At 60.7% G+C, this 229552-nt stretch carries 203 protein-coding genes, 3 tRNA genes, 1 other RNA gene and 3 pseudogenes (2 of these 210 only partly in view); 98 read left to right on the forward strand and 112 right to left on the reverse strand.

Annotated elements, in window-relative coordinates; translation table 11 throughout:
* From TK06_RS10980 to TK06_RS11025, 10 genes are all read left to right on the forward strand, one after another.
* Window positions 1–62, forward strand: the end of a protein-coding gene (locus TK06_RS10980; RefSeq protein ID WP_063322094.1) for an isochorismatase family cysteine hydrolase. It extends 583 nt beyond the left edge of the window; 62 of the gene's 645 nt are visible here — the last part of the coding sequence; its start codon lies beyond the left edge, outside the window; the stop codon is at window positions 60–62.
* The gene (locus tag TK06_RS10985) at window positions 59–1414 is read left to right on the forward strand and encodes a glutamine synthetase family protein (protein WP_063322095.1); all 1356 of its coding nucleotides are present in this window, start codon (window positions 59–61) and stop codon (window positions 1412–1414) included. Before TK06_RS10980 ends, TK06_RS10985 begins: the two co-directional genes overlap by 4 nt.
* Entirely contained in the window at window positions 1398–2150 is a 753-nt protein-coding gene (locus tag TK06_RS10990) for an N-formylglutamate amidohydrolase (RefSeq protein WP_063322096.1), read from the forward strand. Before TK06_RS10985 ends, TK06_RS10990 begins: the two co-directional genes overlap by 17 nt.
* A 76-nt stretch (window positions 2151–2226) precedes the next feature.
* Entirely contained in the window at window positions 2227–3576 is a 1350-nt protein-coding gene (locus TK06_RS10995; protein WP_063322097.1) for an APC family permease, read from the forward strand.
* 110 nt (window positions 3577–3686) lie between these two features.
* Window positions 3687–4703 carry an arginine N-succinyltransferase gene (locus tag TK06_RS11000; protein ID WP_063322098.1) on the forward strand — a complete coding sequence of 339 codons (1017 nt, stop codon included), beginning with the start codon at window positions 3687–3689 and terminating at the stop codon, window positions 4701–4703.
* A gap of 61 nt (window positions 4704–4764) precedes the next feature.
* Window positions 4765–5799: an arginine N-succinyltransferase gene (gene astA, locus TK06_RS11005; RefSeq protein WP_063322099.1), complete on the forward strand. Its 1035-nt coding sequence runs from the start codon at window positions 4765–4767 to the stop codon at window positions 5797–5799.
* 139 nt (window positions 5800–5938) lie between these two features.
* Entirely contained in the window at window positions 5939–6712 is a 774-nt protein-coding gene (locus TK06_RS11010) for a hypothetical protein (RefSeq protein WP_063325136.1), read from the forward strand.
* A complete protein-coding gene (locus TK06_RS11015) occupies window positions 6709–7371 on the forward strand; it encodes a hypothetical protein (protein WP_063322100.1) in 663 nt (220 codons plus the stop codon). Before TK06_RS11010 ends, TK06_RS11015 begins: the two co-directional genes overlap by 4 nt.
* 14 nt (window positions 7372–7385) lie before the next feature.
* Window positions 7386–7577 carry a hypothetical protein gene (locus tag TK06_RS11020; RefSeq protein ID WP_063322101.1) on the forward strand — a complete coding sequence of 64 codons (192 nt, stop codon included), beginning with the start codon at window positions 7386–7388 and terminating at the stop codon, window positions 7575–7577.
* Between the two features lie 177 nt (window positions 7578–7754).
* Window positions 7755–8624 (forward strand): isocitrate lyase/PEP mutase family protein, encoded by an 870-nt coding sequence (locus TK06_RS11025; protein ID WP_063322102.1) that lies wholly within the window; start codon window positions 7755–7757, stop codon window positions 8622–8624.
* Window positions 8625–8780: 156 nt separating this feature from the next.
* On the opposite strand, the gene TK06_RS11030 is transcribed toward TK06_RS11025, so the two are convergent.
* Window positions 8781–10010, reverse strand: a complete 1230-nt coding sequence (locus TK06_RS11030; RefSeq protein ID WP_063322103.1) for an acyl-CoA dehydrogenase — start codon at window positions 10008–10010, stop codon at window positions 8781–8783.
* 177 nt (window positions 10011–10187) lie between these two features.
* Between TK06_RS11030 and TK06_RS11035 the strand changes: the two genes are divergently transcribed.
* The 3 genes from TK06_RS11035 to TK06_RS11045 all read left to right on the forward strand — a co-directional run bounded on the left by TK06_RS11035 (window position 10188) and on the right by TK06_RS11045 (window position 12708).
* The gene (locus TK06_RS11035) at window positions 10188–11117 is read left to right on the forward strand and encodes a LysR family transcriptional regulator (protein WP_063322104.1); all 930 of its coding nucleotides are present in this window, start codon (window positions 10188–10190) and stop codon (window positions 11115–11117) included.
* Between the two features lie 197 nt (window positions 11118–11314).
* Window positions 11315–11716: a MerR family transcriptional regulator gene (locus TK06_RS11040; protein ID WP_063322105.1), complete on the forward strand. Its 402-nt coding sequence runs from the start codon at window positions 11315–11317 to the stop codon at window positions 11714–11716.
* 92 nt (window positions 11717–11808) lie between these two features.
* Entirely contained in the window at window positions 11809–12708 is a 900-nt protein-coding gene (locus TK06_RS11045) for a hydroxymethylglutaryl-CoA lyase (protein ID WP_063322106.1), read from the forward strand.
* Between the two features lie 653 nt (window positions 12709–13361).
* Here TK06_RS11045 and TK06_RS11050 read toward each other — a convergent pair.
* Complete coding sequence (locus TK06_RS11050; protein WP_063322107.1) at window positions 13362–15059, reverse strand: AMP-binding protein; 1698 nt, start codon at window positions 15057–15059, stop codon at window positions 13362–13364.
* A gap of 198 nt (window positions 15060–15257) precedes the next feature.
* On the opposite strand from TK06_RS11050, the gene TK06_RS11055 reads away from it, so the two are divergent.
* The 4 genes from TK06_RS11055 to TK06_RS11070 are packed head-to-tail and all read left to right on the forward strand — an operon-like array spanning window position 15258 to window position 20818.
* Window positions 15258–16421: an isovaleryl-CoA dehydrogenase gene (locus tag TK06_RS11055; protein WP_063322108.1), complete on the forward strand. Its 1164-nt coding sequence runs from the start codon at window positions 15258–15260 to the stop codon at window positions 16419–16421.
* An 11-nt stretch (window positions 16422–16432) separates the two neighbouring features.
* Window positions 16433–18040 carry a carboxyl transferase domain-containing protein gene (locus TK06_RS11060; protein ID WP_063322109.1) on the forward strand — a complete coding sequence of 536 codons (1608 nt, stop codon included), beginning with the start codon at window positions 16433–16435 and terminating at the stop codon, window positions 18038–18040.
* A gap of 13 nt (window positions 18041–18053) precedes the next feature.
* Window positions 18054–18872 (forward strand): gamma-carboxygeranoyl-CoA hydratase, encoded by an 819-nt coding sequence (locus TK06_RS11065; RefSeq protein ID WP_063322110.1) that lies wholly within the window; start codon window positions 18054–18056, stop codon window positions 18870–18872.
* Window positions 18869–20818: an acetyl/propionyl/methylcrotonyl-CoA carboxylase subunit alpha gene (locus tag TK06_RS11070; RefSeq protein WP_063322111.1), complete on the forward strand. Its 1950-nt coding sequence runs from the start codon at window positions 18869–18871 to the stop codon at window positions 20816–20818. The genes TK06_RS11065 and TK06_RS11070 overlap by 4 nt, the downstream gene beginning before the upstream one ends.
* A gap of 29 nt (window positions 20819–20847) precedes the next feature.
* Here the strand turns inward: TK06_RS11070 and TK06_RS11075 are convergent, their stop codons facing one another.
* Window positions 20848–21495 carry a LexA family protein gene (locus TK06_RS11075; protein WP_046064773.1) on the reverse strand — a complete coding sequence of 216 codons (648 nt, stop codon included), beginning with the start codon at window positions 21493–21495 and terminating at the stop codon, window positions 20848–20850.
* Window positions 21496–21626: 131 nt separating this feature from the next.
* On the opposite strand from TK06_RS11075, the gene TK06_RS11080 reads away from it, so the two are divergent.
* Both TK06_RS11080 and TK06_RS11085 read left to right on the forward strand, forming a co-directional pair.
* Complete coding sequence (locus TK06_RS11080; protein WP_063322112.1) at window positions 21627–21968, forward strand: DUF6124 family protein; 342 nt, start codon at window positions 21627–21629, stop codon at window positions 21966–21968.
* Between the two features lie 493 nt (window positions 21969–22461).
* Window positions 22462–23613: a M14 family metallopeptidase gene (locus tag TK06_RS11085; protein ID WP_063322113.1), complete on the forward strand. Its 1152-nt coding sequence runs from the start codon at window positions 22462–22464 to the stop codon at window positions 23611–23613.
* Between the two features lie 57 nt (window positions 23614–23670).
* Here TK06_RS11085 and TK06_RS11090 read toward each other — a convergent pair whose 3' ends face one another.
* Complete coding sequence (locus TK06_RS11090; RefSeq protein ID WP_063322114.1) at window positions 23671–24207, reverse strand: cytochrome b; 537 nt, start codon at window positions 24205–24207, stop codon at window positions 23671–23673.
* Window positions 24204–25286 (reverse strand): catalase family peroxidase, encoded by a 1083-nt coding sequence (locus tag TK06_RS11095; protein WP_063322115.1) that lies wholly within the window; start codon window positions 25284–25286, stop codon window positions 24204–24206. The genes TK06_RS11090 and TK06_RS11095 overlap by 4 nt, the downstream gene beginning before the upstream one ends.
* Window positions 25287–25454: 168 nt before the next feature.
* On the opposite strand from TK06_RS11095, the gene TK06_RS11100 reads away from it, so the two are divergent.
* Both TK06_RS11100 and TK06_RS11105 read left to right on the forward strand, forming a co-directional pair.
* Window positions 25455–25961: a sigma-70 family RNA polymerase sigma factor gene (locus TK06_RS11100; protein ID WP_063322116.1), complete on the forward strand. Its 507-nt coding sequence runs from the start codon at window positions 25455–25457 to the stop codon at window positions 25959–25961.
* Window positions 25958–26710, forward strand: coding sequence for an anti-sigma factor family protein (locus TK06_RS11105; protein ID WP_063322117.1), 753 nt, complete (start codon window positions 25958–25960; stop codon window positions 26708–26710). The genes TK06_RS11100 and TK06_RS11105 overlap by 4 nt, the downstream gene beginning before the upstream one ends.
* 24 nt (window positions 26711–26734) lie before the next feature.
* Here the strand turns inward: TK06_RS11105 and TK06_RS11110 are convergent.
* Window positions 26735–26926 (reverse strand): annotated as a pseudogene (locus TK06_RS11110) (IclR family transcriptional regulator); the annotation flags it as partial.
* A 441-nt stretch (window positions 26927–27367) separates the two neighbouring features.
* Here TK06_RS11110 and TK06_RS11115 point away from each other — a divergent pair.
* Both TK06_RS11115 and TK06_RS11120 read left to right on the forward strand, forming a co-directional pair.
* Window positions 27368–28636 (forward strand): IS110 family transposase, encoded by a 1269-nt coding sequence (locus TK06_RS11115; protein WP_063320322.1) that lies wholly within the window; start codon window positions 27368–27370, stop codon window positions 28634–28636.
* A 158-nt stretch (window positions 28637–28794) separates the two neighbouring features.
* Complete coding sequence (locus TK06_RS11120) at window positions 28795–30108, forward strand: leucine-rich repeat-containing protein kinase family protein (protein WP_063322119.1); 1314 nt, start codon at window positions 28795–28797, stop codon at window positions 30106–30108.
* Window positions 30109–30317: 209 nt separating this feature from the next.
* On the opposite strand, the gene TK06_RS11125 is transcribed toward TK06_RS11120, so the two are convergent.
* Window positions 30318–31022, reverse strand: coding sequence for a YebC/PmpR family DNA-binding transcriptional regulator (locus TK06_RS11125; protein WP_003199952.1), 705 nt, complete (start codon window positions 31020–31022; stop codon window positions 30318–30320).
* 219 nt (window positions 31023–31241) lie between these two features.
* Between TK06_RS11125 and TK06_RS11130 the strand changes: the two genes are divergently transcribed.
* Window positions 31242–32648 carry a type VI secretion system Vgr family protein gene (locus TK06_RS11130; RefSeq protein WP_063322120.1) on the forward strand — a complete coding sequence of 469 codons (1407 nt, stop codon included), beginning with the start codon at window positions 31242–31244 and terminating at the stop codon, window positions 32646–32648.
* A 126-nt stretch (window positions 32649–32774) separates the two neighbouring features.
* Entirely contained in the window at window positions 32775–33323 is a 549-nt protein-coding gene (locus tag TK06_RS11135; RefSeq protein WP_063322121.1) for a cytochrome b, read from the forward strand.
* Window positions 33324–33329: 6 nt separating this feature from the next.
* Here the strand turns inward: TK06_RS11135 and TK06_RS11140 are convergent, their stop codons facing one another.
* The gene (locus tag TK06_RS11140) at window positions 33330–34238 is read right to left on the reverse strand and encodes a 1-aminocyclopropane-1-carboxylate deaminase/D-cysteine desulfhydrase (RefSeq protein ID WP_063322122.1); all 909 of its coding nucleotides are present in this window, start codon (window positions 34236–34238) and stop codon (window positions 33330–33332) included.
* A 133-nt stretch (window positions 34239–34371) separates the two neighbouring features.
* The gene (locus tag TK06_RS11145; protein WP_063322123.1) at window positions 34372–36411 is read right to left on the reverse strand and encodes an FAD-dependent oxidoreductase; all 2040 of its coding nucleotides are present in this window, start codon (window positions 36409–36411) and stop codon (window positions 34372–34374) included.
* 240 nt (window positions 36412–36651) lie between these two features.
* On the opposite strand from TK06_RS11145, the gene TK06_RS11150 reads away from it, so the two are divergent.
* The 3 genes from TK06_RS11150 (at window position 36652) to TK06_RS11160 (ending at window position 40212) form a co-directional block, all read left to right on the forward strand.
* The gene (locus TK06_RS11150) at window positions 36652–37869 is read left to right on the forward strand and encodes a DUF3422 domain-containing protein (RefSeq protein ID WP_063322124.1); all 1218 of its coding nucleotides are present in this window, start codon (window positions 36652–36654) and stop codon (window positions 37867–37869) included.
* Between the two features lie 172 nt (window positions 37870–38041).
* On the forward strand, window positions 38042–39172 hold the full coding sequence (locus TK06_RS11155) for a carbon-nitrogen hydrolase family protein (protein WP_063322125.1): 1131 nt from the start codon (window positions 38042–38044) through the stop codon (window positions 39170–39172).
* Between the two features lie 2 nt (window positions 39173–39174).
* Window positions 39175–40212, forward strand: a complete 1038-nt coding sequence (locus TK06_RS11160; RefSeq protein ID WP_063322126.1) for an AraC family transcriptional regulator — start codon at window positions 39175–39177, stop codon at window positions 40210–40212.
* Between the two features lie 303 nt (window positions 40213–40515).
* On the opposite strand, the gene TK06_RS11165 is transcribed toward TK06_RS11160, so the two are convergent.
* The 11 genes from TK06_RS11165 to TK06_RS11220 form a co-directional block, all read right to left on the reverse strand.
* Window positions 40516–41397 (reverse strand): DUF2242 domain-containing protein, encoded by an 882-nt coding sequence (locus tag TK06_RS11165; protein ID WP_063322127.1) that lies wholly within the window; start codon window positions 41395–41397, stop codon window positions 40516–40518.
* A 369-nt stretch (window positions 41398–41766) separates the two neighbouring features.
* Complete coding sequence (locus tag TK06_RS11170; protein WP_063322128.1) at window positions 41767–43638, reverse strand: SurA N-terminal domain-containing protein; 1872 nt, start codon at window positions 43636–43638, stop codon at window positions 41767–41769.
* A 224-nt stretch (window positions 43639–43862) separates the two neighbouring features.
* Window positions 43863–44135: an HU family DNA-binding protein gene (locus TK06_RS11180; protein WP_002552737.1), complete on the reverse strand. Its 273-nt coding sequence runs from the start codon at window positions 44133–44135 to the stop codon at window positions 43863–43865.
* A gap of 148 nt (window positions 44136–44283) precedes the next feature.
* Window positions 44284–46680, reverse strand: coding sequence for an endopeptidase La (gene lon, locus TK06_RS11185; RefSeq protein ID WP_057448844.1), 2397 nt, complete (start codon window positions 46678–46680; stop codon window positions 44284–44286).
* A gap of 161 nt (window positions 46681–46841) precedes the next feature.
* Entirely contained in the window at window positions 46842–48125 is a 1284-nt protein-coding gene (gene clpX / locus TK06_RS11190) for an ATP-dependent Clp protease ATP-binding subunit ClpX (protein ID WP_063322129.1), read from the reverse strand.
* Between the two features lie 107 nt (window positions 48126–48232).
* Window positions 48233–48874: an ATP-dependent Clp endopeptidase proteolytic subunit ClpP gene (gene clpP / locus TK06_RS11195; RefSeq protein ID WP_003183177.1), complete on the reverse strand. Its 642-nt coding sequence runs from the start codon at window positions 48872–48874 to the stop codon at window positions 48233–48235.
* A gap of 93 nt (window positions 48875–48967) precedes the next feature.
* Window positions 48968–50278 (reverse strand): trigger factor, encoded by a 1311-nt coding sequence (tig, locus tag TK06_RS11200; RefSeq protein WP_063322130.1) that lies wholly within the window; start codon window positions 50276–50278, stop codon window positions 48968–48970.
* Between the two features lie 129 nt (window positions 50279–50407).
* A complete protein-coding gene (gene ltrA, locus TK06_RS11205; RefSeq protein ID WP_031694129.1) occupies window positions 50408–52111 on the reverse strand; it encodes a group II intron reverse transcriptase/maturase in 1704 nt (567 codons plus the stop codon).
* A 1445-nt stretch (window positions 52112–53556) separates the two neighbouring features.
* Window positions 53557–53641: transfer RNA gene (locus TK06_RS11210), tRNA-Leu, on the reverse strand.
* Between the two features lie 58 nt (window positions 53642–53699).
* A tRNA-His gene (locus tag TK06_RS11215) sits at window positions 53700–53775 on the reverse strand.
* A gap of 41 nt (window positions 53776–53816) precedes the next feature.
* Window positions 53817–53893: transfer RNA gene (locus tag TK06_RS11220), tRNA-Arg, on the reverse strand.
* A 281-nt stretch (window positions 53894–54174) separates the two neighbouring features.
* Between TK06_RS11220 and folD the strand changes: the two genes are divergently transcribed.
* The gene (folD, locus tag TK06_RS11225) at window positions 54175–55029 is read left to right on the forward strand and encodes a bifunctional methylenetetrahydrofolate dehydrogenase/methenyltetrahydrofolate cyclohydrolase FolD (RefSeq protein ID WP_003199858.1); all 855 of its coding nucleotides are present in this window, start codon (window positions 54175–54177) and stop codon (window positions 55027–55029) included.
* Window positions 55030–55343: 314 nt separating this feature from the next.
* Entirely contained in the window at window positions 55344–56282 is a 939-nt protein-coding gene (gene pbpG, locus TK06_RS11230) for a D-alanyl-D-alanine endopeptidase (RefSeq protein ID WP_063322131.1), read from the forward strand.
* Window positions 56283–56294: 12 nt separating this feature from the next.
* Here the strand turns inward: pbpG and TK06_RS11235 are convergent, their stop codons facing one another.
* Window positions 56295–56489 carry a DUF6021 family protein gene (locus TK06_RS11235; protein WP_060738326.1) on the reverse strand — a complete coding sequence of 65 codons (195 nt, stop codon included), beginning with the start codon at window positions 56487–56489 and terminating at the stop codon, window positions 56295–56297.
* 100 nt (window positions 56490–56589) lie between these two features.
* Window positions 56590–57267, reverse strand: a complete 678-nt coding sequence (locus TK06_RS11240) for a hypothetical protein (RefSeq protein WP_063322132.1) — start codon at window positions 57265–57267, stop codon at window positions 56590–56592.
* 224 nt (window positions 57268–57491) lie between these two features.
* Here TK06_RS11240 and TK06_RS32740 point away from each other — a divergent pair, with 224 nt between their 5' ends.
* Window positions 57492–57656, forward strand: coding sequence for a hypothetical protein (locus TK06_RS32740; RefSeq protein ID WP_170867309.1), 165 nt, complete (start codon window positions 57492–57494; stop codon window positions 57654–57656).
* A gap of 71 nt (window positions 57657–57727) precedes the next feature.
* Here the strand turns inward: TK06_RS32740 and TK06_RS11245 are convergent, their stop codons facing one another.
* Both TK06_RS11245 and TK06_RS11250 read right to left on the reverse strand, forming a co-directional pair.
* Complete coding sequence (locus TK06_RS11245) at window positions 57728–58477, reverse strand: TerC family protein (protein ID WP_063322133.1); 750 nt, start codon at window positions 58475–58477, stop codon at window positions 57728–57730.
* 26 nt (window positions 58478–58503) lie between these two features.
* Complete coding sequence (locus TK06_RS11250; protein ID WP_063322134.1) at window positions 58504–58755, reverse strand: hypothetical protein; 252 nt, start codon at window positions 58753–58755, stop codon at window positions 58504–58506.
* Between the two features lie 139 nt (window positions 58756–58894).
* Here TK06_RS11250 and nhaR point away from each other — a divergent pair, with 139 nt between their 5' ends.
* Window positions 58895–59791: a transcriptional activator NhaR gene (gene nhaR / locus TK06_RS11255; protein WP_063322135.1), complete on the forward strand. Its 897-nt coding sequence runs from the start codon at window positions 58895–58897 to the stop codon at window positions 59789–59791.
* Here the strand turns inward: nhaR and TK06_RS11260 are convergent.
* Window positions 59788–60939, reverse strand: a complete 1152-nt coding sequence (locus tag TK06_RS11260; protein ID WP_063322136.1) for an MFS transporter — start codon at window positions 60937–60939, stop codon at window positions 59788–59790. The two genes, nhaR and TK06_RS11260, sit on opposite strands and share 4 nt — an antisense overlap.
* Before the next feature lie 282 nt (window positions 60940–61221).
* Here TK06_RS11260 and sstT point away from each other — a divergent pair, with 282 nt between their 5' ends.
* Window positions 61222–62454 carry a serine/threonine transporter SstT gene (gene sstT, locus TK06_RS11265; RefSeq protein WP_063322137.1) on the forward strand — a complete coding sequence of 411 codons (1233 nt, stop codon included), beginning with the start codon at window positions 61222–61224 and terminating at the stop codon, window positions 62452–62454.
* Window positions 62455–62671: 217 nt separating this feature from the next.
* On the opposite strand, the gene TK06_RS11270 is transcribed toward sstT, so the two are convergent.
* Entirely contained in the window at window positions 62672–63181 is a 510-nt protein-coding gene (locus TK06_RS11270) for a DUF1993 domain-containing protein (protein WP_063322138.1), read from the reverse strand.
* Window positions 63182–63311: 130 nt separating this feature from the next.
* Between TK06_RS11270 and TK06_RS11275 the strand changes: the two genes are divergently transcribed.
* A complete protein-coding gene (locus tag TK06_RS11275) occupies window positions 63312–63959 on the forward strand; it encodes a YceH family protein (protein ID WP_063322139.1) in 648 nt (215 codons plus the stop codon).
* A 6-nt stretch (window positions 63960–63965) separates the two neighbouring features.
* Here TK06_RS11275 and TK06_RS11280 read toward each other — a convergent pair whose 3' ends face one another.
* Entirely contained in the window at window positions 63966–64787 is an 822-nt protein-coding gene (locus TK06_RS11280; RefSeq protein ID WP_063322140.1) for a shikimate 5-dehydrogenase, read from the reverse strand.
* A gap of 260 nt (window positions 64788–65047) precedes the next feature.
* Between TK06_RS11280 and TK06_RS11285 the strand changes: the two genes are divergently transcribed.
* Window positions 65048–65398 carry a hypothetical protein gene (locus TK06_RS11285; protein WP_063322141.1) on the forward strand — a complete coding sequence of 117 codons (351 nt, stop codon included), beginning with the start codon at window positions 65048–65050 and terminating at the stop codon, window positions 65396–65398.
* A gap of 170 nt (window positions 65399–65568) precedes the next feature.
* Here the strand turns inward: TK06_RS11285 and TK06_RS11290 are convergent, their stop codons facing one another.
* The 6 genes from TK06_RS11290 to TK06_RS11315 form a co-directional block, all read right to left on the reverse strand.
* Window positions 65569–67089, reverse strand: coding sequence for a nucleobase:cation symporter-2 family protein (locus TK06_RS11290; RefSeq protein WP_063322142.1), 1521 nt, complete (start codon window positions 67087–67089; stop codon window positions 65569–65571).
* Window positions 67090–67213: 124 nt separating this feature from the next.
* A complete protein-coding gene (locus TK06_RS11295; protein ID WP_063322143.1) occupies window positions 67214–68038 on the reverse strand; it encodes an arylamine N-acetyltransferase family protein in 825 nt (274 codons plus the stop codon).
* 117 nt (window positions 68039–68155) lie between these two features.
* Window positions 68156–68950, reverse strand: a complete 795-nt coding sequence (gene xth, locus TK06_RS11300; protein ID WP_063322144.1) for an exodeoxyribonuclease III — start codon at window positions 68948–68950, stop codon at window positions 68156–68158.
* Window positions 68951–69019: 69 nt separating this feature from the next.
* Window positions 69020–71596 (reverse strand): bifunctional diguanylate cyclase/phosphodiesterase, encoded by a 2577-nt coding sequence (locus TK06_RS11305; RefSeq protein WP_063322145.1) that lies wholly within the window; start codon window positions 71594–71596, stop codon window positions 69020–69022.
* 205 nt (window positions 71597–71801) lie between these two features.
* On the reverse strand, window positions 71802–73373 hold the full coding sequence (locus TK06_RS11310; RefSeq protein WP_063322146.1) for a sensor domain-containing diguanylate cyclase: 1572 nt from the start codon (window positions 73371–73373) through the stop codon (window positions 71802–71804).
* Window positions 73374–73577: 204 nt separating this feature from the next.
* Entirely contained in the window at window positions 73578–74237 is a 660-nt protein-coding gene (locus tag TK06_RS11315) for a ribonuclease T2 family protein (protein ID WP_063322147.1), read from the reverse strand.
* 178 nt (window positions 74238–74415) lie between these two features.
* Between TK06_RS11315 and chrA the strand changes: the two genes are divergently transcribed.
* Window positions 74416–75774 carry a chromate efflux transporter gene (gene chrA / locus TK06_RS11320; RefSeq protein ID WP_063322148.1) on the forward strand — a complete coding sequence of 453 codons (1359 nt, stop codon included), beginning with the start codon at window positions 74416–74418 and terminating at the stop codon, window positions 75772–75774.
* Here the strand turns inward: chrA and arsN2 are convergent.
* Window positions 75771–76202 (reverse strand): arsenic resistance N-acetyltransferase ArsN2, encoded by a 432-nt coding sequence (gene arsN2, locus TK06_RS11325; RefSeq protein ID WP_063322149.1) that lies wholly within the window; start codon window positions 76200–76202, stop codon window positions 75771–75773. The two genes, chrA and arsN2, sit on opposite strands and share 4 nt — an antisense overlap.
* 131 nt (window positions 76203–76333) lie before the next feature.
* Here arsN2 and TK06_RS11330 point away from each other — a divergent pair, with 131 nt between their 5' ends.
* From TK06_RS11330 to TK06_RS11340, 3 genes are all read left to right on the forward strand, one after another.
* Window positions 76334–76648: a type II toxin-antitoxin system RelE/ParE family toxin gene (locus TK06_RS11330; RefSeq protein WP_063322150.1), complete on the forward strand. Its 315-nt coding sequence runs from the start codon at window positions 76334–76336 to the stop codon at window positions 76646–76648.
* A gap of 2 nt (window positions 76649–76650) precedes the next feature.
* Complete coding sequence (locus TK06_RS11335) at window positions 76651–76938, forward strand: helix-turn-helix domain-containing protein (protein ID WP_058545613.1); 288 nt, start codon at window positions 76651–76653, stop codon at window positions 76936–76938.
* 132 nt (window positions 76939–77070) lie between these two features.
* Window positions 77071–77559: a hypothetical protein gene (locus tag TK06_RS11340; protein ID WP_063322151.1), complete on the forward strand. Its 489-nt coding sequence runs from the start codon at window positions 77071–77073 to the stop codon at window positions 77557–77559.
* A gap of 77 nt (window positions 77560–77636) precedes the next feature.
* Here the strand turns inward: TK06_RS11340 and TK06_RS11345 are convergent, their stop codons facing one another.
* The gene (locus tag TK06_RS11345) at window positions 77637–78854 is read right to left on the reverse strand and encodes an MFS transporter (RefSeq protein WP_063322152.1); all 1218 of its coding nucleotides are present in this window, start codon (window positions 78852–78854) and stop codon (window positions 77637–77639) included.
* A 361-nt stretch (window positions 78855–79215) separates the two neighbouring features.
* Between TK06_RS11345 and TK06_RS11350 the strand changes: the two genes are divergently transcribed.
* Window positions 79216–80133, forward strand: a complete 918-nt coding sequence (locus TK06_RS11350) for an AraC family transcriptional regulator (protein WP_063322153.1) — start codon at window positions 79216–79218, stop codon at window positions 80131–80133.
* Window positions 80134–80276: 143 nt separating this feature from the next.
* Here the strand turns inward: TK06_RS11350 and TK06_RS11355 are convergent, their stop codons facing one another.
* Both TK06_RS11355 and TK06_RS11360 read right to left on the reverse strand, forming a co-directional pair.
* Complete coding sequence (locus tag TK06_RS11355; RefSeq protein WP_063322154.1) at window positions 80277–81791, reverse strand: amino acid racemase; 1515 nt, start codon at window positions 81789–81791, stop codon at window positions 80277–80279.
* Window positions 81792–81801: 10 nt separating this feature from the next.
* Window positions 81802–83097 (reverse strand): dicarboxylate/amino acid:cation symporter, encoded by a 1296-nt coding sequence (locus tag TK06_RS11360; protein ID WP_063322155.1) that lies wholly within the window; start codon window positions 83095–83097, stop codon window positions 81802–81804.
* Between the two features lie 184 nt (window positions 83098–83281).
* Between TK06_RS11360 and TK06_RS11365 the strand changes: the two genes are divergently transcribed.
* Window positions 83282–84229: a LysR substrate-binding domain-containing protein gene (locus TK06_RS11365; protein ID WP_063322156.1), complete on the forward strand. Its 948-nt coding sequence runs from the start codon at window positions 83282–83284 to the stop codon at window positions 84227–84229.
* A 10-nt stretch (window positions 84230–84239) separates the two neighbouring features.
* On the opposite strand, the gene TK06_RS11370 is transcribed toward TK06_RS11365, so the two are convergent.
* Both TK06_RS11370 and TK06_RS11375 read right to left on the reverse strand, forming a co-directional pair.
* Window positions 84240–85124, reverse strand: coding sequence for a nickel/cobalt efflux protein RcnA (locus TK06_RS11370; protein ID WP_063322157.1), 885 nt, complete (start codon window positions 85122–85124; stop codon window positions 84240–84242).
* 7 nt (window positions 85125–85131) lie between these two features.
* A complete protein-coding gene (locus tag TK06_RS11375; protein ID WP_053183374.1) occupies window positions 85132–85419 on the reverse strand; it encodes a metal-sensing transcriptional repressor in 288 nt (95 codons plus the stop codon).
* 262 nt (window positions 85420–85681) lie between these two features.
* Between TK06_RS11375 and TK06_RS30825 the strand changes: the two genes are divergently transcribed.
* The 3 genes from TK06_RS30825 to TK06_RS11385 all read left to right on the forward strand — a co-directional run bounded on the left by TK06_RS30825 (window position 85682) and on the right by TK06_RS11385 (window position 87266).
* Complete coding sequence (locus TK06_RS30825; RefSeq protein ID WP_086936638.1) at window positions 85682–85852, forward strand: YhfG family protein; 171 nt, start codon at window positions 85682–85684, stop codon at window positions 85850–85852.
* A complete protein-coding gene (locus TK06_RS11380) occupies window positions 85852–86451 on the forward strand; it encodes a putative adenosine monophosphate-protein transferase Fic (RefSeq protein ID WP_063322158.1) in 600 nt (199 codons plus the stop codon). The genes TK06_RS30825 and TK06_RS11380 overlap by 1 nt, the downstream gene beginning before the upstream one ends.
* Window positions 86452–86594: 143 nt before the next feature.
* Window positions 86595–87266 carry a metallophosphoesterase gene (locus tag TK06_RS11385; RefSeq protein ID WP_238992622.1) on the forward strand — a complete coding sequence of 224 codons (672 nt, stop codon included), beginning with the start codon at window positions 86595–86597 and terminating at the stop codon, window positions 87264–87266.
* 285 nt (window positions 87267–87551) lie between these two features.
* Here the strand turns inward: TK06_RS11385 and TK06_RS32585 are convergent, their stop codons facing one another.
* Window positions 87552–87932: a hypothetical protein gene (locus TK06_RS32585; RefSeq protein WP_161951738.1), complete on the reverse strand. Its 381-nt coding sequence runs from the start codon at window positions 87930–87932 to the stop codon at window positions 87552–87554.
* Between the two features lie 16 nt (window positions 87933–87948).
* Here TK06_RS32585 and TK06_RS11395 point away from each other — a divergent pair, with 16 nt between their 5' ends.
* The 3 genes and pseudogenes from TK06_RS11395 (at window position 87949) to TK06_RS11400 (ending at window position 90290) form a co-directional block, all read left to right on the forward strand.
* On the forward strand, window positions 87949–88599 hold the full coding sequence (locus tag TK06_RS11395) for a hypothetical protein (RefSeq protein ID WP_063322160.1): 651 nt from the start codon (window positions 87949–87951) through the stop codon (window positions 88597–88599).
* A gap of 315 nt (window positions 88600–88914) precedes the next feature.
* A pseudogene (locus tag TK06_RS33460) lies at window positions 88915–89064 on the forward strand (IS4 family transposase); the annotation flags it as partial.
* A 137-nt stretch (window positions 89065–89201) separates the two neighbouring features.
* Window positions 89202–90290 carry a hypothetical protein gene (locus TK06_RS11400; protein WP_063322161.1) on the forward strand — a complete coding sequence of 363 codons (1089 nt, stop codon included), beginning with the start codon at window positions 89202–89204 and terminating at the stop codon, window positions 90288–90290.
* Window positions 90291–90556: 266 nt separating this feature from the next.
* On the opposite strand, the pseudogene TK06_RS11405 reads toward TK06_RS11400, so the two are convergent.
* Window positions 90557–90952 (reverse strand): annotated as a pseudogene (locus TK06_RS11405) (site-specific integrase); the annotation flags it as partial.
* Window positions 90953–91055: 103 nt separating this feature from the next.
* Between TK06_RS11405 and dusA the strand changes: the two are divergent.
* Together dusA and tal are read left to right on the forward strand one after the other, a co-directional pair.
* Window positions 91056–92066 carry a tRNA dihydrouridine(20/20a) synthase DusA gene (gene dusA, locus TK06_RS11410; RefSeq protein ID WP_086936640.1) on the forward strand — a complete coding sequence of 337 codons (1011 nt, stop codon included), beginning with the start codon at window positions 91056–91058 and terminating at the stop codon, window positions 92064–92066.
* 178 nt (window positions 92067–92244) lie between these two features.
* Window positions 92245–93171 carry a transaldolase gene (gene tal / locus TK06_RS11415; protein WP_063322162.1) on the forward strand — a complete coding sequence of 309 codons (927 nt, stop codon included), beginning with the start codon at window positions 92245–92247 and terminating at the stop codon, window positions 93169–93171.
* 195 nt (window positions 93172–93366) lie between these two features.
* Here the strand turns inward: tal and rssC are convergent, their stop codons facing one another.
* The 3 genes from rssC to TK06_RS11430 all read right to left on the reverse strand — a co-directional run bounded on the left by rssC (window position 93367) and on the right by TK06_RS11430 (window position 96016).
* Window positions 93367–93849 (reverse strand): anti-sigma factor antagonist RssC, encoded by a 483-nt coding sequence (rssC, locus tag TK06_RS11420; RefSeq protein WP_028237685.1) that lies wholly within the window; start codon window positions 93847–93849, stop codon window positions 93367–93369.
* Window positions 93849–95030 (reverse strand): two-component system response regulator RssB, encoded by a 1182-nt coding sequence (gene rssB, locus TK06_RS11425; protein ID WP_053120765.1) that lies wholly within the window; start codon window positions 95028–95030, stop codon window positions 93849–93851. Before rssB ends, rssC begins: the two co-directional genes overlap by 1 nt.
* 344 nt (window positions 95031–95374) lie before the next feature.
* Window positions 95375–96016 carry an MlaA family lipoprotein gene (locus TK06_RS11430; protein WP_428993586.1) on the reverse strand — a complete coding sequence of 214 codons (642 nt, stop codon included), beginning with the start codon at window positions 96014–96016 and terminating at the stop codon, window positions 95375–95377.
* Between the two features lie 251 nt (window positions 96017–96267).
* Here TK06_RS11430 and TK06_RS11435 point away from each other — a divergent pair, with 251 nt between their 5' ends.
* On the forward strand, window positions 96268–96888 hold the full coding sequence (locus tag TK06_RS11435; protein ID WP_063322164.1) for a hypothetical protein: 621 nt from the start codon (window positions 96268–96270) through the stop codon (window positions 96886–96888).
* Between the two features lie 109 nt (window positions 96889–96997).
* Window positions 96998–97261: a DUF4404 family protein gene (locus TK06_RS11440; protein ID WP_063322165.1), complete on the forward strand. Its 264-nt coding sequence runs from the start codon at window positions 96998–97000 to the stop codon at window positions 97259–97261.
* 90 nt (window positions 97262–97351) lie between these two features.
* On the opposite strand, the gene queF is transcribed toward TK06_RS11440, so the two are convergent.
* The gene (queF, locus tag TK06_RS11445; protein WP_063322166.1) at window positions 97352–98182 is read right to left on the reverse strand and encodes an NADPH-dependent 7-cyano-7-deazaguanine reductase QueF; all 831 of its coding nucleotides are present in this window, start codon (window positions 98180–98182) and stop codon (window positions 97352–97354) included.
* A gap of 61 nt (window positions 98183–98243) precedes the next feature.
* Window positions 98244–98789, reverse strand: coding sequence for a cupredoxin domain-containing protein (locus TK06_RS11450; RefSeq protein WP_063322167.1), 546 nt, complete (start codon window positions 98787–98789; stop codon window positions 98244–98246).
* 157 nt (window positions 98790–98946) lie between these two features.
* Here TK06_RS11450 and TK06_RS11455 point away from each other — a divergent pair, with 157 nt between their 5' ends.
* Both TK06_RS11455 and TK06_RS11460 read left to right on the forward strand, forming a co-directional pair.
* Window positions 98947–99627: a heavy metal response regulator transcription factor gene (locus TK06_RS11455; protein WP_063322168.1), complete on the forward strand. Its 681-nt coding sequence runs from the start codon at window positions 98947–98949 to the stop codon at window positions 99625–99627.
* Complete coding sequence (locus TK06_RS11460; RefSeq protein ID WP_063322169.1) at window positions 99624–100982, forward strand: heavy metal sensor histidine kinase; 1359 nt, start codon at window positions 99624–99626, stop codon at window positions 100980–100982. The genes TK06_RS11455 and TK06_RS11460 overlap by 4 nt, the downstream gene beginning before the upstream one ends.
* Before the next feature lie 698 nt (window positions 100983–101680).
* On the opposite strand, the gene TK06_RS11465 is transcribed toward TK06_RS11460, so the two are convergent.
* The 3 genes from TK06_RS11465 to TK06_RS11475 form a co-directional block, all read right to left on the reverse strand.
* On the reverse strand, window positions 101681–102925 hold the full coding sequence (locus tag TK06_RS11465; protein ID WP_063322170.1) for a lipoprotein-releasing ABC transporter permease subunit: 1245 nt from the start codon (window positions 102923–102925) through the stop codon (window positions 101681–101683).
* Between the two features lie 63 nt (window positions 102926–102988).
* A complete protein-coding gene (gene lolD / locus TK06_RS11470; RefSeq protein ID WP_162843734.1) occupies window positions 102989–103672 on the reverse strand; it encodes a lipoprotein-releasing ABC transporter ATP-binding protein LolD in 684 nt (227 codons plus the stop codon).
* 7 nt (window positions 103673–103679) lie between these two features.
* A complete protein-coding gene (locus tag TK06_RS11475) occupies window positions 103680–104930 on the reverse strand; it encodes a lipoprotein-releasing ABC transporter permease subunit (RefSeq protein ID WP_063322171.1) in 1251 nt (416 codons plus the stop codon).
* A 94-nt stretch (window positions 104931–105024) separates the two neighbouring features.
* On the opposite strand from TK06_RS11475, the gene TK06_RS11480 reads away from it, so the two are divergent.
* Together TK06_RS11480 and TK06_RS11485 are read left to right on the forward strand one after the other, a co-directional pair.
* Window positions 105025–105621: a PilZ domain-containing protein gene (locus TK06_RS11480; protein ID WP_063322172.1), complete on the forward strand. Its 597-nt coding sequence runs from the start codon at window positions 105025–105027 to the stop codon at window positions 105619–105621.
* A complete protein-coding gene (locus tag TK06_RS11485; RefSeq protein ID WP_063322173.1) occupies window positions 105618–106340 on the forward strand; it encodes a glycerophosphodiester phosphodiesterase in 723 nt (240 codons plus the stop codon). The genes TK06_RS11480 and TK06_RS11485 overlap by 4 nt, the downstream gene beginning before the upstream one ends.
* Window positions 106341–106382: 42 nt before the next feature.
* Here the strand turns inward: TK06_RS11485 and sthA are convergent, their stop codons facing one another.
* Window positions 106383–107777, reverse strand: a complete 1395-nt coding sequence (gene sthA / locus TK06_RS11490; RefSeq protein ID WP_063322174.1) for a Si-specific NAD(P)(+) transhydrogenase — start codon at window positions 107775–107777, stop codon at window positions 106383–106385.
* A gap of 346 nt (window positions 107778–108123) precedes the next feature.
* Window positions 108124–109113 carry an FAD:protein FMN transferase gene (locus TK06_RS11495; RefSeq protein ID WP_063322175.1) on the reverse strand — a complete coding sequence of 330 codons (990 nt, stop codon included), beginning with the start codon at window positions 109111–109113 and terminating at the stop codon, window positions 108124–108126.
* 130 nt (window positions 109114–109243) lie between these two features.
* Here TK06_RS11495 and TK06_RS11500 point away from each other — a divergent pair, with 130 nt between their 5' ends.
* Window positions 109244–110542 (forward strand): MFS transporter, encoded by a 1299-nt coding sequence (locus TK06_RS11500; protein WP_063322176.1) that lies wholly within the window; start codon window positions 109244–109246, stop codon window positions 110540–110542.
* A gap of 99 nt (window positions 110543–110641) precedes the next feature.
* Here the strand turns inward: TK06_RS11500 and TK06_RS11505 are convergent, their stop codons facing one another.
* The gene (locus tag TK06_RS11505; protein WP_063322177.1) at window positions 110642–112105 is read right to left on the reverse strand and encodes a glyceraldehyde-3-phosphate dehydrogenase; all 1464 of its coding nucleotides are present in this window, start codon (window positions 112103–112105) and stop codon (window positions 110642–110644) included.
* Window positions 112106–112273: 168 nt separating this feature from the next.
* Between TK06_RS11505 and mfd the strand changes: the two genes are divergently transcribed.
* From mfd to TK06_RS11520, 3 genes are read left to right on the forward strand one after another with little or no spacing between them, the layout of a single operon-like run.
* Window positions 112274–115723, forward strand: a complete 3450-nt coding sequence (gene mfd / locus TK06_RS11510) for a transcription-repair coupling factor (RefSeq protein ID WP_063322178.1) — start codon at window positions 112274–112276, stop codon at window positions 115721–115723.
* Window positions 115724–115733: 10 nt separating this feature from the next.
* On the forward strand, window positions 115734–116300 hold the full coding sequence (locus TK06_RS11515) for a CsiV family protein (RefSeq protein ID WP_063322179.1): 567 nt from the start codon (window positions 115734–115736) through the stop codon (window positions 116298–116300).
* 11 nt (window positions 116301–116311) lie between these two features.
* Window positions 116312–119005 carry a DEAD/DEAH box helicase gene (locus TK06_RS11520; protein WP_063322180.1) on the forward strand — a complete coding sequence of 898 codons (2694 nt, stop codon included), beginning with the start codon at window positions 116312–116314 and terminating at the stop codon, window positions 119003–119005.
* Window positions 119006–119120: 115 nt separating this feature from the next.
* Here the strand turns inward: TK06_RS11520 and nagZ are convergent, their stop codons facing one another.
* Entirely contained in the window at window positions 119121–120119 is a 999-nt protein-coding gene (gene nagZ / locus TK06_RS11525; protein ID WP_175489842.1) for a beta-N-acetylhexosaminidase, read from the reverse strand.
* A gap of 183 nt (window positions 120120–120302) precedes the next feature.
* Window positions 120303–121010 carry a TetR/AcrR family transcriptional regulator gene (locus tag TK06_RS11530; RefSeq protein WP_063322182.1) on the reverse strand — a complete coding sequence of 236 codons (708 nt, stop codon included), beginning with the start codon at window positions 121008–121010 and terminating at the stop codon, window positions 120303–120305.
* A gap of 241 nt (window positions 121011–121251) precedes the next feature.
* Here TK06_RS11530 and lexA point away from each other — a divergent pair, with 241 nt between their 5' ends.
* Window positions 121252–121860 (forward strand): transcriptional repressor LexA, encoded by a 609-nt coding sequence (gene lexA / locus TK06_RS11535; protein ID WP_003199651.1) that lies wholly within the window; start codon window positions 121252–121254, stop codon window positions 121858–121860.
* A gap of 10 nt (window positions 121861–121870) precedes the next feature.
* Window positions 121871–122344: an SOS-induced cell division inhibitor SulA gene (gene sulA / locus TK06_RS11540; protein ID WP_063322183.1), complete on the forward strand. Its 474-nt coding sequence runs from the start codon at window positions 121871–121873 to the stop codon at window positions 122342–122344.
* A gap of 71 nt (window positions 122345–122415) precedes the next feature.
* On the opposite strand, the gene TK06_RS11545 is transcribed toward sulA, so the two are convergent.
* The 7 genes from TK06_RS11545 to TK06_RS11575 form a co-directional block, all read right to left on the reverse strand.
* Entirely contained in the window at window positions 122416–122649 is a 234-nt protein-coding gene (locus TK06_RS11545) for a hypothetical protein (protein WP_003183419.1), read from the reverse strand.
* 106 nt (window positions 122650–122755) lie between these two features.
* A complete protein-coding gene (locus tag TK06_RS11550; RefSeq protein WP_063322184.1) occupies window positions 122756–123280 on the reverse strand; it encodes a DUF6586 family protein in 525 nt (174 codons plus the stop codon).
* Between the two features lie 234 nt (window positions 123281–123514).
* Window positions 123515–126127: a type I DNA topoisomerase gene (topA, locus tag TK06_RS11555; RefSeq protein ID WP_063322185.1), complete on the reverse strand. Its 2613-nt coding sequence runs from the start codon at window positions 126125–126127 to the stop codon at window positions 123515–123517.
* A 115-nt stretch (window positions 126128–126242) separates the two neighbouring features.
* The gene (locus tag TK06_RS11560) at window positions 126243–126479 is read right to left on the reverse strand and encodes a DUF1653 domain-containing protein (RefSeq protein ID WP_003199644.1); all 237 of its coding nucleotides are present in this window, start codon (window positions 126477–126479) and stop codon (window positions 126243–126245) included.
* Between the two features lie 108 nt (window positions 126480–126587).
* The gene (gene fadA / locus TK06_RS11565; RefSeq protein ID WP_024618393.1) at window positions 126588–127763 is read right to left on the reverse strand and encodes an acetyl-CoA C-acyltransferase FadA; all 1176 of its coding nucleotides are present in this window, start codon (window positions 127761–127763) and stop codon (window positions 126588–126590) included.
* 30 nt (window positions 127764–127793) lie between these two features.
* Window positions 127794–129941, reverse strand: a complete 2148-nt coding sequence (gene fadB / locus TK06_RS11570) for a fatty acid oxidation complex subunit alpha FadB (RefSeq protein ID WP_063322186.1) — start codon at window positions 129939–129941, stop codon at window positions 127794–127796.
* A gap of 487 nt (window positions 129942–130428) precedes the next feature.
* A complete protein-coding gene (locus TK06_RS11575; RefSeq protein ID WP_063322187.1) occupies window positions 130429–130866 on the reverse strand; it encodes a hypothetical protein in 438 nt (145 codons plus the stop codon).
* Between the two features lie 102 nt (window positions 130867–130968).
* On the opposite strand from TK06_RS11575, the gene TK06_RS11580 reads away from it, so the two are divergent.
* Window positions 130969–131409 carry a universal stress protein gene (locus tag TK06_RS11580; RefSeq protein WP_063322188.1) on the forward strand — a complete coding sequence of 147 codons (441 nt, stop codon included), beginning with the start codon at window positions 130969–130971 and terminating at the stop codon, window positions 131407–131409.
* A gap of 133 nt (window positions 131410–131542) precedes the next feature.
* Here TK06_RS11580 and TK06_RS11585 read toward each other — a convergent pair whose 3' ends face one another.
* Window positions 131543–133453, reverse strand: a complete 1911-nt coding sequence (locus tag TK06_RS11585) for an ATP-binding cassette domain-containing protein (RefSeq protein ID WP_063322189.1) — start codon at window positions 133451–133453, stop codon at window positions 131543–131545.
* A 213-nt stretch (window positions 133454–133666) separates the two neighbouring features.
* Between TK06_RS11585 and TK06_RS11590 the strand changes: the two genes are divergently transcribed.
* On the forward strand, window positions 133667–135595 hold the full coding sequence (locus TK06_RS11590) for a transglycosylase SLT domain-containing protein (protein WP_063322190.1): 1929 nt from the start codon (window positions 133667–133669) through the stop codon (window positions 135593–135595).
* A 118-nt stretch (window positions 135596–135713) separates the two neighbouring features.
* Here the strand turns inward: TK06_RS11590 and TK06_RS11595 are convergent, their stop codons facing one another.
* Window positions 135714–137495 carry an ABC transporter transmembrane domain-containing protein gene (locus TK06_RS11595; RefSeq protein WP_161951739.1) on the reverse strand — a complete coding sequence of 594 codons (1782 nt, stop codon included), beginning with the start codon at window positions 137493–137495 and terminating at the stop codon, window positions 135714–135716.
* Between the two features lie 249 nt (window positions 137496–137744).
* On the opposite strand from TK06_RS11595, the gene TK06_RS11600 reads away from it, so the two are divergent.
* Window positions 137745–137924, forward strand: a complete 180-nt coding sequence (locus TK06_RS11600) for a PA1571 family protein (RefSeq protein ID WP_003199629.1) — start codon at window positions 137745–137747, stop codon at window positions 137922–137924.
* Window positions 137925–138105: 181 nt separating this feature from the next.
* Here TK06_RS11600 and pdxB read toward each other — a convergent pair whose 3' ends face one another.
* Complete coding sequence (gene pdxB / locus TK06_RS11605; protein ID WP_063322192.1) at window positions 138106–139248, reverse strand: 4-phosphoerythronate dehydrogenase PdxB; 1143 nt, start codon at window positions 139246–139248, stop codon at window positions 138106–138108.
* A 317-nt stretch (window positions 139249–139565) separates the two neighbouring features.
* Here pdxB and TK06_RS11610 point away from each other — a divergent pair, with 317 nt between their 5' ends.
* Entirely contained in the window at window positions 139566–140969 is a 1404-nt protein-coding gene (locus TK06_RS11610) for an MATE family efflux transporter (protein WP_063322193.1), read from the forward strand.
* Here TK06_RS11610 and tusA read toward each other — a convergent pair.
* Together tusA and rlmM are read right to left on the reverse strand one after the other, a co-directional pair.
* On the reverse strand, window positions 140966–141217 hold the full coding sequence (gene tusA, locus TK06_RS11615; protein ID WP_063322194.1) for a sulfurtransferase TusA: 252 nt from the start codon (window positions 141215–141217) through the stop codon (window positions 140966–140968). The genes TK06_RS11610 and tusA overlap by 4 nt on opposite strands.
* Before the next feature lie 187 nt (window positions 141218–141404).
* On the reverse strand, window positions 141405–142478 hold the full coding sequence (gene rlmM, locus TK06_RS11620; RefSeq protein WP_063322195.1) for a 23S rRNA (cytidine(2498)-2'-O)-methyltransferase RlmM: 1074 nt from the start codon (window positions 142476–142478) through the stop codon (window positions 141405–141407).
* Window positions 142479–142650: 172 nt separating this feature from the next.
* On the opposite strand from rlmM, the gene acnA reads away from it, so the two are divergent.
* From acnA to TK06_RS11635, 3 genes are all read left to right on the forward strand, one after another.
* Window positions 142651–145392, forward strand: coding sequence for an aconitate hydratase AcnA (gene acnA, locus TK06_RS11625; protein ID WP_063322196.1), 2742 nt, complete (start codon window positions 142651–142653; stop codon window positions 145390–145392).
* A gap of 361 nt (window positions 145393–145753) precedes the next feature.
* Window positions 145754–146542, forward strand: coding sequence for a CPBP family intramembrane glutamic endopeptidase (locus TK06_RS11630; RefSeq protein WP_063322197.1), 789 nt, complete (start codon window positions 145754–145756; stop codon window positions 146540–146542).
* An 86-nt stretch (window positions 146543–146628) separates the two neighbouring features.
* Entirely contained in the window at window positions 146629–148194 is a 1566-nt protein-coding gene (locus TK06_RS11635; RefSeq protein WP_063322198.1) for a methyl-accepting chemotaxis protein, read from the forward strand.
* A 91-nt stretch (window positions 148195–148285) separates the two neighbouring features.
* On the opposite strand, the gene TK06_RS11640 is transcribed toward TK06_RS11635, so the two are convergent.
* Window positions 148286–148978: an alpha/beta family hydrolase gene (locus TK06_RS11640; protein WP_063322199.1), complete on the reverse strand. Its 693-nt coding sequence runs from the start codon at window positions 148976–148978 to the stop codon at window positions 148286–148288.
* Window positions 148979–149074: 96 nt separating this feature from the next.
* On the opposite strand from TK06_RS11640, the gene ccoN (TK06_RS11645) reads away from it, so the two are divergent.
* From ccoN (TK06_RS11645) to TK06_RS11730, 18 genes are all read left to right on the forward strand, one after another.
* Window positions 149075–150499 (forward strand): cytochrome-c oxidase, cbb3-type subunit I, encoded by a 1425-nt coding sequence (gene ccoN / locus TK06_RS11645; protein ID WP_060738426.1) that lies wholly within the window; start codon window positions 149075–149077, stop codon window positions 150497–150499.
* A 10-nt stretch (window positions 150500–150509) separates the two neighbouring features.
* The gene (ccoO, locus tag TK06_RS11650) at window positions 150510–151118 is read left to right on the forward strand and encodes a cytochrome-c oxidase, cbb3-type subunit II (protein WP_063322200.1); all 609 of its coding nucleotides are present in this window, start codon (window positions 150510–150512) and stop codon (window positions 151116–151118) included.
* 3 nt (window positions 151119–151121) lie between these two features.
* Entirely contained in the window at window positions 151122–151325 is a 204-nt protein-coding gene (locus TK06_RS11655) for a cbb3-type cytochrome oxidase subunit 3 (protein WP_063322201.1), read from the forward strand.
* Window positions 151322–152278 carry a cytochrome-c oxidase, cbb3-type subunit III gene (ccoP, locus tag TK06_RS11660; protein ID WP_063322202.1) on the forward strand — a complete coding sequence of 319 codons (957 nt, stop codon included), beginning with the start codon at window positions 151322–151324 and terminating at the stop codon, window positions 152276–152278. Before TK06_RS11655 ends, ccoP (TK06_RS11660) begins: the two co-directional genes overlap by 4 nt.
* A gap of 509 nt (window positions 152279–152787) precedes the next feature.
* On the forward strand, window positions 152788–154230 hold the full coding sequence (ccoN, locus tag TK06_RS11665) for a cytochrome-c oxidase, cbb3-type subunit I (RefSeq protein ID WP_063322203.1): 1443 nt from the start codon (window positions 152788–152790) through the stop codon (window positions 154228–154230).
* On the forward strand, window positions 154230–154838 hold the full coding sequence (ccoO, locus tag TK06_RS11670) for a cytochrome-c oxidase, cbb3-type subunit II (protein WP_018925301.1): 609 nt from the start codon (window positions 154230–154232) through the stop codon (window positions 154836–154838). Before ccoN (TK06_RS11665) ends, ccoO (TK06_RS11670) begins: the two co-directional genes overlap by 1 nt.
* A gap of 6 nt (window positions 154839–154844) precedes the next feature.
* Window positions 154845–155030 (forward strand): CcoQ/FixQ family Cbb3-type cytochrome c oxidase assembly chaperone, encoded by a 186-nt coding sequence (locus TK06_RS11675; RefSeq protein ID WP_003183474.1) that lies wholly within the window; start codon window positions 154845–154847, stop codon window positions 155028–155030.
* Window positions 155027–156010, forward strand: coding sequence for a cytochrome-c oxidase, cbb3-type subunit III (gene ccoP / locus TK06_RS11680; protein WP_063322204.1), 984 nt, complete (start codon window positions 155027–155029; stop codon window positions 156008–156010). Before TK06_RS11675 ends, ccoP (TK06_RS11680) begins: the two co-directional genes overlap by 4 nt.
* 147 nt (window positions 156011–156157) lie before the next feature.
* Entirely contained in the window at window positions 156158–156412 is a 255-nt protein-coding gene (locus tag TK06_RS11685; RefSeq protein WP_063322205.1) for a type II toxin-antitoxin system Phd/YefM family antitoxin, read from the forward strand.
* Entirely contained in the window at window positions 156412–156873 is a 462-nt protein-coding gene (locus TK06_RS11690; protein WP_063322206.1) for a type II toxin-antitoxin system VapC family toxin, read from the forward strand. Before TK06_RS11685 ends, TK06_RS11690 begins: the two co-directional genes overlap by 1 nt.
* A gap of 269 nt (window positions 156874–157142) precedes the next feature.
* Window positions 157143–158558, forward strand: coding sequence for a cytochrome c oxidase accessory protein CcoG (gene ccoG, locus TK06_RS11695; RefSeq protein WP_063322207.1), 1416 nt, complete (start codon window positions 157143–157145; stop codon window positions 158556–158558).
* Between the two features lie 11 nt (window positions 158559–158569).
* Entirely contained in the window at window positions 158570–159109 is a 540-nt protein-coding gene (locus TK06_RS11700) for a FixH family protein (protein ID WP_063322208.1), read from the forward strand.
* Window positions 159110–159288: 179 nt separating this feature from the next.
* On the forward strand, window positions 159289–161739 hold the full coding sequence (locus tag TK06_RS11705; protein WP_063322209.1) for a heavy metal translocating P-type ATPase: 2451 nt from the start codon (window positions 159289–159291) through the stop codon (window positions 161737–161739).
* 24 nt (window positions 161740–161763) lie between these two features.
* Window positions 161764–161982 carry a cbb3-type cytochrome oxidase assembly protein CcoS gene (gene ccoS / locus TK06_RS11710; RefSeq protein WP_063322210.1) on the forward strand — a complete coding sequence of 73 codons (219 nt, stop codon included), beginning with the start codon at window positions 161764–161766 and terminating at the stop codon, window positions 161980–161982.
* Window positions 161975–162658, forward strand: a complete 684-nt coding sequence (locus TK06_RS11715) for a sulfite exporter TauE/SafE family protein (RefSeq protein ID WP_063322211.1) — start codon at window positions 161975–161977, stop codon at window positions 162656–162658. Before ccoS ends, TK06_RS11715 begins: the two co-directional genes overlap by 8 nt.
* A gap of 120 nt (window positions 162659–162778) precedes the next feature.
* Window positions 162779–164161: an oxygen-independent coproporphyrinogen III oxidase gene (gene hemN / locus TK06_RS11720; protein WP_063322212.1), complete on the forward strand. Its 1383-nt coding sequence runs from the start codon at window positions 162779–162781 to the stop codon at window positions 164159–164161.
* 94 nt (window positions 164162–164255) lie between these two features.
* Window positions 164256–164990 carry a fumarate/nitrate reduction transcriptional regulator Fnr gene (gene fnr / locus TK06_RS11725; RefSeq protein ID WP_063322213.1) on the forward strand — a complete coding sequence of 245 codons (735 nt, stop codon included), beginning with the start codon at window positions 164256–164258 and terminating at the stop codon, window positions 164988–164990.
* Between the two features lie 76 nt (window positions 164991–165066).
* Complete coding sequence (locus tag TK06_RS11730) at window positions 165067–165615, forward strand: adenine phosphoribosyltransferase (RefSeq protein WP_063322214.1); 549 nt, start codon at window positions 165067–165069, stop codon at window positions 165613–165615.
* Between the two features lie 123 nt (window positions 165616–165738).
* On the opposite strand, the gene recR is transcribed toward TK06_RS11730, so the two are convergent.
* The 4 genes from recR to dnaX form a co-directional block, all read right to left on the reverse strand.
* Window positions 165739–166341 (reverse strand): recombination mediator RecR, encoded by a 603-nt coding sequence (gene recR / locus TK06_RS11735; RefSeq protein ID WP_003199585.1) that lies wholly within the window; start codon window positions 166339–166341, stop codon window positions 165739–165741.
* Window positions 166342–166407: 66 nt separating this feature from the next.
* Complete coding sequence (locus tag TK06_RS11740; RefSeq protein WP_063322215.1) at window positions 166408–167442, reverse strand: NADP-dependent oxidoreductase; 1035 nt, start codon at window positions 167440–167442, stop codon at window positions 166408–166410.
* A 275-nt stretch (window positions 167443–167717) separates the two neighbouring features.
* The gene (locus TK06_RS11745; RefSeq protein ID WP_003183512.1) at window positions 167718–168056 is read right to left on the reverse strand and encodes a YbaB/EbfC family nucleoid-associated protein; all 339 of its coding nucleotides are present in this window, start codon (window positions 168054–168056) and stop codon (window positions 167718–167720) included.
* 64 nt (window positions 168057–168120) lie between these two features.
* Entirely contained in the window at window positions 168121–170214 is a 2094-nt protein-coding gene (gene dnaX, locus TK06_RS11750; RefSeq protein WP_063322216.1) for a DNA polymerase III subunit gamma/tau, read from the reverse strand.
* 142 nt (window positions 170215–170356) lie between these two features.
* Here dnaX and TK06_RS11755 point away from each other — a divergent pair, with 142 nt between their 5' ends.
* Window positions 170357–171127, forward strand: coding sequence for a substrate-binding periplasmic protein (locus TK06_RS11755; RefSeq protein WP_063322217.1), 771 nt, complete (start codon window positions 170357–170359; stop codon window positions 171125–171127).
* Here TK06_RS11755 and TK06_RS11760 read toward each other — a convergent pair.
* Complete coding sequence (locus tag TK06_RS11760; protein ID WP_063322218.1) at window positions 171073–172821, reverse strand: putative bifunctional diguanylate cyclase/phosphodiesterase; 1749 nt, start codon at window positions 172819–172821, stop codon at window positions 171073–171075. The two genes, TK06_RS11755 and TK06_RS11760, sit on opposite strands and share 55 nt — an antisense overlap.
* A gap of 338 nt (window positions 172822–173159) precedes the next feature.
* Between TK06_RS11760 and TK06_RS11765 the strand changes: the two genes are divergently transcribed.
* Both TK06_RS11765 and TK06_RS11770 read left to right on the forward strand, forming a co-directional pair.
* Entirely contained in the window at window positions 173160–173474 is a 315-nt protein-coding gene (locus tag TK06_RS11765) for a helix-turn-helix domain-containing protein (RefSeq protein ID WP_063322219.1), read from the forward strand.
* Between the two features lie 211 nt (window positions 173475–173685).
* Window positions 173686–174192: a DUF4823 domain-containing protein gene (locus TK06_RS11770; protein WP_063322220.1), complete on the forward strand. Its 507-nt coding sequence runs from the start codon at window positions 173686–173688 to the stop codon at window positions 174190–174192.
* 192 nt (window positions 174193–174384) lie between these two features.
* Here TK06_RS11770 and ffs read toward each other — a convergent pair.
* From ffs to TK06_RS11800, 7 genes are all read right to left on the reverse strand, one after another.
* An RNA gene (gene ffs, locus TK06_RS11775) (signal recognition particle sRNA small type) lies at window positions 174385–174481 on the reverse strand.
* Between the two features lie 457 nt (window positions 174482–174938).
* Window positions 174939–175289, reverse strand: coding sequence for a hypothetical protein (locus TK06_RS32435; protein ID WP_153044837.1), 351 nt, complete (start codon window positions 175287–175289; stop codon window positions 174939–174941).
* 166 nt (window positions 175290–175455) lie between these two features.
* Window positions 175456–176616 (reverse strand): zinc-binding metallopeptidase family protein, encoded by a 1161-nt coding sequence (locus tag TK06_RS11780; RefSeq protein WP_063322221.1) that lies wholly within the window; start codon window positions 176614–176616, stop codon window positions 175456–175458.
* Window positions 176617–176849: 233 nt separating this feature from the next.
* The gene (gene ligA / locus TK06_RS11785) at window positions 176850–179207 is read right to left on the reverse strand and encodes an NAD-dependent DNA ligase LigA (RefSeq protein ID WP_063322222.1); all 2358 of its coding nucleotides are present in this window, start codon (window positions 179205–179207) and stop codon (window positions 176850–176852) included.
* Between the two features lie 135 nt (window positions 179208–179342).
* Window positions 179343–180188: a cell division protein ZipA gene (zipA, locus tag TK06_RS11790; RefSeq protein WP_063322223.1), complete on the reverse strand. Its 846-nt coding sequence runs from the start codon at window positions 180186–180188 to the stop codon at window positions 179343–179345.
* Window positions 180189–180446: 258 nt separating this feature from the next.
* Complete coding sequence (gene smc, locus TK06_RS11795; RefSeq protein ID WP_063322224.1) at window positions 180447–183935, reverse strand: chromosome segregation protein SMC; 3489 nt, start codon at window positions 183933–183935, stop codon at window positions 180447–180449.
* Window positions 183936–183937: 2 nt separating this feature from the next.
* Window positions 183938–184597, reverse strand: a complete 660-nt coding sequence (locus tag TK06_RS11800) for a GntR family transcriptional regulator (protein WP_063322225.1) — start codon at window positions 184595–184597, stop codon at window positions 183938–183940.
* Window positions 184598–184861: 264 nt separating this feature from the next.
* Here TK06_RS11800 and xdhA point away from each other — a divergent pair, with 264 nt between their 5' ends.
* The 4 genes from xdhA (at window position 184862) to guaD (ending at window position 191029) form a co-directional block, all read left to right on the forward strand.
* Window positions 184862–186316, forward strand: a complete 1455-nt coding sequence (gene xdhA, locus TK06_RS11805; protein ID WP_063322226.1) for a xanthine dehydrogenase small subunit — start codon at window positions 184862–184864, stop codon at window positions 186314–186316.
* On the forward strand, window positions 186309–188708 hold the full coding sequence (xdhB, locus tag TK06_RS11810; protein ID WP_063322227.1) for a xanthine dehydrogenase molybdopterin binding subunit: 2400 nt from the start codon (window positions 186309–186311) through the stop codon (window positions 188706–188708). Before xdhA ends, xdhB begins: the two co-directional genes overlap by 8 nt.
* Before the next feature lie 154 nt (window positions 188709–188862).
* Window positions 188863–189705 (forward strand): xanthine dehydrogenase accessory protein XdhC, encoded by an 843-nt coding sequence (gene xdhC / locus TK06_RS11815; RefSeq protein WP_063322228.1) that lies wholly within the window; start codon window positions 188863–188865, stop codon window positions 189703–189705.
* 19 nt (window positions 189706–189724) lie between these two features.
* The gene (guaD, locus tag TK06_RS11820) at window positions 189725–191029 is read left to right on the forward strand and encodes a guanine deaminase (protein WP_063322229.1); all 1305 of its coding nucleotides are present in this window, start codon (window positions 189725–189727) and stop codon (window positions 191027–191029) included.
* A gap of 143 nt (window positions 191030–191172) precedes the next feature.
* On the opposite strand, the gene TK06_RS11825 is transcribed toward guaD, so the two are convergent.
* On the reverse strand, window positions 191173–191937 hold the full coding sequence (locus TK06_RS11825; protein WP_003183531.1) for a GntR family transcriptional regulator: 765 nt from the start codon (window positions 191935–191937) through the stop codon (window positions 191173–191175).
* A 375-nt stretch (window positions 191938–192312) separates the two neighbouring features.
* On the opposite strand from TK06_RS11825, the gene TK06_RS11830 reads away from it, so the two are divergent.
* Window positions 192313–193503 carry a benzoate/H(+) symporter BenE family transporter gene (locus TK06_RS11830; RefSeq protein ID WP_063322230.1) on the forward strand — a complete coding sequence of 397 codons (1191 nt, stop codon included), beginning with the start codon at window positions 192313–192315 and terminating at the stop codon, window positions 193501–193503.
* Between the two features lie 103 nt (window positions 193504–193606).
* Here TK06_RS11830 and TK06_RS11835 read toward each other — a convergent pair whose 3' ends face one another.
* Entirely contained in the window at window positions 193607–193948 is a 342-nt protein-coding gene (locus TK06_RS11835) for a YggL family protein (protein WP_063322231.1), read from the reverse strand.
* Window positions 193938–194138 carry a hypothetical protein gene (locus tag TK06_RS32440; protein ID WP_153044839.1) on the reverse strand — a complete coding sequence of 67 codons (201 nt, stop codon included), beginning with the start codon at window positions 194136–194138 and terminating at the stop codon, window positions 193938–193940. Before TK06_RS32440 ends, TK06_RS11835 begins: the two co-directional genes overlap by 11 nt.
* A gap of 41 nt (window positions 194139–194179) precedes the next feature.
* Here TK06_RS32440 and dacB point away from each other — a divergent pair, with 41 nt between their 5' ends.
* On the forward strand, window positions 194180–195646 hold the full coding sequence (gene dacB / locus TK06_RS11840; RefSeq protein ID WP_063322232.1) for a D-alanyl-D-alanine carboxypeptidase/D-alanyl-D-alanine endopeptidase: 1467 nt from the start codon (window positions 194180–194182) through the stop codon (window positions 195644–195646).
* Between the two features lie 96 nt (window positions 195647–195742).
* On the opposite strand, the gene TK06_RS11845 is transcribed toward dacB, so the two are convergent.
* Both TK06_RS11845 and rlmKL read right to left on the reverse strand, forming a co-directional pair.
* Complete coding sequence (locus TK06_RS11845) at window positions 195743–198127, reverse strand: sensor domain-containing diguanylate cyclase (RefSeq protein WP_063322233.1); 2385 nt, start codon at window positions 198125–198127, stop codon at window positions 195743–195745.
* Between the two features lie 142 nt (window positions 198128–198269).
* Window positions 198270–200540 (reverse strand): bifunctional 23S rRNA (guanine(2069)-N(7))-methyltransferase RlmK/23S rRNA (guanine(2445)-N(2))-methyltransferase RlmL, encoded by a 2271-nt coding sequence (gene rlmKL / locus TK06_RS11850; RefSeq protein WP_063322234.1) that lies wholly within the window; start codon window positions 200538–200540, stop codon window positions 198270–198272.
* Window positions 200541–201071: 531 nt separating this feature from the next.
* On the opposite strand from rlmKL, the gene rmf reads away from it, so the two are divergent.
* Window positions 201072–201287, forward strand: coding sequence for a ribosome modulation factor (gene rmf, locus TK06_RS30830; RefSeq protein ID WP_003223300.1), 216 nt, complete (start codon window positions 201072–201074; stop codon window positions 201285–201287).
* Window positions 201288–201597: 310 nt separating this feature from the next.
* Here rmf and TK06_RS11855 read toward each other — a convergent pair whose 3' ends face one another.
* From TK06_RS11855 to TK06_RS11990, 28 genes are all read right to left on the reverse strand, one after another.
* The gene (locus TK06_RS11855) at window positions 201598–202617 is read right to left on the reverse strand and encodes a quinone-dependent dihydroorotate dehydrogenase (protein WP_063322235.1); all 1020 of its coding nucleotides are present in this window, start codon (window positions 202615–202617) and stop codon (window positions 201598–201600) included.
* Window positions 202618–202715: 98 nt separating this feature from the next.
* A complete protein-coding gene (locus TK06_RS11860; RefSeq protein WP_238992623.1) occupies window positions 202716–204080 on the reverse strand; it encodes a hypothetical protein in 1365 nt (454 codons plus the stop codon).
* A gap of 41 nt (window positions 204081–204121) precedes the next feature.
* Window positions 204122–204550, reverse strand: coding sequence for a hypothetical protein (locus TK06_RS11865; RefSeq protein ID WP_063322236.1), 429 nt, complete (start codon window positions 204548–204550; stop codon window positions 204122–204124).
* On the reverse strand, window positions 204540–205250 hold the full coding sequence (locus TK06_RS11870; protein WP_063322237.1) for a hypothetical protein: 711 nt from the start codon (window positions 205248–205250) through the stop codon (window positions 204540–204542). Before TK06_RS11870 ends, TK06_RS11865 begins: the two co-directional genes overlap by 11 nt.
* Window positions 205222–205770, reverse strand: coding sequence for a secretion system protein (locus TK06_RS11875; protein ID WP_238992624.1), 549 nt, complete (start codon window positions 205768–205770; stop codon window positions 205222–205224). Before TK06_RS11875 ends, TK06_RS11870 begins: the two co-directional genes overlap by 29 nt.
* A gap of 4 nt (window positions 205771–205774) precedes the next feature.
* The gene (locus TK06_RS11880) at window positions 205775–206494 is read right to left on the reverse strand and encodes an EscJ/YscJ/HrcJ family type III secretion inner membrane ring protein (protein WP_063322238.1); all 720 of its coding nucleotides are present in this window, start codon (window positions 206492–206494) and stop codon (window positions 205775–205777) included.
* Window positions 206491–206799, reverse strand: coding sequence for a type III secretion system inner rod subunit SctI (sctI, locus tag TK06_RS11885; RefSeq protein WP_063322239.1), 309 nt, complete (start codon window positions 206797–206799; stop codon window positions 206491–206493). Before sctI ends, TK06_RS11880 begins: the two co-directional genes overlap by 4 nt.
* A 59-nt stretch (window positions 206800–206858) precedes the next feature.
* Entirely contained in the window at window positions 206859–207122 is a 264-nt protein-coding gene (gene sctF, locus TK06_RS11890; protein ID WP_063322240.1) for a type III secretion system needle filament subunit SctF, read from the reverse strand.
* Window positions 207123–207125: 3 nt separating this feature from the next.
* A complete protein-coding gene (locus TK06_RS11895) occupies window positions 207126–208304 on the reverse strand; it encodes a PrgH/EprH family type III secretion apparatus protein (RefSeq protein ID WP_063322241.1) in 1179 nt (392 codons plus the stop codon).
* 119 nt (window positions 208305–208423) lie between these two features.
* Window positions 208424–208897 carry a transglycosylase SLT domain-containing protein gene (locus TK06_RS11900; RefSeq protein WP_063322242.1) on the reverse strand — a complete coding sequence of 158 codons (474 nt, stop codon included), beginning with the start codon at window positions 208895–208897 and terminating at the stop codon, window positions 208424–208426.
* Complete coding sequence (locus TK06_RS11905) at window positions 208894–210075, reverse strand: winged helix-turn-helix domain-containing protein (protein WP_086936641.1); 1182 nt, start codon at window positions 210073–210075, stop codon at window positions 208894–208896. Before TK06_RS11905 ends, TK06_RS11900 begins: the two co-directional genes overlap by 4 nt.
* Window positions 210076–210388: 313 nt before the next feature.
* The gene (locus TK06_RS11910; RefSeq protein ID WP_238992625.1) at window positions 210389–210634 is read right to left on the reverse strand and encodes an acyl carrier protein; all 246 of its coding nucleotides are present in this window, start codon (window positions 210632–210634) and stop codon (window positions 210389–210391) included.
* Window positions 210635–210668: 34 nt separating this feature from the next.
* Window positions 210669–211769 carry an IpaD/SipD/SspD family type III secretion system needle tip protein gene (locus tag TK06_RS11915; protein WP_063322245.1) on the reverse strand — a complete coding sequence of 367 codons (1101 nt, stop codon included), beginning with the start codon at window positions 211767–211769 and terminating at the stop codon, window positions 210669–210671.
* A gap of 10 nt (window positions 211770–211779) precedes the next feature.
* Window positions 211780–212889 (reverse strand): cell invasion protein, encoded by a 1110-nt coding sequence (locus tag TK06_RS30835; RefSeq protein ID WP_238992626.1) that lies wholly within the window; start codon window positions 212887–212889, stop codon window positions 211780–211782.
* Between the two features lie 255 nt (window positions 212890–213144).
* A complete protein-coding gene (sctE, locus tag TK06_RS11925; RefSeq protein WP_063322246.1) occupies window positions 213145–214926 on the reverse strand; it encodes a type III secretion system translocon subunit SctE in 1782 nt (593 codons plus the stop codon).
* Window positions 214927–214928: 2 nt separating this feature from the next.
* On the reverse strand, window positions 214929–215411 hold the full coding sequence (gene sicA / locus TK06_RS11930) for a type III secretion system translocator chaperone SicA (RefSeq protein ID WP_063322247.1): 483 nt from the start codon (window positions 215409–215411) through the stop codon (window positions 214929–214931).
* 475 nt (window positions 215412–215886) lie between these two features.
* On the reverse strand, window positions 215887–216921 hold the full coding sequence (locus TK06_RS11935; RefSeq protein ID WP_063322248.1) for an EscU/YscU/HrcU family type III secretion system export apparatus switch protein: 1035 nt from the start codon (window positions 216919–216921) through the stop codon (window positions 215887–215889).
* Complete coding sequence (gene sctT / locus TK06_RS11940; RefSeq protein WP_063322249.1) at window positions 216896–217699, reverse strand: type III secretion system export apparatus subunit SctT; 804 nt, start codon at window positions 217697–217699, stop codon at window positions 216896–216898. The genes TK06_RS11935 and sctT overlap by 26 nt, the downstream gene beginning before the upstream one ends.
* 4 nt (window positions 217700–217703) lie before the next feature.
* Window positions 217704–217958, reverse strand: coding sequence for an EscS/YscS/HrcS family type III secretion system export apparatus protein (locus TK06_RS11945; RefSeq protein ID WP_020795892.1), 255 nt, complete (start codon window positions 217956–217958; stop codon window positions 217704–217706).
* An 8-nt stretch (window positions 217959–217966) separates the two neighbouring features.
* Window positions 217967–218626: an EscR/YscR/HrcR family type III secretion system export apparatus protein gene (locus TK06_RS11950; RefSeq protein ID WP_063322250.1), complete on the reverse strand. Its 660-nt coding sequence runs from the start codon at window positions 218624–218626 to the stop codon at window positions 217967–217969.
* Window positions 218619–218999, reverse strand: coding sequence for a FliM/FliN family flagellar motor switch protein (locus TK06_RS33270; RefSeq protein WP_343226762.1), 381 nt, complete (start codon window positions 218997–218999; stop codon window positions 218619–218621). The genes TK06_RS11950 and TK06_RS33270 overlap by 8 nt, the downstream gene beginning before the upstream one ends.
* 541 nt (window positions 219000–219540) lie before the next feature.
* Window positions 219541–220416 carry a hypothetical protein gene (locus tag TK06_RS11960; protein WP_063322251.1) on the reverse strand — a complete coding sequence of 292 codons (876 nt, stop codon included), beginning with the start codon at window positions 220414–220416 and terminating at the stop codon, window positions 219541–219543.
* Window positions 220413–220868, reverse strand: a complete 456-nt coding sequence (locus tag TK06_RS11965) for a type III secretion protein (RefSeq protein WP_063322252.1) — start codon at window positions 220866–220868, stop codon at window positions 220413–220415. Before TK06_RS11965 ends, TK06_RS11960 begins: the two co-directional genes overlap by 4 nt.
* On the reverse strand, window positions 220852–222150 hold the full coding sequence (gene sctN, locus TK06_RS11970) for a type III secretion system ATPase SctN (RefSeq protein WP_063322253.1): 1299 nt from the start codon (window positions 222148–222150) through the stop codon (window positions 220852–220854). The genes TK06_RS11965 and sctN overlap by 17 nt, the downstream gene beginning before the upstream one ends.
* Window positions 222151–222161: 11 nt before the next feature.
* A complete protein-coding gene (locus tag TK06_RS11975; protein ID WP_275261138.1) occupies window positions 222162–224213 on the reverse strand; it encodes an EscV/YscV/HrcV family type III secretion system export apparatus protein in 2052 nt (683 codons plus the stop codon).
* A 2-nt stretch (window positions 224214–224215) separates the two neighbouring features.
* The gene (gene sctW / locus TK06_RS11980; protein ID WP_063322255.1) at window positions 224216–225319 is read right to left on the reverse strand and encodes a type III secretion system gatekeeper subunit SctW; all 1104 of its coding nucleotides are present in this window, start codon (window positions 225317–225319) and stop codon (window positions 224216–224218) included.
* The gene (gene sctC, locus TK06_RS11985; protein WP_063322256.1) at window positions 225316–226971 is read right to left on the reverse strand and encodes a type III secretion system outer membrane ring subunit SctC; all 1656 of its coding nucleotides are present in this window, start codon (window positions 226969–226971) and stop codon (window positions 225316–225318) included. Before sctC ends, sctW begins: the two co-directional genes overlap by 4 nt.
* Window positions 226972–226975: 4 nt before the next feature.
* On the reverse strand, window positions 226976–227713 hold the full coding sequence (locus TK06_RS11990) for a helix-turn-helix domain-containing protein (RefSeq protein WP_063322257.1): 738 nt from the start codon (window positions 227711–227713) through the stop codon (window positions 226976–226978).
* A gap of 243 nt (window positions 227714–227956) precedes the next feature.
* Here TK06_RS11990 and TK06_RS11995 point away from each other — a divergent pair, with 243 nt between their 5' ends.
* Window positions 227957–229168, forward strand: a complete 1212-nt coding sequence (locus TK06_RS11995) for a CmpA/NrtA family ABC transporter substrate-binding protein (protein ID WP_063322258.1) — start codon at window positions 227957–227959, stop codon at window positions 229166–229168.
* A 14-nt stretch (window positions 229169–229182) separates the two neighbouring features.
* On the forward strand, window positions 229183–229552 hold the 5' portion of the coding sequence (locus tag TK06_RS12000; protein WP_025212689.1) for an ANTAR domain-containing response regulator. Its footprint extends 206 nt past the window's final position; the window shows 370 of its 576 coding nt (coding positions 1–370); its start codon is at window positions 229183–229185; the stop codon falls past the right edge of the window.

Raw genomic sequence — 229552 nt, forward strand, 5'->3', positions numbered from 1 at the left:
GCTATTGCTGGATCACCGATACCGACACCGTGCTCGCGCGCTTGCAGGAGATGCAGCCATGAGCCGCCTCGATGATCCTGCCGCCGTCCTCGCCCCGTTGCCCGTGACGACCCTGGTGACCACCGACCTGATCGGCGTGACCCGTGGGCGCTCGTTTCCCAGTGATGAGTTGCCCCACTACGTCACCGCTGGTTGTGGCTGGGTGCCGGCCAACAGCGCACTGACGCCCCAGGACATCATCGCTTCGGCCAACCCTTGGGGCGCTTATGGCGACCTGCGGCTGGTGCCGGACCTGTCTAGCCGGGTGACCGTCAACAACGGTCCCGACGCCCAGGCGCCCGTCCTCGACTTTATCCATTGCGATGTGCGCGAGACCGACGGCCGGCCCTGGAGCGCCTGCCCGCGCACGCTGTTGCAGGACGAAGTGGAGCGTTATCGCGTCGAACTGGGCTTGCAGGTTTTCGCCGCGTTCGAGCATGAATTCAACCTGGTTGCCACGCCTGCGCAGCCTGATTGCCTGGCCTTCAGCCTCCAAGCCCAGCGCCAGCAGGCCGAATTCGCTGGCTGGTTGCTTAGCGCCCTGCGGGCCGGCGGTGTCGAGCCGGAAATGTTCCTGCCGGAATACGGCCAGCATCAATACGAAATCACCTGCCGCCCGACACTGGGCGTAGCCGCCGCCGACCGGGCCGTGAACGTACGGGAAATCACCCGCGAGATCGCCCGGCAAATGGGCCTGGACGTGAGCTTCGCCCCCAAGGTTTCGGAACATGCCGTGTGCAACGGCGTGCATTTGCACCTGAGCCTGCAAGACCTGAGCGCGGACCCGGTGCTGCATGACGCCGCCAGCAGCAACGGTTTGTCCAGCCTCGGCCAGCATTGGGCCGCGGGTGTGCTGCACTATCTGCCGGCACTGTGTGCGCTGACCGCGCCGACGCCGGTGTCCTACGAGCGCCTGCAACCTCATCACTGGAGCGCATCCTATGCGTGCCTGGGACAGCGCAACCGCGAAGCGGCGCTGCGCATCTGCCCGACCGCGAGCCTGAGCGGCAAACCGCTGGCGAACCAGTACAACCTGGAGTTCCGCGCCATGGACGCCACCGCCTCGCCGCACCTGGCGATGGCGGCGCTGTTGATTGCCGGGCGACTGGGCATCCAGCAACGGCTGGCATTGAACGCCGTCACCGATCAAATACCCGATGAGCTGGATGAAGCACAACGTCGTGCCCGTGGCATTATCGCCCTGCCGACAACCCTGGCCCAGGCACTGGACTGCCTGCGCCACAGCGGGGCGCTGCTCGAGACCCTGCCCGGCCCGCTGGTCGAAACCTACTTCGCCTTGAAGGCCCAGGAGCTGGCCTTGACCGAGGCGCTGTCACCTGCCGAGCGTTGTGAGCACTATGCACGAATCTATTGAGTGTGCTGAAACGGGCCTCTACACCAGGCCGCCCTACCGACTGGTCCGGGAAGATGCCGAGCACCCGTTGGTGCTGGTGTGCGAGCACGCCAGCCGCTTCATTCCCGCGGCGCTGAACGACCTGGGGCTGGATGAAACGGCCTCCCAGGAACACATCGCCTGGGACATCGGTGCCCTGGCCCTGGCCGAACGCCTGTCCGAAACCCTCGGCGCGACCTTGCTGACGGCCAATTATTCACGGCTGTTGATCGACCTCAACCGTCCGCTGCACGTACCGGACAGTATTCCGCCCCAGAGCGAGATCTATCAGGTGCCGGGCAACCAGGCGCTGGACGAGCCTACGCGCGAATATCGCCGCCAGTGCCTGTTCCAACCTTTCCATGACCGGCTACGCGCGTTGATCGACCAGCGCCTGGCCGCCAACCGGTCGGTGCGCGTGGTGGGCATCCACAGCTTCACCCCGGTGTTCTATGGTCAACCGCGCGCGCTGGAAGCTGGCGTGCTGTTCGGCGAAGCCAAGGATTATGCCCAACGCATCGTCGACGGGCTGAGCCGGCATTCGCTACGCGCAGCGGGCAACCAGCCCTACAAGATCAATCCCTTGACCGACATGACCGTCCCGGTGCATGGCGATGCCCGCGGCCTGGATTCGGTGTTGATCGAAGTGCGCAACGACCTGCTGCGCAGCCCCGAGGCGGTACGGACCTGGAGCGCTTACCTGGCCCCATTGCTGTAGGAAAGCAGCGGCAAGGTTTGAGCGGCAAGCGACAAGCAAGGACACACCCACCCACAGCTGAGAAGGAGAACGGCTCATGAGCATTGAGGCATTTGGCTACAAACAGGAATTGAAACGCGGCCTGTCGCTGACAGACCTGGTGGTATACGGGATGATTTTCATGATCCCCATCGCCCCGTTCGGCGTGTATGGCTATGTCAACGCCGAGGCACCGGGGATGGTGCCGCTGGCGTACATCATCGGCATGGTGGCGATGTTGTTCACCGCGTTGAGCTACGGCAGCATGGCCCGGGCTTTTCCAGTGGCCGGTTCCGTCTACTCCTACGCACAACGGGGCCTTAACCCACACGTCGGCTTCATCGCCGGCTGGCTGATGCTGCTGGACTACCTGCTGATCCCGCCCCTGCTCTATGTCTACGCCTCCATGGCGCTGAACCATTTGTACCCGGACATCCCCAAGGTCGGTTTCATCCTGGCGTTCCTGGTGAGCGCGACCTTCGTCAACCTGCGGGGCATCACCTTCACCGCGCGGATGAACATCATTTTCCTGCTGGCGCAGCTGGTGGTGCTGGGGATTTTCCTGTTCTACGCCTGGAACGCCCTGCACGGCGGGGCCGGTAACGGCCAACTGACCCTGGCGCCGCTGTACAGCCCGGAACACTTCAACTTCGCCCTGCTGATGCAAGCCGTGTCCATCGCGGTATTGTCGTTCCTGGGCTTCGACGCCATTTCCACCCTGGCGGAAGAGATCAAGGGCGACCCGGGCCGCAGCGTCGGCAAGGCAGCCCTGGTGACCTTGCTGGTGATGGGGGCGATCTTCGTGGTGCAGACCTGGATCGCCACGGACCTGGCCGCCGGCATGGGTTTCAAATCCGCCGACACCGCATTCTATGAAATCGCCGAATTGGCAGCCGGCAGTTGGCTGGCCACCTTGACCGCGGTTGCCACGGCCCTGGCCTGGGGCGTGGCCGTGGCGATCACTTCCCAGGCGGCGGTGTCGCGCCTGTTGTTCGGCATGGCCCGGGACGGCCAGTTACCCAAGGTGCTGGCCAAAGTCCATCCAACCCACAACACCCCATACCTGAGCATTTACCTGGTGGCAGTGCTGTCGCTGTTGATCTGCTACCTGTTCATCGACGCCGTGGACACCCTCACCTCCCTGGTCAATTTCGGCGCCCTGAGCGGCTTCATGTTGCTGCACATCACGGTCATCAACCACTACTGGCGCCGCCAGCAGTCCGGCCAACTGATTCGCCACTTGATTTGCCCACTGGTCGGCTTCGTGATCGTCGCGGCCATCATGTACAACATGGGCGTGGCTGCGCAGAAGCTCGGCCTGATCTGGATCGCCGCGGGCGTGATTTATCTGTGCGTGCTCAACAAATTCGGCAACCCTACCGCCGTGCCCGATCCGGCCGGTCAGTGAGGGCCGGTGGTCGAAGGACTCGGCCAACCGTGGTTACAACGCGTGGACATCGACAGTGATCGTCAAGCCCGGTGCTGGTTACCGGGCTCTCTGGAACAGGAGTGCAATCCATGCTGGCCTTACGTCCAGTTCAATTAACCGATCTGCCGCAACTGCAACAACTGGCCCGTGACAGCCTGGTGGGTGTCACGTCGCTGCCGGACGATACCGCGCGCCTAGAGGAAAAGATCCTCGACTCGTGCGCCTCGTTCGAGGCCGATGTGCAGGGCCCTGGCGCGGAGAATTATTTTTTTGTCCTGGAGGACCTGGAATCCAGGCGCCTGGTCGGTTGTTCGGAAATTCTCTCCAGCACCGGTTACAACGAACCGTTCTACAGTCTGCGCAACCGGCCGTTTTCCAGCGAGTCCCGCGAGCTGAACATCCAGCATGGCGTGCCCGCGCTGTCACTGTGCCAGGACCTCAACGGGCAGACGCTGCTGCGTGGCTTCCACATCGACGCCGAGCGGGTGCGCACGCCGGAATCGGAGCTGCTGTCCCGGGCCCGGCTGATGTTCATCGCCGCCCATCCCCAGCGCTTCGCCGAATCGGTCATCACCGAAATCGTCGGTTTCAGCAGCGAGGACGGTCAGTCGCCATTCTGGGACGCCATCGGCCAGCACTTCTTCGACCTGCCCTACGTCGAAGCCGAACGGCTGTGTGGCTTGCAGAGCCGGACCTTTCTCGCCGAGCTGATGCCGCAATACCCGATCTACGTCCCCATGCTGCCGCCAGCGGCCCAGGCCTGCATCGGTCGAGTGCATCCCGACGGCCAGGAAGCCTTCGACATCCTGGCGCGCGAGGGTTTCGAGACCAACAACTACGTCGATATCTTCGACGGTGGGCCGACCTTGCATGCCCGTATCGCCAACGTCCGTACCATCACGCAAAGTCGGAGCGCCACAGCCCGGCAAAGCCTGCAGATCGATGCCAGAGGCCGTTACCTGGTGAGTAACGACCGTCTTGGAAACTACCGGGCCATCGTCGCCGAGCTGGACGTCAACGACGAGGGCCCCGTGGCCCTGTCGCCCGACATGCTGGCCGCCCTGGGCGTCATGGATGGCGAGCGGATCCGGGTGGTCGCCCTATGAACCTCACTCGATCCCGTGGCACGCATCAGCGCTTGGACCGACGTAATGAAGGAGCTGCAGCATGATTGTCCGTCCGGTCGCCATTACCGATCTGCCCGCATTGCTGGACCTGGCCCGTTGCGCAGGCCCCGGTTTCACCAGTCTGCCGGCCAACGAAGAGCGCCTGGCCCATCGTATTCGCTGGGCCCAACGGACCTTTGCCGGACAAGTCGAACGTGCCGACGCCGATTACCTGTTCGTGCTCGAAGACGATGATCGGCAGGTGGTGGGCATCAGCGCCCTGACCGGCGCGGTCGGGCTGCGCGAGCCCTGGTACAACTATCGGGTCGGGCTGACGGTCAGCTCGGCGCCGGAGCTGGGGATCCAGCGGCAGATCCCGACCCTGTTCCTCAACAACGAGATGTCCGGGCAATCGGAGATCTGCTCGTTGTTCCTTCACCCCGAGCAACGTCGCGGTCACAACGGACGCCTGCTGTCCCTGGCGCGCCTGCTGTTCGTGGCCGAGTTCTCCCAGCTGTTCGGCGAAAAAATGATCGCCGAACTGCGAGGCCATGCCGACGAACGAGGCAGTTCGCCGTTCTGGGACAGCCTGGGACGGCATTTTTTCAAGAAGGATTTCAGTTACGCCGATCAGTTGTCCGGCATGGGCAACAAGTCGTTCATCGCCGAACTGATGCCACGTCAGCCGCTGTACACCTGCCTGCTCACCGAACAGGCCCAGGCGGTGATCGGCAAGGCTCACCCGAACACCGAGCCGGCCCTGAAGATCCTCAGTGCCGAAGGTTTCAGCCACAAGGGTTACATCGACATCTTTGACGGCGGCCCGGTGATCGAGGCGCCGGTGTCGAAGATCCGCACCGTCCGCGACAGCCAGATGCTGACCCTGGTCATCGGCACCCCGGACCCACAGGCACCGGTCTGGCTGATTCACAATCGGCGCCTGGAAAACTGCCGCGTCACCAGCGCTCGCGCACACCTGCATGGCCACAAGCTGCTTGTCGATCGCCTCACCGCCAAACGCCTGCAAGTGCAACCGGGTGATACGGTGCGGGCCGTGGCATTGCCCAGGCTGGGGCAACAGGCGGTGGCGGCGTAGCCTCGTTACCGCCCAACCTTGGATATTCAATACATAAGAATGTCGTTAATCAGCAATACTTCTCCACAATTGCATAATTGCCACCCACCTGCTCGAGACCCATACTTTCGCGCACCGCCCCACTGTAACGACAATGTTCATGATCAAGAATCTGATTGCCACACGATTACCGCTCGAACATATAGCGGAGAAAATCAAGACATTAGACATGAACACGCAAATCAAACAATTGATCGCCGACCTGGATGTTCAACACAAAGTTTCTACGGCACAGTCTCGACGCGCGACCATCATGAACATGACCAACCCGCACACTGGCACCATCACGCTGCATTGTACGAGCGTTGGTAACATCAGCATCAAGGCACTTGCATCTAACACTGCGTCTTCGCAACTGTACTCGGTGCCCGGCCAAAGTATTCTATTCGCACTCGATCAGCCTTTCGAAATCCAGCAATACACCCTCAACACACATCAACTTGAAAAAACCGACACCTCGATCGTCGACCCGTGCAATCCGTTGATCATTGATGGCAATCGAACCTTATTCGACTATTCTCAAAGGGGCGAAAAACAGCCGGCATTGATTGGCAGGATCAACTTCCCCGACCGCAGTGCGGACATCAGCGTATTTGACCCTGTCTCATTGCGCAAAACAGCCTGGCTGCCTCACGACAACAGTGCCGCCCGGTACCTGGTGAGCCTCGAATTACTCGAAACGATCGAGGACCCGGGAGTGGTCAGGGTTGCCGGAGAGCTGATCTACCATTATCACCCTGCCGTGGCCTGGAAAGCCTTCCAGATGCTTTATCGGGCTGACCCGCAAAACGCGTTGAGTTACGTCCCGCTGCTGAAAAAACGCAAGGACGCACGCCTAGACAATTTGCTCCGTCCACTGGAGCTGGCGGCATGAACCTGAAAACGTTTGTCGAGCGCCTGAACACTTATGACATGCAGCGAGACAAAACCGGGATCATTGCAGACTTGCGCCAACTGGCCAAAAACCGTTGTCTATTGAGCGATCATCTTTATAGCACCCTCCGGCGAGACGGTTTTAGTACACGCAACAGCCTCTATAACGCCTATGGCTTTTTACTGCACAAGAATGATTCATTCACCCTTCGCCTGGGATTCTGGTCGCCGGTAGAGACTCATGATGAAGGCGAAACATTCATTTATAACCTGAACCACAGTCACGACTTTGAACTTTATGCGGTCGGCTACAGCGGAGATGGCTACACCACCTTTGTACGCGAACTACTGGATGATCTACCGTTGCAAAAAGGTAAAAGACCCCGACTGGGCAAGGAGCGCAGGCTTAAACTTGCGCCAGGAGAAGTCTTATACATGCCAGCCTTGCGGGAAATCCATAAACAACTAGCCCCGAACTCAATGTCTGCCTCACTCAGCCTGCTTGTCCATCCCGAACGCTTGGACAAGATCGACGAAGCATGGTGCTTCGACAAAGATTACATACCCCTTTACCCCGGCGTAGCTGCGCAAGAGATCACACTGTTTACAGAGACACTATCACTGCTCCATGCCGGTAGTCATTCGCTGTTCAGCAACTGAAGAAAGGAGGAACCTTGAATAACCTAATGAAAGACTGGGATGAAACCCCATTACTGCGGGCCGGTACCAATGTGGTCGATACCGCAATGCAACTGACGAACGAAATCCACTGCACACTCCCCGGCTTCCCGACGCGCTTCAACGTCGGAAACATCCATGAGATCAAGCAATTCTGGAGCCTACCGAGCGAAGACTTAATAGTTTGAAATGGGCTTTTTTTGCCTGGCTGCCGACCTTTCCGGGCCTGCAGCCTTTTTTCGATGCCATAACGGCATCACCCATACACATTCGTCATCATCTTTGCGCTTGCCACGTGATAGCCTTTGGATCTTTCGGCGTTGACACTTTTGCTCAAGCCTTTCCATTCCATTGGTGGAACTCACATGTCCAGGCTTTCCCATCAAGATTTGCGTCGTAACTTCCGCCAATTGCTGGCTTCCAACACCTGCTACCACACCGCCTCGGTGTTCGACCCGATGTCGGCGCGCATTGCTGCTGATCTGGGTTTCGAAGTAGGCATCCTCGGAGGTTCGGTGGCGTCGTTGCAAGTATTGGGCGCGCCGGACTTCGCCCTGATCACCCTCAGCGAATTTGCCGAACAGGCCACCCGCATCGGCCGCGTGGCCCAACTGCCGGTGATTGCCGACGCCGACCATGGCTATGGCAATGCCCTGAACGTGATGCGCACGATCGTCGAACTGGAACGGGCCGGCATCGCCGCGCTGACCATCGAGGACACCTTGCTGCCGGCCCAGTTCGGGCGTAAATCCACCGACCTGATCGGCGTAGCCGAAGGCGTCGGCAAGATTCGTGCGGCGCTGGAAGCGCGAGTCGATCCGGAAATGGCGATCATCGCCCGGACCAACGCGGGGATTTTGCCGGTCCAGGAAATCATCAGCCGCACCCAGCAATATGAGCGTGCCGGTGCCGACGGGATTTGCATGGTGGGGGTGCAAGACTTCGAGCACCTGGAAAAAATCAGCGAAAACCTGACGGTGCCGCTGATGCTTGTCACTTATGGCAACCCGTTGCTACGCGACGACAAGCGCCTGGCCGAATTGGGCGTACGCGTGACCATCGACGGCCACGGCGCCTATTTCGCCGCGATCAAGGCCACCTACGACAGCCTGCGGGAACAGCGGCAGATCTTCACCCAGGCGTCGGACCTGAGCGCCACCGAACTGACCCACACCTACACCCAGCCCGAGGACTACATCCGTTGGGCCGAGGAATACATGAGCGTCAAGGAGTAAGAAGACTCACTGTCCGGGAAGCCGCCATCGCGAGCAAGCTCGCGATAGCGGTGGGTCAGCTTGCATGAGTGTTGGATGTGCCAACGCCATCGCGAGCAGGCTCCCACAGGGGGATTTGTGGTGAGCGCAATGGCGTTGCCAAGGTAAAACAGGTCTTCAGCGCCCGTTGCGCAACATTTCCCTGGGCACGTACTTGCCAATCTCGAACTTGCCGATGGCGGCGCGGTGGACTTCATCCGGACCGTCGGCCAGGCGCAGGGTGCGTTGCATGGCGTACATGTAGGCCAGCGGGAAGTCGTTGGAAACCCCGGCCCCGCCGTGGATCTGGATCGCCCGGTCGATGACCTTCAGGGCCACGTTCGGCGCGACGACCTTGATCTGGGCGATTTCGCTCTTCGCCACTTTATTACCGACCGTGTCCATCATGTACGCCGCCTTCAACGTCAGCAGGCGCGCCATGTCGATTTCCATCCGTGAGTCGGCAATCTTGTCGATGTTACCGCCCAGGCGTGCCAACGGTTGGCCGAAGGCCGTGCGGCTGACGGCACGCTTGCACATCAATTCCAGTGCGCGCTCGGCCATGCCGATGGAACGCATGCAGTGATGAATCCGGCCCGGGCCAAGACGCCCCTGGGCAATTTCAAAGCCGCGTCCCTCACCCAACAGGACATTTTCGTATGGCACGCGCACGTTCTCGAACAGCACTTCGGCATGCCCGTGAGGCGCATCATCGTAGCCGAACACCGGCAGCGGCCGGACGATCTTGACCCCGGGGGTGTCCACCGGCACCAGGATCATCGAGTGCTGGGCATGGCGCGGTGCATCAGGGTTGCTCAGGCCCATGAAGATCAGGATCTTGCAGCGCGGGTCGCAGGCCCCTGAGGTCCACCACTTCTTGCCATTGATGACCCACTGGTCGCCGTCGCGCTCGGCACGAGCGGCCATGTTGGTGGCGTCCGAGGAGGCAACGTCCGGCTCGGTCATGGCAAACGCCGAGCGGATCTCGCCGCGCAGCAGTGGCTCGAGCCAGCGTTGCTTTTGTTCTTCATTGGCGTAGCGCACCAGCACTTCCATGTTGCCGGTGTCCGGCGCCGAGCAATTGAACGGTTCAGGACCCAGCAGCGAACGGCCCATGATCTCTGCCAACGGCGCGTATTCCAGGTTGGTCAGGCCGGCACCCAGCTCGGACTCAGGCAGAAACAGATTCCACAAACCCTCGGCCTTGGCCTTGGCCTTGAGCTCTTCCATGATGGCCGTGGGCTGCCAGCGGTCGCCTTCGGCCACTTGCTGCTCGAACACGGCTTCAGCCGGGTAAACGTAGGCATCCATGAACGCCGTGACGCGTTCACGCAGTGCCTGAACCTTGGGGGAATAAGCAAAATCCATGAGCAGCACCTTCTTGGCAGAGGTTGTTTTAGGTCATGAAATCGATGCTAGTTCAGCTACGAAAATTTACCTAACCTATTCTCGGCGTGTATTAACATTCATCACCGATATATGTTTCACTGATTCGCATCGCCATCCGGCACCTCACAACACGTCCAAGAATAAGAGTGCAGCGCCATGAATCTGAGCAAGGTCGATCTCAACCTTTTCATTGTCTTCGATGCGATCTACACCGAAGCCAACCTGACCCGCGCCGGGCAGATCGTCGGCATCACGCAGCCGGCCGTGTCCAATGCCCTGGCGCGCCTGCGGGAGACCTTCAACGACCCGCTCTTCGTGCGCACCGCCCAAGGCATGGTGCCCACGCCCATGGCCCAGAACATCATCGGCCCGGTGCGCAACGCCCTGTCGCTGCTGCGGGTGTCGGTGCAGGAAAGCCGGATCTTCAACCCGTTGCAGGCCGTCAAGACCTACCGCATCAGCATGACCGACCTCACCGAAGGCGTGATCCTGCCGCCGCTGTTCCAGCGCCTGCGTCGCCTGGCACCTACCGTGGCGATCGAGAGCTTCCTCTCCAAGCGCCGTGAAACCACCAAGGAGCTGGCCGCCGGCCGCCTCGACTTCGCCGTGGACGCACCGCTCAACACCGACCCGCAGGTACGCCACGTCAAGTTGATGGAAGATCGCTACGTGTGCGCCATGCGCAAGGGCCATCCGCTGGCGGGCAAGGAAAAGATCAGCCTCGACGATTACCTGGCCCAGACCCACGTGCATATTTCCAGCCGCCGCAACGGGCTGGGTTATGTCGACCTGGCCCTCGGCAAGATGGGTATCCAGCGCAAGATCGCCCTGCGCTCCCAGCATTACCTGATGGCCTCCCAGGTCCTGCAACAAACGGACATGGTCATGACCGTCCCCGAGCGCTTTGCCCGTCGTCACGATCTGCACGCCTTCCTGTTACCAGTCAACGACGTGCCACCGGTGGAAACCCACCTCTACTGGCACGAAAGCACCGACCAGGACCCGGCCAACCGCTGGATGCGCGAGCAGATGATCGAGCTGTGCCAGCAGGTGACGGCCCATGAGAAGAAGCTCGACAAGGTTTAGGCGATCAACATTGTGGGAGCGAGCTTGCTCACGATGGCGTCGGATCAGTCGACATTGATATTGGCCGGTCTACCGCTATCGCGAGCAAGCTCGCTCCCACAGGTTCATGCCTGCCATGCAGTGCCGGCCCCCATGCTTGACGCGAACGTAAAGCTGCCTTTAGCTTAGCGCCAGCCCCTTTCGTTTCGAGCGCGTCCATGAGCAGCCAGACCTACAGCATCTCCGACCTCGCCCGCGAGCTGGATATCACCACCCGGGCCATCCGTTTCTATGAAGAACAAGGCCTGTTGAGCCCGGAGCGACGCGGCCAGGAGCGCATTTACTCGCCGCGGGACAAGGTCAGCCTGAAGCTGATCCTGCGCGGCAAGCGCATCGGCTTTTCCCTGGCCGAGTGCCGCGAACTGATCGAACTCTACGACCCCACCAGCGGCAATCAGAAACAGCTGCACAGCATGCTGGCGAAAATCGCCGAACGCCGGGAACAGCTCGAACAGCAATTGCTGGACATCGAACAGATGAAGCTGGAACTCGACACCGCCGAAGAACGCTGCATCCAGGCGCTGGAGCAGACACTCAAGGGCGAGGAAATCGTCCAGTAACACTTTCCCCCTGTGGGAGCGAGCAAGCTCGCTCCCACAATGGGTTCATCATTGCGCTCGACATATTGGCAACTCACTACAGGTCAATCCCCATGTCCCTCCCCTCCTTTGTACGACTGATCGAAGTCGGCCCCCGTGACGGGCTGCAGAATGAAGCACAGCCCATCAGCGTCGCCGACAAGGTGCGTCTGGTGGATGCCTTGAGCGCCGCCGGCCTGGGCTACATCGAAGTCGGCAGTTTCGTCTCGCCCAAGTGGGTGCCGCAAATGGCGGGCTCCGCCGAGGTGTTCGCGCAGATCCAGCGCAAGCCCGGTGTAACCTATGGCGCCCTGGCGCCGAACCTGCGGGGTTTTGAAGATGCGCTGGCGGCGGGCGTGAAAGAAGTGGCGGTGTTCGCCGCCGCGTCCGAAGCATTCTCCCAGCGCAATATCAACTGCTCCATCAAGGACAGCCTGGAGCGTTTCGAGCCGATCATGGAGGCCGCCAGACAACACGGCGTCAGTGTGCGCGGTTATGTGTCCTGCGTGTTGGGTTGCCCGTATGAAGGTGCGGTCAAGCCTGAGCAGGTGGCTTGGGTCGCTCGGGAGCTGTATGCCATGGGCTGCTACGAAGTCTCCCTGGGTGACACCATCGGCACGGGCACCGCCGGTGCCACCCGCAGGATGTTCGAGGTGGTGGGCGCCGAGGTGCCTCGAGACAAGCTCGCCGGACACTTCCACGATACCTACGGCCAAGCCATGGCCAACGTGTACGCCAGCCTGCTGGAAGGCATCGCGGTGTTCGACAGCTCCATCGCCGGCCTGGGCGGCTGCCCTTATGCCAAGGGCGCCAGCGGTAACGTTGCCACCGAGGACGTGCTGTACCTGCTCAATGGCTTGGGTATCGAAACCGGTGTCGACCTGGACGCCCTGATCGCCGCGGGTCGGCAGATCTGCGACGTGCTCGGCCGCCCTAGCGGCTCGCGTGTCGCCAAGGCCCGCAGCGCACAGTGAGGTGTTACCGCTGGCTTTGTAACGGCGGCGAAACGAGTAACACGGAAACAATTTGTCAGGTTTGACGCGCCAGGTTTTTCAGCTAAAAAATTCAAGCCATTGATTTATATAGAGTTTTAAAAGTTGGCACGCCACCTGCTATATCTCTCGCATAACAAGAATAAAAAAACGCAGCAAACCCAATAAAAACAAGACGAAACGACTCTGGCATAACAAAAACAACACGGCAGAGACGCAGCTAACAGATTTTTTTGGAGAGGATGTGCTTTTTAGGGTGCTTTCAGGAGCAACCCGCAACCGGGCAGAGAACAATAAAACTACCTTCAGGTAGCTCCCGAATCGGTTGGATCGCAAGGCGAAAAAGCAGATCAGCGCTCAAAAAAATACGTTTGCTCTTGATCCCGGATGGGGATCGCCAAAAACAGCGGTAAAGGGCAACGGCTGCCAAAAACAACAACAGGCCGCCCCTCAATAATAAAAAAGAGCACGCGACGACAAAATTAAAGGGGAGCTTCGGCTCCCCTTTGTGCTTTCCCGGATTTCACATTTCCCCCGTGGATGCGAGCATGCTCGCGATGACGGCGGCACAGCCAACCTATCTGTCGACTATCCCACCGCCATCGCGAGCAGGCTCGCTCCCGCAAGTGTTGCGGCTAGCTTTGCTTATCGCGCAGCTCTTCGATGCTGATTTCGCGCATGCGGAATTTCTGGATCTTACCGGTGACCGTCATGGGAAATTCTTCGACGAATTTGAAATGACGCGGCGTCTTGAAGTGGGCGATGCGCTCCTTGCACCAGGCTTGCAGTTCCTGTTCGCAGGCACTGTGGCCGGGATGAAACTTGATCCACGCAACGATTTCCTCGCCATAACGCGAACACGGAATGCCGATCACTTGCACGTCCGCCACCGCCGGGTGAGTGAAGAAAAACTCCTCCAGCTCACGCGGGTAAATATTCTCCCCGCCGCGGATGATCATGTCCTTGTTGCGCCCGACAATGCGCACGTAGCCCTGCTCGTCCATGGTCGCCAAGTCGCCGGTGTGCATCCAGCCATCCGGGTCGATGGCATCGGCGGTGCCCTTGGGGTTGTTCCAATAGCCGAGCATCACGCTGTAGCCACGGGTACATAATTCGCCGACAGCACCACGCGGGACGAGATTGCCGGCCGCATCGATAATTTTACTTTCCAGTTGCGGCTGGGTACGGCCAACGGTGGTTACGCGCAGTTCCAGTTCGTCGGTAGGACCGGTCTGCAATGACACCGGGCTGGTTTCCGTCATGCCGTAGGCAATCTGCACTTCGGCCATGTGCATTTCATTGATGACCCGTCGCATCACTTCGATGGGGCATGTGGCCCCGGCCATGATGCCCGTGCGCAGGCTGGACAGGTCGAAGTCGCCCCGCTGCGGCTGGTCCAGCAGGGCGATGAACATGGTGGGCACACCATACAACGCAGTGGCCTTTTCTTCGGCCACGGCCTTGAGCGTCAGCAGCGGGTCGAAGGCATCGTTGGGGTAGATCATGGTGCTGCCATGGGTCATGCAGCCCAGGTTACCCATGACCATGCCAAAGCAATGGTAGAGCGGCACCGGGATCACCAACCGATCGTCAGCCGTCAGGCCCAGGCTTTCGCCGACCATGTAACCGTTATTCAGAATATTGTGATGACTGAGGGTAGCGCCCTTGGGGAAGCCGGTGGTGCCGGAGGTGTACTGGATATTCACCGGCTGATCGAAGTGCAGGCTGGATTGGCGCTCGGCCAGTTGTCCAGGCGTCACCGCCGCGCCCAGGGCGGCCAGTTGCGACCAAGGCAGGAAGCCTGACGGTGGCTGGGAATCGAGGCTGATCACGCCGCGCAACTCCGGCAGGCGCTCGCTCTGCATCTGGCCGATCGGTTGCTCTGCCAGTTCCGGTGCCAGCGTTTGCAGCATGGCGTGATAGTCCGAGGTCTTGAACGCCCCGGCACACACCAGCCATTGGCATCCGGATTGTTTGAGCACGTATTCGAGCTCAGAGACGCGATAGGCCGGATTGATGTTGACCAGAATCACGCCGAGCTTCGCACTGGCGAACTGGCTGATGCACCACTGGGCGCAATTGGGTGCCCACACGCCAAGGCGATCACCGGTTTTCAAGCCTAGCGCCAATAAGGCTCGGGCGTGCAGATCGACAGCCTCGGCCAGTTGTCGCCAGGTATAGCGCAGCGATTGATGGCGAACCACCAACGCCTCGCCCTCCGGATAGCGGGCCATCGTCTGGTCGAAAACCTCGCCGATGGTTTGAGCCAACAAGGCCTTGGCCGCGGAACCACGGGTGTAGCTGAGCTGCGAATGCAAACCGGGTTGATCCATGACGCCCCCTCTTGTCTTTATTAGTGGGTGTAGCGGTAACCTGATGCAACAACATGCCTTTGCGGGCACTTACTCTGGCTCAAGTTGACGTTAACGTAAAGGGCGATTGACAGCCTCTCGTCGCAGGCTTACGTTAACGTAAAGGTGAGAGCCATTCCCCCCGCTCTCCGCACCCGATAAAAAAGCCAAAGGTGTCCCATGAGCTACCCATCCCTGAACTTTGCCCTCGGCGAAACCATCGACATGTTGCGCGACCAGGTGCAGGCCTTCGTCAACGCTGAACTGGCGCCGCGAGCAGCGCAAATCGATATCGACAACCTGTTTCCCGCCGACATGTGGCGCAAGTTCGGCGACATGGGCCTGCTGGGTATCACCGTACCGGAAGAATACGGCGGCGCTGGCCTGGGCTACCTGGCCCACGTGGTGGCGATGGAAGAAATCAGCCGTGGTTCGGCCTCGGTCGCCCTCTCCTACGGTGCCCACTCCAACCTCTGCGTGAACCAGATCAACCGCAACGGCAATCACGAACAGAAAACCAAATACCTGCCCAAGCTGATCAGCGGCGAACACATCGGTGCCCTGGCAATGAGCGAGCCGAACGCCGGCTCCGACGTGGTCTCGATGAAACTGCGGGCCGACAAGCGTGGCGACAAGTACGTGCTCAATGGCAGCAAGACCTGGATCACCAACGGCCCCGATGCCAACACCTACGTGATCTACGCCAAGACCGACCTGGAAAAAGGTCCCCATGGCATCACCGCCTTCATCGTCGAGCGCGACTGGAAAGGCTTCAGCCGCAGCAATAAATTCGACAAGCTCGGCATGCGTGGCTCCAACACCTGCGAGTTGTTCTTCGATGACGTCGAAGTGCCGGAAGACAACATCCTCGGCGCGCTCAATGGCGGTGTGAAAGTGCTGATGAGCGGCCTCGACTACGAGCGCGTCGTGCTCTCTGGCGGCCCGACCGGGATCATGCAGGCCTGCATGGACCTGATCGTGCCCTACATCCATGACCGCAAGCAGTTCGGCCAGAGCATTGGCGAATTCCAGCTGATCCAGGGCAAGGTCGCCGACATGTACACCCAGCTCAACGCCAGCCGCGCCTATCTGTATGCCGTGGCGCAGGCCTGCGAGCGCGGCGAAACCACCCGAAAGGACGCCGCCGGGGTGATCCTCTACAGCGCCGAACGCGCCACGCAAATGGCCCTCGACGCCATCCAGATCCTCGGCGGCAATGGCTACATCAACGAATTCCCGGCCGGCCGTCTGCTGCGTGACGCCAAGCTGTATGAAATCGGTGCTGGCACCAGTGAGATTCGTCGGATGCTGATCGGCCGCGAACTGTTCAACGAAACCCGCTAACGGAGCTGACCATGGCCACGCTGCACACTCAGCTCAACCCGCGCTCGCCGGAGTTCATCGCCAACCGCGATGCGATGCTCGGACACGTCGAGGCCTTGCGCACCTTGCTCGCGCAAATTCGCCAAGGCGGCGGTCCCAAGGCCCAGGAAAGGCACACGTCGCGGGGCAAGCTACTGCCCCGTGAACGCATCAACCGACTGCTGGACCCGGGCTCGCCGTTTTTGGAAATCAGCCCATTGGCAGCCCACGAAGTCTATGGCGAAGACGTGCCGGCAGCCGGTGTGATTGCCGGCATCGGCCGCGTGGAAGGCGTCGAATGCATGATTGTCGCCAACGATGCGACAGTCAAAGGTGGTTCCTACTACCCGCTGACGGTGAAAAAACACCTGCGTGCCCAGACCATCGCCCAGCAGAATCGCCTACCCTGCATTTACCTGGTGGACTCCGGCGGCGCCAATCTGCCGCGCCAGGACGAGGTGTTCCCGGACCGCGAGCACTTTGGCCGGATCTTCTTCAACCAGGCCAACATGAGTGCCCAGGGCATCCCGCAGATCGCCGTGGTCATGGGTTCCTGCACCGCCGGTGGCGCCTATGTGCCGGCCATGGCGGACGAGGCGATCATGGTCCGCCAGCAGGCGACGATTTTCCTCGCCGGCCCACCGTTGGTGAAAGCGGCCACCGGTGAGGTGGTCAGCGCCGAAGACCTGGGCGGCGCCGATGTGCACTGCAAGATCTCCGGCGTGGCCGACCATTATGCCGACAGCGATGAACATGCCCTGGCCCTGGCACGCCGCAGCGTGGCCAACCTCAATTGGCGCAAACAGGGCGAGTTGCAGCATCGTCTGCCGATTGCCCCGCTTTACTCCGGCGAGGAGCTGTACGGCGTGGTTTCGGCCGACGCCAAGCAGCCGTTCGATGTGCGGGAAGTGATCGCGCGCCTAGTGGACGGCTCGGTGTTTGACGAATTCAAGGCGCTGTTCGGAACGACGCTGGTGTGCGGCTTCGCCCACTTGCATGGCTACCCGATCGCGATCCTGGCCAACAACGGCATTCTGTTTGCCGAAGCCGCGCAAAAAGGCGCGCACTTCATCGAGCTGGCCTGTCAGCGCGGCATACCGTTGCTGTTCCTACAGAACATCACCGGGTTCATGGTCGGCCAGAAGTACGAGGCCGGCGGTATCGCCAAGCACGGCGCGAAACTGGTGACCGCCGTGGCGTGCGCCAAGGTGCCGAAATTCACCGTGATCATTGGCGGCAGTTTCGGCGCGGGTAACTACGGCATGTGCGGTCGCGCCTACGACCCACGTTTTCTGTGGATGTGGCCGAACGCGCGGATAGGCGTGATGGGCGCCGAACAGGCGGCCGGCGTGCTGGTGCAGGTCAAGCGTGAACAAGCCGAACGCAGTGGCCACCCTTTCAGCGCCGAGCAGGAAGCCGAGATCAAGCAACCGATCCTCGATCAGTACGAAGAACAGGGTCACCCCTATTATTCCAGTGCCAGGCTGTGGGACGACGGCGTCATCGACCCGGCCCAGACCCGCGACGTGCTGGGCCTGGCCTTGTCCGCGTCACTGAACGCGCCTATCGAACCGAGCCGCTTCGGCGTGTTCCGGATGTAAACGGGGAATGCCCATGGATAACTTCAACACCCTCGAACTGCACAGCGACCCACGGGGCGTTGCCACCCTGTGGCTCAGCCGCGAGTCGAAAAACAACGCGTTCAACGCCGAAATGATCCGCGAACTGATCCTGGCCCTGGACCACGTCAGCAGCGATCCAAACTTGCGCTTCCTGCTGATCCGCGGCCGCGGCAAGCATTTCAGCGCCGGCGCCGACCTGGCCTGGATGCAACAATCGGCCGAGCTCGACTACCACACCAACCTTGATGACGCCCGGGAACTGGCGGAGCTGATGTACAACCTCGCCAAGCTGAAAATTCCTACCCTGGCCGTCGTCCAGGGCGCCGCGTTCGGTGGCGCACTGGGGCTTATCAGCGCTTGTGACATGGCCATTGGCGCCGATGAAGCACAGTTCTGCCTGTCGGAAGTGCGCATTGGCCTGGCGCCAGCGGTGATCAGCCCGTTCGTGGTGCAAGCCATCGGCGAACGTGCCGCGCGTCGTTATGCCCTGACGGCGGAACGCTTCGACGGGCAACGTGCGAAAGAAATCGGTTTGCTGTCGGAAAGTTACCCGGCCGAGGTCCTGGACCAGCAGGTCGAACAGTGGATCGACAACCTGTTGCTCAACAGCCCGGCGGCCATGCGCGCCAGCAAGGAACTGCTGCGTGAAGTCGGCAACGGCGCCCTTACCCCGGCGCTGCGGCGCTACACCGAAAATGCCATCGCCCGCATCCGCGTCAGCCCGGAGGGTCAGGAAGGCCTGCGGGCTTTCCTGCAAAAGCGTGCGCCGAACTGGCAAGCCGAATCGAATAACAAGGAGCCGCGTCGATGAGCGCCCCTGCCCTCACCACGTTGCTGGTGGCCAACCGCGGCGAAATCGCCTGCCGCGTGATGCGCACCGCCAAAGCCATGGGCCTGACTACCGTTGCCGTCCACAGCGCCACCGACCGCGACGCCCGCCACAGCCGTGAAGCCGATATCCGCGTCGACCTGGGCGGCAGCAAGGCCGCCGACAGCTACCTGCAAATCGACAAGCTGATCGCCGCAGCGAAAGCCAGCGGCGCCCAGGCCATCCACCCCGGCTATGGCTTTCTGTCCGAGAACGCCGGGTTCGCTCGGGCGATTGAAAACGCCGGGCTGATCTTCCTCGGCCCACCGGCCTCGGCCATCGATGCCATGGGCAGCAAATCGGCGGCCAAGGCTTTGATGGAAACCGCCGGCGTGCCCCTGGTGCCCGGTTATCACGGCGAAGCCCAGGACCTGGAGACCTTTCGCGACGCCGCCGAGCGCATCGGCTACCCGGTATTGCTCAAGGCCACGGCCGGCGGTGGCGGCAAGGGCATGAAAGTCGTCGAGGATGTCAGCCAACTGGCCGAAGCCCTGGCCTCGGCCCAGCGTGAAGCGCAGTCCTCGTTCGGCGACTCACGGATGCTGGTGGAAAAATACCTGCTCAAGCCACGCCACGTGGAAATCCAGGTATTTGCCGACCAACACGGCAACTGCCTGTACCTCAACGAACGCGATTGCTCGATCCAGCGCCGCCACCAGAAAGTGGTGGAAGAAGCCCCCGCCCCCGGCCTGACCGCGCAATTGCGCCAGGCCATGGGTGAAGCCGCCGTGCGCGCAGCCCAGGCGATTGGTTACGTCGGGGCTGGCACGGTGGAGTTCCTGCTGGATGCGCGGGGCGAGTTTTTCTTCATGGAAATGAATACCCGCTTGCAGGTCGAGCATCCGGTCACCGAAGCGATCACCGGACTGGACCTGGTGGCCTGGCAGATCCGCGTTGCCCAAGGCGAACCCTTGCCGATCACTCAAGCGCAAGTGCCGCTGCTCGGTCACGCCATCGAAGTGCGACTGTATGCCGAAGACCCGGTCAACGATTTCCTGCCGGCCACCGGCCGCCTGGCGTTGTATCGCGAATCGGCCAAGGGGCCGGGTCGGCGGGTCGACAGCGGGGTTGAAGAAGGTGATGAAATCTCACCGTTCTACGACCCGATGCTCGGCAAGCTGATTGCCTGGGGTGAGAATCGCGAACAGGCGCGCTTGCGGCTGTTGAGTATGCTCGACGAATTTGCCATTGGCGGGCTGAAAACCAACATCGGGTTCCTGCGCCGAATAGTGGCCCACCCTGCTTTCGCGGCGGCAGAACTGGACACCGGCTTTATCCCGCGTTACCAGGCGCAATTGCTGCCAGAGCCAGGTGAATTGGATGACGCTTTCTGGTTAGCAGCCGCCCAAGGCTTCGCCTTGAGCCTGGCACCGCACATACGCGGCGATGACGCCGGCTCACCGTGGGCCAGCACCACCGGGATGCGCCTGGGGTTGTCGAGGGAAACCACCTTGCACCTGAGCTGTGAAGGCCAGGATCGTGCGCTGACGCTGGACGTCACAGCCCATTGCGCGGAACTCAAGGGTGAGCGACTGACGATCGAGCACCACGGTGTGCGCCGCAGCCATCGGGCCATTCGCCAGGGCGACAGCCTGTATCTGCACTGGGCGGGTGACCTGCATCGGATCGATCTGTACGACCCGTTGGCCGCGGCAGAGGCCAGCCACAGCCATCAGGGCGGCCTGGCCGCGCCCATGAACGGCAGTATCGTCCGGGTATTGGTGAGTGTCGGTCAGCCGGTGGATGCCGGAGCTCAACTGGTGGTCCTGGAGGCCATGAAAATGGAGCACAGCATTCGTGCGCCCAAGGCCGGGGTGATCAAGGCGCTGTATTGCCAGGAAGGTGAAATGGTCAGCGAAGGCAGCGCCCTGGTGGCGTTCGAAGAATAGGCATCGGCCCGCTCCCAGGGCCGATCCAGTCAGAACCTGATGGTGGCCTGCACCACCACACCGATGAGGCGACATTGCTCGGTGTACAGGTTTTTCGGGTAAGTCGGATTGAGCGGAACCAGGTAACGCTGCCCGCTCTCTTCGATCAATTTGCGAAAGGTCGCGTCACTGCTGCCGGGCAAGCAGGCAACCACCAGTTTGCCTGGCACCGCCTCGATGGCCGGATCCACCAGGATCGACATGCCCTCGGGAATGCTCAAGCCGCTGGGTGCGGTCATCGCGTCGCCCACCACCACCAGCCAGAACGCGGCCCCCAGGGCGTGGTAGTCCGTCAGCTCGTAGCGCGCCTGGCTGTAGGCACCAGGATCGCCTTCGCGAACCTCGCCAACCTCGTGCCATTCACTGACCGGGTAGCGGAAGTACGGATTGTACTTCTGCGCCAGGGCCATGCCTTCGTCCGTGGAAGTGTCCGGCTCGCGAATCACCATCGCCACTTCCAGAAACTCCAGCCCCAGCTCCCGCAGGACCCGGTTCATGTCTTCGACACTGGGTTGCCGGCGCCTGGTCAGCCAATGGCCGACGCCGCCCTGGGACATTCCCAACCGTTCTGCAAGCACCACTTGCGTGATGCGCAGCTCCTTCATCTTGGCCTTGACCAACTCTATCCATTTATCCATGTGCGGCACGATACGTGGATGACTCCGGCCATTCAAAACACAAATTGTAGTATTTAAATTATCGTCACAATTACGATAAGTACTATTCTGGATTCAGGAGTTCAGCCCCACACACGGAGATTTTCATCACCATGGATACACCCAACAAAAACCAACCCGGCAGCCCTTTCGACAGCACGTTCCCTTCCTTGCAGGATTGCCCGGCGGCCAAGCGCGCCCTCGATTACTACTTGAAACCAGGTGTTTCGCAGGCACAGGCAGAACATCGCTTCTTCGACGTCAATCACAGCGTCAGCGCAGAAGAAGCCCTTGTTCACGCATGCGACCTGCTGCGCTGTGCAGCGGCGACCGCCCACGAGTCCGCCAACCAGTTGAACGGTTCGAACCGTGACCTGGCGTTTTCGGTGGTGCACATGATTGACCTGGTCAAGGTGATGCTTGACCGATCCCTGGATGGCTACCCGACTCGCTAGGGGTAACACTCGGGAATGTCGCCGCGAACGCGGACGACGAGAAAAATTTTCCATCGACGCGATAAAATCATTTGACTTGCAAATGATAATGATTATTATTGCATCAGCTGATCGCGAGATCAGTCGATAGACCAGAAGACCTTAGGTCGGACTTCTGGAATATCTCCTCATCAGGCTAATCACGGTTTTTGACCCGGCTTTTTGCCGGGTCTTTTTTTGCCGATTTTTCGGCTTATGGCTTCAGGCTAATGAAGTCTTTTTGGGTGCTGCCAATTCGATGGCGGCGATGATAGCAAATGAATACCCGTTTGCAAGAGCAGCCCCGCCACGCAGGCGGAAACTATCGACAACCAGCGCTTGAGAATCAATTGCAGACTCTCTAAGCTGGCTCGGCGTCCAGGGAGGACGCCCCCTCGTTTACGTGACGTAAAGCGTCTCGGTTCCCCCCGTCTTGCGTGTACAGTAATGGCCATGAAAATCCTCTCCAGGAATCGTGACCGTGGCTAAATCTTCCTTTGATATCAGCGCCAATTTCGACAGCGGCAACATCGAGGTCGTCGACATCAGCAACCCGTTGCAGTCGTTGCTCAAGATCAGGCCCGACACCCGCAGCGCCCATTTCCAATGGTTCCACTTCAAGGCCAGCGGCCTGCACGTCGGCCAGGAATATTCCTTTCGGCTGCTCAACGCCAGTCAATCGTCTTACAACAAGGCCTGGACGGGCTACCAGGCCGTTGCCTCCTACGATCACGTCAATTGGTTCCGCATTCCGACCCAATTTGAAGGCGACGCCCTGCGCTTTTATCTGGAGACCGAACAGACCAACGTCTGGTTCGCCTACTTCGAACCCTACAGTCGCGGCCGACATGATTGGCTGATCGAGCAAGCACAGCACAAGGCTGGCACCGAACTCTTGGCCGTCGGTAAAAGCGTGGAAGGCCGGGACATTCAGCTGCTGCGCAAAGGCAGCGGTGCCGAAGGCCGGCGCAAAGTCTGGATCATCGCCCAGCAACATCCCGGCGAGCACATGGCCGAGTGGTTCATGGAGGGCGTGATCGAACGCCTTCAGCAGCATGACGATGCGCAACTGAACCAGTTGCTCGCCAAGGCCGATCTGTACCTGGTGCCGAACATGAACCCGGACGGCGCATTCCATGGGCATCTGCGGACCAACGCCATGGGCCAGGACCTCAACCGCGCCTGGCAGAACGCCAGTCCGGAAATCAGCCCCGAGGTCTTTTTCGTCCAGCAACAAATGGAAAAGTACGGCGTCGATCTGTTCCTCGATGCTCACGGCGATGAGGAAATTCCCCACGTCTTCACCGCCGGTTGCGAAGGCAACCCGGGCTACACGCCACGCATTGCCGAACTTGAAGAGCGCTTTCGCAGCCATCTCAAGCATCAGACCAAAGACTTCCAGACCACTCACGGCTACACCCGCGACGAACCGGGCCAGGCCAACATGACCCTGGCCTGTAACGCGGTCGGCCAGAAATATGACTGCCTGTCCCTGACCCTGGAGATGCCGTTCAAGGACCACAACGATCACCCGAACCCGATCACCGGCTGGTCTGGCAAACGCTCGATGCAGCTGGGCAAGGATGTGTTGAGCACCATCGAGGCCATGGTCGACGAATTGCGCTGATCCGAAGACCTGATCAATCCCCTGTGGCCAGGGAGCTTGCTCCCTGGCCACAATCCATCAACCCTTGCCGCGCAACATACTGTCCAACACCTCATCCCGGCGCACCCAAGCGTGAAACAACGCCGCCGCCAGATGCACCAGCACCGTCACGAACAACAGGTAAGCCAGGTACCCGTGGGCCTTGCGCAGCAGTGCGAACGTCTGCGCGTGGGCTGGCAGAATCGAAGGCAGTTGCAACGAGTCGCCGAGCATCACCGGGTCCCCCGCCGCCGAAATCATGCCCCAGCCCAACAACGGCAAGACCAGCATCAGGGCGTACAACAGCACATGCGAGGCGTTTGCCGCCAGCACTTGCCAGGCCGGCAGATCCGCCGGCAGCGGTGGTTGGCGGGTAGTAAAACGCACCACCAGGCGCACGATCACCAACAGCAAAATCGCGATACCCAATGGTTTGTGCAACTGCAGCAGCCATTCATGGCGTTCGGACACCGAGGCGACCACGCCCGCGCCGATGAACAGCATGGCGATGATCATCACGGCCATCAGCCAGTGCAGCAGCCGGGCCAGCGGTACAAAGTGACGAGGGGCGCTCATGGACGGGACTCCTGTTTGGCGGGCAACTGGCTCACTTCGCTGGTACGTCGCAAGTAGGAACTGGCATAGGCGGCGGAGCGCGCAACCAATAGCGGGTCTTCGGAACCTTCGATCCCTTGGGGCAGGATCAGCGGGTCATAGTTGATGTCGCGGCATTCGCCGTTGTCCTGCGCCTGGGTGCGCTCCAGCACCAACGTGCCGGCATTGAGTACCTTGCGGTCAGCGGGCCAGGCCTTGCTGGCATCGTTCACCGGGTCACCCGGGTTGGCCAGGGTGATGTTCAACTGCCAGCGCAACGGCCCGGCGGCGAGGCGCTTCACCAGGTCTTGCTCGAGGAAGTCGCCCCCCTGGGGTGGCGTCGCATCCGCAGCATCCTGGCTCATCGGCACCATGCCCCAGCGCACCGCCTGACGCTGCCCGGCGGGGTTGATCAGATAGAACGCGTTGATGCCGTTGTAGGTTTCAGTGGCATAGCTGGCCGACGGCTTGGCGGTCTTGATCCATTGCAGGAACGGCGCCGCTTCGGGGTGTGCAGCAAAGAACGCCGGTACGGCCGCAGGGTTCGGTTTTCCTGTGGCTGGGTCCGGCGACTGGGCTTGCTGGAGTTGGTAGAAAGCTTGCGGCGTACCCACCGGAAACACCGGCATGCTGTTCATGCCGGTGCGCCATTGCTGGCCGTTGGCCTGGGTAAAGCGCAGTGCCAGGCTGCGAATCGGCACGCTGCCGTCCGGTGCATAGGGATTGCCGCTGGGCAAGGCGAAACGCCCAACCACAGGCGTTTGCGGCAGCGAGAACACCTGGGCGCTGGAATAGGCGCTGGCCTCGCCCGAGCTTTGGAAGTAACCCGCGACGCAGACCCCTTTCGAGTGGTTGCGTCGAAAGCCCGGGTGAACGCCGTTGTTTTTTTCCAGCACATTGACCAATGCCTGTGGTGTCAGGCGTTGTGGGTCGAGGCTGCCATTGACGTAGGCAAACGCCCCGGCCAACGCAGCAACAATCACGGCGATGCCGCTCAGGCGCAATGTCAGGCCAGCGGCACTCAAGGGTGGCCGGCTCGACGAGGATGAAGGATCAACCATGAGAAATCTCCAGGCCTCGAGGCCATTTGTTGGAAAGGACCCGTCAGACGAAGGCCCGGCAGGTTTATTCCCACGCCTCGTATTTATTTTTCCTGCACTGGAATAATCTCGTTCGCGGGTCGTCTTTCCAGTCCCGGCGCAATGACTGCCCACAGAAGCCACACCCCTATGAACGCATTCGACGAACAGTTGCGCGAGCTCATCCCCAGGCTACGGCGTTTTGCCGTGTCGCTGACGCGCAACCCGAGCAACGCCGACGACCTGGTGCAGATGTGCCTGGAACGGGCATTGTCCAAATGGAACGACAAGCGTCCGGACGGCGATCTGCGGGCCTGGCTGTTTTCGATTCTGTATCGGCAGTTTCTCGACAGCCATCGCCGCTCACGACGGTATGCGCGCATGCTGGAGTTTTTCACCGGCCGCGACGATGCCCACCCTTCGGCCGAGCGCAGCGTGATCGCGCAATCGTCGTTGCAGGCCTTCGATCAGCTCACGACGGAACAGCGCGCGCTGTTGCTCTGGGTGTCGGTGGAAGGCTTGAGTTACCAGCAAATCGCCGACATCCTCGGCGTGCCGACCGGCACGGTAATGTCCCGCCTGTCCCGCGCTCGCCAGGCCCTGCGCCAACTCAGCGACGGCGAAGTCACCCGCCCTACCCTGCGGATACTCAAATGATCAGCATGCCCCCCAGCGACAACGACCTGCACGCCTACGTCGATCGCCAACTGAGCGAGGCCGACCAGCGCCTGGTGCAGGCCTACCTGGCCAACCAGCCGGAAGTCGCCGCCCGGGTCCGCGCCTGGCAACAAGACGCGCAGCACCTGCGCACGGCCCTGAGCGGCGCCTTGCAACAGCCGCCCAATCCGGATCTCGACCCGGCCATGATTCGCCAGCACCTGAAACATCGCTCCCGCCGCCACCTGGCCAGCGTCGCGGTGTTGCTGCTGGCCGTCAGCGTAGGCGGGGTCAGCGGCTGGCAGGCGCGACAAATGACCCTACTCAGCGCCGCAGCCCCCATGGCTGACGCCCTCCAGGCGTACCGGTTAATTGCCCAGCAGGGCATCCTTCCGGCCGATTACCAGACCGGCGACGAGCAGAGCATGCAAGGCTGGCTCGACCGCTACTTCACTCAGGCTGACCGGCTGCCAGACCTGTCGGGGGCGGGCTTCAAGCCGGTCAGCGGACGCTTGCTCAGCACCGAACAAGGCGCGGCGGCGATGGTGGTCTATCAGGACCCGAGCGGTCAGAAAATCAGCTTCTACGTGCGCCCACCCGGCCCGAAAAACTTCCTCCTGCCGCGGGGCAGTCGTCGCGAGGGCGAGTTGCAAGCCGAGTACTGGTCCGGGCCGGGCTACAACTATGCGATGGTCATCCCCAGTGATGCGCCGACGGTGCAAAGACTTAAGCAGACATTGGACTTCTGATCAGCGGTGGGTTTGAGGCAGTGTTCAACCCTGCCCAAACACCTGCGAAGGCCTGCGCAGCAACGGGTCGAACGGGTTGATCCGCGGTCCGATCAGGGCCGCCTCGCGCTTGAGCATGTCCACCACCATCGGCAGGCGATCGGGCCCCAGGCGGTCGCTCACCGTTGCCACGCTCAAGGCGGCCACGGCTCGACCGTCACGGTCGAGGATCGGCAATACCTGGAAACGGCGATTGCCGTGGATTGGGACCAGGTCAACGAGCAACGCCCGGCCTGGAACGCCCGCTGGAACCGCAGCATCGAGCGCTAGCGCGAATTTTGCAGTTATCATGCGGCCCTCTCGGGCTTAGTGCCTGAAGATAACCTGTGGCGAGGGAGCTTGCTCCCGCTGGGCTGCGATATAGGTAGTCCGTTCCTTGCTCCCCCATACTGATACTCGCTGGAGTCCGGTTGTTGCGAGGAAGGAACATGCACCTGCGAGCTACGAATAGGGCTGCAACGCATCTCGATGATTACTGCTTCACCTTCGAGCCCAGCAGGTGCGCTTGCGCCCTCTAACGAACACTCAGGGAAAGCCGGGCACGGCTCTCTATATCGCCTTCGCTGGACGCAAGCATGCATGTTCCTGCATGTACTTTAGCGTCTGTGGAGGTGTGCGATGCAAACGCTCTTGTCTCAGAAATTCACTGCTTATATCGGAATTGATTGGGCCGATACCAAACATGACGTCTGTTTGCAGGTTGCTGGGCAAGCCCAGCGGTGCTTCTCGGTCATCCGACACAACCCCGAAGCTATTGATCAATGGGCTCATGCGCTGTATCAGCGTTATGGCGGTCCTATCGCCATTGCCGTGGAGTTAGACAAAGGACCGTTGATAGCGGCCCTGCAAAAATATGATTTTTTTTGTTTGTTCCCGATCAACCCCGCCACCTTAGCCAAGCAGCGTAAGGCCTTCGTTCCCAGCGGTGCGAAGGACGATCCGAGCGATGCCCAGTGGGCACTTGAGCTATTGCTCAAGCATCCCGACAGATTTCCCCAGCAGGAGAAACAAAGTCCTGCCATACGTTCTCTGGCTAGCTTGACTGAACATCGGAGAACCTTGGTTGATGAGCGGGTAAGAATCAGTAATCGGTTGGTTTGCATGCTCAAGCAGTACTATCCGTTGGCGCTGGAGTTGTTCCACGATCATGACACACAGGTGTTCTGTGATTTCCTGGAGCGCTGGTCGACGTTGGAAACACTTAAACGTGCTCGGCCTACAAGCGTTTTGAAGTTTCTTAACGCGCATAATGTTCGCCATGCAGAACTCAATCAGCAGCGTCTGGCCTTGATCCTCAAGGCCACGCCGCTGACAGAGGATCCGGGGATTGTTAACCCTTCAGCGCTGTATGTGCGGACCCTGGCATCGCAACTGAGTGGGATGCTGGTGGCGATCAAGCAGTTTGATGCGGCGATCGAAGAAACGGCCAATACCCTGGCCGATTACAGCCTCTTCAAATCCTTGCCTGGAGCCGGGCAACAGCTTGCACCACGGCTAATGGTAGCTTTTGGTGAGCAACGTGATCGCTTCAAGGATGCTGGTGCTATGCAGCGATATGCCGGGATCGCTCCGGTTACCGAGCGCAGTGGCAAGAAGAAAATCGTTCGCTGGCGCTATCAATGTTCAACCTTTTTGCGCCAGACATTTGTCGAGTGGGCTGCCCACAGCATCAATCAATCGGTATGGGCAGGGGCGTACTATCGCCAACAGAAGGCCAAAGGCTGCTCTCATCAAGCAGCCCTGAGGGCACTGGCTTTTAAATGGATCAGGATCGTTTATCGGTGCTGGAATGCTGGATCCCAGTATGACGAGAGCGTCTATTTACAAGCCTTGGCCCGCCACGACTCGCCTTTGATAAGAGCACCGGAGGCAACGAAAGCATGTTGACGGAAGAGCTCAGGGCGTGAAGCAGCCCTCAAACCTGACACCAAGGTGTGTCAGACTGATTGCATAGCCGCTTTTGGGGCTGCCATGCAGCCCAGCGGGAGCAAGCTCCCTCGCCACAGGTTCTTGTGCCCTCCCCTTGATCAACAGCGACCCCATCCATGCACACCCTCGCCCAACTACGCGCCGGCCAGCTCTGCGGCATTACCCGGCTGGACCTGACCTGTGGCTTGACGGAGTTTCCCCGGGAAATCTTCGACGTGGCCGATTCCCTCGAGATCCTCAACCTCAGCGGCAATCAGTTGGACACGCTGCCCGACGACCTGCATCGGCTGACTCGCCTGCGCGTACTGTTCTGTTCCGACAACCGCTTCACTGAACTGCCCGAATGCCTGGGCCGTTGCAGCGCCTTGACCATGGTCGGTTTCAAGGCCAACCGTATTGCGCACGTCGCGGGCGCCGCGCTGCCGCCACTGCTGCGCTGGCTGATCCTGACCGACAACTGCGTCAGCCGCTTGCCGGATGAACTGGGCCAACGCCCCTATCTGCAAAAACTGATGCTGGCCGGCAACCGTTTGCAGCAGTTGCCGGCGAGCCTGGGCCAGTGTCATCGCCTCGAACTGCTACGCATCGCCGCCAACCAACTGACCGAACTGCCGCAATGGCTGCTCACGTTGCCAAGCCTCAGTTGGCTGGCCTACGCCGGCAACCCACTGGAAACCCAGGCGCAAGCGACGGCCCTGAATACCACGACGCCTATCGAATGGTCGCATCTGGAACTGCAACGACAACTGGGCGAAGGCGCGTCGGGGGTGATTCATCAGGCGCTCTGGCAGACGCCCGGCCAGGCGGCACGAAAGGTCGCAGTGAAGTTGTACAAGGGCCAGATGACCAGCGACGGCTCGCCCCTGCATGAGATGCATGCCTGCATCACGGCCGGTCGCCACTCGAACCTGATTGAGGTGCTGGGTCAGGTTGCCGGGCACCCCGAGCAACAGGCCGGGCTGGTGATGGCGCTGATCGAGCCCAGCTACCGTAACCTCGCCGGGCTGCCGAGCCTGGCGTCATGCAGCCGCGACGTGTATGCCGATGAACTGCGCCTGAGCGCCCCGGTGGCCTTGCGCATCGCCCACGGCATTGCCTCGGTGGCGGCGCACCTGCACCGCCATGGCATCACCCATGGGGATCTCTACGGGCACAATATTCTGTGCGATGAACAGGGCGATTGCCTGCTGGGGGACTTTGGCGCGGCGTCGTTCCACGCCACCACAGACAACCTGCAAACCCGCGCGCTGCAACGCATCGAGGTGCGGGCCTTCGGGATTTTGCTGGGGGAATTGCTGGCGCGGATCGAACCGACGCCCAGTGCTGAGGAACTGGCAGCGTTACAGGATCTGCAGGTGCGTTGCTGTCAGCCAGAGGTGTTGGCGCGGCCGGGGTTCGATGAGATCAGGCAGCTGTTGTCCAGCTTCTAATCCACTGATTCAATCGACGTCATCGGTTGATCGCCCGAACCTTTGTGGCGAGGGGATTTATCCCCGCTGGGCTGCGCAGCAGCCCCTAAAACTCTGCCGAGTCAGCCAGACATACCCAAGTTGTCTGGTTTCAGGGCCGCTTCGCGGCCCAGCGGGGATAAATCCCCTCGCCACATGTCCATCCTGTCCCTGGTCCAAGCAGGGTGGGGTTAACCCGCCAACCCGACAAACATGTCCTGCACGTCATCGTGGTTGTCGAGGCCTTCGAGGAAGGCTTCTACTTCAGCCATCTGCTCGTCGGTCAGGCCACTGACCGGGTTTTTCGGCTGATAGCCCAGCTTGGCCGACAATACGGTGAAACCCTGCTCCGGCAAGGCCTTCTGTACGGCATCGAGGTCGGCAGGATCGGTGAGAAACAACGTCGCGCCTTCTTCGCCCGGTTCGAAATCCTGGGCACCGGCCTCGATGGCGGCCATTTCCGGATCGGCGTCCGGGCTGTCCGGCGCGGCTTCGATCATGCCGACATGGTTGAAGTCCCACGCCACCGAACCCGAGGCGCCGAGTTGGCCCTTGCGGAACGCGACGCGAATTTCGGCAACAGTACGGTTGATGTTATCGGTCACGCACTCAACGATCAGAGGCACCTGGTGCGGCGCAAACCCTTCGTAGGTGACGCGGTGGTATTGCACGGTTTCACCGAGCTGGCCAGAACCTTTCTTGATCGCACGTTCCAGGGTCTCGCGGGGCATCGAGGCCTTCTTCGCCTGTTCGACCACCAGTCGCAAGTGCGCGTTGGTCGCGGTATCAGCGCCGTTGCGCGCGGCAATGGTGATTTCCTTCACCAGCTTGCCGAAGATCTTGCCCTTGGCGTTGGCAGCCGCTTCTTTGTGTTTAACCTTCCACTGTGCGCCCATTACTCACTCTCTTGTCTGACGCGCCGAGACATCTGCCGGCCGGCGCTGTGGCGCAAGTTTATACGGCCTAAACCGGCTGATCGACCAAAAAATTCACCCTGCCGGATCGACATTTTCACAGCGTGTTGTAGGGCGTTTCTGAAATAGCGACTCACAAGCACCGTTTTCCCCTGCGGTTTCGTACCCTCTGCGCCTCTCTCCCTGCCAGTAGGAGCTGCGATGCGCAACGACACGGAAAGTCCCTTCAGCCTGACGCTCACGCAAAGCGGCTTGCAACTGCAAGTCTTGCGGTTCAGTGGCCGCGAAGCCCTCAACCAGCCATACCGCTTTGACCTCGAACTGATCGGCCTGGCCCCGCCGATAGATCTCCAACTGCTCTTGGGGCATCCGGCCTTCCTGCGCCTGGAAGGCGAATCGGGCGTCCATGGGATTGTCCACAGCGTTAGCCTCAGTGCCCTGGCGCCGCGGCGTATCGGCTATCGTGTGACGTTGGTTCCCTACCTCCAGCAACTGGAGCAAGGCCCACAGCGCCGGGTTTTCCATCGGCTCAGCGTGGTGCAGCTGCTGCAACGCCTGCTGGAAGAACACGCGCTACCCGTCGACAGTTACCGTTTCGAACTGCCCCATGGGCTGTATCCGTGTCGCCCGTTTTGCATTCAGTACGACGAAAGCGACCTGACCCTCCTGCAACGACTGTGTGAGGAAGAAGGCATTCATTACCACTTCGAACACGCTCCCCAGGGCCATGTCCTGGTGTTTGCCGAAGACCCGAAGAGCTTTCCCGCGCGCCCCATCGAGCTGCCCCTGCGCCCGAACGACAGCCTGCAGCCGGCCATCAGACGCTTGTATTTGCGTCACCATCCGATGATGCCTGGGCTGCCCGTCGGGTTCAGTGACCGGGCCCCGCCCGAAGCCGAGGCCTCGGCGGCGAATCAACCCCTTGAGCGGCTCGATCACGAAGCCATGCGCGGCAACCCGGCCTTGGCTCACCGTTACCAGGCCGGTCGCCGCCACCTTGAACGGCTGCGCTGCCGGCAACGGGAAATCCATGGCCACAGTACCCAACCGGCCCTGCACGGCGGCGACATCGTACAGGTCTGCGAACACCCGGTTTCCACCTTCAACGATCAATGGCTGATCACCGAGGTCCAGCATCGCGGACGGCAGTTTTCGATCCTGGAGCCGGACCTGCCCGCCGCACCGTCGGCCCGTGACTACCGCAACCGGTTCACCGCCATTCCCTGGTCCACCACGTTCAGGCCAGCCCTCAAGCACCCCAAGCCCCCCGTCCCCGGGTACCACCTGGCCCATGTACTCGGCAGCACCGGCCAGCCGGCCAGCCCCGATGAACGTGGCCAGGTGAGTGTCAGCCTATGGGCGCCGGACCAGGACGGCATCACGCTGCCCGTGTCGCGGCTGACTCTGGATGGCAGCCCCAGCCTGATGGCCGGCAGCGAAGTGCTGGTGAGTTTTCTCGATGGCGACCCTGATCGACCGGTGCTGTGTCCAGGGGCTATCGATACCGGCGCAGGCCATAGCGCCACGTCCCCGAAATCGCCCCGTGGGGAGCATGATGGGGGGCTGCTGTTGGACTGGCTGCTGAATCCGCCGGTTTTGACTCCCTGACTCAATCCTATGGCTTCATGCCGGCAAAAATGATCTGGCTCAAGCAAACCCAGCGAAACGGGCTTACAGTAAACGGATAACGCCGCTCTAGACGGCGCTCTACCCTGATCGTTGGAGAGGCCTGCAATGCCCTGGAAAAACTCAGAAAGCCGCTACAGTACCGTCACGGTCACCTTGCATTGGCTGATGCTGGTTCTGCTGGCCGTGGTTTACGCCTGCATCGAGTTCCGCGGGATTTTCCCCAAGGGCAGCGGCGGTCGCACCCTGATCAAGGAAGCGCACTTCATGCTCGGCCTGACGGTGTTCCTGCTGGTCTGGCTACGCCTGTTCGCTCGCAGCATGGGTAAGGCTCCGGCGATTTTCCCGGCGTCGCCTGCATGGCAAACCGTTCTCGCTCGCCTGATGCATTGGGCGCTGTACCTGTTCATGATCGCCATGCCGCTGCTGGGCTGGCTGATCACCAGCGCCGAAGGGCACCAGGTGATGTTCTACGGTTTCGATCTGCCGTTGCTCATCAATCAAGACAAGGATTTCGCCAAGCAACTGGAAGGCTGGCACGTGCTGGGCGGCACCATCGGCTATTGGCTGATTGGCCTGCATGCCTTGGCGGGGCTGTACCACCACTATGTGGTACGGGACAACACGCTGCTGCGGATGATGCCCAAACGCGGCTGACCGTCGCTACTCGAACCCCCGGCGACCTTGCAAACCGCCGGTGTGGACGAAGACCAGACGGGTATCCGGGGCAAATCGTCCGGCCTCGACTTGCGTCTTGAGCAACATCAAGGCTTTGCCGGTGTACAACGGTTCCAGTTCGATGGCCGTCGTGGTTTCGATGAACTCGGTGAGTTCGGCATCGACCCGGGCGAACCCGTCACGGCTGCCGTCGAACAATTCATAAGGTGGACTGCAAAGGCCCGCCTCCCCCACGATGCGCTCGACTTGCTGCACCACGCCATGGTCCTGGGGCACCGCCAGCACGCCATAGACCGGGCGCTGTCCCGCTTCGGCCAGCACCAGCCCGGCCAGCGACGTACCCGTCCCACAGGCCAGCCACCAACCGTGAAAATCCGCCCATCCCAACGTCGCCAGTTGTGCACGGACGTTGGCCGCCCATACCTGGCAGCCTTGTGCACCGGGCAATCCTGAACCGCCCTCGGGCACCGGATGCAAATGTGGATAGCGCATCTGCCACGGTTCCCAGAAATCCGCTGCGTGCCGCTCCCGGTATCCGCCATAACCCAACCAGTGCAGGTCCATGCCAAACACTTTCAGGTCGCGCACCGTCGGCGTGTCCTGGGGATGACCACGCAACAGCCCCGCCGTGGGAAACCCGAAGCGCTTGCCCGCCGCCGCCAACGCATGCAAATGGTTGGAATACGCCCCGCCCAGGCTCATGACCCCCTCGGCACCGGCCTCATGGGCGGCGCGCAAGTGATGGACCAACTTGAACCACTTGTTGCCGCTGATCAGTGGATCGATCCGGTCCAGGCGCAACACCGCCACTTCAACACCGGCACGGGCGAGCCAGTCCAGGTGAAGGGGTTCGAGTCGGGGTTGGGGATGCCAGTCGAGGGCGGGAAGCAGCATTGCGGCGGGCCGGCGGGGAAGATACCGGCATCTTAACAGCTCGGTGTTGAGAGACTTCAGGATCGGAGTTCACCGCCTCCTGTGGGAGCGAGCTTGCTCCCACAGGGGATCCGGGTTCTACAGAGCGTGTGAGTTACAACTGCGCCGCCAACCGCGAACCCTGGTTGATCGCCCGCTTGGCATCCAGTTCCGCCGCCACGTCGGCGCCGCCAATGAGGTGAACGGTCTGCCCCGCCGCTTCCAGGCCTTCCTGCAACTCACGCAGCGGATCCTGGCCGGCGCAGATCACGATGTTGTCCACGGCCAGCACTTGCGGCTCGCCGGTTTCGCCGATGCGAATGTGCAGGCCGTCGTCGTCGATCTTCAGGTACTCGACGCTGTTGAGCATCTGCACCTGCTTGTTCTTCAGGCCCGTACGGTGAATCCAGCCGGTGGTCTTGCCCAGGCCGTCACCGACCTTGGACGCCTTGCGTTGCAGCAGGAACACCTGGCGCGCCGGTGCATGGGGTTCAGCCTTGATCCCGGCCACGCCGCCGCGAGCCTCGAGGTGGGTGTCGATACCCCACTCCTTCCAGAACGCCTCGCGATCCTGGCTGGTGGCAACGCCCTGATGCACCAGGAACTCCGACACGTCGAAGCCGATACCGCCGGCACCAATCACCGCGACACTGCGGCCCACCGGCTTGCGCTCGAGGATCACGTCCAGGTAGCTCAAGACCTTGGCATGCTCCACCCCGGGAATCGCCGGCACGCGCGGCGCGATGCCGGTGGCAAGGATGATCTCGTCGTAGCCGCCGGCCACCAATTGCGCCACATCCACCCGGGTATCGAGGCAAAGCTCGACATGGCTGGTCTGCAATTTGCGCTTGAAGTAGCGCAGGGTTTCGAAGAACTCCTCCTTGCCTGGCACGCGCTTGGCGACGTTGAACTGCCCGCCAATTTCGCTGGCCGAATCGAACAGCGTCACCTGGTGCCCACGCTCGGCCGCCACCGTGGCTGCGGACAGCCCGGCCGGGCCGGCACCGACCACGGCGATTTTCTTCACCTGGGTCACCGGCAGGTAGTTCAGCTCGGTTTCATGGCAAGCCCGTGGGTTGACCAGGCAACTGGTGAGCTTGCCGCCAAAGGTGTGGTCCAGGCACGCCTGGTTGCAGCCGATGCAGGTGTTGATTTCATCACTGCGACCGGCAGCGGCCTTGTTGACGAACTCCGGATCGGCCAGGAATGGCCGGGCCATGGAGACCATATCGGCATCGCCCTCAGCGAGGATCTGCTCGGCCACTTCCGGGGTGTTGATGCGATTGGTCGTGATCAGCGGGATGCTTACCGAACCACGCAGCTTGGCCGTGACCTTGCTGAACGCCGCCCGTGGAACCTTGGTGGCAATGGTGGGAATCCGCGCTTCGTGCCAACCGATACCGGTGTTGATAATCGTTGCGCCGGCCTGCTCGATGGCCTTGGCCAACTGGACGATTTCGTCCCACGAACTGCCACCTTCCACCAGATCGAGCATCGACAAGCGAAAGATGATGATGAAGTTCGGGCCTACTGCCTCACGCACCCGACGCACGATTTCCACCGGCAGGCGCATGCGGTTTTCATAGCTGCCGCCCCAACGATCGGTACGGTGGTTGGTGTGGGCCGCCAGGAACTGGTTAATGAAATAACCTTCCGAGCCCATGATCTCGACGCCGTCGTATTCGGCCTTCTGGGCCAGTACCGAACAGGTGACGAAATCGCTGATCTGCTTCTCGATACCCTCCTCGTCCAGTTCCTTGGGCTTGAACGGGTTGATCGGTGCCTGGATCGCGCTCGGTGCCACCTGCTTGGGGCTGTAGGCGTAGCGCCCGGCATGGAGAATTTGCATGCAGATCTTGCCACCGGCCTCGTGTACGGCCCGGGTCACGATCTGGTGCTTGAGCGCTTCTTCCTCGGTGGTCAGCTTGGCCGCCCCGGAGTACACGCCGCCCTCGTCATTCGGCCCGATCCCACCGGTGACCATCAGGCCCACGCCGCCCCGGGCGCGCTCGGCAAAATACGCCGCCATGCGTTCGAAACCGCCGGGTTTCTCTTCCAGGCCGGTGTGCATCGAGCCCATCAGGGTACGGTTGCGCAACGTGGTGAAACCCAGGTCCAGCGGGGCCAGCAGGTGCGGGTAATGAGAGGCGGTCATCGGTAACTCCACAACGGGCGATCACGGGGAAAAGCGCAAGCTCTGCGGCTTGCGTCTGTCATGACCCACAGCGTAAGAGTCCGGATGCGGGCGCTCAATGACCGTAACTGACAAGTTAATGATCCAAATGTGCAGCGCACCGATCAGCTGCGCGTGACTCTCGCCGGAATGCACCAGTCCTACCAACGCTGGTCCAGGTGCTCAACCCTAAAATAACCTTAATAACACGGTCGCCCTCGCATGCATCCCCAACGAAAAATGCTGCACAACGAGTTGCACGCCCGCCCGTCGCTGTACTTCGACGAGCCGGCCCACGTCTTCCACCTGGCGTTTCTTGGCGACAATGCCCAGTGCAACGCGCTGCTCGAGCGACTGTGCCCGGAAACCGTCGCAGCAGAGGCCGCACAAGGCATCACCCGCCTTGAAGGCCATCCACTCAAGTGGGAGCGCCACGCCGAGTTCTTCACCCTGACCCTGGTCGTTCCCGCCAGCACCAACGAACCGCACTGGACAACGCTGCCCGAATGCCTTGCCCAGGGTATCGAAGGCCATTCCCAGCACCTCATCAATGCCGTTCAGGTGGTGGTGCGCGCCGAAGCCGGTCTCGACCTGCCCAGCTACGGTTTCAAGGACCCCTGCGGTTCTTGCGTGGGCGGTGGCGATGCGGTGGTCTGGAGCGATTTTCGCCTGACCGAGGACGGCACCAACCGCCTGCTGTTCATCAACCGACGGCTCAACGCTTATCGTCAGGGCCGCATGATCCGGCGCCTGCTGGAAATCGAGACCTATCGCATGATGGCGTCCTTGTCGCTCAATACCGCCAAGGCACTGGAGCCGCAACTGAACGAATTCGATCGCACCCTGGTGAGCCTGTCCGAACGCAACGCCAATGCCAGCGGCGTGCATGCCAAAGCCCTGCTGGAGGACATCGCCCTGCTGTCTCGCCAGGTCGTCAGCAGCACGGTCAAGAATCGCCACCGTTTCAGCGCCACCCGCGCCTATGCCCAACTGGTGTTCGAGCGCCTGGGGGAGTTGCGCGAAAGTCACCTGGGGGATTGCCAGCGGCTGGGCGTGTTCATCGAGCGGCGTTTCAAACCCACGGTGCGTTATTGCGCAGCCACCGAACAGCGCCTCGAGCAACTGGCCATGAGCGTTGCCAACCTGGGTGACTTGTTGCAAGCACGCGTACAGGTCGAAATGGAGGATCAGAACGCCGAGATCCTGCGCAGCCTCAATGCACGCGCCGATGCACAGATAAAGATCCAGCGCGCGGTGGAAGGCCTGTCGATCATTGCCATCACCTACTACCTGATCAATCTGTTCAAACTGGTCTATAGCGGGCTGCACACCTTGGGCGCAAGCCTCTCGGCCCGCGAGGCGCTGCTGGGCATGACGCCACCGGTGCTGTTGATCATGCTGCTGATTCTGATCCGCATCAGGAAGGCCAAAAGTCATTAGTGCGCCTTGCTCGCGCGCAGGGTGTCCAAGGATTCCATGGACGCCTTGGCGCAGGCCTGGCGCAAGTACAAATCAGCGCCCGCCCTTCGCTAATCCCTTGTTTTACCGTACCCTGCCCCGTAGCTCCTGATGAAAAATCACGAACCTGCACACGGCCGCTGACTGTTCTCCCATGCGCAAATTTCTGTACCTGCTGTTTTCCCTGGCCTTGATTGCCGCCCTGATCACCTACGCACTGTGGACGACGGATCGTCCGACGGGTCATTACCTGTCGGACCTGCGCATCAGCCTGGCGGTCGATCAGGGCACACCCGCCGACCGCGGTAACCTGCTGGGCATCCAACCCGAACTGTTCCCCACCGACTACCAGAGCCCCGAGCGCCTGCATCGCAAACTGGCAGCCTATCTGCAGACGGCTCGCGACCAGGGCTTTCTCAATGCCAAGACCGTGGTGGTCCTGCCCGAGCACATCGGCACCTGGTTGATGGTCGGCGGCGAAAAAGACGAGTTGTACCAGGCCACCAGCCTGAAGGAAGCCATGAACTGGCTGGCGATCAGTAATCCGCTGGCGTTTATCCAGGCATTGATCAGCGCTCAAGGCGATAGCCGACTGGACGATGCCCACCTGCGCATGAAAGCCGAGCGCATGGCCCATGACTATCAAGCGCTATTCGGTGGGCTGGCCAAGGAGTTCGGTATCACCCTGGTGGCCGGCTCCATCGTGCTTCCCGAGCCCAGTGTCAGTGACGGTGAACTGAAGATCGGTCGCGGTGCGCTGTACAACAGCAGCCTGGTGTTCGGCAGCGATGGCCGGCCGATCGGCCAGCCACAACGCCAACGACATCCGGTGTTTGAACAGCGCGACGTGCTTGGGGCCGACCGCCCGACCGCTGTCCAAGTCATCGACACCCCCGCCGGGCGCCTGGGCGTGCTGATCGGCAGCGACAGTTGGTACCCGCTCCACTACCGGCAACTCAACGACCAGGGCGCGCAACTGATTGCGGTGCCCGCCTTCATCCTCGGTCGCGACACATGGGACAAACCCTGGAGCGGTTATAAAGGCCTGTCCACGCCGAGCGAGGTGAGCCTCAAGCCAGGTGAAGTGAGCGAGGGCCAAGCCTGGCATCGCCTGACACTGACCGGCCAATTGCCCATCAGCCAGGCCCAGGGCGGCGTCAGCGTGTTCCTGCGGGGCCAGTTCTGGGACAACGGCAGCGCCGGCCAGAGTTTCATCAGCCACAACGGCCAACACTTCCCCGATGGCAACGCCCGCGGCGCCCGCCTGCTGAACCTGTGGTTGTGAACATGAAACCGCAGCCGATGCGCCTGGGCGACCTGTCTGTGGGCTTTGTCCATAGCTTGGCTGACGCCGTCGCCAGCCATGGGCAAGACCCTCAACCTCTGCTTGAACAGTACGGTCTCGATGCCGCGCGCCTGGCCGAGCCCGGGGCACGATTGTCGATCCCGCGCTACATGCGCCTGGGCCACGCCGCGATTCAACAAACTCAGGACCCAGCCTTGGGCCTGCGCATGGGCCAACTCGGCCGCTTGAGCCAGGCCGGGCTGGCGGGCGTTACCGCGGCCCAGGCGCCCACCGTGCGCGAGGCCGCCCGCTGCATGATCCGCTTCGAGCCGCTGTACGGCTCCAACTATCGCGGCCAATCGAGTTTCCATGAAGATGCCCGAGGCGCTTGGCTACGGTTCTATTCCATCAGCCCGTATAACGCCTACAACCGCTTTGTCGTGGACTCGATCATTGCCGGCTGGCTTGCGCAACTGTCCAGCGTCAGCGGCATCGCGCTGCGGCCAGAACGCATCGAAATCGAATTCGAGGAGCCGGCATACGTGGAGGCCTACCGCACGCTCGGTGACTGCCCGGTCCAATTTGGCGCCGAACAGAATCAACTGCGACTGGGCCTGGACAGCCTCGCCCAGCGCAACCCACAGCATTGCCCCAGCACCTGGCACCATCTGCTTCAGTTGTGTGAACGGGAACTGGAACAACTGACCCGCACCCGCAGCCTGCGCGAGCGCATCATCCAACTGCTGGGACCGTTGCTCAACGGCGGCCGGGAACCCGACCTGGAAGAAGTGGCGGCTCGCCTGAAGCTGCCAACCTGGACCCTGCGTCGCAAGCTGGCCGAGGAAGGCACGCAGTTTCGCGCCATCCTCAACGACACCCGCCGCGACCTGGCCATGACCTACATACGCGATACCGAACTGGCGTTTGGCGAAATCGCTTATCTATTGGGATTCGCCTCAGCCGAGGCATTTCAACGAGCCTTCAAGCGCTGGAACAACCAGACACCCGGAGAGTTTCGTCGTAGTCACCGAGGGGTTTGAGCTTCAAGAACCTGGCTAGGTGCTTACCATTTGTAGCTTGTCGCGATCCTTACAACTCCGTCGCATCTTCGGCGGGTTCCAACGGGTCCAGTTCATACGCCTGGTATTCCAGCAGCTCTTCCTGATAATCATCCATTACGTGTCCTTCCCCTGTCATTGAAACCGATGCCTTATGGCGCTGGCATCAGCATAAAGCTGCTTTATGAATAAAACATGAAGCAAAGGCTTCATGAATTAAACGTAGCACAGGGTCGGGAAATTACTGTGTAAAGAGTGACAGGGCGTTATCCCTGCCACTGAACCTCAGGATGACGGAAGCGGCTGGATCGGCTCGGTCGGTGCCGGTAACGAGCTGGACGGTGGTGGCGGTGGTGTAACGGTTTGCGTCGTCGGCGCAGACTCGAACGACTCGGGCGCAATCGACTCGGGTGCAATCGGCGCTGGCTCGCTCGGCGGTGCGAGGGGCTCCGAGACCGTGGGAGTGGTTTCGACGGGGGCCGGCGCGGCCTCTTCCACCGGGGTGGCTGGCGCAGGGGCAATCGGCTCCGGCTCCGGCGCAGGCGCTGGAGCAGGCATCAGGGCAGCCGGTTCGACCTTGGTTTCCGGAATGCCCAGTTCAGTTTTCGGTTTTTCGGCGTTATCGGCCGCTTTCTTCGCCTCGGGAGGCAGGAACAGCTCCACCAGGGCAAAGAAGCGCTCATAGAACTTGGACGCCGACACGGTTTCGCTGGCGACCTTGACCATCGAATCATCCGAAGAGCCGATCGGCATCGATACCGAACCCAACACGCCCACGCCCAGGCTGGCGGAGTTGTTGATCTTCTTGAGGGCATAACGGTCCTGCAAGGCGTTGGCGAACATCGTCGCACGGTGGCCAGTACCGCCGTCTTCGGCACAGACCAGGTTGAAGCTGATTTCCATGTGGGTGTCGCCGGTCTGCTGGAAGCTCTTGTGACCGCTGACCAGCTTCGGATCGCTGCTGGTGATGATGTAGCCCTGGCTGAGCAACGCCCGACGCCCGGCCTCGCAGGTCGCCGCGTCGCTCACTGGATAAGTGCGCGAGAACGTGCCGGAGTCGTCGAAATTCTCGTGCTCGTAAATGGCTGCTTTCTTCGACGAGCAACCGGCTGCGGCGGCCAGCAACAGTGCAAGCCCGACGGTGCGCATGGGAAATGATTTGAACATTGAACATCCTGAGAAAAACGGTCCGGGGCGTATTGTGCAACAGAACGCGACTCGGCAGCGTGGCTAATCTTGTTTCAAGGGGGTTACAAGTTTACTGGGGGTTGTTTGCAGGAAAAAGACGCCAACCGGATAGATCGACGAACACCCGCTTTCCAGGCAACAAGCAGATACAAAAAACTGACGGTTCGGGCTAATGCTGTTCACTTCAGCGGTCAATGAAGTTTTTTATTCCGTTTCCAGAGACGTGGTTTTATTTGGACATACACCCAAAACCCAAGCCCAAAAAAACGGCGCTTCCCATTTCTGGAGAAGCGCCGTTTTCTCTAAAGCGAACAGCATTACAATCAGGCTTGGCCAAACCTCAAGCAATTAGAAACGCTTGATATCCGCCTGGCTCTCCAACTGCTTGCGATACGCCGCAAAGTCCTGCTGACCAACACGGGACGCGAGGTAGCGGCGATATTCCGCCTTCTCTTCGTCAGTCGGTGCCGCGGCTTCGTTCACGCCATTCAAACGCACGACCATCAGGCTGCCATCAGGCAAGGTCACACTGGTGAACGTCGGCTTGTCCTTGGACTCAGGCTTAGGCATGCGGAACAGTGCTTGCAGCACCGCCGGGTCGATGCCTTCCTGGTTGCGGGTGGCCGCCTCGATGGCTTTCCAGCCTTGGCCGTCCACCGGTTTATCCATTGCCGTCTTGCCGTCGCGCAGGCTGGCGATCAGCTCGTCGGCGCGGGTCTTGGCCGCTGCGCTGGCATGTTCCTTGGTCAATTGAGCACGAATCGGCCCTGCCAAGCTTTCCAGCGGCAGTTGCTCAGGCTTGCGGTGCTCCTTGGCACGCAGCACTACGACGGTTTCCGGGTCCAGTTCGATGGCGGTGCTGTTGGCACCTTCATCCAGCACTTCCGGGCTGAACGCCGCAGTGACCACGGCGCGATTGGCCGCAATCCCTTCACCGCCTTCACGACCGAACGGGGCCGATGTATGAATGGTCAGCTTCAGGTCCTGGGCCGGCTGCGCCAGGTCGGACGCTTCGAACGAGGCATCTTCCAGTTGCTTGGTCGCCTCCACGAAACGCTGCTCCACCTGCTGAGTCTTCAGCTCGCGGGTCAGTTTGTCCTTGAGGCTGGCGAAGGTCGGCACTTCAGGCGCTTCGATCCCCAGCAGCTTGATCAGGTGCAGACCAAAATCGGTACGGACCGGTGCCGAGACCTGGTCCTTGTTCAAGGCGTACAAGGCCTTTTCGAACTCCGGATCGTAGACACCTGGGCCGGCATAGCCGAGATCGCCGCCGTTGTTCGCCGAACCCGGGTCCTGGGAAAACTCCTTCGCCAACGCTTCAAACGACTCGCCTTTGGCCAAGCGAGCCTGGATCTCTTCGATCTTCGCCTTGGCCTGGGCTTCGGTCACCTTGTCGTTCACTTCGATCAGGATGTGCGCAGCGCGACGCTGTTCGGACAGGTTGGCGATTTCTTTCTGATAGGCCGCTTGCAGGTCTTCGTCCTTGACGCTGACCTGATCGAAGAAAGAGGCTTTCTTCAGCTCGAGATAATCGATGACCACCTGGTCAGGCGTCATGAATTCCTTGGCGTGTTGGTCGTAGTAAGCCTTGACCTCATCGTCGGTCAGCTTTACCGACGCAGGATCGGCCTTGATGTTCAAGGTGGCGAAATCACGCGTCTGTTTTTCCAGGCGTGCAAATGCCAGCACTTGGGCATCTGTGACGAAACCGCTGCCCGCCAGGCCGGCGCGCAACTGACCGATCAGCATTTCCTGAGCCAGCATCTGGCGGAACTGCATACGGCTATAACCCAGCTGGCGGATCACCTGATCGAAACGCTCGGCGCTGAATTTACCATCCACCTGGAACTCAGGCGTCTGCAGGATGACTTGATCAAGCGCAGCTTCCGAGAAAGCGAATTTCGCATCGTGTGCACCTTGCAGCAGCAACTTGCGGTCGATCAGGCCCTTGAGCGCCGAATCGCGCAGCATTTTTTCGTCCAGCAGGGAGGCGTCGAAATCCTTGCCCAGCTGTTGCATGAGCTGACGGCGTTGCATGTCGACCGCCTGGCTCAGCTCGTTCTGGCTGATTTTTTCGCCGTTGACCTTGGCCGCGTCATTGCTGTTGGTGGTGGCTTGAAAAATGGCATCGAAACCGGTCAACGCCATCAATGCGACGATGACCCCGATGATGGTCTTGGCAATCCAGCCTTGTGAATTGTCCCTGATATTCTGCAGCATGCGTCCCCCAGAAACGGTTGAACTTCAAATTTAGGCAACCGTGGAGCGTGGGTAGAATCCGGATAGAAGAAAGGCGCATCCGAGGATGCGCCTTCTCGTAACTGGCGGAGCGGACCGGGCTCTAACCTGCAAGCCCTGGTGTGCCAGACCGGTTGCAACCGGCCGTATTACCGCTCCGCTGCCAAGCCAGGCATGACCCCGACCCGGATAAACTCAACGAAACCTTAGTTAACGGCTTCTTTCAGTGCTTTACCAGCTTTGAAGCCTGGCTTTTTGGCAGCAGCGATTTCCAGCGTCTTACCGGTCTGCGGGTTGCGACCGATACGAGCAGGACGATCGGTCACGGAGAAGGTACCGAAACCAACCAGAACAACGGAGTCGCCAGCCTTCAGAGCGCCAGTGACGGATTCGATTACAGCGTCCAGCGCACGGCCAGCAGCAGCTTTCGGGATATCAGCGGATGCAGCGATAGCATCAATCAGTTCCGACTTGTTCACTCTAAGTCCCCTTATATCTATTTGAGATGATTCTAAGTTTTTTTGGTGAAAGCAAAAACGAGTGCTGAATGGCCTGCAGACACTTAAGAGCCGCTTTATAACAAGGGCTCTAAAAAACTGTCAAGGAAGCCCCCCAGGCAAATGCGTATTAATGCGTGCTAATTCTTTCCTTAGAGTCAGACTCTCGCTTTTCTTCCTTCGCGACAATCTCCGGAGCCACATCCGGCAAGGGCTCCGGCGCGTATTGCAGCGCAATTTGCAGGACCTCGTCAATCCATTTAACGGGTTTGATCTGAAGATCTTGCTTGATGTTGTCAGGAATTTCCTTCAGGTCGCGGACATTCTCTTCGGGAATGATCACGATCTTGATCCCGCCACGGTGTGCCGCCAGCAGTTTTTCCTTCAGGCCGCCAATCGCCAGGACCTGGCCACGCAACGTGATTTCACCCGTCATGGCGACGTCGGCGCGCACCGGAATACCGGTCAATGCCGAAACCAGGGCCGTGCACATGCCTACACCAGCGCTTGGGCCGTCCTTGGGCGTAGCCCCTTCAGGCATGTGGATATGCGTGTCGCGCTTCTCATGGAAGTCCAGGGGAATACCCAGGCTCCGGGCGCGACTGCGAACCACCGTCAGCGCAGCGGTGATCGATTCGACCATCACGTCGCCCAGGGAACCGGTCTTGATCAGTTGCCCCTTGCCCGGCACCACGGCGGCTTCGATGGTCAGCAACTCACCACCGACCTGGGTCCAGGCCAAGCCAGTCACCTGGCCGATCTGGTCCTGTTGCTCGGCAAGGCCATAGCGGAACTTGCGTACGCCCAGGAAGTGCTCCAGCAGGTCCGCAGTGACCTTGACCGCGAAGCGTTTTTCCAGCGCATGTTCCTTGACCGCCTTGCGGCAAACCTTGGCAATCTGCCGTTCCAGGCCACGCACACCGGCTTCGCGAGTGTAGTAGCGGATGATGTCGCGAATCGCTTCCTCGTCGAATTCCAGCTCGCCTTTTTTCAGGCCGTTGGCCTGGATCTGCTTGGGCGAAAGGTATTTCACGGCGATGTTGATCTTTTCGTCCTCGGTGTAACCCGGCAGACGAATCACCTCCATCCGGTCCAGCAACGCTGGCGGAATGTTCATGGAGTTGGAGGTGCAAAGGAACATCACGTCCGACAGGTCGTAATCGACCTCCAGGTAGTGATCGTTGAAGTTGTGATTCTGCTCAGGATCGAGGACTTCGAGCAACGCAGAGGCTGGATCGCCGCGCATGTCGCTACCCATCTTGTCGATTTCGTCCAGAAGGAACAGCGGATTGCGCACGCCGACCTTTGTCATCTTTTGAATCAATCTTCCTGGCATCGAACCGATGTAGGTACGGCGATGGCCCCGAATTTCCGCCTCATCGCGCACGCCGCCAAGGGCCATGCGTACGAATTTGCGGTTGGTGGCGTGGGCAATCGACTCCGCGAGGGAGGTTTTACCGACCCCTGGAGGACCAACCAGGCACAGGACCGGGCCACGGATCTTCTTCACGCGCTTCTGCACGGCGAGGTATTCCAGGATGCGTTCCTTGACCTCTTCCAGGCCGTAATGATCGGCGTCGAGGATGTCTTCGGCACGTGCCAGGTCCAGACGCACCTTGCTCTGGGCTTTCCACGGCACCTGGACCAGCCAGTCGATGTAGGAGCGCACGACGGTGGCCTCGGCAGACATCGGCGACATTTGCTTGAGCTTGTTCAGCTCGGCCTGGGCCTTAGCCAGTGCATCCTTGGGCAAGCCGGCGGCATCGATGCGCTTTTTCAGCTCCTCGATTTCGTTGTGACCTTCGTCGCCATCGCCCAGCTCTTTCTGGATGGCCTTCATCTGCTCATTCAGGTAGTACTCGCGCTGGCTGCGCTCCATCTGCTTCTTGACGCGACCGCGAATGCGTTTCTCGACCTGCAACAGATCGATTTCGCCGTCGAGCAGTGCCAGCACGTGTTCGACACGGGCCGACAAATCAATGATTTCGAGAATTTCCTGCTTCTGCTCGATTTTGAGGGCCATGTGGGCCGCCATCGTATCGACCAATCGCCCAGGCTCATCGATGCTGTTAAGCGACGACAGGACCTCTGCAGGCACCTTCTTGCCCAGTTGCACGTATTGTTCGAACTGCGACAGCAGGCTGCGGACAAACACTTCTGATTCACGCTCGGGCGCATCGACCTCTTCGATCAGCGACACCTCGGCCCGGCAATGGCCGTCCACTTCGCTGAAACGCTCGATAGCACCACGCTGCTCGCCTTCGACCAGGACCTTGACGGTGCCGTCGGGCAGCTTGAGCAATTGCAGAACCGTTGCAATCGTACCTACGCGATACAGTGCGTCTTCGCCGGGATCATCGTCGGCAGGATTTCTCTGAGCCAGCAGAAGAATCTGCTTGTCACCCGTCATCGCAGCCTCAAGGGCTTCGATGGACTTCTCGCGCCCCACGAACAGCGGGATAACCATGTGCGGATACACCACGACATCGCGCAATGGCAGGAGAGGCAATTCGATGGTTGTCTTCATGATTTCGCCTCTACGGCGGCCCTCGGGCCGGAAACAGATGGAAGTAAGCTTGAAACCAAGATGGGGGCAGCCTCGAAAAAAAACAAGCGCTAAGACACGTCTAAAACGCGCAAAAAGCAAAGGGGCCCGAAGGCCCCTTCTTTGTTCCGGCAGCGGGACGCTTAAGCGTCCGGTGCGGCCTTGGCAGCCGGCTCATTGTTTTCATAGATATACAATGGCTTGGACTTGCCTTCTATGACGCTTTCATCGATCACGACTTTACTCACCTCTGACTGCGAGGGGATCTCGTACATCGTATCGAGCAATACGCCTTCGAGGATCGAGCGCAATCCACGCGCACCGGTCTTGCGTTCCAGGGCACGTTTTGCGACCGATTTCAGCGCGTCGGAACGGAACTCCAGGTCTACACCTTCCATTTCGAATAGCTTGGCATACTGCTTGGTCAGGGCGTTTTTCGGCTCGGTCAGGATCTGCATCAACGCAGCTTCATCCAACTCGTCCAGCGTCGCCAGGACCGGCAGACGACCGACGAATTCCGGGATCAGACCGAACTTGACCAAATCGTCAGGCTCGACTTCACGCAGGGACTCACCGACCTTCTTGCCCTCTTCCTTGCTGCGCACTTCGGCGTTGAAACCAATGCCGCCACGGGTGGAACGGTTTTGAATAACCTTTTCCAGGCCGGAGAACGCACCACCGCAGATGAACAGGATGTTACGGGTGTCGACTTGCAGGAATTCCTGCTGCGGATGCTTGCGGCCACCTTGGGGTGGGACGGAAGCGACCGTACCTTCGATCAACTTGAGCAAGGCCTGCTGCACGCCCTCACCGGAAACATCCCGGGTGATGGACGGGTTGTCGGACTTGCGTGAAATCTTGTCGATTTCGTCGATGTAGACAATGCCCATCTGGGCCTTTTCCACATCGTAGTCGCACTTCTGCAACAACTTCTGAATGATGTTCTCGACGTCTTCACCTACATAACCCGCCTCGGTGAGGGTGGTTGCGTCGGCGATGGTGAACGGAACGTTCAGCAAGCGGGCCAGGGTTTCGGCAAGCAGGGTCTTGCCCGAGCCTGTCGGGCCGATCAGCAGGATGTTGCTCTTGCCGAGTTCGACCTCGTCATTCTTCTTGTCACGCTGGTTCAGGCGCTTGTAGTGGTTGTACACCGCTACGGCCAGTACCTTTTTCGCACGTTCCTGACCAATCACATACTGATCAAGGATGCCGCTGATTTCTTTAGGCGAAGGCAATTTATGCGCGCTGCTCTCGGCCTGGGCTTCCTGCACCTCCTCGCGGATGATGTCATTGCACAGGTCGACGCACTCGTCGCAAATGAAGACCGAGGGGCCGGCAATCAATTTGCGCACTTCATGCTGGCTTTTGCCACAGAAGGAGCAATAAAGCAGTTTGCCGTTGTCCTCGCCGTTGCGGGTGTCAGTCATTCGATCGATCCAAATCCGATAGGCTTGCAACACAAGATGAAGGCAATTGCGGGCTTTTTCAAGCCCGCAGGCGGCCGGTCATCCCAACCACCTGCATATTGAGCGGCTTAGGCAGGCATTTGACGCTTGTTGATCACGGAGTCGATCAGGCCATATTCGGCCGCACGCTCCGCGCTCATGAAGTTGTCACGCTCGGTGTCACGCTCAATGGTTTCGAGGCTTTGGCCGGTATGATGGGCCAGCAACGAGTTCAGGCGCGAACGAATGTGGAGGATTTCCTTGGCATGGATGTCGATATCCGACGCCTGGCCCTGGAAGCCGCCCAATGGCTGGTGAATCATCATCCGCGAGTTAGGCAGGCAGTGACGCTTGCCCGCTGCGCCGCCGGCGAGCAGGAAAGCGCCCATGCTGCAGGCCTGGCCGATGCAGATGGTGGAAACGTCAGGCTTGATGAACTGCATGGTGTCGTAGATCGACATGCCCGCAGTCACCGAACCGCCAGGTGAGTTGATGTACAGATGGATATCCTTGTCCGGGTTTTCCGCTTCAAGGAACAACAGCTGCGCCGCGACCAGGTTGGCCATGTAGTCTTCAACGGGGCCGATCAGGAAGATGACGCGTTCCTTGAGCAGACGCGAGTAGATGTCATAGGCACGTTCGCCGCGGGCGGACTGCTCGATAACCATCGGGACCAGGCCGCCTGCGGCCTGGATGTCAGAGCTCTGCTGATAAAAAGAATTGCGGGACATGTCTCGCAGTCACTCCCAAATAGTTATGTCTTGAATACGCATAAGCCAGCGCGAAGGCTGGCTTATGGGTGTTTATTTCTTACCGCAGAACCATCAATCGGCTTGTGGAGCTTCCACCGGCTTGACCGCTTCTTCGTAAGAGACCGCTTTATCGGTCACGCTAGCTTTCTGCAGAACAGTATCCACAACTTGTTCTTCCAGCACAACCGAACGGACTTCGTTCAGTTGCTGGTCGTTCTTGTAGTACCAGGACACGACTTGCTCAGGCTCTTGATAGGCCGAAGCCATTTCCTGGATCAGCTCGCGAACGCGGGCTTCGTCAGGCTTGAGCTCGAACTGCTTGACCACTTCAGCGACGATCAGGCCCAGTACGACGCGGCGCTTGGCTTGTTCTTCGAACAATTCGGCAGGCAGTTGGTCCGGCTTAATGTTGCCACCGAACTGCTGAACAGCCTGCACACGCAGACGGTTCACTTCGTTATCCAGCAGAGCCTTTGGCACTTCGATCGGGTTGGAGGCCAGCAGACCGTCCATGACCTGGTTCTTGACCTTGGACTTGATGGCCTGGCGCAGCTCACGCTCCATGTTCTTGCGAACTTCGGCGCGGAAACCTTCCAGACCGGTTTCCTTGATGCCGAACTGGGCGAAGAACTCTTCGTTCAGCTCAGGCAGTTTCGGCTCGGAAACAGTGTTGACGGTCACGGTGAACTCGGCGGCTTTGCCAGCCAGGTCCAGGTTCTGGTAGTCCTCAGGGAAGGTCACGTTCAGAACGCGCTCTTCACCGGCCTTGGCGCCAACCAGGCCGTCTTCGAAGCCAGGAATCATGCGACCGGAGCCCAGCACCAACTGAGTAGCCTTGGCGGAACCGCCGGCGAACACTTCACCGTCGACCTTGCCGACGAAATCGATGTTCAGTTGATCTTCGTTCTGGGCAGCACGCTCAGTCACTTCGAAACGGGTGTTCTGCTTGCGCAGGATGTCCAGCATCTTGTCCAGGTCGGCATCCGACACGTCAGCGCTCAGGCGCTCGACGGCGATGGATTCGAAACCGGCAACCGTGAACTCAGGGAACACTTCGAACGTGGCGACGAATTCCAGGTCCTTGCCTTTTTCCAACACTTTAGGCTCGACGGACGGAGCGCCGGCCGGGTTCAGCTTCTGCTCGACGACCGCTTCGTAGAACGAAGACTGGATCACGTCGCCCACGGCTTCCTGACGCGCATCAGCTTCGTAACGCTGACGGATCACGCTCATTGGCACTTTGCCTGGGCGGAAACCTGGGATTTTGGCCTTTTGGGCAGTCTGCTGCAGACGCTTGTTGACCTGAGTCTCGATGCGCTCAGCCGGCACGGTGATGCTCATGCGGCGCTCAAGAGCAGAAGTATTTTCAACAGAAACTTGCATGGATATTCCTCGTTGCACAGACGTTGGCCGGGCGTTTCCGACCCCAGAATGTCGGGTAGAGATGGGCCATTACTGGCCCACCTCCCCCTAAGAACCGTACGTGCGAGTTTCCCCGCATACGGCTCGGGCCTAATCAAAACCCCCGGTAAGGGGAGCCGGTTTGTTCACTGTCAATCCGCGAGCGTGTAGCCGCTGGTGACAAAGGGGGTGCAATAGTACCCGGTTATTTAGGGAGTCTCCACCGCCTTTTGTGCGGTACAGAATGTGGTGATCATGCCACCCCGTCTCCTTCGTAATCGGTAACTTACATATTGGACACAATCCTTTCTGACTCTGGAAAAGGCTCAAGATTTGCTTACGGTACGCCAGCCTTTTGAGCATCTGTTCCATACGCCTTTTCTCACCCATTTCCTCCATAGAAGGATCGAAGGGGTTGTACTCCCCACTCACCTTCTTGTGTCTTTCGATCGGAGTGCTCGCTAGCGAGTACAACTCGATCGTTCGCATCTCTCCCTTGTCATTCATCGTCGCGGTGGCAAACACCCCTTTGCGCCCCTTCATGGGTTTAAAATATTTCGCTCCGATCCACTGGAGTGTTTTCTTAGGGTGTCGCCGTTTTGCCCAACGCCATAGAGCCAGAAAGATCATGTAATCCATGCGGCTATACGCTTTCTTGGCTACCACAGGCTGGTGATAGAACGCCCAGCCACGCAGTATCGGATTCAGCTGTCGGATCAGATCCTCCTGCCTTACCGTTTTGCTGGTACTGATGACCTCCCTTACCTTGCTATAGAACGCTTTCACGTTTTTCTTGCTTGGCTTGATCAGAAGCTTCCCATCGTACTTGCGGAAATTCCAACCTAGAAAGTCAAAGCCTTCCTTTATATGGACGACACGCGTCTTCTCGAGTGACAACTGCAGCCCCCGCACTGCTAGGAACTGCTCTACCCAAGGTCTGACTTCAGTTTCCAGCACCTCTCGCGAGGTTCCGGTTATCACAAAGTCATCCGCGTAACGCACCACATTGATTTTCAGCTTCTTGGCCTTGGTCACACCCAGATGTTGCTTAAGTTGTGACTCCAGCCCATCCAGCACCAGATTCGCCAAGCTGGGCGAGACAATCCCGCCCTGTGGCGTACCGGCATCCGTTGCCTGTAGCTGGCCTTTATGAATCACGCCAGCTTTCAACCATTTTCGGAGAACCACCTTATCCGTTGGGACGTTGGTGATAAGCCAGTCATGATTGATATGGTCAAAGCAGCCTTTGATGTCCGCCTCCAAAACCCATTGGGCCGAAACCTTCTTGGATAGGCATACGAACAACTGCCCCATTGCATCCGCCGTAGATCGCTCGATCCTAAAGCCGTAGCTGTTTGGATCGCCGGTGGTTTCTGCAATGGGTGCCAGAGCTAGCAAATACAGCGCCTGCATAGCCCTGTCAGTCATGGTCGGGATGCCCAAAGGGCGTTCCTTCCCATTCGACTTCGGAATGAACACACGCCGTAAAGGTCGTGGTTTATATCCGTGACGCTTCAACCCATTTGCCGCTTTCCATTTTGCGTCGGGTGTATCCCAGAGCACGCGGTCGACTCCCGCCGTGCGCTTACCCTGGTTTTCAGTGACTCGCCGTACGGCCAAGTATCTGGCCGAGCGTGAGCGGGTCAGCATCCGCTGCAAGGCTTTCACCCTGCGCCAGTTGCCTTCCCGACAAGCCTTCGCAATCCGTATCTGCATCGCCCGGACATTCCGCTGAACACGCCACCAATCGATGTCATGCCATTGTTGCGGAGCGCCGGAAGGCGCAGACACGGCCAATTGGCTATGTTCTAACATGCTGCCTTCCTCTCAAGTTGCCCCAAGCGAAAGACGCACACATCCCCTGACGGGAATGGACGCTCCCGCCAGGGTTGGATTAATAGAAGATCCGTTACAGCTGGATCTCTAGGTTTATTGAGACAGGTTCACTCAGAGTTCATGCGACGAAAGACCACGCAGAAGTCTGCCCGGTTTCCCGTGGAGCAATGTTCCAGCCCCTATCCGGGCCATTACAGCCCGGCTTTCGCTTTCTCTGCGATCCCATACCCGCACAGCCAACGGATCCCCTTGCGGTTCACCTGCCCGAAGGCAGCCATACGGGCTTACCACGTTCCCTGCCTGTCACACGACTGGGTTAGAGTCTGCCTATTCGCCGGCGACCTTATGTGACGACGTGTTCCGACCCTTGACCAGAACAACCGGTCGCATCACCTTTTTGGTTAATGCCTATCAGCAGATTAGGCACCGTAATGCTGACGACGTTTATTAGCAGTTCACTTGTGTTACCCATACCAGCCAGCCTAGCGCCTCAACCCGGTACTGCTCCGAGCATCTGCGCTCCGCCTCACGGCGAAGACGCACCCATACGGGGGCTACATTGTTGGAAGAGCTTCACACCCCACCGTTACCAGTGACGCATGTCTTCCTAGGCTATCGTTGGTCGCACAACGAGTCCGCTGCCACTCCAAACAGGCAATGGTTGGACAATGACAGACAGAGCTTTCGCTCATGTCTCCGGTTTGATGTGAACAGGGACTGCCGGGGCAGCATGCTCAAAGAATTGTTACCTCCTGTTTCAAAAGCAGGAGGGAACCCCAGCGGGGATTCTCTCCCGCATGGGTTTAGCCCTGAATAGGGCTGATGTGTAGTAGGCACTCCAATACCGGAAATCCAGTACTGCGGTCGAGCCACCGAGCGCTAATCGACCTTGAGTTTGCCACCGCCGCTGCGGCAAGTCCTTGAAGGCATTGGACTTCTGGGAGGGTTTTGTTTCTTGGGATTGGGCACCCAAGCTCTCGGCTCTCTTTCGAAAACCCTTCAAGATGACTCTACACCTCGAAGTTTAGGAGACACGCCACGCGTGTCGCACCAAGGGCATGCATTCTAGTAGGTCAAACTCAAGAAGTCACCCTACTGAAAACGCGCTGGAAACAGGCGCCGGATTTAGGACGGGACAAACGCTCATGCCCCACCCGGATTGCAAATACAGTCGATTCAGCCCAGGGCTCTGCGCCGACGCTTCTATATATAGAAGCAGCTTGCCCGATCGCGCGACGCCCGCCCCCACAAGGGGACCGACGGCCATGTCACGCATCATCGCGAAACACATTCGCGAAAAACCGATCGCTACGCGCAGCGCCAAAAAACCGTACCGACGCCAAACACAGAACCACTGAAAACAAAAACGGCGCAGCCCCTTTCAGGTACTGCGCCGTTTTCTGCTATTTAAATAGCGACTTGTATGGTGCGGACGGAGAGACTCGAACTCTCACACCTTGCGGCGCTGGAACCTAAATCCAGTGTGTCTACCAATTCCACCACATCCGCGTATCAAGCTTTTAAAGCAAAGGCGCCAGATTGTTAGATCTGGCGCCTTTCTAGAATATGGGGTGGACGATGGGGATCGAACCCACGACAACGGGAGTCACAATCCCGTGCTCTACCAACTGAGCTACGCCCACCATATTGCCTTGTTGCCTTACTTGTGCCAAAGCTGCCTAATTGGCGCACCCGGCAGGACTCGAACCTGCGACCATCCGCTTAGAAGGCGGATGCTCTATCCAGCTGAGCTACGGGCGCCTTTTTAATCTGTATTCTTGGACGATTACAAACTAAGTGCTTTCAGTTTCGCCGAGTTTAAACAACCAACTCCGCTCCACCTTCTTAACCAGTGCTAGGCTGTGCCCGACAAGTGCGACGAATGTTATAGACGGCCTGATAGGTCGTCAACTCTTTTTTAAAAAAAATTCATTTAATTAAAGGGGTTAGGGGAATTTGCAGACCAAGCGCCTTTGCCCTCACGCCCCGGCATGCGAGAATGCGTTCTCTTTTTTTCCCCTCTCGATGGTTAACCACGCGCAATGACTGCACAACTTATCGACGGCAAATCGATCGCCGCCAGCCTGCGCCAGCAGATCGCCCAACGAGTCACCGAGCGCCGCCAGCAAGGCCTGCGCACGCCCGGCCTTGCGGTGATCCTGGTCGGCAGCGATCCTGCCTCTCAGGTTTATGTCTCGCACAAGCGTAAAGACTGTGAAGAGGTCGGCTTCCTTTCCCAGGCCTACGACCTGCCTTCCGAAACCACCCAGCAAGCGTTGGCCGATCTGATCGATCGCCTGAACGATGACCCGAACATCGACGGCGTTCTGCTCCAGCTGCCGCTGCCTGAACACCTCGACGCCTCCAAGCTGTTGGAGCGTATCCGCCCGGACAAAGACGTCGATGGCTTCCATCCTTATAACGTCGGTCGCCTGGCCCAGCGCATCCCGTTGCTTCGTCCCTGCACCCCGAAAGGCATCATGACGTTGCTGGAAAGCACTGGCGTGGACCTGTATGGCCTCGACGCCGTAGTAGTGGGTGCGTCCAACATCGTTGGTCGTCCAATGGCCATGGAGCTGCTGCTGGCCGGCTGCACCGTGACCGTGACCCATCGTTTCACCAAGGATCTGGCTGGCCATGTCGGCCGCGCGGACCTGGTGGTGGTGGCCGCCGGCAAACCCGGCCTGGTCAAAGGCGAGTGGATCAAGGAAGGCGCCATCGTCATCGACGTGGGCATCAATCGCCAGGAAGATGGCAAGCTGGTGGGCGACGTGGTCTACGAGACCGCCCTGCCCCGCGCCGGCTGGATCACGCCGGTACCTGGCGGCGTAGGCCCGATGACCCGCGCCTGCCTGCTGGAAAACACGTTGTACGCGGCTGAAACGCTGCACAGCTGATACGCGGCAACAAAAAAACCTGTGGGAGCGAGCTTGCTCGCGATAGCGATGGACCAGCCAGCATCCAGTTGACTGGCACACCGCTATCGCGAGCAAGCCCGCTCCCACAGATGTTTCCGGCGACGGACTTTAGCCGCCAAATTACACATTTTTCAGATTCGTTTCGCCAAAATCCCCCGCCATGAAACTTTATTTATTCATAAGCCTTGGCGGTACAGGCATATAGCGCTGCTGTCGCCCATACTCCTAAAATGCGACGTTTTTTTTAAAAGTCGTTGCTCAACGGCACCTTCAACTCTATCGAGCCTACTCGCGTGAAAATCCGTCTTTCGATCATCAGCCTGTTCATCGCTTTCACAGGCAGTTTTATCACGCAGAATGTCGCTGCACAGGAAACCATCGCAGCCCCACGGGATACGGCCAAGCTGCAAGTCGCCTCGGGCAGCGCGATGTTGCTGGACCTGCAGACGGATAAAGTCGTTTATTCGAGCAACCCGGACGTGGTGGTGCCCATCGCGTCGGTGACCAAGTTGATGACCGGCCTGATCGTGCTGGATGCCAAACAGAACCTGGATGAATACATTTCCATCACCATCGCCAACACCCCAGAGATGAAGGGCGTGTTTTCCCGGGTCAAGCTCAACAGCGAGCTGTCGCGCCGGGACGTGCTGCTGATCGCCCTGATGTCTTCGGAAAACCGCGCCGCCGCCAGCCTCGCCCACCACTATCCGGGGGGCTATGCGGCGTTCATTGCCGCCATGAACGCCAAGGCGAAGGCGCTGGGCATGACCAGCACCCATTATGTCGAACCGACGGGCCTGTCGATCCACAACGTCTCGACTGCCAGGGACCTGACCAAGCTGCTGATCGCCGCGCGCAAGTATCCGCTGCTGAGCGAACTGAGCACGACCAAGGAAAAGACCGTTACCTTCCGCAAGCCTGTGTACAGCCTGGGATTTCGCAACACCGATCACCTGGTCCACAAGGCCAACTGGGATATCCAGTTGACCAAGACTGGCTTCACCAACCAGGCCGGTCACTGCCTGGTGCTGGTGACGAAAATGGGCAATCGCCCGATGGCGCTGGTGATCCTCGACGCCTTTGGCAAGTACACGCACTTCGCCGATGCCAGCCGGATTCGTAGCTGGGTGGAAACCGGAAAAAGCGCCGCGGTGCCGGCGGTGGCCCTGCAATACAAGGCCGCCAAGAATCTCAAGAGCCGCCAGAGTGGCGTGGTGGAAGCCTCCAAGTAACCCACAGGTTATTTATGGCTTCAAGTCACCCAGCGGATCATAGGGCTTGGGCTTGCGCTCATCCTTCTTGTCCAGGGGCGCCTTGGCCGGCCCTACCGGATCGACCTGGGGATCCTCAAGATCCGGTGAATCCGGATCGAACCCCAAGTCATCACCGCTGGAATGCTCTGACGAATGTGGCCCCGTAGGTGTTTTCGACTGCGCCATGCGTGCCTCCTCCAATCACGGTCGGAAAATGCCCAACCCTGACGATAAGAGCTTCAGACCTGCCAGGTTGTGCCCGGCAAGTGACGAACGGGGTGAGCGATCAATGCGCCGCTTCCAAGGTCTTGGTGGCCCGCGCCGCGGCTTGTTCCTGCCCTGCCCCGCCCAATTCGACCGCTGCCTTGAGCCACCGCTGCGAGTCGACATTGGCCGGAAGCTGCGTAGGTCGCTGGAGCAGCACCGCCCAGCCACCCGCGCTCTGGAAGGCCGACTCGAAGGCACTGAAGCTCATCAATTGCCGCCGGTTCATGCCTGAGCGCAGCAATACCGTCTGCTTCTGACGGTTGTAGCCGGCGAGAATCCCATACCGAGGCTCGGCCCAGAACGCCGAACCGTCGATATAGCGCACCAGCACCGGATAGCCCGCCGCGACCTGTTCCAACAACGCGGGCAGCTTGGCGTCGAGGGGATACACCAGCAACCCGTATTCACGCGCCAGGGTCTGCATATTCAGTTGCAAACCGGCTTCGCCACCCGGCAGGTGCAACGGTTTCTCCAGCAGCCCCGGCGTGATCACCGTGCCTTGCAACGTCAGCAGGGCAGCCAGGGACTGCGGGGCGCCCTGGTACATTTCGCCGCGAAAGAACGGCACGCTGTTAAGTTCCACCCGCTCGGGCAGGCGCTGTATCTGCGGCGACACACTGCCCGCACACCCCACCAGGGCAACGAGGCAGGACAGCGTCAGGACCAGTGATCGAAAAGATGAAATAACCGGCGACATGATGACTCTCTTGTTCAGACGCCCGGCATCCGGGGCCAGGCTTGGGTCGACGATCATAAGGCGCGCACAGCCCTGGGTATAGCCATAACGGCAGTTTTACGAGCGCGATAGAACGAACCGATCCGTGCCCGAGGGCCACGGATCGATTACCTGCAACACTTGGACGACTAGACTGTCCATGTATTAGGTGCGTGATCCCGGACCGGGATAAAAAGGAGGCACAGATGAGCCTGACCACGACAATTCTGATGCTGATATTCGGCTGGCTGAGCGTAGCCACGGCCATGCTGTGGGGTGTGCTCCGGATCACCCGGCGCCATCATCACGCGCCACCTGCGCAATCGGAAAAAACCAGAAAACCCGCGCGACGCCACGCCACCGCACACTGAGCATTCGCTTTTCAACCCCTCGCAAAAAAGCCACCCGGGCCTGGACCCGGGTGGCTTCTTTCTGCCTGGCATCAGGCGTTGTCGGCCAACGCCCTTTCCCTGGCCCGACGGGACAACATGTTCAACACTTCGATCGCCGCCGAGAACGCCATGGCCGCGTAGATATAGCCCTTGGGCACATGGGCACCGAAGCCTTCGGCGATCAGCGTCATGCCGATCATGATCAGGAAACCCAGGGCCAACATCACCACCGTCGGGTTGTCATTGATGAACTTGGCGAGCGGCTCGGCCGCCAGCAGCATCACCAACACCGACACAACGACCGCGATGATCATGATCGGCAAATGTTCGGTCATGCCCACAGCCGTGATGATGCTGTCGATGGAAAACACCAGGTCCAACATCAGGATCTGACCGATTGCTGCAGCAAAGCCCAGGGTCACGCCGGACGTGGCCGACTTGGGGTCATTCGGTGCAGGGTCCATGCTGTGGTGAATTTCAGTGGTCGCTTTCCACAGCAGGAACAGGCCGCCGGCAATCAGGATCATGTCTTTCCAGGAGAACGCCTGGCCCAGGATTTCGATGACCGGTTCGGTCAACTGCACAATGAAGGCAATGGTGCTCAACAAGCCCAGGCGCAGGATCAGCGCCATGCCGATACCGATCCGCCGCGCCTTGGCACGGTGCTGGGCGGGCAGCTTGTTGGTCAGAATCGAAATGAAGATCAGGTTATCGATGCCAAGCACGATTTCCATGACCACCAGAGTTGCCAGGGCGATCCACGCGGTGGGGCTGGCGGCGAGCTGTAGAAGATAATCCATGGGTCAGTCCTGACTGATGTGACGTGTTAGATGGTTTTGGTCGGGGTTTGTGTTTCGTCAGCTTCGTCCGCCGGTTTTTTCTTCGGGCTGATCAACCCGCCGGTGGCTTCGCTGATCGCCTGTTCGGCGGCCTTGTGGGTGTCATCGATGGCCTGCTTGGCGGTTTCCGCTGCCTGGCCCATCAGTTGCTGGGCACTTTTCTCAGCCTGTTCACAACCCGCCAGTGTCGTTACGGACATCACAAGCAGGGCTGCCAGCCCCAGGGATTTGTATGTCATGGAATGAATGCCTCTTGGGAGAATAAAAGGAGCACGAAAGTGGCCCACCAATGGCAAGGCATTCTAGAGACGCGAATACTTCAGGAAAATTCGTATTTTCAGCGGTTATACTTCGGTTTTTACGAAGCAACGTGATCCCATGCTCAACTATCGACAACTGCATTATTTCTGGGTGGTGGCTAAAACCGGCAGCATCGTGCGCGCCTGCGAGCAGTTGAACCTGACCCCACAGACCATCAGCGGGCAGATTTCCCTGTTCGAACAGACCTATAACATCAAGCTGTTTCGCCGCGTCGGACGGCAGCTGGAACTGACCGAGGCCGGCCGCCAGACCTTGCCCTACGCCGAACACATGTTCCAGTTGGGTGGCGAGCTGGAATTGATGCTGCGAGCCCAGCCCAACGAGCAGCAAACCCTGTTTCGGGTCGGGGTGGCGGATGTGGTGCCCAAATCCATCGTCTACCGGCTGCTCGCGCCAACCATGGAGTTGAGTGAGCCGCTGCGCATCACCTGTCGCGAGGACAAGCTCGAACGGTTGCTGGCGGACTTGGCAATCCAGCGTCTGGACCTGGTGATTTCCGACAGCCCGATGCCGACCCACCTGGACATCAAGGGCTACAGCCAGAAACTGGGAGAATGCGGGATCAGCTTTTTCGCCACCGCCGCGCTGGCCGAACGCTACGGGCAGGATTTCCCCCACGGCCTGCATGACGCTCCACTGCTGATTCCCGGGCCGGAAACCGTGGTGCGCAGTCGCTTGCAACGCTGGTTCGCCGAGCAACAGATCCAGCCGCGTATCGTCGGCGAGTTCGACGACAGCGCATTGATGCAGGCCTTCGGCCAATCAGGCAGCGGAATTTTCATCGGCCCGAGCGTGATCGCCGAAGAGGTCAAGCGCCAGTACGGCGTAGAAGTGATCGGCCAGACCGATGCGGTGAGCGAATCCTTCTACGCCATTTCCGTGGAGCGCAAGGTCAGCCACCCCGGTATCGTCGCGATTGCCGAAGGCGCGCGCCGCGAGTTGTTCAGCGCTTAGCAGGTGACACGAGGCTTGAAGGTCATCAGCAGCAACGCCAGCAGAATCGATACGAAGATGAACCCGGCCGCCGCAAACCCGACACTGCCCAGGCCCAAGGTATCGATGACCCGGCCACCGACCATCGCCCCCAGGCCAATCCCCAGGTTGGCCCCGGCGATGTTCAACGATGCGGCAAAGGCCGGGGCCTGCGGAGCCGCCTTCATCAACCGCACATGACTGACCAGGAACAAGGCCGCCTGGGTTACGCCCCAGATGCCCATCGCCGCCGCCAGCGCGAGGGGCGAATGAATGCTCGGCACCAACGCCACCATGCCGCCGATCAGGAACAGGCAGAAGACCATCGATGCGATCAACGGATGCCGGTCCACCGCCCGACCGCCCAGGGAATTGCCCAATAGCCCGACTGCGCCAAAGCCCATCAGGCACCAGCCCACCAGGGTGCCATCGAACCCAGCGAGGCGTTCGAGGATATCCGCCAGGTAGGTGTAGGCGGTGAACATGCCGCTGAACACCAGGATCGACAACAGCACATGCCCTTGCATCAACGGGCTGCGCAGGATCTTGAATTGCGAACGAAAGCTCACCTGATGCTGGTGCAGGTTGGTTTTCGGCAAGTAGATAAACAGCAGCAAGGCCTTGGCGAAGGCGATGACCGCCAGGATCGCGAACGCACTGCGCCAGCCAAACGCATCGGAAATCAACGTGCCCACGGGAATGCCGAACACCGTGGCACAGACGATGCCAAAGCCGATTCGGGCGATGGCCCGCCCGGCCAACTGTGGCCCGACAATGTCCACCGCCGTTTCACTGGCCAGCGCCCAGAACACCGGCAGCCCCAGGGCCGGGATCAACCGGGCAACGGCCATCACCCAGATGTTGGGGGCAACGGCGGCGAGCATGTTGGCCAGACCGAACATCACCAGCACGCTGATAAACAACTTGCGCCGCTCAAAGCGGGCGAACCAGGCCGTCAGGAAAGGCCCGAACGCCGCCACCGTAAACGCGAACAACGTCACCAGTAGGCCGGCCTGGGGGATGCTGACCTGCAAGTCGCGGGCGATAGAGGGCAACAGGCCAACGATGACGAATTCCGTGGTCAGCACCGTAAAACCGGCGGCCGACAACAGGAAAATGGGTAACAACATGCAGAACTCCAGCGAAACGACGACACCAGCGTTAGCCCAAGGGCCCGCTGGCAGTAAGAAAGTGAGAACGGCAAAGCCTAACAGAATGCGCGCGTCTTACAAACGCATGCCAGGACCCGGATAAGGGTGACGGACTGTCACAGGTCCGTCAGATTTGTTACCGGCTGTGATAAAGTCCGCGGCCTGCAAACGCCGTACTTTCCCACGGTCCGCTCATGTGGCTTGCCCGCTTGTTGCCCTGACTCGTCGACCGTCGCACACAATAAAATCAGAGATGCCGCTATGACAGCTTCGTCCGTTACCCCTATGCAACGCCTCAAACGCACCAGCCTGGTGACGCAAATCATCATCGGTCTGATCGCCGGTATTGTCCTGGCATGGCTGGCGCCCGACGTGGCCAAATCCACCGCATTCATCGGCAAGGTCTTCGTGTCCGCGCTCAAGGCCGTGGCGCCGATCCTGGTATTCGTGCTGGTCATGGCATCCATCGCCAACCACAAGCACGGCCAGGAAACCCATATCCGGCCGATCCTGTTCCTCTACCTGCTGGGCACGTTCACCGCGGCGGTGGTCGCGGTGGTTGCCAGTACACTGTTTCCGTCCAGCCTGGTGCTATCGACCCAAGACGTCGCGGTCACGGCGCCCGGGGGCATCAGCGAGGTGCTGCAAAGCCTGTTGCTGAGCGTGGTGGATAACCCGGTCCGGGCGCTGATGGACGGTAACTTCATCGGCATCCTGGCCTGGGCCATCGGCATGGGCATCGCCATTCGTCATGCTGGTCAGACCACCCGCACCGTGCTCGAAGACCTGTCCAACGGCGTGACTGTCATCGTGCGCGTGGTCATTCGCTTCGCCCCACTGGGGATCTTCGGCCTGGTAGCCTCGACGCTGGCCACTTCCGGCTTCGGCGCACTACTCGGTTACCTGCACCTGCTCACCGTACTGATCGGCTGCATGCTGTTCGTGGCGTTGGTGGTCAACCCACTCATCGTGTTCTGGAAACTGCGTCGCAACCCCTACCCACTGGTATTCACCTGCCTGCGCGAGAGCGGTATCACGGCATTTTTCACGCGCAGCTCGGCGGCGAATATTCCGGTGAACCTGGAGCTGAGCAAACGCCTGGGCCTGCACGAAGACACCTATTCGGTGTCGATCCCTCTGGGCGCGACCATCAACATGGCCGGCGCCGCCATCACCATCACCGTACTGACCCTGGCGGCCGTGCATACCCTGGGTATCGCAGTGGATATCCCAACGGCCGTGCTGCTGAGCGTTGTCGCGGCCATTTGCGCGTGCGGCGCATCCGGGGTGGCCGGTGGTTCGCTGTTGCTGATTCCCCTGGCGTGCAGCCTGTTTGGCATTCCCAGTGAGATCGCCATGCAAGTGGTCGCGGTGGGCTTCATCATCGGTGTCCTGCAGGACTCGGCGGAGACGGCGTTGAATTCGTCTACGGATGTGCTGTTCACAGCGGCGGCGTGCCTGGGTGAGGAAGAGAAGCTCGCGCGTACGGCGTAACAACTGCGGTGGCTATTCGTCGTCATCGTCGGATCGCCGCCCGGTGCAAGCGCTCCCACAGAGGGCAGCGGCGCTCACACAATAGCCGCTACACAACAGATCCCCTGTGGGAGCGAGCTTGCTCGCGATAGCGGCGGTATATCCGCCGAGGATGTGACAGCCACAAAAAAGCCCGGGAACGGCCCACACCGTCCCGGGCTTTTTCATGCCTGCGGGGTTAGAACGCGCCCATGTAGTCGCGCTTGCCCACTTCCACGCCATTGTGGCGCAGCAAGGCATAAGTGGTGGTGACGTGGAAGAAGAACTGCGGCAGGCCGTAGGTCAGCAGATAATTCTGGCCGCTGAAGCGCTTCTCTTTAGGCGTCCCTGGACGGGTAACGATTTCGATGCCTTCCTTGCCATCGATCTGCGCAGGGCTGATGCCGTCGATAAAGGCCAAGACCTTGGCGATCAGGGCTTGCAGCTCGGCGAACGTGGTCTCGGTGTCCTCATACTTCGGCACGTCGATCTCGGCAAGGCGTGCAGACACACCTTTGGCGAAGTCCACCGCGATCTGTACTTGGCGCACCAGCGGGAACATGTCCGGGTACAGGCGAGCTTGCAGGAAGGCGTTCGGGTCGATGTTTTTCGCGGTGGCGTGGGCTTCGGCCTTGTTCAGAACGTCGCTCAACGCGTTGAGCATCTGCTTGAAAACCGGGACGGAAGCGGCGTACAGGGAAATAGTCATGGCAATCTCATGCAGGTGGCAGGAAAGAATGAATCAAACGGCTGCGATTATAGCCACGGCTTGTTGCACGACTTGTCTTTTATTGCGCAAGGATTAGGCTAGGCGGCTTCCACAGCATAGGGAACGCGCGATGAGCATCGAAGAACAACAGCAGGCTGAAGAACCACGGCTCAATAGCACGGAAATCCGCATCCTCGGCGCGCTGGTCGAAAAACAGGCCACCAACCCTGAGACCTACCCGCTGACGCTCAACGCCTTGGTACTGGCCTGCAACCAGAAAACCAGCCGCGAACCGGTGATGAACCTCAACCCGGGCCAGGTCGGCCAGAGCCTGCGGGCGTTGGAAGGTCGCGGCTTTACCAAACTGGTGATGGGCAGCCGCGCCGACCGCTGGGAACATCGGGTCGACAAAGCCCTGGAGCTGGTGCCAGCCCAGGTGGTCCTGATGGGCCTGCTGTTCCTGCGTGGCCCGCAAACAGTCAATGAGCTACTGACCCGCAGCGGTCGGATGCACGACTTCGAAGACGCCGAACAAGTGGTGCACCAGCTCGAACGCCTGATCGCCCGCGGTCTGGCGTTGCTGGTGCCACGCCAGGCCGGCCAGCGCGAAGACCGCTATGTGCACGCCATGGGCGATCCGGCGGACATCGAAGCGATTCTCGCCGCCCGCCAGCACCCATTGGAGCGTGGAGCCGGTAGCGCTGTCTCGCTGGAGCGCATCGAAGAACTCGAAGCCCGGATCGCGGCCCTGGAAGAACGCCTGTCGCGGCTGGAATAGCAGTGCCTACGCCGACCGGGCGAAGGTCACGGTTTTTTCAAATTGCTCCAGGTTGGGCCGCACACCGGTGTACAGCACGAACTGTTCCAGGGCCTGGATCGCAATGACTTCCAGCCCGGTGATGACCCGCTTGCCTTCGGCCCGGGCGCGCACGATCAGTGGCGTTTCCGACGGGATCGCCACGACATCAAACACAGTCTCGGCCGCGACGATGGTCTCGGGCTCAAACGCCAACTGATCGGCCTCCGGGCCGCCAGTCATGCCGATCGGCGTGACGTTGATCAGCATCTGCGGCCGCCGGGTACCCAGGTCAGCTTGCCATTCATATCCCAGGGACTCGGCCAGGGCTCGCCCCGCGGCTTCATTGCGGGCAACGATCAGCCCGTTCTGGTAACCCCCATCGCGCAAGGCACTGGCCACAGCCTTGGCCATGCCGCCGCTACCGCGCAAGGCAAAGGTCGAGTCCTTGGGCACCGCGTGGCTTTGTAACAACTGGGCGATGGCAATGTAGTCGGTGTTGTAGGCCTTAAGATGGCCGTTGGTATTGACGATCGTATTGATCGACTCGATCGCGGCGGCGGAAGGATCCAGCTCATCCACCAGGGCAATGCAGGCTTCCTTGAACGGCATCGACACACCGCATCCACGAATCCCCAGGGCACGGATACCGCCCACAGCTCCAGGCAAATCCTGGCTGCTAAACGCCTTGTAATAGAAATTCAGGCCCAATTGTTCATACAGGTGATTATGAAAACGCAGGCCGAAGTTTCCGGGACGCCCCGATAGCGACATGCACAGTTGGGTGTCTTTGTTGGGATTGATCTGCATGCGTGTCTCCTTGCGTTCACTTTCGGACAGATGGAAGGGCCGTCGCGAAAGGTTTATTCGATGATGATACCGTCAGGCCCGGCCCTATCTCAGGCCACAGGATGACCCGGCGCGGTCAATAAAAGCGCTACAGACCTTACACAATATTTACCCAACGGCGTTGCAAATCCTGAGAAAATCGCTGTCATAGCAAGTATCCCCGCGACCCTCATCGGGTCTGTTGCAGACCACAGGCGCCGGGGCCGAAACGAGGAACAGCCATGAATCGTAGACTTCCCATCATCGCCCTGCTCATGGGGGCACTCGCGGTCACCGGCCAGGCATCCGCCCACGGTCGTGGTGGTTGGGAGGGGCCCGCCGTTTTTGGTGCCATCGTCGGTTCGGCCATCGTTGGCTCAGCCATCATCAACCGTGATCGGCCGGTGTATGTGCAGCAACCGGTCTATGTCCAGCCACAGCCGGTCTACTACCAGGCCCCGCCACCGGTCTACTACCAGCCGCAGCCGGTGTATGTAGAGCGACCGATCTACTATCGCCCGGCACCGGTGTATTACGGGCCACCACGGGGCTATTACTACGGCCCACCCCGGGGTCATTACGGCCGCTGGTAACCGGCTCCCGGGCGGCACAAAAAAGCCTGTGATCATTGATCACAGGCTTTTTCGTGTCCACTGGATAACCCCTGTGGCGAGGGAGCTTGCTCCCGCTGGGCTGCGCAGCAGTCCTAAAACAGGGCCGCTTCGCGTCCAGCGGGAGCAAGCTCCCTCGCCACAGGGAATTGTCAGACGTGCTCGCTGCTTTTCAGTCGGATCGGCCCATGCTCCGCCACCCCGTGAACAGGCTCCGCCACCACGGGAATCTCGTTGCCATCGCAGTCGTGCAGCTTGCCATCGCTGAAGTAATCACCTTCACGTAGCGCTGCCAGGTCCTGATAGCGCAACACTCGCTCGGTGCCGGCGGCGAAAACCGACTGCTGGTCGGAGTTACCGGCAGTGAAGTGGTTGAACGCCAGGTTCAGCACGATCGCCATGATCGCCGAAGAACTGATGCCCGAATGGAAAATGGTCGCGAACCAGCTCGGGAAATGGTCATAGAAATTCGGTGCGGCGATGGGAATCATGCCAAAACCAATGGAGGTGGCGACGATGATCAGGTTGACGTTGTTGCGGTAATCGACTTTCGACAGCGTGCGGATGCCGCTGGCAGCCACAGTGCCAAACAGTACGATACCGGCACCGCCCAGCACCGAGGTCGGCACTGCGGCGATCACCCGGCCCATGAACGGCAGCAGCCCGAGTACCACCAGGAACACGCCACCGGTCGCCACCACGAAACGGCTCTTGATTCCTGTCACGGCCACCAGCCCGACGTTCTGGGCAAAGGCGCTTTGGGTGAAGGAACCGAAGATCGGCGCGATCATGCTCGACAGCATGTCAGCCCGCAAGCCGTTACCCAGGCGCCTGGAGTCGACCTTGGTGTCGATGATCTCGCCCACAGCCAGGATGTCGGCAGAGGTTTCCACCAAGGTCACCATGATCACAATGCACATCGACAGGATCGCGGCGATATGGAAAGTCGGCATGCCGAAATGGAACGGTGTCGGGAAGCCGAACATCGGGCCTTGGCTGACCGATGAAAAGTCCGCCATGCCAAGGAACACCGCGATGACGGTACCAATGACCATCGCCAGCAGAATCGACAACCGGGAGATGGTTGCGCTGCCCATTTTGCTCAGCAATAGCACCAGCACCAGAGTCACCGCCGCCAGGCCGATATTGGCCATGCTGCCAAAATCAGCGGCGTGGCTGTTGCCACCCATGGCCCAGCGCGCCGCTACCGGCATCAGGGTCAGGCCGATGGTGGTGATCACGATGCCGGTGACCAATGGCGGAAAGAACCGGGTAATGCGCGAAAACACCGGGGTAATCAGCAAACCAATCAGCGACGCGGCGATCACCGCGCCAAGGATGGCTTGAAAGCCGCCTTCCCCGCCGCTGCCGACAATCGCCACCATGGTCGCCACGCCCGAGAACGATACGCCCTGCACCAAGGGCAATTGGCAGCCAAAAAACGGCAGGCCGAGGGTTTGCAGCAACGTTGCCAAGCCCCCCGCGAACAATGACGCGGCAATCAACAGACCGATGTCCGCGGGCGAGAGCCCGGCCGCCTGGCCGATGATCAACGGCACGGCGACGATGCCGCCGTACATGGTCAACACATGTTGCAGGCCGTAAGCCATATTCGCGCCGACGCCAAGGTTTTCGTCCTCGGGCCGTGGGAGTGAAACATGGGGCGTTTTCATGGTTCGGGGATTCCCTGTTTTTTGTTATGGGCACACTGTATTCAAAACTCAGGACAAATGTCCATATAGCTGTATACAACTTGTTACCCTAACCAGGAACAGGTACCCCCGGCCAACAGCTTTCTTATGGCTGGAGCACCTTCACAATCGCCGGTCGCAACAGCTCGCGCGGCGGTACGCGCAGGCCAAACTCTTGTTCGAGCAAGTCAATCAATTCATCGGCATCGGCGATCACCCGGCGTTCGCTCTGCTGCCCTATCCGGTGCACCGCGTAGCTGTTGCCGTTCAGGGTCTTGCGCAACCCGTCACCGGTGCGTGCAACCATCAACCGGCCCATGAACGGGGATTCCGGGTGGCTGCTGACGTACCAATTACCGAGGGTGTAGTCGATGTCTTCCTGGCGTTGCAGATCGAACAGGTACATTGGCCGCCATTCGTCGTCGACGTTGGCGCGCAGCAGGTAACCGTCCGCATGGGTTTCGATGCGGTACAGCTCATGGGGGGTGGTTTGGGCCTCACGGCTGTCCAGCAGCAACGGCGCAGTGGGCACCATGCCGCCAAAGCCGACGTCGGTGATGTAGCGCACGCCATCTAACGTCACCAGGCTCAAGCGGTGGGTCCGGGCAGCCCAAGAGCCTTCAGGCGCGTTCATCACCACGCGCCCGGTGATGCCGCGGGCGTCGAAACCCAACTCCAGCAACAGCGCAAAAAATAGTTGGTTGAGTTCATAGCAATAGCCGCCGCGCCCTTGTTCGAACACTTTTCGTTCGACCGATTCAAGGTCGATGGGCACGGGTTGACGCAGCAACGTCGACAGGGTTTCAAAAGGGAACTCGGCGGTATGGCGCCGTTGCAGTTGACGCAACGTGTCGAGGGTCGGCGCTGGCGGGGTGTCGAAACCCAGGCGCAGCAGATAGCGGGCCTTGTCGCTCAGTTGGAGGTGACTCATGAGGGGTGTCCTTTTCCAGGGTCGGCGCTGCGCTCACGACAAGCGCACCGCTGTTGGGCGCCAGGTATAAGGCATTCCCCTCACAGAGACAACAATCGACCGGGATGCCTCGCCTGTTCACCGCCGCTTGCGTGACGCCAGCCGGATCCAGGTGGGCGCGTGGTCGCTGGGGTGGGGTTGGTTCCGGACCCAGGCGTCCACGCCGGCTTCGCTCAGGTACGCGCTGGCCGCCGGGTTGAGTAGCAGGTGATCGATGCGCAGCCCGGAATTTTTCTGCCAGTGCTGACGGAAATAATCCCAGAAAGTGTAGACCCGCTCATCTGGATACAGGTGGCGCAACGAATCGGTCCAGCCCTGGTCCAGCAGTCGCTGGTAGCACGCGCGGCTTTCTGGCTGCAACAGCGCATCCTTGAGCCAGGAGCGCGGGTTGTAGATGTCCATGTCGGTGGGAACCACGTTGTAGTCACCGGCCAGCACCACAGGGTGATCGCTGGCCTGCAACCCTTGGGCGTAGTCGATCAGCCGTTCGAACCACGCCAGTTTGTAGTCGAACTTGGGACCCGGTTGCGGATTGCCGTTGGGGAGGTACAGGCAGCCCACCAGCACGCCATGCACCGCCGCCTCCAGATAGCGACTGTGGCTGTCGTCATCCCCACCGGGCAGGCCTCGGCGGCTCTCCAGCGGCTGCGCGTCACGGGCCAGGATCGCGACGCCGTTCCAGGATGCCTGCCCATGCCAGATCGCCCCGTACCCCACCGACTCCAGTTCCGCCGCCGGGAAATCATTGTCCACGGCCTTGAGCTCCTGCAAACAGGCAATGTCGGGTTTTTCCCGCTCCAGCCATTCCAGCAGATTGGGCAGTCGGGCCCGGATGCCATTGATATTGAAGGTCGCGATCCGAAGGTTTTTCATAGCGCCAGAACTCGAAATGCCAAGTCACAGTTGTGACCGACAACCGGACTGGGTGGTTGCAACAGGTTTTCAGGAACCCGTTTTCGGCAGCGGCAGGCCACTCTCCAATAAGCGTGCAAAGGCTTGCTTGTCGATCGGCCGGCTGAGGAAATAACCCTGCACCTCGTGGCACTGGTCCGAGCCCAGTGAGCCGAGCTGGGCCAGGGTTTCCACGCCCTCGGCAGTCACCGTCAGCCCCATGGCCTTGCCCAGGTTGATGATCGCCTGCACCACGGCGCGGTCATTGCTGCTGTTGCTCATCGAAGCAATGAAGCGCTTGTCGATCTTGATGCCATCGAATGGATAGGTGCGCAGATAACCGAGGGACGAATAACCGGTACCGAAATCGTCCATGTTCAAGCGCACGCCCAGTTCCTTCAGGGCATTCATGACCTGCAGAGCGCCATCAACGTCGTTGAGCATCACGTTTTCAGTGATCTCCAGTTCCAGGCGACTCGCCGGGAAACGGGTTTCGATCAACACCTGTCGCACATCCTCCACCACATCGCTGCGCTCGAACTGCGCCGGTGACAGATTGACCGAAACCATCAATTCTCCCGGCCAGGTCAGTGCGGTTTCGCAGGCCTCGCGCAATACCCATCGCGAAAGCGGGACAATCAGGTCGGTTTGCTCGGCCAATGGAATAAAGGCGTCGGGGCTCAACAAGCCTTGGGTCGGATGCTGCCAGCGCACCAAAGCCTCGACCGCCACGATCTCCCGACCATCGACGGTGTAGCGCGGCTGGAAATGCAGGACGAATTCGTTTTTCTTCACCGCCTGGCGCAGGTCGCTCTCCAGTTGGCGACGATGCTGGATCTGATCGTTCATCTGCGAAGCGAAATAGCACCAGGTTTTCTTGCCCTCGGACTTGGCCTGGTACAAGGCAATGTCGGCGCAGCGGATCAGTTCTCCGGGGACATAACCCTGGCGGCGGCTGACAGCGATGCCAATGCTCGCGCCGATGTGCAACGAATGGGTTTCGTAGAGGATCGGCTGCTGCAGGCTGTCGATCAGCCGCTCACAGAATCGATCGATCTCAGTGGTGTGCTCCATCCCGTTGAGCACCACCACGAACTCGTCCCCTCCCAGGCGCGCCACCAGGTCTTGCTCGCGGGTACAGTCGCGCAGTCGCTGGGCCACTTCCAGCAACACCGCGTCGCCGGCCGGGTGGCCGAGAGAGTCGTTGATCGGCTTGAAGTTGTCCAGGTCGACCATCAGCAAGGTCAGCGGCGCGGAATGCTCCTTGGCCACCAGCGCATCATCAAGATGTCGCGCCAGCTTGTTACGGTTCGGCAGGCCGGTCAGTGCATCATGCATCGACAGGTGCTGGACCTGGGCATGGGCCGCCACTTCATCGGTGATGTCACTGGCGGTGCCGCGATAGCCCACCACCTCAGCCTTGTTAAAGATCGGGCGTGCCGAGACACGGCAGAAACGCAACTGCCCGGAATGATCACGGTAGGAACAGCGCAAGTTGCTGGCGTTCTGTTCCTCCGTCAACTTGCCCAGCCAGAGGGCAATCGGCGTGGTGTCGCAATACAGCAGTTGTTCGATGTCCTGCCCCAGCCATTGCTGGTCGGAAAACCCGGTGACCGTATTGAAACGCCCCGACAGATAAGTGATGCGTTGCTGCCCGTCGATTTCCCAAATCCAGTCGGAAGCCGCCTCGGCCACGGCCCGGAAGCGCTCTTCGCTGGCCTCCAGGGCATGCGCCGACTGTTCCAGGCTGTCGTAACTGGCGTCCACATGCCGTGCCGTGCGCAACGCATAGCGAGAAAAGTAAGCGGTCAGCAGTGCCAGAATCAGCAACGCGCCACCCAGCGGCGGCAACAGGGACCAGAGCAATTGCTGGCCCGGCCGCTCCAGGCGAGACACCAGGCTGAAACCGGTACTGTCCAGCGGCACGGCCGGCCGGCCAGGCTCAAGCTCGGTGTCTTTCTTGAGATTCAAGTCGGTGAGGCCATAACTCTTGCCCAACTTGCGCAGCTTGACCGGCGTCAGTTGGTCGACGAACAGCAAGACCGAGGTGCCTTTGGACTCGACCTGGGGTCGTTCGTCGTTGGGCAGGATCACCGAAGCCGTCATGATGGCCGGCCAGCCCTCGAACAAGGTGTAGCGAGTCATGGACATCGTCAGGTCGGGCTGCGCCTGGAGCTGGTCGACCAGGTCCGTCAGCGATGCATTCATATACATCGCGGCATCACCTTGGACATTGCGCCCGCGCACCACGGCATATTTGGTGCGTTGCCGATCAACGACAAACACACCCTCGTATTCATCATTGGTGAACAGGGTTTTGCCCATGTTCTGTTCGGCGTAGGCCCATTGCACATCGACTTCACCGTTGAGGCGCTCGTAGCCCGTGGTCCAGTAGGCATAGCTGGCAATGTAGTTTTTCGAAGCGGTGATGCGATTCTCGAGGGCACGCTCGATATAGAAATGCGTCTTGCGCACATCCTCCGCGTCCAGCTTTTGCGCAATATTGAACAACGCGGCAACCGCCACCAGAACGCCCAGGACAAAAAGTGCCCCGACCGCCACGACCAGGCGACGGGTAATCGGTGTGTGACGCGCAGTGTTTGAAGGGGTATCGGCAGCGGAATCCATTGATCTGCTCCTGTCCTGTCAACGCTGGCTCCGATCGAGAACGGTGAGGATCCGCGGCCAGTCATGCTCCCAACCTTAGCACCCGCTGCCTGATCATTTGGCGAGCCCACGGTTCTTTGCGAAAGAACCTACACACCTCGTCTATGGCACCAGCGCAGTGTCTGAACAATGGACCGTGGCACGTTGCCGATGATTCCAACCGATCTCAACGATCCGAGCGCGCCAGCGTATCGAGCCCACCTTCCGTCGATAGCACCGCCACACGGTTGCGGCCGTTGTACTTGGCCTGGTAAAGCGCCGCATCGGCCCGCTGGATGAAGACTTCGATGCTGTCCAGGCTGCTGGGCACAAAGGCATAGCAGCCCAGGCTCACCGTGAGGTAACCGGTCGGAGAGCCGGAATGGATGATGTGCTTGTCGATGACGCTGCGGCGGATCTGTTCGGCCAACGCCATGGCCCCCGAAAGATTGGTGTCGGGCAACAAAACCGCAAACTCTTCGCCGCCATACCGCACCGCCAGATCGGCCTTGCGATGGCAACAGTCCTTGAGCACCTTGGCCACTTCCGCCAGACAATGGTCCCCGGCCACGTGCCCATAGGCGTCGTTGTAGCGCTTGAAGAAATCGATATCGAGCATGATCAGGCTCAAGGGACTGCGCTGACGGGCGCCCCGCCCGAATTCGACGTCCAAGGCCCGTTCGAACAGACGCCGGTTCGCCAGCCCGGTGAGGCTGTCATGGGTGGCAATCAGCTCCAACGCTTCCTGAGCCTTGCGCAAGTCAGCCTCGATCCGTTCGCTGTTACGTACCTGGCGCACGAATACCCAGCCGAACAAGCAAATGCCCAGCACCACCAGGCCGACAATCAGACTGGATTGGAAAGCCCTGTCATGCCATCCCGACAGGATCGCTTCTTCGGACACCGCGGCGGTGACCACCAGCGGATAGGCCTGTAAATGTTGGTGCCCATACAGCCTGACGACGCCATCGATGGCTGATCGGATGATTGCATCGCTGGCCATCACGCTTGCCGCGTCATGCTTGAAGATATTCTCTTCACCCAGCGGATGACCGATTCGCGCCTGATCAAAAGGGCGACGCGCCAACAGTGTCCCGTCAGACAAGGCCAGGGCCATCTCGCCTTGATCATCCAGACTGAAGCTCCTGAAAAATCGGTCGAAGTACGACATTTTGATGCCGGCCATCAACACGCCTTGGAAGTTGCCATCCTGATCGTTCAAACGTCGGGAAACGGGAATGATCCACTCGCCGTTTTGCCGGCTGCGGATCGCCGGGCCGATATGAGCGATCAAGGAGGCATTCTGTTCGTGGAAAGTAAAATACTCCCGATCCGCCACCCCTGCGCCCCTGTGCAGGTTGTCAAAAGAGGTCACCACCCAGTGACCGTGCTTGTCGAACAGGAACAGGCCATGCAATTGCTCAAGCGATTGCACACGTCGGGCAAAGGTTTGCTGCAAACGCGGCTGTACGGCGGGACCATAGCCATCGACCTGGATCCAATCCGCCAGGCTGGCCAACACCAGATCAGCTTGGAGAAAGGTGTCCTGGGCCTGCTGGGCCATGGCCCGGGTAAGAGTCGCCGAAGCGACGCGGGCCGACTCCAGGTCGTGGCTGCGGGACTGCTCCAACTGCAGGTAAAGCAAACCGCACAAGCACAGGCACACCGCCGCGATAAACGTCACCGCTGCCTTGAGCAACGGCAGGCGCTTCAAGGCACCGCCAGGGGCATGGAAAGGATCGAGAATAGGGATAGGCAAGCGAATTCCTGAAGGGGGCAAAACATGAGCGAATTCGCTCAAAGCCCCCAATATTCGTGAGCTTAGCCTACCGCTTGTGAGGCGGCAATTTGCCCGTGCAGCAGAGCCGATGGGTGGCTGCAGTGGATCCAAAAAACCGCCTGCCAGCCGATAAAAATGCCCTCTTCAGAACAAAGAAATTCCCTGTGGCCAGGTTTGCGACTCTCACCGTACCGGGGGCACCCGGATCTCCCCGGCCCGGCATTGTGTCCTGACGCCCCTGCCACACGCGGCGAACGCCAGGTCCTTGTCCATGCACACTCGCACTTCCGACAATTGAGGTCCGCTGCAAATCACCGCAATGCCGTCGGACGCAATGCCTGGATTGCTTTGGCGGAACAGCCGGATGATTTCATCAGCCTCGAAATAATACGAGGAGTTGAGCGGTTGCAGCTGCGGTGGGATTTTCACCGCGCCCAAGGCTTTGTCGGCAACCTCCAGGTAGCCCATGGCGCCCAGGCCACTGCAAGTGCCGTGCTTGGACCATTCATGCGCCATCAACTTGCGGGTGGGAAACAAGGTCAGGCCCTTCTGCTGCTCCGCCGCCGTCAACGGCACCTGGGGCGCACAGGATTGCGGCCAGCCGCCCCGAGTGTATTGCGGCCAGAGGCCATGGAGCACAAAGCCGTAACCCTTGCCGGAACACTGCGCATCCTTCTGGTGAGTCAGGCAGAACGTCGGCGACCAGGACAGCGCCAGCAAGTAGTAATCGAATACCCCTGCCACGGATTGAGTCCGTGCGTTGCCGGATTCGCGGGCATTGGCCGCGCCCATGGAACCCAGGGTCAGTACCACCAACGCGACAATGGCAAGACGTTGTTTCATTGACCCACTCCTTGGGGCGATTGTGCGAAAGCAAGATGATCGGGCGATGATTGTTTCAACCTTGTGTTTCAAATCTCTGAAGGGCTGTTTTTTACAAGCAAACCTTGCCGGGGGCTATCTAAATTGCGTAACGCCCCATAACGTAGATCGCCTTTGACTTTTACGTGCCCCGTCACCCATGAGCAAATCGACCCGAACCGATGACGAACAGCCCCTGACCCGACCCGACGCCGTCAGCCTGCGCGTGGCCTTCTGGTTCTGGCTCAAACTAGGCTTCATCAGCTTCGGCGGCCCTGCGGGGCAGATCTCGATCATGCACCAGGAGTTGGTGGAGCGCCGACGCTGGATTTCCGAACGACGATTCCTGCATGCCCTCAATTACTGCATGTTGCTGCCGGGGCCAGAAGCCCAGCAACTGGCCACCTACCTGGGCTGGCTGATGCACCGCAGTTGGGGCGGGATCATCGCCGGGGCATTGTTCGTACTGCCTTCGCTGTTCATCCTCATCACCTTGTCCTGGCTGTATGTCGCCTTTGGCGAAGTGCCGGTGGTGGCGGGCATTTTCTACGGCATCAAGCCAGCGGTAACAGCAATCGTGGTGCATGCCGCCCACCGGATCGGCTCCCGCGCACTCAAGAACAATTGGCTGTGGGCGATCGCTGCGGCGTCCTTCACGGCGATATTTGCCTTCAACGTGCCCTTCCCGCTGATCGTGCTGGGCGCCGCCGTCATCGGTTACCTGGGTGGTCGCTGGGTACCGGAAAAATTCAGCCTGGGCGGCCACGATGACAAGCACCAATCCTTCGGCCCGGCATTGATCGACGATGACACCCCGCCCCCGGAGCACGTCCGGTTCAGCGCTTTCAGGCTCGCCCGGCTGGCGATAATCGGTGCCCTGCTGTGGACGTTGCCAATGGGCCTGCTGACCGCGGTGTTCGGCTGGGAAGGCACGCTGACGCAAATGGCCTGGTTTTTCACCAAGGCTGCATTGTTGACGTTCGGCGGTGCCTATGCGGTTTTGCCCTACGTGTACCAGGGTGCCGTCGGACACTTCGGCTGGCTGACGCCGACACAAATGATCGACGGCCTGGCCCTGGGCGAAACCACGCCCGGGCCGCTGATCATGGTCGTGGCCTTCGTCGGTTTCGTCGGAGGCTACGTGATGCAGGTGTTCGGTCCCGAACAGGCGTTTCTCGCCGGGGCCGTCGCGGCCACACTGGTGACCTGGTTCACGTTCCTGCCCTCATTCCTGTTCATCCTGGCCGGCGGCCCATTGGTGGAGTCGACGCACAACACGCTGAAATTCACCGCGCCGCTGACTGCGATCACCGCGGCGGTGGTCGGGGTGATCCTCAACCTGGCGTGCTTCTTCGGTTACCACGTACTCTGGCCCAATGGTTTTGCAGGTGCCCTGGACTGGCCGTCGGCAATCATCGCAATCGCAGCGGCCGTTGCGCTGTTTCGCTACAAGCTGGGGGTGATCCAGGTGTTGATCGCGTGCGGGCTGGCTGGGCTGGCGGTGCACTTGCTGCGCTAGACGAGACGTTTGCCCAGGTAGGTCGCCGAAGCCGGGCACAAGGTTTTGAATTGGGCCGTCGCACCGATCGAAGCAGGCGCCAGCGATCGGTCCCGCGCCTGATAGCCCTGGCCGGTAAAAAACGCGGCGGCACTGTCAGTCAGCAGATGGAGCTGCCCTACAGCCTCACGTTTTGCAAACGCCTCGATAGCGGCCAACACCGCCGCGCCAACGCCCTTCCCCCGCTGTCCCTCGAGGACAACCAGCGAGCGCAGCAACCGGTCAGCCCCCTCCCCCTCGATGCCACCAAACGCCACAACAACATCTTGGTCGCTGAAGCTGAAGAACTGTCGACCGGGATACGCCAGATCGTCGATGGGTAGACCGGCCAGGGTGAGCGCATCGCGCAAAGGTCCCAGGTCGTTGTTGCTCAGAACTATCATGCGCATGGTGGGTGCTCGGTCCTGTGTGCTGTCCTGATCATCGGGGCATTCCCGAATTTGGTTACAACTCACGGGGTGAATCGGAAGGTGAAGTTCAATAGGATTGCTCAAAAGTAAGCCACTGGCGTACATTAGCAATGATTTTTATTGAAACTCCAATTTTTACCCGTCGAGTCAAAGAACTGATGGATGACGATGATTTCGCTGTCCTACAGAAAATACTGGTCCGTGATCCTTCCGCTGGCGATGTAATGGAAGCCACTGGAGGGATCCGAAAGATCCGCATCGCAGCCAAAGGCCATGGCAAACGGGGTGGGGCCAGGGTGATCTACTACCACTTCGTCCATGCCTCGCGGATCGCGCTGTTGATGATATACCCGAAAAATGAACAGCAAGATTTGACTGTCGATCAACGCACAGCATTAAAAATGATTGTCGAGCACTGGAGATAACCATGAGCAAATTTTTCGATGAGCTGATGGAAAGCGTACAACAGATGGATGAAATCGTCCGAGGCGAACGCCAGCCGTCCCGGGAATTCATCGTCGACGCGTTGCAAGTGAAAGAAATACGCAAGGCTACCGGCCTGACCCAAGCCAAATTCGCAGCACTGATCGACGTCCAATTGGGCACGCTTCGCAATTGGGAGCAAGGACGACGCGAGCCAACCGGCCCCGCCAAAGCGCTGCTGCGAGCGATTCATAATGATCCGAAACACGTGATCAGCGCCTTGGCAGTTTAAGTGTTACCGAATCTTAGTCACCGCTTACATGTCGTGAAGGCGCTTGCTCCCCATACCACCCCATGACCCAGCGCAAATGAACACCCCAGCCCATCAGCTAAGCTCAACCTATCATCACGACAGGGAATCGACATGAGCAAGGCAGACGAGCTAGCGGCCAAACTGAGGAAAACCCAGCAAACCCGCGCGGATACCGACAATTGCGCCGACCTGGCGATCGAACACTGGCCCGCCCAGGTCTACGAACTGTATCGCCAGATCGAAATCTGGCTGGCGCCCGTGTGCGAGGCGGGCCTGGACATTCGGCGCAACCCCACCCATGTATTTGAAAGTCATTCCAGCGGTTCGACGTACAGCTACGCCATCGATCAACTGGTGATCGAAGGCAATCATCAGCGCATTTCATTCGACCCCATTGCACGTTTCTCGTCCAAGGGAGAGGGATGTATTGAAGTTCATATGAAGGGGCAGGAACACTGCATCGTGCGCAAACTTGGCGAACATGGTGAATCGCTCTGGCATATCCAGGCACTGCGCCTGAGCGGACAACCGTGTCCAGAACCCGCCATGCTGGACGAGGACACCTTGCTCGCGCTGGTAGAGCAAGGCCTGGGGCTTTAACGCAAATGGGCGACCCTTGAGGTCGCCCTTTCAATTGTGTTTACACCAGGTCCTTCCTCGACTGACGGATATTTATCTCAACCCACCGTGCTGTAGGGCGTTGCTTGTGTAGTCGATGAAGATTCCCGAACCGCTGACCGAGCAGCCAGCACCGCAAGAACAGCGGCAACACCCAACACCGCCGCACTGGTTTCGAAGGTCGCGCAATAGCCACTCAGGTCGAACAGAAGGCCGCCCACTGTCGCGCCCGCGGCGATGGCGAGCTGGACGATCGCCACCATCAGACCGCCGCCGGCTTCGGCATCTTCCGGTAGCGTTCGCGAAAGCCAGGTCCACCAACCTACGGGCGCCGCCGTGGCCACCAGGCCCCAAAGGCCGAGCAGGAAGGTCGCGATCGTTATCGACCCGCCGAACCCCACCAGGGCAATGGCAATTGCCGCCATCAACAGCGGGATGACGATGAGCGTCCGATAGAGGTTGTTTTTCAAGCAGACCCCGATCAGAAAGGTGCCCAGCAGACCCGCCACACCGATCACCAGCAGCATGAAGGACAGCATGGAAACACTCACCTGTGTCACCGTTTCAAGGAACGGACGCAGGTAGGTGAACAACATGAACTGGCCCATGAAAAATGTGCTGACCGCCAGCATGCCCAGCGCGACCGGTGCCCGGGTCATCAACTTGAAGACATTGGTGCCGCCCCGCTTCGCCTGCGAAGGCATGGAGGGCAGGCGTAGCAGGAGCCAGACCAGGGCGATGGCGGCGACGGGCACGATACAGAAAAACGCGCCACGCCAACCGATGATCGCCCCCAGGAAACTGCCCAGCGGCGCAGCGACCACCGTCGCCAAGGCATTGCCGCCATTGACGATGGCCAGAGCCTGCGGAACCTGATCGTCCGGCACGAGCCGCATGGCCGTGGCCGCCGACAACGACCAGAAGCCGCCAATCGCCACGCCGATCAACGCGCGACCGAGCATGAATACCGGGTAATTCGGCGCGAACGCCACCACGGTGCCTGAAACGATCATCAGCAATGTCAGCCCCAGGAGAAGCCATTTGCGATCGACCTGGGCGGCAATCGAGGCGATGAACAGACTGGTGATCAGGGCAAAGGCGCCAGAGACGGCAATGCCTTGGCCGGCCTGCCCTTCGCTGACGTGAAGATCGGCCGCTACCGGCGTCAGCAAGCTGACCGGCATGAACTCCGAAGCAACCAGCACGAACGCGGCGAGCGACATGGCAAGTACCGCGCCCCAGGCGGGCGGGTCTTGTGACAATGGGTTATCGGTCATTGAATGACAATCCTGTATTGCTTGATGGATCTGTGGGAGCGAGCTCGCTCGCGATGACGGCGGCACATCCAACACCACCGCCTCAGGCAGACTGCTAACGCGAGCAATCCGTTGACGCGTCTATCAGCCGGTCGAAGTCGCGTTATCGACCGCGAAGCGATACTCGACGTCGCCCTGGAAGACGCCTTGGTGAATTGAGTGAGGGAGTATTTTCAGCGCTCGATCCGGCCGGCCGTTAACGCATTACGCTGAGATGCTTGCCTGATCCTATGAGTTCTTCCGTCGCGTATAGGCAGCGCTTCGTTTAGCACGTTAATGTTCTGCCTATAGCGCTTGAGCCGAGATGACACCCGGAGCCGACATGGCCGCCCAACGCCGATCCGTACAAGAGACATTGACCGCCGTCATTAGCGCCTGGACACCACACCCGGGCGACTTCGAAACGCCCATTCCCGGCCTCGCCCTCTTCCGGCGCGAAGCCCCGGCGCCGCCAGTGATTTGCATGATCGAACCGAGCATCGTGCTGGTGGCCCAGGGCGAGAAGCAGGTGTGGATCGGCGGCGAAGCCTATGGCTACGACACCGGGCGGTTCCTCATGACCTCCCTGGACATCCCGGCCAATTCCGAAGTGCTGCAGGCCAGCCCGGAACAGCCCTGTCTGGGCCTGGTCCTGAGGCTCGACTTGCGCATGGTGGCCGATCTGATCGCCCAAGGCAGCCTGCCGCCGCCGCGTGATCGAGCGGTCGGGATCGGCGCGGGAATCGGCACCGCGACTCCCGACTTGCTGGCGCCATTCGCACGCCTGCTGGGGTTACTGGATGAACCCGATGCGATCCCCATACTGGCGCCGTTGATCCAGCGTGAGATTCACTACCGGCTGCTGCTCAGCGACCAGGCTGCCCGACTGCGGCAGATCGTTTCGGTCGATAGCCAGGGTTACCGGATCGCCAAGGCCATCGACTGGTTGAAATTGAACTACACCGAACCCGTGCGCGTAGACGACCTCGCGGCGCGGGTGCAAATGAGTGCGCCGACGTTTCACCACCACTTCCGTCAGCTCACGGCGATGAGCCCACTGCAATACCAGAAGTGGCTGCGGTTGAACGAAGCAAAACGCTTGATGCTCAATGAACACGTGGACGTGGCGAGTGCGGCCTTCAAGGTGGGCTATGAAAGCCCTTCCCAGTTCAGCCGCGAATACGCCCGTTTGTTTGGTGTGCCGCCCAAGCGGGACATTGCGGCGTTGCGCGGGCCGGCCAACCACACCAAGGTGATTTGATAGATTCAGGTTTGACTCATTGTGGCCTGACTCATTGTGGCGAGGGAGCTTCCCCCCGCTGGGCTGCGTAGCAGCCCCTTTTGTGAGCGCTTCGCACTCAAGCGGGAGCAAGCTCCCTCGCCACAAGGGCCAAATTTCAACCATCAGGTAGCAGCAACATCCTTCGACGTTTTCAGAACACTCATCGGCTTGTCAGCCCTCTGCGCCAACGTCACACACTTCAACGCCAGAATCATCGTCGGATCAACCAGCGCCACCCTGTGCCCATTGATATCGAACGCATCGCAATGCGCCAGCACCAGCGGCAACTCCGTACACCCCAGGATCAACACCCCAGCCCCCAGCTCGCACAGATGCTCGGCCGCCAGCAACAGTTGCTCCTTGCAGAGCCCCTGTGTGAAGCCGGCCTTGATACCCCGCGGTCCGTAGATGGCGTCCATGACCATCGCCTGGTAATCGACACCTGGCGTGAGGACCTGGAGCCCGGCATGGCGCGCCGCCTGATGATAGACCTGGCTCTGCACCGTACCGGAAGTCGCCAGCAGGCCAATCGCCTTGCCCGAACCATAGGTCCGCGCGATCCACTCCACCGTCTCACTCAACATGTTCACGATGGGCACCCTCAGGTGGGCCTGGATCCGCTCGACGAAGGCATGGGCGGTGTTGCAGGGAATCGCAATGGCATTGGCGCCGGCACTTTCGAGACGTTTGCAGGTGGCATACATCGCCATCGTCGGGTCGGTTTCATCGCGCAGCAGGCTGGCCGTCCGATCCGGTATCTGCGGGTTTTGCTCGACCACCATCTTGATGTGGTCCTGGTCCTTTCCCGCCGGGGTATTGGCCACCACCTTGGCCATGAAGTCCACTGTGGCGGCAGGCCCGACACCTCCCACGATGCCCAGCTTGAAAGGTGGGCGCCTGGGCTGCTGGTCCAGCGTCGCGAAGTCGGCGTAGATCTCATTGATGTCCAGCACGGTGATCCCGCGACGCTGCAAGTCGGCACAAACCAGGGACAGCTCGGTCATGCCGGGCAGCATCACCGTCGCACCCTGGGCCTGCAATGAAAGACACGCCCGATAGACCGCCTCAAGCGGCACGCCTTCGAGATGACCGTCCTTGATGCCGTTGAGACCGTACATCGCCTCCATCAACCCCACTTGAGCGTCTGCGTCGGGGTAAACAATCCGGAAGTCTTTCCCGAAATATCGCTCGAACAATCCGCAATGGCGCACGAAGTCGGAGGCGATCACCCCCAACGTCGCCTGGGGCGGCACCGTGTGGCTGACGTGCCGGGTCAAGGCGGCCATCATGTCCAGCACGGGAATGCCCAGTTCCTCCTCGATTTCAGCGCGAAAGGTATGGCTGGCGAAGCATGGGAGCATCACCGCATCGAAGCCACTGTCCTCGAACGACTTGCACACCTGAAACACATAAAACTTGCGCGACGTCATGCTCGCGCCCTGGTCCAGCGGCAGCAGCACGTCCTTGAACGGGTGCTGTTCGAACAGGAAATGGTAGCGCCCCTGATCCTCGAGCACCGCCCGGGACTTGACCAACTTGAAGAACAGATCGCCTCCGGCCAGAGACCCAAGCCCACCGACGATGCCCAACTTGCGCACCACAGAAGCCTTGTGACTCGACTTCGCTTTAGCCTTCATGAACGTATCCTCAAGCCACCGGCACCGGCTCGGATCGCGACCGAACCGGGGCACCTGCGCCCTCGTCCTCGTCGGCCTCTTCGTGGGGTTCGGACTTGGCGACAACCGCCGTCGCAATGCTGTTACCCACCACGTTGGTGGCGGTGCGGGCCATGTCGAGGAACTGGTCGATGCCGATGATCAACAGCAGCCCCGCCTCGGGAAGATTGAACATCGGCAACGTGGCCGCGACCACAACCACCGAAGCTCGGGCGACACCGGCCATACCCTTACTGGTGACCATCAGCGTCAGAAGAATCAGCAACTGCTGCGTGAAACTCAAATCAATGTTGTAGGCCTGGGCGATAAACAGGATGGCGAACGCCTGATACATCATGGAACCGTCGAGGTTGAACGAGTAACCGAGAGGCAACACGAAGCTGGACACGCGTTTGGGCGCACCAAACTTCTCCAGTGCCTCGATGGTTTTCGGGTAGGCGGACTCGCTGCTGGCGGTGGAAAAGGCCAGGAGAATCGGTTCGCGGATGAGCTTGCCGAGGTGGAAAACCGAGCGACCAAGGAACAGGTAACCGGCACCGAACAGCAGCGCCCAGAGAATCAGGATTCCCAGGTAGAACTCAGCAATCAGCTTGCCGTAATCCACCAGCAGGCCAAGCCCCTGGGTGGTAATGGCCGAGGCGATGGCGGCAAATACCCCAATCGGCGCGAACGCCATCACGTAATCAGTGATCTTGAACATCACCTTCGCCAGCTCTTCGATGCAATCGGTGATACGGGTGTAACCCGCCCGTTTCACGCCGGCCAGTGCAAAGCCGAAGAACAGCGAGAACACCACGATCTGCAGGATCTCGTTGTTGGCCATCGCTTCGGCAATGCTGCGCGGAAACACATGACCGATGAACGCCTTGAGACTGAAGTCGCCGGTGTTGACCGGCACGGCCGCCGTTGCGTGCTGGGCCACGTCCATGTTCAGCCCGGCACCGGGTTGAAACAGGTTGACCAGCCCCATGCCGATCAGCAGCGAGACGACCGAGGCGGTGACAAACCAGGCCATCGCCCGAGCCCCGATCCTGCCGACGGAACGGGAATTACCCATGCTAGCGATACCACCGACCAGCGTCGCAAAAACCAGCGGCGCGATGATCATCTTGATCATGCGCAGGAAAATATCAGTGACCATCGAGAAGTAACTGGCGATCTCTTTGGCACTTTGCTCGCTCCCTGCGAAATGGTGACACGCCCAACCAACAAGTACGCCCAGGGCAATGCCCATGGCAATTCGACGTGGGAGCTTATTCTTCTTCACGGAGCTGTCCTCAAGTAGTTCTTGGAGTTTTTTTACTTGGCAGGATCGATTCTAAGGAGCCGATTCGCAGAGATGATGAGTAATCCTGCTAACCCCATGCGCTTTTGGAATAGTTAGCGAAAGGCCGCGCTATGTCGGGAGATTGCGCAGTAAAATCGCGCTCTCACAGGGGGAGTTTCTCGATATGCAACTCAAATGGCTGGATGATCTTCTGGCGATTGGCGAATGGAAAAACTTCTCCCGCGCCGCCGAGGTTCGTTGCGTGACGCAATCGGCCTTGTCCCGGCGTATCCGCTCACTCGAGGAATGGGTGGGCGTCAAGCTGGTGGACCGGGGCACCTACCCTGTCCAACTCACCCCCGCGGGAGTCACCTTCTGCGATGAAAGCCGAGAGGCCCTCGCCGGACTACTGAGGTTGCGCTCGACGCTGCGCGACGTGGAACGAATGCCCGGACGCTCGATCCAGATCACCGCCGGCCACAGCCTGTCGATGACCTTCCTGCCCAAGTGGCTCTCGCAGTTCCAGCAACACAACGAACAGTTCAACGCCCGGGTGGTGGCCGCCAATATTCATGACGCCGTCATTGCACTGGAGGAAGGCAGTTGCGACTTGATGATGGTCTATCACCATCCGCTTGCCCCCATCCTGCTGGACCCCGAGCGTTTTGGCAGCCTGGTGCTCGGCCACGATGCGTTCATACCCTTGTGCGCGCCCAACCGCAAGGGCGAACCACTGTTCCGCCTGCCCGGACGCGCCGGCAAACCGGTGCCCTACCTGGCCTACACGGCAACGACGTTCCTGGGGCGCGTCGCGGACATCGTCATCAACAACGGCCCTGAACCGATCACCCTGGAACGCTGTTACGAAGCGGACATGGCGATGCTACTGATGCGCATGGCCATCGAGGGCTACGGCGTGGCCTGGCTGCCGCAGAGTGCAGTGGCCGACGAGTTGGAGCGTGGACTGTTGGTGCGGGCCGGTAGCGAGCAATGGAGCACGCGATTGGAGATTCGCTCGTACTGTGCGATTGCCAATCGCAACCCAACGATGCGTAAGCTGTGGAAAACCCTGGAAGGCGCTTCGCTGCAGCGACTGGGCAACGCACCCGCTGCGCCAGAAGGTGCGAACTGATCGGTGGAGGCTACGCGTTCAAGCCGATCCAGCCGTGGATGCCCACGTAGAGACCGACGCCGATGATCAATACACTGGACAAGTAAGGTGCCCGGCGAGCAACGGTGCCCAGCCAAGGCCAGCGATTGGAAGCCTGTCGTGCACCAATGGCCGCCGCAGCCCCCACGGTCACCAGGGTAATCGCCAGGCCGATGCTGAAGCACAGGACGAGCAGGCCACCCAGCGCGACCTCTTTGACTTGCAAGCACAGCAGCAGCACGGTAATGGCCGCGGGGCAAGGAATGAGCCCGCCCGTCAGGCCGAACACGATGATCTGGCCGGTGGTGACCTGCCGATTGGTGAAGCGCTTACGGATATCGTTGGCATGTGCCTGCTCGTGGGCATCCTGATAGCCCTCCAGCGACAGCACCAGGCCTTTGGGTTCGGGATGCCCGTGGTCATGTTCGTGGTGGTGATCGTGATCGTGATCGTGATCGTGATCGTGATCGTGATCGTGATCGTGATCGTGATGATGGTGGTGGTCATGTCCCTGTTGGAACCTGAACATCCGCTCGCCACGCCAGGTACGCCACAGCATCCACAGCGCGATGGCAACGATCAGCGCAGCGGATGCCAGTTGGAAATACGGCTCGGTGGTTTCAGCGTCCAACCCCTGGCCCAGGTACATGCCGCCGATGGCGACCAGCCACACCACGACGGTGTGGGACAGCGTCGCCGCCAGGCCTAGCAACACTGCCTGTTTGACCGAGCCCCGAATCGCCACGATAAACGCCGCCATCATGGTTTTCGAATGACCAGGCTCCAGGCCATGCAAGGCGCCCAGCAAGATAGCGCTGGGGAAATACAGCCAGGCGTGCGTGCCACCCTGTTGCAGCAATTCAGCAAAATTGGGCATGTCAGGCCTAGAGGTACTTGGTGATTTGTTTGAAGGCTTCCAGCGGCGCGCGCTCGCCTTTATTCAACGACGAAACGGTGTCCTCCAGGCAGTGATCTATGTGATCCTGGATCAACGTCCGCTTGGCCTGGCATACCGCTTTCTCCACCGCATGCAACTGCTGGGCGATATCGACGCACTCACGGCCCTCTTCGATCATCGTGATAATGCTGCGCAAATGACCGTCCGCGCGCTTGAGACGTTTGATGATCGCCGCATGGCTTTGGTGGGGATGTTCGTGGTCGTGCTCAGTCATGGTTTGAGCCTTGGGTTTCGATGAATTTACGCTCGCCATCCTATCCCCCCAGGGGGGATATAAGCAAACCCATCGAAACGCAGATCAAACCGTCATCAACCATCTACTGCGCCAGGCCTGCTATCAAAGATTGCTCACAATCTGGAATAGTCAGCCCGAAAACGGCCTCGCACAGTCAAACCTGATTCGTCCAGGCGCAACGTAGGCCACGCCAACGGGATGGGCTATAATCCGCCCACCAGCGCGATTTGAGGTCCAGCCCATGGGCAATATCAGCCTTGAAACCAAAAAGGCCTATGCCGCCAGGACGCGTAGATCCAACTACGCGGCCAGCCTCCGTCTGGAAGGTTTCAAAACGACCTTCGCGGACGGCGAACGCAAAATGCCAACGCGTGAAGAGGTCTTGAAGGCCTTCGCCCAGACCAGAACCTGATGGCTGACAAATATGGAGTCGGTGAAGACGCTTACTGCTACCCCGGCTCCGCGGTCCTTCGCAACAAACTCGATATCCGTGACGAACCGACCCTAAGCGAAGCCGAACAACAGCTCTCGGCCATCGCAGCGGACAACGTCGAATTCAGCCCTCCTCCCTACAACCTGGCCTACCTTCAAAACATTCATCGAATCCTCTTTTCGGACCTGTTCGAATGGGCCGGCGAGTTGCGCACCGTTGGCATGTCCAAACAAGCCACCCGCTTTTGCCAACCCCAGTACATGCAAGCGGAAGCCAACAAGATCTTCATGAGCATGGCGGCGGCCAACTGGTTCGAGGGCATGGAGCGGGCTGAGCTGATCGTCGCCGTTGCAGAGGCCTATTCCGACATCAACGTCGTACACCCCTTCCGCGAAGGCAACGGTCGTGCGCAACGCATCCTGTTTGAACACCTCATCATGAATGCCGGGTTTGAAATCAGTTGGTGGGGGATTGAGAAGGACGAGTGGATCTTTGCCAACATTGCGGCTTATAACGGCGTCATGGGGCCTATGGAGCAGGTTTTTGAGAAATGTATCGGGCAGGCGATTCAAGCTTGACCGTACAACGTTATTCCCTCGCTCACCGACTTACGGTTTATTTCGCCAAGTGATACAGTCATCGCCAATCAACATCTGCTGAAGCACTGAGAATGTACAGGACGAGATCTTTCCCACCCAACAAAAAAGGTCGCGACTTTGTGGTGGGCGACATTCACGGGCATTTCAAACTTCTAACAGCAGCCTTGAACAAACTAGACTTCAACACTGAGCTGGATCGCATCTTTTCCGTGGGAGACCTTATCGACCGCGGCCCCGATTCCATGGACGTATTGAACTGGCTTAAAAAGCCGTGGTTCCATGCCGTGCGCGGCAATCATGAACAGATGCTTATTGACTGCATTTCCGGCCATGGTGACATACCCCGACATATCCGAAACGGTGGTGCCTGGCTCTACGAGTTACAACCAACCGTCCAGCATGAGCTTTTAAAAGCCATGCTGGCACTGCCATTGATTATTGAAATCAATTCAGCAAACGATCAAACAATTGGAATAGTCCATGCCGAAGTTCCTGTCATAAGGAGTAATGATGACTGGCAAGAAGCTAAAGATGCTATCACTGGAAAATCGGGGGCACAGCATCAGCGACAAGCCTTGAAGACAGCCCTGTATGCCAGAGAAAAAATCGAGCAAAACGACCGCACGCCCATTAAAGGAATAGACCGACTCTATGTTGGTCATTCAACAGTACCCAGCATTATGCGCTTGGGCAATGTCGTATATATCGACACTGGCTGCGCATTTTCCGATGGTGAGTTAAGCCTGGTTGATATCCAAACCGAATCCATCATTAGTATGAGCATGAGCCAGTGAGACAAGGTATCGCTCTGCTTAGTTTTTTTGAGGTGAAATCGCTATCAGATGAAGTGACCGAGACTACTAGGGCGCGTAGCAGGCGATTCCGTTTGAAACCAAAGGCTCTGCAGCCCTAGCGATTCTGCAATCGATTCTCGCTCATAATTTAGGGAAGTTTCCTACGCACCAATTTCTTGCTGAATTTTTGTCAGGAAGCCTATAGTTCCGGCGTCCCCCCACAGCAGTGACTCGGGTTTGTGGCAGGCATATTGATACAAAAAATCTAAGTGTTTGCGGAATAAGTCAGCCTCCGCACAAAAAATAGTGGTCGTCGTCGGCCAATGAATTGACTACTTGATTTTGTACGATAAATTTCGTACAACTGACACGGAGTGACGTCGGCGCATGGGTTTCAAAGCGGCAAAGTCGGCCCTGATCAAGGCGCTTAAGAATGGGGACTTCCAGCATGAAGCGCGGGGCAGCATCACCGTCAAAAACCTCTTGGCGACCGGTCAGGTAACCCCCCAGGAGGTAATCAGCATCGTTGCACGATGCGATGGCTCCCACCACTCGTGCTCCGAGCACCATCAGGTAAAAGGCGTGGATGTTCACCTGATCAAATACAGCGGTTGGTACGTAAAATTCTACGTAATCGCACCAGATGTATGGTTTATCAGCGTTCATCAATGAGTTAATGACTATGAAGTTTTATCAAGAGGGCGATAAGAGTCGAGCGATCTGCAGTCACTGCGAAGGCTTGGTGCAGACGACATTTACCCGCAGAAACGTACCATTCGACGATGGTCTCGGTGAGGCAAAGGGCGTTTTGGTTTCAGTGTGTGACGTATGTGATCAGGTCGTAGGGATACCCGCGCAGTCCACTCCGGCAATCAAAGCGGCTAGAGAAGCTGCAGTCGTATCTATCGAAACGAGGCTCCCTGCTTCGTATCTTGATCGATTGGATCAGGCTATGCACGTAATCACCACTGCCGCTGCGACTAAACATCGAAAAATGTTCTTAAGCCTCTATATCGATTTTTTAGCTAGGGAACAGCGAGCTGGAGAAAGGACAATTTTCACTTGGGGCCAAGCCGCATGCACTGCTGTCGACGAGGAAACTCATCTCGATCATTTATTCAACGTCTGCCCTCACAAAGAAGAAAGCAAAAGATTGTCATTGAAGCTGAACGCGCATATCGCCTCTGAGCTGGACGATCTCCAGACCCGGTCGCAGTTAAGTCGGACGGACTTTATAAAACACATGATCTGTCAGATGCAAAATGACGTAGTAACCAGCCCAAAAGAGAAGCTTGTACAGGAGTTAACTTTATTTGCGAGAGCCGCTGTATAAACACCGTATACGAATCAACTTTTTGGCTATCTGACCATTACGAGCAGATCAAAACGACAGGTCCCTCACTTCCCCCTCTAACTCTGATAAACTGCGGCTCCCTGCCTTGTTGATTCAGATTCCTCCCAATGCTCCTACAAACGTAACTTCTTCGCTTTGCAGCAATTTCCAAGCAAGCCGTAATAACTGCCTGACAGGGACACTACCGGCACTTTGCTTTTTTTTCTCGAAAGGAGTCGAAACCATGCCAAGTGAATACCCGCCTGCATCTGCTGAATTTGTGCAAGTTTCAGTTGCTGATTGAGTCAACACAAATTGATTACCTACAAACGTGCCGGAAACCGGCCTGGTAGGACAGAGCCCCGCGCTCCAAAACGAAGACCCAAGCCCTACCCAGGGTTAATGCAAAGTCGATCGGCAAAGGCGGACGTACGGAGGAGTAGGCACCCGAAGAAGGTTAAGTAAGTGCCATTCGAGTCAGAAACGTAACCGATTGTGTGCGTTCGGCAGGATGCCCGGAAAAGGCTAATTTTGACTACAGACTGGAAGAACTTCGAGCCAAGACTACAATCCTGAATGTTTAATGTAGAACATCAGGCGGTATGGATTACAGTACTTACTATTGGATCTTGCTGGCCTTATTGAATCTGATCGATGGGAGCGCTATGAGCGGATTATATACTAAGGGACCAAAAATAATTTCCACGACCGCCCTAGGGGCAGCGCAAGTTAGCCGGATAAAGATCAGCCCCAGCAGCAATGCCATTTTTAGTGGTCCCTTGCGAGATGTATTGAAGAATCATGCAAAAGAAAAGGCCAGGCACTACTTTCTATTCATCAAATATGTTCAGATCACCTGCGATTACCTATCTGAAATTGACAAAATCAAGGCCAGTTCTCTAACGACGGATAATGCAATTCAAAAAACGGCAACACATCAGGTTGGCAAAGGATCCTATGATGCAAAGCATTATAAAGGGGATGATGGGAAATACACTGGATCATCTCAGGGTAGATTTGATGTAAAAGCTATCGATATTTTGAATAGGCAATCTACTGGTCAGATCGATACCGTCGCTGCTCACTATAACAATCTTGGTCTCACCCCTAAATTCTTGAGCACAATGAAAGAAATTATAGCTGAACACCCTAACCGCAAGGTTCTGAAGAAGCTCAATGAAATTTGTATCGCGTTGTGCGCGGGCACTAGCATTCTCCCAAAGGAAATAAATCTTGGCCCTGAGAAGATTATGGATAGGCTTCAGCGCGAACACTACGAGTACTTTCAAAAAAGCGGAGGATCGCTCCTCTCACAAGAAAGCATTGATAATTACGTCGATAAAGGCACGGCTCAAATTTCAAATTGGGGAGGTCGCAATCACAAAGGTACTGAGATAGGACAGTTGATGGAACCGTATAAAGCCGGCTTGGCTGAAACTCGTATTATTCTTTATCCCCAAGCGATGAGGTCGATCGAATACTTCCTCCAGGACATGATAGAAGCTGAGGATTACACCTTAGGCTCAAGCCTTCAGGATCTGTCGGACCGATACCTTCAGAAAACCGAGTCAGGTAAAGGAATACGGGTACCCAGACATGAGAGCGTTCAGAAGTTGATCGATGAGTTTCAGGTCGTGCGCAGGATAAATAGCGGCGCCCTATTAGGCCCAGGGTCCACTGTCGCCGAGTGATCCGTTGCAGTAAACACCTGATTGAGGGCTCCCGCCGCCGACGCGGGCGTGACCCAATATGGCGCTGCGAATGAAGACATTTGCAACATGTGACCGGCATTGCCAGTATCAGTCCCAGCTTTCTGGATGCGGCAGGGTATAGGGCTGGTCTCTGTCCTCGTGCAGGCTGCGCAGTTAAATGAGTGGTGGCTGGCGGGGGATGTAGATAGGGATTCGACCCCCTGCTTGCATCCTCCCCGGCCGATTCAGGCCGCTGAATTCGGCTACGCCTGTACGGCTCCACCCACCTTGCTCATCCGCCACTGTGCAAACTCCACCAGCTTCTGGCTAGTCAGGGCCGAGTCGTCGAGGTCGCCCAACCAAGTATCCTTGATAGCCTTCAACGTCGCGCTCTTGGTCTTGCCCAGAGGCCGGATTTTCTCGTACTCGTCCAGGCACTGCTCGATCATCTTCCTGATCGTCATACCCTTACGGTTTGCGCGCTCAATCGCACCAGGCTCAGCCAGTTCGGATTCGCGCTTGCGTGCCCAGGCCCGCGCCGCCTGTTTTCGGGCGAAGGTCCGGCTCTCTTGATAGACTTGTACTCCGTCGCGTTTGATGCGGATCTGAGCCGTGTAGCTAACAGACCCATCCGCCAATTTTCTTGCCCTGATAGTTGCCATATCGAAAGTGGTACGCATCAGTTTAAAAGTGGTAAATCGTACCACCGAGCCCTAAAAAACGCCTGAAAGCGCCCGAAATCACGCCCAGAACACGTTGAGTAAAATGCTAGAAAAACAGAGCCTTAGCCCAGTAAATACGCGACCTACGCTGTCTCGACGCTTCAGTGTGGCCCCAATGATGGATTGGACCGACGCCCACTGCCGTTTCTTCCTACGCATCCTCTCCAAGCACGCCCTGCTCTACACCGAAATGGTCACCACCGGCGCGCTACTCAACGGCGACCACGAACGCTTCCTGCGCCATCACCCATCCGAACACCCCCTGGCCCTGCAACTGGGCGGCAGCGTGCCTGCCGATCTGGCTGCCTGCGCGCGTATGGCCCAGGAGCACGGTTACGACGAGGTGAACCTCAACGTCGGCTGCCCCAGTGATCGGGTGCAGAACAATATGATCGGCGCGTGCCTGATGGGGCATCCGGGGTTGGTGGCCGATTGTGTGAAGGCGATGCGCGATGCGGTGTCGATTCCGGTGACGGTCAAGCATCGCATCGGGATCAATGGGCGGGACAGTTACGAGCAGCTGTGTGAGTTTGTCGGGACGGTGCGTGAGGCCGGGTGCACGAGTTTTACCGTGCATGCGCGGATTGCGATTCTGGAGGGGTTGTCGCCGAAGGAGAATCGCGACATCCCACCGCTGCGTTATGACGTGGCCGCGCGGTTGAAGGCGGATTTTCCGGAGTTGGAGATTGTGCTCAACGGCGGGATCAAGACGCTGGAGGCCTGCCACGAGCATCTGCAGACGTTCGACGGTGTGATGCTGGGGCGCGAGGCGTATCACAACCCGTACCTGCTGGCCGAGGTGGATCAACAGCTGTTCGGCAGCACCGCGCCGATCATCAGCCGGGCCGAGGCGCTGGCGCAGTTGCGGCCTTATATCGCCGATCATTTGGCCGCCGGTGGCGCAATGCATCACATCACCCGTCATGTGCTCGGGCTGGGTACCGGTTTTCCAGGGGCGCGGCGGTTTCGGCAGTTGTTGTCGGTGGATATCCACAAGACCAAGGATCCGCTGGCGCTGCTCGACCAGGCGGGGCAACTGCTGGAAGGGCGTTAACCGTCACTTGCTTTGAACCTGCGCGCTGTTTTGGCATCGTATCTACCGATACCGCCCCGGCCTTTCAAACAGCCGTTTTCAGGTTGTTGCCGCTGGGGCCCGTCGATCCCCCTTCACGCCCTTGAGTGGCTGCCAGCCCTCGGGTAATGTCAACGGACCCATAGGACAGAGCACGCTCATGACTTCCAAGCTGGAACAACTCAAACAGTTCACCACCGTCGTGGCCGACACCGGCGACTTCGAGGCCATCGCCCGCGTCAAGCCCGTGGACGCTACCACCAACCCTTCCCTGCTGCTCAAGGCGTCGGCCATTCCAGGTTATGCCGAGCAGTTGAACGCCTGCGTGGCGGACTGCAAGGGCGATGTGGGCCTGGCCAGCGACCGTTTTGCCGTGGCGGTTGGGCAAGAAATCCTGAAAGTGATCCCGGGGCGTATTTCCACTGAAGTGGACGCGCGCCTGTCGTTCGACACCGAGGCCATGTTGAAGCGTGCGCATCGCCTGATCGATCTGTACGAAAAGGCCGGCATTGGTCGCGAGCGCGTGCTGATCAAGATCGCTTCCACCTGGGAAGGTATTCGCGCCGCCGAGCAGTTGGAGCGTGAAGGCATCCAGTGCAACCTGACCCTGCTGTTCTCCTTCGCCCAGGCCGCCGCCTGCGCCGATGCCGGGGTGTTCCTGATTTCGCCGTTCGTGGGCCGTATCTACGACTGGTACAAGAAAGCCAATGGCAACGACTATACCGGCGCTGATGATCCAGGCGTGCAGTCGGTGACGCGCATCTACAACTACTACAAGGCCAATGACTACAAGACCGTGGTCATGGGCGCGAGCTTCCGCAACCTCAACCAGATCGAGCAACTGGCCGGCTGCGACCGCCTGACCGTCAGCCCGGACCTGCTGGAAAAACTCGCCGCCGACGAAGGCAAGCTGGAGCGCAAGCTGGCGCCAGGGCAAGCCGGGGAAGCGCGCTTGATTCTCAATGAAGCGCAGTTCCGCTGGTTGTCCAACGAGGACGCCATGGCGACCGAGAAACTGGCAGAAGGTATTCGTCAGTTTGCCCGGGACCAGGAGAAGCTGGAGGCGTTGCTGCAAGCCAAGCTTTGAGCTGATTCACAAGGCGTGCAAAAAGGGCGAACCTTGGTGGGTTCGCCCTTTTTTATGTGGCTTGGCCTGAGGGGAATGGCGGATCGATAAACGCTATCGCGAGCAAGCCAGGTGACTGCATTCCAATGAGGGAGCGAGCTTGCTCCGGGCGGCGTTCCGACGATGAGGCCGGTCAGCCTAAGCAAAACCCAGAGGTCAAGGCCCTTCCAGCGCATTCACCAGGTCATGAAAAGCTTCACGATTGGAATCGTTAAGCCCCATCAGGATCTTGTGGGCTTCGAGCACCTTGATCCGCACTTCTTCTTCGGACTGGTCCTGGTCAGGCAGGTCGTCCAGGCATTCCGGGCACGGCACAGGGTCGCCCACGATGTTGAACACCTGGTCGAAGCCCATCGATTGCAGTAGACGGGTAATGTCGTTGTGGGTGGTGACGACAGTCGGCAGCAGGCCGACCTTCTGCCGCGACAGGATCGACAGTTTGGCCAGCAGGCCCAATGTGGTGCTGTCGATGCTGCGGGTTTCGGTCAGGTCGATCACGATGGCGTTGAAATTCAACGAAGTGAAGATCCGCTCAATAGTCGCATCCAGCGCCGAACACAGAGTCAGGCGCACTTCACCGACAAACTTCAGGACAAAGGTGCCGTCCTGCTCGGCGAACTGGATTCTACCGGTACTCATCAAAGGTTCCTGCTCAACACTAACAGGGCGATATCATCCGGCATCTCCCCGAGCGTGGCTAATCCAAACACTTGACGCAAGCCTTCCAGGCTGCCGCCCGCTGCACTCACCCGTTCAGGCAAGGCCGCTTCTTTCTCTTTGAGTGTAGGTTCTGTCAAAAGGTCCAAAATGCCATCAGACATCAGCGTCAGGCTGAATGTCGGTGGCAATTCCAGTACGTGGTCTTCGTAGGTGGCCTCGTTGAACAGGCCCACCGGCAAACCACGCCCTTCCAGGTAACGCACACTGTCTGGTGTATACAACACAGGCAAAGGCAGGTGGCCGCCGATGCTATAGGTCAACAAACCAGTCTCCTCGTCGATGACTCCACCGACCATTGTGACGTGTTTGCCCAGCTTACAACTGATCAGGCCTCGGTTGATATGCCCAAGGACCTCAGAAGGCTTGAATTCTGGCAGAGTGCCATTACGCTTGGACTCGAACAACAGGCGCGTGGTCATGAACTTCAACAGCACCGTGACGAATGCCGAAGAAGCACCATGGCCGGAAACGTCCGCCAGATAGAACGCTACACGCCGCTCGTCGACCCGAAAATAGTCCACGAAATCACCCGACAGGTACAACGACGGGATGATCTGGTGGGCAAAACGGAAATCGTCGACGGTCCAGGGACTGACCGGCAGCATGTTCATCTGCACCTGGCGCCCAGCGTTCTGGTCTTCCTGCAACAGGTTCAGGCTGGCTTCCAGCTCGCGGTTGGCGGTTTCCAGCTTCTCGCGGTAGCGCTGGTTTTCCACCAACAGGCGCGAGCGGTCCAAGGCCCGGCGCACCGAGTGCTCGAGCACCGCAAGGTCTTCAAGGGGCTTGATCAGGTAATCCGCCGCGCCCAGGCGCAACGCCTCGACCGCGTCGTTCATCACGCCTGCGCCCGAAACCACGATCACCGGGGTCTGCGAGGAAATCTCGGTGACCTGGCGAATGAGTTCGAGTCCGCCCATCTGCGGCATGCGCAGGTCGCAGATGACCAGGTCGGGCTTGTCTTGCTCGAATACCTGAAGACCCTGTTGGCCATTGCTGGCCTGCAGGACGCTGAAACCACTGTCTTCCAAGTAGGCTGCGAGACTGGCTCGCACCACTTCGTCATCATCGATTATCAGCAGCGTGGCACTGGTTTTTGGCATGTGGGCAAACGGCGCCAGAATTAGGTTGGCGTAGCGGGCTGGACCGTCTGGCCTTGCACGCACTACTGGATTCGCTTTCTAGCCTCTCTGTCGTACCGGTTTCAGGCCTTTGCCCTACACACAACTACACCAGAGGTGCCCTTCTAAGGCGCAGACGGTACTCCCATCCGCGGGGCGTTTCAAGCTCAGGCAGATAGCCGCTTGCCGTCTTTATTTGTCAAAGTACAGAGAGTTATAAGAACCGAGCGAAGCGTAACTCAATGGAAGGATCAAACCCGCTCAAACACGACGCCAAAGCACAGAGGCGGCCTTTTTGGCCGCCTTCGTGGTTTTACAGGTCGGAATTAAAAATCGTCTTCGACCTGGCCATCCTTGACCTTGAATTCGCGGTTTTGCAAGTAGGCGTTGCGGATGAAGACATACTTGTCGCCGCTCACCATCTTCTCGGCCGACAACAGGCTGGCGCGGGTGTCGACGACGTTCAGGCCTCGAATAGAGTTACGCACCGAGACGTTATCGATATAACGATACGGGGCGGTGTAGTCATCGACCAGCTTGGCCGGCGCGTCACGCAGGGTGCTTGGCCCCAGCAGCGGCAGCATTACATATGGCCCGCTATCCAGGCCCCAGTAGCCGAGGGTCTGGCCAAAATCTTCATCGCTGCGCTGCAGGCCCATCTGGGTGCCCACATCAAAGAAGCCCAGCAGGCCGAAGGTGGTGTTGAAGATCAACCGGGCGGTGTCGACCCCGGCAGCGGCCGGCTTGGCCTGCAGCACGTTGTTGGCCAGGTTGCCCACGTCACCGATGTTGCGGAACATGTTGTGGATGCCGTCTTCGAGGAACTGCGGCGTCACATATTGATAACCCTGGGCCAGTGGCTTGAGCGCGTAGGTATCAATGGTGTCGTTGAAGGTAAAGATAGGACGGTTGATGCTTTCCCAAGGATCTTCTTCCGTGGCGGCCTGGGCAGCGAACGGAACCAGCATGACGCTGGCAGACAAACACAGCTGAGCTAGACGATGGCTCCAGCGCATAGGGGAAAACTCCTTGGATTAATCAGGCAAGGGCGCCGAGCCCAGGCGGTAAGGTGGCTAGTATAAGGCGGAAAAGTCCTACTGGCAGCATTCAAAAAAAGAAGCTGATTCTAGGACCCTTCTGTCATCTGCTGCCTTCATTTCGCTGTCACGGGACTGTCATGGAGGGCCGTTAGGCTGCTGGTTATTTCAAGGATGTTCCCATGGCCCGCGCCGAAGCCCTGCCCCTCCCCGTCCCCAGCCTGACCGCCGTACTGTTTGGCCTGAGTGGATGCCTGGTGGATTTCGGGGCGCGCATTCGCCAGCCTGGGGCAGCACCGGTCGAGCATGCACAGCCGACGCCTGGCGCACTTGAGAGTTTGCATCACCTGCAGGACCAGGGAATTCCTTGCGCCTGGCTCGATGAACTGCCACCGGCCACCAGTCATGCCCTGGCGGCTTCATTGCCGACGTGGATCAAACCGCCGCAACTTCCAGCAACAATTAATCCTTGGCCAGCGCCACATGCCTGCTGGCAGGCGCTGATGGCGCTGAACGTCCAGCAACTGGACGGTTGCGTGTTGGTCAGTGGCGAACCCCGGTTGTTGCAGTCAGGGCTCAACGCCGGTTTGTGGACCATCGGCCTGGCGTCCTGCGGCTCGCTGTGCGGCCTGGCACCCATCGAATGGCAGGCACTGAGCCAACAGCAACGGGAAACCAAGCGCGCCAAGGCCACCGTGCAATTATTTGGCCTGGGCGTGCATTCGGTGATCGATCACCTGGGCGAACTCGACACTTGCCTGGCGGACATCAGCCTGCGCCGACTCAAAGGCGAGAAGCCATGACCGGGATCATGCAGGCAGCGCGACGGTAGATTACTCTTAAGGCAGGCCATGGACTTTTGACCCAGCGTCGCGGTCCATGGCAGTGCCTATCAATAAAGGGAGTACGCCAATGCCTGCCCGCGAATTGCAAGAACAGCTCAACAAACTGCGCGAGCAATTGGAACAGAATCCACCACTTTCCGAAGTCGAGCGCGATGACCTACACGCGCTGATGCAAAAAATCGAACTTGAGCTTGAGTTGGAAACCAAAGCGCCGGACAACAACCTCGCCGACAATATAAACCTGGCTGTCGAGCGCTTCGAGGTGGAACACCCCACCCTTGCCGGGACCTTGCGCAACATTGTGCAAGCTTTGGGCAATATGGGGATCTGAACCCTTTAAATGCAAAAAGCCCTGCTATCAAGAGCGGGGCTTTTTAATGCAATCCATTGTGGGAGCGAGCAAGCTCCCACATTTAGAGCTTCATTGCCGGACCAGACGATGGTTCGACAGTTGAACGTCTTCAGTACTGCGATACGGGTTGATATCCAGCCCGCCCCGACGCACATACCGCGCGTACACCGTCAATTTCTCCGGCTTGAGCAAGCGCTGCAGGTCGAGAAAGATCCGTTCCACGCACTGCTCATGGAAATCCGAATGCTGGCGGAAGCTGACGATGTAGGCCAGCAGGCTGGCGGGATCCAGGGCCGCACCGCGATATTCCACCGCCACGCTGCCCCAGTCCGGCTGGCTGGTCACCGGGCAGTTGGACTTGAGCAGATGGCTGTGCAGGCTTTGCTCGACGATGCGCGAGGCATCGCAACGCAGCAGTTCCGGGCGCGGGTGCGCGTAGGAGTCGACGCTGATGTCCAAATCGTCGATGCACGTACCGGGCAATGCCACGATACCTTCACGCTCCACATCCTTGAGGCTGCGGATCCGCACGCCCACTGCTTTACCGGCAGCCGCCGACAGGTCCTGGCGCAGGGTCGCTTCCAGGCTCGCGGTATCGGCAAACGGGGTCTGGTTCAAGGAGTTGAGGTACAGCTTGAAGGATTTGGACTCGATGATATTCGGCGAATCCGCCGGGATCGCGAATTCACCGATGGCCACCACCGGCTTGCCGGACGGCAGCAGCCACGACAGTTCGAAGCAGTTCCAGAAATCCACGCCCTTGTACGGCAGGGTCTCGGCCGTCAGGCCCAATTCCGCCCATTTCGCCGTGCGCGGGATCGGGAACAGCAGTGACGGCGTGTACGTGGCGATGTATTCGCTGGATTTGCCCAGCGGCGAATGTTCGGCTGCGGGATGCATGACGGAAACCTGACTGAAGAATCAGCCGATTCTATCAGCCTTTGCCGCAGCCTTTGAGTGCTTACTGACTGACTGTCAGGTCGCCCTTCATCCCGGCCTGGTAATGACCGGGAACATTGCAGGCAAATTCCAGCCGGGTAGCCTTATCGAAGGCCCAGGTCAGCTCGGCGGACTTGCCCGGCTCAACCAGCACGCTGTTAGCGTCGTCGTGGCGCATCATGCCGTCTTTACCACCGTGCTCCATCGAGGCCGGATTCATCGAGGCATGGTCCATTCCCGGCTTCACCCCGGTCGGCGTCAACATGCCGCTCTGTTGCATCTTGAGCATTTCCTGCTGGTGCTGGGCATGCATCGCGGCGTTACCGAGGTTGAATTCGTGCAACAACTGGCCTTTATTGATGAGTACAAACCGCACCGTCTCGCCTGCCTTGATATCCAGCGTGCCAGGATTGAACGACATGTCGCCCATCACCACCTCGATGGTGCGACTGGCCTTGGCCGCCGGTGCGGGCTGGCCGAAATCAAAGTGCGCACCGGGAGACGCCCACAACGAGGTACTCAATACCCACACAGAGGCGGCCAGGATCAGACGGTTTACCATCAACATATTCATACTCCGACAAGGTAAGGTTCAACTTGCCCAAGACTCTAGATCGGTGCGGCTGCCAATTGACTGACAGTTGCATTACAACTCTGTCAGGTTGTGCCACGGCCCTGGCCGCTGCGGTATAACGCCCACGTTAAAACCATGCCCTGAGCTGCCCATGAAACTGCTGATCGTCGAAGACCAAACCAAAACCGGCCAATACCTGCGCCAAGGCCTGGGCGAAGCCGGGTTCAACGCCGACCTGGTGGCCGATGGCATCACCGGCCAGCAACTGGCCTTGAGCGGTGAATACGCCCTGCTGATCCTCGACGTGATGTTGCCCGGCCGCGATGGCTGGCAGATCCTGCAAGCCGTCCGTGGCGCCGGGCTGGATACACCGGTGCTGTTTCTCACCGCGCGGGATGCGATACAGGATCGCGTACACGGCCTGGAGCTGGGCGCCGATGATTACCTGGTCAAGCCCTTTGCCTTTTCCGAGTTGCTGGCACGGGTGCGCAGCCTGTTGCGTCGAGGCAGTTCGACGCAACAGGAAACCAGCCTGCAACTGGCCGACTTGCGCCTGGACCTGATTCGCCGTCGTGTCGAACGCAGCGGCCGACGCATCGACCTCACCGCCAAGGAGTTCGCCTTGCTGGAAATGCTTCTGCGCCGCCAGGGCGAAGTGCTGCCCAAATCGCTGATCGCGTCCCAGGTCTGGGACATGAATTTTGACAGCGACACCAACGTCATCGAAGTCGCCATCCGGCGCTTGCGAATCAAGATTGACGATGACTTCCCCAGCAAACTCATCCACACCGTGCGGGGCATGGGCTATGTGCTTGAAGAGCGCAGCCTGTGAGGGGCCGGTGGTCGCTGAGCAGCCGCCTGGCGCTGCTGTTCGCCGCCTGCACCGCGGTGGTGTCATTGTTTGCCGGGGTGTTGTTCAGCCGCGGCAGCGAGGCGCATTTCATCGAGCTGGACCAGCAACTGCTCGAAGGCAAGCTGATCGGTCTGCGCCGGGCCCTGCAAGACCTTGACGCCGAGCAGACCGAGCGCCGCCTGGAAGATGAATTGAGCCGTCAGGCCGACCTGGCGCTGCGCATCAAGGGCAGCGATGGTGTGCGCTGGTACGACAGTTCGATCCGGATTCCGGCCCAGTTGCCGGAGCAACCCGGCCTGTCGACCCTCAGCGATGCCGACAACGATTACCGAGTGTTGAACGCGCCCCTGTACCCCAACCGAGCCAATTCGCCGCAACTGACCCTGTTGCTGGACATCACCCACCACCAGCATTTCCTGCAACGCATGCAGCGCCTGATCTGGTTGACCGTCGGCCTCTCGGCCCTGGCCACCGCCCTGCTCGGCGCCTGGGCCGCCCGGCGGGCCTTGCGCCCCTTGCGACGCATGGGCGCCATTGCCGGCAGTGTCTCGGCCCGCTCACTCAACGCCCGACTGCCCGAAGAGCAAATGCCCGCCGAACTGGCGGAATTGGCCCACAGCATCAACGCCATGCTCGGACGCCTCGACGATGCGTTTCAGCGGCTCTCAGCGTTCTCTGCCGACATCGCCCATGAATTACGCACGCCGCTGTCGAACCTGCTGACCCACACCCAAGTCACCCTCACTCGCGAACGCCCCCTGGAGGATTACCGCGAGGCGTTGCACAGCAATCTCGAAGAGCTGCAATGGATGGCGCAACTGGTCAACGACATGCTGTACCTGGCCAAGGCCGACCACGGCTTGCTGGCGCTCAATCGCGAACCGCTGCAATTGGCCGAGGAAGTGGACGTGCTGCTGGACTTCTTCGCGCCGCTGGCCGAAGACACCAACGTCCGCCTGAGCCGCGAGGGCGATGGCCGCATAGAGGGTGACCGCAACATGTTGCGCCGGGCGCTCTCCAACCTGCTGGACAACGCCCTGCGCTTCACCCCCGCTGACGGCGAAGTGCGGGTGCACATTGTCGATGCGACTCAAGGAGTGAGCGTTAGTGTGGAGAACAGTGGCGAAGGAATTGCAGCGGACTTGCTGCCGCGCCTGTTCGACCGCTTCTACCGCGCCGACCCGGCTCGCCAGGAGGGCAGCAGCGAACACGCGGGGCTCGGACTGGCCATCACCCGCTCAATTATCCGCGCCCATGGCGGGCAGATCCGCTGTGAATCGGCCGATGGCTGGACGCGGTTCCTGATAGAGCTGCCAAAGACAAGCCAGCCCTGACACAAATCCCCGTGGCGAGGGAGCTTGCTCCCGCTGGGGCGCGTAGCGGCCCTAGAACCCGGCGACGCGGTGGATCAGGTTGATCAGGTCGATTGAGTGAGCTGGAGAGGGGGCTGCTGCGCAGCCCAGCGGGAGCAAGCTCCCTCGCCACAAAAGCATCCCGCTCGAGCAACCGATTTGCTCTTGAAACTGACACTGATTCGAGGCATTCCCTTAACCCACGCCGTGCCCAATTCCCCGTGGCGAGGGAGCTTGCTCCCGCTGGGGCGCGCAGCGGCCCTAAAACCCGGCGACACGGTGGATCAGGTTGATTGAGTGAGCTTGAGAGGGGCTGCTGCGCAGCCCATCGGGAGCAAGCTCCCTCGCCACAAAAGCATCCCGCTCGACCAACCGATTTGCTCTTGAGACTGACACTGATTCGAGGCATTCCCTTAACCCGCGCCGTGCCCAATTCCCGTGGCGAGGGAGCTTGCTCCCGCTGGGGCGCGCAGCGGCCCTAAAACCCGGCGACACGGTGGATCAGGTTGATTGAGTGAGCTTGAGAGGGGGCTGCTGCGCAGCCCAGCGGGAGCAAGCTCCCTCGCCACAAAAGCATCCCGCTCGAGCAACCGATTTGCTCTTGAAACTGACACTGATTCGAGGCATTCCCTTAACCCACGCCGTGCCCAATTCCCGTGGCGAGGGGGCTTCACGGGGTATCAGGAATACCGCAACGCCTGCGCCGGTTCGATCTTCGCCGCACGCCACGCCGGGTACACGGTGGCGAGGAAGCTCAGGATGAACCCGGCCGAGCAGATCAGCACCACGTCCCCACGCTGCAGCTCCGACGGCAGGTTGCTGACGAAGTACACGTCGGAACTGAAGATGTGCTGGCCGCTGACCCGTTCCAGCCAGCCCACCAGCGCACTGACGTTCAACGCCGCGATCACCCCCAGCACGCCGCCAATCAGCGTACCGACAACGCCGATCACCGTGCCCTGGACCATGAAGATCGCCATGATCTGCCGCGGCGTGGCGCCGATGGTGCGCAGGATCGCGATGTCCGCGCCTTTGTCGTTCACCACCATGATCAGGGTGGCGATGATGTTGAACGCCGCCACCGCGACGATCATCAGCAGCAGCAAGCCGATCATGGTTTTTTCCATTTTCATGGCACTGAACAGGCTGCCCTGGGTGTGGGTCCAGTCGTCAGCCTTGTAGGCCGCGCCAAGGTTGGTGGCGATGTCACCGGAGACCTTCGGCGCCGCGTACAAATCCTTCACCGCCAGGCGCACGCTTTGTACCTGGTTCGGCTGCCAATGCTGCATCTGTGCGGCATCGGCCAGGTGGATCAGCGCCATGGAGCCGTCCAGCTCGGCGCCCACCTTGAACACACCCACCACATTCAGCCGCTGCATCCGTGGGGTGATGCCGCCGGGGGCCGTGCTGACTTCCGGCACGATCAGGGTGATTTTGTCGCCGACGTTCAGACGAAAACGCCGGGCGGTGATTTCGCCGATCACTACGCCAAACTCGCCCGGCTTCAAGGCATCCAGACGCCCCTGGACGATATGCTGGGCGACAATGGACACCTTGCCTTCCTGGGCCGGATCGACACCGCTGATCTGGATCGGCTGCATCGAGCCCTTATGGCTGAGCATGCCCTCCATTTCGGTGAATGGCACCGCAGCGGTGACTTCAGGATTTTTCAGCGCCGCGGCGGCCACCGGTTGCCAGTCGTCGATCGGATTGACGCCGACGATCGTGGCGTGGGGCACCATGCCGAGGATGCGCGAGCTCATTTCGCGCTGGAAACCGTTCATCACCGACAACACCACGATCATCGCCAGCACACCCAGGGCGAGGCCGATCATCGAGGTCATGGAGATGAACGAAACAAAGCGATTGCGGCGCTTGGCGCGGGTATAGCGCGTGCCGATAAAGATCGATAACGGTCTGAACATTCGCGGGGCACCGTATGAAAATAAAAGACCCGGCGCTTGCAGCAAGTACCGGGTTTCGGTCGGTCAGATGGGCGTCAGGCAACCTTCCTGCAAGTGCAGGACGCGGTCCATCTGCCGGGCCAGGTTCATGTCGTGGGTCACCACCAGGAACGCGGTGCGCATCGACGTGCTGAGCTCCAGCATCAAATCCTGGATGCCTTGGGCGGTGTGGGAGTCGAGGTTGCCGGTCGGCTCGTCGAGCATCACCAGCCCAGGCTTGTTGACCAAGGCCCGGGCAATCGCCACGCGCTGGCGTTCACCACCGGACAATTCGGCCGGCTTGTGCTCCAGGCGATGCCCCAGCCCTACCCGCTCCAGCAACGCCGTGGCGCGCTGACGGGCCTCAGGAATCGCCGTGCGGCCAATCAACAGCGGCATGCAGACGTTTTCCAGCGCGGTGAACTCGGGCAGCAAATGGTGAAACTGGTAGACGAAGCCCAGGGAACGGTTGCGCAGCAGGCCACGGGCTTTCTCGTTCAGTGCCGAAAGTTCTTCGCCAGCCAGCCAGACACTGCCGGCGGTTGGCGTATCCAGGCCGCCCAGCAGGTTGAGCAAGGTACTCTTGCCCGACCCGGAGGTGCCGACAATCGCCACGCGCTCGCCAGGATGCAGCTCCAGTTGCAGGCCCGACAACACCACCACCGACTCCGGGCCCTCCTCGTAGGATTTGCCCAGGTTGCGGCAACTCAAGATTGCTTTTTCACTCATGCCCGACTCACTCATAACGTAACGCCTCCGCAGGCTGGGTGCGCGCGGCACGCCAGGCAGGATACAGGGTGGCGAGGAAACTCAGGACCAACGCGGCGCCGCAGACCATCAACACGTCATCGACCTGCAATTGCGATGGCAGGTAGTCGATGAAGTACACGTCGGCGTTGAGAAACTTGTGCCCGATCAGGCCTTCAAGGGCGGCGATCGCGGCGCTGACATTCAGCGCGGCGAACATCCCGACCAGGGCGCCGACAAACGTACCGATCACGCCAATGACCGTGCCCTGGACCATGAAGATCCGCATGATCTGCCCCGGCGTGGCGCCGAGGGTACGCAGGATCGCGATATCGCCCTTCTTGTCGTTCACCACCATCACCAGCGTGGAGATGATGTTGAACGCCGCCACGGCAACGATCAGCAACAGCAGCAGGCCGATCATGGCTTTTTCCATGCGGATCGCCTGGTACAGGTTGCCGTGGGTTCGGGTCCAGTCCCGGGCGTAGTAACGATCTTCGCCGAGTTGCTGGGCGATGGTCCACGCCACACGCGGTGCCTGGAACAGATCATCGAACTTCAACCGCAGGCCCTGGACCTGATCCGGCTTCCAGCGATGCAGGCGCGCCAGGTCCTGGAGATTGGTGACGCCCAGGTAACCATCGAGCTCGCCAGCGCCGACATGGAAAATGCCGACCACGGTAAAGCGTTTCATGCGCGGGAACATGCCGCCCGGGGTCACGGTGACTTCCGGGGCGACGAAGGTCAGCTTGTCGCCAATGGCAACGCCGAGCTTGGCCGCGGCCTTATCGCCGATGACGATGCCGAAACTGCCTGGCGCCAGGTCATCGAGTTTTCCCTGCTGCATGAAGTTGTCGATGATCGACACCTGCCGCTCGAGCCCGGGGTCGATGCCATTGAGCAACACTTTGGACACCTTGCCGTCGTTGGTCAGCAGCCCTTGCATCTGGGTGAACGGCGCCACGGCCAGCACCTGCGGGTTCTGCTTGACCTTGGCGGCCAGGCTCGGCCAATCGCTGATGGCTTCGCCGGACTCAAGGGTCGCGTGGGGCACCATGCCCAGCACGCGGGTGCGCATCTCATGGTCGAAGCCGTTCATCACCGAGAGCACGACGATCATCACGACCACGCCAAGGGCCAGCCCGATGATGGACGTCAGGGAAATGAACGATACGAAATGATTGCGACGCTTTGCACGGGTATAACGCGTGCCGATAAATACGAAGAGAGGTCTGAACATGTCGGGGCTTGTTCGGAGGGAAAAGGAACGTCCTTGTGGCGGGGGTCACAAACCAGCTTTACACTCAGACCACCGCCGCTACCATGGGTTCGCCATGTCGACATTAGATGAAGAAGATCGCCGCGAATACTACCGTATCGAGGACACGATCGCACTGGAAATTCGGCCCCTGTCCATTCCTGAAGCTGCTGGCCAGGAAGTGTTGCAGGATGCTTCTCCATTGTTCAATCTGCTCAGTGAATTGCACCTGAGCGAATTCGAGTCACAGCACCTGCTGCGCCAGATCAGCGAGCGCGAACGCAGCATCGCGGCATACCTCAAGGCAATGAACAAACGCATCGACCTGCTCAGCCAGGTCATCGCCCTGACGGTGCTCGGCGAAATCGGCGAACCGCAACCGGTGATCATTTCCGAAGGCGGCGTCGACTTCCAATACCCCACGCCAATCGCCGTCGGCACCCATTTGTCGATCAAGCTGGTGCTGATGCCGCAAGCCCTCGGTCTGTTGCTGCGGGCGCGGGTCACCCACTGCGACCCCAAGGGCGATGGCTTCGACGTGGGCACCGAGTTCGAACGCCCGACCGACGCCCAGCGCCAGTTGCTGGCCCGCTACATCCTGCAGAAACAGGCGCAAGAGCGGCGCCTGGCCCGGGAACAGAACGACTCAGGTATCAATAAGGAAGAACCGTGACCCTCATTTATGGCCACCGCGGCGCCAAGGGCGAAGCGCCGGAAAACACCCTGACCGGTTTTCAGGAGTGCCTCAAGCACGGCGTACGCCGTTGCGAGCTGGACCTGCACCTTTCGATGGACGGCGAGTTGATGGTGATCCACGACCCGACCCTCAAGCGCACCACCGATCGCCGGGGCAAGGTGGTCGAGCATTCCGCCGCCGAGCTGGTGACCTACGATGCGCGCAAAGGTGGCCCGGGCTGGATCAAGCCGTGCCCGATCCCACGCCTGGAGGAGCTGTTCGAGAAGTGTGATTTCGAGCACTGGCAACTGGAGGTCAAAAGCGCCTCGCGCACCCGCGCCGCCGCTACGGTGCTGGGCATTCGCGAAATGGCCCAGCGTTTCGGGCTGCTGGACAAAATCACCATCACGTCCAGTTCCCGGGAAGTGCTCAAGGCAGCCCTGGACCTGACCCCGGACATCTCCCGCGGACTGGTGGCCGAATACGCCTGGCTCGACCCGTTGAAGGTCGCCCAGAGTTACGGCTGCGAGATTCTGGCGCTGAACTGGACCCTGTGCACGCCGGAACGCCTGATCAAGGCGCAGCGCCAGGGGCTGCATGTGTCGGTGTGGACCGTCAACGAGCCCGCGCTGATGCGCAGGCTCGCCGATTTTGGCGCTGACAGCCTGATTACAGACTTTCCCGGTTTGGCCACTGCCACCCTCGAGAATTGCTGAAATCGGTCTCCCCGGCCGGCTCAGGCCACCGGCCGGAGCCGCTCAAAAAAGCCGGTTGAGCCCGTCATAGGCGGCTACCCGATAGGCTTCGGCCATGGTCGGGTAGTTGAACGTGGTGTTGACGAAGTACTTCAACGTGTTCAATTCGTCCGGCTGGTTCATGATCGCCTGGCCGATGTGCACGATCTCCGACGCCTGGTAGCCGAAGCAGTGCACGCCCAGTACTTCCAGGGTCTCGCGGTGGAACAGGATCTTCAGCATGCCTTGCGGCTCGCCGGCGATCTGCGCCCGCGCCATGCTCTTGAAGAAGGCCTTGCCCACTTCATACGGCACCTTGGCCTGGGTCAGCTCCTGCTCGTTCTTGCCGATCGAGCTGATTTCCGGAATGGTGTAGATCCCGGTCGGTACGTCGTTGACGAAGCGCCAGCTGCCGTTGTCGACAATACTGCCGGCGGCCGAACGGCCCTGGTCGTGGGCGGCACTGGCCAGGCTCGGCCAGCCAATCACGTCACCGGCACCGTAGATGTTCGGTACACAGGTACGGTAGTTTTCGTCGACTTCGATCTGGCCGCGGCTGTTGACCTTCACACCAATGTTTTCCAGGCCCAGGGTGTCGGTGTTGCCGGTACGACCGTTACACCAGAGCAAGGCGTCGGCCTTGATCTTCTTGCCGGACTTGAGGTGCAGGATCACGCCATTGTCGACGCCTTCGACGCGGTCGTAGTCTTCGTTGTGGCGCACGGTGATGTTGTTGTTGCTGAAGTGATAGCTCAGGGCCTGGGAGATTTCCGAGTCCAGGAAGCTCAGCAACTGGCCGCGGTTATCCACCAGTTCCACCAGCACACCCAGGCCGCTGAAGATCGAGGCGTATTCGCAACCGATCACGCCAGCGCCGTAGACGATGAGCTTACGCGGGGTGTGACCCAGGCTCAGGATGGTGTCGCTGTCGTAGATACGCGCGTGGTTGAAATCGATGTCGGCCGGGCGATACGGGCGCGAGCCGGTGGCGATGATGATGTGCTTGGCCACCAGTTTCTCGACCACGCCGTTGCCGCAGACCACTTCGACGGTCTGCTCATCAGCAAAGCTGCCGGTGCCAAAGAACACGTCAACGCGATTGCGGGCGTAGTAGCCAGTGCGCGAGGCCACCTGTTTGGAGATCACCTTCTCAGCGCTCTTGAGCACGTCCGGGAAGGAGAACCAACGCGGTTCGCCGATGGCACGGAACATCGGGTTGGTGTTGAACTGCATGATCTGCCGGACCGAGTGACGCAAGGCCTTGGACGGGATGGTACCCAAGTGGGTGCAGTTGCCGCCGACCTGCCGACGGCTGTCGACCATCGCCACCTTGCGCCCTGCCTTGGCCGCGTTCATTGCCGCGCCTTCCCCCGCCGGGCCGGAACCCAGTACCACCACGTCGTAGTTGTAGACAGCCATGCGTACTCCTCAGAACAGGCCGCGGCACCACACTTGGCGCCGACGGCTAAATCATGCCGGCCCGCGGCATGAAGGAACAATTTGGGGCCGGTTCACGAGCCCGGCCACAGTCTATAGAAGCGTCAACGCCGCGCACATTACCCCTTGGTCGCGTCGTAGGCTAGTTTTGCCTGCGCTATTTCGCCACACCTACGCTTTCAAAACGCTGTCGGAGCCTGCCCAAATCGCTGTGGCGAGGGAGCTTGCTCCCGCTGGGCTGCGCAGCAGACCCATTTTTGTGAGCGCTTCGCACTCAAGCGGGAGCAAGCTCCCTCGCCACAGGTCGCCTACATCCTGAAGGCTGTCATCATTGGGTTTTCCCGCCGCTGATCCGTTCAAACACATCGTTGGTACGGGAGACAAAACGATTGCCATCGCGCAGTACAAAAAATACCCCGATGCCGTGCTTTTCGGCATAGTCCCAACCCCGTTCAGGACCGAGAATCAGCAACAGCGTCGATAGTCCATCGGCCATCAACGCTGAAGGATGAATCACCGTGACGGACGCCAGGTCATGTAGGACCGGCGCACCGGTGCGGGCATCAAAAGTGTGGGAATAACGCCTGCCGCCCTGCTCGAAATACTTACGGTAGTCGCCCGAGGTGGAAACCCCGTAGCCATTGACCTCGATGACTCGTTCGGCCACTTGCCGGTCGTACCGGGGCTCTTCCAGGGCGATGCGCCAGGCCGAACCATCGGGCTTGCGCCCGACGGCCTTGAGTTCCCCGGTGGCTTCGGCCAGGTAACTGTCGATGCCCAGGGCCTGGAGCCTGGCGGCGATGCGGTCGACGGCATAACCCGCGGCGATACTGTTGAAGTCGACTTCAACTGCGGCGTCTTTGCACAACCGGTCGCTCTCGATGCGCAAATGACCATGACCGACGCGCTGGCGCACCAAGGCCAAGGCTTCGGCGGTCGGTACTTTTTCTTCGCGAGACTGAGGACCGAAGCCCCACAGGTTCAGCAGCGGTTCCACAGTCAGGTCGAAGGAGCCGTCGCTTTGAACCGACAACTGCTCACCTACGCCGACCAACTCCAGGAGCGGGCCAGGCATGACCTGACAGCTATTGGCCGGCAGCGCATTGAAACGCTCGATGTCCGAGTCGCTGCGATAGGTTGAGAGTTGCCGATCCACTTCGGCGAGGATGCTTTCCACCTCGACCTGCACCGTTTTCGCAGTGGGCCCGGCGGAATGTCTGACGTACTGAATCGAATAATGACTGCCCATGGTCGGGCCATCGAAGCGCTCCAGGGTGTCGCCGTTGTCGCAACCCGACAACACGCCGGCCAGCACCACAAGGCCAATCCATCGTCCAGTTAACAAATCTTCATCTCCCCTCAAAACCGCGACCGCCATTATGAACTCCAGCGCTCCCACAGGGGACGCAGTGCCTCCATACAAGATTTGCCAGAGTGAGTACCTACACATGTCTTCCCAAACGAGCAACGGCAAGGCGATTTTTCGCGTTGTCAGCGGCAACTTCCTGGAGATGTTCGACTTCATGGTCTATGGCTTCTACGCCACGGCCATCGCCAAGACGTTCTTCCCCGCCGACAGTGCATTCGCCTCGCTGATGCTGTCCCTGGCCACGTTTGGTGCCGGGTTCCTGATGCGCCCCCTCGGAGCGATTTTTCTCGGCGCCTACATCGACCGCCACGGCCGTCGCAAAGGCTTGATCATCACCTTGGCGATGATGGCCGCCGGCACGGTGCTTATCGCCTGTGTGCCGGGTTACGCCACCCTCGGCGTGGCGGCACCGCTGCTGGTGCTGCTGGGGCGATTGCTGCAGGGCTTTTCCGCCGGTGTTGAGCTGGGCGGTGTATCGGTGTACCTGGCAGAAATTTCCACGCCGGGGCGCAAAGGTTTCTTTGTCAGTTGGCAATCCGCCAGCCAACAGGCTGCCGTGGTGTTTGCCGGCCTGCTGGGGGTCGGCCTCAATCACTGGCTGAGCCCCCAGGAGATGGGCGAATGGGGCTGGCGCGTGCCGTTCCTGGTGGGCTGCATGATTGTGCCGGCGATATTCGTGATCCGTCGCTCACTGGAAGAAACACCTGAGTTCCAAGCGAGAAAACATCGCCCCAGCCTGTCGGAAATTGTCCGCTCCATCGGTCAGAACTTCGGCATTGTCTTGGCCGGCATGGCGCTGGTGGTAATGACCACCGTATCGTTCTACCTGATCACCGCCTACACACCGACCTTCGGCAAGGCCGAGTTGAACCTGTCGGACCTGGATGCGCTACTGGTCACGGTCTGCATCGGCTTGTCGAATTTCTTCTGGCTGCCCGTGATGGGGGCGCTTTCCGACAAGGTCGGACGTAAACCCCTGCTGCTCGGTGCGACTGTCCTGGCGATCCTCACCGCCTATCCCGCGCTGTCCTGGTTGGTGGCGAACCCCAGCTTCAGCCATTTGCTGATTGTCGAGTTGTGGTTGTCGTTCCTGTATGGATCGTACAACGGTGCCATGGTCGTGGCCTTGACGGAAATCATGCCGGTCGAGGTGCGCACCACCGGTTTCTCCCTGGCCTACAGCCTGGCGACGGCAACCTTTGGCGGATTTACTCCGGCGGCCTGTACCTACCTGATCCATGTGCTCGACAACAAGGCCGCCCCGGGGATATGGCTCAGTGGGGCGGCGGTGCTGGGGTTGATTGCGACCCTGGTGTTGTTCAAGGGCGACCGTCATGAGTTGCGGACTGCGCAAGCTTCGGTGGTGGGCGGCGCCTGATAGTTTGCCTGCTCGCGAAGAGGCCCGGCCACTCAACACAAAACCTCCAGATACAAAAACGCCCCGACAAGTCGGGGCGTTTTCATGTGCGGCTAAGGCTTAGCGCGGGAATGCTGGCGGGTTTACACCAGCCATGTCTTCCATCACGCGAACCACCTGGCAGCTGTAACCGAACTCGTTGTCGTACCAAACGTACAACACAACGCGGTTGTCCTGAACGATGGTCGCTTCAGCGTCGACCACGCCGGCATGGCGCGAGCCGACGAAGTCGGTGGACACCACTTCCTGGGAATTGACGAAGTCGATCTGCTTGTGCAGGTCGGAGTGCAGCGCCATGTAGCGCAGGTACTCGTTCATCTCTTCACGGGTGGCGGCTTTCTCAAGGTTCAGGTTGAGAATGGCCATCGACACGTTCGGCGTCGGCACACGGATCGCGTTGCCGGTCAGCTTGCCAGCCAGCTCAGGCAGGGCCTTGGCAGCGGCGGTGGCGGCACCGGTCTCGGTGAGGACCATGTTCAGCGCGGCGCTGCGGCCACGGCGGTCGCCCTTGTGGAAGTTGTCGATCAGGTTCTGGTCGTTGGTGTACGAGTGAACCGTTTCAACGTGACCGTTGACGATGCCGAACTTGTCGTTCACCGCCTTGAGCACCGGCACGATGGCGTTGGTGGTGCAAGAAGCCGCGGAAACGATCTTGTCGTCAGCGGTGATGTCGCCGTGGTTGATGCCGTGAACGATGTTCTTCAGCTTGCCCTTGCCAGGCGCAGTCAGCACGACGCGGTCGATGCCCGGGCAGGCCAGGTGCTGGCCCAGGCCCTCGGCATCACGCCATACGCCGGTGTTGTCCACCAGCAGTGCGTCCTTGATGCCGTACTGGGTGTAGTCGACCTCGGTCGGGTTCTTCGCGTAGATCACCTGGATCAGGTTGCCGTTGGCGAGAATGGTGTTGTTTTCTTCATCGATGATGATGGTGCCGTTGAACGAACCATGGACCGAATCGCGACGCAGCAGGCTGGCGCGCTTGGTCAGGTCGTTCTCGGCGCCTTTGCGCACCACGATGGCCCGCAGGCGCAGGCCGTCGCCGCCACCGGTTTTTTCGATCAGGATGCGCGCCAGCAGACGGCCGATACGACCGAAGCCGTACAGGACCACGTCAGTGCCTTTGCGAGGCGAAGCGTTCTGCTGGCCAACCACATCGGCCATCTCTTCACGAACGAACTGCTCGGCGCTACGGCCATTGCCTTCGCTGCGGAATTTGAACGCCAACTTGCCCAGGTCCACCGAAGCCGCGCCGAGCTTGAGCTCGCTCATGGCCTTGAGCAGGGGGAATGTTTCGTGGACGGAGAGTTCGCTGTCGTCGGAAGAACGGTGGCGAGCAAAGCGGTGGGCTTTGAGGATCGCGATGACAGACTGGTTGATCAGGCTGCGGCCATAGATCGAGCTCACCACGTTGTTATTGCGGTAGAGCTGACCGATGAGAGGGATCATCGCTTCTGCGAGAGCTTCACGATCAATCCATTCACCAAGACACTGGTCGGGCTTCTGAGTCACGGTAACCTTCCACATGTAGGGGCTGAAAAAAGGGGCTACATTATGCCGCCGAGTCCTCGGCGGAGCAATGCGCGCCTGTCGCACCGTGGTTTTCCTGTCTGCCTGGGTAGTCTGCGACTGACAGCAGCCCCCTTCCCCCGCTACAATTGTCGACTTTGTCGCAACGCTGGAGCTCAACCTTCCGTGCCCGTTCTGCGTCTTCCGCTTCTCCCTGCCGCGGCAGGTAAACAGCACTGGGGCAACCTGCCCGGTGCCGCCCTGAGCCTGGCCATCGCCGAGGCTGCCAGCGCTGCAAAGCGCTTCACCCTGCTGCTGACCGCCGACAGCCAAAGCGCCGAGCGGCTGGAACAGGAGCTGAGTTTCTTCGCTCCGGATTTGCCGGTCTTGCATTTCCCGGACTGGGAAACCCTGCCCTACGATCTGTTTTCACCGCACCAGGACATCATTTCCCAGCGAATCGCCAGCCTTTATCGGCTGCCGGAACTCAGTCATGGCGTTTTGGTAGTGCCGATCACTACGGCCCTACATCGCCTGGCACCGACCCAATTCCTGCTTGGCAGCAGCCTGGTGCTGGACATCGGCCAGAAGCTCGATGTCGAGCAAATGCGCACCCGCCTTGAGGCCAGTGGCTATCGCTGCGTCGACACGGTGTACGAACACGGCGAGTTCGCGGTACGCGGCGCCTTGATCGACCTGTTCCCGATGGGCAGCAAACTGCCTTATCGAATCGACCTGTTCGACGACGAAATCGAGACCCTGCGCACCTTCGACCCGGAAAACCAGCGGTCCATCGACAAAGTGCAGTCGATCCGCCTGTTGCCGGCCAAGGAATTCCCGCTGCAAAAAGACGCCGTGACCCGCTTCAAGGCGCGGTTTCGCGAGCGCTTCGACGTGGATTTCCGCCGCTGCCCGATCTTCCAGGACCTGAGCAGCGGGATCACCCCCGCCGGCATCGAGTATTACCTGCCACTGTTTTTCGAAGAAACCTCCACCCTGTTCGACTACCTGCCCCAGGACACCCAGGTGTTTTCCCTGCCCGGCATCGAACAGGCGGCGGAAAATTTCTGGAACGATGTGCGCAATCGCTACGAAGAGCGTCGCGTCGATCCTTCCCGTCCTTTATTACCACCCGCCGAGCTGTTCCTGCCGGTGGAAGACTGCTTTGCCCGCCTCAAGAGTTGGCCGCGGGTAGTGGCGAGCCAGCAGGACGTGGAAACCGGCGTCGGCCGTGAGCGCTTCCCGGCCAGGGCATTGCCGGACCTGGCGATCGAAGCCAAGGCCACGCAGCCCTTGGCGGCACTGGCAGGCTTTCTCGATGCGTTCCCCGGTCGCGTGCTGTTCACCGCCGAGTCCGCCGGCCGCCGTGAAGTGTTGTTGGAGCTGCTCGAACGCCTGAAGCTGCGACCAAAGACCGTCGACAGCTGGCCGGACTTCGTCGCAGGCAAGGATCGCCTGGCGATCACCATCGCACCGCTTAACGATGGCCTGGTCCTAGATGACCCGGCCCTGGCCCTGGTGGCGGAAAGCCCGCTGTTCGGCCAGCGCGTCATGCAGCGCCGCCGGCGCGAGAAACGTGCCGACGCCGCCAACGACGCGGTCATCAAGAACCTCACCGAACTGCGCGAAGGCGCGCCCGTGGTGCACATCGACCACGGCGTGGGCCGCTACCTGGGCCTGGCGACCCTGGAAATCGACAACCAGGCCGCCGAGTTCCTGACCCTGGAATACGCCGAGGGCGCCAAGCTCTATGTGCCGGTGGCGAACCTGCACCTGATCGCCCGCTACACCGGCAGCGACGACGCGCTGGCCCCGCTGCATCGCCTGGGCTCGGAAACCTGGCAGAAAGCCAAGCGCAAGGCCGCCGAACAAGTGCGCGACGTCGCCGCCGAACTGCTGGACATCTATGCTCGGCGCGCCGCCCGCGAGGGTTACGCCTTCGCCGATCCGAAAGCCGACTACGAAACCTTCAGCGCCGGTTTCCCGTTCGAAGAAACCGTCGACCAGCAGACCACCATCGAAGCCGTGCGCGCCGACATGCTCGCGCCCAAGCCCATGGACCGACTGGTGTGCGGCGACGTGGGCTTTGGCAAGACCGAGGTGGCGATGCGCGCCGCGTTCATTGCCGTGCACGGTGGCAAGCAGGTGGCAATCCTGGTACCCACCACCCTGCTCGCCCAGCAGCACTACAACAGTTTCCGCGACCGCTTTGCCGACTGGCCGGTGACCGTGGAAGTGATGAGCCGTTTCAAATCCACCAAGGAAGTGAACGCCGCCGTGGCCGACCTGGCCGAGGGCAAGATCGACATCGTCATCGGTACGCACAAGCTGCTGCAGGACGACGTGAAGTTCAAGAGCCTGGGGCTGGTGATCATCGACGAAGAGCACCGCTTTGGCGTGCGCCAGAAAGAACAGCTCAAGGCCCTGCGCAGCGAAGTCGACATCCTGACCCTGACCGCCACGCCGATCCCGCGCACGCTGAACATGGCGGTGTCGGGCATGCGCGACCTGTCGATCATCGCCACGCCACCGGCCCGGCGCCTGTCGGTGCGCACCTTTGTCATGGAGCAGAACAAAAGCACGGTCAAGGAAGCCTTGCTGCGTGAGTTGCTGCGGGGTGGCCAGGTCTATTACCTGCACAACGACGTGAAGACCATCGAGAAGTGCGCCGCCGACCTGGCCGAACTGGTGCCGGAAGCGCGGATCGGCATCGGTCACGGGCAAATGCGCGAGCGTGAACTCGAACAGGTGATGAGCGACTTCTACCACAAGCGCTTCAACGTGCTGATCGCCTCGACCATCATCGAGACCGGCATCGACGTGCCGAGCGCCAACACCATCATCATCGAGCGCGCCGACAAATTCGGCCTGGCCCAGTTGCATCAGTTGCGCGGCCGGGTCGGGCGCAGCCACCACCAGGCCTATGCCTACCTGTTGACGCCACCGCGCCAGCAGATCACTCCGGATGCGGAAAAGCGCCTGGAGGCCATCGCCAATACCCAGGACCTGGGCGCCGGGTTCGTGCTGGCCACCAATGACCTGGAAATCCGTGGCGCCGGCGAATTGCTGGGCGACGGCCAGAGCGGCCAGATCCAGGCCGTCGGCTTCACCCTGTACATGGAAATGCTCGAACGCGCGGTCAAGTCGATCCGCAAGGGCGAGCAGCCGAACCTCGATCAACCCCTGGGCGGCGGGCCGGAAATCAACCTGCGGGTGCCGGCGCTGATCCCGGAAGACTACCTGCCAGACGTCCACGCGCGGCTGATCCTCTACAAACGCATCGCCTCGGCCAGCGACGAGGAAGGCCTCAAGGACCTGCAGGTGGAGATGATCGACCGCTTCGGCCTGCTGCCGGAACCGACCAAGAACCTGGTGCGCACCACGTTGCTCAAGCTCAAGGCCGAACAACTGGGCATCAAGAAAGTCGACGGTGGCCCCAACGGCGGGCGTATCGAATTCGAGGCCCAGACCCCGGTCGATCCACTGGTGCTGATCAAGTTGATCCAGGGCCAGCCCAAACGCTACAAGTTCGAAGGTGCCACGATGTTCAAATTCATGGTGCCCATGGAACGCGCGGAAGAGCGTTTCAATACCGTGGAGGCGCTGTTCGAGCGCCTCACTCCGACCACTGCTTGAAGGACGCCACATGCGCCTGTTCCGCTCACTGACCTTGTTGATGACCCTGGTCGCCCCCCTGGCGTTTGCCGACGACCTGTATCAGGTTGAAATGATCCTGGTGCGCCAGAATGCCGAACCGGCAATTATCAGCCGTGCCGCACCGGAAGACTGGGACGCCGGCGCGCAACGCCTGGGCGCGGATAGCCAGCGCACGCCGGCCATGGGCAACATCGTCGAGAAACTCACCGCAAGCGGCCAATACACGGTATTGATGCACAAGGCCTGGCAGCAGACGCTCGGTGAACAGGGGCGCAAAGTTGCCATCAGCGACGGCGCCGAACAATTCGGGCAATTCCCCATCGAGGGCACCCTGGAACTGAAGCTGGGCCGTTTCACCGACGTGGATGCCGATTTCTGGATCAACCAGATCAACGCCAATGGCCTGGTCACCTCCAGCGAGCGCCTCAAGCAGCAGAGCCATACCAAGAATGGCCAACTGAACTTCCTCGACAACGGGCATCTTGGCCTGCTGATCAAGATCACCTCGTTGACCGCGCCCGCGCCACGGCAGGCACCTGAAGTCATTCCGGACTGAGTGGCGCGCCTATGCCCTCGCCCCTGAGCAAACCCCTGGCACCTTCCTGGGTCAATCGATTCAAGGAACAGAGCCTGGAGCGCGGGCGCCGTTATGCGCTGGAAAACCGCGTCAGGATTGTCGAAGCCGGCGACAGCACCATCACCGCCAGTTGCGAAGGCTCTGGCGGTAACGTCTACCGTCAGACCATTCGCCTTAAAGAGTCAGCCAAGGGCGCGCTGATTCTGCTCGAAGCCGCGTGCTCCTGCCCGGTGCGCATCAACTGCAAACACTGCGCGGCCGTGTTGCTGCAAGTCCAGGAAACCCTGGCCTACCCGGCCGCCGAAAAAGACGCGCAGTTGCTGGAGAAGCTCCAGGCCGTGCTGGACAACCGCAGCCCCAAGGCCCCGCCACAAGTACTGGTGGACAACGTGCAACCAGTGCCGCGCCTGTGGCTGGCCAGTATCGAGTTCAGCGCCTTCGAGCCGCGCAACGGCAAGATGCAGCGCTACATTCAACACCGCGCCGCACTGTCATTCAGTTACCTGGACGAATACGTCAGTGGCCAGCGCAACACCGACGTGCTGATTCGCCAGGAAACCCAGACGCTGCGGATAAAACGCCACACCGATGTGGAACAGTCCTACCGCGAACAGCTGCGAATCCTCGGCTTCAAGGTCGCGACCCGACAAAGCAAGGCCCTGCCGGAAAGCGCCGGCGAGCTGTACGAGATGGTCAACGACAGTGCCTGGCTGACCTTCACCCTCAATGACCTGCCGAAACTGCGCAGCCAAGGCTGGGAATTGCAGATCGACGAGGACTTCGGCTTCGACCTGACGGCAGTGGACGAGTGGTACGCCACCGTCGAGGAAACGCCGGAGCGGGACTGGTTCGACCTGGAACTGGGGATCATCGTCAACGGCGAACGCCTGAGCCTGCTGCCGATCCTGCTGAACCTGATGCGTTCGCACATCGAATTGTTCAACCCGGAACGCCTGGCCCGGCGTCGGGACGACGAACTCATCCTGGTCAACCTGCCCAACCGCCCGAACTCGGAGTTCGGCCCGCAGCAGGTGGCCCTGCCGTATGGCCGGCTGAAGCCAGTGCTGGCGACCCTGGGCGAGTTTTACCTGCAAGAGCCCGGCACCACCAAACTGCGCCTCAACAGCGCGGATGCCCTGCGCCTGAACCCGCTGCAAGACATGCCCTTGACCTGGGAAGGTGGCGAACACATTCGCGGCCTGGCGCAACGCCTGCGGGACATCAAGGATTACACCACCATCGCGCCCGAGGGCCTGAACGCGACGCTGCGACCTTATCAACTCGAAGGCTTGAGCTGGATGCAATCGCTGCGACAGCTGGAAGTCGGCGGCATTCTTGCGGACGACATGGGCCTGGGCAAGACCCTACAGACCCTGGCGCACATTCTCAGCGAAAAAAACGCCGGGCGCCTGGACCGGCCGTGCATGGTCGTCATGCCGACCAGCCTGATCCCCAACTGGCTCGACGAGGCGGCTCACTTCACGCCACAGCTCAAGGTATTGGCGCTTTACGGCGCCGGGCGCAAGAAATATTTCGACCGACTGGCCAATTACGACCTGGTCCTCACCACCTATGCCCTGCTGCCCAAGGATGTCGAGCGCCTGGCCGCGCAGCCGCTGCACGTGCTGATCCTCGATGAAGCCCAGTACATCAAGAACCCCACCAGCAAAGCCGCCCAGGCCGCCCGCGAGCTCAACGCCCGCCAGCGGCTGTGCCTGTCCGGCACGCCGCTGGAAAATCACCTGGGCGAATTGTGGTCGCTGTTTCACTTCCTGCTGCCGGGGTGGCTTGGGGACGTCAAGAGTTTCAACCGCGATTACCGTGTACCGATCGAAAAGCGCGGCAGCGATGTACGACTGCAGCACCTCAACGGTCGGATAAAACCTTTCCTGCTGCGCAGGACCAAGGAGCAAGTGGCGACGGAGTTGCCGCCCAAGACCGAGATCATCCATTGGGTCGAACTCAGCGACGCCCAGCGCGACGTCTACGAGACCATGCGCCTGGCGATGGACAAGAAGGTCCGCGACGAGATCACTCGCAAAGGCGTGGCCCGCAGCCAGATCATCATTCTCGAGGCGCTGCTCAAGCTGCGCCAGGTGTGTTGCGACCTGCGCCTGATCAACGACGCCACCCTGCCCGCCCGAGGCAGCACCTCGGGCAAGCTCGACAGCCTGATGGAAATGCTCGAAGAACTGTTCGAAGAAGGTCGCCGGGTGCTGTTGTTTTCCCAGTTCACGTCCATGCTGGCGCTGATTGAAGATGAGCTGAAGAAACGCGGCGTCGATTACGCCCTCCTGACCGGCCAGACCCGCGACCGGCGCACGCCCGTCAAGGAATTCCAGAGCGGCAAGCGTCAGATCTTCCTGATCAGCCTGAAGGCTGGTGGTGTAGGCCTGAACCTGACCGAGGCCGACACGGTGATTCACTACGATCCATGGTGGAACCCGGCCACCGAAAACCAGGCGACCGACCGCGCCTACCGTATCGGCCAGGAGAAGCCGGTGTTCGTCTACAAGCTGATAGCCCGAGGCACGGTGGAAGAGAAGATCCAGCTGCTGCAAAAGGAAAAGTCCGACCTCGCGGCCGGCGTGCTGGACGGACGCGTGGCCGGGGATTGGAAATTGCAGAGCGACGATATCGAAGCATTGTTCGCGCCGCTGCCGGACAAACTGGAAAAGCGCTGACCCCCTCAATTCCTGTGGGAGCCGAGCTTGCTCGCGATGGCGGTGGTTCAGCTGGCGCAAATGTCGACTGTGCTGCCGTCATCGCGAGCGAACTCGGCTCCCACATTGCTCAGCGCTAATCAATCAGCTGGGCAGCCCTAAGCGCGCCGAGCGCCGCCAACCAGCGAGGGTTCTGGCGATATTCCGTTGAAGCATAGGCCTTGCCACGCATGCGGGCGATCCGTGCCGAAGGCTTGACCTTCAGGCGCTGGGCGGCGCTCAAGGCGAGCTCGGCAGCCGCGCGATCGTTGCACACCAGCCCCATGTCACAACCGGCCGTCAAGGCAGCCTCGATACGACTGGCGGCATCACCGACCACATGAGCACCGGCCATTGACAGGTCATCACTGAAGATCACGCCCTCGAATTGCAACTCGCCACGCAGGATGTCCTGCAACCAGCGGCGAGAGAACCCAGCCGGATTGGCGTCAACCTGCGGGTAGATGACATGGGCTGGCATCACGGCGGCCAGTTGCTTGGTCAGCCTGGCAAACGGCACCAGGTCATTGGCCCGAATCTGTTCGAGGCTGCGCTCATCGGTCGGAATCGCCACATGGGAATCGGCTTCGGCCCAGCCATGCCCTGGGAAATGCTTGCCAGTGGCAGCCATCCCGGCGGCGCTCATGCCCCGGATGAAGGCACCGGCCAATAACGCCGCGCGCTCGGGGTCGCCTTCGAAGGAACGACTGCCGACGACGGCGCTGCGCTGGTAATCGAGGTCAAGCACCGGGGCAAAGCTCAAGTCGAGACCGACCGCCAGCACTTCAGTGGCCATGATCCAGCCGCACTGTTCGGCCAGGTATTCGGCGTTCGGGTTGTCGGCGATGGCCCGCATCGCCGGCAAGCGCACGAACCCCTGGCGCAGGCGCTGGACGCGGCCGCCTTCCTGATCCACCGCCAACAGGAGGTCGGGACGGATGGCACGGATCGACGCGCTCAATTCCCGCACCTGACGTGGGTGTTCGATGTTGCGGGCAAAAATGATCAGGCCGCCCACTTCGGGCTGACGCAACAGGTGGCGATCTTCGGCCGTCAGCCAGGTACCGGCGACGTCCACCATCAACGAGCCTTGCAGGCCGGCAGTCATAGGATTTCCTTGATAAAGATGAACCCGCGTGGCGACACACCCACGACAGCGTTGCCAGGAGCCAGGCCCGGCAGGTCGCGGTGACGCAAGGGAGGATAAGACGGATTAGAAACGAGAGTCGGCATGGGTGGCTAGCTTAGCGGATGTAGGCCGCTGCGCACACCCATGCTCTCACGCCTTGGCGAGCGCCGGGGCGGATTTGCTGCGCGGGCGCAATTGCGCGGCTGCCATGGCTTCATCGGTCACACCGGTTTCGGCGCGCATGCCGGCAGCCAGGAACGGCACCATCAACCGCATCACCTGCTCTATAGAGGTGTTCACGCCGAAATCGGTTTCCGCGATAGCCCGCAGCGCCTTGATACCGGACATGCTGAACGCCGCGGCGCCGAGCATGAAGTGCACACGCCAGAACAGCTCGATCGGCGGGATACGCGGCGCCGCCTCGTTGACCAGCAACATGTAGCGGCGGAACACCTTGCCGTACATGTCTTCAAGATAACGCCGCAAATGCCCCTGGCTCTGGCTGAAGGCAAGGCCCAGCAGGCGCATGAAAATGGACAGATCGTTACCGCTGCGCGGCTGCACGACAAGGGCTTGCTCGACCAGGATTTCCAACAGCTCTTCCAGGGTCGGCTTTACGTCGGGCTTGGCCTGGCGGCGCTCCAACTCGCGATCGAGGCTCAGGCAGAACGGCCCGAGGAACCGCGAGAATACGGCCTGGATCAGGGCCTTTTTCGAGCCGAAGTGATAGTTCACCGCCGCCAGGTTCACCCCGGCCTTGCTGGTGATCAGACGCAACGAGGTTTCAGCGAAACCTTTTTCCGCGAACAACTGCTCGGCAGCATCGAGAATGCGTTCAACGGTTTCCGACTGGGCCATGGTTACTCCGCCTGACAAACACTTGTTTGAAACATACGTTTCAGCCCTGGGGTTGTCAAGCCTGCCGGGGCGTTTTGCGAACGCCCGGTCACGTATTTAACCACACCTTTTCACGGGTGGTAGTCATGTCGCAGTCAACAGCCCGACCGACCGTCCAGCGCCTCGCGAAAAAAGGAGGATTGCCAAGCGCCGCCCACTGTATATAATCCCAGTCACTGTATAAAAAGACAGAGCGATCAATATGCTAAAGCTGACGCCACGCCAAGCAGAGATTCTGGCCTTCATCAAACGCTGCCTCGAAGACAACGGCTACCCGCCAACCCGCGCGGAAATCGCCCAGGAACTGGGTTTCAAGTCGCCCAACGCGGCTGAAGAACACCTCAAGGCGCTGGCGCGCAAGGGTGCTATCGAAATGACCCCGGGCGCATCCCGTGGCATTCGCATCCCCGGCTTCGAAGCCAAGGCCGACGAAACCACCCTGCCGATCATCGGCCGGGTAGCGGCAGGCGCACCGATCCTGGCCCAGCAGCATGTCGAGGAGTCCTGCAACATCAATCCTTCGTTCTTCCATCCTCGTGCCGACTACCTGCTTCGTGTACACGGCATGAGCATGAAGGACATCGGCATCTTCGACGGTGATCTCCTGGCCGTCCACACCACCCGCGAAGCCCGCAATGGTCAGATCGTGGTGGCGCGAATCGGCGACGAAGTGACCGTCAAGCGCTTCAAGCGCGACGGCAGCAAGGTCTGGCTCATTGCCGAGAACCCGGAGTTCGCCCCCATCGAAGTGAACCTGAAAGATCAGGACCTGGTCATCGAAGGCTTGAGCGTCGGCGTCATTCGCCGCTAAAGGAGGCTTTATGCAGTTCCCTCACACACCACAACACACACAACTTCCGCTGTTCGAGGCATTCATGGCCCAACCGCTGGTTCCAGTCCTGAAAGAGGTCATCGAGTCGCCCTGGGGCGTCGAACCCGAGGCCTTCAGCGAACTGTCGTTACGTGGTGCGGCCGGAAACTGCCTGAACCTGCTGGCGCCGATTCTGCGAGAACTCAGCCAGGACCAGGATGCTCGCTGGCTTACGCTGATCGCACCACCGGCCAGCGTCACCCAGGCCTGGTTGCGGGATGCCGGCCTGAACCGTGAGCGTATCCTGTTGTTGCAGCCGCGGGGCACCCAAAGCGCCCAACAGTTGACTTGCGAGGCCTTGCGCCTGGGCCGTAGCCACACTGTGGTCAGCTGGCTCAACCCATTGACCGCCGCCGCACGGCAACAGTTGATCAGCGCCGCCCGCACCGGGGACGCACAAAGTCTGAATATTCGATTGGGCTAAGACAAACGCGGGGCTTCTCCAAGGCAGAGAAGCCGACCAGCCACACTCTTCAAAAAAGCCGACAGACGGGATCAATGAAGAACCCGCGGCCCCTCTTCCTTGTTGAATTCGCCTTCAACCAGGCGACCTGCCATCTGAACGCCCACGCTCAGCATCGCCTTGGCGACTTCGACGTGTTGGCCCTGGAGGAATACCTTGGCATCTTCGGAGAAGTTCAGGGTAACCAGAGAACCCTCGTCCTCAGCCCTGCGCAGCTCGATGCGGCCATCAGGAAGTTCGACAATTTCTAGAAAGGACGTAGGCATAAAAGTCTGTTCTCCACGAAAGGCGAGGATTATATAGTCATCGGCCAGGCTCCGCTCGGGATCTTGACCAAGCGTTATCAATGAACGTAACGGGCCGTGGGGAAACTCAGCACTCGTTCAAACCTTCGCGAAAGCGTATCGCCAGGCTCTTGAGGTTCTGACGCCAGCTCTCCAGCTCCTCCCGGCTCAACTCCGGCTCGGGTTCTTGTTCATCCAGATTAACCGCCACGATCAACGGCTGGGTCACGTCCCCCTTGGGCTTGCGTGGGGCCCTGGGCGGCTCGAACAGCGCCGCATGGGCCGCCAAGAGCTTCGCCAGCCAGGTTTCCGGGTTATGCGCCAGCTCGACCATCTCGGCCAACTCCGGGATTGCAATGGTTTCCAACGCTTCGCGGGTCAACAACAGCTCAGCCCGAGGTGCGTTCGCTTGTGGCAGGCGATAGAAGCCGGCAATTTCATGACACAACCCCAACAACGCACCGTACAGGTGAAACAGCGCGGATTCGCGTCCTGCCTGGAGCAGCGCCGGGGAATTCATCGCACGTCCGTCTTCGGCCCTGGTGAGCGCTTCGAGCGACAGACCGGCGAAATAGATTTTCTGATTGGTGCGGGTATAGAGTTCGTGGGCCATGGCGGCATCTCCCCAACGAAATGAAAGCTTCACGCAAGTGCGACAGTGTCATTGATCAACCGAGGCCACTGCAAGCCAAAAACAAAAAGGCCGCATGAAAACCTACGGGTTGTCATGCGGCCTTTTTGTCAGGTCTGCGAATTTAGCGATTGCAGAGGGCGGCTGCGCCGCCAGCGGGAGCAAGCTCCCTCGCCACAAGAGCCTCAACCCCACCCTCCAGACAAGCCCTGGCGATCAGCGCTTGTCTTCAACCGTCCACTTACCGCCGTCGTAGTAGGCCTTCCAGCCGGTCGGCTTGCCGTCGACTTCGGTCTGCACGTACTGCTCCTTGGTCTTGCGGCTGTAGCGAATGACCGCCGGGCGCCCGTCCGGATCCTTCTGCGGCGCTTCGCAGAGGAAATGGTACTTTGGATCGATTTCGTCCTTGTGCGGCACGATTTCCATTACCAACGGTGCACGGGTCTCGCGGTTTTTCGGGAACTGGCTGGCCGCCAGGAACAGGCCGGAGGCACCGTCGCGCAGGATGTAGGTGTCGTTGACCTTCTCGCACTTGAGCTCAGGCATCTTCACCGGGTCCATCTTCGGCGGCGCCGCGTCACCGCTCTTGAGCAGTTTGCGGGTGTTCTTGCAGGTCGGGTTGGTGCAACCGAAGAACTTGCCGAAACGGCCGGTCTTGAGCTGCATCTCACTGCCACACTTGTCGCACTCCAGGCTCGGGCCTTCGTAGCCCTTGATGCGATAAGTGCCCTCTTCGATCTCGTAGCCGGCACAGTCCGGATTGTTGCCGCAGATGTGCAGCTTGCGCTTTTCATCCAGCAGGTAGGCGTCCATCGCCGTGCTGCAGATCGGGCAGCGATGCTTGCCGCGCAATACCAGGGATTCCGATTCACCCTCGTCGTCGGCTGCGATTTCGTCGCCCGGCACCAGGTTGACCGTCGCCTTGCAGCGCTCCTTGGGTGGCAGGCTGTAGCCCGAGCAACCGAGGAACACACCGGTCGAGGCGGTACGGATTTGCATCGGGCGCCCACAGGTCAGGCACGGGATGTCAGTCATGACCGGCTGGTTGGCGCGCATACCGCTGTCAGGGCTTTCGGCCACTTCGAGCTTTTTCTTGAAGTCGCCGTAGAACTCGTCGAGAACGTTTTTCCAGTCGCGCTCGCCTTGGGCCACATCGTCGAGGTTCTCTTCCATACCGGCGGTGAAGCCGTAGTCCATCAGGTTCGAGAAGCTCTCGGACAAACGCTCGGTAACGATGTCGCCCATCTTTTCCGAATAGAAACGACGGTTGTGCAGCGCCACATAGCCGCGGTCCTGGATGGTGGAGATGATCGCCGCGTAGGTCGAAGGACGACCGATGCCGCGCTTTTCCATTTCCTTGACCAGGCTGGCTTCGGAGTAACGGGCCGGTGGTTTGGTAAAATGCTGGGTCGGATCAAGCTTGATCAGCTTCATCACGTCGCCCTGGGCCATGTCTGGCAGGACGTCGTCATCCCCAGGCTTGGTGATCTGCGGCATGACGCGAGTGTAGCCGTCGAACTTCAGGATGCGGCCCTTGGCTCGCAGCTCGAAGTCGCCGGCACCGACGCTGACGGTGGTCGACAGGTATTGCGCCGGCAGCATCTGGCAGGCCAGGAACTGGCGCCAGATCAGCTCGTAGAGACGCTCGGCATCGCGTTCCATGCCCGACAGCTTGCTTGGCTCGGTGTTGGCATCGGACGGACGAATCGCTTCGTGCGCCTCTTGTGCGCCTTCCTTGCTGCTGTAGACGTTCGGCGTGTCCGGCAGGTACTTCTTGCCGAATTCGCTTTCTATATAAGTGCGCGCCATCGCCACGGCATCGGCCGAAAGATTGGTCGAGTCGGTACGCATATAGGTGATGTAGCCGGCTTCGTACAGACGCTGGGCCATCATCATGGTTTTCTTCACGCCAAAGCCCAGGCGATTGCTCGCGGCCTGTTGCAGCGTGGAGGTAATGAACGGCGCCGACGGCTTGCTGCTGGTCGGCTTGTCTTCGCGCTTGACGATGCTGTAGCTGGACGCCTTGAGCTTCTCCAGCGCAGCCATGGCCTGGGCTTCGTTGAGCGGCTTGAAGGCTTCGCCCTTTTCCCGAGCCACGTCGAAGCGCACGGTGGCGCCCTTCGCGGTGCCGAGGTCGGCGTGAACTTCCCAGTACTCTTCAGGGATGAACGCGCGGATCTCGCGCTCGCGCTCCACCACCAGCTTCACCGCAACCGACTGCACGCGACCAGCCGACAGGCCGCGGGCGATCTTGGCCCACAGCAGGGGCGAGACCATATAGCCCACCACGCGGTCGAGGAAGCGACGCGCCTGTTGAGCGTTGACCCGATCGATGTCCAGCTCGCCCGGCTGGGAGAAGGCCTCCTGGATGGCCTTCTTGGTAATTTCGTTGAACACCACGCGCTTGTAGCGGCTGTCATCCCCACCAATGGCTTCGCGCAGGTGCCAGGCAATGGCTTCCCCTTCGCGGTCCAAGTCCGTCGCGAGATAGATGGTGTCGGCATCCTTGGCGAGCCGGCGCAGCTCTTCGATGACCTTTTCCTTGCCCGGGAGGATCTCGTACTTGGCTTTCCAGCCGTGTTCCGGATCGACCCCCATGCGTGAGACCAGCTGCTTGCGCGCCTTGTCTTTCGGCGACAGCGCCGGCGCTTCACCAGCCGCAGCCTTGCCGCGCTTGGCGGCTGGCTCCTTGCTGGCGCTAGCCGAACCGCTGGTGGGCAGGTCTCGGATATGGCCGATACTCGACTTCACCACGTATTGGTTGCCCAGATACTTGTTGATGGTCTTGGCCTTAGCCGGGGATTCCACAATGACCAGCGATTTGCCCATGGATCAGAAAATTCCTGAATTCTAAAAAGTGAAAGGCGGTTGGCGCCTGACGCGGCACCGCTATATATAGTGGCTGCAAGGTGAGGTCAAGCGCAGGGTTGCCCGCATACCGGCCTCAAGGCTTGGAAAAAATGCTCTCCTCGGCCTGCACCAAAGCAAAGCGTGGCACCTGTTCGCCGTCAACCTCGACGGACTCCTCGAACATGCTCAAGGGACGCACCCAAAAGCCGTAATCGCCATACAGGGCTTGATAGAAGACCACTTCTTCCTCGGTCTCGGAATGCCGCGCAATGCTGAATACGCGGTACTGCGGACCTTTGTAATGCTGGTAGAGCCCAGGTTGTATCGGCATGTCTTGGCCCTCACTCAAATCTTTTCAAAATAAAAACAAAATTTTTCTACTAAACCCGGAAAAAACAAAAACCGGGGCACTTGGCCCCGGCTTCCATCAACGCAACGCTTAGACGCGTTCGAAGACAGTGGCAATGCCCTGGCCGAGGCCAATGCACATGGTCGACACACCAAAGGTGCCGCCATTCTGTTTCATGACGTTGAGCAGCGTGCCGGAGATACGCGCACCGGAGCAACCGAACGGATGACCCAGGGCGATCGCGCCGCCGTGCAGGTTAACCTTCTCGTTCATCTTGTCGAGCACTTTCAAATCTTTCAGCACTGGCAAGGCCTGTGCGGCGAAAGCTTCGTTGAGTTCGAAGAAGTCGATATCGGCAATACCCAGGCCTGCACGCTTCAAGGCTTTCTGCGTGGCCGGTACTGGACCATAGCCCATGATCGCCGGGTCCACACCCGCCACGGCCATCGAACGAATCACCGCCATCGGCTGGATACCCAGGTCCTGGGCACGCTGGGCCGACATCACGATCATGCACGAGGCACCATCGGTGATCTGCGACGAGGTACCGGCTGTCACGGTGCCGCCCTTCGGATTGAATGCCGGCTTGAGGGCCGCCAGGCTTTCCAGGGTGGTTTCCGGACGAATGGTTTCGTCGTAGTCGAACAGCTTCAGGAAGCCGTTCTCGTCGTAGCCCTGCATCGGGATGATCTCATCCTTGAACTTGCCTTCCACGGTCGCCTTGTGGGCGAGCTGGTGGGAGCGCACGCCAAAGGCGTCCTGCTGTTCGCGGGTGATGCCGTGCATTTTGCCAAGCATTTCCGCAGTCAAACCCATCATGCCCGAGGCTTTCGCCGCGTACAGCGACATGTGCGGGTTCGGATCGACGCCGTGCATCATGCTCACGTGGCCCATGTGCTCGACACCACCGACGACGAACACGTCACCGTTACCGGTCATGATCGCCTGGGCGGCGGTGTGCAGTGCGCTCATGGACGAACCGCACAGGCGGCTGACGGTCTGGCCCGCCGCCGTGTGAGGGATCTGGGTCATCAGCGAGGCCATGCGGGCGATGTTCCAGCCCTGCTCCAGGGTCTGGTTCACACAGCCCCAGATCACGTCTTCGACTTCGTTGGGGTCGACCTTGACGTTGCGTTCCAGCAGCTTGCTGATCAGGTGCGCCGACATGTCTTCGGCGCGGGTGTTGCGGTGCATGCCGCCCTTGGAGCGGCCCATCGGCGTACGACCGAAGTCGACAATCACGACGTCTCTAGGATTCAAGCTCATAAATGTTCTCTCGCTCTAGTCGTTGGGCGCTTAACCGAAGAAGCTCTGGCCGTTCTTGGCCATTTCACGCAGCTTCGCGGTCGGGTGGTACAGCGCGCCCAAATCAGCGTACTGGTCAGCCAGGGCAACGAACTCGGCGACACCGATCGAATCGATGTAGCGCAGCGCACCGCCACGGAATGGAGGGAAACCGATACCGTAGACCAGACCCATGTCGGCTTCGGCGGCGGTCTCGACAATGCCGTCTTCCAGGCAACGCACGGTTTCGAGGCACAGCGGGATCATCATCCAGTTGATGATGTCCTCGTCGGTGACTTCGCGCTGCTCGTAGACGATCGGCTTGAGCACTTCCAGCACCGACGAGTCGGCGACTTTCTTCTGCTTGCCGCGCTTGTCGGTCTCATAGGCGTAGAAGCCCTTGCCGTTCTTCTGGCCCAGGCGCTTGGCTTCGTAGAGCACGTCGACAGCCGAACGGCGATCGTCCTTCATGCGGTCCGGGAAACCTTCAGCCATGACGTCGCGACCGTGGTGGCCGGTGTCGATGCCGACCACGTCCATCAGGTACGCCGGGCCCATCGGCCAACCGAATTTTTCCATGATCTTGTCGATGCGCACGAAATCCACGCCAGCGCTGACCAGCTTGGCGAAACCGCCGAAGTACGGAAACAGCACACGGTTAACCAAAAAGCCCGGGCAATCGTTGACGACGATCGGGTTCTTGCCCATTTTCTTGGCGTAGGCCACGGTGGTGGCAACGGCATGTTCGCTGGACTTCTCGCCACGGATCACTTCCACCAGCGGCATCATGTGCACCGGGTTGAAGAAATGCATGCCGACGAAGTTTTCCGGACGCTTGAGGGCCTTGGCCAGCAGCGAAATGGAGATGGTCGAGGTGTTCGAGGCCAGGATGGTGTCCTCTTTGACCTTGTCTTCGACTTCAGCCAATACCGCCTGCTTGACCTTCGGGCTCTCGACAACGGCTTCGACCACCAGGTCGACATGGCCGAAATCGCCGTAGGACAGGGTCGGACGAATGCCGTTGAGCACTTCGGCCATCTTCGCAGCGGTCATGCGACCTTTGTCGACACGACCGACCAACAGCTTGGCGGCTTCGGCCAGACCTTGCTCGATCCCGTGTTCGTTGATGTCCTTCATCAGGATCGGCGTGCCTTTGGACGCCGACTGGTAGGCGATACCGCCACCCATGATGCCGGCGCCGAGCACGGCGGCCTGCTTCACGTCACGGGCAATTTCGTCGTAGGCCTTGGCCTTTTTCTTCAGTTCCTGGTCATTGAGGAACAGACCGATCAGGCTTTGCGCAGCCGAGGTCTTGGCCAGCTTGACGAAGCCGGCGGCTTCGACTTCCAGAGCCTTGTCGCGACCGAAGCTCGCGGCTTTCTGGATGGTCTTGATCGCTTCGACCGGCGCCGGGTAGTTCGGGCCTGCCTGACCGGCCACGAAACCCTTGGCGGTTTCGAAGGCCATCATTTGTTCGATGGCGTTGAGCTTGAGCTTTTCGAGCTTCGGCTGACGCTTGGCCTTGTAGTCGAACTCGCCGCTGATGGCGCGCTTGATGGTTTCAAGGGCCGCTTCCTGGAGTTTGCCAGGTTCGACCACGGCATCCACGGCACCGACCTTCAGCGCGTCTTCAGCACGGTTTTCCTTGCCGGCGGCAATCCACTCGATGGCGTTGTCGGCACCGATCAGGCGCGGCAGGCGCACGGTGCCGCCGAAGCCTGGGTATATACCCAGCTTGACTTCCGGCAGGCCGATCTTGGCCGTGGTGGACATGACGCGGTAATCCGCTGCCAGGCACATCTCCAGGCCGCCACCCAGGGCGATGCCGTTGATGGCCACGACGGTCGGTACGTTGAGGTCTTCGAAATCGCTGAAAATACGGTTGGCTTCGAGGTTGCCAGCGATCAGTTCGGCATCGGGCAGCTTGAAGTTGTCGACGAATTCGGTGATGTCGGCGCCGACGATGAACACGTCCTTGCCGCTGCTGACGATCACACCCTTGATCGAAGCATCTGCCTTGATAGTGTCCACGGCCTGACGCAATTCATTCAGGGTTAGACGGTTGAACTTGTTGACGGACTCACCCTTGAGGTCGAATTTCAATTCGACGATGCCACTTTCAAGAGCCTTAACCGTGATGGCTTTACCTTCGTAAATCATCAACTGATCTCCACGATATGGAAGCTGAACAGTACACGTTGAACGCTGACCACTGGTTCGGCATTGACGTTTACCGTCGATGCTACGCCAATCCGCCAGGCACACCCGTCAACGCGATAGTCGGGGTCTGTAGGAGCATTCTGAAAATACAAACGCTCAATTCATACGCCCGTTTGATTTGGGTACGTCACCTTCACGGAATTTCCGACAATTGTCAATCGCCCTAAACACGGGCGTGAACGCGACTTCACGGTCATTTCCGTACCATACGGATCCGCAACACGGCGCCGCATGCATAGCTATTCATAGGATCAATAATTAGAAAAATCGCCCTAATTCCAGACAGACTGGATCCAGCCGTCTACGCTGTCGGGACGCGATTGAAGATTGGGAACAAAGGACGTTACGAACGCACGCCCTGACATGAGATTGATTACCGGCCTGCCTGGCCAACCCGCCCGATGAGTCTGTCGGGCTTTTTTATGCCTCAGGCCAGCGCCTTGAGCACCGCGCAAATATCTTGCAAAACAGTCGCTTCGCCCTTCTCGCCCCAGTACAAGGCAATCATTTGCCGATCGGCTTCAACCTTGTAGACGTTGGCCGGCAATTTTTCGAAATGATTGAGCAGGGACTCATCCTGGCAGGCTTCTCGCCACTGGTTGACCCAGACGCCTGGCGCAGTCTGCCAATAGCTCCAGACAGCCGGTTCCTTGCCGCGCCGGGGTCGGTGGTACTGGGCACAGGGGTTTGGCGGCTGCTGGCCGAGCCAGTGCGGCCACTCCTGCGGCGCCAGCTGCATGGCCAGGCCCAGGCGTCGCGCCTCCATGCGCAGGGCCATGCGACCACTCTGGACACGGGACGGTCGCAACCATGCCAGCGGACTTAACACCACCAACAGGATTGACACCACTATCCAGACCGTCATATTCGTACTCCCGAATTCTGATGAGCCCATTGAGCCACGTCGCCGTCAATGCGCTTGAAACCAGCCATACTTACCGTATCGCAATTCTCTGGAGTGCCTTCCATGTACTACAACCACGTCCTGGTCGCCGTTGACCTCACTGAAGAATGCGATCCCGTCGTCAAACGCGCTCGCGCCCTGTGCGACGGCAGAGACACCAAGCTGTCGCTGGTGCATATCGTCGAGCCGATGGCCATGGCCTTTGGTGGTGATGTGCCAATGGACCTTTCCCAGTTGCAGCAACAGCAATTCGATCAAGCCAAGGAACGCCTTGAGCGACTGATCGTGAAGTACCCTGACCTGAAAAAGGAAAACTGCCACCTGACCTACGGCCAGCCGCGCCAGGAGATCCATCACCTGGCCAAAGAGCAGGGTTGCGACCTGATCGTCGTCGGCAGCCATGGCCGCCATGGCCTGGCATTGCTGCTGGGCTCGACCGCCAACGACGTGCTGCATGGCGCGCCTTGCGACGTGCTGGCGGTGCACCTGGTCAAGCGCAGCTGATTCCCCCAAGGAACTCACTGAACCTGTGGCGAGGGAGCTTGCTCCCGCTTGAGTGCGAAGCACTCACCGCCAGGGGCCGCTTCGCAGCCCAGCGGGAGCAAGCTCCCTCGCCACAGTCATTGAGCGTGCGGGCTCAAGCGTCCAACTCGGCCCAGCGCTCGACCAATGCATCCAGCTCAGCCTGCAGTTGCTCCAGGTGCGCAATCACCTTGGCGGTTTCGGCAGCAGGTCGCTGGTAGAACCCGGCGTCAGCCATTTCGGCTTCTACCGCTGCGATCTGCTGCTCCTTCGCGTCGATATCACCCGGCAGCGCTTCCAGCTCGCGCTGCAACTTGTAGCTGAGCTTTTTCTTCGCTGGGGCTGCGGCGGCGACCGGAGCCGGTTCGGCCTTGACCACCGCTGAATTCAGGTCGGCCTTGCCGGACTTGCTCTCGGTGACCCCCAGCAGACGCGGCGAGCCGCCCTGGCGCAGCCAGTCCTGATAACCACCGACGTATTCGCGCACCAGGCCTTCGCCTTCGAACACCAGCGTGCTGGTGACCACGTTGTCGAGGAATGCCCGGTCGTGACTGACCATCAGGACGGTGCCATTGAAGGTCAACAACACCTCCTCCAGCAATTCCAGGGTTTCCACGTCCAGGTCGTTGGTCGGCTCGTCGAGCACCAGCAGGTTCGCCGGCTTGCTGAACAACTTGGCCAGCAACAAACGGGCGCGTTCACCGCCCGACAGCGCCTTGACCGGCGTGCGGGCACGCTGGGGGCTGAACAGGAAATCGCCGAGGTAGCTCAACACGTGACGGCTCTGGCCATCGATATCGATGAAGTCGCGGCCCTCGGCCACGTTGTCGATCACGGTCTTTTCCAGGTCCAGCTGATGGCGCAACTGGTCGAAGTAGGCGACGTCGATCTTCGTGCCCTCTTCCACCTTGCCGTTGGTCGGCACCAGGCCGCCGAGCATCAGCTTGAGCAAAGTGGTCTTGCCGGTACCGTTGGCACCCAGCAGGCCAATGCGATCACCCCGCTGCAGTACCATGGAGAAGTCCTTGATCAGGAACGGACCGCCAGGGTGGGCGAAACTCACGTTCTCCAGGACCATCACCTGCTTGCCGGACTTGTCAGCGGTGTCCAACTGAATGTTGGCCTTGCCGGTGCGCTCGCGACGCTCGCTGCGCTCCACGCGCAACGCCTTGAGCGCCCGCACACGGCCTTCGTTGCGGGTGCGACGCGCCTTGATGCCCTGGCGAATCCAGACTTCTTCCTGGGCCAGCTTCTTGTCGAACAGCGCGTTAGCGGTTTCTTCCGCTGCCAACGCCGCTTCCTTGTGTACCAGGAAGCTGGCGTAGTCGCCGTTCCAGTCGATCAAGCCGCCGCGGTCCAATTCAAGGATGCGGGTCGCCAGGTTTTGCAGGAAGGAACGGTCGTGGGTGATGAACAGCACCGCCCCCTGGAAGTCCTTCAAGGCTTCTTCAAGCCAGGCGATGGCGCCGATGTCCAGGTGGTTGGTCGGTTCGTCGAGCAGCAGCAGGTCCGGCTCGGACACCAGGGCCTGGGCCAGCAGGACGCGACGACGCCAGCCGCCGGACAGCTCGGCGAGGGTTTTGTCGGCAGGCAGTTGCAAGCGACTCAGGGTGCTGTCGACCAATTGCTGCAACCGCCAGCCATCACGGGCTTCGAGGTCGTGCTGCACATGCATCAACTTGTCCAGGTCAGCGTCGGTGACGATGTTCTGGCTCAGGTGGTGATACTCGGCCAGTAGCGCGCCGACACCGTCCAGGCCTTCGGCGACCACGTCGAATACGGTCCGCTCGTCGGCCACCGGCAGTTCCTGGGGCAATTCGCCGATTTTCAGGCCTGGCGCGCGCCAGACCGAGCCGTCATCGGGCTTCTGATCGCCCTTGACCAGCTTCATCATGCTGGACTTGCCAGTGCCGTTGCGGCCGATGATGCACACCCGCTCACCACGGGCGATCTGCCAGGACACCTTGTCCAACAACGGCATAGCGCCGAAAGCAAGGGACACATCGCTGAATTTGAGCAGGGTCATGAGCTTCTCCAAAAACCGGGCGCGCATTCTACCTGAGATGAGGCCTCAGGGGTCCGCCAATTTCGCCACCGAAGCACTCGGCATAACAAATGTTGCGAACTTGCACCGACGGCCCTGCAAAGCTTTCGCCGGCTGCTGGCAAAAGGCTAAGCTACAGACAGTTACCCTGGGTTACCCCTTGGGCTTGTCATGTTTTCTATGCCCGGACGTCTCATGCGCAGTCGCCTTTTCAGTGTTTTATCGTGTCTTTTTGTATGTGCCACTGCCGTTCAATCCGCGCAGGCGGTGGATATCTCCACTCAACGCCAATATTACGACGAGGCCAAGCGCGCCTTGGCCAAGGGTGATTCCGGCCCTTACTTTCGCTACAGCCAGGCCCTGCGCGATTATCCGCTGGAACCCTACCTGGCCTACGACGAATTGACCGCTCGCCTCAAGAGCGCCAGCAACGCCGAAATCGAGAAGTTCCTCGCCGAACACGGTGATCTGCCCCAGGCCAACTGGATGAAGTTGCGCTGGCTGCGTTGGCTGACCGAGCGCGGTGACTGGGAGACCTTCGTCAAGTATTACGACCCCAAGCTCAATTTCACCGAACTGGATTGCCTCAACGCCCAGTACCAGCTCAGCCATGGCTTGAAGGCCGAAGGCTATGCCAATACCGAAAAGCTGTGGCTCTCCGGCAAATCCCAACCCCAGGCGTGCGATGCCTTGTTCGGCCTATGGGCCTCCCAGGGCCAGTTGACCGAACAGAAACGCTGGGAACGCACAAAACTGGCGGCCCAGGCCCGCAACTATCCGCTGGCCAACAGCCTGGTCAGCGGTCTGACCACCCTCGCCCCCCGCGGCAAGCTGCTGGTGGACGTGGCGCAAAAACCCGAGTTGCTCAACCAGCCCTCGCGCTTCACCCCGGCCGATGAACCCATGTCCGACATCGTCAGCCTCGGCCTGCGTCGCCTGGCTCGCCAGGATCCGGAAAAGGCCATGGCGCTGCTGGACGGCTACGCCAGCACCATGCATTTTTCCCGTGATGAAAAAGTTGCGATTGCCCGGGAAATCGGCCTGACCCTGGCCAAGCGCTTCGACAGCCGGGCCTTGGACGTGATGACGAAATACGACCCGGAACTGCGCGATGACACCGTTTCGGAATGGCGCTTGCGCCTGCTGCTGCGCCTGGCCCGCTGGGACGATGCCTACCAACTGACCCGTCGCCTGCCCGAGACACTGGCCAGCACCAATCGCTGGCGGTATTGGCAAGCCCGTACGCTGGAACTGGCGCAGCCGCAGAACCCCGAGGCGCTGGCGCTCTACAAGCACCTGGCCCGTGAACGAGATTTCTATGGCTTCCTGGCCGCCGACCGCTCCCAGTCACCGTACTCGCTCGTCAACAAGCCGCTGGTGATGAGCCAGGCGCTGATCAACAAAGTGCGCAACACCCCTGGCGTGCGTCGGGCGCTGGAATTTCATGCCCGTGGGGACATCGTCGACGGGCGCCGCGAGTGGTATCACGTCAGCCGGCATTTCAACCGGGACGAAATGGTTGCCCAGGCGAAACTGGCCTATGACCTGAAGTGGTATTTCCCGGCCATTCGCACCATCAGCCAGGCCAAGTACTGGGACGACCTGGACATCCGCTTCCCGATGGCCCACCGCGACACCCTGGTACGCGAAGCCAAGATCCGCGGCTTGCATCCAAGCTGGGCGTTCGCCATTACCCGCCAGGAAAGCGCCTTCATGGACGACGCCCGCTCCGGCGTCGGCGCCGCCGGCCTGATGCAATTGATGCCTGGCACCGCCAAGGAAACCGCACGCAAGTTCAGCATTCCCCTGGCCTCACCACAGCAAGTGCTGAACCCGGACAAGAACATCCAGTTGGGCGCGGCCTACCTGAGCCAGGTTCACAGCCAGTTCAACGGCAACCGCGTCCTCGCCTCGGCGGCCTACAACGCCGGCCCCGGTCGCGTACGCCAGTGGCTGCGCGGCGCCGACCACTTGAGCTTCGACGTCTGGGTCGAAAGCATTCCTTTCGACGAAACCCGCCAATACGTGCAGAACGTGTTGTCGTACTCGGTGATCTACGGCCAGAAACTCAACTCGCCGCAACCGCTGGTGGACTGGCATGAGCGGTATTTCGATGATCAGTGAGGGTTAGCGGCAAGCGTTGAGCTTCAAGCGGCAAGCTGTTCCTCAAAAGCAAAAAAAGCCCGTATCGAAAGATACGGGCTTTTTTTGATCGGTTGTCTGGACCTTTCGGGAGCAGTTCTCAGTCAGCTGTCGACTCCAGCCCCACATTGAACTGCAACGCCGCCAACCGCGCATACAGCGCATTGCTGGCGACCAGCTCCTGGTGAGTGCCCACGGCAACCACCTTGCCCTGATCCATCACCGCGATCCGGTCAGCGTTTTTCACCGTGGCCAGGCGGTGGGCGATGACCAGGGTCGTACGGTTTTTCATCAGGTTGGGCAGGGCTTGCTGGATCAGGTGTTCGCTTTGCGCATCGAGGGCACTGGTGGCTTCGTCCAGCAGCAGGATCGGCGCGTCCACCAGCAATGCCCGGGCGATGGCCAGGCGTTGGCGCTGGCCGCCGGACAGACCCTGGCCACCGTCGCCCAGGTGGGTCTGGTAGCCGCCGGGCATTTTTTCGATGAAGTCGTGGGCGTGGGCAATCTGCGCAGCCTCACGCACCTGCTCGGACGTTGCCCCAGGGTTGCCGTAGCGAATATTCTCTTCGACCGTGCCGAAAAACAGCGCCGGGTTCTGTGAGACCAGGGCGAAGTGGCGGCGCAGGTCCAGCGGATCGAGTCGAGTCAACGGCACGTCGTCGATCAGGATCTGCCCTTGCACCGGATCGTAGAAGCGCAGCAGCAGGTCATACACCGTTGACTTGCCCGCACCGGAAGGCCCGACCAGGGCCAGGGTCTCGCCGGCCTTGATGGTCAGGTCGAGACCGTCGACCGCATAACTGTCCGGTCGGGAGGGGTAGGAAAAACGCACGCCCTCGAGGCGCAGATCGCCCCGAACCCGCTCCGGCAACGTGACAAGGCCTGAGGCCGGCGGCTGGATGATGTTCTGCGAACGCAGTAACTCGGCAATGCGCTCGGCAGCACCCGCCGCCCGTTGCAACTCGCCGATCACCTCGCTCAGCGTGCCGAAGGCACTGCCGACAATCAGGCTATAGAACACAAATGCCGCCAGCTCACCGCCGGAAATCCGCCCGGCGATCACATCCATGCCGCCGACCCAGAGCATCACCCCCACCGCACCCAGCACCAGCACGATCACCAGGGTGATCAGCCAGGCCCGCTGGGCGATGCGCTTGCGGGCAGTGTCGAAAGCCTGCTCCACCGTCACGGAGAATCGTTGTTCGTCCTGGACCTGGTGGTTGTAAGCCTGCACGGTCTTGATCTGGCCAAGGGTTTCGGAGACGTAGCTGCCGACGTCGGCAATGCGGTCCTGGCTCTGGCGCGACAAACTGCGCACCCGACGACCAAAGACCAGGATCGGCGCCAATACCAGCGGCAGGGCAATCACCACGATACTGGTCAACTTGGGATTGGTGATGAACAGCAGCACGATGCCGCCCACCACCATCAAGGCGTTGCGCAAAAACAACGACAGCGACGAACCGATCACCGATTGCAGCAAGGTCGTATCGGCGGTCAGCCGCGACTGGATTTCCGAACTACGGTTGTTTTCATAGAAACCGGGGTGCAAGTACACCAGATGGTTGAAGACCTGCCGCCGGATATCGGCCACCACCCGCTCGCCGATCCAGGAAACCAGGTAAAAACGTGCAAACGTACCGATCGCCAGCCCCACCACCAGCACCATGAACAGGCCGATGGATTGATTGAGCAGGTGCGGTGAGCGGGTCATGAAGCCCTGGTCCACCAGCAAGCGGATGCCTTGGCCCATGGACAAGGTAATACCGGCAGTGACAATCAAGGCCAGCAAAGCGCCGGCGACCTGTTTGCGGTAAGGGGCGATGAAGCCGCTGGCCAGGCGTATGGCACGGCGATGTCGGGAAGAAAGCATCAAGGGCATCCGATAATGCAGCAGGAAAAAGGCCGGCCAGCGACGCCAAAGCGTAGCGGAACCAAGTTGAATCAGAATGAGTCAGGTTAAATATGACCACAACGACTAGAGGCTAGATGTTATCGGTCTAAAGGCTGGCTGGAAACGCAACTGTGTTTCTGATTGAGTGGAGGTGTCGCCATGAACCTACAAGGAGTGTCATGGCTCGGTCACCTGGCGACATTAAAGTAGGCACACAACCTGATGAGGAGACAGGCCATGTCCTTGCAACACAGCAGCGACGACAAGATTCAAGTAATCCGCACGCAACCGGACCAGTCTCTGGGCTGCTCGTTCATCGATGCCCAAGGGCGCGAAGTACCGATCACCGAAGACATGATCCAAAAAGCCTGCAGCGAGCTGGAAAAACGACTGGTCAAGCCTGCCGAACAAAAGTGATACAGCCCGTCTTCAATTGGACCCGACCTTGATGTCGGGTTTTTTATGCCTGTTGATTTTGCAGGAACCTGTGGCGAGGGAGCTTGCTCCCGCTCGGCTGCGCAGCAGTCGTCGCTCTTTGGATTGGGGTTGCTTCGCAACCCAGCGGGAGCAAGCTCCCTCGCCACAAGAGCATTTCCCCTTAAAGGGCGGTGGCACCCAGCGCCGTCACGATCTGTTGCAAGGCCGCCGACTGCCCGTCGATACGCACCTTCAGGCTGTCGATTTCCCGCCGCGGTGGGTAGTGCTTGCGCAGGGCATCGAATGCACTGCGTTGCTCGCTGACCGTTCCAACCAAGCTGCGGCGAAAGTTCGCGTCGTCGCCACGGGGGTCATACACGCTCCTGCACAACACCGCCAAGGCCCAGGCCGGGTCGGTTGCGGCATCCAGGGTGATGCCACCCAGCCAAGGCCGAGGCAACAGGTCGCTGAGGCTGACTTCAACCGGCCGCTCCAGGAAAGCGCACAAGGCCTGGTAGATCTGCGCCGTGCCGCGCTGGCGGCCATCGAGGCTGTAACCGGCAATGTGCGGGGTCGCGATCACGCACAAATCGGCCAGGTCCACATCCACGGTGGGTTCCTGCTCCCAGACATCCAACACCGCTTGCAGGTCCTCACGTTCCAGCAACACTTCGCGTAGCGCGGCGTTGTCGATCACCGGGCCGCGGGCCGCGTTGATCAGCCAGGTCCCGGGCTTGAGCTGGTTCAGACGCGCCTCGTCGAACAGGTGCCAGGTCGGTTGCTCACCGTCGCGGGTCAACGGTGTGTGCAAGCTGATCACATCGCACTGTTCGATGATCTGCTCCAGGCTCATATAGTCGCCCCCCTCGGCAGCCTGACGCGGCGGATCGCAGACCTTCACGGTCCAACCCAACCCCTTGAGCACCTCGATCAACCGCCCGCCCACTTGGCCTGCGCCGACCACACCGAAGGTTCGTTGCTCAAGTTGCGCACCTTCGATTTCTGCCAGGGTCATCAGGCTGCCCAGCACATAGTCCACCACGCCACGGGCATTGCAGCCCGGCGCGCTGGCCCAGCGAATACCGGCCTCGGCGAAATAATCCAGGTCCAAGTGATCGGTGCCGATGGTGCAGGTGCCGACGAAGCGCACCTTGCTGCCCTCCAGCAGAGCCCGATTGATCTGGCTGACCGAACGTACCAGCAGCACGTCGGCTTGCTCGACCATCGTCCGGTCGATCCCCCGGCCCGGTACCCGGCGGATTTCGCCGAATCCTTGGAAAAATGCATCAAGCAGGGGGATGTTTTCGTCGGCGACGATCAGCATGGCAAAGCTCCTTTGGCGGGGTAGGCAGTGTAGGCGTTCCAGTAACTCCGTGCATTCCTTCAGTGAATGCTGTTGTGGCGAGGGAGCTTGCTCCCGCTGGGTTGCGCAGCAACCCCAATCCAAAGAGCGACGACTGCTGCGCAGCCGAGCGGGAGCAAGCTCCCTCGCCACGGGTCACCCTGTTCCCGGTCCAAAGAGTACAGGCTGGATACAAGGGAGCGAGCAATTACAAATCCACAACACAGGTTTTTTCCTGACCACTGCGTCAAGGCGTAGAATTCGCCGCCTTGCGCTTAATCTTTTCGGACGCTTTCCCCGTGAACCCTGTAATCGATACCCCCACCACCCTCTCCCGCCCGGCCCGCGTTCGCCTGGAACTCAGGACCTTGCTGGCCCTGGCCTTGCCGATCATGGTGGCGCAACTGGCAACCACCGCCATGGGGTTCGTCGATGCGGTGATGGCCGGTCGCGTCGGCCCACGGGACCTGGCCGCGGTGGCATTGGGTAACTCGATCTGGGTGCCGGTGTTTCTGTTGATGACCGGCACATTGCTGGCGACCACGCCGAAAGTTGCCCAACGCTTCGGTGCCGGTACGTTCGCCGAGATCGGCCCGCTGGTGCGCCAGGCGCTGTGGCTGGCATTGGTGGTGGGGTTGATCGCCTCACTGGCGCTGTTCAGCGCCGAACCGATCCTGCACATCATGAATGTCGACCCCGAATTGATTGGCCCATGCATGGAATACCTGCGCGGCATCGGCACGGGCCTGCCAGCCGTGGCGCTGTACCACGTACTGCGCTGCTTCAGCGACGGCCTGGGACGCACGCGCCCGGCGATGGTGCTGGGGCTGTGCGGGTTGGCGCTGAACATTCCGCTCAATTACATCTTCATCTACGGGCACTTGGGCGTGCCCGCCATGGGCGGCGTCGGTTGCGGCTGGGCCACGGCCATCGTGATGTGGGTCATGGCCCTGGGCATGGCCGGTTGGGCCCGCTGGGCACCGGCCTATCAGTCGAGCCGGTTGTTCAGCCGTTTCGACTGGCCGCAATGGGCGGTCATCAAGCGCCTGCTGGGCATCGGCCTGCCGATTGGCATCGCGGTGTTTGCCGAGTCGAGTATTTTCGCAGTGATTGCCCTGCTGATCGGCAGCCTCGGCGCCACGGTGGTGGCCGGGCACCAGATCGCACTGAACTTCAGTTCCCTGGTGTTCATGATCCCCTACTCCCTGGGCATGGCCGTGACGGTGCGGGTCGGCCAGGCCCTGGGGCGCGCTCAGCCCCGTGAAGCGCGCTTCGCCGCGGGAGTGGGCATGGGCACGGCGCTGGCCTACGCCTGCCTGTCGGCGAGCCTGATGTTCGCATTGCGCGGCCCCATCGCCGCGATCTATACCGCCGACCCGGTGGTGATCGAGGTGGCGTCGATGCTGATCGTCTACGCGGCGCTGTTTCAGTTTTCCGATGCGATCCAGGTCACGGCGGCGGGCGCGTTGCGCGGCTATCAGGACACCCGGGTGACGATGATCCTGACGCTGTTCGCCTATTGGGGTATCGGCCTGCCAGTGGGTTACGCCCTGGGCCTGACCGACTGGCTCGGCGCAGCCAGCGGCCCGAGCGGGCTGTGGCAGGGTTTGATCGTGGGCTTGAGCTGCGCGGCGCTGATGCTGTCGATCCGTCTGGCCCGCAGCGCGCGCAAGCAGATCCGCATCAGCCGCTCGACGGATTAAGCGAGTTTCTTGCGGATCCAGTAGAGGTAGGTACCCGCCTCTTCATGCTGGGCCACCAGTTCGTGGTCCAGGAATACGCAAAACTTGGGGATGTCGCGGCGGGTCGAAGGGTCGGTGGCGATCACCTTCAGCAATCCGCCGGGGGCCAGGTCGCGAATGTGCTGATGCAGCATCATCACCGGCTCCGGGCAATTGAGACCGGTGGCATCCAGCGTGCCGTCGACCGGTGTATCGTTCATTTCACTCATGTTCTACTCCTGAAACTGCCCGGCATTGTCGCGCAATGTCGGCGCCCTTAACAGACCTGCATCCATCCCTGTGGCGAGGGAGCTTGCTCCCGCTCGGCTGCGCAGCAGTCGTCGCTCTCTGGATCGGGGTTGCTTCGCAACCCAGCGGGAGCAAGCTCCCTCGCCACAAAAGCTGTTCAAGACAGCATCAACGGGACTTCGGTTTCTTCGTATCCAACCGCCGCAAATGGCAGGTCACTTCCTCACGGTCGTGGTACAGCTGCTTGCAACCGATCTCGACCTTGATACCCCGCGCCTTGAAACCGTCGGCGATGCGTTCGAGCAAGCGCTTGACCTCGGCATACCGTTGCTTCATCGGCAGCTTGAGGTTGACCACCGCCTCGCGGCAATGACCCTCGCCGATCCATTCTTCCAACATCGCCGCGTTACGCGCTGGCTTCTCGACGATGTCACAGACCATCCAGTCCACCGGCTGCTTGGGTTTGAACGTGAAGCCGTCTGCCATCAAATGCTGCACCAGGCCGGTGTCCATCAGGCTTTCAGCCATCGGTCCGTTGTCGATGGCCGTCACCAGCATCCCACGGTTGACCAGTTGCCAAGTCCAGCCACCCGGTGCCGCGCCGAGGTCCACGCCGGTCATGTCACTGTGCAGGCGCTCGTCCCACTGGTCCCGGGGAATGAAATGGTGCCAGGCCTCTTCAAGCTTGAGGGTGGAACGGCTCGGCGCTTCCCGGGGAAACTTCAGGCGGGGAATGCCCATGGGCCACATGGCCGAGTTATCGGATTCGGCCAGGCCCAGGAACACTTCGCGGCCGCTTTTGAACGTCAGCAGCAGGCGCGGCTTGCGCGGATCGTCCACCAGCTTGCCGGCGCCAATCAGCGCCTTGCGCAAGGGGCCTTCGAATTTCTTGCAGAAGTTCGACAGTTCCTTGCCGTCGTTGGTATCCACCACTTCCAGCCACAGGCTGCCGCAGGTCGGGAAAGCAGCCATGTGGGCCAGGATGACACTGATGCGGTCGGTCTCCGGCAAATCGATGAAAGTACCCCGCGCCCACTGGCGCGGAAAAATCAGTTCGGCGAAACGCAGACCACCCATCAGCCGCTCGGCGCCGTCCTCTTCAGTACAGACAAATTCAGCGCAGGCACTGGCCGGTTTGGCCTTGGCGTAGCCGGCAACGTTGAGTCGGGCCGCGTGTTCGGCGATCTCGGAACAGACCTCGCCTTCGAAGCCCGGCCGGCAGTGCATGAAAAGCGTGTTCATTGAAACTCCGTAGCAAAGCCTGTCACGAAAACCGCCGCATGATAGCGGAGTTCGGAACCGCGAACCTGCCCATAGAGTCCAGTGATTAGTCATACGCTCAAAACAGGGCTAGGTTAAAGGCTCTGTCCGTTCCGTCAGTCCGTAGCCGTGCGGACTTAAAGGAGTGATTGCAATGCCGTCCCTCGATAGCCTGAAAACCCTTAAAACGCTGCAAGTCGACGCCAGGACCTACCACTATTTCAGCCTGCCGGAGGCCGCCCGAAGCCTCGGCGACCTGGACAAGCTGCCCATGTCGCTGAAAGTGCTGCTGGAAAACCTGCTGCGTTGGGAAGATGAAAAAACCGTCACCGGCACCGACCTCAAGGCCTTGGCCGGTTGGCTGAAAGAGCGCCGATCCGACCGAGAGATCCAATACCGCCCGGCACGGGTGTTGATGCAGGATTTCACCGGCGTCCCCGCCGTGGTCGACCTGGCCGCCATGCGCGCCGCCGTGGAGAAGGCCGGTGGTGATCCCCAGCGGATCAACCCGCTGTCACCGGTGGACCTGGTGATCGACCACTCGGTAATGGTGGACAAATTCGCCAGCAGCCAGGCGTTCGAGCAGAACGTCGACATCGAAATGCAACGCAACGGCGAACGCTACGCCTTCCTGCGTTGGGGCCAGAGCGCCTTCGACAACTTCAGCGTGGTGCCGCCGGGCACTGGCATCTGCCATCAGGTCAACCTCGAATACCTGGGCCGCACCGTGTGGACCAAAGAGGAAGACGGTCGCACCTACGCGTTCCCGGACACCCTGGTGGGCACCGACTCCCACACCACCATGATCAATGGCCTTGGCGTGCTGGGCTGGGGCGTCGGTGGGATCGAGGCGGAAGCCGCCATGCTCGGCCAACCAGTGTCGATGCTGATTCCCGAGGTCATCGGCTTCAAACTCACCGGCAAGCTACGCGAAGGCATCACCGCCACCGACCTGGTGCTGACCGTCACGCAGATGCTGCGCAAGAAAGGCGTGGTGGGCAAATTCGTCGAGTTCTATGGCGACGGCCTGGCCGACCTGCCCCTGGCCGACCGCGCCACCATCGCCAACATGGCGCCGGAATATGGCGCCACCTGCGGTTTCTTTCCGGTGGATGAGGTGACCCTGGACTACTTGCGCCTGTCGGGACGTCCAGCGGAAACGGTGAAATTGGTGGAGGCCTATTGCAAGGCCCAGGGCCTGTGGCGCTTGCCCGGCCAGGAACCGGTGTTCACCGACACCCTGGAGCTGGACATGGGCAGCGTCGAGGCCAGCCTCGCCGGACCGAAACGCCCGCAGGACCGGGTTTCGCTGCCGAATGTCGGCCAGGCTTTCAGCGACTTCCTGGGGTTGCAGGTCAAACCCACCAGTAAAGAAGAAGGTCGCCTGGAAAGTGAAGGTGGCGGTGGCGTCGCGGTGGGCAATGCCGACCAGGTGGGCGAAGCCGAATACGAATTCGAAGGCCACACCCATCGCCTGAAAAACGGCGCGGTGGTGATTGCCGCCATTACTTCGTGCACCAACACCTCCAACCCCAGCGTGATGATGGCCGCCGGGTTGCTGGCGAAAAAAGCCGTGGAGAAAGGCCTGACCCGCAAACCTTGGGTCAAGAGCTCCCTGGCCCCGGGCTCCAAGGTGGTCACCGACTACTACAAGGCGGCCGGCCTGACCGAGTACCTGGATAAACTCGGTTTCGACTTGGTGGGCTATGGTTGCACCACCTGCATCGGCAACTCCGGACCGTTGCCGGAGCCCATCGAAAAAGCCATCCAGAAAGCCGACCTGACGGTGGCTTCGGTGTTGTCGGGCAACCGCAACTTCGAAGGCCGGGTGCACCCACTGGTGAAGACCAACTGGCTGGCTTCGCCACCGCTGGTGGTCGCCTATGCCCTGGCCGGCACCGTGCGCATCGACATCAGCAGCGAGCCGCTGGGCAACGACCGGGACGGCAAGCCGGTGTACCTGCGGGATGTCTGGCCCAGCAGCCAGGAAGTGGCCACCGCCGTCGCCCAGGTCAACACCAGCATGTTCCACAAGGAATACGCCGCCGTATTTGCCGGTGACGAGCAATGGCAAGCCATCGAAGTGCCGCAGGCGGCGACTTACGTCTGGCAGGACGACTCGACCTACATCCAGCATCCGCCGTTCTTCGACGCCATCGACGGGCCGCCACCGGCCGTCAAGAACGTCGAAGGCGCCCGGATCCTGGCGCTGCTGGGAGACTCGGTCACCACCGACCACATCTCCCCGGCCGGCAACATCAAGGCGGACAGTCCGGCCGGTCGCTACCTGCGCGAACAAGGCGTGGAGCCGCGAGACTTCAACTCCTACGGTTCCAGGCGTGGCAACCACCAGGTGATGATGCGCGGCACCTTCGCCAATATCCGCATTCGCAACGAAATGCTCGACGGCGAAGAAGGCGGCAACACGATCTACATTCCCAGTGGCGAACGAATGCCGATCTACGACGCCGCCATGCTGTACCAGGCCGTGGGCACGCCGCTGGTGGTGATCGCGGGCCAGGAATACGGCACCGGCTCCAGTCGGGACTGGGCAGCCAAGGGCACCAACCTGCTGGGGGTCAAGGCGGTGATCGCGGAAAGCTTCGAGCGTATCCATCGCTCCAACCTCGTGGGGATGGGCGTGCTGCCGTTGCAGTTCAAGCTCGACCAGAACCGCAAGAGCCTGAACCTCACGGGCAAGGAAACCCTGGACATCCTCGGGCTCAATGACGTCGAACTGACGCCGCGCATGAACCTGCCCTTGGTCATTACCCGCGAGGACGGCAGCCAGGAGCGAATCGAAGTGTTGTGCCGGATCGATACCTTGAATGAAGTGGAATATTTCAAGGCCGGCGGAATCCTTCACTATGTGTTGCGGCAATTGATTGCCGGCTAGAAAGACCCGTTTCTTACAGCGAACACGGGTCAGTGAAAAACAAGCCCCTCTGTGGGAGCAAGCTTTCGCGATAGCGGTAGAACAGCCAACATCGATGTTGACTGACAAGCCCCTATCGCGAGCAAGCTCGCTCCACAGGTCCTGTGGCTTACTGACCGTCATTAGCGTTTTAACAAGCGGCGTTTTTGCACGAGCCCGCCTATAATCCCGTCGGCAATCACGGAACAGAGTCAGCCAACGGCTTGCCCCCTCCTACGCATGAACCTGCATGGATACAAAACGTGCTCTTTGCGCAATATGGCAGCGTCATAGACGCGGCGGCCACTTTCGCCCAAAGCTCTACCGTCTAAAAGGATGTTGTATGCCCGCTTTACCCTGGCCCTACCTGGCCATGCTCGCCATCGGCTATGGCTTGGCCCTGGCCTACGGCCAGTTGGCCTGGACCGCCCTCATCTCAGTCGCGCTATTGCTGTTCGCCGGATATGCCGTTCGCCAGCAACCCATGCCAATCGGCCGGTTTCTCGGTCACATTCTATTTGTGGTACTGGCCCTGGCGTTGGCCTTGCATTGGATGCCCGGCTTCTTCAACGGGCGGGCGATCCCGGCGCAACGCTTGACCGACGACGCCGCGCCATTTGCCATGTACCTGAACCAGGACAAGCCCCTGATCGGATTCTGGCTGCTGCTGGCCTGCCCCTGGATCGTCGGCCGGCGGTCATTTCGCCTGTCGGTCTATGCCACGGCCTTGGGGCTGGCGCTGAGCGCGGTGCTGGCCCTCGGCGGGGCGATGCTGCTGGGCATGATCCACTGGGCACCAAAATGGCCGGAGCACGCCTGGTTGTGGGTGCTCAATAATCTTTTATTGGTGACGCTTGTGGAGGAAGCGCTATTTCGTGGCTACATTCAAGGAGGCTTGAGCCGACGCTTCAAACACCTGGGTTACGGCGACAACCTGGCGCTGCTCCTGACCTCGCTGCTGTTCGGCCTGGTACACGCTGGCGCAGGTTGGCAATGGGTGCTGTTGTCGGGCCTGGCGGGGGTCGGCTACGGCCTGGCGTATCGTTTTGGCGGCCTGGGCGCGGCGATTGCTACGCATTTTCTCCTCAATCTGCTTCATTTCGCCCTATTTACCTACCCGATGCTGGCGTGATAGCGACAGGCAAAAATAACTTCAATTAAAACCTGACACCGCCGACAACCTTTCATAGCCTTTCAAAGCCTTGCGGATCAACACACATGCGTAACAACCAACCCGTCACACAACGCGAAAGGACCTTCCCGGCCCAGCAACGATTGATTTCGACCACCGATGCCAAGGGCGTGATCACCTACTGCAACGACGCGTTCGTTGACATCAGCGGGTATTCGAAGGAAGAACTGATTCGTTCACCGCACAATCTCGTGCGCCATCCCGACGTCCCATCCGCAGTGTTCGCACACATGTGGGGTACGCTGAAACAAGGCTTGCCATGGATGGGCATCGTCAAGAACCGCAGCAAGAACGGCGACCATTACTGGGTCAATGCCTATGTCACGCCCGTGTTCGAGGGCAATCAAGTGGTCGGCTACGAATCGGTGCGGGTCAAGCCCTCCGCCGAACAGATCGCTCGGGCCGAAGCGCTTTATCAACGCATCAACCAAGGCAAGTCCGCAGTTCCGGGCAGCGACAAATGGGTGCCCATGCTGCAGGACTGGCTACCGTTTATCCTGGTCAGCCAGTTGAGTTTCGTCGTCGGCGCGTTCCTGGATTCCTCCTGGGGCTTTGCCCTGGCGGCCGTGCTGTCGGTGCCCTTGGGACTGATGGGCCTGCAATGGCAGCAACGCGGGATCAAGCGCCTGCTGCGCCTGGCCGAGCAAACCACGTCCGACCCGCTGATCGCCCGGATGTACACCGACAGCCGCGGCGTCCAGGCACGCCTGGAGATGTCGATCCTCAGCCAGGAAGCACGCCTGAAAACCTGCCTGACCCGCCTGCAGGACACCGCCGAGCACCTTAACGACCAGGCTCGCCAGTCCAATACCCTGGCCCATAACAGTTCCAGCGGCCTGGAGCGCCAGCGGGTGGAAACCGAACAGGTCGCCACGGCCGTCAACCAGATGGCGGCAACCACCCAGGAAGTCGCCAGCCACGTGCAGCGCACCGCCGATGCCACCCAGGAAGCCAACCGCCTGACCAGCCGCGGCCGCGACATCGCTGGCGAAACCCGCGAAGCCATCGAGCGCCTGTCGGTGGTGGTCGGCGAAACCGGCCAGACCGTGACCCAACTGGCCAAGGACAGCGACGAGATCGGCGGCGTGGTGGACGTGATCAAAGGCATCGCCGACCAGACCAACCTGCTGGCTCTCAACGCCGCCATCGAAGCGGCCCGTGCCGGGGAGATGGGCCGTGGCTTTGCCGTGGTGGCTGACGAAGTGCGACAACTGGCACAACGCACCAGCGAATCCACCGGGCAGATCCACGCCCTGATCGCCAAGCTCCAGCAGACCGCCACCAACGCCGTGCAGACCATGGACGCTGGCCATCGCCAGGCCGAAGAAGGCGTGGCACGGGTCATGGAAGCGGACGAGGCTCTGGTGGGGATCAGCGAAGCGGTGGCCCACATCACCGACATGACCACCCAGATCGCCGCCGCCACCGAGGAGCAAAGCTCAGTGGCCGAGGAGATCAGCCGCAACATCAGCAATATCTCGGAACTGGCCGACCAGACCTCTGGCCAGGCTCACAGCTCGGCGCTGCTCAGCGAAGAACTGACCCGCACGGCCAATACGCAGTATTCGTTGGTGGAGCGGTTTAACCGCTGATCGTTGCTTGATCAAAAAACCCGGACAGCGAAAGCTTCCGGGTTTTTTATGGCTGGATAGCTCGCTCGCGAAGAGGCCAGGACAGGCGCTATCAATCCTGGAGAAGAAACGCCGCCACCTTTCCCGCAGCCACCTCCATATGCTGCCCATGGCTAAACCCCGAAGCCTTCAACGGCTTCAAATCGTGATCCCCCGCCACCAACCACATCACCTCGATGCCCGGTGACAATTCATACCCCTGCACCGCCTCCCGGTTACCCAACGCATCGCGCTCGCCCTGGACGATCAAGGTGGGGGGCTTCAACGCCGCCAGGTGTTCGACCCGCGGTTTCTCCGGTTTGCCCACCGCATAGAAGGGATAGCCCAGGCACACCAGCGCGTCGACGCCCAACTCATCGGCTAGCAGGCTCGCCATACGCCCGCCCATGGACTTGCCGCCAATGGCCAACCGCCCAGCGACATAAGGCCGCACCGTGGCGTACACCTGTCGCCAGCATTCCAACAGCTTCGGTGCCGGATTGGGTGGGCGCTTGCCCCCGTCCAAACGTCGTTGGGCCATGTAGGGAAACTCGAAGCGCAGCACGTTGACCCCATGCGCGGCAAGGCCCGCGGCCATTTCCTCCATGAATCCGCTGTCCATCGGTGCACCGGCGCCGTGGGCCAGGATCAGGGTCGGCGCCTCGGCACTGGCACCCGGCCACGCGGCCGTCCATAGCCAACCGTGTTCGGCCACACACCGCACCCATTGATCCCCGTCAATACTGGCCTTGTGCTGTTTGTCCATGCTGATCTCGCTTTTAGTCTGCCTATAACTCCAGGCGAAGAACGCCGCACTGCCTTGCGCAGGCGCTCACTTCGGCTGAACCGTGGATGGGGAACCATGAACACTTCTATCAGTACCGCCTACAACTACAAGGTGGTCCGCCAATTCGCCATTATGACGGTGGTGTGGGGCATCGTCGGCATGGGGCTCGGGGTTTTTCTCGCCGCCCAATTGGTCTGGCCACAGCTCAACTTCGATTTGCCCTGGACCAGCTTCGGCCGCCTGCGCCCGCTGCACACCAACGCGGTGATCTTCGCCTTCGGTGGCTGTGCGTTGTTCGCCAGTTCGTTCTATTCGGTGCAGCGCACCTGCCAGACTCAGCTGTTTGCGCCGAAAATCGCCGCGTTCTGCTTCTGGGGCTGGCAACTGGTGATCCTGCTGGCGGCCATCAGCCTGCCACTGGGCTACACCAGTTCCAAGGAATACGCCGAGCTGGAATGGCCGATCGACATTCTGATCACCATCGTCTGGGTTGCCTACGCGATTGTGTTCTTCGGCACCGTGGCCAAGCGCAACACCAAGCACATCTACGTTGGTAACTGGTTCTTCGGCGGGTTCATCCTGACCGTGGCGATCCTGCACATCGTCAACAACCTGGAACTGCCGGTGAGCCTCACCAAGTCCTACTCGGTCTACGCCGGGGCCACGGACGCGATGGTGCAATGGTGGTACGGCCACAACGCCGTGGGCTTCTTCCTCACCGCAGGCTTCCTGGGGATGATGTACTACTTCGTGCCGAAGCAGGCCGAGCGCCCGGTGTATTCCTATCGCTTGTCCATCGTGCACTTCTGGGCCCTGATCACCCTGTACATCTGGGCCGGCCCTCACCACCTGCACTACACCGCGCTGCCGGACTGGGCACAGTCCCTGGGCATGGTGATGTCGCTGATTCTGCTGGCGCCAAGCTGGGGCGGCATGATCAACGGCATGATGACCCTCTCGGGTGCCTGGCATAAGCTGCGCAGCGACCCGATCCTGCGGTTCCTGGTGGTGTCCCTGGCGTTCTACGGCATGTCGACCTTCGAAGGTCCGATGATGGCGATCAAGACCGTCAACGCCCTCTCCCACTACACCGACTGGACCATCGGCCACGTACACGCCGGCGCACTCGGCTGGGTGGCAATGATTTCCATCGGCGCGCTGTACCACATGATCCCGAAAGTCTTCGGCCGGCCACAGATGCACAGCATCGGCCTGATCAACGCGCACTTCTGGCTCGCGACCATCGGCACTGTGCTCTACATCGCCTCGATGTGGGTCAACGGCATCGCCCAGGGCCTGATGTGGCGTGCGGTGAACGAGGACGGCACGCTCACCTACTCCTTCGTCGAAACCCTGGTGGCCAGTCACCCAGGCTTCGTCGTGCGGCTGGCGGGCGGGTCGATCTTCCTCCTCGGCATGCTGCTGATGGCCTACAACACCTGGCGCACTGTGCGGGCCTACCAGCCTGCCGAAGCCGCCGCTGCCGCGCAGATGGCCTGAGGAGTCCACCATGAAACACGAAACAATCGAAAAAAACGTCGGCCTGCTGATGCTGCTGATGGTCCTGGCCGTGAGCATTGGCGGCCTGACCCAGATCGTGCCGCTGTTCTTCCAGGACGTGACCAATAAACCGGTGGACGGCATGAAGCCCTACACCGCCCTGCAACTGGAAGGCCGTGACATCTACATTCGTGAAGGCTGCGTCGGCTGCCACTCGCAGATGATCCGTCCGTTCCGCGCCGAGACCGAGCGCTACGGCCACTACTCGGTGGCCGGTGAAAGCGTCTGGGACCACCCATTCCTGTGGGGCTCCAAGCGTACCGGGCCGGACCTGGCCCGGGTTGGCGCGCGCTACTCCGATGATTGGCACCGCGCCCACTTGTACAACCCGCGCAACGTCGTGCCCGAGTCGAAAATGCCGGCCTACCCGTGGCTGGTGACCCAAGCGGTAGACAGCAGCCACACCGAAGGCAAGCTGCGCGCCATGCGTACCCTGGGTGTGCCGTACACCGATGACGACATCACCGCCAGCGTGGCCTCGCTCAAGGGCAAGACCGAAATGGACGCCCTGGTGGCCTACCTGCAAGTGCTCGGCACTGCCATCAAGAGCAAGAGGTGAGCCATGGTTCTTGAAATGAGTACTGGAATGATCCGCGGCCTGGGCACGGTCGTGGTGTTCATCGCCTTCATCGGCCTGACCCTGTGGGTATTCAGCAACAAACGTCGTCCAGAGTTCGCCGAAGCGCGCCTGCTGCCGTTCGCCGACGAGCCAGCTGCCGACATCGTCCCCCCCCAAGACCCTGCAACAAGGAGTACCCGGCCATGACCACCTTCTGGAGTACGTGGATCTGCGTACTGACCATCGGCAGCCTCATCGGCCTGACGTGGTTGCTGATCGGCACTCGCAAGGGCGAGACCAAGGGCAGTGTCGACCAGACCATGGGCCACAGCTTCGACGGCATCGAGGAGTACGACAACCCGCTGCCGCAATGGTGGTTCCTGTTATTTGCCGGCACCCTGGTGTTTTCCGTCGGCTACCTGGTCCTCTATCCAGGCCTGGGTAACTGGAAAGGTATCCTGCCGGGCTACGAGAGCGGCTGGACCGGCGCCCATGAATGGGAAAAGGAGATGGCCAAGGCCGATGCCAAGTTCGGACCGATCTTCGCCAAATTCGCCGCCATGCCCGTGGAGGAAGTGGCCAAGGACCCACAGGCCTTGAAGATGGGTGGCCGCCTGTTCGCCTCCAACTGCTCGGTCTGCCACGGCTCGGACGCCAAGGGTGCCTTTGGCTTCCCAAACCTGGCCGACAGCAACTGGCGTTGGGGCGGTGCTGCCGACACCATCAAGACCACCATCATGGGCGGTCGCATGGCGGCGATGCCCGCCTGGGGCGAAGTACTGGGGGACGCCGGGGTCAAGAACGTGGCCGCGTATGTACGCCACGACCTGGCCGGCCTGCCGTTGCCGGCAGACAGCGGTGCCGATCTGCAGGCCGGACAGCAGGCCTTCAACACCACCTGCGTCGCCTGCCACGGCGCCAACGGCCAAGGGACCGAAGCCATGGGCGCGCCGAACCTGACGCAACCGGCCGGTTTCATCTATGGCACCAGCCTGGCCCAGTTGCAGCAGACCATCCGTCACGGGCGCCAGGGTCATATGCCAGCGCAGAATGAGTTGCTAGGCAATGACAAGGTGCAACTGCTCGCGGCTTACGTTTACAGTCTTTCAAAGACTGATGAGCAGTTGAGCGGCAAGCCGCAAGCTGCAAGCCTCAAGTAAAAGCAAAAGCAAAAGCAAAAGCAAAAGCAAAAGCTGCAAGCGACGCGCACTCGCTTGCAGCTTGAAGCTCGCAGCTCGCAGCTGCTTCTTTTTGTCGCACCCCTCCCATAGTCTTTCTTTCGGTTCCCCGGAATCGGGTCTAAGCTTGCCTTTGCGTGCACTGGCGACTGCCGGTTTCAGGTCGACCCGACCCGATGCGTTCGACAATCGTTCGTCAAAAAGGCCGCAAAGGCAGGTGAATACCGGCTGTTGCGACAGTTGCCTGGCATCCCCCGAACGCTGTGTTTGAACACACCCCGTTACAACCGACCCGACCCCCTCGCCTCTTTCCTTCGTTGCGACATTTTGCCGAGGGCCAATTTTGTCCCTACACGGAACATGGAAAGGCCGCAGAATCAGCTTTGGAAAGCATTGACCCAGGTCATGGCGCGTTGCAATGACCCCCCGCTTTCTCCATACTTGCGACCGATTTTTATCCTAATAAAACACCCAAACCGTGGAACCTTAGAATGAGCACAGCAATCAGTCCGACTGCTTATAACTATAAGGTAGTCCGCCAGTTCGCCATCATGACGGTGGTCTGGGGGATCCTTGGCATGGGGCTCGGTGTCTTCATCGCCTCGCAACTGGTCTGGCCGGAGTTGAACTTCGATCTGCCATGGACGACATTTGGACGCCTGCGCCCGCTGCACACCAACCTGGTGATCTTCGCCTTCGGTGGTTGTGCATTGTTTGCCACTTCTTACTACGTCGTGCAGCGAACCTGCCAAACGCGACTGATCTCCGACAGCCTCGCCGCCTTCACCTTCTGGGGCTGGCAAGCGGTCATCGTCGGTGCGATCGTGACCTTGCCACTGGGTTACACCACCACCAAGGAATACGCTGAGCTGGAATGGCCCCTGGCTATCCTGCTGGCCATCGTCTGGGTGACCTACGGTCTGGTGTTCTTCGGCACCATCGTCAAGCGCAAGACCAAGCACATCTACGTCGGTAACTGGTTCTACGGTGCCTTCATCGTCGTGACTGCCATGCTGCACATCGTCAACCACGCCTCCCTGCCGGTCAGCTTCTTCAAGTCGTACTCGGCCTACTCGGGCGCGACCGATGCGATGATCCAGTGGTGGTACGGCCACAACGCCGTGGGTTTCTTCCTGACCACCGGCTTCCTGGGGATGATGTACTACTTCGTGCCGAAACAGGCCGAGCGTCCGATCTATTCCTATCGCCTGTCCATCGTGCACTTCTGGGCGCTGATCACCCTGTACATCTGGGCAGGTCCGCACCACCTGCACTACACCGCACTGCCGGATTGGGCGCAGTCCCTGGGCATGGCAATGTCGATCATCCTGCTGGCGCCAAGCTGGGGCGGCATGATCAACGGCATGATGACCCTGTCGGGCGCCTGGCATAAGCTGCGCACCGACCCGATCCTGCGGTTCCTGGTGGTGTCGTTGGCGTTCTACGGCATGTCGACCTTCGAAGGCCCGATGATGGCCATCAAGACCGTCAACTCCCTGAGCCACTACACCGACTGGACCATCGGCCACGTGCACGCTGGTGCGCTCGGCTGGGTGGCGATGATTTCCATCGGCGCCATCTACCACATGATCCCGAAACTGTTCGGTCGTGCGCAGATGCACAGCACCGGCCTGATCAACGCGCACTTCTGGCTCGCGACCATCGGTACCGTGCTCTACATCGCCTCGATGTGGGTCAACGGCATCACCCAAGGCCTGATGTGGCGTGCAATCAACGACGACGGCACCCTGACCTACTCGTTCGTCGAAGCGCTGCAGGCCAGCCACCCTGGCTTCATCGTGCGTGCCCTGGGCGGCGCGTTCTTCGCCAGCGGCATGCTGCTCATGGCCTACAACGTGTACCGCACCGTTCGTGCCTCTGACCCGGCTGAAGCTGAAGCCGCCGCCAAGATCGCCGTAGTTGGAGCTCACTGATGAAGCACGAAGCAGTAGAGAAGAATATCGGCCTGCTGGCCTTCTTCATGGTCATTGCCGTCAGCATCGGCGGCCTGACCCAGATCGTCCCGCTGTTCTTCCAGGACGTGACTAACAAGCCGGTCGAAGGCATGAAGCCACGTACCGCCCTTGAACTGGAAGGCCGTGACATCTATATCGCCAACGGTTGTGTCGGCTGCCACTCGCAGATGATCCGTCCGTTCCGCGCCGAAACCGAACGCTATGGCCACTATTCGGTCGCCGGTGAAAGCGTCTGGGACCATCCGTTCCTGTGGGGTTCCAAGCGTACCGGTCCGGACCTGGCCCGCGTTGGCGGCCGCTACTCCGACGACTGGCAGCGTGCGCACTTGTATAACCCGCGCAACGTGGTGCCTGAGTCGAAAATGCCGGCCTACCCGTTCCTCGTAGAAAACAAGCTCGACGGCAAAGACACCGCCAAGAAAATGGAAGTCCTGCGCACCCTGGGCGTGCCTTACACCGACGAAGACATCGCCGGTGCCAAGGATGCCGTCAAGGGCAAGACTGAAATGGACGCGCTGGTGGCCTATCTGCAAGGCCTGGGCACCATCATCAAAAGCAAACGGTGATTCTTTATGGATATCGGGATGATTCGCGGCCTGGGCACCGTCGTCGTGATGGTGGCCTTCATCGGTCTGGCCCTGTGGGTGTTCAGCCCCAAGCGCAAGTCGGAGTTTGACGACGCGACCTTGCTGCCGTTCGCGGATGATCCCGAAGCCATCAAGCACGTCGAGCAAGCTTCTAGGAGTAACAAAGAATGACTACATTCTGGAGTCTGTACGTCACAGTCCTCAGCCTGGGAACGATCTTCTCCCTGACCTGGCTGCTGCTGTCGACCCGCAAGGGCCAGCGCGCCGAGCAGACGGACGAGACCGTCGGCCACTCGTTCGACGGGATCGAGGAGTACGACAACCCACTGCCGAAATGGTGGTTCATGCTGTTCGTGGGCACCATCGTGTTCGCCCTCGGTTACCTGGTGCTCTACCCAGGCCTGGGCAACTGGAAAGGCCTGCTGCCAGGCTACAACTACCTGGACACCGAAAAGCAGACCGCCTTCGCCAACGGCCAGACCGGCTGGACAGGCGTTCACGAATGGGAAAAGGAAATGGCGCGTTCGGACGCCAAGTTCGGTCCGATCTTCGCCAAGTTCGCCTCCATGCCGATCGAAGAAGTCGCCAAGGACCCGCAAGCCCTGAAGATGGGTGGCCGCCTGTTCGCCTCCAACTGCTCGGTCTGCCACGGTTCCGACGCCAAGGGCGCCTATGGCTTCCCTAACCTGACCGACGCCGACTGGCGCTGGGGCGGTGAGCCGGAAACCATCAAGACCACCATCATGGGCGGTCGTCACGCCGTGATGCCGGGCTGGGCTGCCGTGGTCGGCGAGCAAGGCGTGGCCGACGTGGCCGCTTACCTGGTGACCAGCCTGCACAGCCGCAAACTGCCGGAAGGGGCCAAGGCCGATCCAGCCAATGGGCAGAAACTCTTTGCCGCCAACTGCGTGGCCTGCCACGGCCCTGCTGGCAAAGGCACGCCAGCCATGGGCGCACCTGACCTGACGCACCCGGCCGGTTTCATCTACGGTTCGAGCTTCGCTCAGTTGCAGCAGACCATCCGCTACGGTCGCCAGGGCCAGATGCCGGCCCAGGCCGACTTGCAAGGCAACGACAAGGTCCACTTGCTGGCCGCCTACGTCTACAGCCTGTCTCACGGCGAAAAAGCGCCTGCGGCTGACGCCCAGTAAAGCCTGCGCCTGATGTACCAAAGGCCCCGTCAACCCAAGTTGACGGGGCCTTTTTGTTTGCCGGTGCGACAGGGCAATGGTTTTAGCTTGCCCGCAATCAGCGACGGTAGTAACGTGCCTACATTCAGTTTTCTCGAGGACACCGCCATGTCCATCACCACTATTTCCAGCCGCGAATTCAACCACGACACAAGTGGTGCCAAAAAAGCCACCCGCCAGGGGCCGGTCATCATCACCGACCGTGGCAAGCCGGCCCATGTGCTGCTAAGCATTGAGGAGTACCAGAAACTGACCGGCATCGGCACCAGCATTGTCGAATTGCTGGTCATGCCCGACACGCCGGATATTGATTTCGATACCGAACGTGCCGTCATCTCTCCTCGTTCGGTGGACCTGTCCTGATGTACCTGCTCGACACTAACGTCATCTCGGAACTGCGTAAGCCTCAGGCCGATAAAAACGTACTGGCCTGGGCGCGTAGCGTGCCCGCCCCCAGCCTTTACCTCTCGGCAATTACCGTATTGGAACTGGAAACCGGCGTATTGCGCTTCGAACGCAAAGACCTGGCACAAGGCAGCCGTCTGCGCGCTTGGCTGGACAACCATGTCATGCCCGCATTCGCCGGAAGAATCCTGGCGGTCGACCGCGCCGTTGCGCTGCGCTGCGCTCGCCTGCACGTTCCGGATCGCAGCAATGAATGCGATGCATTGATTGCCGCCACCGCACTGGTTCATGGGCTGACCGTAGTCACCCGCAATGTGACTGATTTCCGAGGCAGCGGCGTGGCGTTGCTTGATCCGTGGTCCAACCAAAGCCCCCCGCGACAGGCGAACCGCGCACTGGGTAACGTCGATCCAAGGTAGCCGCACCAAGCCAATCCGAAAGGGTCTGCTGAATGAGTCAGCAGGCCCTTTCGTTTTTCTCCAGTGCCATGGAATGTCTATAGTCAATTGACCTGGGTCAAGACTTGTTACATCCCGCTACACCATTGTGCCCTCACCCCCAACGCGACCAAAGGTCGCACCCTTGGGCTAGAGCGACAGGCGTATCATTGCGCCACCGCAACACCCTTTCTGACCGTGGTTAGCACGTACTGGCCACGGCACTTTTCCACTGCCGTGGGATGCATTTGATGAGTAACCAGATTCCGGTACATGACGTCACCCCGCCTGCCAAGGACGCGAACAAAAGCGTCGACCTGTATGCCTCTCGGGAAAAAATCTACACCCGCGCCTTCACCGGCCTGTTCCGCAACCTGCGAATGGCTGGCGGCGCGCTATTGTTCCTGCTGTATTTTGGTACGGTCTGGCTGAACTGGGGTGGCCATCAGGCCGTCTGGTGGAACCTGCCGGAGCGCAAATTCTTTATTTTCGGCGCCACCTTCTGGCCCCAGGATTTCATCCTGCTGTCCGGGATGTTGATCATTGCCGCCTTTGGCCTGTTTTTCATCACGGTCTATGCAGGACGCGTGTGGTGTGGCTACACCTGCCCACAGAGCGTGTGGACCTGGATCTTCATGTGGTGCGAAAAAGTCACCGAAGGCGACCGCAACCAGCGCATCAAGCTCGACAAGGCCCCCATGGGCGCCAACAAATTCCTGCGCAAGCTCGCCAAGCACAGCCTGTGGCTGCTGATCGGTTTCGTCACCGGCATGACCTTTGTCGGTTACTTCACGCCAATCCGCGAACTGGTGTTCGAGTTCTTTACCGGCCAGGCCGATGGCTGGTCGTATTTCTGGGTGGGTTTCTTCACCCTCGCCACCTACGGCAACGCTGGCTGGCTGCGTGAGCAAGTGTGTATCTACATGTGCCCTTACGCCCGCTTCCAGAGCGTGATGTTCGACAAGGACACCTTGATCGTTTCCTACGACCCGCGTCGTGGCGAAAGCCGTGGCCCGCGCAAGAAGGGCGTTGACTACAAAGCCCTGGGCCTGGGGGATTGCATCGACTGCACCATGTGCGTCCAGGTCTGCCCGACCGGCATCGACATCCGCGACGGCCTGCAGATCGAATGCATCGGCTGCGCGGCCTGCATCGATGCCTGCGACAACATCATGGACAAAATGGATTATCCACGCGGCCTGATCAGCTACACCACCGAACACAACCTTTCAGGGCAGAAAACCCATAAACTGCGCCCGCGCCTGATCGGCTATGCCCTGGTACTGCTGGCCATGATCAGCCTGTTGGTGACGGCGTTCTTCATGCGCTCGCTGGTGGGTTTCGACGTCAGCAAGGACCGCGTACTCTACCGCGAAAACGCCGAAGGCCGGATCGAGAACGTCTACAGCCTGAAGATCATGAACAAGGACCAACGCGACCATACGTACGTCCTGGAAGCCGCCGGCCTGCCCGACCTCAAGTTGCAAGGCCGTCGGGAAATCAAGGTCGCGGCCGGCGAGATCTACAGCCAGCCGGTCGAGCTGTCCAGCGCACCGGAACAACTGCCATCGAGCACCAACGAGGTGACCTTCATCCTCAAGGACGCCGATGACGAAAGCGTACATGTCGAAGCCAAGAGCCGGTTCATCGGCCCACAAACTCGTTGAGAGAACTGAACATGCCTGCAGCAACCGCCACCAGCCCTTGGTACAAGCACCTCTGGCCGTGGATCATCATCGCGATCCTGACCTGTTCGGTGACACTGAGCCTGACGATGGTGACCATTGCGGTGAAGAACCCGGACAACCTGGTCAACGACAATTATTATGAAGCCGGCAAGGGCATCAACCGCTCGCTGGAGCGCGAATTGCTGGCCCAGACCCTGCAACTGCGTGCCAACGTGCAACTGGACGAACTTACCGGTGAGGTGAACCTGCGCCTGAACGGCAACAGCCGTCCCCAGACCCTGGAACTGAGCCTGATCTCGCCGACCCAACCGGAGAAGGACCGCAAGATCGTCCTGACCCGCAACGACAGTGAACCAGGGCGCTACGTCGGTCAGTTGGCGGACAAGATCGAAGGCCGGCGCTTTGTCGAATTGCTGGGGGTGGAGAACGACAAGACCTGGCGCCTGTTCGAAGAAGAGCAGATCAATCACGGCCAGGACCTCCTGCTCGGCGATGAACCGCTGCAAGGCGCTGAAGACCTGAAGCAGTAAATCGCTTCTCTGTGGCGAGGGAGCTTGCTCCCGCTGGGTCGCGAAGCGGCCCCGTTCGTCGTATGACCGGCTCACCCGATTACGACTGCTACGCAGCCGAGCGGGAGCAAGCGCCCTCGCCACAACAGCGCCCATAAACCAGCAAACGCCCCAGCCAAAAAGGCCTTCATGCGACAACCATGACCACTCCACAGCCCTGCTACCACTGCGCCCTGCCCGTCCCCCCTGGCAGTCGCTTCACCGCCGTTGTCCTCGGTGAAACCCGCGAGCTGTGCTGCCCGGGCTGCCAGGCGGTGGCCGAGGCCATTGTCGCCGGTGGCCTGGAAAGTTATTACCAGCATCGCAGCGAAGCGTCGGCCAACCCCGAATCCCTGCCCGTCCAGTTGACCGACGAACTGACACTGTACGATCGCCCAGACGTGCAGCAATCATTCGTGCGCCGTGAAGGCGAACTGGCCGAAACCACCCTGTTGATGGAAGGCATCAGTTGCGCCGCCTGCGGCTGGTTGATCGAAAAGCAATTACGCAGCCTGCCGGCCGTGGTCGAGGCGCGGTTGAACCTGTCCAATCATCGCCTGCATGTACGTTGGGCCGACGCTCAACTGCCGCTGAGCACGCTGCTCACCGAATTGCGCCAGATCGGCTATGTCGCCCACCCGTACCAGGCCGACCAGGCCTGTGAACAACTCGCCGCACAAAACCGCCTGGCCCTGCGCCAATTGGGCGTGGCCGGTCTGTTGTGGTTCCAGGCGATGATGGCAACCATGGCCACCTGGCCGGAATTCAACATCGACCTGAGCCCGGAGATGCACACCATCCTGCGCTGGGTTGCCCTGTTCCTCACCACGCCCATCGTCTTCTATAGCTGCGCGCCGTTCTTCAAAGGCGCCATGCGCGACCTGCGCACCCGCCACCTGACCATGGACGTTTCCGTGTCCCTGGCCATCGGCAGCGCCTACGTTGCCGGGATCTGGACGTCAATTACCGGGGTCGGCGAGTTGTACTTCGACGCCGTAGGCATGTTTGCCCTCTTCCTGTTGGCCGGCCGTTACCTGGAACGCCGGGCCCGGGAGCGTACCGCTGCCGCCACCGCCCAACTGGTCAATCTGTTGCCGGCCTCGTGCCTGCGCCTGGAAGACAACGGCCAGAGCGAACGCATCCTGCTCAGCGAGTTGCGCACCGGCGACCGGGTATTGGTGCATCCAGGCGCGGTGCTGCCGGCCGATGGCAGGATCCTGGATGGCCAGTCCAGCATCGACGAATCGCTGCTGACCGGTGAATACCTGCCACAACCTCGCCAGGTGGGCGACGCGGTCACCGCCGGCACGCTGAACGTCGAAGGGGCCTTGACGGTCGAGGTGCTGGCCCTCGGGCAAGACACCCGATTGTCCGCCATCGTGCGGCTGCTGGAGCGGGCCCAGGCCGAGAAGCCACGGCTGGCGGAAATCGCCGACCGCGCGGCCCAATGGTTCTTGCTGTTCTCCTTGATCGCCGCTGCCGCCATCGGGCTGGTGTGGTGGCAACTGGACGCTTCGCGCGCGTTCTGGATCGTCCTGGCGATGCTGGTCGCCACCTGCCCTTGCGCGTTGTCCCTCGCCACGCCGACCGCCCTCACCGCCGCTACCGGCACCTTGCACAAGCTCGGTCTGCTGCTGACGCGCGGTCATGTGCTGGAAGGCCTGAACCAGATCGACACGGTGATTTTCGACAAGACCGGTACCCTCACCGAAGGCCGCCTGGCATTGCGCGCCATTCGGCCATTGGCGGCCCTCGACAGTGATCAATGCCTGGGCTTGGCCGCCGCCCTGGAAAACCGCTCCGAACACCCTATCGCCCGCGCCTTCGGCCGTGCGCCATTGGCTGCCGAACAGGTGCAAAGCACCCCGGGGCTGGGGCTGGAAGGTTTGGTGACCGAACAGCGCCTGCGCATCGGCCAGCCCGGTTTTGTCTGCGAACTGAGTGGCGCCGACGTACCGCAAATGCCGGACGAACCCGGGCAATGGCTATTGCTGGGCGATGAGATCGGGCCCCTGGCCTGGTTCGTCCTCGATGACCGCTTGCGCGTCGATGCCCCGGCACTGCTGGCGGCCTGCAAGGCACGGGGCTGGCGGACGCTGCTGTTGTCAGGTGACAGTTCGCCCATGGTTGCCAGCGTTGCCGCCGAGCTGGGCATCGATGAGGCTCGCGGCGGGCTGCGCCCGGACGACAAACTGGCCGTGTTGCAGCAGTTGCATCAACAGGGCCGTAAGGTGCTGATGCTCGGCGATGGCGTGAACGACGTGCCCGTGCTGGCGGCGGCGGACATCAGTGTCGCCATGGGCTCGGCCACCGACCTGGCCAAGACCAGCGCCGACGCGGTGTTGCTGTCCAACCGCCTCGACGCCCTGATCCACGCCTTCAGCCTGGCCCGACGCACCCGCCGTGTGATCATCGAGAACCTGGTGTGGGCCGGGCTGTACAATGGCCTCATGTTGCCGTTCGCCGCCCTCGGCTGGATTACACCGGTGTGGGCGGCGGTCGGCATGTCCATCAGTTCGTTGACCGTCGTGTTGAATGCGCTGAGGCTGACACGTCAGCCCAAGACGCAGGTTTTCGACACCACGCCCGATACCCGCCCGCTGCCGGCCTGAGCCGCGCGGGCATGGAGTTCCGACATGCCAGCTCTCTACGTGATGATCCCGGCCGCGCTGCTGATCGTGGCCATCGCCGTGTACATTTTCTTCTGGGCCGTGGACAGCGGCCAGTACGACGACCTCGACGGGCCGGCCCATAGCATCCTGTTCGACGATCAGGACCCGAACCACAAGGCGGCGGTGGACGAAGCCAGTGGCGAGGCCCGCAAGCCGGACGACAAGGCTGGGCCCCATGCTTGACCTGGCACCCCTGTTGGTTTCGGCGGTCATCCTTGGCCTGCTCGGCGGCGGACACTGCCTGGGCATGTGCGGCGGCCTGATGGGCGCCCTGACCCTGGCGATTCCCAAGGAACAGCGCAGCCGGCGCTTTCGGTTGCTGCTGGCGTACAACCTGGGGCGGATCCTGAGCTACGCCACCGCCGGGTTGCTGATCGGCCTGGCCGGTTGGGCGGTGTCCAACAGCCCGGCGGCGATGATCATGCGGGTGCTGGCCGGCTTGCTGTTGATTGCCATGGGCTTGTACTTGGCGGGCTGGTGGAGCGGCCTGACCCGCATCGAAAGCATCGGTCGCGGCCTGTGGCGGCACATCCAACCCGTCGCCAACCGTTTGCTGCCCGTGTCGAGCCTGCCCCGGGCCTTGCTGCTCGGTGCGCTATGGGGCTGGCTGCCGTGCGGCCTGGTCTACAGCACCCTGTTGTGGTCCGCCAGCCAGGGCAATGCACTGGACAGCGCGTTGCTCATGCTCGCCTTCGGCCTGGGCACCTGGCCGGTGCTGCTCGCCACGGGCCTGGCCGCCGAACGCGTCACCGCCCTGCTGCGCAAACGCAGCGTGCGCATGGCCGGTGGCTTGTTGGTGATTATTTTCGGCGCATGGACACTGCCGGGGCCACATCAACATTGGCTCATGGGCCATTGACCAAGTCGCCCCCAATCGCGAGCATCGACAACTCCCAATGCCCCGTTGACGCAAATCAAAACGGCCACCCCCTCGCGCCCCTAGACTCGCCCCATGCCAGTCTATCCGGGGAATGCCCGCATGCTCGACACCATTTGTTGGGACTCAAATCTTATCCGCCGTTACGACCTGGCGGGACCACGCTACACCTCGTACCCCACTGCAGCGCAGTTCGGCAGCCAGGTGGGCACCTTCGACCTGCTCCATGCCCTGCGCGACAGCCGCAAGGCCCTGCGGCCTTTGTCGCTGTACGTGCACATACCGTTCTGCGCGAACATTTGCTACTACTGCGCCTGCAACAAAGTCATCACCAAGGACCGCGGTCGTGCCCACGCCTACCTGCAACGCCTGGAGCAGGAAATCCAACTGATCGGCTGTCACCTGAACCCCACCCAGCGCGTGGAACAGTTGCACTTTGGCGGCGGTACCCCGACGTTCCTCAGCCACGACGAACTGCGCCAACTGATGGCCAAGCTGCGCCTGCACCTGAACCTGCTGGACGACGATTCCGGTGACTACGGCATCGAAATCGACCCCAGGGAAGCCGACTGGTCGACCATGGGCCTGTTGCGCGAACTGGGTTTCAACCGGGTCAGTATCGGCCTGCAAGACCTTGATCCAGCAGTGCAGCGGGCCGTCAATCGCCTGCAAAGTCTCGAGGAAACCCGCGCAGTGGTCGAAGCCGCCCGGACCTTGCAGTTCCGTTCGATCAATATTGATCTGATTTATGGGCTGCCCAAGCAGACCCCGGAAAACTTCGCCCGCACGGTCCAGGAAGTCATCCATCTGCAACCGGACCGGCTCTCGGTGTTCAACTACGCCCACCTGCCGGAACGCTTCATGCCCCAGCGGCGCATCAACAGCCAGGACTTGCCGACCCCGGAGCAGAAACTGGCAATGCTGCAAGGCACCATCGAACAACTGACCACCGCCGGTTACCGCTATGTCGGCATGGACCACTTCGCCCTGCCCGACGACGAACTGGCAATCGCTCAGGAAGAGGCTACGTTGCAGCGCAACTTCCAGGGCTACACCACCCATGGCCATTGCGACCTGATCGGCCTTGGCGTGTCAGCCATCAGCCAGATCGGCGATTTGTACTGCCAGAACAGCAGTGATCTGAGCCATTACCAGAACACCCTCGCCGACGGGCAACTGGCGACCAGTCGCGGGCTGATCTGCAACGCTGACGACCGGCTGCGGCGCGCGGTGATCCAGCAATTGATCTGCCATTTCCATCTGCCCTTCGCCGAGATCGAGCAAACCTTCAACATCGATTTTCGCGGTTACTTCGCCCCGCAATGGCCTCAATTGCGGGCCATGGCCGCGGATGGGCTGATCGAGCTGGATGACACCCACATCCGGGTATTGCCCGCCGGGCGCCTGCTGGTTCGGTCCGTGTGCATGGTGTTCGATGCCTACTTGGACCAGCACAACCGACAGCGCTTCTCCCGCGTTATTTGAGCGCGACAATTTGACGACGAAACCGCACTGGCCGGAGTGCCATCTCTGGGGTACCCTTACGCCTTATGCGTGATTTCCCACAAGGATTTAAGAAATGTCCGAGCCAGTCAAACTGCGCGCCCACAACCAGGCCCATTGCAAGGATTGCAGCCTGGCCCCCCTCTGCCTGCCGCTTTCGCTGAACCTTGAGGACATGGACGCGCTGGACGACATCGTCAAACGGGGCCGACCGTTGAAAAAAGGCGAGTTCCTGTTTCGCCAGGGCGACGCCTTCGACTCTGTCTACGCCGTGCGCTCGGGCGCCTTGAAGACCTTCAACCTGAGCGATGGCGGCGAAGAACAGCTCACCGGCTTCCACCTGCCCAGCGAACTGGTGGGCCTGTCCGGCATGGACACCGAGTCCCACCCGGTCTCGGCCCAGGCGCTGGAAACCACCTCGGTGTGCGAAATTCCCTTCGATCGCCTGGACGAGCTGGCCATACAGCTGCCGCAACTGCGCCGCCAGTTGATGCGGGTCATGAGCCGGGAAATCCGTGACGATCAGCAGATGATGCTGCTGCTCTCGAAAAAAACCGCCGACGAGCGTATCGCCACATTCCTGGTCAACCTCTCGGCACGCTTCCGCGCTCGTGGGTTCTCGGCCAACCAGTTCCGCTTGAGCATGTCGCGCAACGAAATCGGCAACTACCTGGGCCTGGCGGTGGAAACCGTGTCCCGGGTGTTCACCCGCTTCCAACAGAACGAGTTGATTGCCGCCGAAGGCAAGGAAATCCACATTCTCGACCCGATCCAGCTCTGCGCCCTGGCCGGCGGCTCGATCGACGGCTGATGAACCTGCGCGGCTGAGGGATTTGCCTCGCCGCGCTATACTGCCGCGTTTGCAGCCCTGCCAGGACACCTCCACGATGGTCTTCGACTCCTTCGATATCAAATCCCTGATCCGCCCCGTGATCGATTTCCCCAAGCCCGGCGTGATCTTTCGCGACATTACCCCACTCTTCCAATCCCCGACCGCCCTGCGCCTGGTCATGGACAGTTTCGCCCACCGGTACGTCGAGGCCGAGTTCACTCACATTGGCGCGATGGATGCGCGGGGTTTCCTGATTGGCTCGATCCTGGCCTATCAGCTGAACAAGCCGCTGATCCTGTTTCGCAAGCAAGGCAAGCTGCCGGCCGATGTGCTGGCCGAGGGTTACCAGACCGAATACGGCGAAGCCTTCCTTGAAGTGCACGCCGATAGCTTGTGCGAGGGTGATTCGGTGGTGATGTTCGATGACCTGATCGCCACTGGCGGCACGCTGATCGCCGCTGCCAACCTGATCCGCCGTATGGGCGCCAAGGTCCACGAAGCCGCAGCGATCATCGACCTGCCGGAGCTGCTCGGCTCCCAGCGCCTGGAAGACATGGGGATTCCCACGTTCTGCCTGACGCAGTTCTCGCTCAGCGAAAGGTAATTGGCAGGCAACAATCGAACCTGTGGGAGCGAGCTTGCTCGATGGCGATTTATCAGTCGCATGGATATTGACTGATCCACCGCTATCGCGAGCAAGCTCGCTCCCACAGGTACTGTGTAGCCGCTACAACGCGATTGGCTTGCGCCCGGCAAACGAATGCGCCAGTGTCCCGCCATCCACCAATTCAAGCTCCCCACCCAGCGGCACGCCGTGGGCGATGCGCGAGGCGATCAAGCCTTTGTTGTTGAGCAGTTGGGCAATGTAATGGGCGGTGGCTTCGCCTTCGACCGTCGGGTTCGTAGCGAGAATGACTTCCGTGAACGTACCCGCCTCTTCGATCCGCGCGATCAACTGTGGAATGCCGATGGCTTCAGGCCCCAAGCCGTCGAGCGGTGACAAATGGCCCTTGAGCACGAAATAACGGCCACGAAAACCGGTCTGCTCTACCGCATACACATCCATCGGCCCTTCCACCACGCAAAGCAGGCTGTCGTCCCGACGCGGATCGGCACATTGTGGACAGAGATCGTCTTCGGTGAGGGTGCGGCATAACCGGCAATGCCCTACGCCTTCCATGGCCTGGCTCAGGGCCTGGGCCAGGCGCGAACCGCCGCTGCGATCACGCTCGAGCAATTGCAACGCCATGCGCTGGGCAGTTTTCTGACCTACACCCGGCAACGTTCGCAGGGCATCGATCAGTTGGCGAATCAAAGGGCTGAAGCTCATGGAGGAAATGTCCGACATAACAACGAGACGCGGTTTATACCCGCGCCTCCGATTAGCGTCAAATACTCAATCCTGCGCGACCCGCACCACCAACTTGCCAAAGTTGCGCCCCTCCAACAACCCGATAAACGCCTGTGGCGCATTCTCAAGGCCATCGACCAGGTCTTCACGGAACTTGACCTTGCCATCGCGCACCCAAGGGGCCATGGCACTGATGAACTCGGGCTGACGGTCGCCGTAGTCATCGAACACAATAAACCCCTGGATCCGCACGCGCTTGTTAAGCAACGTGCGCTGCAACTGCGGCAAGCGATCCGGGCCGCTCGGCGCTTGATGATCGTTGTAGGAAGCGATCAGGCCACAGAGCGGGATTCGCGCCTTGGCGTTGAGCAGCGGCACGACGGCATCGAAAACCTTGCCACCGACGTTTTCGTAATAGATGTCGATGCCCTTGTCGCAAGCGTGCGCCAGCTCCTCGGCAAAACGTGCGCTCTTGTGATCGACACAGGCGTCAAATCCCAGCTCGTCGACCACGTACTTGCATTTCTCGCGGCCACCCGCGACGCCGACGACGCGCAGGCCCTTGATCTTCGCCACCTGGCCGACCACCGAGCCCACCGCACCCGAGGCCGCTGCGACCACCAGGGTCTCCCCGGCCTTGGGTTGGCCGATGTCCATCAGCCCCATGTAAGCGGTCATGCCCGGCATGCCCAGCACACCCAAGGCCATCGACGGGCTCGCAAGCCCCGAGGGGATGGGCATCACGTTGCGCCCGTCGCTGATGCTGTGGCTCTGCCAACCGGTGGCCCCCACCACCAGATCACCCTCCTGGAATTTCGGGTGCATCGAGCGCTCCACGCGGCTGACGGCGCCACCGGTCATCACCTCGTCGATTTTTACCGGAGCAGCGTAGGAAGGCGCGTCACTCATTCGCCCGCGCATGTAAGGGTCCAGCGACAGGAACTGCGTCTTGAGCAGGATCTGCCCTTGCGCCAGCTCCGGCAGCGTCACGTGCTCCAGGCGGAAATTCTCCGCGGTCGGGGCGCCGTGGGGGCGGGAGGCAAGGACGATGCGCTGGTTGGAGGTCGATGCTTGTGACATGGAAGCGTCTCCTTGATCGTTGAGTGGCACGTATAGGGAGCAGACCATTGCCGAGGGGGTGGCGTTCGATGTTTGTTCAGCGGGCACCTGTGGGAGCAAGGCTTGCCCGCGATACAGAGACCTCGGTGTGTCGGAGCGGCGCGTCATCGTTCATCGCGGGCAAGCCTTGCTCCCACAGGTATGATTTCTACCACCGCTCGCGCCTATGACAGAAACAAAAATGCCAGGCGCGATGCCTGGCATTCTGTGTAGCCCATCCCGACCGGGATGGCGAATCAGAACGGCAGTTTCATGCCCGGCGGCAGTTGCATGCCGGCCGTCATGCCAGACATCTTGTCCTGGCTGTTGGCTTCGATCTTGCGCACCGCGTCATTGACGGCGGCGGCGAACAGGGCTTCGAGCATTTCCTTGTCGTCTTCGCTCAGGCCTTCGACCACGCTTGGGTCGATGCTGACGCGCTTGATGTCGTGGCGACCGGTCATGACCACGGTCACCATGTCGCCGCCGGACTTGCCGGTGACTTCGGCGTTGGCCAGTTCTTCCTGCATCTTGGCCATTTTTTCCTGCATCTGCTGCGCCTGCTTCATCAGGCCGGCCATGCCACCTTTCATCATGGGAATCACCTCGAAAGTACTTGGATAAACAACGCGCCCGGCCCGTTCGGCCCGGCGCCTTCAGTTATGAGCCCTGGGTGACCGGGGCCTCGACAGGTTCGATAGTATCGTGACGGACCACGGCGCCGAACTGTTGCATCATCTGCTGGATGAATGGATCACCGTGGATCGACTCCTCGGCTTCGCGCTGACGGTCGGCACGGCGCCGGGATGCGGCCTGGGCCGGGGTCTCCTGCTCGGGCTTGATCAGCTCGATGGTCAGCGTCAGGGTGCGCTGGTGGTACTGGTTCAGCGCATCGTTGAGGCGGCGCTGCTGGGTCGCGTTGAACAGCGCGCTGTGGGCCGGGTCCAGGTGCAGCAGCCAGTGGTCGCCCTCCACGGCCATCAGCGTGCAGTTGGCGGCGATGCTGCCGGTCATGCCGCTGATCGGCAGCTTAGGGAACAGCTCCAGCCATTGCAGGGCCAGCCCGGTGGCCGGCATCGCCGCCGGTTCCGGCTCGGGCTCCGGGGCCGGCTCAGCGGCGTGCTCGCTGGCCAGGTCGTCCAGGTAGCTGTAGGCCGAATCCAGGTCTGGCTCGATGTAATCCTCGTCCAGCGGCGGTTCGTCATCCTGATCGATGCCTGGCGTGGCGACATCGACGTCGGCCACTGTCGGTTCGGGCACCGGCGCGGCGACCCACTCAGGCGCATCGGGCACCACGCTGTCGGGCGTCGGCAAAGGCATCGGCGGCAACTCGGGCTGCTCGGCGATGGTCTCCAGGACCGGTTCCACGGCAGGTTGCTGGACAACCTCGGGCTCGATCGGATCGTTCCAGGGCAGATCGACAACGGCTTCGGCGACCGGTTCGGGCAGCGCCTCGACGATCGGTTCAGGTTCTGGCTCAGGGGCCGCGACAACGGGTGTCGGGGTCGCTGGTGCCACAGGTGCCACAGGTGCCACAGGTGCCGACGCTACCGGAGCCGAAGCCACTGCCGGCGCAACGACGGGCGCGGCAGCCACTGGCTTGGCGGAATCAGCTGTGGCCTGGCTGATCCCCACTGGCTTTAGCGCTTGCCTCGGGGCATCCGCTGTGTCGGCTGGCCGGAACGCCAGCATCCGCAGCAGGACCATTTCGAAGCCGCCGCGCGGATCGGGTGCCAGGGGCAGGTCGCGACGGCCGATCAGGCCCATCTGGTAATAGAACTGCACATCTTCGGCCGGCAACGCCTGGGCCAGGGCCAGAACGCGATCACGATCGCCATGGCCGTTGTCGACGCCTTCGGGCAGGGCCTGGGCAATGGCGACGCGGTGCAGCACGTTGAGGATTTCCGAGAGTACGCCATTCCAGTCCGGCCCCTGCTCGGCCAGGTGACGCACCGCTTCGAGCAGCGCCTTGGCATCGCCTTCGATCAACGCATGCAAAACGTCATAGACCTGGCCGTGGTCGAGGGTGCCGAGCATGGCCCGGACATCGGCGGCCATGACCTTGCCTTCACCGAAAGCGATGGCCTGGTCGGTCAGGCTCATGGCGTCGCGCATCGAACCATCGGCGGCGCGACCCAGCAGCCACAGCGCATCGTCCTCGAAGGGCACGTTCTCGACGCCCAGTACGTGGGTCAGGTGCTCGACGACCCGTTCCGGCGTCATGTTCTTCAGGGAGAACTGCAGGCATCGCGACAAAATCGTTGCAGGAAGTTTCTGCGGGTCGGTGGTCGCCAGGATGAACTTGACGTAGGGCGGCGGCTCCTCAAGGGTCTTGAGCAGCGCATTGAAGGAATGGCTGGAGAGCATGTGCACTTCGTCGATCAGGTAGACCTTGAAGCGCCCACGGCTCGGCGCGTACTGCACGTTGTCGAGCAGCTCGCGGGTGTCTTCGACCTTGGTGCGGCTGGCGGCGTCGATCTCGATCAGGTCGACGAAACGGCCCTCGTCGATTTCCCGGCAGACCGAGCACTCGCCGCAAGGCGTGGAGGTGATGCCGGTTTCACAGTTCAGGCACTTGGCGATGATCCGCGCGATGGTGGTCTTGCCCACGCCACGGGTACCCGTGAACAGGTAGGCATGGTGCAGCCGCTGGCTGTCCAAGGCATTGATCAGAGCCTTGAGCACATGGGTCTGGCCGACCATTTCGCGGAACGAGCGCGGACGCCATTTACGTGCAAGAACCTGATAACTCATCGAAAACCGTCGCAACGAAGGAACATAAGCGGCTAATGCTAGCGGAGCAGGGGCGAAATTGCATCCGGTGTGCTCGTCTAATCTGACTAAGATGGGATCAGGGACTCGGTTGTCGACGCGGTTTGCACAGTCAGGAGAGTTTATGCGCTCAGCCATGGGGGCTTTGCTGTTGTTGGGGACAGGTTGTTTTGCTGATGAAGTACCTTTGCGTTTTGCCGTTACCGACGGCTGGGCTATGCCCATGGTGCAGATCGAACGGGGTCGCCCGACCCAGGGCATCCTTCCCGATATAATGACCAGCCTGGCGACCCAAATGGGACTGCCAGCGCAATTCCACGTCCTGTCCCGCGCCCGGCTGGACAGCGCCATGAAACACGGCGAGATCGACGTACGTTGCTATGTCAGCCCTGACTGGGTGAGTGATGGCGGCGATTATCTGTGGAGCATCCCATTGTTTTTCCAGCGCGACCTGCTCGTCGCCACGGCAAACGCACCTGCGGCAGTAACACCGGCAATGCTGGCGCACCAGGCCATAGGCACGGTGCTCAGCTATACCTACCCGACCTTGCAACCCTTGTTCAACAGCGGCCAACTGCGCCGAGACGATGCTCGCAGCCAGGAGCAAGTGCTGGCGAAACTGCTGGCAGGCCGCTATAGCTATGCGGTCAGCAACCAGTGGGCACTGGACTGGTTCAATCAACGCCATACGGCGGATCGACAAATCCGTGCCGTGGCTGTGCTTCAGGAACAGCAGTTGAGCTGTTACGTGCGCAACGATCCGAACATTCCAGCGCAACGCATCCTGAGAACCTTGCTGAACATGAAGACGTCCGGAGAAATCGACGCGATCGTCCAGCTTTACACTGGCCGCAGTGACGCATCGCAGGCCAGGAGAGAGGCACCCTCCCCCTGATCACCTGGCCGCTGCTGCCATTGCGACGGCGGGATGAAGCCCTGCACCCAGCCGGGTATCCGTTCGGGCGGCATGGGCCGTGCGATGAAATAACCTTGTGCCACCTCACAGCCCAGGTTCAACAGCAGTTGGCCGTGCTCGAGGCTGTCCAGCCCTTCGGCGACCACCTCACGGCCAAACGCCCGAGCCAGGCCGATCACCGCTTTGGTCAGTGCCAGGTCGTCGCGGTCATGGAGGATGTCGCGGACAAAGGTCTTGTCGATCTTGATGGTTTGCGTGCGCAGGTGCTTGAGATCATTGAGCGAGCAGTAGCCGGTGCCGAACCCACCCAGCGAAAACCCCACGCCCAAGGCATGGCAGGCCTGGAGGCAAGCGCTGACGTGGGCAAGGTTCTCCACCGCGACCGATTCGACAATCTGCAGATCCAACAGGCGTGGCGGTACCGCCGGATGTCGCTCCAACACCTGTCGCAGCCGCTCGACAAAATCCGCTCGCTGGAAATGCCGCGCCGAGATATTGATGCTCACCGGCCAGCCCTGCCCCACTTGCAGCCATTGCTGCAACTGGGTCAATACCTGCTCCATGACCCACTCGCCGATCTCGACGATCAGGTCGGTCTCTTCCACCAGCGGCAGGAACTCCCGAGGCGGCACCAGGCCACGTTGCGGGTGCTTCCAGCGCAGCAGCGCCTCCAGGCCGACCACGGTGCCGTGGCGCATGTTGACCTTGGGCTGGAAATGCAGCCGCAACTCATTGCCGGCCAGCGCCTGGCGGACCCGCTCGACGGTCTGGTAAGTGGCTCGCACTTCCTTGTCCCGGGACACATCGAACAAATGGAAACGATTGCGACCGCTTTGCTTGGCCACGTACATCGCCTGGTCGGCATGACGCAACAAGGTCTCGGCGTCTTCGTTATCCCAAGGAAACAATGTGACGCCAATGCTGGCGAAGACCTTGATGCCCTTCCCGTCAATGCCATACGGCATGGAAACAGCGATCAACACCCGGCTCAACGCGGCGTGCAACTCATCCATCCCACGCACATGGCGCAGCACCAGCACGAACTCGTCCCCACCCAGCCGCGCCACCACATCCTCGCCCCGCACGATACTGCGCAGGCGCCTGGCGACCTCCACCAGCAGCCGATCGCCACTGGCGTGGCCGTAGCCGTCATTGACCGCCTTGAAGCCATCGAGGTCGAGCATGCACACCGCCAGGGGCAAGTTTTCCGCACGAGAAAACTCCAGGGCCTGGTCCAGCAGATCGGACAGATAAGTGCGATTGGGCAACCCGGTCAGCACATCGTGACCAACCCGCCATTGCAGGGAATGCAGCAGGCGACGCTTTTCGCTGACATCGAAGCGAATCGCCAGGTAGCGTTCGACTTGTCCTGTATCGTCATCGATCACTGGCACCAGGGTGGTGTCGACCCAGTACAGCGTACCGTCCTTGGCCCGGTTGCAGATTTCCCCTTTCCAGACCTGGCCCAGGGCAATGGTGTGCCACATGGAGCTGAAAAACTCGTCAGGGTGCTGGCCGGAATTGAGCAGGCGATGGTTCACACCCAGCAACTCATCGCGCCGGTAACCAAAAAGGCTGCAAAATTGATCGTTGACGTAGGTGATGCGCCCGCTCAGATCGGTTTCGGAAAAAATCGCGGCGGCGTCAACGGCTCTGCGGTACTTCTTATCCATCGAAGCAGTCATCCATGAGTCAGGCTCATTTGTCGCGCGCGGTTGCACCGCCTTCAAGACAGGCGAAAATCAACTAGGCTCAAACACTTTGAGAGAAGCTGGAGCGCGGGCCCTGGCGGTACTAAGGGAGCGCTTCAGCCCTTGCCGAGTATCGCGGCAAGAACGCAAGGCCCGGTCCCTGCACACGCCCCCGGCTTCTGAAGCAGGTCGCCAAATACCCGTGCTAAAGGCCGATTCTACGAAACACATCACACTTTGCAAAGTAAGGTGATGGATCACGCGGTTGCCTAATGCGAAAATCTATCGTTAAGTTCTTGATTCTAAATGGGAATTAAGCGATGCAAATTTCAAGTTTGGGTCCAGCCATCAGACGCTACCGCAAAGTAGCGGGGCTTACTCAGGCTGAACTTGGCGAAAAAACCGGTTTTGACCCCAAAACCATCAGCCGCTTCGAAACCGGCACCTACACCCCCAGCGTCGAAGCCTTGTTCCTGCTTGCCAATGTGCTGGATGTACAACTGAAAGCCTTTTTTGCCGACATGGGCGATGAGGACGAACAGCGGGCCTATCTGTTCGGTGTCATACACAGAGCCACCCCGAAGGATCTGGGAAAGCTGATCGCTGCGGTTGACCAGGCCTTGTCCAAGCCTTGATGCGCAGATGAGATAGAAGCCGGGGCTGTCGATGGGAGACAGACCGGGGTTCTCTTTGGCGTTTGTTTGCCCTGCCCTTCCAATTCCGAGGGTGACGCAAGACAGAATGTCACATTGACATCGTTCGCCACGAACCTCGACTATCAAAGCGCTGATTCCGCGTCCCTATGACGCTTATGACTCGTCGACACAATAAATCCAAGGGGACACAGTGCATAAATTTTCGGTCATTCTTGTCTCGATACTCGCCACCGGCTGCACCGCCAAATACGCTCAGCAAGACGTATTCTCCAACCAGGCAAAACTTGATAGGCAAATGCCCGTCACCATCGCCACACCGGTCGACGGCAGCTACGAAACAACGCCCTACCCTGCATCCGGCGATATGACAGCTGCCGCCGTTAAAACAGCTTTCTCTTATTACACCAACCGTGTGACGGTAAGAGCCGCGTGCCGTGAATTGAGCTGCCTGAGACAGAGCAGCCCTTCGGGTTACTACGTCATCCCAGAAATCCTGCACTGGGAAGAACGCGCCACAGAATGGTCGGGGCTCCCCGACAAGATTGCAGTAAAACTCGCCATTTATGGTCCGACAGAAGAGCAGCCACTGGGGTCTGCGGTCCTGTCCGGCAAAAGCAAATGGGCGACCTTTGGCGGGGACCATCCACAGGACTTGCTACATGAGCCGATTGCTGAATATGTTAAAGCTCAATACTGATCCAATCGGCCTGCGATAGGAGCTCGGTCCGTCGAGCAGTCCGAACCGGACCTCTCCTCCGGCACTCGTTTGCCCTGGCCGCGGCAAAATCCAGACAGCAGAACGCAACGATCGATATCGGTCAGCAAAATAAAACTAATGGTTGGAATTTGGCAAACCTTGCGAACGAAGGCTTGGGCGTTATGGAGGCAACCCCACCAGCCACACCCCGGCACACAATGTTCCCGCTGTGGCTGCTTCCTTCCGGATCTGACCAGGTTCACGGGTAATCGTTGCGGGGGGACCGATGGGGTCACCATAACGACGCCCGCCTGACGGCGAGCCGCGCCATTGTACCTATCTGGCAAGAAGTTACAACCGTTCGTGCCGGATTAAAAAACTGAAGATGTTCAAGCACTTGCTGTAGGCGCAAAGCTTGCCCGCGAAGGCATCGGCACATTCGACATGAATACAAGCTGACCTACCGCTTTCGCGAGCGAGCCCGCTCCCACAGGGAATCTGTGGGGACACCGAGGTGAACACCCGAGGGCCCGTGTGGGAGCGGGCTTGCTCGCGAAGGCGTCGGTACATTCAATATGAGTGTTTGAACTACACCCCCAAATGATTATCGATGCTAAACCTCAGCAACAGCTAGACCCATGGCCTAAAGACTATTGGTCATTCTTCTTTCGTTGACAGATTTAATATTCCGACAAAGGCCATGACAGCCACTAAAAACAGCGGATGTTATTACTTGGCCCTTCTAATCATGACGAGGTATTACAAACCACCGCTGGACAGAACGGTCCATATTCACCATTAAGCGCCTGGGCCCGAACTTGAACATTGAAGTACACCGGCCTGGAGCCACCACTGACGCCTATTTCATGGCGGTACCAACCACGATGGTCCGGCCGGACAGTGGTGGCGGGGACAAACTGCCCCTGCCCTGTAGACACGGCAGTCACTCTGAACGTATGAGCGGCAATCTGGTCGGGGCAGACGTTATCCGAAATTTGCCAGGCCAATATAATGGTGTAAGTGCTCTGTCCTGCCTGGGAAAGTCTCCGGGGCATATTGGGAATGGTCGTTGCCTTATCCATCTGATCATGTTTCATAAAATTTTCCATAATAAATATAGCCATCATCCATGGCGGCCTTAGGGTAAAGGAAAGCTAGAATATAAAACCACTGTCAAAACAAATGGCATCACTTTAACTTCGCCCAGCCTCTTATCGAGAGTCGACTCTGTATCTGGCGAGCAAAACTTCCTGCGTGAGCAAACTACAACAGTACCCCATCCGCCCGACCACCCTCCTCCTGGATCACCAGATGGATGAAGTGCAGCTTGGTAATCACCGCGGCCGGTACGACGAATGGGTAGAAATCCGGCTGGCCCATGCTGCGGGACAGTTCGTTGAGCATGCCGGCCAGTTCGATCCAGGCGTTGACGAACGAGAGGAATGCCACGCCGCCAGCGTGTTCGGGGTCGTACAAGGTCTCGGGCGGGAACGGCTGGTAGTCGAAATCCATTTCCCGGGCGCTCATACCGAACCCCAGGGCGGTGTCCACCGCGTCCATCATGTGCAGGTAATGGGCCCAGGTTTCCGCCCAGTCCTCCCACGGGTGCATGGTGGCATAGGCGCTGACGTAGCGGGTTTGCCAGTCCAGCGGCGCGCCTTGCTGGTAGTGCTGCTCCAGGGCATCGGCGTAGCTGGCGCGCTCATCGCCGAACAGCTCGCGAAAAGCCTCGAGCCAGTGGCTGTTGGCGACCAGCCGGTCCCAGTAGTAGTGCCCCACCTCATGCCGGAAATGCCCAAGCAAGGTGCGATACGGCTCGCGCATCTGCTGGCGCACATATTCGCGATGGGCATCGTCAGCTTCCTTGATGTCGAGGGTGATCAGCCCGCTGGCGTGACCGGTGGTGGGTGGCGTGCCGTCGGGGTCGACACCGATGAAGTCAAAAGCCAGGCCGATACTTTCATCGACGGTTTTCGGGATCACCGGCAAGCCGAGAGTAATCAATTGCGCGACCAGTCGACGCTTGGCGGTCTCGACCTTGCGCCAGCGTTCTGGGTTTTCCGGGATCGACAGGTCGGGAATGGTGCGGTTCAGGCTACAGGCGACGCACAGGGTGTCGTGCCCATTGTCCGGCAGCAGCCAATTACAGGCCGCCGCGGTGTCGAGGTTGGCGCAACGGCGAAACAGCCCGGCTTGGGGATCAACGTCCAGCGTCCAGGTCCCGGCTTGCTCGCCAGGTTGCAAGGACGTCAGACGACTCTGCTCAGGTTGATAACCCAGCGCCGCCAGGCAGGCCAGGCATTGGCTATTGCGAAAAAACAACGACTGGCCACAGCGGCACGGCCAGACCTTGCTGTTACGTGACCGATCGCCCAGGAACGGCGCGGCGATGCGTGAGCTCAGTTGTTCGAAGAAGCGGTGCATGGCGATCTCTCCCTGGGGCCTGCAAGACTAGATCACCCTGTATCCATGATCGTTCCCACGCGTTGCGTCATAGTGCCCGATAAACCGTGGCGAGGGAGCTTGCTCCCGCTGGGTGGCGCAGCCGCCGCAATCGGAACGACGCAACCTCCCCAGACGGACCGCGTCAGGAGGTTTTACGACGGCTGCGCCGCCGAGCGGGAGCAAGCTCCCTCGCCACAGCGGCGCCCTCACGATTAAACCGTGATGCCATGCTTGCTCAAGAAAGCCACGAACGCCTCTTCATCCAGCACCTTGAGCCCCAGCTCATTGGCCTTGGTCAATTTCGACCCGGCGCCCGGCCCCGCCACCACGCAGTGGGTTTTCACCGACACGGAACCGGCGACCTTCGCCCCCAGGCTCTCCAGCTTGTCCTTGGCGACGTCGCGACTCATCAACTCCAGCGAACCGGTCAGCACCCAGGTATGCCCCGCCTCGGGCAAGCCTTCGACGACCTTCTTCTCGCTCTGCCAGTGCATGCCAAAGTCGCGCAACTGTCGTTCCGCTGCCTCGGCCTGCTGACGGTTGCTGGCATTGGCGAAGAACTCGCGCACGGCGTTGGCCTGCTTTTCCGGCAACGCCTGGCGCATGTCAAGCCAGTCGGCATTCATCACCGCTTCGAGTGAACCGAACTTGTCTGCCAGTTTCTGCGCCCCGCCCGGCCCAACCGAGGGGATGTCCAGTTTGTCGAGAAAGCCGCCCAGGGTTGTGCTGGCGGAGAACTCGGCGCCCAACTCGCCTTGGTCCTGAATCTCGAGACCGTGGCGCAGCAGGTCCTTGATCACCTGGCGGTTGTGTGGGTCTTCGAAGAAGCTGTGGATCTCGTGGGCCACTTCCAGGCCGACGTCGGGCAAGTAGGTGAGCACCTGGGGCAAAGCCGCTTGTACGCGCTCCAGCGAACCAAGAGAGCGAGCCAGGACCTTGGCGGTTTCCTCGCCCACGTCCGGGATGCCGAGGGCGTAGATAAAACGCGCCAGGCTCGGTTTTTTGCTGTCGACAATGGCCGCCAGCAGGTTCTTGCTCGACAGTTCGGCGAAACCCTCCAGGTCGACCACCTGCTCGAAGGTCAGGGCATACAGGTCGGCGGGCGAACCCACCAGGCCCTCGTCCACCAGTTGCTCGACACTCTTCTCGCCCAGCCCCTCGATGTCCATGGCCCGACGCGAGACGAAGTGAATGATCGCCTGCTTGAGCTGCGCGCCACAGGCCAGGCGACCGACGCAGCGGTACACCGCGCCTTCGCTGATGGTTTCACGGCCCTTGCTGCGCTTGATCAGTTGCGTGCGCTCCACATGGGAGCCGCACACCGGGCACTGCTGTGGGATCGCGACCGGACGAGCATGCTCCGGCCGACGTTCGGTGATCACCTGCACCACTTGCGGAATCACATCCCCGGCGCGGCGGATGATCACCGTGTCGCCGATCATCAGGCCCAGACGCGCCACTTCGTCCATGTTGTGCAACGTGGCGTTGGCCACGGTCACGCCAGCGACCTTGACCGGCTTGAGGCGCGCCACGGGCGTCACGGCGCCAGTGCGACCGACCTGAAACTCGACGTCCAGCAACTCGGTGAGTTCTTCAGAGGCCGGGAATTTATGAGCGATGGCCCAGCGTGGTTCCCGGGCGCGGAAACCCAGTTCGCGTTGGGAGGCGATACTGTTGACCTTGAACACCACCCCGTCGATTTCATAAGGCAACGCGTTGCGCCGCTCGCCGATGTCGCGGTAGTAATCCAGGCATTCGTCAATACCATGGGCCAGCTTCAATTCACGGCTGATGGGCAGGCCCCAGGCCTTGAGTTGCTTGAGATTGCCGATGTGGGTATCGGCAATGTCCGTAGTCACCTGGCCGATACCGTAGCAGCAGAATTCCAGCGGGCGGTTGGCGGTGATCTTGGAATCCAGCTGGCGCAGGCTCCCCGCCGCCGCGTTGCGCGGGTTGGCGAAGGTCTTGCCACCCGCTTCCAGTTGCGTAGCGTTGAGGCGCTCGAAACCGGCCTTGGACATGTACACCTCGCCGCGCACTTCCAGCAGCGGCGGCCAGCCACTGCCCTGCAACTTAAGGGGGATGTTGCGCACGGTACGCACATTGACGCTGATGTCCTCGCCCGTGGTGCCATCACCGCGCGTGGCTCCGCGCACCAGCAGGCCGTCCTGATACAACAGGCTGACCGCCAAGCCATCGAGCTTCGGCTCGCAGCTGTATTCAACCGCCGCGCCACCGCCCAGCAAATCGCCCATGGGCAGGTCGAGGCCTTCAGTCACCCGGCGGTCGAACTCGCGCATGGTGGCCTCGTCGAAGGCGTTGCCCAGGCTGAGCATCGGGATCTCGTGCCGCACCTGGCTGAACGCCGACAGCGCCATGCTGCCGACGCGCTGGGTCGGGGAATCGCTGGTCACCAGCTCCGGGTGCTGCTCTTCCAGGGCCTTGAGTTCGTGAAACAGACGGTCGTATTCGGCATCGGGGATGCTCGGCTCGTCGAGGACATGGTAACGATAGTTGTGCTGATCCAACTCGGTGCGCAGCTGTTGGATGCGGGTTTCGACGGCAGTCATGGGTGTTCTCTCATAAAGCAAAAGAGCAGCCTAGGCTGCTCGATTTTCTTGATACATATGGGGGTGCTTCGCACCCCGGCGGGAGCAAGCTCCCTCGCCACATAAAGCTCTCTGGGTTTGAGAGCCGTTCATCGCTTAGCGTTTCTGGGTCAACGCACGACGCTCGAATTCGACGATGCGCTGGCGGTAGTGCTCGATGGTCTGGGCGGTCAGCACGCTGCGCTGGTCATCCTTGAGTTCGCCATTGAGCTCCTGGGACAGCTTGCGCGCCGCAGCCACCATCACGTCGAAGGCTTGCTTGGGATGACGTGGGCCCGGCAGGCCGAGGAAGAAACTCACCGCTGGCGTGCTGAAATGATCGATGTCGTCCAGGTCGAACACGCCAGGCTTGACGGCGTTGGCCATGGAGAACAGCACCTCGCCGTTGCCGGCCATGCTCTCGTGACGGTGGAAAATGTCCATCTCGCCGAAACGCAGGCCGCTTTCCAGGATGTTCTGCAGCAATGCCGGGCCCTTGAAGCCGGCCGGGTCGCGGCAGATCACGCTGATCACCAACACTTCTTCAGCCTGGGCCTGGTCCTTGTCGGCGCTCGAGGTTTTGTTCTCGTCCGGGAAGTCGCTGTCGCGACTGCTGAAGCTCGGACCACCATCCAGGTCGAGGTTCAGGTTCAAATCCCCCTGGGATGGCTCACTGTTGCGCTTGCCGCGCTTGGAACCCGATTCCCGTGGCTCACGGGCAGGCGCGCTCATCGACGGCAAGTCGTGTTCGTCCAGCTGCGGCTCCTTGTGGGTGTCCAGCACCCGGGGCGGGCCCAACAGCTCGGCGTTGTCGTCCTCATCCGGCAGGTTCGACAGGCTGCGGTCCAGGCGAAACTTCAGCTTCCCCTTGCCGCCGCGCATGCGACGCCAGCCGTCGAAAAGAATACCGGCAATGACAATGATGCCGATGACGATCAGCCACTCGCGCAGACCGATTTCCATGTAATCCCGTGCCTCTATAAAAATGCTGAAAAATAAGGGGCTTAGCTATTTGCAAACCGCTTTAAAACGTGGCGCCAACTCTATGTTCTGAATGGCCTTTTGCCCACGCATACGAAAAATTGACATTAAACTAGCACGACCAAAGATAACTTTACACCGTCTGTCACACAGGCTTGTGCCCAATCTGTGATTTGAACAACAGGCCCAAGGGTAAAAAATACCTACAGCGTTCCAAGTAGAAGCCCTACAACCGGTTGTTCAGGCATCCACCATGGCCATGGCCTCCTCCACATCCACCGCCACTAGCCGCGAACAGCCCGGCTCATGCATGGTTACGCCCATCAACTGATCGGCCATTTCCATGGCGATCTTGTTGTGGGTGATGTAGATGAACTGCACCGTTTCAGACATCTCCTTCACCAGCCGTGCGTAACGACCTACGTTGGCGTCGTCCAACGGTGCGTCGACCTCGTCGAGCATGCAGAACGGCGCCGGGTTCAATTTGAAGATGGCAAACACCAGGGCCAGCGCGGTCAGCGCCTTTTCGCCACCGGAGAGCAAATGGATGGTGCTGTTCTTCTTGCCAGGAGGACGCGCCATGATTGTCACCCCTGTATCGAGTAAATCTTCGCCCGTCAGTTCCAAGTAAGCGCTGCCGCCACCGAAAACTTTTGGGAAAAGGGCCTGCAAACCACCGTTGATCTGATCAAAGGTATCCTTGAAGCGGTTGCGGGTTTCCTTGTCGATCTTGCGAATGACGTTTTCCAGGGTCTCCAGCGCTTCCACCAGATCGTCGTTCTGGGCGTCCAGGTAACGCTTGCGCTCGGACTGCTGCTGGTACTCGTCGATGGCCGCCAGGTTGATTGCCCCCAGGCGCTGGATGCGCTGGGCAATGCGTTCCAACTCCTCCTCGGCGTCCTTCTCGTTCGCCCCGGCCACCAGGGTGGCGAGCACACCGTCGAGGTCGTAGCCGTCTTCCAGTAATTGGTCCTGCAAGGCTTTGCGCCGCACCGTCAGGGCTTGCCACTCCATGCGCTGCTGTTCCATCTGGCCGCGGATCAGTTGCGATTGCTGCTCGGCCTGGCTGCGACGCTTTTCGGCGTCGCGCAGTTCACGGTCGGCGTCCTCCAGGGCGATCTGCGCGGTCTTGAGTTCTTCGTCGACGCTCATGCGCTTGTCGAGCAACTCTTCGAGCTTGAGGCGCAGCTCTTCGAGCGGCGCTTCGCCCTCCTCCAGATTGAGGCTCAACTGCTCGCGTTTTTCGGTCAGGCGTTCGGACTGCATTTCCAGCCGTTCCAAGGCCTGGCGCGTGGAGTCGTGCTGGGCCTTGAGCGAGCCCAGGCGCACCGCCAACTGATGGGCATGATCCTTGTGCTGGCGTGCTTCCTGGCGCACCCGGTCCAGGCGCTCACGCAAGCTGTCACGCTGGGCCAGCAGCAATTCACGCTGCTCGGTGTCCAGCGCCATGGCGTCGAGGGCTTCTTGCAGTTGCAAGCGCGCCTCGCCGATCTGTTCGTGCTCCAGCGCCCGCTGCTCGCCCAGTTCGGCGATTTCTTCTTCCAGGCGGGTGCGGCGCAACGCCAGCTGTTCGACCTTGGCCTTGCCGGCCGACAACTGCGCCTTGAGCTCGCCTTGCTGGCGCGCCTCATCCTGCAACAGCCGCCGCAGGTGTTCGCGACCATTCTCCTGCTGACGCTGTTGCGCCCGCAGGTTTTGCAATTCGGTTTCCAGGGCTTCGACGCTGGCTTCGCGCTCCTCCCGTTCGGCGCCCAGGCGCTGGATTTCCTGGCCCCGGGCGAGCATGCCGCTCTCGGCTTCACTGGCCCGGCGTACCCGCAGGAAATGCCGACCGACCCAATAACCGTCCCGGCTGATCAGGCTTTCGCCTGCCGCCAACTGTCCGCGCAGGGCCAAGGCCTGCTCAAGGCTTTCCACCGGCTTGACCTGCCCCAGCCACGGCGACAGATCGACCTGGGCCTCGACCTTGTCCAGCAAGCTGCCGGGGATTCGTACGCCGTCGCCAGCCGGGCTGAGCAGGCGCAGATCGCCCTGGGTGAAACCCGACAGGTCGAAGCCGCCGAAGTCATCCACCAGCACCGCTTGCAGGTCGGCACCCAGCACGGTTTCCACCGCCAGCTCCCAACCGGCATCGACCTTCAGGCCCTCGGCCAATCGCGGACGCTCGGCCAGATGCTGGTCGCGCAGCCATTCGGCGGTGCCGGTGCCTGGGTCCAGCGCGGCTTGCTGCAAGGCTTCCAGCGAAGCCAAACGCCCATTGAGCCGCTGCAATTCGCCCTGGGCCTGTTGCTGATTCTGCAAGGCCAGTTGCAAGGCCTGGCGCAGTTGCTCAAGCCGTTCGACCTGGGCGTCTTCGCTGGCCTGCAAGTCTTCGAGCGTGGCTTCGCTGGTCGCCAGTTGCTCGCTCAGGTCCAGAATCGCCGCGTCTTCCGGGTCCGCCGCGAGCAAGGCACGCTCTTCGGCCAGGCGGCGCTGCCGTTCGGCCAGGCGCTCCATGCTGGTTTCCAACTGCTGGATGCGCGACTGCTGGACTTCAGCCTGGCGCCGTGGCTCGGCCGAGGTCAGGTTGAAGCTGTCCCACTGCTCTTGCCAGCCGTGCATGGTCAGCTCGGCTTCTTCCAGGGCTGCGGCGGCCTCTTCGGCGGCGGCGCTGGTGATTTCCTGCTCCGGCGTGAGCCGGTCCAGCTCTTCGCCAAGGGTCAGCAGCAGCGTGCGGTCGTGGCCCAGGTGGGATTCGGTTTCCAGGCGCGCCCGCTCGGCTTCCTTCAAGTCATCCTGCAACTGTCGCAGCCGTTGCTGACCGTGCTGGATGCTCTGCTCGACCCGGGCGATGTCGCCCCCCACGGAATAGAAGCGCCCCTGCACCAGATTGAAGCGCTCGGACAGGTCGTGGTGGCCGTCACGCAGGCGTTCGATGGCGGCGTCGGCGTTGCGTTGCTCGGCCACCAGGGCCTCGAAACTGACTTCCTGGTTGCCGATGATCGCCTCACGCTGACCGACCTGCTCGTTCAACGCCTGCCAACGCAGGGCCGACAGTTGGGCCTTGAGCTGGCGCTCCTCGCCCTTGTATTCCTGGTACTTCTTCGCGGCCTCGGCCTGCCGGTGCAGACGCTCCAGCTGGCGCTCGAGTTCTTCGCGCAGGTCGGTCAGGCGCGCGAGGTTTTCGTGGGTGCGACGAATGCGGTTTTCGGTTTCGCGCCGCCGTTCCTTGTATTTGGAAATACCGGCGGCTTCTTCAATGAAGTTGCGCAGGTCTTCGGGCTTGGCCTCGATCAGCTTGGAGATCATGCCCTGTTCGATGATCGAGTAGCTGCGCGGGCCCAGGCCGGTGCCGAGGAAAATATCGGTGATGTCGCGGCGTCGGCACTTGGTGCCGTTGAGGAAGTAGCTGTTCTGGCTGTCGCGGGTCACTTTGCGACGAATGGAGATTTCCGCATACGCGGCGTATTCACCCACCAGGGTGCCGTCGGAGTTATCGAACAACAGCTCGATGCTGGCCTGGCTCACCGGCTTTCGGCTGGTGGAGCCGTTGAAGATGACGTCGGTCATCGACTCGCCGCGCAGGTTCTTGGCCGAGCTCTCGCCCATCACCCAACGCACGGCATCGATAATGTTCGACTTGCCGCAACCATTTGGCCCGACCACTGCCGCCATGTTACTGGGGAAGTTCACCGTAGTCGGGTCGACGAAGGATTTGAACCCCGCCAATTTGATGCACTTGAGCCGCACGTTCAAGCCTTCGTCAGGGCAGAGACCACCAGATCGCAACTGCGCTGGGCGTAGGCCGTCAGCACGAGGCGAATCTGCGGCAGATCACGGGCCAGCACAGCGGCGAGCAGGCGCTGGAACAGGTCGAGGAACTCGCTCATTTCCGCCTTGCGCTGGTCCAGGGCCAGGAAATAGGCACGGCTCATGGCCGGTTGCAGGTTCTCGACGGTTTCCTGCAAGTACGGATTGTTGGCAAAGGGATAGGCGGCGCGCATCACGCTGAAGCTTTCATCGACGAAGGTGCGGATGTCCTGGCGCGCGTAGGCGTCGTTGAGACGCTGCTGAATCGCTACGAACGGCGCCATGTCGGCCTGCTCTTTCCAGCCATGGGCCACAGCGTAGCCCAGCAGGATGTACAGCTCGCTCATCAACGTGCAGAGGCTGCGCACCTTGTGCTCGGTGAGTTCGGTGACGTGGGCGCCGCGGCGCGGCAGGATCGCGATCAAGTGGCGTCGCTCCAGGATCAGCAAGGCCTCGCGGACCGAACCGCGGCTGACGTTGAGCGCCAGCGTGACCTTCTGCTCCTGGATGCGCTCTCCCGGCTTCATTTCGCCGCGAATGATGCGTTCGGCGAGATGGTGGGCGATTTGCTCGGCGAGGCTGTCCGGGGCCTTGAACGTCATGGTTGTCCTTCAAACTCTTCGATTTGCACAAGCGGCGCAGTGTAGCGCACTCGATACGTCATGGCGCAGGGCCTGTACCGGGTTTTTGGCACGATTCAAGCAAAAAAGCAGGGCGTCACCCAAGGGTCAATACTGAACCTACACGTTGTTCATCGACAAAACGAATTTTCCTGACCTTTAAGTCAGAAAATCGTTGACCGAAAAGTCAAAACTGATAAATTCGGCCCAAGTCGATACAACAATAATGAGTCTGCGAGGCCTTCCGTGATCCAGTTTTTACTCAACCAGGAACTCCGTAGCGAGCACGCCCTGGACCCGAACCTGACCGTGCTCAACTATTTACGCGAGCATGTTGGTAAGTCCGGTACCAAAGAAGGCTGCGCCAGCGGCGACTGTGGCGCGTGCACCGTGGTGGTGGGCGAACTGCATGTGGATGAAACCGGCCGTGAGCGCATGCGCTACCGCAGCCTCAATTCGTGCCTGACTTTCGTCTCGGCCCTGCACGGCAAGCAACTGATCAGCGTCGAAGACCTCAAGCACCAGGGCCAGTTGCACAGCGTCCAACAAGCGATGGTCGATTGCCACGGTTCGCAATGCGGCTTCTGCACACCAGGCTTCGTCATGTCGCTGTTCGCCCTGCAAAAGAACAGCGAACAATCCGACGCCCATAAAGCCCACGAAGCCCTGGCCGGCAATCTCTGCCGTTGCACCGGCTACCGGCCGATCCTGGCCGCGGCCGAGCAGGCCTGCTGCGGTAAGCAGCCGGACCAGTTCGACGCTCGCGAGGCTGAAACCATCGCCCGCCTCAAAGCCATCGCCCCGACCGAAACCGGTGAACTCAACAGTGGTGACAAGCACTGCCTGGTACCGCTGACCGTGGCCGACCTGGCCGATCTCTATGATGCCTATCCCCAGGCGCGCCTGTTGGCCGGCGGCACCGACCTGGCCTTGGAAGTCACGCAGTTTCACCGCACCCTGCCGGTGATGATCTACGTGGGCAACGTGGCCGAACTCAAGCGCATCGAACGCTTCGACGATCGCCTGGAAATCGGCGCCGCCACCGCCCTCTCCGATTGTTACGAAGCCTTGAAGGCTGAGTACCCGGACTTCGGCGAACTGCTGCAGCGCTTTGCCTCGCTGCAGATCCGCAACCAAGGCACCTTGGGCGGCAACATCGGCAACGCCTCGCCGATCGGCGACTCGCCGCCGCTGCTGATCGCCCTCGGCGCGCAGATCGTGCTGTGCAAGGGCCAGACCCGCCGGACCCTGGCGCTGGAAGACTATTTCATCGACTACCGCGTCACGGCGCGCCAGGAAAGCGAATTCATCGAGAAGATCATCGTGCCCCGGGCCAGTGCCGAGCAGGCATTCCGCGCCTACAAGGTGTCCAAGCGCCTGGACGATGATATTTCCGCGGTGTGCGCGGCGTTCAACCTGCGCATCGACAACGGCGTGGTCCGCGATGCCCGCATTGCCTTCGGCGGCATGGCCGCCACACCCAAGCGCGCCACCCATTGCGAAGCGGTATTGATCGGTGCGCCGTGGACCGACAGCACCGTCGAACGCGCCTGCGCGGCCCTGGCCGAGGACTTCACACCGCTGTCGGATTTCCGCGCCAGCAAGGAATACCGCCTGCTCAGCGCCCGCAACCTGTTGCGCAAATACTTCATCGAACTGCAAACGCCGCACATCGAGACTCGGGTGACCGCTTATGTCTAACCATCACGCCGTAGAGAAGACCCAAGCCGAACTGGCCGAGCTGTTCGCCCGCGACCTGACCACTGGCGTGGGCCGCAGCGTCAAGCACGACAGCGCCGCCAAGCATGTGTCCGGCGAAGCGCAGTACATCGATGACCGCCTGGAATTCCCGAACCAGTTGCACGTCTACGCCCGGCTATCGGACCGCGCCCACGCCCGGATCATCCGCATCGACACCGCGCCCTGCTACGCCTTCGAAGGTGTGCGCATCGCCATTACCCACCAAGACATCCCCGGCCTGAAGGACATCGGCCCACTGTTGCCCGGCGATCCGTTGCTGGCCATCGATGACGTGCAGTTCGTCGGTCAACCGGTGCTGGCCGTCGCCGCCAAGGACCTGGACACCGCCCGCCAGGCCGCGATGGCGGCCATCGTCGAATACGAAGACCTGGAGCCGGTACTGGACGTGGTCGAAGCCCTGCGCAAACGGCATTTCGTGCTCGACAGCCACACCCACCAGCGCGGTGACTCGGCCACGGCCCTGGCGAGCGCCGAGCATCGCATCCAGGGTTCGCTGCACATCGGCGGCCAGGAACACTTTTACCTGGAAACCCAGATCTCCTCGGTGATGCCCACCGAAGATGGCGGCATGATCGTCTATTGCTCGACCCAGAACCCCACCGAAGTGCAGAAACTGGTGGCCGAAGTGCTGGGCGTGTCGATGAACAAGGTCGTGGTGGACATGCGCCGCATGGGCGGTGGGTTCGGCGGCAAGGAAACCCAAGCCGCCAGCCCGGCGTGCCTGTGCGCCGTCATCGCCCACCTCACGGGCCAGCCAACCAAGATGCGCCTGCCCCGGGTCGAAGACATGCTGATGACCGGCAAGCGCCACCCCTTCTACATCGAATACGACGTCGGCTTCGACAGCCGCGGCCGCTTGCATGGCATCGCCCTGGAACTGGCGGGCAACTGCGGTTGCTCGCCGGACCTGTCGGCCTCGATTGTCGACCGGGCGATGTTCCATGCCGACAACGCCTATTACCTGGGCGATGCGACCATCAACGGCCACCGCTGCAAGACCAACACCGCCTCGAACACCGCATACCGTGGTTTCGGCGGGCCGCAAGGCATGGTCGCCATCGAAGAGGTGATGGATGCCATCGCCCGGCACCTCGGGCTCGATCCGCTGGCCGTGCGCAAGGCCAACTACTACGGCAAGACCGAGCGCAACGTCACCCACTACTACCAGACTGTCGAGCACAACATGCTCGAGGAAATGACCGCCGAGCTTGAGCAAAGCAGCCAGTACGCCGAACGCCGCGAGGCGATCCGTTGCTACAACGCCAATAGCCCGATCCTGAAAAAAGGCCTGGCGCTGACCCCGGTGAAATTCGGCATTTCGTTCACCGCCAGTTTCCTCAACCAGGCCGGCGCGCTGATCCACGTCTACACCGATGGCAGCATCCACCTGAACCATGGCGGCACCGAAATGGGCCAAGGCCTGAACACCAAGGTCGCGCAAGTGGTGGCCGAGGTGTTCCAGGTGGAAATGGACCGGGTGCAAATCACCGCGACCAACACCGACAAAGTGCCGAACACCTCGCCCACCGCGGCGTCCAGCGGCGCCGACCTGAACGGCAAGGCGGCGCAGAATGCGGCCGAGACCATCAAGCAGCGCCTGGTGGAATTCGCTGCACGGCAGTACAAGGTCAGCGAAGAAGACGTGGAATTCCACAACGGCCATGTGCGGGTGCGCGACCACATCCTGACCTTTGAGGCGCTGGTGCAGCAGGCGTATTTCGCCCAGGTTTCGCTATCGAGCACTGGCTTCTACAAGACCCCGAAAATCTACTACGACCGCAGCCAGGCCCGCGGCCGCCCCTTCTACTACTACGCCTTTGGCGCGGCCTGTGCCGAAGTGATCGTCGACACCCTCACCGGCGAGTACAAGATGCTGCGCACCGACATCCTCCACGACGTTGGCGCCTCGCTGAACCCGGCCATCGACGTCGGCCAGGTCGAGGGTGGTTTCATCCAGGGCATGGGCTGGCTGACCATGGAAGAACTGGTGTGGAACGACAAGGGCAAGCTGATGACCAATGGCCCGGCCAGCTACAAGATCCCCGCCGTGGCCGACATGCCGCTGGACCTGCGGGTCAAACTGGTGGAAAACCGCAAGAACCCAGAGGACACGGTGTTCCACTCCAAAGCCGTGGGTGAACCGCCGTTCATGCTCGGCATTGCCGCGTGGTGCGCCATCAAGGACGCGGTGGCGAGCCTGGGGGATTACCAGCACCAACCGAACATCGACGCCCCGGCAACGCCGGAGCGGGTGTTGTGGGGGTGTGAGCAGATGCGGCAGTTGAAGACCGTGAAGCCTGCGCAAGTCGCGGCCGAGCTAGCTCCGCTTTGAAGAGCAGACGCGGAGCGTAATGATCGTTCCCACGCTCTGCGTGGGAATGCAGCCCCCGACGCTCTGCGTCGAAGTTTGAAGAGCGGACGCGGAGCGTCCAAAGATGCATTCCCACGCAGAGCGTGGGAACGATCAGTCAGATGTCGAGGTGAATATGTACAACTGGATCAGCGCCCTCGCCGACCTGCAAACCCGCGGCGAACCCTGCGTGCTGGTGACGATCATCGAAGAACTCGGCTCCACCCCACGCAACGCCGGTTCGAAAATGGTCATCAGCGCCAGCCAGACGTTCGACACCATCGGTGGCGGGCACCTGGAATACAAGGCCATGGAAATCGCCCGGCACATGCTCGCCAGCGGCCAGCAAAACACCCATCTGGAGCGCTTCAGCCTCGGTGCGAGCCTGGGCCAGTGCTGCGGTGGCGTCACCGTGTTGCTGTTCGAACCCATGGGCCAGGTCCAGGCGCAAATCGCCGTGTTCGGCGCCGGCCATGTCGGCCGCGCCCTGGTGCCGCTGCTGGCGAGCCTGCCCTGCAAAGTGCGCTGGATCGATTCGCGGGAGGCGGAGTTCCCCGAACACCTGCCCCATGGCGTGCGCAAGATCGTCAGCGAAGAGCCACTGGATGAAGTCGACGAATTGCCCGCCGGCAGCTACTGCATCGTCATGACCCACAATCATCAGCTCGACCTGGAACTGAGCGCCGCGATCCTCAAGCGCAACGACTTCGCCTACTTCGGCCTGATTGGCTCAAGGACCAAACGGGTCAAGTTCGAACATCGCCTGCGTGATCGCGGCTTCGACAGCGCCACCTTGCAGCGCATGCGTTGCCCCATGGGCATCGGCGAAGTCAAAGGCAAGTTGCCTGTGGAAATCGCCATCTCCATCGCCGGCGAAATCATCGCCACCTATAACGCGGATTTCGGCCAGCACACCGCCCGCGCCGAACCGATCGCCAAGCTGCTACCGGCCTCGCGCCGCAGCCAGGCGAACCGTTGAACACTCGTTGAGAATTCCCATGCCCCTGACACGCAAAGCCTACCGCGCCGCCCTGCTCCACAGCCTCGCCGACCCGGCCGAAGTCGGTATCGAGGCGTCCTATGAATATTTCGAAGACGGTTTGCTGGTGGTGGAAAACGGCCAGATCAGCGCCATCGGTCACGCCCGCGACCTGCTGCCGACCCTGGCAACTGACATCGAAGTCATTCATTACCCGGATGCGCTGATCACCCCCGGCTTGATCGACACCCACATTCACTTGCCCCAGACCGGCATGGTCGGCGCCTATGGCGAGCAATTGCTGGACTGGCTCAACACCTACACCTTCCCCTGCGAAAGCCAGTTCGTCGACAAGGCCCACGCCGATGCCGTGGCCGATATTTTCGTCAAGGAACTGCTGCGCAACGGCACCACCACCGCGCTGGTGTTCGGCAGCGTGCACCCGCAATCGGTGAATTCGTTTTTTGAAGTGGCCCAGAAGCTCGACCTGCGAATGATCGCCGGCAAAGTGATGATGGATCGCAATGCTCCGGACTATCTGGTCGACACGGCCGAATCCAGCTACACCGAGAGCAAGGCGCTGATCGAGCGCTGGCACGGCAAGGGCCGCCTGCACTACGCGGTGACCCCACGCTTCGCGCCCACCAGCACTGCGGAGCAATTGACCCTGGCTGGTCAGTTGCTGGGGGAATATCCCGATTTGTACATGCAGACCCACATCAGTGAAAACCTGCAGGAAGTGCAATGGGTCAAAGAGCTGTTCCCGGAGCGCAAGGGTTACCTGGACGTCTACGACCACTACCAACTGCTCGGCGAACGCTCGGTGTTCGCCCACGGCGTGCACCTGTGCGACGACGAATGCGCTCGCCTGGCCGAGACCGGTTCGGCCATCGCCTTCTGCCCCACCTCGAACTTTTTCCTGGGCAGCGGCCTGTTCAACCTGCCGATGGCCGAAAAACACAAGGTGAACGTAGGGTTGGGCACGGATGTGGGCGGCGGCACCAGTTTTTCGCTGCTGCAAACCCTCAACGAAGCCTACAAGGTGATGCAGTTGCAGGGCGCGCGGCTGAGCCCGTTCAAGTCGCTGTACCTGGCCACCCTCGGCGGCGCCCGGGCCCTGCGCCTGGAGGACAAGATCGGGACGTTGCAGCCGGGCACCGACGCGGATTTCCTGGTATTGGACTACAACGCCACGCCGCTGCTGGGCTATCGCCTCAAGCAGGCCAAGGACATTGCCGAGCGGTTGTTCGTGCTGATGACGCTGGGGGATGACCGGACGGTAGCGCAGACTTATGCGGCCGGTAAATTGGTGCATCAGCGGTAGTCCCACTGATCGTTCCCACGCTCTGCGTGGGAATGCAGCCCGGGACGCTCCGCGTCCCCAAGAGCCGAACGCGGAGCGTCCGTTGAGGCATTCCCACGCAGAGCGTGGGAACGATCGGGGTCGGTGCCGCTGACGCCACTCAATCAGAGCTTGGCCGTCGACCGCCCCGGCTTCTTGCTCTGCAACAAATGCGAGAACACCGCATGCAAGTCATCCGACGCGCTTTCCTCGTCGAGGTTGAGCTTGCTATCGATGTGGTCCATGTGATGCATCATCAGGTCCACGGCCAGTGTGGCATCGCGGGCCTCGATGGCGTCGATCAACTGAGTGTGTTCGTCATAGGAACAGTGGGAGCGGTTGCCGCTTTCGTATTGGGCGATGATCAGCGACGTCTGGGACACGAGGCTGCGCTGGAAACTGATCAGCGGGGCGTTCTTCGCCGCTTCGGCCAGCTTGAGGTGGAACTCGCCCGACAAACGGATGCCGGCGCCGCGGTCGCCACGGGAGAAACTGTCGCGTTCGTCGCTGACCATCTGCCGCAGCTCAGCCAATTGTTCAGCCGTGGCATGCTGCACCGCCAATTCGGTGATCGCCCTTTCCACCAGGCGCCGGGCCATGAAGACCTGGCGAGCCTCTTCGACACTCGGGCTGGCCACCACGGCGCCGCGGTTGGGCCGCAGCAACACCACGCCTTCGTGGGCCAGGCGTGACAGCGCCCGACGAATAATCGTGCGGCTGACCCCGAAAATCTCCCCCAGTGCCTCTTCGCTCAACTTGGTACCGGGCGCCAGGCGTTGTTCGAGGATAGCCTCGAAGATATGCGCATAGACAATATCGTCCTGGGTTCCGCTGCGGCCGGCTTTACCGGCTCGCGGTTGTTTCTTGAGGGGTTGCAACTGTTCGTTCATGGGCACTCGGGTCGGGAAAACGGCGGCGAATTGACCGTGACTGTAATACGGCACAGCGGGTCGCTGGCAAGTATCGCGTAAATGACACGGCGATTGTACACAACCTCTGATGGCAACACGACTGTACGGCTGTTTGCGGGCATGGCTGTATTGCAATCGGCTACTGCGTTGAGTTTAGGCTTAAAACCAAAACCCTGTGGCGAGGGAGCTTGCTCCCGCTGGCGTGCGGAGCACGCCCAAACAGACCGACGCCGTATGGCCTGACCCACCGCATCGGCTGGTTTTGGGGCGGCTGCGCCACCCAGCGGGAGCAAGCTCCCTCGCCACCGGGCTGCTTCAGATTCTGCCAATTTATAATAAGGATCATCGTCCACCATGACCGAAGTCACGACCACGCCACTTCGTCCATTCGCCGACACCTCACCCTCGGCCATCGTCGCCGGGTTCATCGCGATGATGACCGGCTACACCAGTTCCCTGGTGCTGATGTTCCAGGCCGGGCAGGCAGCCGGGCTGACCAGCGGACAGATTTCTTCGTGGATCTGGGCAATTTCCATCGGCATGGCGGTGTGTTCCATCGGCCTATCGCTGCGCTATCGCACACCGATCACCATCGCCTGGTCGACACCCGGCGCAGCGCTGCTGATCACCAGTCTGGGTGGCGTGAGTTATGGCGAGGCCATCGGCGCCTATATCACCTGTGCAGTATTGGTGACGATCTGTGGCCTGACCGGCAGTTTCGAGCGCCTGGTCAAGCGCATCCCGGCCTCGCTGGCGGCGGCGTTGCTGGCGGGGATCCTGTTCAAGATCGGCAGCGAGATCTTCGTCGCCACCCAGCATCGCACCGGCCTGGTGCTGGGGATGTTTTTCACCTACCTGATCGTCAAGCGCCTGTCGCCCCGCTATGCGGTACTGGCGGCATTGTTGATCGGTACGGCGCTGTCGGGCCTGTTGGGGCTGCTGGACTTCAGCGGCTTCGCCCTGGAAGTCGCGACACCGGTGTGGACCACGCCGCACTTTTCCCTGGCGGCCACCATCAGCATCGGCATTCCGTTGTTCGTGGTGGCGATGACCTCGCAGAACATGCCCGGCATCGCCGTGCTGCGGGCCGACGGCTACAACGTGCCGGCCTCGCCGCTGATCACCAGCACCGGCATCGCTTCGCTACTGCTGGCGCCGTTCGGCTCCCATGGCATCAACCTGGCGGCCATCAGCGCGGCGATCTGCACCGGCCCCCACGCCCACGAAGATCGCAACAAGCGCTACACGGCGGCGGTCTGGTGCGGGGTCTTCTACGGGATTGCCGGGGTGTTTGGCGCCACGCTGGCGGCGTTGTTCGCGGCGCTGCCCAAGGAACTGGTGCTGTCCATCGCGGCCTTGGCGCTGTTCGGGTCGATCATCAATGGCTTGAGCATCGCCATGAGTGAAGTGAAGGAGCGGGAAGCGGCGTTGATCACCTTCATGGTCACGGCGTCGGGGCTGACGCTGTTCTCCATCGGTTCGGCGTTCTGGGGGATTGTGGCGGGGGTGTTGACGTTGCTGATCCTGAACTGGCGCAAGGATTGATCGTTCCCACGCAGCGTGGGAACGATCAAAGCTTGTAGCTTCAAGCTTCAAGCTTCAAGCTTCAAGCGCTTGGACTTGCCGCTCGAAGCTCGAAGCTTGCAGCTTACTTCTGATTGATCGGCTTTTCCGGGTACCAGACGTCCATCAGCGGGCTCACTTCAACGCTGGTCAGCTCAGGACGCGCCTTGAGCCAGGCTTCAACGGTAGCGCGCTGCTCTTCGGAAACCGAACCACGCTTCTGCAGGCAAACCAGACCGTAGTCGTCGCCGCCGACGTAGCCCAGGCCGTTGGCTTCCATGGCTTCTTTCAGGAAAGCGTCGAGGAAAGCGTCAATAGCCTCATCGGCCAGATCTTCTTTGAAATCCAGGTTCAGTTCGAAACCCAGCTCTTGAAATTCATCCACGCACAGTTTTTTGCGCAGACGCTGGGAACGGTTAGTCGCCATTGGAACAATCCTCATAAGTAATAACGGCCGGCACTTTACCAGTTTGGTGCGCCGATTGCCCGACTGATCGGGTGTATCGACCTACCGTCGGTAAAAAATAGCGGCCGAAGGGCTCAGGCACGGCCCCAGCCGTTGCGGCTTGGGGCATAATGCCGACACTTTCATGACCGTTGAGGGCGTTCATTTTCATGTCCTCGTCTTTTCCCCCTCGCCCGTAGGGTTTTATTACAAATGATCAAATCTTTGCGTCCACTGCTTCTGGCCAGCCTTCTTCTTCCCCTGGCCCTCCCTGTCACTGCCCACGCCGCCACGATCAACACTGCCCTGTCGCCCAATGTGCAAAAGGCCCTCAAGGCCAGCAAACTGCAGAATGACGCCCTGTCCCTGGTGATGGTGCCGCTCAACGGCCCCGGCACCCCGACCCTGTACAACGCCGATGTCTCGGTCAATCCAGCGTCCACCATGAAACTGGTGACCACCTACGCGGCCCTGGAAATGCTCGGCCCCAATCACCAGTGGAAAACCGAGTTCTACACCGATGGCACTCTCAGCGGCGGGATCCTCAACGGCAACCTGTACCTCAAGGGCGGCGGCGATCCCAAGCTGAACATGGAAAAACTCTGGCTGCTGATGCGCGACCTGCGGGCCAACGGCGTGCAGCAGGTCACCGGCGACCTGGTGCTGGACCGCGGCTTCTTCATCCAGCCGCAACTGCCCGAATTCAACGACGACGGCAACGACGAAAACAAACCGTTCCTGGTCAAGCCCGACTCGTTGCTGGTCAACCTCAAGGCCCTGCGCTTCGTCGCCCGCAATGACGGCGGCCGGGTGCTGGTGTCGGTGGAGCCGCCGATTGCCAGCATTCGCATCGACAATCAGGTCAAGGCCGTCAACGCCAAGCAATGCGCCGGCGGTGTGCGCTACAACCCGGTGGCCCAGACGGACGGCAGCGTGACGGTGACCGTCGGCGGCCAGCTCGGTGACGGTTGCAGCTCCCAGACCTACCTGTCGCTGCTGGACCATGCTACCTACACCGCAGGAGCGGTGCGGGCGATCTGGAAAGAGCTGGGCGGCAGCATCCAGGGCGCGGACCGCCTGGCCGCGACCCCGAGCAACGCCAAGGTGCTGGCCCGGGCATTCTCCCCGGACCTGGCGGAGATCATCCGCGACATCAACAAATACAGTAACAACACCATGGCCCAGCAGTTGTTCCTGAGCCTCGGCGCACAGTTCCGTAACGAAGCCGACGGTGATGACGCCAAGGCCGCGCAACGGGTGGTGCGCCAGTGGTTGGCCAAGAAAGGCATCACCGCGCCGCACCTGGTGATGGAGAACGGCTCCGGCCTGTCCCGCGCCGAACGGGTCAGCGCCCGGGAAATGGCGGCCATGCTGCAAGCCGCCTGGCGCAGCCCGTACTCGGCCGAGTTCATCAGTTCGATGCCAATTGCCGGCACCGACGGCACCATGCGCAAACGCCTGAAGACCACCGCCATGGCCGGCGAAGCCCATGTCAAGACCGGCACCCTGAACACCGTCCGCGCCATCGCCGGCTACAGCCGTGACATCAATGGCAACACCTGGGCGGTGGTGGCGATCCTCAACGATCCGAAACCTTGGGGTGCTTCGTCGGTGCTGGACCAGGTGCTGCTGGACCTGTACCGCCAGCCGAAACTGCCACAGACGGCTTCGGTGCTCTAATCTCTTGATTCGCCGCAATTTCAGCGGCTCTGGAAAACAGTGTGGGCGCGGGCTTGCTCGCTCCCACTCTTCGCCCCCTATACCCAGCCTAAGTGGCTAACCCAACTGCACCTCAACCCGATCCCGTCCGGCCTGCTTGGCCGCATACACGCCCGAGTCAGCCCTTAGCAGCAACGCATCGGCGCCCTCCCCGGCGCGCCAGGTGGCGATACCGAAGCTGGCGGTGACAAACCCCACTCCCTCGATGGGCGCCGCCCGCAAGCCTTCCCACAGCTCCAATGCCAAGGTGTAGGCGCTGTCGCTGTCAGTGTCCGGGCACAGCACCACGAACTCTTCGCCCCCCAGCCGGCAGAACACATCGGTGCGCCGCAACCGTTGGGCGACACGCTGGCAGACGGCCTGCAACACCCGGTCGCCCACTGCGTGGCCATGCTGGTCGTTGATGCGCTTGAAGTGGTCAATGTCGAGCATGATGACCGCCAGTCCTCCGGAACCGCGCTCGACCCGAGCCATCTCCGAAGTCAGGCGCTCCTGGAAATAGCGGCGATTGCGAATACCGGTCAGCGCGTCGGTCACGGACAAGGCCCGCAGCTCTTCTTCCACGCGCTTGAGGTCGGAAATATCCGAGATATACCCGTGCCACAACACCCCGCCGCCGGGCAGTTCCTCGGGCGTGGCCTCGCCGCGTACCCAGCGCAGGCCGCGCAAGGGCAGTTGCACCCGGTACTCTTCCCGCCACGGGCTCAAGGTGTGGGCCGAAGCGCGAATCGAAGCGCGGACACGCGTGCTGTCCAACGGGTGAATGCGCGAGAAAATCGCCTCGGCGTTCTGCACCAGCACATCGGGTTCCAATTCATAGATGTCGCGAATGCCGTCGCTGGCATAGATCACGCTGAAGCGACCGTTGAAATCCATTTTGAACTGGTAGATCCCCCCAGGCACGTGGGCACTGAGCTTTTTCAGCAACACATCACGGGCAGCCAACGCTTCGTGGACGCGCTTGCGTTCGGTGATGTCGATGCAGATCGCCAGGTGCCCGATCCACAACCCCTGGTCATCGAGCATCGGTGTGGCGAGCATGTTCACGGTCAGGTGGCTGCCATCGCGGCGCACCAGGGTCCACTCCCGCGCCTGTTGCCCGCCCTGTTCGCCGCCCTCGAGCAACATCGCGTGGCACGCCGGAATCGGCTTGCCAAAGCGCGCGCCGAGTTGGGCGGCGCGGGCCTGGAGTTCGCGCGGTACATGCAGGTTTTCCAGGGTCATGCTCTGCAGGACCTCGCAGCTCGGGTAGCCGAGCATCTGCTCGGCACCGGCGTTGAAGGTGGTGATGACGCCGCGCAGGTCCGTGGCGATGATCGCGACCTGAGTCGCGGCATCCAGCACACCACGCAACTGCCCATGGGTACCGCGCAGCTCCTGCTCCCGGGCGCGCAGTTCACGGGTGCGTTGCTCTACCAGTTTCAAGGCCCGCTGCCGCTGGCTGACCAGTACATAGAGCAAGGCGCTGAGCAGCAGGCTGAGCAAGCCACCAAGTATCACCATGCTGGTGACCGAAGAATGATTGCTAGACAGGAACACCCGGCTGGGTCGCAACTCCACCCGGTAGTCGCGATCGGCCAGGCGCAACAGGCGAGTCGCCGACAAATCGCTACGGCCCGGCGGGTTGTGGGATTCGAACAGCGCCTCCTCCGCGTTTTCGGTAGACAGGTCCATGACACGCATCGACAGATTGTCGTGACTGGACGCTGGCAGCCCGTCACCCGCCAGTTGGCGCATGCTGATGGCCGCCACCACGTACCCGAACGGTTCGCTGGCCGACTCCCGGACGACCGGCGCGACCAACAGTACCCCCCGGGCAAATACCGGGTCGGCGCCCATCAGGTCCAATGGCTGCGAAACCACCGGCCCGCCTCGTTGGCGGGCCCGCTCAACGGTGGCACGGCGCAAGGGTTCGGAAAGCAGGTCCAGGCCCAGCGGTGTCCCGTAGGAAGCCTGGCTCTGGATGTAGCGCAGCGGTGCGTATTCCTCCCGTTCGGCGGCCTGTCGCAGGCCACCGCTACCGTCCGGCTCGCGGATCGTGAATTGAGTGGCCCCGTCGGCTTGCGCTTGTCGTTCGAACGATTGCCGTTCGTCGCGCAGCACCCTGGGCGCCCAGGCGAACGCCCGGGTACGGCGCAATAGCACGTCAGCGTAGCCACGGAATTCGTTGTTGGAGACATCTTCAGAGTTGGCAAAGAAACGCCTGAGGCTGTCGAGGCGTTGCTCCTGGTCCTGGAAGTGTTCCTCAATGCGGCTGAAACGCTCCTCGGCTTGCAGCTCGAAGCGCTGGCGCAGTTGCTGGTGGAACAGATTCATCATCGCCCAAGTCAGCAACCCGGTCAGGAACATACCGGCCAGCAGGACCAGCGAAGCGACCAGCCAGGCCGACACGTCTTCGCTGATAAAGCCCAGGATCCTGGGACGCACCTGATGCAATGCCATAAACACAACTCAGAAAGGAACCAGGCATAGGCACAGCCCTGGACACAGCCTAAGTTATAGCTATTCGCCATCACTTTAGCCAGTCCCCAACGAGGCTAGAAGCCTTGAATTACAAGGCTTCGTGGATCCAATCAGCCCCGACTCAACGCGCCATGATCTTCCAGGCGCGGTGGATCTTGCCGTTGCGGGCAAAATCCGGATCAATGGTCTTGGCGGTGATCTCTTCCACCGCATAACGCTCGCCGAGGTTGTCCTCGAGCTGGAACTTGCGGAAGTTGTTGGAGAAATACAGCACGCCGCCAGGCGCCAGGCGCGCCATGGCCAGGTCCAGCAATTGGACATGGTCACGCTGCACGTCAAAGATGCCTTCCATGCGCTTGGAGTTGGAGAAGGTCGGCGGGTCGATGAAGATCAGGTCGTACTCGTCACGGCTGGCCTCAAGCCAAGCCATCACGTCGCCCTGCTCCAGACGGTTCTTGTCCGAAAAACCATTGAGCGACAGGTTGCGGCGTGCCCAATCCAGGTAGGTTTTCGACAGGTCGACGCTGGTGGTGCTCCGCGCCCCGCCCTTGGCCGCATGGACGCTGGCGGTCGCGGTATAGCAGAACAGGTTGAGGAAGCGCTTGCCGGCGGCCTCTTTCTGGATCCGCAGGCGCATCGGTCGATGGTCGAGAAACAGCCCGGTGTCCAGGTAGTCGGTGAGGTTGACCAGCAGCTTCACGCCACCTTCGTTGACCTCGGTGAACTTGCCCTGGGCACTCTGGCGCTCGTACTGCTTGGTGCCGCTCTGGCGCTCGCGACGCTTGATCACCACGCGGCTCTTATCCACGTTCAGCGCCTGGGGAATCGCCGCCAGGGCGTCGAACAACCGGGCCGAAGCCTTTTCCGGGTCGATGGATTTTGGCGCGACGTATTCCTGGACGTGTACCCAATCGTGGTACAGGTCAATGGCCATGGAGTATTCCGGCATGTCGGCATCGTAGACCCGGTAGCAGTCCACCCCTTCACGCTTGGCCCACTTACTCAGCAACTTGAGGTTCTTTTGCAGGCGATTGGCGAACATCTGCCCGCCTTCGCTCAACCGCGCCTGCTCCACGACGGGGGCTGGCGCCGGGGCCGGTTTGATCGGGTTACCGTTCTTGTTGTACTGGCGCTCTTGCGGGACTTCCGGGGCCTGATCGTAGGCGGCCTGCTCACGCTCGGCCTGACGTTGTTCCGGGGTGCGACGCTCACCCGTGACGAACTGGTCCGGCAACACCTTGATCAGCAGCAATTTGCACGGCAAGGCGCCGTTCCAGAACGAATACTGCTTGTGACTGCGAATGCCCATGCGCTTGCCCAGGTCCGGCGCACCAGTGAACACCGCCGCCTCCCAGTTCAAGCAGGCCTGGCGCAGGCGTTCGCCAAGGTTCTGGTAGAGGTAAAGCAGGCTGGCTTCATCGCCCAGGCGCTCGCCGTACGGCGGGTTGCAGATCACCAGGCCCTTCTGGTTCTGGTCCGGACGCGGCTCGAAGGTGGCGACTTCGCCTTGATAGATCTTGATCCACTCGCTCAGGCCGGCACGTTCGACGTTGTTGCGACCCGGTTGAATCAGCCGTGGATCAGCTTCGTAGCCGCGAATCCACAGTGGCGGCTTGGCCAGCCCGGCGGCGGCGCGAGCAGTGGCCTCTTCGTGGAGTTTCTTCCACAACGCCGGCACGTGGCCGAGCCAGGCGGTGAAGCCCCACTGCTGGCGGCGCAGGTTCGGCGCCATGTCGGCAGCGATCATCCCGGCTTCTACCAGGAACGTGCCCACACCGCACATTGGGTCGGCCAGTGCCCCGCCTTCAGCGGCAATGCGCGGCCAACCGGCGCGGATCAGGATGGCGGCGGCGAGGTTTTCCTTCAGCGGCGCGGCACCTTGCTGCAGGCGATAACCGCGCTGGTGCAGGCTGTGGCCGGAGAGATCCAGGGAGAGAATGGCTTCGCCACGGTCCAGGCGCAGGTGGATGCGCAGGTCGGGGTTGAGCTTGTCGATGGACGGTCGCTCGCCCGACGGCGTGCGCAGCTTGTCGACGATGGCGTCCTTGACTTTCAAGGCGCCGAAATGGGTGTTGTCGATGCCCGAGCCGTGGCCACTGAACTCCACCGCCAGCGTGCCATCGGCCAGCATGTGGTCTTGCCAGTCAACATCCAGCACGCCGTGATAGAGGTCTTCGGCGTCCTTCATCGGGAAGCGCTTGAGCACCAGCAGCACGCGGTTGGCCAGGCGCGACCACAGGCACAGGCGATACGCCGTTTCCATGTCGGCCATGCCGCGCACCGCCGAGGTGTGCTCGCGCGCATCTTCAAGGCCAAGCCCGACGGCTTCCTCGATGAGCAGGCCTTCGAGGCCCTTGGGGCAAGTGAGGAAGAGTTCGAAACGATCGGACATGGGATTTCCAGAGCCTTTGGCTAAGTGGACCGGGCAACGCATTGCCGGGCCGGGTTCAATCAGGTGCTTTTCTCAAGAGCACCCGCGTGGCACGAAAGTGTGCCGTGCCACCCTCGCCGCTCAGGTTAAAAGAGCTTAGATGCGAAGGCAGAAAAAAAATTCTGTGCAACAAATTGTGAAAACTCGACCCTTTCGTCGAATAGTACCCGAGTGCAACAGGGGGACATTCTCATCCGAGCCAGACCTACCCCTTTCGGCGCAGGGCCGATCATACAGGGGTCTTGCTCAAAAGCGGTCAACGAACATCAAGTTACTTATCGCCCTAACATCTTTATTGTTACGTGCTTATGACAAAACGATCATTCCATCCATGTGACGCTTTGGTTAGAACTCAACACAGGTTGACGTCGCAACGGCGTCAACACCTCGGCTCGTCACGCCGGCAACGAGCCACCAACGGCAGAATGATTCTGCCCCGGCCTCGATAGAGGTCGACGCTAAGTAACAGTCAACAAGTGAGGGCAACACCCTATGAGAAGACTTAAGCGTGATCCGTTGGAAAGAGCATTTTTACGTGGTTACCAATATGGCGTTGGTGGTAAATCCCGTGAGCTTTGCCCCTTTACTCTACCGTCGGTACGTCAAGCCTGGATCAATGGCTGGCGAGAAGGACGCGGCGACAACTGGGACGGTATGACCGGCACTGCGGGTATCCATAGACTCAACGAACTTCACGCCGTCGGCTGACACAGGGCTTAATACTCAAGAACTCGACAATTTGACACCCATATCGATTTAACCACGCACGTCCCATCCGGACGGCGGGCTACGGCCCAGGGGGCTCCTTCGAGGAGCCCTTTTTAATGCCTGGGCTTTATGTCATTGCCTGAGCTGCGAACACTGTTGTGGCGAGGGAGCTTGCTCCCGCTGGGCTGCGCAGCAGCCCCAAAAAGCCATTGCACGGTGAGCCAGGCAAATGGCGTCAGCCGGTTTCAGGACTGCTGCGCAGTCCAGCGGGAGCAAGCTCCCTCGCCACAAGGTTCCACCCAGCCTTAAGTCAACGCAACGCCGCGATCGCATCCACCGACTCACGGATCAGCGCCGGTCCTTTATAGATAAAGCCCGAATAAATCTGCACCAGGCTCGCCCCGGCGGTGATTTTCTCGGCGGCATGCCGGCCTTCGGTAATCCCACCCGCCGCAATGATCGGCAAGCGCCCCGCCAGCTCGGCGGCCAGCACCTTCACGGTATGAGTGCTCTTGTCGCGCACCGGCGCACCCGACAACCCACCCGCCTCGTCACCGTGCTCCAGACCTTCGACGCCTTCGCGACCCAGGGTCGTGTTGGTGGCGATCACCGCGTCCATGCCCGTCTCGATCAGGGCCTGGGCGACCTGGGTGGTTTCTTCGTCGGTCATGTCCGGGGCGATCTTGATCGCCAGCGGCACATGCCGGCCATGCATCACCGCCAGCTCGGCGCGTCGCCGGGCCAGGTCGGCCAGTAGTTGCTTGAGGGAGTCGCCGAATTGCAGGCTGCGCAGCCCCGGGGTGTTCGGCGAGCTGACGTTGACGGTCACGTAGCTGGCGTGAGCGTAGACCTTGTCCAGGCAGATCAGGTAATCGTCGACGGCGCGCTCCACCGGGGTATCGAAATTCTTGCCGATGTTGATGCCCAGCACGCCCTTGTACTTGGCCGCGGCCACCCGGGCCAGCAGATTGTCGACGCCCAGGTTGTTGAAGCCCATGCGGTTGATGATCGCCTCGGCCTCGGGCAGACGGAAAAGCCGTGGCTTGGGATTACCCGGCTGCGGGCGCGGGGTGACGGTGCCGATTTCCACGAAACCGAAACCCAACTGGGCGAACCCGTCGATAGCCGCACCGTTCTTGTCCAGCCCCGCCGCCAAGCCGACCGGGTTGGGGAATTCCAGGCCCATGACCGTCACCGGCAGGTTCGCCGGCGCCTTGCACAGCAAACCGTTGAGGCCCAAACGTCCACCCGCGCCGATCAGGTCCAGGGACAGATCGTGGGAGGTTTCCGGGGAAAGTTTGAACAGCAGCTGACGGGCCAGGGTGTACATGGGTGGGTTTGACTCGATCGACGAAATGAGGCGGGGATTATAGCCGGGGTAAAGGGACAGGAGCGAGCAACCTATGGCTGCTCGCTCTTGGGGCTGGATCAAGGCGTGTTAATACCCTCCGGAGTAAAGGTTCGGCCGGTTGCCTTTAGGTTGATAAAAATGAGTGGAAAGTAAAGAAGCATCATCATTACGGCGAAACAGCCATTGAGAACATGGCCCTGGGCATCCTCACCGATCTCGGACTCACTCAACAAAGCTGCTGCCGCACCTACGAATAGGCTGACAGTGTGCCCAAACGAAAGGCGTGCCCCTGCAACATTTATGAATGCATCGGCCAATTGCGTTCTGGTGGGCCACTGAACACCAGCGCGTACCTCCAGGGCCATCTGTTGTAAAGACTCCGGATCAGAAAAGACCGAATCCGGCCCTAACTTGCGTGATAGCACATCCAAACTTTTGCAGGCAGTGAAGGTAGCTACATCGGCTATCATTCCGAGAGCATTCAGCGCGGCTTGAATAACGTCCGCCCCGAAATTGTAACCAAGCCCCTCGGCTGCCCTGGCAGGACCACTCAATGGCATGGCCTTACCCAGTTCTGCCAACGCAAATTGAACCGCGCCATAAGCCGCAGCTGTAACCCCGGTTACCGCTGCGTTCGCGGGACCTGCGTTGTCTTTCAAAGTGAAGAAGGACTGAGCCAGCGCCCGGGCCATGATGTAGACGACTCCGCCGGCCATTGTAGGGAAAAGCTTTGCCGCCGCTCCCGTGAGAACAGCTCCAAGCGTGCTTCCAAACACAGCAATCGCCATGAAAAGACTTCCCGCCCAAGACTTCCAGGTCGACTCCCCTGCGACCTCCCTGCGGACAGCCCCCATCAGCGTCAACGCTGGCCCTATCATTGCCAGCGCAACGGTCGCCCATGTCCGAGCGGCCTCAGGTGTATCACCTTCGCGCATAGCCTGCTCGACGAGATAGCCAACGTACTGACGCAAACCGGTGGCCAGCGCAATGATCATCCCCGTGTGCCCGGCGACATTCAGCAGGTTGAGCCCTGGCCCTTTGGCGGCTTCGAGCAGTTCCAGGCCGGCCTCGAGCACAGCTTTCAAGCGATCCTCGCGGTTTCCGGTGCCTGCTGCCCCTTCATCTATAAAGCTAAAAATTCCGCTTCTTTCGGCGGGCAGATTACCCTCTTCAACAAATTCGGAAATCCGGGACCTTATAACCAGATCTTCCTGCCCCTGATAAGTGGCGAGACTCTCCAATCCAATGGCTGCTGCACGATCTAAATGCTCAAGACCCGCTGCGATCTGCTTAGGCGACCCCAATCGGCTCAGTTCAAACCCCGAAGTATCCAGCTTTCCAGCGTCAAGCGTCTCTAACGCCCCTGCCGAACCATTTGAAGATGAAACGAAGTCGCTCTGGACAGCCCTCGTAGGAACGCTCGCCCCATTCACAATTTGCATGGTTGTTTCTCCATATTGTTATGTAAACCATCAAAAACTCCTCACCACTCACTCCTCTCCCAAGCGTCATCCCCCATGGGCTGAAACACATCACGCATAACGCCCAATACATAGACTTCCATGGCAAACGCCAGGCCATTGGCCCCGCGGACTTCCTTATAGAGCTGCGACTTTTCCAGGCCCTCGTCCTTCAACCGAACCAGTACCTGCTGCGTGATCGTCTTCAATGCCATGGCGGTGGGGTACGCAGCGGTTTCCCCGTCCGCCCCGCGCAGTGTGCGAAGAAACTCATGAATCGCCTTCTCGCCCTGCCCTTCCATGGCCAGCAGCAATTGATACAAGTGCTCGAACTCAGGGTCCGGACGTTTGCTTTGCTCACCGGCAGCCAGCAGGCGCGCTTCCAGCGTCTCCACCGCCGGACTCACGCGGCTATCCAGCGCGCTGGAACCGCTCATGGTTTCAATCTTCATGGTGGACCTCGGTTGCCGTGGAATCGGTGGGGCGCTCGACGAAGCTTGAGCACAAGTCCGTCAGGGTCTGTAACGATGCCTGGTCCAGGGAACGAGCCGACTCCGGCAGGGCGGCGATGCTCGCCAGCAACCTGGGCGCCAACCGTTCCTGGATCGTTTCAACGTCGAATTCCAGCAGTTGATCCGCCAGCCGCAGCACGTAGCGGTCCTGCGGGTGATATTCCAGGATCAGCTCGCCGGCCCATTGCTGGCGCAAACTGTCCCGCAGTTCATGGCCGCGCGGGCGGCAATGCAGCGGCAACAGCACCTGCAGGACTGCGATCGAATCGACCGGGTGTGCGGCCAGCCAACGTTCCAGCATTTCATCCAGCCATTGCGGCTGGCTCAAGGCTTGGGCCAGAAGATCACGCGCGGCCCGAGCCAGCGCGTGGCGCAATTGCAGGCCCAGGGTTTGCGACTTCAGCAAACCATCCGCCAGTTGCCCGGCGGCGCGCAGAATGCCCTCGGCATAACCCTGTTGAAACGCCTGGGCGTGCAACGCTTCGGCATCGCGCCGGGCCTGCTCGACACACTCGCGGGCGCGGCGTTGGGCCTCACGCTGCAAGCGCTGGCGGCGACGGGCAGCGGCGATGTCCTCACGCGCCAGGCGCGCGTCCTCGCCCACAGGCAGGTCAGTCAGGGAGCGGATAGAGTCGAGCATGCTGCACCGCCAGAAAGAACAGGCTTGGATTGGGTTTCGTGAGCGGCCATTGCCGATGCAAGCGCACGACCGCCTCGGAAAATTGCAACGCCAGGCGATCAAGCAGCGCGGCGGGAACCTGTTCGTGCCAGCTCCACAGCGCATTGAGGCCAGCCGCTTCAACCTGCGTCACGGCAACAGGTGAGCGGTCGATCGGCAGACCGCCTCGCCCCCCTAAGCTGTAACCCGCGAAACGACGAACCGACATCGGCAGGCAACCCAGCGCAGCGCCTCGTGCCAGCTCGGGCATCAAACGATAAGCACCCATCAGCAAGGCGATATAAGGCAATCGTCGCCAGTGACGAACCCATTGTTTCGCCACGCCGGTCAGTGGCACCGACCGCCACGGCCCTTGCATCGCCAGCCCTTCGAGCACGATCCGGTTAAGTAAACTCCACGCCTCGGCCCCCTCGAATCCCGCGGGCACCATCAGGCGCTGAGGATGCAGATACCCCAAAGGCTCAGCGAGAATCTGCTGCAAGCAGTCAACGTCCGTCATCACGCCGCCCTGCATTTGCCTGACGATAGACCCAGGCACCAGCGGCCAACAGCAACCCGCCGATCAGCGCCAGCCACCACGGCCAACCCGAATGCCCCTGGCTTGCGGTAACCGTTGGCGCGACATGCTGGATGGGCGCGCGCTTGGACAGCACCACCGAGACGTTCTCGTACTCCACCGCCGCAAAACTGTTCTTGAGAAAACGCTTGATGTCGGTGATCAGCAATTGCGGTTCCACATCGCGCTCATGCAGCACCACCGCCGAGAGATGGATAGGCGGCGACTTGCGCCCGCCTTCACCGGCATCCAGGTCATAACTGACATGCACCCGCGCGGAAACCACGCCTTCGAGCACCGCCAGCGACTGTTCGATGCGTTGCTCCAACGCCGAATACAACCGGGCCTTTTCCGCGCGGGGCGAGGCCACCAGGGAATCGGCGGGAAACATCTCCGCAACCTGCAGGCGTGGCCGGGACGGCAACGAATAAAGGTTGAGCAGATCGACGGCGGCGGAAAAATCCGACTGATCGATTTTCACCGCATAACCGGCTTTGCCGGCGTCGACTTTCACCGCGGCGATGTTGTTGCGTTGCAAGACCGAAAGCACTTCATTGGCCTGCTGCTGATCCAGCCCTTCAAGCAGGCTCGGTTGGCGACACCCCGCCAGCGCCAGGCCCAACAGCAGCAACACCACGCCCGCTTTCATGACGCACGCAACAAGGTTTCTGCCGTGCCTACGGCCTTGCGCACCAGCACGTTGAGCAAGTTGATGTCCACGTTGTATTGCCCGGTCATCTCCTGCAACTGGGCCAATACTTCAGGGTCGCTGATATCCGGACGCAGCAGCAACTGATTGATCGCGGCGACTTCCTGGCCGCTGTCCACGGCGGAACCGGCAAACGCCTCGATCAAGCGCGACTCAAGTGACACGACCGGACCTTCCTGCGGACCACGCAGCTCAACGAAGGTCGAGCCGTGAACGAGGGAAGGGGAAACATTGAGGATGGACATAGGATGCACTCATGAAAAAGGCCATCGTCACGGCGATGGCCAATCGAAAAAAGCCAGCGTCAGCGGGCCGCCTGGATGATCGCCATGTCGATGTCCTTGAAGCCCTTGACCGTGTTGGTCTGGGCATTTCGGAATACTGTGTACGACGAAAACGCGGTCTGGTAGGCCGCTAGCTTTGACGGGTCAGAGGCATCGGTCTTGAGGTCATCCAACGCCAGATCCAGGGCTTCCTTGAGCCCCTGGGCACCAAGCTCGAACGCTGCTGCTTGCTGTCCGAGAAAATCATCGGGAAATTCGGGAAACATGATCGGGATACCAGGCATACGTCACCTACTTTGTTTGTTGGAAAAATGCCACGACGAAGCACTCGTCTTGACGTAGCCCTGCGGGCCGGTTTGAAACGACAGGCCCTTGAGCGCGTCGTCCTTGAGCTCGACAGTGAAATGCACGTAGCGATCACCCCACTGCCGGTAAAAGCGGTCGACATACTGGCGAGTGGCGGCCAGTTCGGCATCCTGCAGGTTGCCCTCGACGGAGAACGTGACACCGTCCGCGTGCTCGATCCGGTTGAAGGCCAGGGCCAGGCGTTGCAAGCCGCCCTGCGCCAGGTCGGCGAGCAGCGTGTCATCCTGCATCTGCACCACGACGTCGCGGGCATAAGGCGCCGCCGCGAGCAGCACATCGAGCAGTTGCGCTTGCTTGTCCGGCGTGAGCAGGTTGCGCTGGGTGCTGAGCAGCAGCCGCGGCGTCGACGGGTCCTTGAGGTCCAGGAAGTGCCAGGCCAGTTGCGGATCGTGATCGATCAGCACTTGTTCCAGTCGACCACGCTCCTGGTCCCTCATCAGCACCTTGCCGTTCAGGGCGTTGTGGCGCGTCAGCACCTGTCGGCTCCAACCGGCATCGCGTTCGGAAGCCACAAAGACGTAGACCGAATGATCGCGCCCCGGCAGCACCTGAACCTCGGCACTGGCGCCGGTGATCAGCGCGCGAATATCGGTTTCCGGCGCAGGCCCCGGCATCGACCAAAGCCCCATCACGCCGACCAGCACAACCAGGGCCAGACCGACGGCGCACCAGCGCATCCAAGGGGCCCGCCAACGCTCGAGAGCGGCGGCATTGGACGGCGTCTCGGGTGCTTGACCCAGGCATTCGGGCGCCCAGGGTTGGTGTTCAGGACGCAAGGCGATTTGCAGGCTGCCGATCTGCACCCTGGCCTGGAAGGCACAATGGCGTACCTCCACCGAATCGCCGAGCAACCGCAACGGCACACCGTCTGCCGTGGCCTGGTCGGCCAGCACCTCGAAATTGCAGCCACCCTCCTCCAGGGGAACGAAGATGGTTTCAGCCGGAACGCTGGCAGAACGGACGCCGTCCCCGAGCACATCCACAGCCCCCACCACGAACAGGGTCGTGCCTTCACCCAGCGGGAATTCACAGCCTTGCAACGGGCCATTGAGTATCCGCAAGACGCAGGGCTGTAGAGGGAGGGCCGTCGGGACTGTCACCGTCCTAACTCCAGGGCAGTCAAATGAGCAGGCAGGTTAGAAAGGCCGGCCCCAGGGTTCCTGATGCAAATCTGCCGATTGCCTCCCGCAAAGGATCAGAATCCCTGGACCGGCCCGGCTCACGGTGCTGCCATTCGCGCCTGGGTGAACGCCTGATAGCGTTTCCAGACTTTGCGGGCATAGCGAAGCCGCGCCGCTTGACGGTGAGGCGAATGGCCGGCGTTGTAGGCGCCGACCGCCGTCCAGTTGTAGCCGTAGCGGGCGATGAATTCGGCCAGCACCTGGGCACCGACTTCCACCGAGAGGCACGGCTCATCCAGCAGACGCTGCTCGGTAATGCCCTGGGCATTCAATCGGGGCAGGTGGATGCTGTTGATCTGCATCAGCCCGATATCGCGGGTGCCGTTGCGGTTGTGGTTGATTGCGTCTGGCCGCTGTCCGGATTCGACATCAGCAATCGCTTGCAGCAGCTCGGGTTCGATGGCATGCAACTGCCCCGCCCTGCTCCAGCACCAGGCATGCGCCTGGGCCATGCCAAGCCCCAGGCCCAGACACATCGGCACGCATAACCACTTGCTTCTGCGCCGCCTCATGCCAGGCGCCGCTCGCTGATCCACGTCAGCTGTTCGTGAATACGCCCCCGCAAGATCTGCGCCCGGACACAACCGGGGTCATGCCGCAGACACTGGTCGATCAACTGCGCCGCCTGCTCGTTGCGCCGCCATAACCAATGATGCCAAGCATGAAAATACAGCACGTCAGCCTGATCCGCCGACAACAGGCAACGCCGGAACAACACCTGGGCAGCCTCCTCGCAGCCACGCAAACTGGTGAGCAACGCCAGGCGCGTCAAGGCCGGGAGACTGCCGGGGTCCAGCGCCAAGGCACTGGAAACCGCTGAATGCGCCTCTTCGATGGCGCGCTTCTGGTCACCCAGGCCCATCAGCGCCTGCCCCAGCCACACATCCGCCAAACCGCACCAGGGCGGCGCGTAGCCGGCATCGAGTTTCAAACACTGGCGAAACAGCACAGCGGCATCGCCGAGGCTCTGCGCTGTGTGCTGCTGCACGCTGCACAGCCCGTTGAGATACGCCACCGCTACCGGATACGACCCACAACGATCACCGACCGGACGCAACCCGGCGACACGCTGGGCCACCAGACACGTCAATGCACCCAGGGCCTCGCCAGGATCATGGGCGTCCAGCGTCTGCCCGTGGACCAGCGCCTGGTCGCTGCCACGAATCAACTCCACCGACCAAAGTCGCTGCCCGCCCGAGCTGATGAAACGCCCACTCAAGCAGTAATCCGCCGACAACCGCCCGGCCAGCGAGCGCACATCCTCCAATGCCCCATAGGTCGCGATCACCCCCGAGGGCATCACACGCAAGGCCTCACCGAACGCCGTGGTCAACTGACGGATCATCACATCCTGCAGATCCAACGCTGCCGTCTCTTCCAGGTGGCGAAAAGGCAAGACAGCCAGCGAAGGCGCCACCGCCCCCGTCTGACTCGGCACGTCGAGTTCAACCACTGAACCGGTGAATCGATAACCCTGGCCGTAGACCGTCGCAATGTAATCCTTGTTTTCCTTGAGCAACTTGCGCAAAGCGTAGATACAGCGCGTCAGCGACTCCTCCGCTGCATCCATCTGGGACCATACATGGCTCAGCAAATAATCCTTACTGACGATCGTACCCGCCGACTGCAACAACAGGCGCAGTACGTGCAGCTCTTTGGGTGGAACATGAACTCCTTGTCCATCTCGCATCAGCGTTCCATCGCTTTGCAATAGCCAGTGGTCAAAAACGAATGACTTCACCGGCGTTTGTTCAGTTGCACTGTCCATACTCTGGGACTTCTCTATAGAAAGTTACTGAGCGCGATTGAGCCTGTGGGGTAGGCTCGGGGTGACGAGCTGCGTGACTATAGGAAGATGTGTGGGGGGATTCCGTAGGGCTTCCAATCTTATTGATGTAGGAAACCACGACATACAACGTAGGGCCCTCGGGGGAGGCCAAGAAGAGAGGCTTCTGCAATTAAGGCGTCACCGCCGCAAATTGCTCACGGCGGCTATCGCTCCATCAAGCGCCTCTCGCAGCCTCAACCGAATGGATGATATCGACCACCGACCTCCAAGCCTCCACCTCATGTGAAGGCAGTTCAACATTAAATGCTTCGTCAACAATCATGATGATTTCCACCACATCCACGGAATCGAGATTCAGATCCTCCACTAACCGCGAATGCCTGCTTATCTTCCGTTGGATCGTCGAAAAATAGCCAGACAGCAGCTTTATCACTTCCGACTCGATACATATTTCAGTCACTGACGCACTCATCGATCACCGCACAGTCGTGAAGTTAAAAATTCAACATCGCCCTCAACATATCCGCAAACTGATTCAAATGCGCCGACAGTGTCTTGTTGAAGTTGTCATGGTACGAATTTGCATTCGAATACTTCTGGGTAAGGGACTGCAGCATGTTTTTCAGGCGTTCTTCCTGGGCGTTGAAGCCGGTTTGCCATTGGTTGTACTTGGCGGTATCCCACTTCACTGTGCCGCTGTACGACGCCAGGCTGCTTATCATCGTCGTCAATGGGCTGGTGTCGATGACCACGCACCAGCCACTGCCTGGAGGGGGATTCTTTTTAAGGCAACTGGCAGGCAGGCCCAGTGCCTTGAGCCATTTCTCGGCCTCTTCCTTACTGGCTCCGACACTGTCAGGGTTCGGAAAAAGCATAGATTCGGAGTTGGGATGAGTGTACTTTTCGAGCAACGTAGTCAATGCGTCGCGTAGTGCGTCGACATTCAGTTCGACCTCTTTACCGTCGTTCGCACCCTCCACCCAGTCCTTCATCTTCGCGGTAATTAGAGCGTTGAAATCGGCAAAGAAGTCGGTATAGGCCTTGATGATGTGTTCGTAACCGGCCAGGTAGCCGTTCTTGATCAGGTCGATCAGCTCGAGCAGTTTTTCGAAGAAGTCATTGGAGGAATTGATCCCGGCATCCAGGGCCTCCGCGATTTCGAAGGGTTTGTCCTGGTCCACGGCTTGCTTGAGGCTGCGCAGGATCTCGCCTTGTTCCTCATTGAGCTGGCGCAGTCGACTGTCGTCCAGAAGCGTGGACTTCATGCTGTGGCTCATCACCGCACAACACTGGCGGACGCGCTGGGCCCACAGGTGTGAGCGATCGCGCTTGGCGTGGATCTGTTCGAGAAGCTCCGGGATAAGTTGCGCCATGGACTCGGTGGTCATGCCTTCCAGCGACTTGGCGTTGAACGGGCCCCTGAGCAGATTGGCGAGGCTGCGATTGAGTGCGTTCACGGAGCGGTCGAGCAACTGTGTCAGAGAGCTGACCGTTTGTACTTCAACGGGAATGTCCACAGGCAACGGCGTATCGACCGTGGCGTCGATGTTTGGCAGCAACACCACGGGCGTCTGTATGAATCTGGTGATTTCCATATTCCTCTCCTCAAGCCGTCACGGCGCGAATAACGTCACTGCGTGATTGAAAAAGCTGCATGACCATGTCCATCAGTTTTTGCAGCAATGCGGCATCGGCCGCGTCCTTCTGAGCGACTTCATCCCCCAGGCTCTTCTGGCTGTTCTGCGCACTTTGCTGCAGCACCTCTTTCTCCCGCGCGGTGTACTCAGCCAGGCGCACGATGCTTGAGACCACCTGGCTCAGGTTCGTCGCCATGGCGCTGAGGGCGCGGCCGATCTCCAGTTTCCTTTCAATACCCCGGGAGCCCATCTGGCTCAGCCAGTCGGAGGTCTCGCTGACCTTTTGCGCGTTGGATATTTGCTTTTCGAACCAGGCTTGGTCCTTTGCTGACAGGGGCGACCCCTTGGGTTTGAAATCGAACAGCGTCGGACGGCCGAACGCGTCGAACGTCCTGATCTTGTAAGTGGTGTCCGAGTTCCAGTCCGTGCGGTCGCGTTCAAGCTTGAGGTCGCGTTCGATGTTCCTGGCGTTCAGGGCGTTGGGCTTGTGCAGGTTCAATCGGTTCTGGGGGTCTGTCTCGCTCAGCCACTTGGCGTTGCGACCGACCTCCTGCGCCTTGAGGATTTCCTTGTCGAACCAGGCCTGGTCCTCGGCTGGCCGGGGTGAACCGCTGGGTTTGAAATCGACCGTCTTCGCGCGACCGAAATCATCAAGGGTCTTGATCTTGTAGGTGCCCTGCGGATTCCACTCGCTGCGACTGCGTTCAAGCTTGAGGTCGCGTTCGATATTGCGAGCGTCCATGGCGTTGCGTTTGTGCAGGTTGATATCCGCATGCTTCAACGTCTGGCCATGGAGGGTCTTGAGCAGGGCAAACCCGGAGATCGCACCGGACACGATCGCCCCCGTAATAGCACTGTTCCGTGCGGCCTCGCCTGACTCGATAATGGCCGCACCTTGGGCCTTGGCCGCCTCGGACGCCATGACGCTGAAATGTCCACGCAGTTGAGCGTTGGCGACCCGCGCGATGTTCAGCGCGATGATCGCGGCCACCAGTACGTTCGCGTGTTTCTCCCAGGCGCCTGGATCGAAGATCAGCTCGTTGCGCACTTCATCACTGAGCATCATCGAGGCGGCCATGAAGTCCTGCCAGTCCGACTCGGTGGGCTGGTAGGCGTTGATCGCACTCTCCAGCTCCGCAGCTGAAGGCGCCGTGATGCTGGGGTTCTGGAGGACTTGTCTTGCGGTGATCTCGCCGAAAACCGCTGAATCGGAGAGGGACTTCCTTTTGAGGGGGTTTGAAGATTCAGTTTGAGCGGTTAACACGTCTTGCCCTGCATTGAGGACAAAAACATGCGTGCTCGAAGTGTCAATAGCCTTCATCGTAGGTACCTGCTATCCGTGATTTCGAAAGTTCTGAACCATGTTCAGCATGGCGTTGTGACTGCCTCGCAGATCGGCTAACAAATGTTCGACCTGCTGGGTTCGCTCCCGCATCGCCTGGCCGTAGTCGTCGACTACCTGGGTCAGGTATTTGCTGATTTCCTCGCTGATCGCCATACGCACTCGCACATCGGCCAAATGCACGGCCGCTTTGGCCTGATGCCGACCGGCCTCGATTTGCATCACGCCCTGCGCCGCGACATGGCCGAACTCGGTGACGGCCTGGGCGATCTCCAGGTTGGCGGCGTAACGGGCCAGCGATACCGCATCGGCGCCGTTGGTCACCAAGCTGCGCAGCTGCGTGAGCATCTGAGTCACCGATTTGCCCACCGAGGTTGCCACCTGCTTCATGGCTTGCATTGCGGCGGGCGCGGCCTGGGCGACCACCGACCCCAGTTTCGAGGCGACGGCGCTGACCATCGGCCCGACCACCTGCGCCCCGACGATGGCCACCAGGGCAACGGCGGCCAGCGTCGAAATGACGCCCTGGATCATGCCGGCGACTTTCCCTACCTTCTTCGCCGTGTCCTCATCGACGCCCAGGTCGATCAGCATTTGGGTGTAGATCTCGCTGAACCGCCGGATGGCTTCCTGCATGGCCACGGTCAGCGGCTTCATGGCCTCGGCCATGAACGACTTGCCGGTTTTTTGCTCGACTATCACATCGGCCAGCATGACCCCCAGGCCAACCACCCCAACCACGATCAGCGGCAGACTGCCGGTCATGACCCCGGCAACGATGGCGACAACGGACAATATCGCCCCGACGATCTTGCCGATGCAGCCCATGGTTTTCTGCAACGCCTCGGCCTTGCGCACTTCCTCCAGGTATTTATCCGACTCACGCTTCATGTACTCCTGAAGCTTGACCTGCAACTCCTGGAACAGCTCCTGGCTCAGTTCCTCCTTGTTCTGCGCCGCCTCACCGAGCAACTCGATGATCTTCAAGCGGTTGAGCAAGGCCAGCGCACTGCTGCTGAGGGCTTTTTCGTCGGTTTCCTTTTGGTCGGGGCCTGCGCCGCCGGACACCACCACTTTCGCAATCACCCCGCTCAAGGTTTTGGCAAAGGTATTGGCGATCTCAATCAGCTTCAGGTGCGCGGCGGTCGCTGCGCTGAACGTTTGGGTGTGGCTCGCCAGTTCGCCCTTGAGCTGATCGCGACGGGCCAGCTCCTCGGCGTATTCGGGCGAGTCTGGGTCCAACTGCGCCAGCCGCGCTTCGCTGTCTTCCAGCAGTCCTTGGAAATGCAGGACCCGCTCGTGCAATCGATCGAGTTGCTCCTGGCTGCTGCCGACATCCCCCTCGGCATCCGCCATGGCCTGGACGGCGGCGGCGTATTCGGCCGAAAGGTTTTCAAGCCCTTGCTGGCGGGCACCGGCCATGCTCTGCAACATCGCCAGTCGGTTTTTCAGTTTGTTGACGTCGACCTCACTGATCAGCTCGGCAATCATCGCCATCAACAGGGTGAACAGGTCACCGTTGGTTTCCTGCTTGTTGCCATCGGCCCGCGGCGGTGGCGCGTGCAGCACCGGTCGACCCGTACTGGGCGCGGAGCGGCCATCGTGACCGTCGTATTGCACTGACATCAGGTCCGCCAGGGCTTTGCGACCGGCCTCCTGATAGTCCGTGGTCCTGGCGGCCTTGCTGGCCGCCGCGCCGTACTTTTCAAAGGCTTCGGTGCGGCTCATTCCCCCCAGGAAGGGAGCGCTACGGGTGCTTCCTATGTCAGTCATGTTCAGTCCTCCGAACAGTGCAGTTCCATGTGGGCCAGGGTGTCGAGATACACCTTGGCCTGCTTGCGCAGATCGTCTTCCGTGGCTTGCTCGATCACGTATTCGAAACACAACCTGGCCTTGCCGACCCTGCCCAGGGCCAGATGACACTGGCCGGTGTAGAGCATTGGCCGGTAGTCGTTCTTGCCTTGGGCAAACGCGATGGCATACAGGTCGATGGCCTTCTGGTGGTTTTGCTTGAGCTGGTGCACCGCCGCCAGTCCCATCCAGTAATGGCTGTTGTAGAAGTCGTAGATGCACAGGAAGTGGAAGAACTTCTCGGCGTCGTCCAGCCGCCCTTGTTCGTAGAACTGGAAGGCGAAGGCATAGAGGCTGTCCATGTGTTCGTCACTGATGCCTTGCACGTCTTTCAACGCCGCGCCACCGAGTACCGCGTCCACGACCTCCAGGGCCACCTGCTCGTCTTGTTTGTTGTCGCGACTCATCGGCCACACTCCTGAAAAAGCGTCAGCGTTGCTGACGGGTGCATTGAGCCAAAACGCCGATAGGTCACGCTGCCAAATTGCGCTCATCCATGCCTTTGTGGCGAGGGAGCTTGCTCCCGCTGGGCTGCGCAGCCCCCCCCGCAAGACCAACTCCAATCAACCTGATGCACCGCGTCGTCGGGTTTTGGGGCCGCTGCGCGACCCAGCGGGAGCAAGCTCCCTCGCCACGGGGTTGGGTGCTCGGCGTGGTGGATGGGGTGCTGTTTCGGGTCGGTGTTGCCTCCAGACGAAATCTCCAGCTGGCGAACGGCTCTTGTGGCGAGGGAGCTTGCTCCCGCTGGGCTGCGCAGCAGCCCCCGAAGACCACGCCAATCAACCTGATGTACCGCGTCGTCGGGTTTTGGGGCCGCTGCGCGACCCAGCGGGAGCAAGCTCCCTCGCCACCGGGGGGGAGTCGTCTCGAAGAGCGTCGGCCTCAAGCCTGTTCGACCTGTTCCAGCCAGATCAGCAGGCGCAGCACTTCCTCGACTTCCTGCACCTGGAGAAAGCTGTAGCGTTGGTGGGTCTTGAAGATCCGTCGGGCCAATGCTTTGTCGTTGATCACCGGCACACCGACTGCCTTGGCATACGCCCGCACCGCCAGGGCGCGTTGGTTGGTTTCCATCAGGGAGATGAACGGCAACAAGGTGATTTCCGGGCGGAAATACACACCGATGGCAATGTGCGTCGGATTGGCGATGATCATGCGCGAGCTGCGCACGTCGGATTTGACCTGCTCCGACAACAGCTCCATGTGCAGGTCACGGCGGCGACCCTTGATCTGCGGGTTGCCGTCCTGCTCCTTGTGTTCACGCTTGACCGCGTCCTTGTCCATCATCTGGTCTTTCATGAACAACCCATATTCGCTGAGGGCATCGAGCACGACGATCAGCAGGATGCAGGCCAGGAACGCCAGCACCAGCACCAGCAGCAAATGCCCCCAGATCGCGAACAGGTCCGCTGCCTGGGCGAACAGTTGGGCAAACAGCAATTGCCGCTGGGTGACCCAGACGATCCACAGCGCCATGGCAAAACTGCCCAGGTACAACAGCGCCTTGAAGGTGTCCTTGACCGTGCGCAGGCTGAACAATTTCTTGAAACCATTGATCGGGTTCAAGGCGCCGAGATTCAGCTTCAACGCTTCGCTGGCCAGGGCAAAACCACTTTGCAGCAGCGCCGGCAACGCACTGGTCAGCACGCAGACCAGCAACAGCGGCAGCAACGTCTTGAGGCCGACCAGCACCAGCATCGCCGAGTAGGTTTGCAGTTCAACGTCAAAATCGCTGGCGATGATGCGCCGGTAGACCTCCATGATCTCGAACAGCGAGCTGTTGAAGACCAGATAGCTGATGCCGCACAGGGTCAGGCAGGTGATGACCAGATCCTTGGCCTTGAACGTCTGGCCCTTGCGGGCGGCATCCCGCAGGCGTTTGGCGGTGGGCTTCTCAGTCTTCGAGGCGCTGGATGACATGATCGCCCTCCCCGTCACCCAGAGACTGCGCCAGCCCCTCGGACATCCCGCCCATGCGCAGGACTTCGTCCGGCAGGTGCACACCGAAATACAGCATCAACACCACCAGCGCCACCAGGCTCTTGACCGTCAACGACACGGAAAAGGCGTTCATCTGTGGCGCATAGCGCGAGAGCAAACCGAGCAAGGCTTCGCTGACCAGCAAGGTCGCCACCACCGGCGCACTGATCACCAGCGTCTTGCTCACCAGCACATCCAATAGCGCGTGGAGAGCCGACAAGTGTATCGCGCAGTCGTTGGCCGGCGCACAAATGCGATAGCTCTGCGCGACGGTTTCCAGCATCAACAGCATCCCTCCGCCTTCGAGGTACACCGCCGCCGCGAACAACTGGAGAAAATTCGCCAACTCCGACGTGTCGACACCGTTCGCCGGATCCACCGTGCTGCTGAGCATGGCGCCGCGCTGGTTGTCGATCAGGTTGCCCATGGCATGCAGCACCCAGAACGGCCAGCACAGCAGCACACCCAGCAGTACGCCGATACTCACCTCCCGCAGCATCAAGCCGAGGAACGCCAGGCTGTCGAGGGCGGGCGTCGGCACGCCGACGTAGGCCCAGAACCCCAGCGCCACCAGGACAATCACCGCCTGGCGCGCGACACCGGTCAGCACGCCGCTGTTGAGAAACGGCAACATGAAGAAAATCGGCGCCAGGCGCGCCACGCCCAACAGCGCGGCGGCGAACCCGGCATACAGTTCGAAGAACAGCGTCACCGCCATCGACCTAACCCAACGCCAGGCGAATGACTTCGCGGCTGAAGTCCAGCAAGGTTTCGCCGTACCAGCCCGAGAGCAGGAACAGGCAGGCGGCGACCGCCAGCAGCTTGAAGCCGAACGGCAGGGTCTGTTCCTGCAACTGGGTCACGGTCTGGATCAAGCCCACCACCAGGCCGACCACCGTGGCGACGATGATCGGCCAGGCCACCATCAGCAGGATCAGGTACAGGGTCTTGTTGCCGGCATAGACCAGATCGTTCATGGCTGCGCCTACGCCAGCAAGGTCAGGTATTGCTTGACCAGCCCGGTGGACAGCAGCGCCCAGCCATCCAGGGCGACAAACAGCACCAGCTTGATCGGCACGGAAATGATCACCGGGCTCATCATCATCATGCCCAGCGCCAGCAGGATGCTGGAGATCACCAGGTCGACAATCACGAAGGGCAGGTACAGGTAGAAGCCGATCTTGAAGGCACTCTTGATTTCACTCAGGGCGTAGGCCGGCAACAGCGAAAACAGCGAAGGCGCCAGTTCTTCATCGACAGGCCAATCGGCGTCGGTTTCATCCTGGACCGCCTGGGCCCGCTCGAAGAACAGCGCCAGCTCCGGGTCGGTGTATTTGCGCAGGTAATCCTTGTAGCTGCCCAGGCCGTTCTCGGCGAAATTCACCACCGATTCGATATCGGTAAAGGCCACCGCCTCGGTCTTGTAGTAGTCATGGCCCTGCTTCACGACCGGCGTCATGACGAACACCGCGAGCATCAGGGCAATCGCATTGAGCGCCATGTTCGACGGCACTTGCTGCAAGCCCAAGGCGTTGCGCACGATGACGAAGACGATGGAGAACTTGAGGTAGCAAGTGCCCGCCGCCACCAGGAACGGCAGCAACGAAGCGAACGCCAGCAGCGCGATCAGCGAAACGTCATTCATCGTCACCGTCCCGATAGACCTTCAGCAATTCGACGCCCAACTGCCCGTCCAACTGCACCAGTTCGCCCAGGGCCACGGGCTTGCCGTTGGCGCGCACCTCGATGCGCCGGGCCGCGTCGTCAGCCAGCGGGATCAGTTGCCCGGCGATGATCTGCGACAGCGCGGCCAAGTCCAGATCATGGGTGGCGAGCAGGAATTCCAGGCGCACCGGGAGCGATCCCAGGTCGATTTCCATGGCAGGTTCTGACGGGCTCTCTGGACTGGCCTCGGCCACGGTCGGTTGCATGTGTAAACCCTCTTCGGTAAAGGTGAAAACGCCAAGGCATTGGCCCGCCACAAAGCTGCGTTGCATGGGCTGGGCGATGCGCAGCACGTCGCCCTCCCCCCAGCCGTATTCGACTGGCAAGGCTCAGGTGACTGACGCCGAGGATCAGTTCCAGGCGCATTGGCAACGTCTTCAGCCATGAGTCGGCGGTTACGGGGCCGCGCAGGGCATTCCTGGGCGGCAATTGGGTCAACCACACGCGCCCTCCGGGGGGTGTCGAGCCACGGCACTTCGCCCGTCGGCAAGCGCGCCGGGGCCACGAATTCGATGTCCGACAGATGGCTGTAACGCAACTCGTCCACCTCCAGTGACAAGGGCCGCGGCACCGCCCGGAACAACTCGACGATACGGGGCAACGGGCACGGCTGCGTCAGCAGCGCGTGCAAGGTCGGGAGCGAATGGTGCAACCAGTCACGAGCCCTGATCAGCCCGCGCCAGGGCCCGTCGTCACCCTGTGCGCAGAAGCTCAAATAGTCGGAACGCTCGGGCACCTTGGTCAGACCCGCGTCCCGACCGGCGCGCCGCCAGCGTTGAATCGCCTGGGCGTGGGCATGCACCAAAGGCTCGACCCGGCGCAGCTGCAATGCGCTCATGCCGCAGGCTCAGCCTGTTCGTCCGGATCCTCGTCCGGCCCCTGCTGCGAACCCTGGCGCGGCTGCTCACCGCCACTGTCGGTCAGCCGCCAGGCAGGCTCCCGGGCCAGGGCGAAAGGTTCCTTGAGTTGCTCGAACACCAGGGCATTGCTGGGGCTGAGCGTCAGGGGTCGAGTGGGCTCTTCAGACCCGCGGCTGATCGTCACTTGTCCGTTGGCCCCCGCTCGGTTGAAGGGGACTTGCAGGAACCCTCGATCCAGACCCGGCAACGTCTCGACCATGACATCGAGCGCGGGTGGCGGCGTCGATGCAGGGATGGATGCCGTGGCAACCGACGGTGCGTGACGCGTGCCTTGGAGGCTCAACGGCGCCTGGGGTAGCGGTTCATCGCCAAGGGCCAGCGACTGCTCACTGGCAGCGGTGAACGGCTCATGCCGTGGCGGCTCGATCGATGCCGAGTAGGTCGGCAGCGTTGATGGATCCCCCGCTGGCTCCAAGCGTTGAGACAACGGATGGCGTGCCATCTGGCTGAGCGGTGGGCCGGCATGTGGAAAAGTCATTGCGACCCGGGCACGGGGTGGCGCGCGAACGGCTTCAACCTCCACCGCTTCGCGAGCACCCGAGCGCTCCCCATCACGCTCAACCTCCGCGCCGCCCTGAACAATACTCATCGAACGCCAGGCCAACGCACGGCCATTGTCCATCGGCTCGCGATGAGGCCGAACCAGCGCAACCATCAGGTCCAGCACGCCCTGTGGCAGCTCATCCTCCTGCACCGGGACAAGCAGGTCTTGCAGCTCATCCATCGGGCCTTCGTCGACGGGGTCCAGGACCTGGACCGGCCGAGCGGGAACCACTGAGAGCGCTTTCATCGCCGTCCCTCCATCATTTCTTCCAGCTCCCGCTCTTCCCGGCGCACCGCTTCAAGCCGTTGAACCCGCAACAGTTGCTGGACGGAACGCTCGTACCTGTCGTGTTTGCGCAACAGCCCACGCAACCGCTCGCGCTGCACCTGCAACTGCTGCTCGATCTGTCGGCACTGCTGATCCACGCGGTCCCGCTCGACCCGCAGCAGATCGATCCGCCGACGGATCACCGCCTGGGTGCGCAACAGCGCCAACAGCTGCCCGTGATCCAGCACGCAGTCATTGGCGCGATGGCTGGCCAACAGGTCTTGCAGCGCGGCTTCCTGCGCCTCGAAGCCGTCGCGCTCCGTCAGCAGCGGCTGCAATTGGCGCTGGACGTGCAGCAGCGCCTGCTCGCCGCGTTGCCGCCGGAACTCGCTGAAGGCCAACAAGCGTCGCTGCTCAGGCAAGGATTTCATGCAGGCTCCGTAAGGTTTCGTCCGGCTCGCAGCACTCGCCCGTCGGCTGGCGCAGCCATCGGTCGAGGGCATCACGCCGGTGCATCGCGCGATCATTGGCCGCGTCCACGCCAGGGCTGTACTCGCCCATGTCGAGAAAGACCTGCAACTGTTCAAGACGGGCCAGGGTTTCCCGGGTCGACGCGGCCAGTTGCTGCACCTGCGGCGTGGTGACTTGCGTCGCCACCCGGCTGACGCTGCGCAGGACATCGATGGCCGGGTAGTGCCCCTTGGCCGCCAGGGCACGGCTGAGGTAGACGTGGCCATCGAGAATGGAACGAATCTCCTCGGCGATCGGATCCGGCTCGTCGTCGCTTTCCAACAGCACCGTGTACCAGGCGGTGATGCTGCCGGTCGCGGTTACCCCTGGTCGCTCCAGCAAGCGCGGCAAGGCATCGAACACCGAGGCCGGATAGCCGCGCCGCGCCGGGGCTTCACCGGCCGCCAAGGCCAGGTCGCGACGGGCGCGGGCGTAGCGGGTCAACGAGTCCAGCAACAACACCACGCGCCACCCCTGGTCGCGAAAATACTCGGCGATGGTGGTGGCTTGCAGCGCCGAGTTGCAGCGATCTACCGAGGAAAAATCCGAAGTGGCGAATACCACCACGCAACGAGAATGCTTGGGCGACTGGCGCAGGTGCGCGATGAACTCGGTCACCTCCCGCCCACGTTCGCCAATCAGGCCGATCACGAAGACCTCTGCGTCGGTGTGCTCGATCAGCATGTTGATCAAGGTGGTCTTGCCGGAACCGGCGGCGGCAAAAATGCCGATACGCTGACCGACGCCGCAGGTCAGTAAGCCATCGATGACGCGGATGCCGGTGCGCAACGGTTCCGCCACCGGGCGTCGCTGCTGGTAGGGCGGCGGGTCGGCATCCACCGGACAATCCCGTTGCGCCACCGCCGTCGATGGCGCCAGGCGCTCGACGATCCTGCCCTGGGGATCGACCACACTGCCGAGCAAGGCGTCACTGCAGGCCAGTTGCAAGGTCGAGCCGGTGGGCACGATCATCGACTCCCGGGACAAGCCTCTGCCATCGCCCAGCAGGCTGAGCAACACGGCACCGGGCTTGAAGCCGATCACCTGCGCCCTCGCCGCGACCTCGGGCGAGCGCCAGTGCCGACGCACTTCGCAGACTTCGCCGACCACCACCCCGGGCAGCGCCGCTTCTATCAGTGGTCCGCTCAAGCGCAAGGGGTGGGCCGCCTGTCGCTCCAGGCGGAGGCTATTTCCAACCGCCATGTGCAGTGTCCTCACAGGGTTTTGATGACATTGACGGACACGCTCTCGGAGATTTCGCCGAACGACATGACGTCCAGCTCCCGGAAACGTCCCTCGATGAGTTTCTTGATGTAGCGCCGCACATCGACCGAACACAGCAACACCATGTCCTTGTGGGCGATGTGCACGCTGTCCAGGCCAACACTGAGGCGGTCCATCAGTTCTTCCGATTCGGCCGGTTCCAGGTTGAGGAAACTGCCGCCGGAGGTTTGCCGGATGCCACGGCGCACCACTTCTTCGAACTCTGGCGACAACAGCAGCACGCGCAGGTCGTTGCCCTGGGCAAACTTGTTGCTGATGTAGCGGGCCATGGCGCCGCGCACGTGTTCGACCAGCGCCAGCACGTCCTTTTCCCGGGAGGCCCAATGGGCAAGGGATTCGAGGATCAGCTTCATGTTGCGCACAGAGATGCGCTCGCCGATCAGGCGCTGCAGCACTTCGGCGATTTTCTGCACGGTGACGTGGCGATAGACTTCCTTGAGCAGGTCGGGGCAGCGGGTTTCCATTTCGTCGAGCAACTGCTTGGTTTCCTGCACGCCGAAGAACTCCTGGATGTTGCGCGCCAGCAGCGTGACCAGGCAGCGATAGCATTCTTCATCGGCGGGCCGTAGGTGATAGCCCAACTGCTGCACCCGCTCGCGGTCGGCGGCGCTGACCCAGACACCGCCCAGGCGATTGCTGTCGTTGCCGCGCACCAAGGCAAAGCCCAGGGGGTCCAGCTCCGGCGAGTAATCCAGCAGGCGCCAGTGATCGAAATGAATGTCGAACTGCTCGGCCCGCACTTCGTTGATCAACACCGCCACTTGATGCGCCGGCAGCGCCTCGCTGGCCCGCAGCCGTGGCTCGGGGATGCGCAAGCCGTAGTCGACGAAAAACTGGCTGCGAAAGCGCGCCGCCCAACGCTGCTTTTCCAGCGCTTCGAGTTGCGTCTTGGGCACCAGCAGCATCAAGGCAATGGTTTCTGTCGCGAGGTTGTCGACGTCATCGAGCAGCCCTGACTCGCTCGGCAGCGTGTTTTGCTCGGCGGCTTCGGCGCGGCTTTCGCCCGGACTAGCCTGTCGCGACGATTTGCGCTGGCGCACAAATACCACCAGGCCCAGCACGCCGGCAATCGACAGGAACGTCAGCAACGGGAAACCCGGCAACAGCCCCACGCCCACCGCCAGCAACGCGGTAACACCAAGGACGAACGGGTTGCCGAGCATCTGGGTGAGCATGTTGCGCCCCAGGTTGCTGTCGTCGCCGTTGACGCGGGTGACGATGAAGCCGGCACCGATGGCGATCAGCAGCGCCGGGATCTGGGCCACCAGGCCATCGCCGATGGTCAACAGGGTGTAGGTCGACAGCGCGGTGGACAGGTCCATGCCCAGTTGCCCGACGCCGATGGCCATGCCGCCGATGAAGTTGACGAAGATAATGATGATCCCGGCGATGGCATCGCCCTTGATGAATTTCATCGCCCCGTCAAAAGACCCGTACAGCTGGCTTTCGCGCTCCAGCACGCTGCGTTTTTCCCGGGCCTGGGCCGCGTCGATGGCGCCGGCCTTGAGGTCACCGTCGATGCTCATCTGCTTGCCCGGCATCCCGTCCAGGGAAAAACGCGCGGCGACTTCGGCGACCCGTTCCGAGCCTTTGGTGATCACGATGAACTGGACAATGGTGACGATGGAAAAAATCACGAAGCCCACCACCAGGCTTTCGCCGATCACAAAGTCACCGAACGAGGCGATGATCTCGCCGGCGTCGGCCTGGCTGAGGATCAGCCGGCTGGTGCTGATCGACAGCGCCAGGCGAAACAAGGTCGTCAACAGCAGCAACGCCGGAAACGTCGAATAGCTGAGGATGCGCTCGATGTAGAACGAGCCCATGAACACCAGCAGCGAGATGACGATGTTCAGGCCGATGAGAAAATCCACCAGCACCGTGGGCAAGGGGATGATCAGCATGGCGATGATCATCACCATCAAGGTCAGGATCAGCAGTTCCGGGCGAGCGCCGACGTTGCGCAAGAACCCATTGAGCAGGGTCATGGGCAACCACCCGAGCGGCGCTGATCGATGCATTCATGGGCATAGGCGACGTCCGCCAAGCGGGTGAACTGGGTGGCCAGGCGCTGTGGCGCCTCCTCATCGGCAAACAGGGGCAAGGGCAACCGCAGGCTGAGCCGGCGCAGGGTCTGCAACAGTATCGATCGCTCACGGTGGGCACTGAGCAGCACTTGTTCGCCCAACGCACCGAGCAACAACTGGTCGAGGTCATCGGGGTAGGTCAACACGCCGAAGAAGAACACCAACCAGTCGGACTCATCGGGGTTGTGCCGGCAGATGACGGCATCGCCGAGCACTGCGCCGATAAACTGCTCGTCGGCCGAACGCAGGCGCTTGAGGTCGGTCACCCGGGCCAGCAGTTGACCAAACTCGACGCGCGAGCAACTGGGGTCCTGGGCGCTGATGTCGGTGAGCAGCGCTGCTTCAATAAAGGCCAGTACCCCCTGACGTTGCGACGGGCCGTAGAGTGCGATCCAGTCCTGGTAACAACTGAGCGGGCCTTCGTCGGACTCGAGGAAGTCCCGGTAGCTCTCGCGCAACAGGCCGGCCCGCACCGCCAGGCTCTTGCCGAACATCCGGGCCTTGAGCGCCGCGTTGATTCCAGCGTTCAAGCGCTTGGGGGAGCCTTGGGCAACCACCGTCTGCAACAGCGTTTCGAGGCGCTGGCGGGTCAGCGTCTCCAGGTTCTTGCGGCGCAACAACGCCCGTAGCACCAGGGCCAGGTCGCTGTCATCGGGAAACAGGCTTCGCGCCATTTGCAGCAACCAGGCGACGGGCTTGTCCGCCAACCGCGCCAGGCTCAGCACCTGCCGTGCCTTGGGCACGGTGTCGTCTTCCAGCACGCGCTCGAAGGTGTCGGTCATGGCCTCGGACTTGAGCTCGAACAACCGGCGGCCACGGAATTGGGTCAGTGCCGCCGAGAGTTCGTCGCTGATCTGTACGAGGCGCTGCGCCACTGCGGCCGTTGCGCTGTCCTCGGGCGTCTCGGCATCGACGGGTGGTTGCGGGTGTTCGGCGGCTTTCTCGGCATTGAGCCGCGCCTGGGCGGCCCGGCCACCGAGGGAAACCGGGGGCAGCATCATTTCTCTGACATCCGGAAGTACATCCGACGCACCCGTTCGTGCTGCTGCGGGGTCAGTAACTGCCCGCCCGGCTCGCTCGTGGCCGGTTCAAAAGCCTCGCGAATCTCCTTGGGCTGGATCAGGAACACACGCACCGTGTTGGCCGAGCGCCCTTGGCGATAGCTGAACAAGCGACCGATCCAGGGAATCGCCCCCAACACCGGGACGCGCCCGATCTGCTCGCCGTGGTCATCGCGGGTGAAACCGCCCACCAACAGACTCTTGCCTTGGGGTACTCGCGCTACGGTACTGATGCGGGTGCGACCGACCGTCGGCAACGCGCCCTGGCGCTCACCCTGGCCCGGACTCTCGACTTCGTTGCCGTCCTCGATATTGAGCGACATCTCGATCTCGTCCGCGTGGGCGAAACGCGGCAGTACATTCACCAACGTGCCATAGGTCACATGCTGCAGATCGACACTGCGCTCCCCGACCAAGGGGGCATAGAAGGTGCGGTTGTTGTCGAAGATCGCCGGCACGTTCTCTTGGGTCAGGATCACCGGGCGCGAGACGACATTGGCCCGCTGGGTCCGCTCCAGGGCCATGACCTGGGTGACGAACGAGGCGCCATCGAGGGTGGTCGCCGAGCCGGCGTTGAGCGATGCGCTGAAGGTGGCCCCGGACTTCACCGCGCCTTGCCAATTGATGCCCAACTGGTTGAGCTCATCCTTGTGCAGGTCGATGATCCACAACGACAACTCGACGTGGCGTTTCGGCGTGTCCAGGGCATTGACCAGGTTCTCGATGAAGCGCACCTGCTCCGGCAGCCCCTTGACCAACAGGCTGTTGGTGTCCGGGTAGGCCACCACCCGAATGTTGCCGGCGGCCACCTCCCGCGCAATGATTCGCGGGGCCGTCGGGTCTTGGTTCGAGGGGGTGTCCGCCAGGCCCTCCAGGGGAAACAGCGGCATCGCGCCCCGCACTCCCGACGCGGTGCCTTGCGCCACCGACGGCTCGACCTCGTGCTTTTCGCCGCGCAACAGGGCCTCGATCACAGTGGCCAGCCCTGGAATGGTCACCTTGTCGTCGCGCAGCTCATAGTTGCGGTCACTGACAAAGGTGTTTCGCACCTGGATCACACCGATCTGCTGCTTGCCCAGCAGCAGCTCCGAACGCTGGTTGTCCATCAAGCCGGCGGCCTGCACCACCAGGTCGACATAGATCGGCGGGCCCGAGACATGGAACGTCCGCAGACCGTCGTGACGCAGCGGATACCGGACATCGTGCAGCCCCGAACGCCCCAGGAAGGCCTGGAGCTTGGCCACGGTCAGGGTCTGCAGCGACATCATCGCGCTTTTGATTTCCGAGGCGTCATACAGATAGATCGCCTGGCCATCGCTGTACCAGATCAGCCCCATCTGCGCGCTGACACGTTCGAAAGTCCGTTGCGGCGTGCGCAGGTCGAACGTGCCGCCGATCCGTTTGGCCGCCGCGGCCTTGCTGACAATGACCGGCTTGCCCAACGACCCGGACAATTCGCTGAAAAAAGTCCGCGCGCTCTGCTCCCGGGCTTCGAAGGTGTAGACATCAGCCCGGGCGGCCAATGCTGGGAGCAGCATCGCGGTACTCAGGCACAGCCATGAAAGGGTCAGGGAAAATCGTCGCAGGCTCATCGACTCACTTGCCTGGCAGGTAGGTGATATCCGCCAGGCTGCTGGGCGCGAAACCCACCAGTTCGCGGACTTCCTTGGAAAAGTGTGAAGAGGAGGCAAAGCCGAACTCCAGCGCCACGTCGGTCAGCGAGCCGTCCTGAAGACTCATGTTCAGCAGCGCCTGGGCCGTGCGCCAGCCGCGCAACACCGGTTTGGCCGCGCTACCCAGGGCCTGTTGGCACAGCCGCCGAAAATGCGAAACCGACACGCCGTAGCGCTGGGCCAGCGTGTTGAGCTTTTCGCTGTGGGTGCCTTGTTCCAATAAAAACCGTACGAGCCCGTAGCTCTCGTGATGCCGCAACAGGTTGGCAGCCGCGTGATAGGCCGCGGTGCCGCCCAGCGCCTGGCCGATGAACCAGCGTTCGAATCGTTCCTGGGAGCGGACGACTTCCTCGGTCACCGGCAACAGGGCCCACGGTCCAACTGCCCCCCGTTGCCCGACCTCGACGAAGGCATTGCTCATGTCGAAAAAAGCCTGCAACTTCACCAGCGGCGCCGCAGCCACAGGCTGGACGTGCAACGGGCCGCCACTCCAGCGCAGCGAATCACCCGCCACCACCAACCCTTGCCAACCGACCGGCAGGCGATGACTGACGCCAAACCTCGCAGCGCTCAGTTGAACCGGGCTTTGCGCGACACGCAGGTGCAGCACCCGTTCGCGCTGTTCAGGCAATGCCGTGGAGCGAGATGATTTGTCCTGCACACCGGTCTCCTTTGCTACGTAGCCTTGGAAGGGCCGACAGGATGAAAGACCCGGCGTCTTGAATCTTGATGGAAAGGTGATGGGGCACGCACTGGCATATGCCTTGCACCCTTTTCGTTCATCGGCGCCCATGCCAATGGCGGAATGAGTGCCACACTGATTTAAAGGACAACGGCGTCGTCATCCGGCCCTGCCCTGGCAGCGCTGGGTACGGCGCTTTTTTTACGTGGAAGGTGATGCGCGATGAATGAAGTTCCAGCCAACCCCCTGGCTTGGGTCAACGGCAGCGATGCCCCGGAAAAGAGCGCAGTCAACCTGGGTTTCATGGCCTTGAGTGACTGTGCCCCGGTGGTGGTGGCCGCCACCCAGGGCTTCGCCCAACCCTACGGCCTGACCCTGAACCTCAAGCGCCAGACGTCCTGGGCCAACCTGCGGGACAAGCTGGTCAGTGGTGAAATCGATGCCGCCCACAGCCTGTACGGCCTGATCTACGCCGTGCACCTGGGGATCGGCGGCGTCGCGCCGACCGACATGGCCGTGCTGATGGGCCTGAACCAGAACGGCCAGAGCATCAACCTGTCCCATGGCTTGCAGGCCCAGGGCGTGACCAGTCCTGAGGCACTGGAACGGCACGTGCACCAAACTCGCCCGAAACTGACCTTCGCCCAGACCTTCCCCACCGGCACCCATGCCATGTGGCTGTATTACTGGCTTGCGGCCCAGGGCATCCATCCCTTGTCGGATGTCGACAGCGTCGTGGTACCGCCGCCGCAAATGATCGCGCACCTGCAAGCCGGACGTATCGACGGTTTTTGCGTCGGTGAACCCTGGTGCGCCAGCGCGGTGAAGCAGAACCTGGGCTTCACCCTGGCGACCACCCAGACCATCTGGCCTGATCACCCGGAAAAAGTCCTGGGCTGCACCCGCGCATTCGTCGAGCAGTACCCCAATACCGCCCGGGCCCTGGTCATGGCGATCCTCGAAGCCAGCCGCTTCATCGAACAAAGCAGCGAAAACCGTCGCAGCACCGCACAACTGTTGAGCGCGCCCGAATACCTCGACGCACCACTGGACTGCATCGAGCCGCGCTTGCTGGGGATCTACGCCGATGGCCTGGGCAACAGTTGGCAGGATCCCCATGCCATGCGCTTTCATGGCAATGGCGAGGTGAACCTGCCGTACTTGTCCGACGGCATGTGGTTCATGACCCAGTTCCGCCGCTGGGGCCTGTTGCGCGAAGACCCGGATTACCTGGCCGTGGCCCAGGACGTCCAGCAGCTCAAGCTGTACCGTGAAGCCGCTAGCGCACTGGGCATCGCGTCCCCGTGCCAGGACATGCGCAGCAGCCAGTTGATCGATGGCACCCTCTGGGACGGTTCGGACCCGGCCAAGTATGCCCGCAGCTTCAAACTGCACGCCTTGAGCGATGCGGCTCCCCTTTTCGCCAGCCGCTGACAGGAGCCTCGACCATGCTGCGTATCCTGCTGATCAACGACACCGCGAAAAAAGTCGGCCGCCTCAAAGCCGCCCTGATTGAAGCCGGATTCGAAGTCATCGATGAATCCGGATTGACCATCGACCTGCCGGCGCGCGTCGAAACGGTGCGTCCGGACGTGATTTTGATCGATACCGAGTCACCCGGACGCGATGTCATGGAGCAAGTGGTGCTGGTCAGCCGCGACCAACCACGACCGATTGTCATGTTTACCGACGAGCACGACCCGGATGTCATGCGCCAGGCGATCAAATCGGGGGTGAGCGCCTACATCGTCGAAGGCATCCACGCCGCACGTCTGCAACCGATCCTCGACGTGGCCATGGCCCGCTTCGAAAGCGACC

The organism is Pseudomonas fluorescens (genome assembly GCF_001623525.1).
GTDB lineage: Bacteria > Pseudomonadota > Gammaproteobacteria > Pseudomonadales > Pseudomonadaceae > Aquipseudomonas > Aquipseudomonas fluorescens_Q.

Bases quoted from the DNA above. Each gene is read 5' to 3' on its own strand.
- sulA (WP_063322183.1), top strand. From the start codon at position 121,871: ATGCAGTTCCCTCACACACCACAACACACACAACTTCCGCTGTTCGAG.
- TK06_RS11560 (WP_003199644.1), bottom strand. From the start codon at position 126,479: ATGCCGATACAACCTGGGCTCTACCAGCATTACAAAGGTCCGCAGTAC.
- TK06_RS11515 (WP_063322179.1), top strand. From the start codon at position 115,734: ATGCGCCTGTTCCGCTCACTGACCTTGTTGATGACCCTGGTCGCCCCC.
- TK06_RS11375 (WP_053183374.1), bottom strand. From the start codon at position 85,419: ATGACTGAGCACGACCACGAACATCCCCACCAAAGCCATGCGGCGATC.
- topA (WP_063322185.1), bottom strand. From the start codon at position 126,127: ATGGGCAAATCGCTGGTCATTGTGGAATCCCCGGCTAAGGCCAAGACC.
- TK06_RS11400 (WP_063322161.1), top strand. From the start codon at position 89,202: ATGGATTACAGTACTTACTATTGGATCTTGCTGGCCTTATTGAATCTG.
- ccoO (WP_018925301.1), top strand. From the start codon at position 154,230: ATGAAGCACGAAGCAGTAGAGAAGAATATCGGCCTGCTGGCCTTCTTC.
- rlmM (WP_063322195.1), bottom strand. From the start codon at position 142,478: ATGAACACGCTTTTCATGCACTGCCGGCCGGGCTTCGAAGGCGAGGTC.
- TK06_RS11060 (WP_063322109.1), top strand. From the start codon at position 16,433: ATGGCCACGCTGCACACTCAGCTCAACCCGCGCTCGCCGGAGTTCATC.
- fnr (WP_063322213.1), top strand. From the start codon at position 164,256: ATGTCCGAGCCAGTCAAACTGCGCGCCCACAACCAGGCCCATTGCAAG.
- ligA (WP_063322222.1), bottom strand. From the start codon at position 179,207: ATGACTGCCGTCGAAACCCGCATCCAACAGCTGCGCACCGAGTTGGAT.
- rlmKL (WP_063322234.1), bottom strand. From the start codon at position 200,540: ATGTCCGATCGTTTCGAACTCTTCCTCACTTGCCCCAAGGGCCTCGAA.
- folD (WP_003199858.1), top strand. From the start codon at position 54,175: ATGACTGCACAACTTATCGACGGCAAATCGATCGCCGCCAGCCTGCGC.
- TK06_RS11635 (WP_063322198.1), top strand. From the start codon at position 146,629: ATGCGTAACAACCAACCCGTCACACAACGCGAAAGGACCTTCCCGGCC.
- TK06_RS11520 (WP_063322180.1), top strand. From the start codon at position 116,312: ATGCCCTCGCCCCTGAGCAAACCCCTGGCACCTTCCTGGGTCAATCGA.
- guaD (WP_063322229.1), top strand. From the start codon at position 189,725: ATGCCCCTGACACGCAAAGCCTACCGCGCCGCCCTGCTCCACAGCCTC.
- TK06_RS11480 (WP_063322172.1), top strand. From the start codon at position 105,025: ATGTCGACATTAGATGAAGAAGATCGCCGCGAATACTACCGTATCGAG.
- sctT (WP_063322249.1), bottom strand. From the start codon at position 217,699: ATGGCGGTGACGCTGTTCTTCGAACTGTATGCCGGGTTCGCCGCCGCG.
- arsN2 (WP_063322149.1), bottom strand. From the start codon at position 76,202: ATGCGCATGATAGTTCTGAGCAACAACGACCTGGGACCTTTGCGCGAT.
- TK06_RS11995 (WP_063322258.1), top strand. From the start codon at position 227,957: ATGAATGAAGTTCCAGCCAACCCCCTGGCTTGGGTCAACGGCAGCGAT.
- TK06_RS10995 (WP_063322097.1), top strand. From the start codon at position 2,227: ATGAGCATTGAGGCATTTGGCTACAAACAGGAATTGAAACGCGGCCTG.
- tusA (WP_063322194.1), bottom strand. From the start codon at position 141,217: ATGAGTGAAATGAACGATACACCGGTCGACGGCACGCTGGATGCCACC.
- TK06_RS11505 (WP_063322177.1), bottom strand. From the start codon at position 112,105: ATGTGGAAGGTTACCGTGACTCAGAAGCCCGACCAGTGTCTTGGTGAA.
- ccoN (WP_063322203.1), top strand. From the start codon at position 152,788: ATGAGCACAGCAATCAGTCCGACTGCTTATAACTATAAGGTAGTCCGC.
- TK06_RS11240 (WP_063322132.1), bottom strand. From the start codon at position 57,267: ATGTCGCCGGTTATTTCATCTTTTCGATCACTGGTCCTGACGCTGTCC.
- TK06_RS11040 (WP_063322105.1), top strand. From the start codon at position 11,315: ATGAGCAGCCAGACCTACAGCATCTCCGACCTCGCCCGCGAGCTGGAT.
- ccoP (WP_063322202.1), top strand. From the start codon at position 151,322: ATGACCACCTTCTGGAGTACGTGGATCTGCGTACTGACCATCGGCAGC.
- TK06_RS11245 (WP_063322133.1), bottom strand. From the start codon at position 58,477: ATGGATTATCTTCTACAGCTCGCCGCCAGCCCCACCGCGTGGATCGCC.
- tal (WP_063322162.1), top strand. From the start codon at position 92,245: ATGACTTCCAAGCTGGAACAACTCAAACAGTTCACCACCGTCGTGGCC.
- TK06_RS11270 (WP_063322138.1), bottom strand. From the start codon at position 63,181: ATGACTATTTCCCTGTACGCCGCTTCCGTCCCGGTTTTCAAGCAGATG.
- TK06_RS11960 (WP_063322251.1), bottom strand. From the start codon at position 220,416: ATGAAAGCGCTCTCAGTGGTTCCCGCTCGGCCGGTCCAGGTCCTGGAC.
- sthA (WP_063322174.1), bottom strand. From the start codon at position 107,777: ATGGCTGTCTACAACTACGACGTGGTGGTACTGGGTTCCGGCCCGGCG.
- TK06_RS11135 (WP_063322121.1), top strand. From the start codon at position 32,775: ATGCCCTGGAAAAACTCAGAAAGCCGCTACAGTACCGTCACGGTCACC.
- TK06_RS11165 (WP_063322127.1), bottom strand. From the start codon at position 41,397: ATGTTCAAATCATTTCCCATGCGCACCGTCGGGCTTGCACTGTTGCTG.
- TK06_RS11010 (WP_063325136.1), top strand. From the start codon at position 5,939: ATGATCAAGAATCTGATTGCCACACGATTACCGCTCGAACATATAGCG.
- TK06_RS11450 (WP_063322167.1), bottom strand. From the start codon at position 98,789: ATGTTGATGGTAAACCGTCTGATCCTGGCCGCCTCTGTGTGGGTATTG.
- TK06_RS11070 (WP_063322111.1), top strand. From the start codon at position 18,869: ATGAGCGCCCCTGCCCTCACCACGTTGCTGGTGGCCAACCGCGGCGAA.
- TK06_RS11100 (WP_063322116.1), top strand. From the start codon at position 25,455: ATGAACGCATTCGACGAACAGTTGCGCGAGCTCATCCCCAGGCTACGG.
- TK06_RS11590 (WP_063322190.1), top strand. From the start codon at position 133,667: ATGCGCAGTCGCCTTTTCAGTGTTTTATCGTGTCTTTTTGTATGTGCC.
- TK06_RS11290 (WP_063322142.1), bottom strand. From the start codon at position 67,089: ATGAAAACGCCCCATGTTTCACTCCCACGGCCCGAGGACGAAAACCTT.
- TK06_RS11275 (WP_063322139.1), top strand. From the start codon at position 63,312: ATGAGCATCGAAGAACAACAGCAGGCTGAAGAACCACGGCTCAATAGC.
- TK06_RS11095 (WP_063322115.1), bottom strand. From the start codon at position 25,286: ATGGTTGATCCTTCATCCTCGTCGAGCCGGCCACCCTTGAGTGCCGCT.
- TK06_RS11250 (WP_063322134.1), bottom strand. From the start codon at position 58,755: ATGACATACAAATCCCTGGGGCTGGCAGCCCTGCTTGTGATGTCCGTA.
- queF (WP_063322166.1), bottom strand. From the start codon at position 98,182: ATGCATCCCGCAGCCGAACATTCGCCGCTGGGCAAATCCAGCGAATAC.
- TK06_RS11545 (WP_003183419.1), bottom strand. From the start codon at position 122,649: ATGCCTACGTCCTTTCTAGAAATTGTCGAACTTCCTGATGGCCGCATC.
- xdhC (WP_063322228.1), top strand. From the start codon at position 188,863: ATGTACAACTGGATCAGCGCCCTCGCCGACCTGCAAACCCGCGGCGAA.
- TK06_RS11860 (WP_238992623.1), bottom strand. From the start codon at position 204,080: ATGCAAATTGTGAATGGGGCGAGCGTTCCTACGAGGGCTGTCCAGAGC.
- TK06_RS11880 (WP_063322238.1), bottom strand. From the start codon at position 206,494: ATGAAAGCGGGCGTGGTGTTGCTGCTGTTGGGCCTGGCGCTGGCGGGG.
- TK06_RS11130 (WP_063322120.1), top strand. From the start codon at position 31,242: ATGCGCAACGACACGGAAAGTCCCTTCAGCCTGACGCTCACGCAAAGC.
- TK06_RS11105 (WP_063322117.1), top strand. From the start codon at position 25,958: ATGATCAGCATGCCCCCCAGCGACAACGACCTGCACGCCTACGTCGAT.
- zipA (WP_063322223.1), bottom strand. From the start codon at position 180,188: ATGGAAATCGGTCTGCGCGAGTGGCTGATCGTCATCGGCATCATTGTC.
- TK06_RS10990 (WP_063322096.1), top strand. From the start codon at position 1,398: ATGCACGAATCTATTGAGTGTGCTGAAACGGGCCTCTACACCAGGCCG.
- astA (WP_063322099.1), top strand. From the start codon at position 4,765: ATGATTGTCCGTCCGGTCGCCATTACCGATCTGCCCGCATTGCTGGAC.
- chrA (WP_063322148.1), top strand. From the start codon at position 74,416: ATGAGCAAATCGACCCGAACCGATGACGAACAGCCCCTGACCCGACCC.
- TK06_RS11280 (WP_063322140.1), bottom strand. From the start codon at position 64,787: ATGCAGATCAATCCCAACAAAGACACCCAACTGTGCATGTCGCTATCG.
- TK06_RS11600 (WP_003199629.1), top strand. From the start codon at position 137,745: ATGTCCTTGCAACACAGCAGCGACGACAAGATTCAAGTAATCCGCACG.
- TK06_RS11700 (WP_063322208.1), top strand. From the start codon at position 158,570: ATGCCTGCAGCAACCGCCACCAGCCCTTGGTACAAGCACCTCTGGCCG.
- TK06_RS11120 (WP_063322119.1), top strand. From the start codon at position 28,795: ATGCACACCCTCGCCCAACTACGCGCCGGCCAGCTCTGCGGCATTACC.
- TK06_RS11730 (WP_063322214.1), top strand. From the start codon at position 165,067: ATGGTCTTCGACTCCTTCGATATCAAATCCCTGATCCGCCCCGTGATC.
- TK06_RS30835 (WP_238992626.1), bottom strand. From the start codon at position 212,889: ATGGCCGCCTCGATGATGCTCAGTGATGAAGTGCGCAACGAGCTGATC.
- ccoG (WP_063322207.1), top strand. From the start codon at position 157,143: ATGAGTAACCAGATTCCGGTACATGACGTCACCCCGCCTGCCAAGGAC.
- dacB (WP_063322232.1), top strand. From the start codon at position 194,180: ATGATCAAATCTTTGCGTCCACTGCTTCTGGCCAGCCTTCTTCTTCCC.
- TK06_RS11825 (WP_003183531.1), bottom strand. From the start codon at position 191,937: ATGAACGAACAGTTGCAACCCCTCAAGAAACAACCGCGAGCCGGTAAA.
- TK06_RS11800 (WP_063322225.1), bottom strand. From the start codon at position 184,597: ATGACGTTCAAGGCCCCGGACAGCCTCGCCGAGCAAATCGCCCACCAT.
- TK06_RS11715 (WP_063322211.1), top strand. From the start codon at position 161,975: ATGCTTGACCTGGCACCCCTGTTGGTTTCGGCGGTCATCCTTGGCCTG.
- lexA (WP_003199651.1), top strand. From the start codon at position 121,252: ATGCTAAAGCTGACGCCACGCCAAGCAGAGATTCTGGCCTTCATCAAA.
- lolD (WP_162843734.1), bottom strand. From the start codon at position 103,672: ATGAGTGAAAAAGCAATCTTGAGTTGCCGCAACCTGGGCAAATCCTAC.
- TK06_RS11575 (WP_063322187.1), bottom strand. From the start codon at position 130,866: ATGACGGTCTGGATAGTGGTGTCAATCCTGTTGGTGGTGTTAAGTCCG.
- TK06_RS11350 (WP_063322153.1), top strand. From the start codon at position 79,216: ATGGCCGCCCAACGCCGATCCGTACAAGAGACATTGACCGCCGTCATT.
- TK06_RS11340 (WP_063322151.1), top strand. From the start codon at position 77,071: ATGAGCAAGGCAGACGAGCTAGCGGCCAAACTGAGGAAAACCCAGCAA.
- TK06_RS11950 (WP_063322250.1), bottom strand. From the start codon at position 218,626: ATGAATGACGTTTCGCTGATCGCGCTGCTGGCGTTCGCTTCGTTGCTG.
- TK06_RS11090 (WP_063322114.1), bottom strand. From the start codon at position 24,207: ATGAGCGCCCCTCGTCACTTTGTACCGCTGGCCCGGCTGCTGCACTGG.
- rssC (WP_028237685.1), bottom strand. From the start codon at position 93,849: ATGAGTACCGGTAGAATCCAGTTCGCCGAGCAGGACGGCACCTTTGTC.
- TK06_RS11630 (WP_063322197.1), top strand. From the start codon at position 145,754: ATGCCCGCTTTACCCTGGCCCTACCTGGCCATGCTCGCCATCGGCTAT.
- TK06_RS11855 (WP_063322235.1), bottom strand. From the start codon at position 202,617: ATGTACACCCTGGCCCGTCAGCTGCTGTTCAAACTTTCCCCGGAAACC.
- TK06_RS11045 (WP_063322106.1), top strand. From the start codon at position 11,809: ATGTCCCTCCCCTCCTTTGTACGACTGATCGAAGTCGGCCCCCGTGAC.
- TK06_RS11595 (WP_161951739.1), bottom strand. From the start codon at position 137,495: ATGCCCTTGATGCTTTCTTCCCGACATCGCCGTGCCATACGCCTGGCC.
- clpX (WP_063322129.1), bottom strand. From the start codon at position 48,125: ATGACTGACACCCGCAACGGCGAGGACAACGGCAAACTGCTTTATTGC.
- TK06_RS11685 (WP_063322205.1), top strand. From the start codon at position 156,158: ATGTCCATCACCACTATTTCCAGCCGCGAATTCAACCACGACACAAGT.
- TK06_RS11500 (WP_063322176.1), top strand. From the start codon at position 109,244: ATGTCTTCCCAAACGAGCAACGGCAAGGCGATTTTTCGCGTTGTCAGC.
- nhaR (WP_063322135.1), top strand. From the start codon at position 58,895: ATGCTCAACTATCGACAACTGCATTATTTCTGGGTGGTGGCTAAAACC.
- pdxB (WP_063322192.1), bottom strand. From the start codon at position 139,248: ATGCTGATCGTCGCCGACGAAAACATCCCCCTGCTTGATGCATTTTTC.
- TK06_RS11435 (WP_063322164.1), top strand. From the start codon at position 96,268: ATGGCCCGCGCCGAAGCCCTGCCCCTCCCCGTCCCCAGCCTGACCGCC.
- TK06_RS11585 (WP_063322189.1), bottom strand. From the start codon at position 133,453: ATGACCCTGCTCAAATTCAGCGATGTGTCCCTTGCTTTCGGCGCTATG.
- TK06_RS11440 (WP_063322165.1), top strand. From the start codon at position 96,998: ATGCCTGCCCGCGAATTGCAAGAACAGCTCAACAAACTGCGCGAGCAA.
- TK06_RS11140 (WP_063322122.1), bottom strand. From the start codon at position 34,238: ATGCTGCTTCCCGCCCTCGACTGGCATCCCCAACCCCGACTCGAACCC.
- TK06_RS11260 (WP_063322136.1), bottom strand. From the start codon at position 60,939: ATGTTGTTACCCATTTTCCTGTTGTCGGCCGCCGGTTTTACGGTGCTG.
- ccoN (WP_060738426.1), top strand. From the start codon at position 149,075: ATGAACACTTCTATCAGTACCGCCTACAACTACAAGGTGGTCCGCCAA.
- TK06_RS32440 (WP_153044839.1), bottom strand. From the start codon at position 194,138: ATGAAAATGAACGCCCTCAACGGTCATGAAAGTGTCGGCATTATGCCC.
- TK06_RS11705 (WP_063322209.1), top strand. From the start codon at position 159,289: ATGACCACTCCACAGCCCTGCTACCACTGCGCCCTGCCCGTCCCCCCT.
- rmf (WP_003223300.1), top strand. From the start codon at position 201,072: ATGAGAAGACTTAAGCGTGATCCGTTGGAAAGAGCATTTTTACGTGGT.
- TK06_RS32740 (WP_170867309.1), top strand. From the start codon at position 57,492: ATGAGCCTGACCACGACAATTCTGATGCTGATATTCGGCTGGCTGAGC.
- TK06_RS11285 (WP_063322141.1), top strand. From the start codon at position 65,048: ATGAATCGTAGACTTCCCATCATCGCCCTGCTCATGGGGGCACTCGCG.
- TK06_RS11370 (WP_063322157.1), bottom strand. From the start codon at position 85,124: ATGCCCAATTTTGCTGAATTGCTGCAACAGGGTGGCACGCACGCCTGG.
- TK06_RS11905 (WP_086936641.1), bottom strand. From the start codon at position 210,075: ATGCGAGATGGACAAGGAGTTCATGTTCCACCCAAAGAGCTGCACGTA.
- TK06_RS11465 (WP_063322170.1), bottom strand. From the start codon at position 102,925: ATGTTCAGACCGTTATCGATCTTTATCGGCACGCGCTATACCCGCGCC.
- dnaX (WP_063322216.1), bottom strand. From the start codon at position 170,214: ATGAGTTATCAGGTTCTTGCACGTAAATGGCGTCCGCGCTCGTTCCGC.
- TK06_RS30825 (WP_086936638.1), top strand. From the start codon at position 85,682: ATGGGCAATATCAGCCTTGAAACCAAAAAGGCCTATGCCGCCAGGACG.
- TK06_RS11380 (WP_063322158.1), top strand. From the start codon at position 85,852: ATGGCTGACAAATATGGAGTCGGTGAAGACGCTTACTGCTACCCCGGC.
- TK06_RS11365 (WP_063322156.1), top strand. From the start codon at position 83,282: ATGCAACTCAAATGGCTGGATGATCTTCTGGCGATTGGCGAATGGAAA.
- TK06_RS11145 (WP_063322123.1), bottom strand. From the start codon at position 36,411: ATGACCGCCTCTCATTACCCGCACCTGCTGGCCCCGCTGGACCTGGGT.
- TK06_RS11870 (WP_063322237.1), bottom strand. From the start codon at position 205,250: ATGCTCGACTCTATCCGCTCCCTGACTGACCTGCCTGTGGGCGAGGAC.
- lon (WP_057448844.1), bottom strand. From the start codon at position 46,680: ATGAAGACAACCATCGAATTGCCTCTCCTGCCATTGCGCGATGTCGTG.
- TK06_RS11345 (WP_063322152.1), bottom strand. From the start codon at position 78,854: ATGACCGATAACCCATTGTCACAAGACCCGCCCGCCTGGGGCGCGGTA.
- TK06_RS11125 (WP_003199952.1), bottom strand. From the start codon at position 31,022: ATGGGCGCACAGTGGAAGGTTAAACACAAAGAAGCGGCTGCCAACGCC.
- sctE (WP_063322246.1), bottom strand. From the start codon at position 214,926: ATGACTGACATAGGAAGCACCCGTAGCGCTCCCTTCCTGGGGGGAATG.
- TK06_RS11055 (WP_063322108.1), top strand. From the start codon at position 15,258: ATGAGCTACCCATCCCTGAACTTTGCCCTCGGCGAAACCATCGACATG.
- TK06_RS11000 (WP_063322098.1), top strand. From the start codon at position 3,687: ATGCTGGCCTTACGTCCAGTTCAATTAACCGATCTGCCGCAACTGCAA.
- TK06_RS11935 (WP_063322248.1), bottom strand. From the start codon at position 216,921: ATGTCATCCAGCGCCTCGAAGACTGAGAAGCCCACCGCCAAACGCCTG.
- TK06_RS11455 (WP_063322168.1), top strand. From the start codon at position 98,947: ATGAAACTGCTGATCGTCGAAGACCAAACCAAAACCGGCCAATACCTG.
- TK06_RS11430 (WP_428993586.1), bottom strand. From the start codon at position 96,016: ATGCTGGTTCCGTTCGCTGCCCAGGCCGCCACGGAAGAAGATCCTTGG.
- TK06_RS11530 (WP_063322182.1), bottom strand. From the start codon at position 121,010: ATGGCCCAGTCGGAAACCGTTGAACGCATTCTCGATGCTGCCGAGCAG.
- TK06_RS11845 (WP_063322233.1), bottom strand. From the start codon at position 198,127: ATGGCATTGCATCAGGTGCGTCCCAGGATCCTGGGCTTTATCAGCGAA.
- TK06_RS11395 (WP_063322160.1), top strand. From the start codon at position 87,949: ATGAAGTTTTATCAAGAGGGCGATAAGAGTCGAGCGATCTGCAGTCAC.
- TK06_RS11080 (WP_063322112.1), top strand. From the start codon at position 21,627: ATGGATACACCCAACAAAAACCAACCCGGCAGCCCTTTCGACAGCACG.
- sctF (WP_063322240.1), bottom strand. From the start codon at position 207,122: ATGCCTGGTATCCCGATCATGTTTCCCGAATTTCCCGATGATTTTCTC.
- TK06_RS11305 (WP_063322145.1), bottom strand. From the start codon at position 71,596: ATGGATTCCGCTGCCGATACCCCTTCAAACACTGCGCGTCACACACCG.
- hemN (WP_063322212.1), top strand. From the start codon at position 162,779: ATGCTCGACACCATTTGTTGGGACTCAAATCTTATCCGCCGTTACGAC.
- TK06_RS11765 (WP_063322219.1), top strand. From the start codon at position 173,160: ATGCAAATTTCAAGTTTGGGTCCAGCCATCAGACGCTACCGCAAAGTA.
- TK06_RS11160 (WP_063322126.1), top strand. From the start codon at position 39,175: ATGAAACCGCAGCCGATGCGCCTGGGCGACCTGTCTGTGGGCTTTGTC.
- sstT (WP_063322137.1), top strand. From the start codon at position 61,222: ATGACAGCTTCGTCCGTTACCCCTATGCAACGCCTCAAACGCACCAGC.
- tig (WP_063322130.1), bottom strand. From the start codon at position 50,278: ATGCAAGTTTCTGTTGAAAATACTTCTGCTCTTGAGCGCCGCATGAGC.
- sicA (WP_063322247.1), bottom strand. From the start codon at position 215,411: ATGAGTCGCGACAACAAACAAGACGAGCAGGTGGCCCTGGAGGTCGTG.
- TK06_RS11865 (WP_063322236.1), bottom strand. From the start codon at position 204,550: ATGAAGATTGAAACCATGAGCGGTTCCAGCGCGCTGGATAGCCGCGTG.
- TK06_RS32585 (WP_161951738.1), bottom strand. From the start codon at position 87,932: ATGAACGCTGATAAACCATACATCTGGTGCGATTACGTAGAATTTTAC.
- acnA (WP_063322196.1), top strand. From the start codon at position 142,651: ATGCCGTCCCTCGATAGCCTGAAAACCCTTAAAACGCTGCAAGTCGAC.
- TK06_RS11745 (WP_003183512.1), bottom strand. From the start codon at position 168,056: ATGATGAAAGGTGGCATGGCCGGCCTGATGAAGCAGGCGCAGCAGATG.
- xth (WP_063322144.1), bottom strand. From the start codon at position 68,950: ATGAAAAACCTTCGGATCGCGACCTTCAATATCAATGGCATCCGGGCC.
- fadA (WP_024618393.1), bottom strand. From the start codon at position 127,763: ATGAGCTTGAATCCTAGAGACGTCGTGATTGTCGACTTCGGTCGTACG.
- TK06_RS32435 (WP_153044837.1), bottom strand. From the start codon at position 175,289: ATGAAACATGATCAGATGGATAAGGCAACGACCATTCCCAATATGCCC.
- TK06_RS11315 (WP_063322147.1), bottom strand. From the start codon at position 74,237: ATGAAACAACGTCTTGCCATTGTCGCGTTGGTGGTACTGACCCTGGGT.
- TK06_RS11065 (WP_063322110.1), top strand. From the start codon at position 18,054: ATGGATAACTTCAACACCCTCGAACTGCACAGCGACCCACGGGGCGTT.
- TK06_RS11295 (WP_063322143.1), bottom strand. From the start codon at position 68,038: ATGAGTCACCTCCAACTGAGCGACAAGGCCCGCTATCTGCTGCGCCTG.
- TK06_RS11170 (WP_063322128.1), bottom strand. From the start codon at position 43,638: ATGCTGCAGAATATCAGGGACAATTCACAAGGCTGGATTGCCAAGACC.
- TK06_RS11760 (WP_063322218.1), bottom strand. From the start codon at position 172,821: ATGGATAAGAAGTACCGCAGAGCCGTTGACGCCGCCGCGATTTTTTCC.
- TK06_RS11355 (WP_063322154.1), bottom strand. From the start codon at position 81,791: ATGAAGGCTAAAGCGAAGTCGAGTCACAAGGCTTCTGTGGTGCGCAAG.
- sctI (WP_063322239.1), bottom strand. From the start codon at position 206,799: ATGTCCATCCTCAATGTTTCCCCTTCCCTCGTTCACGGCTCGACCTTC.
- TK06_RS11690 (WP_063322206.1), top strand. From the start codon at position 156,412: ATGTACCTGCTCGACACTAACGTCATCTCGGAACTGCGTAAGCCTCAG.
- TK06_RS11335 (WP_058545613.1), top strand. From the start codon at position 76,651: ATGAGCAAATTTTTCGATGAGCTGATGGAAAGCGTACAACAGATGGAT.
- TK06_RS11150 (WP_063322124.1), top strand. From the start codon at position 36,652: ATGCATCCCCAACGAAAAATGCTGCACAACGAGTTGCACGCCCGCCCG.
- recR (WP_003199585.1), bottom strand. From the start codon at position 166,341: ATGAGCTTCAGCCCTTTGATTCGCCAACTGATCGATGCCCTGCGAACG.
- TK06_RS11640 (WP_063322199.1), bottom strand. From the start codon at position 148,978: ATGGACAAACAGCACAAGGCCAGTATTGACGGGGATCAATGGGTGCGG.
- TK06_RS11915 (WP_063322245.1), bottom strand. From the start codon at position 211,769: ATGGAAATCACCAGATTCATACAGACGCCCGTGGTGTTGCTGCCAAAC.
- TK06_RS11015 (WP_063322100.1), top strand. From the start codon at position 6,709: ATGAACCTGAAAACGTTTGTCGAGCGCCTGAACACTTATGACATGCAG.
- xdhB (WP_063322227.1), top strand. From the start codon at position 186,309: ATGTCTAACCATCACGCCGTAGAGAAGACCCAAGCCGAACTGGCCGAG.
- TK06_RS11550 (WP_063322184.1), bottom strand. From the start codon at position 123,280: ATGGCCCACGAACTCTATACCCGCACCAATCAGAAAATCTATTTCGCC.
- TK06_RS11580 (WP_063322188.1), top strand. From the start codon at position 130,969: ATGTACTACAACCACGTCCTGGTCGCCGTTGACCTCACTGAAGAATGC.
- TK06_RS11115 (WP_063320322.1), top strand. From the start codon at position 27,368: ATGCAAACGCTCTTGTCTCAGAAATTCACTGCTTATATCGGAATTGAT.
- fadB (WP_063322186.1), bottom strand. From the start codon at position 129,941: ATGATTTACGAAGGTAAAGCCATCACGGTTAAGGCTCTTGAAAGTGGC.
- TK06_RS11835 (WP_063322231.1), bottom strand. From the start codon at position 193,948: ATGGCGACTAACCGTTCCCAGCGTCTGCGCAAAAAACTGTGCGTGGAT.
- sctC (WP_063322256.1), bottom strand. From the start codon at position 226,971: ATGAGCCTGCGACGATTTTCCCTGACCCTTTCATGGCTGTGCCTGAGT.
- TK06_RS11755 (WP_063322217.1), top strand. From the start codon at position 170,357: ATGCGCTCAGCCATGGGGGCTTTGCTGTTGTTGGGGACAGGTTGTTTT.
- ltrA (WP_031694129.1), bottom strand. From the start codon at position 52,111: ATGTTAGAACATAGCCAATTGGCCGTGTCTGCGCCTTCCGGCGCTCCG.
- TK06_RS11780 (WP_063322221.1), bottom strand. From the start codon at position 176,616: ATGCACCGCTTCTTCGAACAACTGAGCTCACGCATCGCCGCGCCGTTC.
- sctN (WP_063322253.1), bottom strand. From the start codon at position 222,150: ATGGCGGTTGGAAATAGCCTCCGCCTGGAGCGACAGGCGGCCCACCCC.
- dusA (WP_086936640.1), top strand. From the start codon at position 91,056: ATGCTAGAAAAACAGAGCCTTAGCCCAGTAAATACGCGACCTACGCTG.
- sctW (WP_063322255.1), bottom strand. From the start codon at position 225,319: ATGATGCTGCCCCCGGTTTCCCTCGGTGGCCGGGCCGCCCAGGCGCGG.
- TK06_RS11025 (WP_063322102.1), top strand. From the start codon at position 7,755: ATGTCCAGGCTTTCCCATCAAGATTTGCGTCGTAACTTCCGCCAATTG.
- TK06_RS11075 (WP_046064773.1), bottom strand. From the start codon at position 21,495: ATGGATAAATGGATAGAGTTGGTCAAGGCCAAGATGAAGGAGCTGCGC.
- ccoP (WP_063322204.1), top strand. From the start codon at position 155,027: ATGACTACATTCTGGAGTCTGTACGTCACAGTCCTCAGCCTGGGAACG.
- TK06_RS11030 (WP_063322103.1), bottom strand. From the start codon at position 10,010: ATGGATTTTGCTTATTCCCCCAAGGTTCAGGCACTGCGTGAACGCGTC.
- TK06_RS11155 (WP_063322125.1), top strand. From the start codon at position 38,042: ATGCGCAAATTTCTGTACCTGCTGTTTTCCCTGGCCTTGATTGCCGCC.
- TK06_RS11655 (WP_063322201.1), top strand. From the start codon at position 151,122: ATGGTTCTTGAAATGAGTACTGGAATGATCCGCGGCCTGGGCACGGTC.
- TK06_RS11945 (WP_020795892.1), bottom strand. From the start codon at position 217,958: ATGAACGATCTGGTCTATGCCGGCAACAAGACCCTGTACCTGATCCTG.
- TK06_RS11050 (WP_063322107.1), bottom strand. From the start codon at position 15,059: ATGGATCAACCCGGTTTGCATTCGCAGCTCAGCTACACCCGTGGTTCC.
- TK06_RS11235 (WP_060738326.1), bottom strand. From the start codon at position 56,489: ATGGCGCAGTCGAAAACACCTACGGGGCCACATTCGTCAGAGCATTCC.
- rssB (WP_053120765.1), bottom strand. From the start codon at position 95,030: ATGCCAAAAACCAGTGCCACGCTGCTGATAATCGATGATGACGAAGTG.
- TK06_RS11475 (WP_063322171.1), bottom strand. From the start codon at position 104,930: ATGTTCAGACCTCTCTTCGTATTTATCGGCACGCGTTATACCCGTGCA.
- clpP (WP_003183177.1), bottom strand. From the start codon at position 48,874: ATGTCCCGCAATTCTTTTTATCAGCAGAGCTCTGACATCCAGGCCGCA.
- TK06_RS11330 (WP_063322150.1), top strand. From the start codon at position 76,334: ATGATTTTTATTGAAACTCCAATTTTTACCCGTCGAGTCAAAGAACTG.
- ccoO (WP_063322200.1), top strand. From the start codon at position 150,510: ATGAAACACGAAACAATCGAAAAAAACGTCGGCCTGCTGATGCTGCTG.
- TK06_RS10985 (WP_063322095.1), top strand. From the start codon at position 59: ATGAGCCGCCTCGATGATCCTGCCGCCGTCCTCGCCCCGTTGCCCGTG.
- TK06_RS11900 (WP_063322242.1), bottom strand. From the start codon at position 208,897: ATGAGGCGGCGCAGAAGCAAGTGGTTATGCGTGCCGATGTGTCTGGGC.
- TK06_RS11035 (WP_063322104.1), top strand. From the start codon at position 10,188: ATGAATCTGAGCAAGGTCGATCTCAACCTTTTCATTGTCTTCGATGCG.
- TK06_RS11740 (WP_063322215.1), bottom strand. From the start codon at position 167,442: ATGTCACAAGCATCGACCTCCAACCAGCGCATCGTCCTTGCCTCCCGC.
- TK06_RS11965 (WP_063322252.1), bottom strand. From the start codon at position 220,868: ATGAAATCCTTGCCTGAGCAGCGACGCTTGTTGGCCTTCAGCGAGTTC.
- TK06_RS11830 (WP_063322230.1), top strand. From the start codon at position 192,313: ATGACCGAAGTCACGACCACGCCACTTCGTCCATTCGCCGACACCTCA.
- TK06_RS11675 (WP_003183474.1), top strand. From the start codon at position 154,845: ATGGATATCGGGATGATTCGCGGCCTGGGCACCGTCGTCGTGATGGTG.
- ccoS (WP_063322210.1), top strand. From the start codon at position 161,764: ATGCCAGCTCTCTACGTGATGATCCCGGCCGCGCTGCTGATCGTGGCC.